General features: G+C 64.7%; 174 protein-coding genes, 1 tRNA gene, 1 pseudogene and 2 riboswitches (2 of these 178 cut by a window edge). Of the genes and pseudogenes, 92 read left to right on the top strand and 84 right to left on the bottom strand.

Annotated features, from left to right (window positions below):
• From BLS75_RS01175 to BLS75_RS01160, 6 genes and pseudogenes are all read left to right on the top strand, one after another.
• Nucleotides 1-3,741, top strand: partial view of an RHS repeat-associated core domain-containing protein gene (locus BLS75_RS01175; protein ID WP_072450055.1) — the 3' portion only. Its footprint begins 201 nt before the window's first position; only the last 3,741 of its 3,942 coding nucleotides appear in the window; its start codon lies beyond the left edge, outside the window; its stop codon occupies nt 3,739-3,741.
• Entirely contained in the window at nt 3,738-4,262 is a 525-nt protein-coding gene (locus tag BLS75_RS31900; RefSeq protein WP_143031404.1) for a hypothetical protein, read from the top strand. Before BLS75_RS01175 ends, BLS75_RS31900 begins: the two co-directional genes overlap by 4 nt.
• 319 nt (nt 4,263-4,581) lie before the next feature.
• Nucleotides 4,582-5,190, top strand: coding sequence for a hypothetical protein (locus tag BLS75_RS01170; protein WP_072450053.1), 609 nt, complete (start codon nt 4,582-4,584; stop codon nt 5,188-5,190).
• A gap of 121 nt (nt 5,191-5,311) precedes the next feature.
• Nucleotides 5,312-5,509: a hypothetical protein gene (locus tag BLS75_RS32295; RefSeq protein ID WP_143072795.1), complete on the top strand. Its 198-nt coding sequence runs from the start codon at nt 5,312-5,314 to the stop codon at nt 5,507-5,509.
• 11 nt (nt 5,510-5,520) lie between these two features.
• A complete protein-coding gene (locus tag BLS75_RS01165; protein WP_072450052.1) occupies nt 5,521-5,799 on the top strand; it encodes an Imm26 family immunity protein in 279 nt (92 codons plus the stop codon).
• Nucleotides 5,800-6,102: 303 nt separating this feature from the next.
• Nucleotides 6,103-6,384 (top strand): annotated as a pseudogene (locus BLS75_RS01160) (RHS repeat-associated core domain-containing protein); the annotation flags it as partial.
• Between the two features lie 112 nt (nt 6,385-6,496).
• On the opposite strand, the gene BLS75_RS01155 reads toward BLS75_RS01160, so the two are convergent.
• The 7 genes from BLS75_RS01155 to BLS75_RS01125 all read right to left on the bottom strand — a co-directional run bounded on the left by BLS75_RS01155 (nt 6,497) and on the right by BLS75_RS01125 (nt 14,116).
• Nucleotides 6,497-7,501, bottom strand: a complete 1,005-nt coding sequence (locus tag BLS75_RS01155) for an Ldh family oxidoreductase (RefSeq protein WP_072450050.1) — start codon at nt 7,499-7,501, stop codon at nt 6,497-6,499.
• A 58-nt stretch (nt 7,502-7,559) separates the two neighbouring features.
• The gene (locus BLS75_RS01150) at nt 7,560-8,411 is read right to left on the bottom strand and encodes a substrate-binding periplasmic protein (RefSeq protein ID WP_072450049.1); all 852 of its coding nucleotides are present in this window, start codon (nt 8,409-8,411) and stop codon (nt 7,560-7,562) included.
• Nucleotides 8,412-8,471: 60 nt separating this feature from the next.
• Entirely contained in the window at nt 8,472-9,134 is a 663-nt protein-coding gene (locus BLS75_RS01145; protein ID WP_072450048.1) for an amino acid ABC transporter permease, read from the bottom strand.
• Complete coding sequence (locus BLS75_RS01140; protein ID WP_072450047.1) at nt 9,131-9,772, bottom strand: amino acid ABC transporter permease; 642 nt, start codon at nt 9,770-9,772, stop codon at nt 9,131-9,133. The genes BLS75_RS01145 and BLS75_RS01140 overlap by 4 nt, the downstream gene beginning before the upstream one ends.
• The gene (locus BLS75_RS01135) at nt 9,772-10,581 is read right to left on the bottom strand and encodes an amino acid ABC transporter ATP-binding protein (protein ID WP_072441382.1); all 810 of its coding nucleotides are present in this window, start codon (nt 10,579-10,581) and stop codon (nt 9,772-9,774) included. Before BLS75_RS01135 ends, BLS75_RS01140 begins: the two co-directional genes overlap by 1 nt.
• A gap of 57 nt (nt 10,582-10,638) precedes the next feature.
• The gene (locus BLS75_RS01130; RefSeq protein ID WP_011061831.1) at nt 10,639-11,946 is read right to left on the bottom strand and encodes a M24 family metallopeptidase; all 1,308 of its coding nucleotides are present in this window, start codon (nt 11,944-11,946) and stop codon (nt 10,639-10,641) included.
• Nucleotides 11,947-12,079: 133 nt separating this feature from the next.
• A complete protein-coding gene (locus tag BLS75_RS01125; protein ID WP_011061832.1) occupies nt 12,080-14,116 on the bottom strand; it encodes an NADH:flavin oxidoreductase in 2,037 nt (678 codons plus the stop codon).
• Nucleotides 14,117-14,242: 126 nt separating this feature from the next.
• Between BLS75_RS01125 and BLS75_RS01120 the strand changes: the two genes are divergently transcribed.
• The 4 genes from BLS75_RS01120 to BLS75_RS01105 all read left to right on the top strand — a co-directional run bounded on the left by BLS75_RS01120 (nt 14,243) and on the right by BLS75_RS01105 (nt 19,028).
• A complete protein-coding gene (locus BLS75_RS01120; protein ID WP_011061833.1) occupies nt 14,243-14,884 on the top strand; it encodes a TetR/AcrR family transcriptional regulator in 642 nt (213 codons plus the stop codon).
• A gap of 348 nt (nt 14,885-15,232) precedes the next feature.
• Nucleotides 15,233-16,042 (top strand): amidohydrolase family protein, encoded by an 810-nt coding sequence (locus tag BLS75_RS01115; RefSeq protein WP_239690627.1) that lies wholly within the window; start codon nt 15,233-15,235, stop codon nt 16,040-16,042.
• A 47-nt stretch (nt 16,043-16,089) separates the two neighbouring features.
• Nucleotides 16,090-17,319 carry an MFS transporter gene (locus BLS75_RS01110; RefSeq protein WP_011061835.1) on the top strand — a complete coding sequence of 410 codons (1,230 nt, stop codon included), beginning with the start codon at nt 16,090-16,092 and terminating at the stop codon, nt 17,317-17,319.
• Between the two features lie 98 nt (nt 17,320-17,417).
• Complete coding sequence (locus BLS75_RS01105; protein WP_072450044.1) at nt 17,418-19,028, top strand: amidohydrolase family protein; 1,611 nt, start codon at nt 17,418-17,420, stop codon at nt 19,026-19,028.
• Between the two features lie 103 nt (nt 19,029-19,131).
• On the opposite strand, the gene BLS75_RS01100 is transcribed toward BLS75_RS01105, so the two are convergent.
• Entirely contained in the window at nt 19,132-22,200 is a 3,069-nt protein-coding gene (locus BLS75_RS01100) for a D-2-hydroxyglutarate dehydrogenase YdiJ (protein ID WP_072450042.1), read from the bottom strand.
• A 160-nt stretch (nt 22,201-22,360) separates the two neighbouring features.
• Here BLS75_RS01100 and BLS75_RS01095 point away from each other — a divergent pair, with 160 nt between their 5' ends.
• Entirely contained in the window at nt 22,361-23,266 is a 906-nt protein-coding gene (locus tag BLS75_RS01095; protein ID WP_015636008.1) for a LysR substrate-binding domain-containing protein, read from the top strand.
• Between the two features lie 208 nt (nt 23,267-23,474).
• Here BLS75_RS01095 and BLS75_RS01090 read toward each other — a convergent pair.
• The 5 genes from BLS75_RS01090 to BLS75_RS01070 form a co-directional block, all read right to left on the bottom strand.
• Nucleotides 23,475-23,550: transfer RNA gene (locus BLS75_RS01090), tRNA-Gly, on the bottom strand.
• A gap of 65 nt (nt 23,551-23,615) precedes the next feature.
• Nucleotides 23,616-24,176, bottom strand: coding sequence for a CDP-diacylglycerol--glycerol-3-phosphate 3-phosphatidyltransferase (pgsA, locus tag BLS75_RS01085; RefSeq protein WP_011061839.1), 561 nt, complete (start codon nt 24,174-24,176; stop codon nt 23,616-23,618).
• Nucleotides 24,177-24,208: 32 nt separating this feature from the next.
• Nucleotides 24,209-26,032 (bottom strand): excinuclease ABC subunit UvrC, encoded by a 1,824-nt coding sequence (uvrC, locus tag BLS75_RS01080; protein ID WP_072450040.1) that lies wholly within the window; start codon nt 26,030-26,032, stop codon nt 24,209-24,211.
• Between the two features lies 1 nt (nt 26,033).
• A complete protein-coding gene (gene uvrY, locus BLS75_RS01075; RefSeq protein ID WP_011061841.1) occupies nt 26,034-26,675 on the bottom strand; it encodes a response regulator transcription factor GacA in 642 nt (213 codons plus the stop codon).
• A 147-nt stretch (nt 26,676-26,822) separates the two neighbouring features.
• The gene (locus tag BLS75_RS01070; RefSeq protein ID WP_011061842.1) at nt 26,823-27,185 is read right to left on the bottom strand and encodes a helix-turn-helix domain-containing protein; all 363 of its coding nucleotides are present in this window, start codon (nt 27,183-27,185) and stop codon (nt 26,823-26,825) included.
• Nucleotides 27,186-27,267: 82 nt separating this feature from the next.
• Between BLS75_RS01070 and BLS75_RS01065 the strand changes: the two genes are divergently transcribed.
• Nucleotides 27,268-27,498 carry a DNA-binding protein gene (locus tag BLS75_RS01065; RefSeq protein ID WP_011061843.1) on the top strand — a complete coding sequence of 77 codons (231 nt, stop codon included), beginning with the start codon at nt 27,268-27,270 and terminating at the stop codon, nt 27,496-27,498.
• Between the two features lie 22 nt (nt 27,499-27,520).
• Here the strand turns inward: BLS75_RS01065 and BLS75_RS01060 are convergent, their stop codons facing one another.
• Nucleotides 27,521-27,982 (bottom strand): GNAT family N-acetyltransferase, encoded by a 462-nt coding sequence (locus tag BLS75_RS01060; RefSeq protein WP_011061844.1) that lies wholly within the window; start codon nt 27,980-27,982, stop codon nt 27,521-27,523.
• Nucleotides 27,982-28,737, bottom strand: coding sequence for a carbon-nitrogen hydrolase family protein (locus tag BLS75_RS01055; RefSeq protein WP_072450038.1), 756 nt, complete (start codon nt 28,735-28,737; stop codon nt 27,982-27,984). The genes BLS75_RS01060 and BLS75_RS01055 overlap by 1 nt, the downstream gene beginning before the upstream one ends.
• 639 nt (nt 28,738-29,376) lie before the next feature.
• Here BLS75_RS01055 and BLS75_RS01050 point away from each other — a divergent pair.
• From BLS75_RS01050 to BLS75_RS00995, 12 genes are all read left to right on the top strand, one after another.
• The gene (locus BLS75_RS01050; protein WP_072450037.1) at nt 29,377-30,468 is read left to right on the top strand and encodes a 3-deoxy-7-phosphoheptulonate synthase; all 1,092 of its coding nucleotides are present in this window, start codon (nt 29,377-29,379) and stop codon (nt 30,466-30,468) included.
• Nucleotides 30,469-30,682: 214 nt separating this feature from the next.
• Complete coding sequence (locus BLS75_RS01045) at nt 30,683-30,964, top strand: peptidylprolyl isomerase (RefSeq protein WP_007924449.1); 282 nt, start codon at nt 30,683-30,685, stop codon at nt 30,962-30,964.
• A 152-nt stretch (nt 30,965-31,116) separates the two neighbouring features.
• Entirely contained in the window at nt 31,117-32,979 is a 1,863-nt protein-coding gene (locus BLS75_RS01040) for an extracellular solute-binding protein (RefSeq protein WP_072450036.1), read from the top strand.
• Entirely contained in the window at nt 32,979-34,043 is a 1,065-nt protein-coding gene (yejB, locus tag BLS75_RS01035; RefSeq protein ID WP_011061848.1) for a microcin C ABC transporter permease YejB, read from the top strand. The genes BLS75_RS01040 and yejB overlap by 1 nt, the downstream gene beginning before the upstream one ends.
• Nucleotides 34,043-35,065, top strand: a complete 1,023-nt coding sequence (locus tag BLS75_RS01030; RefSeq protein WP_041118786.1) for an ABC transporter permease — start codon at nt 34,043-34,045, stop codon at nt 35,063-35,065. The genes yejB and BLS75_RS01030 overlap by 1 nt, the downstream gene beginning before the upstream one ends.
• A gap of 14 nt (nt 35,066-35,079) precedes the next feature.
• On the top strand, nt 35,080-36,654 hold the full coding sequence (locus BLS75_RS01025; protein ID WP_072450035.1) for an ABC transporter ATP-binding protein: 1,575 nt from the start codon (nt 35,080-35,082) through the stop codon (nt 36,652-36,654).
• A 234-nt stretch (nt 36,655-36,888) separates the two neighbouring features.
• On the top strand, nt 36,889-38,307 hold the full coding sequence (locus BLS75_RS01020; protein ID WP_072450034.1) for a sigma-54 interaction domain-containing protein: 1,419 nt from the start codon (nt 36,889-36,891) through the stop codon (nt 38,305-38,307).
• Nucleotides 38,308-38,592: 285 nt separating this feature from the next.
• Nucleotides 38,593-39,984, top strand: coding sequence for a GntP family permease (locus BLS75_RS01015; protein WP_011061852.1), 1,392 nt, complete (start codon nt 38,593-38,595; stop codon nt 39,982-39,984).
• Between the two features lie 7 nt (nt 39,985-39,991).
• Entirely contained in the window at nt 39,992-40,765 is a 774-nt protein-coding gene (gene hbdH, locus BLS75_RS01010) for a 3-hydroxybutyrate dehydrogenase (protein ID WP_072450032.1), read from the top strand.
• Between the two features lie 127 nt (nt 40,766-40,892).
• Nucleotides 40,893-42,848 carry an acetoacetate--CoA ligase gene (locus tag BLS75_RS01005; RefSeq protein ID WP_072450030.1) on the top strand — a complete coding sequence of 652 codons (1,956 nt, stop codon included), beginning with the start codon at nt 40,893-40,895 and terminating at the stop codon, nt 42,846-42,848.
• 298 nt (nt 42,849-43,146) lie between these two features.
• Nucleotides 43,147-45,687 carry a PAS domain-containing hybrid sensor histidine kinase/response regulator gene (locus BLS75_RS01000; RefSeq protein ID WP_072450028.1) on the top strand — a complete coding sequence of 847 codons (2,541 nt, stop codon included), beginning with the start codon at nt 43,147-43,149 and terminating at the stop codon, nt 45,685-45,687.
• Nucleotides 45,688-45,738: 51 nt separating this feature from the next.
• A complete protein-coding gene (locus tag BLS75_RS00995; protein ID WP_072450025.1) occupies nt 45,739-46,014 on the top strand; it encodes a peptidylprolyl isomerase in 276 nt (91 codons plus the stop codon).
• A 59-nt stretch (nt 46,015-46,073) separates the two neighbouring features.
• On the opposite strand, the gene BLS75_RS00990 is transcribed toward BLS75_RS00995, so the two are convergent.
• From BLS75_RS00990 to BLS75_RS00975, 4 genes are all read right to left on the bottom strand, one after another.
• On the bottom strand, nt 46,074-46,982 hold the full coding sequence (locus BLS75_RS00990) for a sugar kinase (RefSeq protein ID WP_072450024.1): 909 nt from the start codon (nt 46,980-46,982) through the stop codon (nt 46,074-46,076).
• A 144-nt stretch (nt 46,983-47,126) separates the two neighbouring features.
• Nucleotides 47,127-48,344 carry an amino acid deaminase gene (locus tag BLS75_RS00985; protein ID WP_072450023.1) on the bottom strand — a complete coding sequence of 406 codons (1,218 nt, stop codon included), beginning with the start codon at nt 48,342-48,344 and terminating at the stop codon, nt 47,127-47,129.
• A gap of 47 nt (nt 48,345-48,391) precedes the next feature.
• A complete protein-coding gene (locus BLS75_RS00980; RefSeq protein WP_072450022.1) occupies nt 48,392-49,156 on the bottom strand; it encodes an IclR family transcriptional regulator in 765 nt (254 codons plus the stop codon).
• 136 nt (nt 49,157-49,292) lie between these two features.
• The gene (locus tag BLS75_RS00975) at nt 49,293-49,682 is read right to left on the bottom strand and encodes a RidA family protein (RefSeq protein WP_011061860.1); all 390 of its coding nucleotides are present in this window, start codon (nt 49,680-49,682) and stop codon (nt 49,293-49,295) included.
• A gap of 561 nt (nt 49,683-50,243) precedes the next feature.
• Between BLS75_RS00975 and BLS75_RS00970 the strand changes: the two genes are divergently transcribed.
• Nucleotides 50,244-51,305 (top strand): SMEK domain-containing protein, encoded by a 1,062-nt coding sequence (locus tag BLS75_RS00970; protein ID WP_092322331.1) that lies wholly within the window; start codon nt 50,244-50,246, stop codon nt 51,303-51,305.
• 114 nt (nt 51,306-51,419) lie between these two features.
• On the opposite strand, the gene BLS75_RS00965 is transcribed toward BLS75_RS00970, so the two are convergent.
• Nucleotides 51,420-52,853: an RtcB family protein gene (locus BLS75_RS00965; RefSeq protein ID WP_072450020.1), complete on the bottom strand. Its 1,434-nt coding sequence runs from the start codon at nt 52,851-52,853 to the stop codon at nt 51,420-51,422.
• Nucleotides 52,854-53,290: 437 nt separating this feature from the next.
• The gene (locus BLS75_RS00960) at nt 53,291-54,307 is read right to left on the bottom strand and encodes a fimbrial protein (protein WP_072450018.1); all 1,017 of its coding nucleotides are present in this window, start codon (nt 54,305-54,307) and stop codon (nt 53,291-53,293) included.
• A 305-nt stretch (nt 54,308-54,612) separates the two neighbouring features.
• Here BLS75_RS00960 and BLS75_RS00955 point away from each other — a divergent pair, with 305 nt between their 5' ends.
• Nucleotides 54,613-55,185 (top strand): type 1 glutamine amidotransferase family protein, encoded by a 573-nt coding sequence (locus tag BLS75_RS00955; protein WP_053152414.1) that lies wholly within the window; start codon nt 54,613-54,615, stop codon nt 55,183-55,185.
• A gap of 115 nt (nt 55,186-55,300) precedes the next feature.
• On the opposite strand, the gene BLS75_RS00950 is transcribed toward BLS75_RS00955, so the two are convergent.
• The 5 genes from BLS75_RS00950 to BLS75_RS00930 all read right to left on the bottom strand — a co-directional run bounded on the left by BLS75_RS00950 (nt 55,301) and on the right by BLS75_RS00930 (nt 60,161).
• Nucleotides 55,301-55,768, bottom strand: coding sequence for a DUF6368 family protein (locus tag BLS75_RS00950; protein ID WP_072450017.1), 468 nt, complete (start codon nt 55,766-55,768; stop codon nt 55,301-55,303).
• A gap of 82 nt (nt 55,769-55,850) precedes the next feature.
• Nucleotides 55,851-56,315 (bottom strand): hypothetical protein, encoded by a 465-nt coding sequence (locus BLS75_RS00945; RefSeq protein WP_239690626.1) that lies wholly within the window; start codon nt 56,313-56,315, stop codon nt 55,851-55,853.
• A gap of 131 nt (nt 56,316-56,446) precedes the next feature.
• On the bottom strand, nt 56,447-57,709 hold the full coding sequence (locus BLS75_RS00940) for an NAD(P)/FAD-dependent oxidoreductase (protein ID WP_072450016.1): 1,263 nt from the start codon (nt 57,707-57,709) through the stop codon (nt 56,447-56,449).
• Nucleotides 57,710-57,719: 10 nt separating this feature from the next.
• Nucleotides 57,720-58,808: a polyamine ABC transporter substrate-binding protein gene (locus tag BLS75_RS00935; protein WP_065364312.1), complete on the bottom strand. Its 1,089-nt coding sequence runs from the start codon at nt 58,806-58,808 to the stop codon at nt 57,720-57,722.
• A gap of 51 nt (nt 58,809-58,859) precedes the next feature.
• The gene (locus tag BLS75_RS00930) at nt 58,860-60,161 is read right to left on the bottom strand and encodes an NAD(P)/FAD-dependent oxidoreductase (RefSeq protein ID WP_072450015.1); all 1,302 of its coding nucleotides are present in this window, start codon (nt 60,159-60,161) and stop codon (nt 58,860-58,862) included.
• 136 nt (nt 60,162-60,297) lie between these two features.
• On the opposite strand from BLS75_RS00930, the gene BLS75_RS00925 reads away from it, so the two are divergent.
• The 3 genes from BLS75_RS00925 to BLS75_RS00910 all read left to right on the top strand — a co-directional run bounded on the left by BLS75_RS00925 (nt 60,298) and on the right by BLS75_RS00910 (nt 64,339).
• On the top strand, nt 60,298-61,272 hold the full coding sequence (locus BLS75_RS00925; protein WP_011061871.1) for a LysR substrate-binding domain-containing protein: 975 nt from the start codon (nt 60,298-60,300) through the stop codon (nt 61,270-61,272).
• 574 nt (nt 61,273-61,846) lie between these two features.
• Complete coding sequence (gene wecB / locus BLS75_RS00920) at nt 61,847-62,998, top strand: non-hydrolyzing UDP-N-acetylglucosamine 2-epimerase (protein WP_041774311.1); 1,152 nt, start codon at nt 61,847-61,849, stop codon at nt 62,996-62,998.
• Nucleotides 62,999-63,238: 240 nt separating this feature from the next.
• The gene (locus BLS75_RS00910) at nt 63,239-64,339 is read left to right on the top strand and encodes a GGDEF domain-containing protein (RefSeq protein WP_011061873.1); all 1,101 of its coding nucleotides are present in this window, start codon (nt 63,239-63,241) and stop codon (nt 64,337-64,339) included.
• Between the two features lie 31 nt (nt 64,340-64,370).
• On the opposite strand, the gene BLS75_RS00905 is transcribed toward BLS75_RS00910, so the two are convergent.
• The 3 genes from BLS75_RS00905 to BLS75_RS00895 form a co-directional block, all read right to left on the bottom strand.
• Nucleotides 64,371-65,933: a TerC family protein gene (locus tag BLS75_RS00905; protein WP_011061874.1), complete on the bottom strand. Its 1,563-nt coding sequence runs from the start codon at nt 65,931-65,933 to the stop codon at nt 64,371-64,373.
• Nucleotides 65,934-66,289: 356 nt separating this feature from the next.
• Entirely contained in the window at nt 66,290-66,667 is a 378-nt protein-coding gene (locus BLS75_RS00900) for a VOC family protein (RefSeq protein ID WP_072450013.1), read from the bottom strand.
• Between the two features lie 75 nt (nt 66,668-66,742).
• A complete protein-coding gene (locus BLS75_RS00895; protein WP_011061876.1) occupies nt 66,743-67,624 on the bottom strand; it encodes a LysR family transcriptional regulator in 882 nt (293 codons plus the stop codon).
• 104 nt (nt 67,625-67,728) lie between these two features.
• On the opposite strand from BLS75_RS00895, the gene BLS75_RS00890 reads away from it, so the two are divergent.
• From BLS75_RS00890 to BLS75_RS00795, 18 genes are all read left to right on the top strand, one after another.
• Nucleotides 67,729-68,226: a GlcG/HbpS family heme-binding protein gene (locus BLS75_RS00890; protein WP_053152425.1), complete on the top strand. Its 498-nt coding sequence runs from the start codon at nt 67,729-67,731 to the stop codon at nt 68,224-68,226.
• Nucleotides 68,223-69,764 (top strand): MFS transporter, encoded by a 1,542-nt coding sequence (locus tag BLS75_RS00885; RefSeq protein ID WP_011061878.1) that lies wholly within the window; start codon nt 68,223-68,225, stop codon nt 69,762-69,764. The genes BLS75_RS00890 and BLS75_RS00885 overlap by 4 nt, the downstream gene beginning before the upstream one ends.
• A 152-nt stretch (nt 69,765-69,916) precedes the next feature.
• The gene (locus BLS75_RS00880) at nt 69,917-70,981 is read left to right on the top strand and encodes an NAD(P)/FAD-dependent oxidoreductase (protein ID WP_239690625.1); all 1,065 of its coding nucleotides are present in this window, start codon (nt 69,917-69,919) and stop codon (nt 70,979-70,981) included.
• A gap of 118 nt (nt 70,982-71,099) precedes the next feature.
• Nucleotides 71,100-72,845 carry a ubiquinone-dependent pyruvate dehydrogenase gene (gene poxB, locus BLS75_RS00875; protein WP_072450010.1) on the top strand — a complete coding sequence of 582 codons (1,746 nt, stop codon included), beginning with the start codon at nt 71,100-71,102 and terminating at the stop codon, nt 72,843-72,845.
• Between the two features lie 515 nt (nt 72,846-73,360).
• Nucleotides 73,361-74,974: a tryptophan halogenase family protein gene (locus tag BLS75_RS00865; protein ID WP_011061881.1), complete on the top strand. Its 1,614-nt coding sequence runs from the start codon at nt 73,361-73,363 to the stop codon at nt 74,972-74,974.
• Nucleotides 74,974-76,059: a monodechloroaminopyrrolnitrin synthase PrnB family protein gene (locus BLS75_RS00860; protein ID WP_072450006.1), complete on the top strand. Its 1,086-nt coding sequence runs from the start codon at nt 74,974-74,976 to the stop codon at nt 76,057-76,059. Before BLS75_RS00865 ends, BLS75_RS00860 begins: the two co-directional genes overlap by 1 nt.
• 42 nt (nt 76,060-76,101) lie before the next feature.
• Nucleotides 76,102-77,805 (top strand): NAD(P)/FAD-dependent oxidoreductase, encoded by a 1,704-nt coding sequence (locus BLS75_RS00855; RefSeq protein WP_011061883.1) that lies wholly within the window; start codon nt 76,102-76,104, stop codon nt 77,803-77,805.
• Nucleotides 77,806-77,829: 24 nt separating this feature from the next.
• Nucleotides 77,830-78,921 (top strand): Rieske 2Fe-2S domain-containing protein, encoded by a 1,092-nt coding sequence (locus BLS75_RS00850; RefSeq protein WP_019094365.1) that lies wholly within the window; start codon nt 77,830-77,832, stop codon nt 78,919-78,921.
• A 154-nt stretch (nt 78,922-79,075) separates the two neighbouring features.
• Nucleotides 79,076-80,311: a cation:proton antiporter gene (locus BLS75_RS00840; RefSeq protein WP_019094363.1), complete on the top strand. Its 1,236-nt coding sequence runs from the start codon at nt 79,076-79,078 to the stop codon at nt 80,309-80,311.
• A gap of 24 nt (nt 80,312-80,335) precedes the next feature.
• Nucleotides 80,336-80,896: a flavin reductase family protein gene (locus BLS75_RS00835; protein WP_053152433.1), complete on the top strand. Its 561-nt coding sequence runs from the start codon at nt 80,336-80,338 to the stop codon at nt 80,894-80,896.
• 422 nt (nt 80,897-81,318) lie between these two features.
• Complete coding sequence (locus tag BLS75_RS00830; RefSeq protein WP_011061887.1) at nt 81,319-81,837, top strand: sigma-70 family RNA polymerase sigma factor; 519 nt, start codon at nt 81,319-81,321, stop codon at nt 81,835-81,837.
• Entirely contained in the window at nt 81,830-82,828 is a 999-nt protein-coding gene (locus BLS75_RS00825) for a FecR family protein (protein ID WP_220803148.1), read from the top strand. Before BLS75_RS00830 ends, BLS75_RS00825 begins: the two co-directional genes overlap by 8 nt.
• Before the next feature lie 119 nt (nt 82,829-82,947).
• The gene (locus BLS75_RS00820) at nt 82,948-85,743 is read left to right on the top strand and encodes a TonB-dependent receptor (RefSeq protein ID WP_072450000.1); all 2,796 of its coding nucleotides are present in this window, start codon (nt 82,948-82,950) and stop codon (nt 85,741-85,743) included.
• A gap of 1 nt (nt 85,744) precedes the next feature.
• Nucleotides 85,745-86,845 carry a cytochrome-c peroxidase gene (locus BLS75_RS00815; RefSeq protein ID WP_072449998.1) on the top strand — a complete coding sequence of 367 codons (1,101 nt, stop codon included), beginning with the start codon at nt 85,745-85,747 and terminating at the stop codon, nt 86,843-86,845.
• Between the two features lie 252 nt (nt 86,846-87,097).
• Nucleotides 87,098-87,547 (top strand): PTS sugar transporter subunit IIA, encoded by a 450-nt coding sequence (locus tag BLS75_RS00810; RefSeq protein ID WP_015636047.1) that lies wholly within the window; start codon nt 87,098-87,100, stop codon nt 87,545-87,547.
• A 246-nt stretch (nt 87,548-87,793) separates the two neighbouring features.
• Nucleotides 87,794-89,542 (top strand): efflux transporter outer membrane subunit, encoded by a 1,749-nt coding sequence (locus BLS75_RS00805; RefSeq protein ID WP_143031402.1) that lies wholly within the window; start codon nt 87,794-87,796, stop codon nt 89,540-89,542.
• 12 nt (nt 89,543-89,554) lie between these two features.
• Nucleotides 89,555-90,751 carry an efflux RND transporter periplasmic adaptor subunit gene (locus tag BLS75_RS00800; RefSeq protein ID WP_072449996.1) on the top strand — a complete coding sequence of 399 codons (1,197 nt, stop codon included), beginning with the start codon at nt 89,555-89,557 and terminating at the stop codon, nt 90,749-90,751.
• An 8-nt stretch (nt 90,752-90,759) separates the two neighbouring features.
• On the top strand, nt 90,760-93,837 hold the full coding sequence (locus BLS75_RS00795; RefSeq protein WP_011061894.1) for an efflux RND transporter permease subunit: 3,078 nt from the start codon (nt 90,760-90,762) through the stop codon (nt 93,835-93,837).
• Nucleotides 93,838-93,865: 28 nt separating this feature from the next.
• Here BLS75_RS00795 and BLS75_RS00790 read toward each other — a convergent pair whose 3' ends face one another.
• The 3 genes from BLS75_RS00790 to BLS75_RS00780 form a co-directional block, all read right to left on the bottom strand.
• Nucleotides 93,866-94,294, bottom strand: coding sequence for a TOBE domain-containing protein (locus BLS75_RS00790; RefSeq protein WP_072449994.1), 429 nt, complete (start codon nt 94,292-94,294; stop codon nt 93,866-93,868).
• Between the two features lie 119 nt (nt 94,295-94,413).
• Nucleotides 94,414-95,724, bottom strand: coding sequence for an NtaA/DmoA family FMN-dependent monooxygenase (locus tag BLS75_RS00785; RefSeq protein ID WP_072449992.1), 1,311 nt, complete (start codon nt 95,722-95,724; stop codon nt 94,414-94,416).
• 76 nt (nt 95,725-95,800) lie between these two features.
• On the bottom strand, nt 95,801-97,894 hold the full coding sequence (locus tag BLS75_RS00780; protein ID WP_092214704.1) for a TonB-dependent receptor: 2,094 nt from the start codon (nt 97,892-97,894) through the stop codon (nt 95,801-95,803).
• Nucleotides 97,895-98,164: 270 nt separating this feature from the next.
• On the opposite strand from BLS75_RS00780, the gene BLS75_RS00775 reads away from it, so the two are divergent.
• Nucleotides 98,165-98,950 (top strand): IclR family transcriptional regulator, encoded by a 786-nt coding sequence (locus BLS75_RS00775; RefSeq protein WP_169893601.1) that lies wholly within the window; start codon nt 98,165-98,167, stop codon nt 98,948-98,950.
• A gap of 9 nt (nt 98,951-98,959) precedes the next feature.
• Here BLS75_RS00775 and BLS75_RS00770 read toward each other — a convergent pair whose 3' ends face one another.
• Nucleotides 98,960-99,751: an ABC transporter ATP-binding protein gene (locus BLS75_RS00770; RefSeq protein WP_072449988.1), complete on the bottom strand. Its 792-nt coding sequence runs from the start codon at nt 99,749-99,751 to the stop codon at nt 98,960-98,962.
• A 147-nt stretch (nt 99,752-99,898) separates the two neighbouring features.
• Between BLS75_RS00770 and fepB the strand changes: the two genes are divergently transcribed.
• From fepB to BLS75_RS00755, 3 genes are read left to right on the top strand one after another with little or no spacing between them, the layout of a single operon-like run.
• A complete protein-coding gene (gene fepB, locus BLS75_RS00765) occupies nt 99,899-100,804 on the top strand; it encodes a Fe2+-enterobactin ABC transporter substrate-binding protein (protein WP_011061900.1) in 906 nt (301 codons plus the stop codon).
• 3 nt (nt 100,805-100,807) lie between these two features.
• Entirely contained in the window at nt 100,808-101,848 is a 1,041-nt protein-coding gene (locus tag BLS75_RS00760) for a FecCD family ABC transporter permease (protein WP_072449987.1), read from the top strand.
• On the top strand, nt 101,845-102,876 hold the full coding sequence (locus tag BLS75_RS00755; protein WP_072449985.1) for a FecCD family ABC transporter permease: 1,032 nt from the start codon (nt 101,845-101,847) through the stop codon (nt 102,874-102,876). The genes BLS75_RS00760 and BLS75_RS00755 overlap by 4 nt, the downstream gene beginning before the upstream one ends.
• 25 nt (nt 102,877-102,901) lie before the next feature.
• On the opposite strand, the gene BLS75_RS00750 is transcribed toward BLS75_RS00755, so the two are convergent.
• From BLS75_RS00750 to BLS75_RS00735, 4 genes are all read right to left on the bottom strand, one after another.
• A complete protein-coding gene (locus BLS75_RS00750; RefSeq protein ID WP_072449984.1) occupies nt 102,902-104,518 on the bottom strand; it encodes a serine hydrolase domain-containing protein in 1,617 nt (538 codons plus the stop codon).
• 239 nt (nt 104,519-104,757) lie between these two features.
• Nucleotides 104,758-105,300, bottom strand: coding sequence for a TetR/AcrR family transcriptional regulator (locus tag BLS75_RS00745; RefSeq protein ID WP_072449982.1), 543 nt, complete (start codon nt 105,298-105,300; stop codon nt 104,758-104,760).
• Nucleotides 105,293-105,841 carry a dihydrofolate reductase family protein gene (locus BLS75_RS00740; protein ID WP_072449978.1) on the bottom strand — a complete coding sequence of 183 codons (549 nt, stop codon included), beginning with the start codon at nt 105,839-105,841 and terminating at the stop codon, nt 105,293-105,295. Before BLS75_RS00740 ends, BLS75_RS00745 begins: the two co-directional genes overlap by 8 nt.
• A gap of 87 nt (nt 105,842-105,928) precedes the next feature.
• Nucleotides 105,929-106,834 (bottom strand): LysR family transcriptional regulator, encoded by a 906-nt coding sequence (locus BLS75_RS00735; RefSeq protein WP_072449976.1) that lies wholly within the window; start codon nt 106,832-106,834, stop codon nt 105,929-105,931.
• 92 nt (nt 106,835-106,926) lie between these two features.
• Here BLS75_RS00735 and BLS75_RS00730 point away from each other — a divergent pair, with 92 nt between their 5' ends.
• A complete protein-coding gene (locus tag BLS75_RS00730) occupies nt 106,927-107,889 on the top strand; it encodes an SDR family oxidoreductase (protein WP_072449975.1) in 963 nt (320 codons plus the stop codon).
• Here the strand turns inward: BLS75_RS00730 and BLS75_RS00725 are convergent.
• Nucleotides 107,871-110,888, bottom strand: a complete 3,018-nt coding sequence (locus BLS75_RS00725) for an autotransporter outer membrane beta-barrel domain-containing protein (protein WP_072449973.1) — start codon at nt 110,886-110,888, stop codon at nt 107,871-107,873. The genes BLS75_RS00730 and BLS75_RS00725 overlap by 19 nt on opposite strands.
• A 249-nt stretch (nt 110,889-111,137) precedes the next feature.
• On the opposite strand from BLS75_RS00725, the gene BLS75_RS00720 reads away from it, so the two are divergent.
• Genes BLS75_RS00720 through BLS75_RS00705 form a run of 4 tightly spaced genes read left to right on the top strand, consistent with a single transcriptional unit; the run spans nt 111,138 to nt 119,121 of the window.
• Entirely contained in the window at nt 111,138-113,975 is a 2,838-nt protein-coding gene (locus BLS75_RS00720; RefSeq protein WP_072449969.1) for an ATP-binding protein, read from the top strand.
• A gap of 2 nt (nt 113,976-113,977) precedes the next feature.
• Complete coding sequence (locus tag BLS75_RS00715; RefSeq protein ID WP_072449967.1) at nt 113,978-115,252, top strand: EAL domain-containing response regulator; 1,275 nt, start codon at nt 113,978-113,980, stop codon at nt 115,250-115,252.
• Between the two features lie 5 nt (nt 115,253-115,257).
• Entirely contained in the window at nt 115,258-118,410 is a 3,153-nt protein-coding gene (locus tag BLS75_RS00710) for a hybrid sensor histidine kinase/response regulator (protein WP_239690624.1), read from the top strand.
• A 57-nt stretch (nt 118,411-118,467) separates the two neighbouring features.
• On the top strand, nt 118,468-119,121 hold the full coding sequence (locus BLS75_RS00705) for a response regulator (protein WP_072449965.1): 654 nt from the start codon (nt 118,468-118,470) through the stop codon (nt 119,119-119,121).
• Nucleotides 119,122-119,293: 172 nt separating this feature from the next.
• Here the strand turns inward: BLS75_RS00705 and BLS75_RS00700 are convergent, their stop codons facing one another.
• Nucleotides 119,294-119,794, bottom strand: coding sequence for an Lrp/AsnC family transcriptional regulator (locus tag BLS75_RS00700; protein WP_026020117.1), 501 nt, complete (start codon nt 119,792-119,794; stop codon nt 119,294-119,296).
• Between the two features lie 121 nt (nt 119,795-119,915).
• On the opposite strand from BLS75_RS00700, the gene BLS75_RS00695 reads away from it, so the two are divergent.
• From BLS75_RS00695 to BLS75_RS00680, 4 genes are all read left to right on the top strand, one after another.
• Entirely contained in the window at nt 119,916-120,944 is a 1,029-nt protein-coding gene (locus tag BLS75_RS00695; protein ID WP_176876672.1) for a histone deacetylase family protein, read from the top strand.
• 58 nt (nt 120,945-121,002) lie between these two features.
• Complete coding sequence (locus BLS75_RS00690) at nt 121,003-122,064, top strand: ornithine cyclodeaminase (RefSeq protein WP_072449961.1); 1,062 nt, start codon at nt 121,003-121,005, stop codon at nt 122,062-122,064.
• A gap of 160 nt (nt 122,065-122,224) precedes the next feature.
• Nucleotides 122,225-123,637 (top strand): amino acid permease, encoded by a 1,413-nt coding sequence (locus tag BLS75_RS00685; protein WP_072449959.1) that lies wholly within the window; start codon nt 122,225-122,227, stop codon nt 123,635-123,637.
• Nucleotides 123,638-123,754: 117 nt separating this feature from the next.
• Nucleotides 123,755-124,915, top strand: a complete 1,161-nt coding sequence (locus tag BLS75_RS00680) for a hypothetical protein (RefSeq protein ID WP_065364338.1) — start codon at nt 123,755-123,757, stop codon at nt 124,913-124,915.
• 3 nt (nt 124,916-124,918) lie between these two features.
• Here BLS75_RS00680 and BLS75_RS00675 read toward each other — a convergent pair whose 3' ends face one another.
• From BLS75_RS00675 to cobW, 12 genes are all read right to left on the bottom strand, one after another.
• On the bottom strand, nt 124,919-126,094 hold the full coding sequence (locus BLS75_RS00675; protein ID WP_072449958.1) for an acetyl-CoA acetyltransferase: 1,176 nt from the start codon (nt 126,092-126,094) through the stop codon (nt 124,919-124,921).
• 109 nt (nt 126,095-126,203) lie between these two features.
• Nucleotides 126,204-126,716, bottom strand: a complete 513-nt coding sequence (locus tag BLS75_RS00670) for a hypothetical protein (protein WP_072449957.1) — start codon at nt 126,714-126,716, stop codon at nt 126,204-126,206.
• 81 nt (nt 126,717-126,797) lie between these two features.
• Nucleotides 126,798-127,772: a cyclase family protein gene (locus tag BLS75_RS00665; RefSeq protein ID WP_053159283.1), complete on the bottom strand. Its 975-nt coding sequence runs from the start codon at nt 127,770-127,772 to the stop codon at nt 126,798-126,800.
• 194 nt (nt 127,773-127,966) lie between these two features.
• The gene (locus BLS75_RS00660) at nt 127,967-128,725 is read right to left on the bottom strand and encodes an SDR family oxidoreductase (protein ID WP_011061923.1); all 759 of its coding nucleotides are present in this window, start codon (nt 128,723-128,725) and stop codon (nt 127,967-127,969) included.
• Between the two features lie 48 nt (nt 128,726-128,773).
• On the bottom strand, nt 128,774-130,222 hold the full coding sequence (locus BLS75_RS00655) for an aldehyde dehydrogenase family protein (RefSeq protein WP_072449955.1): 1,449 nt from the start codon (nt 130,220-130,222) through the stop codon (nt 128,774-128,776).
• Between the two features lie 4 nt (nt 130,223-130,226).
• Nucleotides 130,227-131,339 carry a tartrate dehydrogenase gene (locus BLS75_RS00650; protein WP_011061925.1) on the bottom strand — a complete coding sequence of 371 codons (1,113 nt, stop codon included), beginning with the start codon at nt 131,337-131,339 and terminating at the stop codon, nt 130,227-130,229.
• 161 nt (nt 131,340-131,500) lie between these two features.
• Entirely contained in the window at nt 131,501-132,403 is a 903-nt protein-coding gene (locus BLS75_RS00645) for a LysR family transcriptional regulator (protein WP_072449953.1), read from the bottom strand.
• 84 nt (nt 132,404-132,487) lie between these two features.
• Entirely contained in the window at nt 132,488-134,134 is a 1,647-nt protein-coding gene (locus BLS75_RS00640; RefSeq protein WP_072449951.1) for a phospholipase D-like domain-containing protein, read from the bottom strand.
• 182 nt (nt 134,135-134,316) lie between these two features.
• Complete coding sequence (locus BLS75_RS00635; RefSeq protein WP_072449949.1) at nt 134,317-134,913, bottom strand: vWA domain-containing protein; 597 nt, start codon at nt 134,911-134,913, stop codon at nt 134,317-134,319.
• 53 nt (nt 134,914-134,966) lie between these two features.
• The gene (locus BLS75_RS00630; protein WP_072449947.1) at nt 134,967-135,974 is read right to left on the bottom strand and encodes a magnesium chelatase ATPase subunit I; all 1,008 of its coding nucleotides are present in this window, start codon (nt 135,972-135,974) and stop codon (nt 134,967-134,969) included.
• 128 nt (nt 135,975-136,102) lie between these two features.
• Nucleotides 136,103-139,876, bottom strand: a complete 3,774-nt coding sequence (gene cobN / locus BLS75_RS00625; protein ID WP_072449946.1) for a cobaltochelatase subunit CobN — start codon at nt 139,874-139,876, stop codon at nt 136,103-136,105.
• A 3-nt stretch (nt 139,877-139,879) separates the two neighbouring features.
• Complete coding sequence (gene cobW / locus BLS75_RS00620; RefSeq protein WP_011061931.1) at nt 139,880-140,950, bottom strand: cobalamin biosynthesis protein CobW; 1,071 nt, start codon at nt 140,948-140,950, stop codon at nt 139,880-139,882.
• 97 nt (nt 140,951-141,047) lie between these two features.
• Nucleotides 141,048-141,260: riboswitch (cobalamin riboswitch) on the bottom strand.
• Nucleotides 141,261-141,401: 141 nt separating this feature from the next.
• Nucleotides 141,402-141,628, top strand: a riboswitch (cobalamin riboswitch).
• A 95-nt stretch (nt 141,629-141,723) separates the two neighbouring features.
• Between cobW and BLS75_RS00615 the strand changes: the two genes are divergently transcribed.
• From BLS75_RS00615 to cobM, 4 genes are all read left to right on the top strand, one after another.
• A complete protein-coding gene (locus BLS75_RS00615; RefSeq protein ID WP_011061932.1) occupies nt 141,724-141,912 on the top strand; it encodes a CbtB domain-containing protein in 189 nt (62 codons plus the stop codon).
• Nucleotides 141,913-141,923: 11 nt separating this feature from the next.
• Nucleotides 141,924-142,625, top strand: a complete 702-nt coding sequence (locus BLS75_RS00610; RefSeq protein ID WP_019094336.1) for a CbtA family protein — start codon at nt 141,924-141,926, stop codon at nt 142,623-142,625.
• Nucleotides 142,622-143,035, top strand: a complete 414-nt coding sequence (locus tag BLS75_RS00605; RefSeq protein WP_072449945.1) for a cobalamin biosynthesis protein — start codon at nt 142,622-142,624, stop codon at nt 143,033-143,035. Before BLS75_RS00610 ends, BLS75_RS00605 begins: the two co-directional genes overlap by 4 nt.
• An 82-nt stretch (nt 143,036-143,117) precedes the next feature.
• The gene (gene cobM, locus BLS75_RS00600; RefSeq protein ID WP_015636081.1) at nt 143,118-143,864 is read left to right on the top strand and encodes a precorrin-4 C(11)-methyltransferase; all 747 of its coding nucleotides are present in this window, start codon (nt 143,118-143,120) and stop codon (nt 143,862-143,864) included.
• 173 nt (nt 143,865-144,037) lie between these two features.
• Here cobM and nfuA read toward each other — a convergent pair whose 3' ends face one another.
• Both nfuA and BLS75_RS00590 read right to left on the bottom strand, forming a co-directional pair.
• Nucleotides 144,038-144,622 (bottom strand): Fe-S biogenesis protein NfuA, encoded by a 585-nt coding sequence (gene nfuA / locus BLS75_RS00595; protein WP_011061936.1) that lies wholly within the window; start codon nt 144,620-144,622, stop codon nt 144,038-144,040.
• A gap of 142 nt (nt 144,623-144,764) precedes the next feature.
• Nucleotides 144,765-147,056: a fatty acid cis/trans isomerase gene (locus tag BLS75_RS00590; protein WP_053152490.1), complete on the bottom strand. Its 2,292-nt coding sequence runs from the start codon at nt 147,054-147,056 to the stop codon at nt 144,765-144,767.
• Between the two features lie 154 nt (nt 147,057-147,210).
• Between BLS75_RS00590 and metH the strand changes: the two genes are divergently transcribed.
• Both metH and BLS75_RS00580 read left to right on the top strand, forming a co-directional pair.
• Nucleotides 147,211-150,921, top strand: a complete 3,711-nt coding sequence (gene metH / locus BLS75_RS00585; protein WP_072449944.1) for a methionine synthase — start codon at nt 147,211-147,213, stop codon at nt 150,919-150,921.
• A 139-nt stretch (nt 150,922-151,060) separates the two neighbouring features.
• A complete protein-coding gene (locus BLS75_RS00580; protein WP_015636084.1) occupies nt 151,061-151,282 on the top strand; it encodes a DUF2970 domain-containing protein in 222 nt (73 codons plus the stop codon).
• 7 nt (nt 151,283-151,289) lie between these two features.
• Here BLS75_RS00580 and BLS75_RS00575 read toward each other — a convergent pair whose 3' ends face one another.
• Nucleotides 151,290-152,375, bottom strand: coding sequence for an ABC transporter substrate-binding protein (locus BLS75_RS00575; protein WP_072449943.1), 1,086 nt, complete (start codon nt 152,373-152,375; stop codon nt 151,290-151,292).
• A gap of 596 nt (nt 152,376-152,971) precedes the next feature.
• Between BLS75_RS00575 and BLS75_RS00570 the strand changes: the two genes are divergently transcribed.
• Nucleotides 152,972-154,630, top strand: coding sequence for a nitrite/sulfite reductase (locus tag BLS75_RS00570; protein WP_072449942.1), 1,659 nt, complete (start codon nt 152,972-152,974; stop codon nt 154,628-154,630).
• Complete coding sequence (locus BLS75_RS00565) at nt 154,614-155,108, top strand: DUF934 domain-containing protein (protein WP_072449941.1); 495 nt, start codon at nt 154,614-154,616, stop codon at nt 155,106-155,108. The genes BLS75_RS00570 and BLS75_RS00565 overlap by 17 nt, the downstream gene beginning before the upstream one ends.
• Nucleotides 155,109-155,403: 295 nt before the next feature.
• Here the strand turns inward: BLS75_RS00565 and sohB are convergent, their stop codons facing one another.
• A complete protein-coding gene (gene sohB / locus BLS75_RS00560) occupies nt 155,404-156,438 on the bottom strand; it encodes a protease SohB (protein ID WP_019094331.1) in 1,035 nt (344 codons plus the stop codon).
• A 203-nt stretch (nt 156,439-156,641) separates the two neighbouring features.
• On the opposite strand from sohB, the gene BLS75_RS00555 reads away from it, so the two are divergent.
• The 3 genes from BLS75_RS00555 to BLS75_RS00545 all read left to right on the top strand — a co-directional run bounded on the left by BLS75_RS00555 (nt 156,642) and on the right by BLS75_RS00545 (nt 159,698).
• The gene (locus tag BLS75_RS00555; RefSeq protein WP_019094330.1) at nt 156,642-157,352 is read left to right on the top strand and encodes a histidine phosphatase family protein; all 711 of its coding nucleotides are present in this window, start codon (nt 156,642-156,644) and stop codon (nt 157,350-157,352) included.
• A 51-nt stretch (nt 157,353-157,403) separates the two neighbouring features.
• Nucleotides 157,404-157,718: an SCP2 sterol-binding domain-containing protein gene (locus tag BLS75_RS00550; RefSeq protein WP_011061945.1), complete on the top strand. Its 315-nt coding sequence runs from the start codon at nt 157,404-157,406 to the stop codon at nt 157,716-157,718.
• A 261-nt stretch (nt 157,719-157,979) separates the two neighbouring features.
• Nucleotides 157,980-159,698 carry a hydrogenase maturation protein gene (locus BLS75_RS00545; RefSeq protein WP_072449940.1) on the top strand — a complete coding sequence of 573 codons (1,719 nt, stop codon included), beginning with the start codon at nt 157,980-157,982 and terminating at the stop codon, nt 159,696-159,698.
• A gap of 49 nt (nt 159,699-159,747) precedes the next feature.
• Here the strand turns inward: BLS75_RS00545 and BLS75_RS00540 are convergent, their stop codons facing one another.
• Nucleotides 159,748-162,381, bottom strand: coding sequence for an MGH1-like glycoside hydrolase domain-containing protein (locus tag BLS75_RS00540; protein WP_072449939.1), 2,634 nt, complete (start codon nt 162,379-162,381; stop codon nt 159,748-159,750).
• Between the two features lie 200 nt (nt 162,382-162,581).
• Between BLS75_RS00540 and BLS75_RS00535 the strand changes: the two genes are divergently transcribed.
• From BLS75_RS00535 to BLS75_RS00480, 12 genes are all read left to right on the top strand, one after another.
• Nucleotides 162,582-162,857 carry a hypothetical protein gene (locus tag BLS75_RS00535; RefSeq protein ID WP_176876670.1) on the top strand — a complete coding sequence of 92 codons (276 nt, stop codon included), beginning with the start codon at nt 162,582-162,584 and terminating at the stop codon, nt 162,855-162,857.
• 384 nt (nt 162,858-163,241) lie between these two features.
• Nucleotides 163,242-164,012: a FadR/GntR family transcriptional regulator gene (locus tag BLS75_RS00530; protein ID WP_072449937.1), complete on the top strand. Its 771-nt coding sequence runs from the start codon at nt 163,242-163,244 to the stop codon at nt 164,010-164,012.
• 102 nt (nt 164,013-164,114) lie between these two features.
• The gene (locus BLS75_RS00525; RefSeq protein ID WP_072449936.1) at nt 164,115-165,317 is read left to right on the top strand and encodes an ABC transporter substrate-binding protein; all 1,203 of its coding nucleotides are present in this window, start codon (nt 164,115-164,117) and stop codon (nt 165,315-165,317) included.
• A 70-nt stretch (nt 165,318-165,387) separates the two neighbouring features.
• A complete protein-coding gene (locus BLS75_RS00520; RefSeq protein ID WP_072449935.1) occupies nt 165,388-166,248 on the top strand; it encodes a branched-chain amino acid ABC transporter permease in 861 nt (286 codons plus the stop codon).
• A 2-nt stretch (nt 166,249-166,250) separates the two neighbouring features.
• Complete coding sequence (locus BLS75_RS00515) at nt 166,251-167,261, top strand: branched-chain amino acid ABC transporter permease (RefSeq protein WP_011061952.1); 1,011 nt, start codon at nt 166,251-166,253, stop codon at nt 167,259-167,261.
• Nucleotides 167,258-168,019, top strand: coding sequence for an ABC transporter ATP-binding protein (locus tag BLS75_RS00510; RefSeq protein WP_011061953.1), 762 nt, complete (start codon nt 167,258-167,260; stop codon nt 168,017-168,019). Before BLS75_RS00515 ends, BLS75_RS00510 begins: the two co-directional genes overlap by 4 nt.
• On the top strand, nt 168,019-168,714 hold the full coding sequence (locus BLS75_RS00505; protein WP_015636097.1) for an ABC transporter ATP-binding protein: 696 nt from the start codon (nt 168,019-168,021) through the stop codon (nt 168,712-168,714). The genes BLS75_RS00510 and BLS75_RS00505 overlap by 1 nt, the downstream gene beginning before the upstream one ends.
• 13 nt (nt 168,715-168,727) lie before the next feature.
• A complete protein-coding gene (locus BLS75_RS00500; protein WP_072449934.1) occupies nt 168,728-170,008 on the top strand; it encodes a Zn-dependent hydrolase in 1,281 nt (426 codons plus the stop codon).
• Nucleotides 170,005-171,417, top strand: a complete 1,413-nt coding sequence (locus BLS75_RS00495) for an amidase (protein ID WP_072449933.1) — start codon at nt 170,005-170,007, stop codon at nt 171,415-171,417. The genes BLS75_RS00500 and BLS75_RS00495 overlap by 4 nt, the downstream gene beginning before the upstream one ends.
• A gap of 379 nt (nt 171,418-171,796) precedes the next feature.
• The gene (locus tag BLS75_RS00490; RefSeq protein WP_072449932.1) at nt 171,797-173,191 is read left to right on the top strand and encodes an amidase; all 1,395 of its coding nucleotides are present in this window, start codon (nt 171,797-171,799) and stop codon (nt 173,189-173,191) included.
• 87 nt (nt 173,192-173,278) lie between these two features.
• Nucleotides 173,279-174,628: a citrate-proton symporter gene (locus BLS75_RS00485; RefSeq protein ID WP_072449931.1), complete on the top strand. Its 1,350-nt coding sequence runs from the start codon at nt 173,279-173,281 to the stop codon at nt 174,626-174,628.
• Nucleotides 174,629-174,744: 116 nt separating this feature from the next.
• Nucleotides 174,745-176,103: an OprD family outer membrane porin gene (locus BLS75_RS00480; RefSeq protein WP_072449930.1), complete on the top strand. Its 1,359-nt coding sequence runs from the start codon at nt 174,745-174,747 to the stop codon at nt 176,101-176,103.
• A gap of 95 nt (nt 176,104-176,198) precedes the next feature.
• Here the strand turns inward: BLS75_RS00480 and BLS75_RS00475 are convergent, their stop codons facing one another.
• Nucleotides 176,199-177,101 (bottom strand): LysR family transcriptional regulator, encoded by a 903-nt coding sequence (locus tag BLS75_RS00475; protein WP_015636103.1) that lies wholly within the window; start codon nt 177,099-177,101, stop codon nt 176,199-176,201.
• A 200-nt stretch (nt 177,102-177,301) separates the two neighbouring features.
• Between BLS75_RS00475 and BLS75_RS00470 the strand changes: the two genes are divergently transcribed.
• Nucleotides 177,302-177,775 carry a hypothetical protein gene (locus BLS75_RS00470; RefSeq protein ID WP_015636104.1) on the top strand — a complete coding sequence of 158 codons (474 nt, stop codon included), beginning with the start codon at nt 177,302-177,304 and terminating at the stop codon, nt 177,773-177,775.
• 12 nt (nt 177,776-177,787) lie between these two features.
• On the opposite strand, the gene BLS75_RS00465 is transcribed toward BLS75_RS00470, so the two are convergent.
• From BLS75_RS00465 to BLS75_RS00450, 4 genes are all read right to left on the bottom strand, one after another.
• Entirely contained in the window at nt 177,788-178,933 is a 1,146-nt protein-coding gene (locus tag BLS75_RS00465) for an EAL domain-containing protein (protein ID WP_072449929.1), read from the bottom strand.
• Nucleotides 178,934-179,215: 282 nt separating this feature from the next.
• Entirely contained in the window at nt 179,216-180,127 is a 912-nt protein-coding gene (locus tag BLS75_RS00460) for a LysR family transcriptional regulator BsrA (RefSeq protein ID WP_072449928.1), read from the bottom strand.
• Nucleotides 180,128-180,212: 85 nt separating this feature from the next.
• The gene (locus tag BLS75_RS00455; protein ID WP_227454146.1) at nt 180,213-180,692 is read right to left on the bottom strand and encodes a hypothetical protein; all 480 of its coding nucleotides are present in this window, start codon (nt 180,690-180,692) and stop codon (nt 180,213-180,215) included.
• The gene (locus BLS75_RS00450; protein WP_072449927.1) at nt 180,689-191,788 is read right to left on the bottom strand and encodes a two-partner secretion domain-containing protein; all 11,100 of its coding nucleotides are present in this window, start codon (nt 191,786-191,788) and stop codon (nt 180,689-180,691) included. Before BLS75_RS00450 ends, BLS75_RS00455 begins: the two co-directional genes overlap by 4 nt.
• Nucleotides 191,789-192,143: 355 nt before the next feature.
• On the opposite strand from BLS75_RS00450, the gene BLS75_RS00445 reads away from it, so the two are divergent.
• Complete coding sequence (locus BLS75_RS00445) at nt 192,144-193,319, top strand: SRPBCC family protein (protein WP_072449926.1); 1,176 nt, start codon at nt 192,144-192,146, stop codon at nt 193,317-193,319.
• Nucleotides 193,320-193,344: 25 nt separating this feature from the next.
• Nucleotides 193,345-194,448, top strand: coding sequence for an SMP-30/gluconolactonase/LRE family protein (locus tag BLS75_RS00440; protein ID WP_072449925.1), 1,104 nt, complete (start codon nt 193,345-193,347; stop codon nt 194,446-194,448).
• Between the two features lie 129 nt (nt 194,449-194,577).
• On the opposite strand, the gene BLS75_RS00435 is transcribed toward BLS75_RS00440, so the two are convergent.
• The 12 genes from BLS75_RS00435 to BLS75_RS00380 form a co-directional block, all read right to left on the bottom strand.
• Nucleotides 194,578-194,811, bottom strand: a complete 234-nt coding sequence (locus tag BLS75_RS00435; protein ID WP_015636110.1) for a DUF465 domain-containing protein — start codon at nt 194,809-194,811, stop codon at nt 194,578-194,580.
• Between the two features lie 135 nt (nt 194,812-194,946).
• Nucleotides 194,947-197,613: an ATP-binding cassette domain-containing protein gene (locus BLS75_RS00430; RefSeq protein WP_065363320.1), complete on the bottom strand. Its 2,667-nt coding sequence runs from the start codon at nt 197,611-197,613 to the stop codon at nt 194,947-194,949.
• A 141-nt stretch (nt 197,614-197,754) separates the two neighbouring features.
• The gene (locus BLS75_RS00425; protein ID WP_011061967.1) at nt 197,755-198,021 is read right to left on the bottom strand and encodes a DUF1652 domain-containing protein; all 267 of its coding nucleotides are present in this window, start codon (nt 198,019-198,021) and stop codon (nt 197,755-197,757) included.
• 208 nt (nt 198,022-198,229) lie between these two features.
• Entirely contained in the window at nt 198,230-200,341 is a 2,112-nt protein-coding gene (locus BLS75_RS00420) for a hybrid sensor histidine kinase/response regulator (protein WP_072449924.1), read from the bottom strand.
• 249 nt (nt 200,342-200,590) lie between these two features.
• On the bottom strand, nt 200,591-201,250 hold the full coding sequence (locus BLS75_RS00415; RefSeq protein ID WP_015636113.1) for a DUF799 domain-containing protein: 660 nt from the start codon (nt 201,248-201,250) through the stop codon (nt 200,591-200,593).
• Entirely contained in the window at nt 201,247-201,618 is a 372-nt protein-coding gene (locus BLS75_RS00410; RefSeq protein WP_072449923.1) for a DUF4810 domain-containing protein, read from the bottom strand. Before BLS75_RS00410 ends, BLS75_RS00415 begins: the two co-directional genes overlap by 4 nt.
• A 29-nt stretch (nt 201,619-201,647) precedes the next feature.
• Complete coding sequence (locus BLS75_RS00405; RefSeq protein WP_015636114.1) at nt 201,648-202,307, bottom strand: CsgG/HfaB family protein; 660 nt, start codon at nt 202,305-202,307, stop codon at nt 201,648-201,650.
• Between the two features lie 450 nt (nt 202,308-202,757).
• Entirely contained in the window at nt 202,758-205,862 is a 3,105-nt protein-coding gene (locus tag BLS75_RS00400) for an error-prone DNA polymerase (protein ID WP_072449922.1), read from the bottom strand.
• Nucleotides 205,859-207,274, bottom strand: coding sequence for a Y-family DNA polymerase (locus BLS75_RS00395; RefSeq protein ID WP_072449921.1), 1,416 nt, complete (start codon nt 207,272-207,274; stop codon nt 205,859-205,861). Before BLS75_RS00395 ends, BLS75_RS00400 begins: the two co-directional genes overlap by 4 nt.
• 7 nt (nt 207,275-207,281) lie before the next feature.
• Nucleotides 207,282-207,899: a translesion DNA synthesis-associated protein ImuA gene (gene imuA, locus BLS75_RS00390; protein ID WP_011061974.1), complete on the bottom strand. Its 618-nt coding sequence runs from the start codon at nt 207,897-207,899 to the stop codon at nt 207,282-207,284.
• Complete coding sequence (gene lexA / locus BLS75_RS00385; RefSeq protein ID WP_072449920.1) at nt 207,899-208,516, bottom strand: transcriptional repressor LexA; 618 nt, start codon at nt 208,514-208,516, stop codon at nt 207,899-207,901. Before lexA ends, imuA begins: the two co-directional genes overlap by 1 nt.
• Nucleotides 208,517-208,554: 38 nt before the next feature.
• Nucleotides 208,555-209,472 carry a LysR family transcriptional regulator gene (locus BLS75_RS00380; RefSeq protein WP_041118939.1) on the bottom strand — a complete coding sequence of 306 codons (918 nt, stop codon included), beginning with the start codon at nt 209,470-209,472 and terminating at the stop codon, nt 208,555-208,557.
• A 103-nt stretch (nt 209,473-209,575) separates the two neighbouring features.
• Between BLS75_RS00380 and BLS75_RS00375 the strand changes: the two genes are divergently transcribed.
• Both BLS75_RS00375 and BLS75_RS00370 read left to right on the top strand, forming a co-directional pair.
• Complete coding sequence (locus tag BLS75_RS00375) at nt 209,576-211,318, top strand: amidohydrolase (RefSeq protein ID WP_072449919.1); 1,743 nt, start codon at nt 209,576-209,578, stop codon at nt 211,316-211,318.
• 101 nt (nt 211,319-211,419) lie between these two features.
• Nucleotides 211,420-212,157 carry a TorF family putative porin gene (locus tag BLS75_RS00370; protein WP_019093757.1) on the top strand — a complete coding sequence of 246 codons (738 nt, stop codon included), beginning with the start codon at nt 211,420-211,422 and terminating at the stop codon, nt 212,155-212,157.
• Between the two features lie 70 nt (nt 212,158-212,227).
• Here BLS75_RS00370 and BLS75_RS00365 read toward each other — a convergent pair whose 3' ends face one another.
• From BLS75_RS00365 to BLS75_RS00350, 3 genes are all read right to left on the bottom strand, one after another.
• The gene (locus BLS75_RS00365; protein ID WP_176876726.1) at nt 212,228-213,196 is read right to left on the bottom strand and encodes a Gfo/Idh/MocA family protein; all 969 of its coding nucleotides are present in this window, start codon (nt 213,194-213,196) and stop codon (nt 212,228-212,230) included.
• Nucleotides 213,197-213,213: 17 nt separating this feature from the next.
• Complete coding sequence (locus tag BLS75_RS00360; RefSeq protein ID WP_072449917.1) at nt 213,214-214,101, bottom strand: Dyp-type peroxidase; 888 nt, start codon at nt 214,099-214,101, stop codon at nt 213,214-213,216.
• Nucleotides 214,102-214,391: 290 nt separating this feature from the next.
• Complete coding sequence (locus BLS75_RS00350) at nt 214,392-215,429, bottom strand: AraC family transcriptional regulator (RefSeq protein WP_047287784.1); 1,038 nt, start codon at nt 215,427-215,429, stop codon at nt 214,392-214,394.
• Between the two features lie 260 nt (nt 215,430-215,689).
• On the opposite strand from BLS75_RS00350, the gene BLS75_RS00345 reads away from it, so the two are divergent.
• A complete protein-coding gene (locus BLS75_RS00345; RefSeq protein WP_072449915.1) occupies nt 215,690-216,634 on the top strand; it encodes a SphA family protein in 945 nt (314 codons plus the stop codon).
• A 226-nt stretch (nt 216,635-216,860) separates the two neighbouring features.
• On the opposite strand, the gene BLS75_RS00340 is transcribed toward BLS75_RS00345, so the two are convergent.
• The 8 genes from BLS75_RS00340 to BLS75_RS00305 all read right to left on the bottom strand — a co-directional run bounded on the left by BLS75_RS00340 (nt 216,861) and on the right by BLS75_RS00305 (nt 226,719).
• The gene (locus BLS75_RS00340) at nt 216,861-218,066 is read right to left on the bottom strand and encodes a DSD1 family PLP-dependent enzyme (RefSeq protein WP_161467416.1); all 1,206 of its coding nucleotides are present in this window, start codon (nt 218,064-218,066) and stop codon (nt 216,861-216,863) included.
• Between the two features lie 85 nt (nt 218,067-218,151).
• On the bottom strand, nt 218,152-219,480 hold the full coding sequence (locus BLS75_RS00335) for a D-arabinono-1,4-lactone oxidase (protein ID WP_176876724.1): 1,329 nt from the start codon (nt 219,478-219,480) through the stop codon (nt 218,152-218,154).
• Nucleotides 219,481-219,566: 86 nt separating this feature from the next.
• On the bottom strand, nt 219,567-219,974 hold the full coding sequence (locus tag BLS75_RS00330) for a c-type cytochrome (RefSeq protein WP_072449913.1): 408 nt from the start codon (nt 219,972-219,974) through the stop codon (nt 219,567-219,569).
• 196 nt (nt 219,975-220,170) lie between these two features.
• Nucleotides 220,171-220,983 carry an energy transducer TonB gene (locus BLS75_RS00325; RefSeq protein WP_072449912.1) on the bottom strand — a complete coding sequence of 271 codons (813 nt, stop codon included), beginning with the start codon at nt 220,981-220,983 and terminating at the stop codon, nt 220,171-220,173.
• Entirely contained in the window at nt 220,980-221,426 is a 447-nt protein-coding gene (gene tolR, locus BLS75_RS00320) for a protein TolR (RefSeq protein ID WP_072444299.1), read from the bottom strand. The genes BLS75_RS00325 and tolR overlap by 4 nt, the downstream gene beginning before the upstream one ends.
• A gap of 16 nt (nt 221,427-221,442) precedes the next feature.
• Nucleotides 221,443-222,153, bottom strand: coding sequence for a protein TolQ (tolQ, locus tag BLS75_RS00315; RefSeq protein WP_011061988.1), 711 nt, complete (start codon nt 222,151-222,153; stop codon nt 221,443-221,445).
• 81 nt (nt 222,154-222,234) lie between these two features.
• Nucleotides 222,235-224,157, bottom strand: a complete 1,923-nt coding sequence (locus BLS75_RS00310; protein ID WP_072449911.1) for a phytase — start codon at nt 224,155-224,157, stop codon at nt 222,235-222,237.
• A gap of 39 nt (nt 224,158-224,196) precedes the next feature.
• Complete coding sequence (locus tag BLS75_RS00305) at nt 224,197-226,719, bottom strand: TonB-dependent receptor (protein ID WP_072449910.1); 2,523 nt, start codon at nt 226,717-226,719, stop codon at nt 224,197-224,199.
• Nucleotides 226,720-227,281: 562 nt separating this feature from the next.
• Here BLS75_RS00305 and BLS75_RS00300 point away from each other — a divergent pair.
• The 3 genes from BLS75_RS00300 to BLS75_RS00290 form a co-directional block, all read left to right on the top strand.
• Nucleotides 227,282-228,196, top strand: coding sequence for a GGDEF domain-containing protein (locus tag BLS75_RS00300; RefSeq protein ID WP_011061991.1), 915 nt, complete (start codon nt 227,282-227,284; stop codon nt 228,194-228,196).
• Nucleotides 228,197-228,205: 9 nt separating this feature from the next.
• Nucleotides 228,206-229,243: an AraC family transcriptional regulator gene (locus BLS75_RS00295; protein WP_011061992.1), complete on the top strand. Its 1,038-nt coding sequence runs from the start codon at nt 228,206-228,208 to the stop codon at nt 229,241-229,243.
• A 183-nt stretch (nt 229,244-229,426) separates the two neighbouring features.
• On the top strand, nt 229,427-230,686 hold the 5' portion of the coding sequence (locus BLS75_RS00290; protein WP_072449909.1) for an NADP-dependent glyceraldehyde-3-phosphate dehydrogenase. It continues 366 nt past the right edge of the window; 1,260 of the gene's 1,626 nt are visible here — the first part of the coding sequence; its start codon is at nt 229,427-229,429; its stop codon lies beyond the right edge, outside the window.

Below are 230,686 nucleotides of genomic sequence, written 5' to 3'. Positions count from 1 at the left end.
GTCATCGACAGTGGTTCGGAAAACGTTTTTATCGGTGCCGAGAAAGAGCCGTACTTGCCGATCGACGACGAGGTCCCCGAGTGGCTGCGCACCACCGTTGATATCCTCATGGTCGTCGCCAGCTTCGCAGGTGCGCTTCGTCAACTCCCTTTGACGGCAGGTAAGTTCCTCCCTTGCGCCATGAAATTCGCAGCCGGCGCGGTAACCGGTGAGCTGATCAGTCGATATGCCATCGGCCCGGCGATAAGCCGCGTGGCCGGTGCCCTGTTCGGCAATCCGGTGGACGCCATCAGCGGGCGCAAACTGCTGTTGGAAGAGAGTGAAACCGACTTCAGCCTGCCAGGACTGATGCCCATCACCTGGGCGCGCTTCTATGCCAGTGACATTACCCACGAAGGCTTGCTCGGGCGCGGCTGGGTGCTGCCCTGGGAGCAAAGCCTGCGCCTGGAAGACCAGCGACTGTACCTGCGCGACAACCAGGGGCGTGACCTGCCCTTGCCGCAACTGGAACCCGGCGAGCGCGCCTACCTGACGGACGAACAACTGTTCGTGGTGCGCTCCGAAGGTGGGCACTACCTGCTGCAAAGCCTGGACAACACCTTCTTCTATTTCGGTGAGCTGGCCGTCGACGGTCAGCCATCTCCCCTGCGGCGTATCGAAAACGCCCTCGGCCATTTTCTTAATTTCAGCTATGACAATCAGCAGCGTCTGAGCGACCTGTGCGCCACGGGCGGCATTCGTCTGCACCTGTGCTACGAGCAGCACGAACGGCGCCTGAGCCGAGTCGAACGGGTTGTCGATAACCAGCCTGTCGAAACCCTGGTGCATTACCAGTACGACGGCAACGGCCAACTGCGCCAGGTCATCAACCGCAACGGCGAACGGGTGCGCGGTTTCGCCTACGACCAGGGCCTGATGGTGGCCCACGAAAACGCCCTGGGCCTGCGTTGTCACTACCGCTGGGCCACCCTGAACGACGGTCAGCCCAGGGTCGCCGAGCACTGGACCAGTGACGGTGAGCGCTACTTGTTCAGTTATGACCTGGCACAACGTCAGACTCATATCAAAGACGTGCTCGGTCGTACCGCGCGGATCGACTACAACGAAGGTCGGCGGGTTACCGCCAGCCGCGACTTTGGTGGTGAGCAGTACCGCTTCCAGCTCGATGAATCCGGCAACATGACCGGTATGGAGTTGCCCGATGGCAGCACCCTGAGCTTCACCTACGACAAACTCTCGCGACTGGAAGAAGAAACCGATCCCCTGGGTCGCTCGATCCGTTACAGCTATCACCTGGACACCGACCTGGTCACCGCCATCGAGCGTGCCGATGGCAGTTGCCAGCGCTGGAGCTATGACCGTCAGGGTAACCTGCTCGACAGCACCGACCCTTTGGGTCAGGTGACCCAATTCTTCAACACCGACGCTGGCCTGCCCCACACCCGCATCGACCCGCTGGGCAACAACACCCGACTATGGTGGAACGAACTGGGGCAGATCGAGCAATACCAGGACTGTTCCGGACAGCTGACGCGCTATGGCTACGACAGCCACCTGCACCTGGCGAGCATCACCGATGCCCTGAAGTGCACCACGCGCCTGACCCGCAAAGCCGATGGCGAAGTGCTGCGCGTCGACCATCCAGACGGTAGCCATGACCAGTACCGTTACAACGCCCTCGGCCAGTTGCTCAGCCACACCAATGCCGACGGCCACACCACCAGCCTGGCGCGCACGCCCCGGGGCTTGCCCAGCCAACGCAGGGACGCCCGTGGCCTGCAGGTTCATTATCAATACGACAAAGCCCAGCGCCTGATCGCCCTGCTCAACGAAAACAAGGCCGCCTACCGCTTCAGCTACGACGCCAGCGACCGCCTGCAGGAAGAAGTGCGCATCGATGGCCTGCGCCGCCGCTTCAGCTATAGCCTCAACGGCCAACTGAGCCAGTTGGAAGAAATCGCCACCAGCCCGAGCCTGGTGCAGCTCACTCGCCAGCAACAGTTCGAACACGACGCCGCGGGGCGCCTGCTCAGCCGGGTCACCAGCGATGCCCGCCTGGATTATCACTACGACGATGCAGACCGTCTGATCGCCGTCGAGCGCCTGCCAAGCAAGGCGGGCCAGGCCCTGGGCATCCGCCCCGATAGCCTGGCCTTCAGCTACGACGCGGCTGACCAACTACTGAGCGAAAGCAGCAGCACCGGCAATCTTGCCTACCAGTACGACGCCCTGGGCAACCTCAGCGGGCTGACCCTGCCCGACGCTCGCCAGCTCAACCAGCTCTATTACGGCAGCGGCCACCTGCACCAGATCAACCTCGACGGCCACCTGATCAGCGACTTCGAGCGCGACGCCCTGCACCGCGAAACCCTGCGTACCCAAGGCAACCTCACCAGTCGCTACGGCTACGACAGCCAGGGGCGCAAAATGTGGCAAGCCGCTATCCGCCTGCCCCACGAGCAACTGAGCCAACTGCAGGAAAAGACCGACAGCCTGCTCGGCCTCCCCGAGCATCCCGCTACCGCCCTGCACCGCCGCTATCACTACAGCGACGGCGGTGAAGTACAACGGATCGTCGACAAACAGCGCGGTATCACCGACTTCCATTACGACGCCAGCGGCCAACTGCGCAGCCGCCAGCCGAACCACCCGCAACTGCACACCGAAGACTTCTCCTACGACCCGGCCGGCAACCTTTGCGGCAGCGGCAGTTGGCAATTCGATCGCATCCAGAACAACCGTCTGGTCGCCTTCAAAGACCTGCGCTTTACCTACGACGACTGGGGCAACCTCAGCGAAAAGAGCAGCACCAACGGCGCAACGCAACGCTTTACCTACGACTGCGAAAATCGCCTGATCCATGCCCAGACCTGGCACGGCGCAACCCTGCACAGCGAAGCGCGTTACCACTACGACGCCCTCGGGCGACGGATCGCTAAAGCCGTCACGCAAAGCGGCCAGACCCAAGACACGACGTTCCTCTGGCAAGGCCTGCGCCTGCTGCAAGAGCAACAACCGCAGCGCCACAGCACCTACGTCTACGAGACCGACAGCTACGCGCCCCTGGCGCGCATCGATACAGACCCCACACTGCCCGAGCAGCCGGGCCAGACCTACTACTTCCACACCGACCAGATCGGCACCCCACAAGAAATGACCGACGCCCAAGGGCACGTGGTGTGGCGCGCGTACTACAAAGCCTGGGGCGGATTGGAAGCGTTATCGCCGAATACGGTGGAACAGAATCTGCGTTTTCAGGGGCAATATCACGACCGGGAAAGCGGGCTGTACTACAACACCTTCAGGTACTACGATCCGGCAGTGGGACGGTTTACCACGCAGGACCCGATTGGGTTGGCGGGCGGCGAGAACCTGTATCGGTATGCGCCGAATGCGTTGGGGTGGGTTGATCCGCTTGGATTAACAGCTTGCTCTGTTAAATTCAGCAAAAATTTTGAGGGAAAATTAAAAAAACATGCTCAAGATATATATATGACCTCCAGGCGGTTAGGTGTTCCCGTCGCAAAAGGAGATGTAGCAGGAAAGAAAAATTTTATTCTCTCCATAGTAAATGATAGCGGAAACTTAGCTAATCCGAATTTTAAATGGAATACAATTGAGTCTATGCGCGTATACGTGAAGGATAAAGCCGTGATCTTAGTAAACAACTCAACGAATGAAATAACTACATTTCTTCATAGGGATCGCATATCCTCATTCTTACAAGAGGTAATAAAGTGAAGACAACTAATTATCATCGATTTTTTCTAAAGAAAATATCATCACTACTTTACAACAAAACCATCTCATCACTTATCATGGTAAGTGATGAGAATGGAGAGCTAATTGATAATGTGAGCTTCTTTGAAGTTGATTATGGCGGTGTGGTTGGATTTTATATAAATGGAGCCAATCCACTTATTTCCACCAACCTTATTAATGAATTCGATGATTTTAATTTGTATTCTTTGTATTCAGTCTTGAGCGAAAGCAGGAGTGGAGATTTTATTCCGTTTAAAGTTGAGTTTATAAAAGTTTTTTTCCACTCTGAATACAATGAAGCTTTCTCGATTTTTCTCTCATCTGCGGACTTTTCTTCATCCATCCTTATTGTGTTCTCTACAGATGAGATTCATGCATATATCAATTGTAGTGAGCGTGATTTGGTTAAAGTGATCAAAGAGCACTTAACTCAATTCGAAGACGTTGATTTTTTTACGTGCAAGATAGATATTGGTGATGAAGAGTGGTTCTGCGTTTAAAGTAAATTACTTTTCCAACATCCTTTAGAGGGTGTAGACAAAATTAAGCTGTAAGCCGACGAACCAGTATTCTGGCCTCGGCCAACCATACCCATGCCTCACTCACATCGAACAACCGATCGTGGTGCATGGTCAGCCTCCTAGGATTTACTCGGTGATACTGCGTTGAAACGGTCTCGGAATGCTCATTTACAACCAGTAAACTCCGCTTCCTCAACCGTTTTCGCCTTGCCTGACCTTCGTCTCAAAACTTTTCATACAGAGCCTAATACGCCAACGATGAAAAATCAGAAACCCATATAAAATAACTGGGAACTTTATGAAAATCGAACTTCAAGAACTTGAAAAAGAGTTTTACGAAATCCAGTCAAAGCCCGATGTGTTTCTTGACTCATTCTTAAAAGCTGCCAAAGAGAAAGTAGTACGAAAAACTATAAGCAAAGGAGCTTTATTTAATATCAGACCATTTGAAATCCAGAGAGCCGGCTTTAAGTTAGGCAAAGAACTAAAATCCCTCCCGAAAAACGTTAAAAACACTCATATTTACTACTTTGACAAAAGCGATAGAGCAGTGATGATAGATATCTACGGACAGTCCGAATCCATTATAAACAGAGACTTCCATTTCCATGACAAAGAAAAAATAAAAAGCGTATACATAGACAGCACAAGAAAAATAAGAAATATAACCATTAGTTCTATAGCCGATGGAAGAATTTTGCGAGATGCTAATTTCGGAAAATATGGCAGCAGCACCTCTGATTATCTATACGATGACGAAAGACTAAGCTCGATATCGGTTATGCAAAAACAGCATGACCAAGAGCTTTATTCAACACATCAAGTACTGTTCTATTATTTGGATGGCACAGTAAGCAAAATTATTAATGAGTTCCCTAATGGCTATCAGGAGATCCGATACCCGTAAGGAAGTTAAGCCACGACAAACACCACAAATAAAGTCTGGGCGTTTGAGTGGAAATACTGGTCTCATTCCCTTGGATGAAAACATTAAGTACGGCCAGGCTAGAGGTTACGAACAGTTCCACATGGAAAAATACAAAACCAAAACAGGAACAGGAACAGGAACAGGAACAGGAACAGGAACAGGAACTATTGGAGAGGAAATATCATCAACAAACCGAGGCAACAAGTACAATTCATTTGACCATGGGCGAGCAGATCCAAGGGCAAGTTCATTTAAAGACGCATATCACAGTAAGAAAAATGGTTCAACCTCAAGTTAAAGAGTGTGCTGATGACTAAATTTAAATTTTGGGACTGGGATAAAAAACGGACCATGCTTCGCTTTATTAAAGCAGGAGATATATTTTGCTTTCAAATATCTGACAATAAATTTTTGGTTGGCAGAATCATATCAAAAGTCAGCATCGGGCACTCAGCAGAAATATTTAACCATTTCTCAAACGCCCCATATATATCTGAAAAATCCATTGCCAGTTTAAGGAAGCCATTACTTCACTTAACATTAGACCCCCACAGCTTGTTTGATAAGAAAATATCTGGCGGATGGTAAATTATAAGTCATCAAGATGATGACTTCATCAGACAGCCTTGAAGATATTTATTTTGTTTACCGCACTTCAGAAAGCCATAAAAAGTCGGCATACTTTGAAATAGTTTTGACACGCCAGACGAAAAATATAACAACTACCCGTCATACACACCAAAAAATACTTTTACATAATCAATATGCCTCCACTTTAGAACTTACCACTTTAATATTTAAAGCTTTAATTTTCGATCTTATCACGACCGATTAACAGGTTATCGCCGTTCTTATTGTTCAGACTTTTTAAATAGTCTCACGAATTCCTGCTTCCACACCGACCAGATCGGCACGCCGCAGGAAATGACCGATGCCCAAGGGCAGGTGGTGTGGCGCGCGTACTACAAAGCCTGGGGCGGATTGGAAGCGTTATCGCCGAATACGGTGGAGCAGAATCTACGCTTTCAGGGGCAGTATCACGACCGGGAAAGCGGGCTGTACTACAACACGTTCCGATACTACGATCCGGCAGTGGGACGGTTTACCACGCAGGACCCGATCGGGTTGGCGGGTGGCGAGAACCTGTATCGGTATGCGCCGAATGCGTTGGGGTAGATTGATCCGTGGGGTTGGGGGTGCTGGAGCACGGCCAGGAAAAACTTCTGGAAAAACGAGATTAAAGTAAACCCATCGAATTACTCTGTTGCAAACGCACAAAGAAACGCTAAAGTCGCCCCTCTAGTTGCTGATACAAGCCAATAGACAGGCTGATCCCCTCCTTCTGCGCCCGGGCCCAGGCTTGCTGTTTGGCCTCTCCGGGAGGGTGGACGCCAAGGCTCGCCAGGCGCTGCATCTGCTGCGCCAGTCGAGCCTCGAACTGCTCATCGAGCAGGTGCGGGGCGATGGCGATCACCAGCAGGCCCGAACCCGGCGATTGCCCGCCGCTTCGAAAATCCGGCGCATCCAGCGACCAGTTGCCCCCGGCGACACCGCCGGCGAGCACTTCGACCAGCAAGGCGATGTTGGCCCCGCGACTGCCGCCGAACGCCAGCAAGGCACCGTGCATGGCCTCCCGGGCACTCAGGGTGCCTGCGCCCTGGGCATCCACTGCCCAGCCTTCGGGGATCGCCTCCCCGGCCTCGGCCGCCTTGAGGAGGTTGACGAAGGCCGTGGCGCTGCTGGCCTGGTCGATCAGCAGCAAGCGCCCGTCGCCGCAGGGAGCGGCGAAGGCCAGGGGGTTGGTGGAATAGATCGGCTGGCGCTGGCCGGCCACGGTCAACAGCGCCGGGCCGTTGCAGAACGCCAATGCCACCAGGCCTTCGGCGGCCAGGCGCCGGGTGTAGTAGCCCAGCTCGCCACAGGTAAACCCGTTGTGCAGGGCAAACAGGCTGATTCCCAACTGCCGGGTGCTGTCACACACAGCGCCAAAGGCCTGATCGAACCCCAGTTGCGCAATGCCCGCGCGCGCATCGCAACGGATCATCGCCGGGGCCAGCTGGGTGATCAGTGGCTTGGCCAAGCCCGCTATGCGCCCGCTGGCAAACCCGTGCAGGTAATCGGCCAGATGCTCGAAACCCACACTGGCCAGGCCATGACCCTGGGCCGATACCGTGGCCTCGGCCAGAGCCTGGGCCACTTCCTGGCTGCTGCCCGCCTGCAGGCAGCAGCGCTGGGCAAAATCCCTGGCCTCTGCCAGCGACAGACACTTGAACGCTGCACTCTCTTGCATCGATTGCTCCCTGACGCTGCTGCACAACCGCCCTGGCCACCGGGCCCGGGGCTGCGGGTCATTCCACCAGGCGTGGCGCCCCCACGTTGGCGGCTTGTTTATCCAGGCCGAACGAGCCGAGTATCTCGGCAATTTCGCCAGAAGCATGCAAGGCCTGGATGTTTTCATTAAGCGCCTCACTCAGCGCCGTATTGGCCTTGGTGTGGGGAAAACTGGTCTGCCCCGGCTCCAGGGTAGCCTTAACCCGCGGGTCGGGCTCCGAGACCTTGATGCTCATGCCCCGGTAGGCACCCTTCTGCTGCGAAGCCACACCCACCGCAAAGCTGTCGATGCCCAGCGCAATCCGCTTGGCCGTCAGGTCCTGAGCCATGGCCACCGGGTTGGGGTAGAGCACCAGATTGTCGCCAAAGGCCTTTTTCAAGTCGTCGACCCACAGGTAACCCTGCACCGTGCCGATGCGCTGGCCTTCGAGCTCGGAAATTTTCGAATAACCCTCGCTGGAAATGATCCCCATCACGTCCAGGTACAGCGGCGCGGTCAGACCCAGGACCTTGCTGCGCTCGGCGGTACGGTACCAGTCGCCGATGCCGACGTCGGCCCGCCGTGCGATCACCGACTGGACCACCGCCGCCGGGTCCACCACTGTCAGCTTGATATCCAGGCACTCCCTGGCAGCGATGCGCTTGATGATTTCACCATCGACCCCGCTCAACTGGTTGCCCGGCCCGGGGATCGAGTACGGCGGGAAGACCCAGGCCGCGACGCTCAACACCCCCGGAGTCAGGGTTTCAAACGAGTGGGCCGGCTTGCAGTCGGCCAGAGCCTGGGGGGCACCGAGCAGCACCGAACCTCCCACCAGGGAGGAACAAAGGAACGCCCAACGAACAATGCGTTTGAATGAACGGATCATGGCTTCACCTGTGCATGGGTTGCATTAAGAGAATGGCAGCCGAAAGACGGCTCGAGCAGGTCATGCGTGCTGGCTGGGGGCCAGTTTTTTCTCCAGCGCCGCCACGCCCAGGGTCGCGGGCGCACACACAGCGGCATACATCAGGCCGGCCAGGGACAGCACCGGCATGTACTCGAAGGTGGATGAACCGATGGCCGAGGCGCGGCTGACGATCTCCGGGAGCGCGATGGTGAAACACAACGACGCGGCCTGGAACATCATGATCGAGAACCCCAGCAACGACGGCAGAGCCACCCGCAACGCCTGGGGCAAGATGATGAAACGCAGTGCATCGAAGCGGTTCAGGCCGATCACCTCGGCCGCCTCGTTCTGCCCCTGGGCCACCGCCTCGATGCCGCCACGAATGATCTCGCTGGTGTAGGCCGCAGTGCAGTAGGCCAGCGCCAGGGCTGCCGCCCAGAAAGAACTCAGGGTCAGGCCCGCCGAAGGCAGGCCGAAATAGAAGTACTGCAACAGGATCAACGCCGGCGCGCCACGCCCCAGCTCGACTATCAGCAACGAGGGGTAGCGCACTGCCCGGCGGGGCGCCGACATACCCAGCGCCAGCAACAACCCAAGGACCACCCCCAGTGCCAGGCTGGCGGCGGTGACCTGAATTGACAGCACAAAGCCCTTCCACAGCTCGGGAAACCAGGCCAGCCACATCGTCAGGATCTCGTTCATCGGGCAATCCTCTGCTTCAGGGTGGCCGACAGCCAGCGCGAGAACAGCGCCACCGGTACGCTGAGAATCAGGTAGACCAGCGCCGCCACGCTGTACACCTCCAGCCCTTGAAAGGTTTGCTGGGACATCTGGTACGCCTGGAAGCTGACGTCACCGACACCGATGGTCGAGGCCACGGCCGAGTCCTTGAGCAAGCCAATGGCATAGGTGGCCGAGGTGGGAATGGCGATGCGCACCAGTTGCGGCAGCATCACATCGAAAAAGCGCTGGGGCGCCGACAGATTGAGCACCTGCGCCGCCTCGTACTGCCCCTGGGGGATCGCCGCAAAGGCACCGCGATACACCTCCGACATATGCGCCGCGGTGATCAGCCCCAGGCCCAGCACCGCGGCAGCGAACGGCGACAAGGCGATGTAGCCGCCTCCGATGCCGAAGAAGATGAAGAACAGCCAGACGATGGGCGGTATCGAACGCAGGGTCAGCACCAGCATCGCCGCCAGCCAGCGACACAGCTTCAGGTTCGACAGACGCAGGGCACAGAGTGGAAAGCCCAGCACCACGCCGATGCAGAAAGCGCCCAGGGTCACGCTCAGGGTCCAGGGCACGCCGCGCAACAGGACCAGCAGAATATCCGCCATCAGCGATTCCTCACGGCCTGGAGAAACTGCACCACCCGCGCGTGCTGCGGCTCGCGCATCACCTGGGCGCTGGGCCCCTGCTCGATGATCCGCCCTTCGGCCATCACCACCACCCGGTCGGACACCGTCTCGGCAAAGTGCATCTCGTGGGTCACCACCAGCATCGACATGCCCTCGCGCGCCAGCTCCTTCATCACCGCCAGCACTTCCAGGCCCAGCTCGGGGTCCAGGGCCGAGGTCGGCTCATCGAACAGCATCAGCTCCGGATCCAGCGCCAGGGCCCGGGCGATGGCGATGCGTTGCTGCTGGCCGCCGGAGCAGCGCGCCGGATAGGCGTTGGCCTTGTCCGCGAGCCCCACCCGGTCCAGCAACTGCAAAGAGCGGGCATCAGCTTCCTCGGCCCTGCGGCCGAGGGTGCGGACCTGCGCCAGGCTGACGTTGCGCAGCACCGTAAGGTGCGGAAACAGGTTGAACGACTGGAACACCATGCCGATGCGCCGGCGCAGATTGAGCAGCTCGCTCCGGGGCAGCGGGCGCCCGGCTTCGATAGCCACCCCGCCCATGCTGACCCGCCCCCGGGTCGCGGGCTCCAGTTGGTTGATGCAACGCAGCAAGGTGCTTTTACCCGAGCCGCTGGGGCCGATGATCGCCACCACCTCACCCTTGGCCATCTCGAAACACACGTCGTGCAATACGGGGTAAGGCCCGAATTGCTTATGGATCGCCTCCAGTCGCAGGAAAGGTTCGGCGCTGGGTACCGGGGGCGGTGCCAGGGGGCTGGCGTTTTCGATCACGGTCATGCTGCTCATTGTTTTTCTCCGGACAGGGTAGACGCCGTGCCTGCAAGAATCAGGCAACAACCACTGCTATCGATCGCCGTCGACTAACGGGGTACGGGAAAGCTTGACCGCTCCAGCAGCGGTAATCAGCACCTGCTCTTCGAGCTTCACGCCTTCATGGCCGCCCCGCTCGCCGATGTAGCTCTCCACCGAGAGCACCATGTTTTCCTCGAAGTGGCCGTCATAGCCCCACTCGGCAAAGTCCACCGCGTAGGCCACGCTGGGGTACTCATCGACCAGGCCCACACCGTGCAGCATCATCATGTAGCGGTTGTGCTCGAACTGCCTGGGCACCGGCCAGCAGCCCTCGGCGAACTCGCGAAACGACAGCCCCGGGCGCAGCAGGTCGAGATTGAAACTGATTTGCTGCGAGGCGATGTCCAGCAGGTCGCGCTGGGCCGCCGTCGGCGCCTTGCCGGGGCAGATGAAGCTGCGGGAGATGTCCGAGAGATAACCGCCCGGGCCCACCATGTCGGTGTCGAAACAGACCATCTCCCCGGCCGCGATGAGCTTGTCCGAGGCGTCCTGGAACCAGGGGTTGGTGCGCGGCCCGGAGTTCAGCAGGCGGCTCTCGGCCCACTCCCCGCCCTGGGCCACGTTGGTCCCGTGCATGATGCTCCACAGCTGGTTTTCGGTGATGCCCGGCACCAGGCTGGCGCGCATGCGGGCAATCGCCAGGTCGCACACATCCATCGACACCCGGTGGCTGGCAATCTCCTGCACCGACTTGATCAGCCGCGCCTGCTCCATCAGCGGCTGGGCATCGAACAGTTGGATGCCCCTGGCCTTGAGCTTTTCCGCGCCCCAGGGGTCGCAGCGGTCCACTGCCAGGCGACGATTGCCGGCGCCATGCCGGGTCAGCAGGTCGGCCACCTCCAGGGCCCAGCGTTCGGCCTTCTCCTCGACCCGTGGGCCGGCCAGGAAATACAGCCAGGGGATCGCCGGGCGAATTTCATCGATGGTCTCGATGTGCTCACTGTTGTGCCGGCTGCTGTCGAACTCGAACAGCACCACCGGGCCATCGGTGGCCACGAATACGTAACGGCTAGGGGAATGCATCACCCACAGGCCGAGGTTATTGGTATCGGTGGCGTAGCGGATATTGATCGGGTCGGCCAGCAGCACGCCGGCGTAATCCTGCTTGCGCAGTTGCTGGCGAATGCGCTCCAGGCGGTACTGGCGCAGCGCCGGCCGGTCGATCGCGGCATAGGCCGCCAGCAGGCCGTGGTCCACCGGGGCCAGGGCATGGCCGGTGACGCTGGCATCACTGCGATAGTGCAGGGGGCTTGGGGGAACGACATTGAGCAGCTCGGTGAAATCGGTATCCGTGTGCATGCAACAACCTCCGCTGGGAAGAGTTTGAGGTTTATCAAAACCAGTCAGACCAACGTTCGGGGCAGTGACTTGACGCTAGGGAAACGGATGACGGCTGTCTTTCTTATTGTGCAAAACAGGGCGCAAGCAGTGGCTAGAGGTCCTTGACCAGGCGCAGTGCGTCGTAAATGGCCGCGTGGGTATTGCGCGATGACACCGCATCGCCGATCCGGAACAACTGGAAACGCCCCTGAGGGTTGGTCACCAGGTTTTGCGCGGTGCCGGCAATCAGGTCCTTGTACTCCACGGCGCCTTCGTTGGTGGCCATGGGCTGCAGCTCGAAATACAGCTCGTCCAGGGGCCGGGTGCCGTGGTTGACCACGATCTGGTCCACCAGTCGGGTTTTCTCCAGGTCGCTGTAGTCGGTGCCAATGGTCGCCAGCAACTGCTCGCCCTGGCGCTCCACGGCCTTGAGCCGGTAAGTGACGGTAAAGGTGGTGTCCAACTGCTGCAGCGAGCGCATGTAAGGCACCAGGTTCATGCCCATCACCTCCGGCGCGAACGAGCGGTCGGGGGTCATGATCTCGGTCCTGGCGCCGCTGCGGGCGATGAACTCGGCAGCCTGCAAACCTGCGTGATCGCCGGCATCGTCGTATACCAGCACATTGCGCCCAGGCTTCACGTCGCCGGAGATGATGTCCCAGCTCGACACCAGCCACTGGTTGCCGCTGTGCAGGACTTCGGTATGGGGCAAGCCGCCGGTGGCGACGATCACCACGTCGGGGTTTTCATCGAGGACCATCGCCGCATCGGCCCAGGTGTTGAAACGAAACTTCACCCCCAGGCGCTCGCACTGCGCCATGCGCCAATCGATGATGCTGATCATCTCCTTGCGCCGCTCGGACTGCGCGGTCAGGCGCACCTGCCCGCCGGGCTGGTCGGCCACCTCCAGCACCAGCACTTCATGCCCGCGCTCGCCGGCGACCCGCGCCGCCTCCAGGCCACCGGGGCCGGCGCCGATGATCAGGACCTTGCGCGGGTGCGCGGCCTTGGGCACCTCGTGGGGCATGCTGGTTTCGCGGCCAGTGGCGGCATTGTGAATGCAGTAGGCGGCGCCGGCATTGTAGATCCGGTCCAGGCAATAATTGGCGCCGACACAGGGGCGGATTTCATCTTCACGGTTCTCGATGATCTTGCGCACGATGTGCGGGTCGGTCATGTGCGCACGGGTCATGCCCACCATGTCCACCAGGCCCGAGGCAATCGCGTGGCGGGCGGTGGCGACATCGGGGATCTTCGCCGCATGGAAGGTGGGGAAACCGGTCAGGGCACGAATCTCCCCGGCAAAGTCCAGGTGCGGTGCATTGCGCATGCCCTGGATCGGGATGATGTCGGTCAACCCGGCATCGGTGGCGATATTGCCGCGAATCACGTTGAGAAAATCGACCATGCCGCTGTCTTTCAACAGCTGCGAGATGTGCAGCCCCTCCTCTTTCTCAAGGCCACCGGCCAGCACTTCATCGCCGGTGTAGCGGATGCCGACGATAAACTCCGGGCCCACCCGCTGGCGAATCGCACTCAGCACCTCGAAGGTAAACCGCAGGCGGTTGTGCAATGAACCGCCGTAGGCGCCCTCCAGCTCGTTGGTCAATGGCGACCAGAACTGGTCCATCAGGTGGCCGTAGGCCTGCAGTTCGATACCATCCAGGCCGGCGGCCTGCATGCGTTCGGCGGCGTCGGCGTAATCGCGGATGATGCGTTCGATATCCCAGATTTCCAGCTTCTTGGGAAAGGCTCGGTGTGCCGGCTCCTGATTGTGCGAAGGGGACACCACCGGCAGCCAATCGCCCTTGTCCCAGCGGGTGCGGCGCCCCAGGTGGGTGAGCTGGATCATCACCGCCGCGCCATGCTCGTGGCATTCGTCGGTGAGGTCCTTCATCCAGCCGACCACTTCGTCCTTGTACGCCAGGATGTTGTTGAACACCGGAGGGCTATCGCGGGAGATCGCCGCCGAGCCTGCAGTCATGGTCATGGCCACGCCGGCCTTGGCGCGCTCGACGTGGTAGGCCCGGTACAATTTCTTCGGCATGCCCTCTTCGGGGTACGCCGGCTCGTGGGAGGTGGTGATAATGCGGTTGCGAAGTGTCAGGTGCTTGAGGCGATAGGGCTGAAGAAGCGGATCGTTATTCATATCGGTCTCGCATACTGGTCATCAGGCAAGGCAGACGATAGACCTCAATGTACACCAGTGTCAACGACGCTGACAGTGGTGTACATTCGCCCCGTCAAGGTTAAACGGACAAGGAAAAAATGCCCCATGAAAGCAACCAGCAACAATGTGGAAGCTGCCGGCCGCGGCTCTCTGGAAAGCTGGCTCAACGCGGCCTATGAGAGCCTCAAGGAATCGGGAGTGGATGCGGTGCGGGTGATGCCGCTGGCGAAGAAACTCAACCTGTCGCGCACCAGTTTCTACTGGTATTTCCAGGACCGCGAAGCCCTGCTCGAAGCCCTGGTTAATCTGTGGAAGAACAAGAACACCTTGAGCCTGGTGTCACAGTCCGAGGCCTATGCTGAATCCATCACCGAGGCGATTCTCAACGTCTTCGACTGCTGGCTGAACAGCGAATTGTTCGATTCACAGTTCGAGTTCGCCATGCGCAGCTGGGCCCTGCAATCCCCCGAAGTGGCGCACGAGATCCGCCAGGCCGATGCACAGCGGGTGCAGGCCCTGGCACAGATGTTCGACCGTTTCGGTTTCGCCCATGACGCCGCCGTCACCCGCGCGCGCTCGATCTACCTGACCCAGATCGGCTACATCAGCATGAACACCCAGGAACCGATGGCGCAGCGCATGCGCTACATCCCCGAGTACTTGAAGATCTTCACCGGCGTGGAGCCCCTGCCCCGGGAGCTGGACCGGTTCTTCCAGCGCAACGGTTTTTCAGCGGCCGAGCTTTAGAACCGAGGCGGGCCGCCGCCTGGCCCGCCGGCGTTGCTCAATACCCTGTTCAGCCTGTGCCGGTTCGGCCGGGGGCTGAGCAATCTCGACCAGGCATCCCGATGACGCCCCCCAACCCCGTGTAAAAAACCACGCCTGCACGCATTGACAAGGCAGAGGCAAAAACTCAACATGCCAGCACTTGTAGGACAACCAACAACCAACAACTAACAAGTGCCGCTTTTCAACCGTGATGACGCGCGAAAGGCTGTCGAGGGGATGAAATCCATGTCTCACTTGCGACCCGCCACCGACTCGCCGCCTTTGTGCGCGCCCCCTGGAGCAGAGGTCCGGGCCCCGAGCTTCGTAATGCCGGCCGGGGCATGCGACACCCATGCACACGTAATCTCCGGCGATCTTGAACGCTATCCACTGGTACCCGACCGTAGCTACACCCCACCTCCGGCACCTGAGGCGCTGTATCTGGAGGTGTTGCGGGCGATGGGGATGCAGCGAGGGGTTTTGGTGCAGCCGAGCGTCTATGGCACCGACAACCGGTACATGCTCGAAGTGTTGCAACGTCATCAGGAGCAACTGAGAGGGGTCGCGGTAGTAGACGAACACGTTGGCGACGACGAACTGGCGCATATGCATGCCTTGGGTGTGCGTGGTGTTCGCATCAACGTTCTGTTTCGAGGCGGAGTGAATCTGGACTTGATGGAGCACCTTGCCCATCGAATTGCCGACCTTGGCTGGCATATGCAGTTTCTGATTGATGTTCGGCTTCTAAGTGAGATTGAGGCTCGGATGGCCAAGTTGCCTTGCGCTGTCGTGATTGATCACTTCGGGCACTTCCCGGCCCATCTGGGCATTAAGGAACCGGGGTTTGAGTTGCTGCTGAGGAACGTGGCGGAGCACGGTTGGTGGGTCAAGTTGTCGGGCGCTTACCGTCTGAGTGATCAGCATCCGGACTATGCCGATACAGATGCGCTCGCCCATGCCTTGCTGGCCGTTGCCCCGGAACGAATGGTGTGGGGCAGCGACTGGCCTCACGTAGCACTCGAAAGTACGCCCGACACAAGTTCATTGCTGGATCGCTTGCTTTCATGGGCGCCCAGCGAACGCCAACGACAGAGCATTCTGGTTGATAACCCTGGCGCCCTGTACGACTTCAAATAACAAAAACAATAACCAAGCAGAACTGCGGTGCTGCCCGGAGAATAATAATGAGTTGGTTTAGCGAACTTAATACCGTTGAAAAACGCACCTTCTATTCCGCATTTGGTGGCTGGGCCTTGGACGCCCTGGATTTCATGGTGTTCACCTTTGTCATCGCCTCGCTGATGACCCTTTGGCACATTGACAAGGGTTCAGTGGGGCTACTGAGTACCGTGACGTTACTTTTCTCGTCCATTGGCGGATGGGGAGCGGGCATTCTGGCAGACCGATACGGTCGTGTGCGGTTGCTGCAGATCAGTATTCTGTGGTTCTCGATCTGCACCGTATTGATCGGCTTTGCGCAAAACTTCGAACAGTTATTTGTCCTTCGGGCACTGCAGGGGCTCGGGTTCGGAGGTGAGTGGGCCGTGGGATCGGTACTGATCGGCGAAATGGTTCGAGCGCAACATCGCGGCAAAGCCGTGGGTATCGTGCAAAGCGGATGGGCCATTGGCTGGGGCGCCGCCGCACTGCTCTACACACTGTCTTTCAGCTTGCTTCCCGAAGATATTGCCTGGCGGTCGCTGTTTTGGATCGGCATCGTTCCGGCACTTCTGGTCCTCTACATTCGTAAATATGTACCAGAGCCCGAGGTATTCCTGCGGACTAAAAAGCACCAGAGCGAAACAGGCAACTCGGTTCCTTTCTGGCACATTTTCTCACCCTCGCTCCTGCGCACCACGCTGCTATCCGCCCTGCTCTGCATGGGCGTTCAAGGTGGCTACTACGCAATCACCACGTGGTTGCCAGCCTATCTGAAACTGGAAAAGGGCCTGTCGGTCTTTGGCACCGGTAGCTATCTGATGGTGGTCATCATCGGTTCATTCTTTGGCTATGTCTGCGGCGCCTTCCTGTCTGACCGCCTGGGGCGCCGCCCCAACTTCATCATCTTCGCCGTTCTGTCGGCCATCAGTGTGGTCTGCTACATGCAGCTGAACTTGACCAACACTCAAATGCTGTTTCTCGGCTTTCCACTGGGCTTCGCAGCTTCAGGTATCTACAGCGGCATGGGCGCCTTTTTGACTGAGCTTTATCCTTCAGCAGTGAGGGCCAATGGCCAGGCATTCTCCTATAACTTTGGGCGAGCGGTAGGCGCTCTGTTTCCCGGACTCGTAGGCTTTATAAGCGCCAAATACAGCCTCGGCACCGCCATCGCGATCTTCGCGGGAGGAGCCTACTGCCTTGTCCTGGTGGTGACCTTCTTCCTCCCGGAAACCAAGGGCAAGCAATTACACTGAGCCAGCCATCATTTGTTAGAGTAACGCCCACGCAATGTTCGTTACGTGGGCGTTTGACGTTTCAAGCTTTTGAAACTGACATTTGATGACTGAGTAAAATGACTATAAAAGCAATTGGCCGACGCGATCACTTCTCGGTTGAAATTTTTCGTCACCTGGAAAGCGAAATACGTGAAGGTCGACTCCGCCCAGGTGATCGCATCCCCACGGAAAGCCGGTTAGCAGAGGCTTTTGCCGTTAGCCGAAATGTAGTGCGTGAAGCTGTCGCTCGGCTCAATTCGGCCGGCCTCGTCGTCAGTCGCCAGGGGCTTGGGGTATTTGTTGCAACCGAAGCCAATCAAAGCAGCTTCCGGATTACTCAAGAGGAGCTCACCGATAGCACCAAGCTGCGTCAACTGTATGAGCTGCGCCTGGACCTCGAAGTCGCCGCGGCCGCCATGGCCGCCAGACGCCGGTCACTCAGTCAGTTGAACAAGATTGAAGCGGCACTGGACACCCTGCGCACCAGTATCCAAAACCGTCAGGACATGGTGGAACACAGCCTGCAGTTCAAGCGCGCAATTGCCGATGCCACAGGCAATGAATACTTTCGCAACTTCATCATTTTTCTGTGCAGCCACGTCTACGAAGCGGCGTTACTGGAGAACCACCTGGTTCGCTCCAGCGACCTTGGCGAGACGCTACTGGCTGAGCATCAGGCGATCTTCGAAGCGATCAGGCTCGGCGATCCCGACCTTGCCAGACGAGTCACCTGGCAACAAATCATCAACTCCGCCGAACGCAACGGATTGCGAGGATTGCAAGGCTGGGAAATCACTCGGATGAGTTCGCTGGGAGAGACCTACGCACCGCAATGCGCAGGCCCGGACCCTGAACCTCGTACATTGCTACGCACCTTGCCTGACGGCGCGTGCGACTGCCACTTTCACGTTTTTGGTGACGAGAATGGCCAACCCTTCTCTCCTCACCGCTCCTACACGCCGCCACCCGCTCCACTGGAGGCATTTCAACGTGTCCAAAAAACCCTGGGGCTAAGTCGCGGGGTCATCGTCCAACCCAGCGTCTATGGGGCGGACAACAGCACAACGCTCGCGGCACTGAAAGAAGCGGGCAGCGCATTCCGCGGCGTTGTGGTGATCGATGCCGATACCGATACAGAAACCTTGTGGGCAATGCATCGCCTCGGGGTGCGCGGCGTGCGCGTCAACCTGATCTTCAAAAGCGGCGTTGAGGTATCGGATGTTGCAGCGCTGGCAGAAAAAGTCGCGCCACTTGGCTGGCACCTACAGCTACTGATCGATATCACCGAGTTCGCCGACTTGTACGAGACCGTGGCCAGCCTGCCCGTCGCAGTCGTCATCGACCACATGGGGCACATGCCCACCAGTTGCGGGCTGGGACATCCAGGATTCACCGACCTGCTGCGGCTGTTAAAAGAAGGTCGTGTGTGGGTCAAGCTTTCGGGGGCTTATCGCTTTACAGCATCGAAGGACTTCCCTTACGACGACGTAACGCCCTACGCTCGGGCGTTGATCGAAGCGAATCCAAACCGCTTACTGTGGGCGAGCGACTGGCCACATCCTTGTATACCGGTACCCATGCCCAACGATGCCAGTCTGCTGGAGATGCTGTTTAACTGGGTTGAAAACGATGACGCGCTCATCAAGCAGATTTTGGTTGATAACCCTGCAAAGCTCTATGGGTTCTGATACCGCTCGACGATCTGCGCACATCGGTTTTCGCTGGGCCGATGGCCTCCAATCAATACCTGGAGAAACGCGAGGCGGCCAAGCCGCCTCAGGATCGCACCAATCAGCATCCTGAAGATGGGCCGGCGGTGTCGCGCAGGAACCTCAGCAACGCCTGGAGCGGGTGCAGGACAAGCTGCCCGTCCTTGCGCTTGACCTGGCTTCGACACGAGTACCCATCCGCCAGCAGGCGCCCTGCCCCATTAAGACGGGCCACCAATGGCCCCCAGGACTGTCGGTAAATAACCTCGGACGTCTCGGCATTTTGTGTTTCGTGCCCGTAGGTTCCGGACATTCCACAACACCCACTGGCTTGCACCTGCAACCTCAAGCCGACTCGCGCATAGATCGTCTGCCACAGGCCCACACTGCCCGGCTCGTTGGTTTTCTCGGTGCAGTGCGGCAGGAAGTAGTAAGTACCTTCGTCGGCGCTCACCGCTGATTGCACAAGCACCTCCACAAGCCATTCCTGCGGCAGCAGGACCGCTGGGGCCTGGTCCTCACCCAGGGTCTTGACGTACTCCTGGCGGTAAACCAAGGTCATCGCTGGATCAAGCCCCACCAACGGAATCTGATATTGATGCAGTTCGCGAAGCGATCGGGCGTTGAAATGCGCGGCTTGTTCGAATGCCTTTAGAAAGCCCTGAACCTGCAGCGGCTTGCCATTGGCCGCGAACGGCGCGATGTACACCTCAAACCCGAGCCTGGAAATCAACTCGATCCAGTCCGCGAGCAGCGGTGTCTCGAAATAACGGGTGAAGGCGTCCAGCACGAGAATAACGCTGCGTTTACGCTGCGCCTCGTCCAGCCCTTCAAGAAGCGCTGGCGACGCCACGCGCACCTTCCAGCGGCGGCAAACGTCATCAAAATTCAGCAAGCTCAGCAGCGGGCTGTCGACCATACCGGCAACGCGCCGAAGAAAAGCCCTCACCATCCCAGAACCGATGATCCCGTTGTACAAGTGCGGCACACGGGCCAAGTAGGGAATCGTGTACTCCAGAGAACCGATGAGGTAATCCTTCAATGGGCGCAGATATCGGCTGTGGTAAAGCTCGAGGAATCGTGAGCGAAAGTCGGGCACGTTCACTTTCACCGGGCACTGACCCGCACAGGACTTGCAGGCGAGGCACCCTGCCATCGCCTCGTAGACCTCATGGGAAAAGTCTTTCTGGCCCATCTTGTGCGCAACCGTATTGGCAGCACGCCTGGCGAAGCTGATCACCGTGGCCGCTAAAGGGCGAGCCCCTTGTGAAACCAACACATCGACACCTTGCTGCCCCTGCAAGCGCAGCCACTCCCGGATCAGAGAAGCGCGCCCCTTGGGCGAGTGAATTCTATTTCGAGTGCCCTTCCAGGAAGGGCACATGGCGTCATCGGGGTCGAAGTTGTAGCAGGCGCCGTTGCCGTTGCAATGGACCGCGGCGTCGTAATGCAACCACACCCGCTCATCAATCGTACGATCCAGCTCGCCACGCAACGCGACCTCATCAACTCGAGTCAACCGAGCGTCAGGTAGCGTGTGTGGCGTGGCGATTTTTCCCGGGTTGAGTTGGTTGTACGGGTCAAAAGCCGACTTGAGTTCCTGCAGCGCCGGATAGAGTTCGCCGAAGTAGTCCGGCACATATTGCGACCTCAAACCTTTGCCATGCTCCCCCCAGAGCAAGCCACCGTGCTTTTGCGTCAGCTCGGCGACGGCATCGGAAATGGGCTGGATCAAGGCCGCCTGGGCGGGGTCTTTCATATCCAGAATCGGCCGCACATGCAGGACCCCGGCGTCAACGTGGCCGAACATGCCATATTCCAAACCATGGCTATCCAAAAGCGCCCGAAATTGCGCAATGAAATCAGCCAGGTTCTCGGGAGGAACCGCAGTATCTTCAACGAACGGCTGGGGCCTGGCGGAACCTTTGACATTCCCCAGCAGCCCCACAGCACGCTTGCGCATCGCGTAAACCCGCTTCAATGCCTCTGCACCGATGGCAAGGGTGTGCCCCAATCGCACCACACTGGTGTCCTGCTGAAGGTGCCGGACAAACTCATGAACACGCAGCTGAACCACTTCCTCATCGTCGCCGCTGAACTCCACCAGGTTGATTCCCAGGGTTGGCACATCGGGGTCTTGGGGAAAGTACTCGGCGACTCCGTGCCAGACGATGTCGCTCATGGCCAGCCCGAGGACCTTGGAGTCGACCGTCTCGATGGACAATGGCTCGAGCTGCATCAACGCCTTGGCATCGCGCAATGCATCCATGAAGCCCGCGTAACGTACGTTGACAAGGATCGAGTACTTGGGAATGGGCAATACGTTCAGCGTGGCTTCAACAATGAAACCCAGTGAGCCTTCGGACCCACACAGGACACTGTTCAGATTGAATCGGTCATTCGGCTCACGCAGATGCGCCAGGTCATATCCCGTCAAGCAACGGTTCAACTTGGGAAAGGTATGCTCGATGAGTTCGGCGTAATCATCGGCGATCTGCGAAGCACATCGATAAATTGCCCCAACCTTGTCGTCGCGATGCGCTTGCGCCTGCCAGCAATCTCGCTCCAGGACCGCACTATCGAGCCGCTCCCCGCCTATCAGAATGGTAGAAAGCGCCAGGACGTGGTCACGGGTTTTTCCGTAGGTACAGCTTCCCTGACCGCTTGCGTCGGTATTTATCATCCCGCCGATCGTGGCCCGATTCGACGTCGACAACTCCGGTGCAAAAAACAGTCCGTGCGGTTTCAACGCCGCATTGAGCTGGTCCTTGACCACACCGCTTTGCACACGCACCCAGCGCTCCTCGACGTTGATCTCAAGGATGCCGTGCATATGACGCGACAGATCCACCACAACGCCGCTCGTCAACGATTGGCCATTGGTTCCGGTTCCGCCGCCACGCGGCGTGAGTACCACCGAACTGAACGACGCCAGCGCCGCAAGGCGGGCCAAGAGCTCGACATCTTGCACATTTCTAGGAAACACCGCGGCTTGAGGCAGACGCTGATAGATCGAGTTGTCGGTTGCCAGCACTGTCCTCACAGCATGATCACGAGCAATTTCTCCCTGGAATCCTTCTTTCTCAAGGCGAGCCAGGAACAACTCACAGGGTTCGTTTTTAGTTTCGTGGGGAGGCAACCTGGCAATCATGGTGGAATTCCTAGCGGCGATACGGCTAATCTGAGCATTCTCGTTATGTATGCTTCCTAGCCCGAGGCCTGGCTCAGGACAAAGGCCTTTCCACCGATTTTGTGGGGACAAGACAATTCACACAAACGTAAAACCTGCAGCATTTCCATGAGCTTTATGAATGAACCCACGAAGACTGACCCCCTCGATGTCCCTGCTGATCGCTTTCGAGGCAGCAGCCCGACATTGCAGCTTTACCAAAGCGGCAGACGAACTTGCCCTGACTCAAAGCGCTGTCAGCCGGCAAGTGCAGGCTCTGGAATCACAGCTTGAGGTCTCGCTGTTCAAACGTGAGGGAAGAAGAATCGAACTCACCGCTGCCGGCGCGCTTTACCAGCATGAACTCACTGCCGCACTGGGCCGAATTCGAAGCGCTACCCTGCAGACAATTGCCTTCAAGGAGGAAGAAGGCCCATTGAACCTCGCGGTACTGCCGACCTTCGGTTCAAAATGGCTGCTGCCCAAAATGCATGAATTTTATGCGCGTCATCCCAGGAGCCTGGTGCACGTCCACTCGAGGATCATTCACGCCGACAACCCATCCAGCGTGAGCGACATGCAGGCCATCATCTACGCGGGAAAAGGCGACTGGCCGGGCTACGTATCGCACCTTTTGCTACAAGAAAAACTGGTGGTTGTCGCCAGCCCCAAAGCGCTGCCGGACAGCCTTGAGATGTCGCTCAACGATGTCACCAATCATTTGTTGTTGAATGTCGTTTCTCGACCCAATAGCTGGTCTGATTGGTTTGACCTCAACAAGCTGGACCACCAGAAAATGCGGACAGGCCCAAGCTTTGAGCTCACGGCTCACCTTATACAGGCGGTATCCGCTGGCGTCGGCATTGGGCTGGTTCCCGATATTCTGGTGCAAGACGAAATCAAATCCGGGGCACTGGTAAAACTGTTTGGCCCTATGGAAAGCGGTCGCAATTACTATCTGACCTGCGCGGCGCGCTATCAGCATTATCCGGCGCTTGAAACATTCAGCGCCTGGCTGTTATCCGAGAGTGCCATCGTGAGTGCCTGAACAGGCCAGGGGCCGGATGTTCATCACCGCTCCAGCAACGAACCGATTCAGCGCTGCCCGGATTCAGCCTTTTGAGAAGGACTCAATTCCTGGATTTGAAAGCGCTGGATGGTGCTGGATTTCAGTGAAACCCACAGAAACGAAAAAAGGACCCGAAGGTCCTTTTTTCGATCGCTGCAGAATTCGTGGAACTCTGCAGCGCTATGTTTGGAGCGGGAAACGAGACTCGAACTCGCGACCCCGACCTTGGCAAGGTCGTGCTCTACCAACTGAGCTATTCCCGCAACGTCTTGGTGTTGCGCATTCTATAGAAATCCGAATGCGCGTCAAGCCTTTGATTCAAAAAAACTTATTTTTTCTCGTTATCAGTTTTCAGGTGCGGCCAGGCGGCTCGCAGATACTGCAGCATGGACCACAGGGTCAGGCCCGCTGCCGCCAACAGCAAGGCGTAACCTACCAGCACCCAGAAACTGAAGTCCGAGGGATTGGCCAGCAAAATCACCAGCGCCAGCATTTGCGCCGCCGTTTTCCACTTGCCCATGTTCGACACCGCCACCTGCGCGCGGGCGCCGAGCTCGGCCATCCACTCGCGCAGCGCCGAGATGACGATTTCACGACCGATGATCACCGCGGCGGGCAAGGTCAGCCACAGGTTGTGATGCTCCTGCACCAGCAGCACCAGGGCCACCGCCACCATCAGCTTGTCGGCCACCGGGTCGAGGAACGCACCGAACGGCGTGCTCTGCTGCAGGCGCCGCGCCAGGTAGCCGTCCAGCCAGTCGGTGGCGGCCGCGAAGGCAAACACTGAACTGGCGGCCATGTAGCTCCAGCTATAGGGCAAATAGAACAGCAAAATGAAAATCGGGATGAGCAGGACGCGTAGAACGGTGATCAGATTAGGGATATTCATCGGCACAACTGGCTACGAGGTGATTGGGCATTCTACTCGCTGTGCAGGTTTGCATAAATCAACTCTGCGAGCTTTTTACTGATTCCCGGTGCTTTGGCAATCTCGTCGATGCTTGCACGGGACAGTTCCTGCAATCCACCAAAATGTTTGAGAAGGTCCCGCCGACGCTTCGGCCCGACGCCCGCCACCCCTTCCAGGGTCGAGGTACGCCGGGTCTTGCCACGCCGTGCGCGGTGACCGGTGATCGCGAAGCGGTGAGCCTCATCGCGGATTTGCTGGATCAGGTGCAGCGCCGGCGAGTCACCCTTGAGGGTGAATTCGTGGGCTGCGTCGTTCAGGTACAGGGTTTCGAATCCGGCCTTGCGGGTCGTGCCCTTGGCCACGCCGAGCAGGATCAGGTCCGGCACCGCCAGCTCATTGAGCACATCCCGAGCCATGGATAGCTGGCCCTTGCCGCCGTCCACCAGAAGGATGTCCGGCAGCTTGCCCTCGCCGTCCTTGAGCTTGCTGAAGCGCCGGGTCAGGGCCTGGTGCATGGCGGCGTAGTCGTCGCCGGCGGTCACGCCTTCGATGTTGTAGCGCCGGTAGTCGGACTTCAGCGGCCCTTCCGGCCCGAATACCACGCAGGAGGCTACAGTGGCCTCGCCGCTGGAATGGCTGATGTCGTAGCACTCCAGGCGCTGCGGCGGCTCGTCCAGGTTCAGCACCTCGGCCAGGGCTTCGAAACGTGCGGCCACGTGCTGGCGGTTGGCCAGGCGCGCGCTCAGGGCCTGCTCGGCGTTGGTTACCGCCAGTTGCTGCCAGCGGGCGCGGGTACCGCGTACCCGGTGGCTGATGGTCAACTCGCGCCCGCGCAGCTCGTCGATGGCGGCGATCAGGGTCGGGAAGTCCTCATGGACCACGTTGACGATTAACTCGGAAGGCAGGTCGCGTTCCGGGCTGCTGACAAAATACTGGCCGAGGAACGCCGACATGACTTCGGCCACGTCCTCCTCGATACCCACCTGGGGAAAGAAGTTCTTGCTGCCCAGTACCCGGCCGCCGCGCACGCTGATCAGGTGCACACAGGCGCCGCCCGGGTTGACGAAGGCCGCCACCACATCCACGTCGCCCGTGCCACCTTCCATGCTCTGCTGGTCCTGGACCCGACGCAGCAGGGATATCTGGTCCCGCAGTTCGGCGGCCTTTTCGAAATCCAGGGTGCTGGCGGCGGCTTCCATGGCGGTGGAGAGTTCGTCGGTCAGGGCATTGCTGCGCCCCTCCAGGAACATCACCGAGTGGCGCACGTCCTCGGCATAGACCTCAGGCTCCACCAGGCCGACGCAGGGCGCCTTGCAGCGTTTGATCTGGTACTGCAGGCAGGGCCGCGTACGGTTCTTGTAGTAGCTGTCCTCGCATTGGCGGACCATGAAGGTCTTCTGCAACAGGCTGAGGCTTTCGCGAATGGCGCCGGCGCTGGGATAAGGGCCGAAATACTTGCCCTTCTGCTTCTTCGCCCCGCGATGGATGCTGAAACGCGGAAAGTCGCCGTCCGAAAGAAACACGTAGGGGTAGGACTTATCGTCGCGCAGGAGAATGTTGTACGGCGGCCGCCATTCCTTGATCAGCGTCTGCTCCAGCAGCAGCGCTTCGGTTTCATTGGCGGTGATGGTGGTTTCGATCTGCGCGATGCGCGCCACCAGGGCGGCGGTCTTCGGCGCCTGGCCGGTCTTGCGGAAATAGCTGGAGAGCCGGTTCTTCAGGTTCTTGGCTTTACCGACGTAAAGCAGGCGTGCATCGCTGTCGAACATGCGATACACACCGGGGCGGCCACTGCAGGTAGAAAGAAAGGCACTGGGATCAAACTGTTCGGTCATTTCAGAGGCTGGCATCAACCATGCCGTGACGAACCGCCAATAGCGTCAACTCGACATCGCTGCTGATCGAGAGCTTCTCGAAAATGCGATAGCGGTAGGTATTCACGGTTTTAGGCGACAGGCACAGCTTGTCGGAGATGATCTGCACCTTCTGGCAGCCGACAATCATCAGCGCAATCTGGATCTCCCGCTCCGACAGGGCGTCGAACGGTGAATCACTGGAAGGCTGGAATGACTTGAACACCAATTGCTGAGCGATCTGCGGGCTGATATAGCGCTGGCCGGCAAATACCAGGCGGATGGCCTGGACCATTTCGTTCAGACCGGCGCCCTTGGTCAGATAGCCCGCCGCGCCCGCTTGCAGCAAGCGGGTAGGAAAGGGATCTTCCTCGCAGACGGTGACCGCCACGACCTTGATGTCCGGATGACTGCGCAGCAGTTTGCGCGTGGCTTCGAGGCCGCCGATGCCTGGCATCTTGACGTCCATCAGGACCACATCGGGCTTCAGCTCCCGCGCCTTGAGCAGGGATTCTTCCCCTGACTCCGCCTGCCCGACTACTTGCAGGCCATCGATGTCAGCCAACATTCGTGTAATGCCCGTACGAACGAGATCATGGTCATCGACTACTAGCACCCTTATCAAGCAGACACCTCGCGATATGGTCTTTACAGGTTGCCCGACACCTTAGCAAAAAAGCGGCGTACAAACCTAATCACAAGCGCTATATAAAAAACATCCGGGCGCAATAACGGTCCTACCCCCGTGCGCACCGAAAGAGGCCAGCGCCCCTCACTCTCGTACCTGGGCCTTGCGCCTCTCGCCCTGGCTTGCCGAAAGCTCGGCCAGGGTACTGGTCAGGCGGCAGATAGCATCCTGATCCTCCTTGAACAGTGCCCGATAGCAATCCAGGACCTTTTCCTCGGTCTGACTCAGCCCGCCGCTCTGGATCGGGATCCGGCTGCCGGTCAGCACATACAGCACATCCACCCCTTTTGCCGCCACCCGGGACAGATAATCCGCCTTGGGTGCACGATCACCACTTTCATATTTACCCTGGGCGTTGGCTTCAACCCCGCCTATTTCACCAAAAACTTTCTGCGACAGTCCCAGGCGTTCTCGCTCCTGCCTCAACCGCGAACCGATTCCACTCATTTGGATGTATGATCCCATCTGATACACCCCAAGGGGGTGTCATACTCTTCAAGCATTGAACAAATTTGAACGGTTTTGAACTATGCCCGGTATCCGCACTGCCGCACAAGCCAAGGCCTGGCTGGAACATCAAGGTAAATCGGTTCAACAATTTGCTCGTGAACACGGGGTTGACCCGGCCACTACCTATCAGGTGCTGGCAGGCCGCAAGAAAGGCAAACGAGGGGAAGCACACAAGGTCGCGGTGCTACTGGGAATGAAGGACGGCATCATCCTCGAGGATGCGCCCGCGATAGATCCCAACGCACAGTAAAGCCTGCGGAACGGCGTTGCGCTCAGGCGTCGCCAAGCCTTCCGGCAAGCGAATCAGACAAGCGCTCCATGCGCCAGAAACAATCATCCTCTCCCACCACCCGCAACCCCATCCGCTCATACAACCGCTGTGCGGGATTGCCCTTGAACACGGTCAGGCGCAACAACCCTCGGCGCTCCTGGCGAGCCAGCTCCAGCACCTGCTCCAGCGTCCAGGCACCGGCGCCCTGCCCCCGGAAAGCCTCCAGCACATGCAATTCGCGGACATACAGCGCCTGCGCATCCCGGCTCAGGCTGACAAACCCCAGCACCCGGGCACCCTGGCAGATCAGCAGGTTCCTGCGGCCGGCCCAGGCCACATCGAAGGCTTCGTCCTGCCACAGCAAGTCGTTGCGAATGTAATAGCCGAGCATGGTGGAACGGGTCAGGTCGCGGGCGAACGCCAGGTCCGAATCAACCGCCGGGCGTAATGAAAAGCCGTCCATCAATGGCTCACCTCCAGCACCTGCGCCTGCCATTGCCCAGTAACACCCCGGACAATCAACAAAGCCTCGCCCACACCCTCGACGGCGCCCAGCAACCGGCCCCGGGCATCCCAGGCTGCGCTGCGTCCAGCGCAGGCCCAACCACCGCTGGGGCCGCCGTGGTTGGCCATCAGCACCAGCATCCCGTGCTCCTGGGCGTATCCCTGGAGCAGCATGCTATCGGCAGCGTAGCCACCTTCGCTGATCAAGACCCCGGCAGCATAGATCCCGGCGCCGGCATCGGCCGCCGCCTGCACATGGCTGGCGTGGCAGAAGTCCGCGCAGACCGCCAAAGCCACGGTTTCGCCACCGATAGGCAAAGGGGTGCCGCCCTGGCCTGCGACAAAAGCGCGCTCCTCTCCTGCATGCAGGTGCTGCTTGGTGTAGACCGCCAGCGAACCGTCGCCGCCCAGCACCAGAGCGCCAATCAGCACCGGCCCGTCAACAGACAGGCGGATCGGCATCCCCACCACCGCCGTCAGTTCCAGCGCCCGGGCCAGATCCCGCAGTGGCTGCAACTGCGGTGCATCGGGTATCAGCGCCAGTTCGGCCGCCAATTGCGGCTCATAGCCGGTCAGCGACAGCTCGGGAAACACCAGCAACTGCACGCCCTGCGCCGCTGCCAGTTGCATCAACCGCTGATGCCGGGCCAGGTTGGCCGGTAGATCGCCCGCGATGGACACCGTTTGGGCAGCAGCGAGGGTCAGCACGGACATGAACATTCCTTGGAGGGCGAACAGGCGGGAGCGGCGAGTGTGGCATAAATCCCCTGCAGGCTTAATCCATCGCCGCCGCGTGCTGTGCCGATAGAAATTACTGATTGAATCCCGGCACCAGCCTCTAGTAAGCTCGCCCCCACTTCACGGAGAAACCCATGTTGTCCACGACCCCTTCCCTGCACCGCCACACTGCCAGCGCACTGCGCTCGGTCGCGGCTGCCTGGGTCAACGGCACTCGGGCTCCGGCCAGCTTTTATTTTGGGTATTGGTTTAGCCACTGGCGCGCCTGATACCCAACCGGCGCCCACTTCAACGGGTCGCCTACCAGAGAAATCTCAACCCCCGGTCGGCCTCCCGACCGGGGGTTTTGTTTTTTCCGGCACTGCATTTTCAACCACGACTTTCAGCGACACACCGAACTTACTGAGGATTGCTCCATGAACTACTCCACCTATTACCGCTACGACATGTTTTGCGCCTGGCGATTTAGCAGCCTCCGCTCGGGACAGCCTGCCGCCTCCGATCGGTCACCTACCGGTGGCAATTGCACACTTATGGCCAGTACGGCCAATTGTCGAACACCCCAGTAGGGCCGCGCGCGGGACATAACCCGCCGCCCGCCCAGGAAGACCGCACATGAACTCGTCCGTATCCGCCCTGCCCCTGTCCGCCCACGTCAGCGCCAATGAGACCCTGACCCAGCGCCTGCCCTGCTCCCTGGAACTCAAGCAGCAACTGCCGCTGTCCCTGGCGTTGAACCAACAAGTCGCCGCTCACCGCCAGGCGGTGCGCGCAATCCTCGAAGGTCGCGACCCACGCCTGCTGGTAGTCGTCGGCCCCTGCTCCATCCACGACCCGCAATCGGCCCTGGAATACGCCGCCAACCTGGCCCGCCTGGCCGATGAAGTGCGCGACCAGATGCTGCTGGTGATGCGCGCCTACGTGGAAAAGCCCCGTACCACCGTCGGCTGGAAAGGCCTGGCCTACGACCCCCGCCTGGATGGCAGCGACGACATGGCCGGCGGCCTGCACCTGTCCCGTGAACTGATGCGCGAGATGCTGCGCCTGGGCCTGCCGGTTGCCACCGAACTGTTGCAACCCATGGCCGCCGGCTACTTCGATGACCTGCTGAGCTGGGTCGCCATTGGTGCGCGCACCACCGAATCACAGATCCACCGCGAGATGGCCAGCGGCCTGGACATGCCCGTGGGTTTCAAGAACGGCACCGACGGCGGTGTCGCTATCGCCTGTGACGCCATGCGCTCGGCGGCCCACCCGCACCGCCACTTCGGCGTCGACAGCCAGGGCCACCCGGCGGTCATCCAGACCCCAGGCAACCCCGACACCCATCTGGTGCTGCGCGGTGGCCATCGCGGGCCCAACTACGACCGCCAGAGCGTGGCCCAGGTCCAGCAGGACCTGCAGAAGCTGAAGATCCCGGCGCGGATCATGGTCGATTGCAGCCACGCCAACAGCGGCAAGGACCCGCTGCGTCAGCCGGCGGTGTTCAACGAGGTACTGGAGCAGCGCTTGCAGGGCGATACCTCGCTGATGGGGGTGATGCTGGAAAGCCACCTGTTCGAAGGCTGCCAGCCCCTGAGCGCGAACCTGCGCTACGGCGTTTCGGTGACCGACGGCTGCCTGGGCTGGGACGCCACCGAACAATTGCTGCGCAATGGCGCGCAACAACTGCGACACGCAGGCAAGGCCGCAGCCGTCCCCGCCTGAGCAGCACCGCCCCCGCAGGAGCTGGCTTGCCAGCGAAGGCGTCCTCAAGAGCAGCGTCTCCTCCAAGGACCTCTTCGCCGGCAAGCCGGCTCCTACAGGACCCTCACCACTCATCCCCCGCGGGCGCCAGGCGGCAATGCCTTGAAGGAACTTTGAGAAGAAATAGCCACCTGAATCCGGTAGGCTCTCAACTTTCTTGAAAGGAGCAACATCCATGGCCAAAGCCACTGCCCGTCACATCCTGGTTGCCAGCGAAGCCAAGTGCAACGAACTCAAAGCCGAAATCGAAGCCGGCGCCGACTTTGCCGAAGTCGCGAAAAAGAACTCCACCTGCCCTTCCAGCCGTGACGGCGGCAACCTGGGCTCCTTCGGCCCAGGCCAGATGGTCAAGGAATTCGACACCGTGGTGTTCAGCGCTCCGGTAAACGTGGTGCAAGGCCCGGTGAAAACCCAGTTCGGCTACCACCTGCTGGAAGTCACCAGCCGCCAGGACTGATCCCCAAGCGCCTGCGTCTGCTCAACGGCCCGCCTTTTGGTGGGCCGTTGCGCATGGGCGCCAGGTTCTGCCCAAAGCGGATGCGGCTGGCCAGTCACGCGCCGCTAGCGTACAAATCGTGGTCATCGATCACCCGGCTCCTAAGGCTGACAATGCGACTGCTTTCCTCCACCATGCTTTTCACCGCCCTGCTGTTGGGCGCCGCGGGTGCCCAAGCCGCACCGCAACACGCCATGACCGTCTATGGCGAACCGGCCAAGTACCCCCAGGGTTTCAGCCACTTCGACTACGTCAATCCCCAGGCCCCCAAAGGCGGGACGTTGCGCCGCTCGGCCATCGAAATCGGCCGTTTCGACCACGTACTGCCCTATATCGACAAGGGCATCGGTGTCTCCCAGCTCGACGGCCTGGTCTATTCGCCCCTGGCCCAGCGCTCCCTGGACGAGCCCTACACCGTCTACGGCCTGGTGGCCGAAAAGATGGAGCGTGCCGAAGACGGCCTGTGGCTGCGCTTCTACCTCAACCCCAAGGCGCGCTTTGCCGACAACACGCCGATCACCGCCGAAGACGTGCGCTACAGCTACGACCTGCTGATGACCCAGGGCAGCATGCGCTACCGCACCCAGTTCGACGACGTCAAAGGCGTCACCGTGGAATCACCACGAGTGGTGCGCTTCGACTTCAAGAACAACGAAAACCGCACCCTGCCCCTGGATATCGCGACCCTGCCGGTGTTCCCCGAACACTGGTGGAAGAGTCGCGACTTCGCCAATGGCGGCGGCTATGAAGCGCCCCTGGGCAGCGGCCCCTACCGCGTGGCCAAGGTCGACTCGGGCAACAGCATCACCTTCGCCCGCAACCCCGGCTGGTGGGGCAAGGACCTGCCGGTGAGCCGCGGCCTGTACAACTTCGATCATTTCAGCGTCGAGTATTTCGGCGATATCGACGTCGCCCGCCAGGTGCTGCGCGGCGGCGCCTACGACTACAACCGCGAGTTTTCCGCCACCGGCTATTCCATCGGCTACGACAGCCCGGCGCTGAACGACGGCCGCCTGCAAAAGGCCCACCTGGCGCAATCGGCGCCGCAACCGGCCCAGGGCTATGTGTTCAACCTCGACCGGCCGGTGTTCCAGGACCGCCGGGTGCGCCAGGCCCTGGCCATGCTCTGGGATTTCGAATGGAGCAACCGGCAGATGATGCGCAACCTCTACATCCGCCAGCAGAGTTTCTTCTCCAACACCGCCCTGGCGGCCCGCAGCCTGCCGGATACCGAGGAACTGAAGATCCTCGAACCGCTGCGCGGGCAGATCCCCGACGAGGTCTTCACCCAGGTTTTCGAGGCGCCGAAAACCGACGGCAGCGGCGTGATCCGCGACAAGCAACTGCAAGCCCTGGCCCTGCTGGAACAGGCCGGCTGGAAGCCCGAGGGCGACAAGCTGGTGAACGCCCAGGGCGAGCCCCTGAGCTTCACCTTCCTGATCACCCAGGGCTCCATCGAACGCCTGCTGCTGCCCTACAAGCGCAACCTGGCGCAGATCGGCATCAGCCTGAACATTCGCCGCATCGACTCCGCCCAGTACGTCAACCGCCTGATGGCCCGGGACTACGACATGATCGTCACCGGCTACCCGGTGACCACCTCGCCGGGCATGGAGCTGTACAACTACTTCGGCTCCGCCGCGGCCAACGACCCCGGTTCCAACAACTACATGGTGCTCAAGAACCCGGCCGTGGACAGCCTGGTCAGCGGCCTGGTGAAGGCCACCAGCCAGCCGGAGATGCTGCGCTACGCCCATGCCCTGGATCGGGTGCTGCAGTGGAACTACTACTGGATAGCCAACTACTACCCGCCCGGCACCTCCACGGTGTGGTGGAACCGCTTCGGCATCCCCAAGGTGCCGGCGAGCAACGATGAAGCCATCGAAAGCTGGTGGGAAGTCAGCAGCAGCGCACTGACCGACGAACAAATGGCCGCCGAGCTGATCCGCCGTGGCAAACCCGGAGGGCGCCACTGATGCTGGCCTACATTCTGCGGCGCCTGCTGCTGATCATCCCGACGCTATTGATCATCCTCCTGGTGAACTTCGTCATCGTCCAGGCCGCCCCCGGCGGCCCGGTGGAACAGGCCATCGCTCGCCTGCAAGGCATCGGTGGCGGCGCCGCTGTCGGCGGCTCCGCCGATGCCATGAGCAGCAGCGGCTCCCGGGCCAGCCGCGGCCTGGACCCCAAGCTGATCCAGGACATCGAGAAACAGTACGGCTTCGACAAGCCGGCCCATGAACGCCTGTGGCTGATGCTCAAGAACTACGCCCAGCTGGACTTCGGCAAGAGCTTCTTTCGCGGCGCCACGGTCACCGACCTGATCCTGGAAAAGATGCCGGTGACCATTTCCCTGGGGCTCTGGGCGACCCTGATCACCTACCTGGTGTCGATCCCCCTGGGAATCCGCAAGGCGGTGCACCACGGCAGCCATTTCGACATCTGGAGCAGCACCGCGATCATCATCGGCTACGCCATGCCGGCCTTCCTGTTCGCCATGTTCCTGATCGTGCTGTTCGCCGGCGGCACCTCGCTGAACTGGTTCCCGGTGCGCGGCCTGGTCTCGGACAACTTCGAGCAGTTGAGCACCCTGGGCAAGGTCGCCGACTACTTCTGGCACCTGGTACTGCCGGTCAGCTCCCTGGTGATCGGCGGCTTCGCCACCCTGACCATCCTCACCAAGAACTCCTTCCTCAACGAGATCACCCGCCAGTACGTGGTCACCGCCCGGGCCAAGGGCCTGAGCGAGCGCCGGGTGCTGTATGGACATGTGTTCCGCAACGCCATGCTGCTGGTGGTCTCGGGCATTCCCCAGGCCTTTATCAGCGTGTTCTTCGCTGGTTCCCTGCTGATCGAGGTGATCTTCTCCCTCGACGGCCTGGGGCGCATGAGCTATGAGGCCGCGGTGTCCAGGGACTACCCGGTGGTGTTCGGCTCGCTGTTCATCTTCACCCTGTTCGGCCTCTTGATAAAACTCATCGGCGACCTGTGCTACACCCTGGTCGACCCGCGCATCGACTTCGCCGCGAGGAACGCCTGATGCTCACGCTTTCTCCTCTGGCGCGCCGGCGCTTCGACCGTTTCAAGAAAAACCGCCGCGGCTGGTGGTCGCTGTGGCTGTTCATCGGCCTGTTCATCCTGACCCTGGGCGGCGAGCTGATCGCCAACGACAAGCCGCTGGTGGTCAGCTACCAGGGCTCGCTGTATTTCCCGGTGCTCAAGCGCTACACCGAGCAGGAATTCGGCGGCCAGTTGCCGTTCCAGGCCGACTACCGCAGCGACTACGTGCAGCAACTGATCCGCAAGGACGGTGGCTGGCTGCTGTTCCCGCCGGTGCCCTTCAGCGAAGACACCCCCAACTACGACCTGACCCAGCCGGCCCCCAGCCCGCCGAGCAAGGTCAACTGGCTGGGCACTGACGACCAGGCCCGGGATGTGCTGGCGCGGGTGATCTACGGCGCCCGGGTGTCAATCCTGTTCGCCCTGGCCCTGACCGCCATCAGCGCCCTGATCGGCATCGCCGCCGGCGCCCTGCAGGGCTACTACGGCGGCTGGGTCGACCTCCTGGGCCAGCGCTTGCTGGAGGTCTGGTCCGGGTTGCCGGTGCTCTACCTGCTGATCATCCTCTCGGGCTTTGTCGAGCCGAACTTCTGGTGGCTGCTGGGGATCATGGCGCTGTTTTCCTGGCTGGCCCTGGTGGACGTGGTGCGCGCCGAGTTCCTGCGCGGGCGCAACCTGGAGTACGTCAAGGCTGCCCGGGCCCTGGGCCTGAGCGACCGCAAGGTGATCCTGCGGCACATCCTGCCCAACGCCATGAACGCCACCCTGAGCTACCTGCCGTTCATTCTCACCGGGGCCATCTCGACCCTCACCGCCCTGGACTTCCTCGGCTTCGGCATGCCCGCCGGCAGCGCCTCCCTGGGCGAATTGATCGGCCAGGGCAAGCAGAACCTGCAGGCGCCGTGGCTCGGGCTGACGGCGTTTTTCACCCTGGCGCTGATCCTCTCGCTGCTGGTGTTCATCGGCGAGGCGTTGCGCGATGCCTTTGATCCTCGATCTTGAAGCGGACTGTAGAAATGACTGAAAACCTGATCGAAATCCGCCAGCTCAATGTCGCCTTCGGCACGCAGACCGTGGTCCGCGACCTGAGCCTGGATATCCGCCCCGGCGAATGCCTGGCCCTGGTGGGGGAATCCGGCTCGGGCAAGTCGGTGACCGCCCATTCGATCCTGCAACTGCTGCCGCAGACCGGCTGCAGCGCCACCGGCAGCGTGCGCTATCGCGGCCAGGAACTGATCGGTGCCAGCCCGGCGACCCTGCAACAGCTGCGGGGCAACCGCATCGCCATGATCTTCCAGGAGCCCATGACCTCCCTCAACCCGCTGCACAGCGTGGAAAAACAGATCGGCGAAACCCTGCTGCTGCATCGCGGCCTGGGGGGCAAGGAGGCCCAGGCGCGGATCCTCGAACTGCTGGAGCTGGTGGGCATCCAGAAGCCCCGGGAACGGCTCAAGGCCTACCCGCATCAACTTTCCGGCGGCCAGCGCCAGCGGGTGATGATCGCCATGGCCCTGGCCTGCGAACCGGAACTGCTGATTGCCGACGAACCCACCACCGCCCTGGACGTGACCGTGCAGCGCAAGATCCTGCTGCTGCTCAAATCCCTGCAACAGCGCCTGGGCATGTCCCTGCTGCTGATCAGCCACGACCTCAACCTGGTGCGGCGCATCGCCCAGCGGGTGTGCGTGATGAAAGCCGGGGAAATCGTCGAGCAAGCCGACTGCGACACCCTGTTCAACGCGCCAAGGCATCCCTACAGCTGCGAACTGTTGCACGCCGAACCCGAAGGCGAGCCGCTGTGCCGCGACACCCGGGAAACCGTGTTGGAGGTGGACCACCTGCGCGTCGAATTCCAGATCGGCGGCGGCCTGTTCCGGCGCAAGGAGTACCTGCGGGCAGTGGACGGCATCAGCCTCAGCGTGCAGCAAGGCAAGACCCTGGGGATTGTCGGCGAGTCCGGTTCGGGCAAGTCCACCCTGGGCCAGGCGATCCTGCGGCTGCTGGACTCCGAAGGTGGCATCCGCTTCCAGGGCCAGGCCCTGGACGGCCTCAATCAGAAACAGCTACGGCCCTGGCGCAAACAGATGCAGGTGGTATTCCAGGACCCCTTCGGCAGCCTCAGCCCACGCATGTCGGTGGCGCAGATCATCAGCGAAGGCCTGGAAGTGCACAGCCAGTACGATGCCCGCCAGTGCGACGAACAGGTCATCCGCGCCCTGGAGGAAGTCGGCCTCGACCCCGACAGCCGCCACCGCTACCCCCACGAGTTCTCCGGCGGCCAGCGCCAGCGCATCGCCATCGCCCGGGCCCTAGTGCTGAAGCCGGCGCTGATTTTGCTGGACGAGCCCACCTCGGCCCTGGACCGCACCGTGCAGAAGCAAGTGGTGGCCCTGCTGCGTCAGCTGCAGGAAAAGTATGGCCTGACCTACCTGTTCATCAGCCATGACCTGGCGGTGGTGCGAGCCCTGGCCCACGACATGATCGTGATCAAGGACGGCCAGGTCGTGGAGCGCGGCGCCAGCCACGAGGTGTTCGAAAACCCCCAGCACCCCTACACCCGGGAACTGCTGGCCGCCGCCCATCCCGGCTGACCTGCCGTCGACGCCCCTTTCTCGCAGCCTCGCAAGGCTCGACAGCAGCCAGCTTCGCGACCTGGTGTAGCCGCTGCCGCAGGCTGCGAACGGCTCCGCAGGAGACGCCGCCCTTGAGACCGCCGAAGGTCCTGCGGCCCTTTGCGCAGCCTCGCTGGCGCTCGGCAGCGGCTACAGCGCAACAACCGGGGCAGACTGCGGCATAATCGCTGCGCCCATTTCCAGGATGCCGCCATGAACGACAGCGAAAGCCTCAAGGACTACCAGCGCGTGCGCCAACTGGCGATCCGCTCGCTGTTCGAGATCATCGAGCAATCCAGCGAAGGCACGGTGATCGTCGACCGCGACGCCAATATCGTCTGGATGAACGAGCGTTATGCCCGGCGCTTCGGCCTGGAATCCGCCGCCTTCGCCATCGGCAAGCCCTGTGAAAGCGTGATTCCCGGCAGCCTGTTGCGGGAGGTGGTGCGCACCGGCCGCCCCATCCTGCTGGACATGCAGGACACCCCCAAGGAACCCCTGGTGGTGATGCGCCTGCCGATCCACGACGACGCCGGCACGGTGATCGGCGCCATCGGTTTTGCCCTGTTCGACGAACTGCGCAGCCTGTCGCCGATGCTCAAGCGCTACCTGAGCATGCAGGAAGAACTGGCCTCTACCCGCTCCCTGCTGCGGGCCCGGCAGACCAAATACAACTTCGCTCACTTCATCGGCACCAGTGCCGCCAGCCTGGAGGTCAAGCGCCGCGCCCGACGCGGGGCCAGCGCCGAGTCGCCGATCCTGCTGCAAGGCGAAACCGGCACCGGCAAGGAACTGCTGGCCCAGGCCATCCACGCCGCCTCGCCACGGGCCCACAAGCCCTTTGTCAGCATCAACAGCGCGGCCATTCCCGAGGCCCTGCTGGAGGCGGAATTCTTTGGCACCGCCCCCGGCGCCTTTACCGGCGCCGACCGCAAGGGTCGCCCGGGCAAGTTGCAGATCGCCCAGGGCGGCAGCCTGTTCCTCGATGAAATCGGCGACATGCCGCTGCCCCTGCAAAGCAAGCTGCTGCGGGTGCTGCAGGAAAAAGAGTTCGAGCCGGTGGGTTCCAACGAGGTGATCCACAGCGATGTGCGAATCATCGCCGCCACCTCCACGGACCTTGAAGCGGCGATCAAGCGCGGCGAGTTTCGCGCCGACCTGTACTACCGGTTGAATGTGCTGCCGATCCAGGTGCCAGCCTTGCGCGAACGCCTGGACGACCTGCCGGCCCTGAGCGAAGGGATTCTCGAAGAACTGCGCAGCCAGCATGAACTGGACCGCGATGCCCTGGCCCTGCTGGCGCAACATGCCTGGCCGGGGAACATCCGCGAGTTGCGCAACGTCCTGGAACGAGCGGCGCTGCTCAGCGACGACCTGATACTCAACGCCTCGGATATTCGCGCGGCGATTGGCAGCTTCAGCCCGGTGCAGCGTAACGAAGCCCTGGTGCCGGGCAATTCGCCGAACCAGGAAACCTTCGCCGCGGCCCGAGAGCGTTTCGACCGGCAACTGATCGGCGCCACCCTGGCCCAATGTGCCGGCAAGGTGGACGAAGCGGCCCGGCGCCTGGGGCTGGGGCGCTCCACGCTATACAAGAAGATGGCGGCCCTGGGGATCGATGAGTCTCCATAAAGAGATATCAATCTCTATTTAGAGAATTTACCGGCGCGCTGCGCGCTTTTCGCTGGCAAGCCAGCTCCTACGGCGCTCTGAACGATCTCTGTAGGAGCTGGCTTGCCAGCGAAGAGGCCGGTCAATCAAAAAAATTCTCAAAACAGAGACAGTCAATGTCAATCCGCCCACAGAAAAATAAAAATATCCATATATTTCAATGACTTATGTAGATGGCACAGTTCTCGCTATAACGCTCTCCACACGCAACACCCGACAACAATAACAATCCTGGAGAGACACACCATGAGTGTGATCATTGCCTTGGCAGCCCTGGCGCTGCTGATGCTCGCTGCCTACCGTGGCTACAGCGTCATCCTCTTTGCCCCCATCGCCGCCCTCGGCGCGGTGCTGCTCACCGACCCGTCCGCCGTGGCGCCCGCCTTTACCGGGGTGTTCATGGAGAAGATGGTCGGCTTCATCAAGTTGTATTTCCCGGTGTTCCTGCTGGGCGCAGTGTTCGGCAAGCTGATCGAGCTGTCGGGCTTTTCCCGCTCCATCGTCGCGGCCGCGATCCGCCTGCTGGGCACCCGCCAGGCCATGCTGGTGATCGTGCTAGTCTGCGCGCTGCTGACCTACGGCGGGGTCTCGCTGTTCGTGGTGGTGTTCGCGGTCTACCCCTTTGCCGCCGAGATGTTCCGCCAGAGCAACATCCCCAAGCGCCTGATCCCGGCGACCATCGCCCTGGGGGCGTTTTCCTTCACCATGGACGCCCTGCCCGGCACCCCGCAGATCCAGAACATCATCCCCAGCACCTTCTTCAACACCACCGCCTGGGCCGCGCCGTGGCTGGGGGTGATCGGCACCATCTTCGTGTTCTGCGCCGGCATGCTGTTCCTCCAGCGCCAGCGCAACAAGGCGCAGAAGGCCGGAGAAGGCTACGGCACCGAGTTGCGCAACGAGCCGGAAACCGCCGAAGACCTGGAGCTGCCCAACCCCTGGCTGGCGCTGTCGCCGTTGCTGCTGGTGGGCATCATGAACCTGCTGTTCACCCACTGGATTCCCCAGTGGTACGGCAAGACCCACAGCCTCAGCCTGCCGGGCATGGCGGCGCCGGTAACCAGCGAAATCGCCAAGCTGACCGCCATCTGGGCGGTGCAGGCGGCGTTGCTGGTGGGCATCCTGATGGTGCTGGTGTTCGGTTTCTCGGCGATTCGCAGCAAACTCGCCGAGGGCAGCAAGAGCGCGGTCAGCGGCGCCCTGCTGGCGGCCATGAACACCGCCTCGGAATACGGCTTCGGTGCGGTGATCGCTTCCCTGCCAGGCTTCCTGGTGCTGGCCGACTGGCTCAAAAGCATCCCCAACCCGCTGGTCAACGAAGCCATTACCGTGACCCTGCTGGCGGGCATCACAGGTTCGGCCTCGGGCGGCATGAGCATCGCCCTGGCGGCCATGTCCGAAAGTTTCATCAGCGCCGCCCACGCTGCCAACATTCCCCTGGAAGTGCTGCACCGGGTGGCCGCCATGGCCAGCGGCGGCATGGACACCCTGCCCCACAACGGCGCGGTGATCACCCTGCTGGCGGTCACCGGGCTGACCCATCGCGAGGCCTACAAGGACATTTTCTGCATTACCCTGATCAAGACCCTGGCGGTCTTCGTCGTCATCGCCACTTTCTACGCCACCGGCATTGTGTGAGGTATTCATGACCACTCTTTCTGGCAAGACCGCACTGGTCACCGGCTCCACCAGCGGCATCGGCCTGGGCATCGCCCTGGTGCTGGCCAAGGCCGGGGCCAAGCTGATTCTCAACGGCTTTGGCGATGCCTCGAAGGCGATCGCCGAGGTTGCACAATTCGGCGGCCAGGTCGGCCATCACCCGGCGGACGTCAGCGACCCTGCGCAGATCGCCGAGATGTTCGCCTACGCCGAACGAGAGTTCGGCGGCGTCGACATCCTGGTCAACAACGCCGGCATCCAGCATGTGGCGGCGGTGGAGGAGTTCCCCGTGGAGCGCTGGGATTCGATCATCGCCATCAACCTGTCGTCGGTGTTCCACAGCACCCGCATGGGGCTGCCGGGGATGCGCGCCAAGGGCTGGGGGCGGATCGTCAACATCGCCTCGGTGCACGGCCAGGTGGGCTCGGTGGGCAAGGCCGCCTATGTGGCGGCCAAGCACGGGGTGATCGGCCTGACCAAGGTGGTGGGCCTGGAAACCGCCACCAGCAACGTCACCTGCAACGCTATCTGCCCGGGCTGGGTGCTGACCCCGCTGGTGCAGAAGCAGATCGATGATCGCGTCGCGGCCGGCACCGACCCGCAACAGGCCCAGCATGATCTGCTGGCGGAAAAGCAACCGTCCCTGGCGTTCGTCACCCCGTCGCAACTGGGGGAACTGGTGCTATTTTTGTGCAGCGAAGCCGGCGCCCAGGTGCGCGGCGCGGCGTGGAACATCGATGGCGGGTGGTTGGCGCAATGACGCGCGTCTCTGGCTGACGTCTTCGCCGGCAAGCCGGCTCCTACACGGCTGTGCTGGCCTGTGTAGGAGCTGGCTTGCCAGCGAACAGCCCCCCCCTAAAAACAACAATAAGAACACGAGGCCTTGCATGTCCGACCTACTCTGGCAACCCAGCGCCGAGCGCATCGGCAAGACGCGGATGGATGCCTTTCGCCGCTTCGTCAATCAGCGCCACGGCCTGAATCTTCACGACTACCCCGCCCTGCACCAGTGGAGCATCGACCAGCGAGAAAGCTTCTGGCAGGCCATCGTCGACTTCTTTGAGGTCAGCTTCCACCAGCCTGCTGAATGCGTGCTGCGCGAAGGGCCGCAGATGCCCAGCGCGCAGTGGTTTCCCGGCGCCACCCTGAACTTCGCCGAGCACCTGCTCAAGCGTCGGGATGACAGCGTCGCGGTGGTGGCGATCAACGAAAACGGCCAGCGCGAACAATTGACCCACGCCGAACTGGCGGCCCAGGTGGCCGGCCTGCAACGCAGCCTGCGGGACGCTGGAGTCGGCCTCGGTGACCGGGTTGCCGCTTGCATGCCCAACACCTGGCAGACCCTGGTGGGCATGCTCGCCAGCACCAGCCTCGGGGCCGTGTGGTCCAGCTGCTCGCCGGATTTCGGCACCCAGGGGGTGGTCGACCGCTTCGGCCAGATCGAGCCCAAGGTGCTGATCACCTGCGCCGGCTACCGCTACGCCGGCAAGGACATCGACCAGACGGCCAAGGTCAACCAGATCCTCGAGCGCCTGCCGTCCCTGGAGCAGTTGCTGATCGTGCCCTACGCCCGCTCGCAGGCCCGGGCCGAGGACTACCGCACCCCGGCCAGCGTCAGCCTGTGGGACGACTTCTACCGCCCCGGCGGCGAGCCCGAATTCACCCCGGTGCCCTTCGCCCATCCGCTGTACATCCTCTACTCCAGCGGTACTACCGGGGTGCCCAAGTGCATCGTCCACGGCACCGGCGGGGTGCTGCTGCAACACCTCAAGGAACACGGCCTGCACGCCGACCTGGGCCCCGGCGAGCGCCTGTTCTACTACACCACCTGCGGCTGGATGATGTGGAACTGGCTGGTCTCGGCCCTGGCCACCGGGGCCAGCCTGGTGCTCTACGATGGCTCGCCGTTCCATCCCGGCAACGAGCACCTGATGGACCTGATCGACCGCGAAGCCATCAGCGTCTTCGGCACCAGCCCCAAGTACCTGGCGGCTCTGGAAAAGGCCGGCAGCCGGCCGCGCCAGAGCCACCGCCTGGAGAGCCTGAAGACCCTGCTCTGCACCGGCTCGCCGCTGTCGCCGCAGAGCTACGACTACGTGTACCGCGAGATCAAGAGCGAGCTGTGCCTGGCCTCGATGTCAGGCGGCACCGATATCGTCGCCTGCTTCGTCGCCGGCAATCCGATACAGCCGGTGCGCCGCGGCGAGATGCAAGGCAAGGGCCTGGGCATGGCCATCGAAGTGTGGAACGACCAGGGCCAGCCGGTGATCGGCGAGAAAGGCGAGCTGGTGTGCACCCGGCACTTCCCCAGCATTCCCGTGGGCCTGTGGCACGACCCGGACCAGAGCAAGCTCAAGGCCTCGTACTTCTGCCTGTTTCCCGGCGTCTGGGCCCAGGGCGACTACGCCGAACAACTGGCCGAGGGTGGCTGGCTGATCCATGGGCGTTCAGACGCCGTGCTCAACCCCGGCGGGGTGCGTATCGGCACCGCGGAAATCTACCGCCAGGTGGAAAAGCTGGAGCAGGTCCTGGAAAGCCTGGCCATCGGCCAGAGCTGGGAGCAGGACGTGCGGGTGGTGCTGTTCGTGCGCCTGCAAGACGGCGTGGAGCTCGATGAAGCCTTGCAGGAACACATTCGCCAGGTGATTCGCAACAACACCACGCCGCGCCATGTGCCGGCGAAGATCCTCGCGGTCACGGACATTCCCCGCACCATCAGCGGCAAGATCGTCGAACTGGCGGTGCGCAACGTGGTGCACGGCCTGCCGGTGAAGAACACCGACGCCCTGGCCAACCCCGAGGCCCTGGAGCAGTTTCGCGACCGCGAGGAACTGCGCAGCTGACCCCTCCCCTTGCAGGAGCCGGCTTGCCGGCGAAGGCGTCGCCCAGGTCGGCGCGCTAGGCAATGGCCACTTCGCTGGCAAGCCGGCTCCTACGGGCTACCGCATCCCCAGGCATCACGGTGATAACCGTTCAGCCCCTCTAGACTGGTCATCTGCCGCAAAAGCGGGTGAAAATGTGCGCGCCGAAAACGCCTACAATCCATCCGTTTGAATATGCACCGCATGTCCATGCGACTTTTCGAGTGCGCGAGCCTGTGGCGTCGCCGCGTAATACCGCACCACCCAGGACACCTTCGACATGAATGGCCCCCACTCCGGCAGCGAAGCCGCCAACCTGATTGCCCGCCTGGACTGGTCGGCCACTCCCCTCGGAGAATCCGGCCACTGGCCCCAGAGCCTGCGCACCGCCGTGGACATCGTGATCCATTCGCCGATGCCGATGCTGCTGCTGTGGGGCGCCGAGCTGACGCAGATCTACAACGACGGCTTCGCCCTGCTGGCGGGCAACAAGCACCCCAGTGCCTTCGGCCACCCGGCGCACCTGACCTGGCCGGAACTGATGGACTTCACCGACCCGATCTACCGCGCCGTGCTCAACGGCCAGGTGCGCACCTTCAGCGAACAGCGCTTCAGCCTGCAACGCACCAACGGCAGCGAATACGACCTGTGGCTGGACCTGACCTACAGCCCGATCCGCAACGAACGCGGCGACGTCGCCGGAATCCTGGTCACCGCCATCGAGACCAACGAACGCCGGCGCATCGCCCTGGAACTGCAGCAGCGCTCCGACGACAGCCTGCGCGCCCAGCACGAGACCGAAGAGCGCCTGCAACTGGCCCTGGCGGCCACCGACGCGGTGGGCACCTGGGATTGGGACATCGGCGAAGACCGCTTCATCGCCGACGCGCATTTCGCCCAGTTGCACAGCGTCGATCCGCAGCAGTCCCGGCAACTGCCCATCAGCGAGTACCTCAAGGGCGTGCACCCGGAGGACCGCGGCATGGTGGCCCGGGGCATCAAGCACTGCATCACCCACGGCACCGAGTACGCCGAGGAGTACCGCCTGCAACTGGCCGACGGCCAGCTGCGCTGGGTGTTCGCCCGAGGCCGCTGCTACAAGGACCACCATGGCCGGCCGACGCGTTTTCTCGGCGCGGCCCTGGACCTCACCGAACGCAAGCAGATGGAACAGGCGCTGCGCCAGAGCCAGACCGAGCTGCAACTGATCATCAATGCCATGCCCGTGCTGATCGGCTATGTCGACCACGAGGAACGCTTTCGCCTGAACAACAGCGCCTACCTGGACTGGTACGGCCTGACCCCGCAGGAACTGTACGGCAAGAGCATCCGCGAAGTGGTCGGCGACGATATCTACGCCACTCGCGCCGAGAACATCAAGGCCGCACTGGCCGGCAAGCCGTGCAGCTTCGAGGCCAGCTCGCCGCACCGCGACGGCCGGCCGCGCCATGCCCTGATGAAGTACCTGCCGCGTTACGGCGCCGACGGCGCGATCAATGGTTTCTACATCTTTGTCATCGACGAAACCGAGCGCCGGCAGACCGAAGAAGCCCTGCGCAATCTCAACGAAACCCTGGAGGAACGGGTGAACCAGCGGACCGAGGCCCTGGCCACTGCCAACCAGCGCCTGCAGAACGAAATGTTCGAGCGCGAACGCGCCGAAGATGCCCTGCGCCATGCGCAGAAGATGGAAGCCGTGGGCCAGCTCACCGGCGGCATCGCCCACGACTTCAACAACATGCTCACCGGCATCATCGGCAGCCTGGACCTGATGCAGCGCTATATCGACAATGGCCGCGGCGCCGAGATCGGTCGCTTCACCGAAGCGGCCATGTCTTCGGCCAAACGCGCGGCGTCCCTGACCCACCGCCTGCTGGCGTTCTCCCGGCGCCAGTCCCTGGACCGCCAGCCCCTGGACCCCAACCAGCTGGTGCGCTCGCTGCAAGAGCTGTTCAACCACACCAAGGGCGAGCACATCGAGCTGCAGATGCAATTGGCGGACGGCGTGTGGCCAGTGAACACCGACGCCAGCCAGCTGGAAAATGCCCTGCTCAACCTGGTGATCAACGCCCGCGACGCCATGCCCGACGGCGGCAGGCTGCTGATCGAAACCGCCAACAGCTACCTCGACGGCAGCGACATCAGCACCCTGGAACCGGTCAAGGCCGGCGACTACGTGATGCTCGGCGTCAGCGACAACGGCGCCGGCATGAGCCCGCGGATCCTGGCCAAGGCCTTCGACCCGTTCTTCACCACCAAGCCCATCGGCCAGGGTACGGGCCTGGGGCTGTCGATGATCTACGGCTTCGCCCAGCAGTCCGGCGGCCACGTGACCATCAGCAGCGAACCGGACCAGGGCACCTGCGTGCGCCTGTACCTGCCAAGGCTGTTCGCCGCACCACTGGACAGCGCCGAACCCGCCACCCTCAACCAGGCGCCCCAGGCCATCGCCGGGGAAACCGTGGTGGTGGTGGAAGACGACCCGGCAGTGCGCATGCTGGTGCTCAATGTCCTCGCCGAACTGGGCTACCGCGCCTTCGAGGCCGAAGATGCGCGCAGCGCCCTGCCCTTGCTGGAATCGCCGATGCGCGTCGATCTGCTGGTGACCGATGTCGGCCTGCCGGGCATGAACGGCCGGCAACTGGCGGAGATCGCCCGCCAGCAGCGGCCCGGGCTCAAGGTGCTGTTCATGACCGGCTACGCGGAAAAGGCGGCCGAGCGCCAGGGCTTCCTGGAGCCGGGCATGGACCTGATGGCCAAGCCGTTTTCCATTGAGGAAATGGCCCAGAAGATTCGTCAGATGATCGGCCGCGCGTCCTGAATTCAGGCATAATCCGCGGCCGCCGATTTCCCGCTACAAGGTCACCCGCCCATGAAAGCCCAAGCCCGCCACATCCTGGTGAAAACCGCCGAAGAGGCTGAACAGCTCAAGCAGCGCATCGCCAAGGGTGAAGCCTTCGACGTACTGGCGAAGAAATACTCCACCTGCCCATCCGGCAAGCGCGGCGGCGACCTGGGGGAAGTGCGCCCGAGGCAGATGGTCGGTGCCATCGACCAGGTCATTTTCAAGAAGCCCCTGCGCACCGTGCATGGCCCGATCAAGAGCAAGTTCGGCTATCACCTGGTGCAAGTCTTCTTCCGCGACTGACTCCGGGCCCTGCAGGAGCTGGCTTGCCAGCGAAGGCGCCCGCAAGGTCAACGCACGGTTCAATGGCGGGGTATCAGGGCGCCGGGATGCTGGATGACCTGGCTCGCCAGGCGGTGCCCGGCCTCTGCCGCTTGCACCGGGCTGCCGCCCAGCAGGCGCCGGGCCAGATAGGCTGCGCTGAACGAATCCCCGGCCGCCGTGGTGTCCACTACCTGCTCCACCCGCTGGGCCGGCACCTCGAAAGCACCACCCGCCACGCGAATCAGGCAGGGCTCGGCGCCCCGCTTGAGCACCACTTCCGGAGTGCCCTGGTACGCCGCGAACACCGCTTCGGCATCCGCATAGGCAAACAGCGCTTGCTCATCCTCCAGGGTCAGCAATGCCAGATCCACCTGGGGCAATACTTCGCGGTACGCCGCCCGGGCCTGTTCGACCGACGCCCACAGGCGCGGCCGGTAGTTGTTGTCGAAGACTATCAGCGCCTGGCGCTGGCGCGCCTCGGCCAGGGTCTGCAAAAACTTCCCGCGCCCCACCTCCCCCAGCACCGCCAGGGTGATGCCGCTGAAATACAGCACATCGTAATGCTTCAGCGCTTCGAGGATCGGCCCGGCCGCCACCGTGGTGAAGCAGTCGCGCACTGCCGCCTCGTTGCGCCAGTAGAGAAAGCGCCGCTCGCCCCGGGCGTCAGTCTGGATGCAATACAGCCCTGGCAGGCGCCCCGGCAAGCGCTGCACCCGCTCCAGGCCGATGCCCTCCGCCGCCCACCCCTGGCACATGGCATCACTGAAGCTGTCATCGCCCAGGGCGGTGACGTAATCCACCCGCCCGGCCTCGCCCATTTCCCGCGCGAGGTACACCGCGGCATTCAGGGTGTCGCCGCCAAAGCTCTGTTGCAGGCTGCCGTCATGATGCTGCTGCAACTCGATCATGCATTCGCCGATGGCCGCGATGCGTTTCTTCCTGTCCATGTTCCTGACCTCCCCTCAAAGCACATTCCACCGGGTAGGAGCTGGCTTGCCAGCGAAGACGCCCGCACGGCCTGCGCCTCATCCAAAGGCCTCTTCGCCGGCGAGCCGGCTCCTGCAGACCCTGCATATCCCCGGCTCCGGCGATCAGAAACAGGTTTCCAGGTTCTCGATCACCTGCAGGCGCTCATCCACCAGCAACCCGGTGCGCCATTTGTCGAAGGTCAGGCAGGGGTGCGAAGTACCGAAGGAAATGATGTCGCCAATGCGCAGCTCCACTCCCGGCGCCACCGTGAGAAACGCATGCTGGTCCATCACCGCAGTGACCTTGCACGCCCCCACGTCATCCCCGGCACTGGCCTGGGCCCCGGCGCGATAACGCCGCAGCGGTACCGGCAGGCCGGCGTCATAGGCCACATCGCGCTTGCCCAGGGCCACCACGGCAAAGCCCGGCTCCGGCAGCGATTGCACATGGGCCCAGACCTCCATGGCCGGGCGCAGGCCCTCCTCCAGGTCGGCGCGGCGATCCAGCACGCAGCACTGCGCCTCTTTATAGATGCCATGGTCATGAGCCACGTAACTGCCCGGACGCAGCACACTGAGGAAGCGGCCCTTGGCGTTGTGGGTCTCGAAGGATTCGGCAATCAGGTCATACCAGGCTGACCCCGAGGCGGTGATAATCGGCCGCTCGATGGCGAACAGCCCGTCGTTGTGCAGGTCCACCGCCAGGCGCACCAGGGAGTCGGCGAACTGGCGGATGCCGCTGATGGCCTGATCGCCATGGATCACCCCTTCATAACCTTCGATACCGCACAGCGCCAGGGCCGGCTGCGCCTGGATCGCCTTGGCCAGGGCCAGCACCTCTTGCTCGGTGCGGCAACCGCAACGCCCACCGACCACGCCGTACTCGATCATCACCTTGAGCGTGACCCCACGCTGGGCGAAAAACGCCCCCAGGTCGGCGACGCTGTCCGGGTGATCGACCATGCAATAGAAATCGAAATCCGGGTCCGCCAGCAGCTCGGCGATCAGCGCCATGTTCGGCGCCCCCACCAACTGGTTGGCCATCAACACCCGGCGCGCGCCATGGGCATAGGCAGCGCGAGTCTGTACCGCAGTGGCCAGGGTGATGCCCCAGGCGCCAGCGTCCAACTGCCGCTGAAACAGCGCGGGCATCATGCTGGTCTTGCCGTGGGGCGCCAGCTCGGCACCGCTGTCACTGACGAACTTCTGCATCCAGCGGATGTTGTGTTCCAGGGCCTCGCGATGCAGCACCAGGGCCGGCAGGCTGATGTCTTGCAACAGGCTCGCGCCCTGGGCAGCGGCGCCCTTTTCCACCAGTGGCAGGTTCAATACGGAAGACATCTTGGCACTCCTTATCAAGGCAGCTGCGCACAGCCGCGAAACAGTCATCAATCGTTGATACGCCGGGCCAGACGGTTGGCGCTGTCGATCAGCACCCGGCGATATTGCTGGTAATTGCGCTGGGCATCGGCCCTGGGCGCGACGATGCAGAGCGTGCAGATGCACACCCCGTGCTCATCGCGCACCGGTGCGGCAAAACAATGGGTAAAGGTGTCGGCCACGCTGTCGAAGGAAAAGAACCCATCCTCGCTGGCCTGGCGGATTTGCTTGAGAAACGTCGCCAAGGGCAGACGCTCACCGTCGGGCAGAACGAAGTCCCGTTCATCGATCAGGTCGACAATCTGCCCATCGCTCAAATGCCCCAATAGCAACCGCCCGGAAGCGGTCCAGGGAATCGGCGCGTTCTCGCCGATATTCGAGGAAATGCGGAAGTGCCGCTCGCCCTCCTTCATCAGCGCCACCGTGTATTTGCGCCCGTTGAGCAGGCACATCTGCGCGGTTTCCTGGGTCTGGCGGACGATTTCCTGCAAGGCCTGATCGGCCTCGCGGCTCAGGTCGAAATGACGCAAATGGGCCTGGCCGAGAAAGTACAACTGGCGGCCCAGGTACACATGCCCCTCCTGGCCCACCGGTTCCAGTACCCGCCGCTCCAGCAGGGAAGCCACCAACTCATAGACCGTGGACTTGGGGCCGCCAATGCCCTTGGCGATATCGTTGGGCCGCAACGGCTGGCCGATCTCCTTGAGGAAATCGAGAATATCGAACGCCCGATCCAGGCCCTTGGCCCGACGCTTGATGTTGTCTTCGCTCATCTAACTGGCCTTCACAAAAAAACATGGCGCCCCTATCGACCCGTAGGAGCCGGCTCGCCGGCGAAGAGGCCCTCAAGCCTTGTGCCGCCCTCACGGGCGCCTTCGCTGGCAAGCCAGCTTCTACAGGCCATAGCCATCAGGCCTTCTTCTTGTAGGCCACACAATCGATCTCGACCTTGCAATCCACCATCATGCTGGCCTGCACACAGGCCCGGGCCGGCGCGTGTTCGGGCTTGAAGTACTCACCGAACACCTTGTTGAAACTCCAGAAATCCCGCGGGTCTTCCAGCCACACGCCAACCCGCACCACATCCTCCAGGCCATACCCGGCCTCTTCGAGAATGGCCACCAGATTGCGCAGCGTCTGATGCGTCTGCTCGACGATCCCACCGTGAATGATCTCGCCATCCAGCGCCGGCACCTGGCCGGACACATGCAGCCAGCCATCGGCCTCGACCGCGCGAGCGAAAGGACGCGGCTGGCCACCGCCTGCGGTGCTACCGGTGCCGTAACGGGTGATGCTCATGAGAGGCTCTCCTGGGTGAAAGATGAAGAACAATCTTCAAGAAACGCTGTTCCTGAAGATGCGCTGGCGCACAAAAGGCAATCCAGCCACATGATTCCGCTATAACGGATTTAATACTGCAATAACGGAACACTGTGAAGGAGTTTGCCATGCTTAATCAGGGATTGAAAAGCACTGGAAGGAATCAGGGAAACTAAAGCGAGAAAGTCGTGTGAAAGGATGAGTGTTACACGGGTATAGAACGCAAGTGCCGTAGGGGACGGGAGGGAGCCATCTAAATGAATGCCAAGACCCAGATCGATACGAGCAAAGAGCCTCTCAATCTCCCTCGCTGCATCCATTTTTCGACACTGCAGTAAAGCTAAAAACACTCAATCACATTGCTCAAGTTTTACGCACTCCAGCTGAAAACCTGACGGAGATTGTAAGTTTCGAGAAAAACACGAAAGGACAATTATCCGTGCCGGTAGACAGCAAGGAGAACCGCCACTACCGAGCTGATAGCTAACCTCAAACAACGAAGCCAAGGACCATACAATGGCGCTTGCATCAGCAGAACGCATGATCGACTACCTGAGCCAGAGACTACGCCAACATGCGTATGCCGTAATCGACGAATGCAAACAGGGTTTCACCGACGAAGCGAAAAAGGCCGAGACTCTTTTCATGCACCTGCTCAATGAAGCAGGGTCGCATGCAGGCTTCAGCTTCAGAAACATGAATGTATGGCCCAACACTCCCCGATTGAGTGAAAAGCCCGTCGACGAGCAAAATGGAATCAACTATCCCGCCATCGACCTGGCTGATGAAAGAAACGGTGTCTGTGTGCAGATAACCTTCCAGGGAGAAAACCCCCAACAGAAGATCAATCACACCATTAACAATTTCATCAAGCATCAATTAAAAGAGCAGTACACCAGGGTATGGATCATTTATGCCGCCCATAATCGCGCACCAAAAGTCAAAGCAAATAGTTATGACAAGAACCTTGTTTCGATTTTCGGACTCCAAGACATTGTGGACTGGGTCAAGTATCAGAGCGACTGCACTAAGAGTGATGGCCCGCTCACTCGCGCCCACGATTGTGTGAAGTATTGGCTGGACGGAACACACCCTCCCAGATTCGGTACAATAAATACCGACGAACACCACGAAAAAGCCATCGCCTATCAACAGGGACTGAGTAAACTTCCATACGACCCACTTGCTAATCTTCCGCGCACTGATTACTGCCAGTACATCGAAGTCAGAGATTTCAGATCGTTATGCGCTTTTAATTCACTACGTCAACAAGCGTCAATGAAACCGGGAAGCAATTTTAAAAAATGGTCACAGCTTCCAGACTTTCGTCATCTTGAGCAGGATATCGACGAGCTAGTTGCGGAACTTGTAAATAACTTTAACAACCATTTCCCCAAGGGTTTCGACTCAGTGGGGCGCTGGAGCGAGCCGCAAAGCTGGGATGGTTTTCCGTCATCTCATCGTATTTTCAAAGACGGCCTGGAATTAAACGATTCAGAACTTGAATACTGCAGAAGCATTCGCAACAAACTGCTGCAGCTTATGAAGCTTATCAACGACCACAAACAGCGATTGGTCAGCTTTGGTAAAACACCTTATTGATCACATGTTATTCAGGCTCTATTTCCTCTAGCACAGGCTGCCGATCCTAGGCCAGCCTGTACTTCTCAGGATATCGATTTCTATCTTGTCTCTACTGCCCAAGAGAGATTTCGATCAAGCCTTGAACGTCAAAATCGGCGAAAACCGCGCAATCACCGACACCGTGCCCTCTTCCACCTGGGACTGGATCACCTGGCCAATTTCCTTGTAGGCCCCCGGTGCTTCTTCGATCATCCGCTCTTCCTTGGTGGTGATGCACTCCACGCCCTGCAGGCCGAGGAAGGCCTTGTCCTTCTTGGCCTTGAACACCACCTCGCTGCGCGACATGGAGCGCCCGGCGCCGTGGCTGGCCGAGCGCAGCCAGCGATCGTTGCCCAGCCCGGTGAGCAGGTAGGAGTCATGCCCCATGCTCCCCGGAATCAGCAGCGGCTGCCCGGCATAGGCCGGTGTGGCGCCTTTGCGGTGGACGTTGCCGCCTTCCTCGCGCAGTACGATGTTGTGCGGTACATCGACAATCAGCGGCGCTTCGATGCCCGCGCCGAACACCTGCCGAGTGCGCTGGCGCACCATTTCGGCGATCAGTGCGCGGTTGGCGTCGGCGTAGTGCGCGGCGCTGTGCATGGCCAGCAGGTACTCATCGGCCATCTCGCCAAACAGGGCGAATATCTTCGAATCGGGATGCTTGATCCCGGCCGGCCACAGGGCCTTGGCCTTGTCCATCCAGCGTCGGCCTACATAGAAGCCCACGTCGCGAGAGCCGGTGTGGATCATCATCACCACCTGCCCCACGGACAGGCCCTGGGCGAAGCAGGCCTGGCGATCCACCAGTTCGGTGACCACCTGGATCTCGACAAAGTGATTGCCGCCGCCCAGGGAACCCAGGCCCGGGTCGCGAAGGATCTTGCGCGAAAGGTCCTGCAGGGCCTCCGGTGCATAGTCGGCGCTGCCGCGGGCAAAGGACGACTCATGCAGGCCAGAAAGCTCACGCTGCAATTGGGCGAAATCTGCCCCGGCAAACAGCCCGATCGGGTCCTGTTGCTGTACCTGAGCCCAGAAATCCCCCAGCCCCGAAGCAAACAGCGCGCTCATGGCCGTGGGGCTGGTGGGAATATTGCGCGTGCCTTCCAGCAGATCGCCCCGCACCAGGGCGGTCCACTTGGCCTTTTGTGCCATGAACTGCTCGTAGTTCAGCCCCAGCTTGTGCAGGCGCATGCCGCAATTGATGTCGGTGCCGATGGCTTGCGGCACCACCATGTCGTGGCTGGTGACGATCACGCTGCCCACCGGAATCGGGCTGCCGGTATGGAAATCCGGCGTGGCGCAGGCGCACTTCACTTCGCCGCCATGGGGGTGGGCGACCTTGGCGAAATCCATCAGTTGCAGGATGGCTTTCTCTTCGATGGCAAAGCTGTCGGGCAGCAGCAGATCCACCTTGAGGCCGGCGTCATTGGTGGACGAGATAGAGAGGGAATTGGAATTCAGGCGTTCGATGGCCACCCCGGAACGGGCGAGCTTGTGCTGAATTCTTTTCAGAGGAGTCTTGGTCATTTTTCAACTGCTTTTCTTGGACGCAACAAAACAACCACCCTTTTGGTGGCTGGAATTGTCTGGTCAGCAGCGAAACTTAGACGGCGCGGATAATGGGGGAATGACGCTGTGGATGTAAATAGCCGGGGAGAAATTATTTAAGGAGGCGCCTGGCGAGACGCCTTCGCCAGCAAGCGGGCTCCTACAGAGCTGCGTGGGGTTAGAAGTTGAAGCGCACGCCCTTGATCTGCACCTTCTGCGCCTGGCCGTTGGCGGCCTGTTCGGCATGTGCGCCTTGCGCCAGCAACCGTCTTCGCGAGTAAGCTCGCGCCTGCAACGGCGGCAGGCGGGCCAGGGTCTGCTGCCAGAGGAAGCGGCCCTGGGCATAGCTCTGGGTCTTGAGCCGTAGTAACTGCTAAGGCCCCGGCGCATGCCGAAACCCTGAACGATGAAACCGCTCAACGATAACTCATCGTCAAGGTCGCCATCCCACGGACCGTTCCTGGGGTGACTCGCGAAGCGGTCTGGACATAACGCGCGGTCAGGGGAATGTCGTAGCTCGAGACCCCAGCGGAGATATTCCCCGCCCACCATCGATTGACAGAGCCCGAACCGTAGCCGAGAACAGTCGCTCCCTTGAGGATCTGCACCCCCACTCCCGAGGCAGTCGACCCGGCGCTCAGCGACAAGGTGCTGCCCTGGTTAGCCACGTTGTTCACATCTATGAACGAGACATAAGCCCCGATCGAAGCCCCGGCATCCCCTCCCGAACATGACAGGTTGATTTTGAAGGGCACCGCTTTGGAGGTACTCCCCACACCGGAAAAGGTCATGTTCGATGTTCGCCCCAGGGGCACTGAAATCTGCGACCTGGACACACTGCAGGTCGGTACTCTGAGCTGCACCGTCACTGCGCTTTTGCCGCTGGTGTAGACCGTCCAGCCTTGGGATTTGCAGATACCAACGCAGTTGAACGCAACGTTCACCAACCCGTTACCAGCCAAGGTCCCACTCTGGATGTCGCCGATCTTTATGATTTCCAGCCACATGGATTGCTTGTAGACATCACCCTTGACCCATCTGAGTTTTACGGATGACTTTCCGCTCCCCACCAGATACTGGCTGGACCCGGACTGATTTTCACGCCATCTCCATTTGGCGTTCCACCTGAATCCGACTCCAGGCACGTTGCTCAAGTAGACGTTGTAGTAACCGGGGGCCAGCGTAGCGCCTTGAAGCTTGTAGACCATGGGCTCGGAACTGAATATTTGCGGCCATGGATCCCTCATCATCGAGTCCACCTCTGCGGTGGTCGCAATGACGTCGCCATTCATGGTTCCTGCACCGACATAAATGCTGGCAGGCAACTGAATGATCGATGACTCGGGAGAGAACTCCCCGCCGGCATACGCCGGCCCCTCACCCCATAGCGACAACACCAGGACAAGAGCCGAGAGCAGAAGGGTGCGCTTCATGAAAGTACGGTGCCTGTTCAAATGTCCACGACGTTTGGCGCTCTTTCCACTGAGGACGAGGCGACCCAAACTTCGACTTTAAGCCCCCCCCATCACGGCACCTATCAGCCCGAACACAGAACGCTGTCGATAAATCCTCAGGAGCCAAGGACTTATCCTACAAAGCGCTGTTGCAGGGGTCAGCCACACGCCAACGACAGCAGCCCTTCCCCCTTGCCCAGCAACGAAATGTTCCATTGAGTCGCTGAAATCGGGCTATTCTGCGCGCCCCCAATACTCATTCGCCTCAGCAAGGACAGCTGCCCATGACCCGCGCCATTACCCTTGTCTGCGACAATTTCGCCGACTGGGAAACCGCCCTGATCAACGCCACCGGCCGTGGCTACTATGGCTTCGACTGCCGTTACGCTTCCCCCAAGGGCGCCATCGTGACCTCCATGGGCGGCCTGCGGGTGACCCCGGACCTGGCGTTGGAAGATATTCGTCTGGATGAGGTGGACCTCTTGATGGTCTGCGGCGGGACGGTCTGGCAAAGCCCCCAGGCGCCGGATATCCGCGAACTGCTGCGCGCGGCCAAGGAACGCAAGCTGGTCCTCGCCGGCATCTGCGACGGCACCCGCGAACTGGCCCGGGCCGGGGTGCTGGACCAGCTCAAGCACACCTCCAATTCGGCGGACAACCTGCTGGCGGTGGGTTATGCCGGCGCCGCGCACTACCAGGATGTGCCCCACGCGGTTGCGGACCAGCGCGTGATCACCGCCCCGGGCAGCGCTCCAGTGAGTTTCATGGCACAGATTCTCGGCACCCTGGGCATCAGCGACGACAACCTGACCTTCTACCTGGGCCTGCACGCCGCCGAGCACCGCCAGCAAGCCTGACCCTCCCCTGTAGGAGCCGGCTTGCCGGCGAAGGCGATCTCCCGGCCGCCTTGGCTGGCAAGCCAGCGCCTACGCAAGGTAGTGGGTGGGCTGCAGTGCGGGCGTGTGCCGTGGATTACTTCACCAGCCGAAAATCCCGGTGGCCCAACCAGGCCGCAAAGTCCGCAGCGCTGAAAATGCTCTCGCCCTCATGCTCGATGATCGCCAGCCCCGCCAGAAATTCGCTGTCCCGGGTGTAGGCATGGATGCTGGCGCCGAAGGCCAGTACGCCATCCAGGTGACGGGCCAAGGCCAGCGCCGCCTGCCCTAGGCGCTGGTGATCCGCCTGGTCTTTATCCATGGCCGCCAGGCTCAGAATGCCTTCAGGGAGCCATCCCAGTTGCCCGGCCAGCCCGGCATATTCCACCAGTTCCCCTGGATATTCGGCCCCCATCCCAATCAGCATGGGGCTACCGCCAATGAAGAACGAGCTCGTACCGGCCCAGGGTTGATCCGCAATTGCGGCCAGACAGGCCCGCACCCGGTTTTCGAGCAAGCCATCGATCTGGCGCGGTAAAAGCACCCTGACAGTCGGCCCGGCCATTGAGTCACCTCCTCCAGCGCACCGCATCCGCACCAGGGATAACAGGCGAGCCCTTGTTCGCTGCATCAGCAGGCATCAATGCTCAAGCCCGCTGCCGGTCAGTGCATTCACCGGACCGGGAGGATAAAAGCCCGTGGTGCAATAGCCAAGCTCTGCGCCTGGAACCATTGACCCCCAACACCTCTTCCAACCGCTTCGCCTCGCCCTCCGTCAACAAGGGCGCAGGCGGTTGGACAAGGCGCTGGCTGGACAGGGCGGGCACCGGGGCCGTTGGTTGGGCCGTCTTCGCAGTACGGCTGCGGCTCGCGCTGCTTTGCGGGTACAGCGCTTCATCCAGGCATTTGTCGCGCATGCCCTGGCTGGACAGGCCGTGGCAACCGGTGCCGTTGGACAGGGCGCGGGCGCCGCAGGTGGCCTTGCCGTCGGGGTCCTTGAGGTCGATGCAGCCCAGGGAACCAAAGCCATGGCCCAGTACCGAGGCGGGGTCTTCGGCGCAAGCTGCGCCGGCACACAGGAACAGGGAGGTCAGCACAAGTGCATTTCGCATAGGGGCGCGTCCATGGCTAGCGTAGGTCCCCCGGCGCCTTTCCGGCCGCCATGCAGGTCTGTCGAGGGAAAAAGCCGTTGTAGCAGATGAACATGACCGTTTCCCTTCCCCATACCACCGCGGCTGCGTGACTAGCGGAAACGCCCCGCCAGGAAGGGTTGCAGGTTCACGCTCGGGGTCAGCCCGCTGGCCTGCTCCGCCACCAGTTGCCCACTGATGGCGGCCAGGGTCAGGCCAACGTGACCGTGGCCGAAGTTGTAGTGCACCTGGGGCAGCAACCGCGACTGGCCGAGCACCGGCTTGCTGTCCGGCAGCGAGGGACGAAAGCCCATCCACCGGGAAACCGGTTCGTGGTGCAGGGGCAGGAAGCGTCGCGCCGCCCGGGCCAGGTAGTGATAGCGGCGCGGGTCCGGCGCGGCGTCGAGGCCGCCGAACTCCACCGTCCCCGCCACCCGCAGCCCTTGGGCCATGGGCGTCAGGTAGAAACCGCCGGCGCCCCAGCACACCGGGCGGCTGAGCAAGCCGCCAGCCTGATCGAACAGCACGTGATAACCGCGCTCGGTGTCCAGGGGAATCTCGTCCCCCAGGCTCTGCGCCAGGCGGCGGGACCAGGCGCCGCTGCACAACACCAGGCGTTCGGCGGGCAGTTGCTCGCCACTGCCGAGGCGGGCAAGCACCCGCTCGCCGTCCTGGGCGCTGCGCTCGACCCCCTGCAACTCATCGCGGCGAAACACTCCGCCGCGCTCGATGAAGCACCGCAGCAAGCGCTGGCTCAATGCGAAGGGATCGAGGGTGCGGCTGACCTGGGGCAGTTCCAGCGCCAGGGCCGCACGGGCGTTGAGGGCCGGCTCCATGGCCCGTAGCTCCGGCCCTTCCACCAGGCGCATTGGTACCTCGAACCCCTGGTGATAGGCCAGCATGTCGATAGCGCTCTGCCGCTCGTGGGCCTCGAAGATGTACAGCGAGCCGTCATGGCGCACCAGGTCGTTGGCCCCGGCATCGTCGAACAACGCCTGCCAGGCGCCCATGCAGGGCTTGAGCAGGCTGTGCAGGTCATGGCTGATGGCCTTGACCCGCGGCTCGCTGGAGCTTTGCAAAAAGCGCCATAGCCAGGGGGCGATCCGTGGCAGGTAACCCGGGCGGATCGCCAGCGGGCTGTCGCGCCGCAACAGCATGCCCGGGGCCTGGCGCCAGATGCCGGGGGTTGCCACTGGCTCCACGGCATAGGTGGCGAAGGTACAGGCATTGCCGAAGGAAGTGCCGCTGCCCGGCGGCTGGCGGTCCAGCAGGGTCACCCGCCAGCCAAGGCGCTGCAGCCACAGGGCGCTGGCCAGGCCCACCACCCCGGCCCCCACCACCACGGCGTGGCCGCGTTGTTGCTGACTTGCAATCATGCCGGGCTCCTCATGTGCCACTGACGACCCGGGTCCACAGGCGAGTGCTCAGGCGCATGCCGGCCGGGGTCATGGTCTTGATCGGGAACAGCGTATCGAGCACCGACTGCGGCGGGTAGGCCGCCGGGTTGCTGCGCAACTGCGGTTCGATGTAGGGCAAGGACGCCGCATTGCCGTTGGCGTACTGCACGAAGTTGCTGATGTTGGCGATCACCTTGGGGTCCAGCAGGTAGTTCAGGTAGGCGTAGGCGTTGTCCAGGTGCGGGGCGTTCCTGGGAATCACCACCATGTCCATGGCCACTGTGGAGCCTTCCCTGGGAATGCTGTAGCCGAGGTTCACGCCGTTTTTTGCCTGCTGCGCGGTGGCCATGGCTTGCAGCACGTCGCCGCTGAAACCCACGGCCACGCAGATGTTGCCGTTGGCCAGGTCGCTGACGTACTTGGCCTGGTGGAAGTAGAGGATCGAGGGGCGAATCGCCTGCAGCGCCGCTTCGGCCTTTTTCAGGTCCGCCGGCTGTTCACTGTGGGGGTCCAGGCCCAGGGCATTGAGGGTGATGGGCACCATCTGTGTCGGGTTGTCGAGAAAGGCCACGCCGCACTGCTTGAGCTTCTGGATGTTCTCCGGCTTGAACAGCAGTTGCCAGGACTGGGTGACATCGGTGTCGCCGAAGATCGCCTTGATCTTGTCGACGTTGTAGCCGATGCCCACGGTCACCCACATATAGGGAATGCCGTACCTATTGCCCGGGTCGCTGGTTTCCAGCAGCTTCATCAGCTTGGGATCGAGGTTGTTCCAGTTGGGCAGCTTGCTGCGATCCAGGGGCTGGATCGCCCCGGCCTGGATCAGCCGCGGCAGAAAGTGGTTGGACGGGCTGGCCAGGTCATAGCCGCTGCCGCCGGTCATCAGCTTGGCCTCGGTGGTCTCGTTGCTGTCGATCACGTCGTAGGTGGTCTGGATTCCGGTGCGCTGGGTGAACTGGGCCAGGGTGTCCGGAGCGATATAGCCGCTCCAGTTGGCGATGCTCACGGTCTCGGCCGCCTGGACGCTTGCGGCGCACAAGGCCAGGGATAACAGTGCCGTAGTGGTGCGATTGATCATGTTGCCGCCCTCTGTGCTCTTATTATTGCGGCGTTTCATTCGCCGCGACGGTTAACGTTCGTGTCGCGCGCGCTGCACTTCCCAGCCCATGCGCAAGCTTGCTCCAATGTCGAAAAACGGTCGGGGTGGCAGGTAGCCAGGCCGGGCCTGGGACAGCACGTCACGCAGCAGCGAGGAGTCGCAACCGGCGGCCATTTCCACCAGCAGCCGGCCCCACAGGGTGCCCCGCGCCACCCCCGAGCCGTTGCAGCCGGCCACCGCGTGCAGGCCTTCGGCGACCCGGCTGAAGTACGGCTCGCCGGAACGGGTGCCGCTCAGGTGCCCGGTCCAGGTGTATTGCAGGTCGGTATCGGTAATGCCGGGAAAGCGCTTTTGCAGGCCCCGCAGGTGTTCCTGGCGGCGCACCGCCAACTGCGCCGGGCCGAGATCGCGCTGGCGATACTCGACGGTGTTGCGCATCAGCAGGCGGCGCCCGGGCAACAGGCGCACCGTGGCCGCCCCGGGCAAGGTGGAGAGCACGCCCCAGCCCTGCTCATCCAGCAGCCGCTGCCAGTGATCTTCCTGCAGGGGCCGGGTGATGCTGGCGCTCAGTTCCAGGGGGAAGGTGCGACTGTGCCGGACACCGAGCCGGGGCAGGAAGGCACCGACACAGGCCAGCACCTGGGGCGCCTGGATCTCGCCCTCCCCGGTCACCGCCCGCCAGCCCCGGCCCGGCAGAGGCTGCAGGTCCTGCACCGGGCTGTTCTCGAACACCTCCACCCGCTCCGACAGGCGCTCCAGCAGGCCCTTGACGTATTTGGCCGGCTGCAGCAGCGCGTTGCCACCGGCGCAGTGGATGGCCCGCTGGTAGAAGCCGCTGCCCAGGCGCTGCTGCAAGGCCGCGCCTTCCAGGTACTGGGCCTGGGCGCCCGCGGCATTCAGGGTAGCGACTCGGGCGCCGCTGTCCTGCAAGTGCTGCCCCTGGTGCACGGCGAAGTGATAGCCGCCAGCATCGAACTCGCACTCGATGCCCAACTCGTCAATGCGCCGGCGCACCTCTTCACCGGCAGCGATGCCGATGCCGCAGGCAAGCTGATAGGCCGAGTGGCCGGGCCGGCCAAGCAACTCATCGGCGCCGGGCAATTCATGGCTGACCACAAACCCCGAGTTGCGCGCCGAAGCCCCCTGGGCCGCCCGCTGGCGATCCAGCAGGACGATGCGTTGCTGTGGCAACATCCGCGCCAGGGCATGGGCCGCCGAGAGGCCGGTGATGCCACCGCCAATGATCAGCCAGTCGGCTTTCTGTAGGCCCTTGAGGGTTGGCCGCTGGGAAGCCTGCCCTGCCAGGGCGATCCAGCCACATACATTGTTCAAAGCCTGTCACTCCTGCACAATCCATGCGCCCGGAGCATTCAACAGAACACTCAACCCGGCGCCACATGCCTACAATCTATGGATGTGACGGCTTTATTTCGAACGTTATTAATTCATCCATCTATTCGGAAAACGCATGGATAACCCTCTTCGACTGCCCTCGTTGCAGGCCCTGCAGACCCTGGTCAGCGTGGCCCAGACCCACAGCTTCACCGAGTCCGCGGCGCGCCTGCACCTGACCCAGAGCGCGGTGAGCCGGCAGATCCAGCAACTGGAGGAGCACTATGGGGTCAGCCTGTTCGAGCGCAGCAGCCGAAGGGTCTCGCTGACCGAACAGGGGCGCGATGTCTGCACGGTGGCCACCCAAGTCCTGAGGTCCCTCGGCTCCCTGCAGGAACGCCTGGCCCCGGCGCCCCTGGACCGGCCGTTTCGCATCCGCATCTTTGTCTCCCTGGCGGTGCGCTGGTTGCTGCCGCGGCTCAGCGGTTTCTACGCCGCCAACCCCGGGCTGTGCCTGTCGATCGAGACCGTGGGCGGGGCCACGGTAGACCCCGGCGGCGATTGCGACGCCTATGTGCTGTACCTGCCGGAAGGCCTGGACGAGCGGCCGCTGACCCCGCTGTTCGACGAATACCTGGTACCGGTGTGTGCCCCAACGCTCAGTGACGGGCAATTGCCGCCGCGCTCCCTGGAGGAACTGGCCGGGCACGCGCTGATCCACGGTTCTACCAGCCGCCAGGAATGGACCGCCTGGCTGCAGGCCCAGGACGACCAGACGCCCCACAGTTACAAGCATCTGCTGTTCAACCTCGACGACCTGGCCCTGGACGCCGCGGCCCGGGGGCTGGGGGTGGCCATGACGGACCTGATCCTGGCCCAGGACTCGATTGCCCGGGGCAGCCTGCTGATCCCCTTTGGCCAGGCGCTCAAGACCGGCGGGGTCTATGCCCTGTGGCTACGCGACAGCGGCGCCGCGCATCCGGCCTGCGAAACTGTATTGAACTGGTTCCAGGCTCAGGCAGCCGAACGGGATCTGCCCGCGGCACAAGGCCTGGCTGGGACGATTGCAGCAGCCCTGGGCACGCCTGGACGGCAGTCGATCCCAGGCTGAATGACTGGACCAGGCCCTGCTGCTCATGGGCCTGGGCAAACAACATTGAAGGGCCGATGAACACTGCCCGGGAAAGCTCGAGCGCCGCCGGCGCTCAGCTGTAGAGCGTCACCATTGCCCAGGCAAAACACGCCAGCACCAGGGCCATCCCCACTACATACACCGCTAAAGCACGACCCACAGCATCACTCCACGAACCAGGCAGACATCAACACACTCACTCTCGGGGTGAGTCATGGCGCGCATTCTAGCAGCGCGCGACGTCATTTTGACACGAACCTCTAAGCCTGATTAAAAGCCTCCCGACAAATGGTATTGGCGTCAATTTAATGGCTTAAGTCAGCCTGATTCTTCTTACCGGGTAGCCGAACTGCGAAACATCATCTTGCATTGCGCCCAGTGTTTTCTTCCCGCCAAGAAACCTGCTGCCTCCAGGATCAATGCAAGCCCCCTTTTCCCGCTAAACCGCGAACCTGAGCGCTATCAGCACCTGCACTCCTGGTTGGACAAGAGTGATCCTGACTGCTTTGATCTCAACGCCAGGTCCGGTTTTCACAATCCCAGGGAGGGGTCCATGTCGTTCAAGGTCATGATGGTTTTCGGTACACGCCCTGAGGCGATCAAGATGGCACCACTGGCTCGGGTTCTAAGGCACTGGCCAGGTATCGAGCTGCACATCTGTTCCACCGGCCAGCATCGGGAAATGCTCAAACAGGTACTCGACGCCTTTGAGCTCGAGGTCGATGTGGACCTGCAAGTGATGACCCAGGGCCAGACCCTCAACGGCTTGTCGCAGCAACTGCTGATCCATCTGGACACCAGCTACGAGCGTCTGCAACCGGACATCGTGCTGGTCCATGGCGACACCACCACCAGTTTTATCGCCGCCCTCGCCGCCTTCAACCGGCAGTTGCCCATCGGCCACGTCGAGGCCGGCCTGCGCACTGGCAACCTCCAGGCACCCTGGCCCGAAGAAGCCAACCGGCGCCTGACCGGGGTCATCGCCGACCTGCACTTCACCCCGACCGCCAGGTCCGCAACCAACCTGCTGCGGGAAAACGTGCCCGCTGAAAACATCGAAGTCACCGGCAACACGGTGATCGACGCGCTACTGTGGATGCGCAACCGGCAGAAGCACACCCACTGGCGCCCCGCGGCCAACTCGCCCCTGGCGGTGCTCGACGACAGCCGGCGCATGGTGCTGATCACCGGCCACCGCCGGGAGAACTTCGGTGACGGTTTCCGCGATATCTGCGAAGCCCTGGCAACCCTGGCCGAGCGCTACCCGGACGTGCAGTTCGTGTACCCGGTACACCTCAACCCCCAGGTACAGAACGCGGTGTACGGCCTGCTCTCGAACAAGCCGAACATCTACCTGGTAGCACCCCAGGACTATCAGCATTTTGTCTGGCTGATGGGACGTTCGCACTTCATCCTCAGCGACTCCGGCGGTGTCCAGGAAGAGGCCCCGGCCATCGGCAAGCCCTTGCTGGTGCTGCGCGAGGTCACCGAACGGCCGTCGGTGCTGGAAGGCGGCACCGTGCTGCTGGTGGGCACCGATCGCGAGCGCATCGTGCACCACGCCAGCGAACTGCTGGACGATGCACAGCTGCATGCCCGCATGAGCCGCGTGCACAGCCCCTACGGTGACGGCCGCGCCAGCGAACACATCGCCCGCCGCCTGTGCTCCTGGCTGGAGGCCCAAGCCCCCCGTACTCCGGCATGAGCCCGGGCAGCCCCCGCGGTCCGCAGTCGCAAAACGTCCAGTTGGCCATATGGCTCCACACTCTGTGCGAGAACTGGAAGCTACCGGTCACTGGCAGGTACCTGCCAATTGAACTGGACGACCTACACTTTCAAGCAGCGGATCGTCGCGCCCCCTCCAACCCCAGCGCGGTGTTCTCCCTGCGCTATCGCCCCTGGGGCAAGCCGCTGCAGGATCATCAGCTCACATCCAAGGCCCGCGATGTTCAGAACCCTTGAAGAACAAGTGTTCAAACAGGCCGCTCCGGCGGCCCTGAAGCTTGAATTCGCGCAACATGATTTCGAACGCCTGCGCAGTTTCTGCGTCCTGATCTACACCGCCAGCATCCTGATCTGGCTGATCTTCGACCTGATCGTCAGCTTTCCCGGGCAGCAGGGCTTCACCGCCTATTCGATGGTCTTTCTGAGCATTCTGTCCTTCACCACCATCATCCTCGGCTTCACCCGCCAGGGCCGGCACTTCCAGTGGGTCAACCTGCTGTTCGTGCTGACCATCACCATCGGCGTACGCCTGGTGATCGAGGGGCTGCCCATCGACCAGCGCCCGGTCTGGCTGATTCTCGGCGCGTCGAGCATGCTCTACGGCGCCTCGGTGATGCCTCTGCGACGCTGGTCGTTCGTCAGCGCGATCTTCATCACTTGGCTGGTGCTCAATCCGTTCTGGCGCACCAGCACTACCCTGCAGGAACTCAAGGGGCTGCTGGTGCTGGTGTACGCGCTGTTTCTCAGCGCATTGACCCTCTACAGCTTCATCACCCTGCGCCGGGCCCGGCTGCACAACTACATCATGTCCAAGTTGCTGCTGGACCAGGCCTACCTCGACACCCTCACCGAGATCCCCAACCGCCGCTCGTTCATGGCCCGCGCCGGCCAGCGCCTGCAGGCTCTGCCCCGGGAGCACGACCATTACCTGGCGATGGTCGACATCGACAACTTCAAGAAGGTCAACGATGTGTACGGGCATGACATCGGCGACGAAGTGCTCAAGCGCATCGCCGCCGATATCAAGGGAGTGATGAGGGATTTCGACTATGCCCGCCTGGGCGGCGAGGAGTTCGCCATCTACCTGGCCGACGTGCCCCGCGCGGATGTGGAGGCGCTGGCCACGCGACTGTGCCAGGTGGTGCGCGACCAGCCGACCCGGCACCCGGTGACCATCAGCATGGGCCTGGCCCGGGTCGAGCCTGGCGAAACCCTGAACCAGGCCCTGATCAAGGCCGACCAGGCGCTGTACGAATCCAAGCACGGCGGCAAGGATCGCTATACCTTCCATCCAGCCGCCAGGCCCGCACCACCCACGTAGGAGCTGGCTTGCCAGCGAAGAGGCCCCAGTGTCAGTCCACGCTCCTGCGCGACAGCAGCACCTGGGTTACCCGGCGCTCCTCCACTGCCCTGACCTGCAGGCTCCAGCCCGCCCACTCCACCCGATCGCCCTTGACCGGCAGGCGGTCCAGCAGGCTCATCACCAGACCGGCCAGGGTCTGGTAGTCCTCGGTGGGTTCTGCGCCGAAGCCGGTCCGCTGGCGTACCTGAGGCAGGTTCAGCGCACCATTGACCAGGAACCCGCCCTCTTCTTCGATCACATCCGGGCCTTCGATCTCGCTGGCATCCGGCAGCTCGCCGGCAATGGATTCGAGAATGTCGGTCATGGTCAGGATGCCCATGAAGTCACCGAATTCGTTGATCACAAAGGCAATGTGGGTGGACGCCTGGCGCATCTGTTCCAGGGCGTTGAGGATCGAAAAGCTGTCCAGCAGGTTGATGGTCTTGCGCGCCAGATGCTCAAGGTTCGGCTCGCTGCCCGCCAGGTACTCCTTGAGCAGTTCCTTCTTGTGCACGAAGCCCAAAGGCTCATCCACCGCGCCATCGCGAATCAGCGGCAGGCGCGAGTACGAAGAATGCATCAGCTTGGTACGAATACTCTCCGGGCTGTCCGTAAGGTCGATGCAGTCGACCTCGGCACGCACCGTCATCAGGCTGCGGATCGGCCGCTCCGCCAGTTGCAGCACACCACTGATCATCACCCGCTCACGGCGGTCGAACAGCTCGCTGCTGGGGGCCTCATCAGTTTCCAGCAAGTCGGCAATTTCCTCGCCCACTTCTTCTGCCGCCAGCCTGCGCCCACCCAGCAGGCGCATCACCGCATAGGCCGTGCGCTCGCGCATCGGCCGCAGGCCCTGCATGGATTTCTTGCGCCGGGCCCGGGCGATCTGGTTGAACACCTCGATCAGGATCGAGAAGCCGATGGCCGCATACAGGTAGCCCTTGGGAATATGGAAACCCAAGCCTTCGGCGGTCAGGCTGAAGCCGATCATCATCAAGAAGCCCAGGCACAGCATGATCACCGTCGGGTGCGCGTTGACAAAGCGGGTCAGCGGCTTACTGGCGACGATCATCACGCCGATGGACACCACCACCGCGATCATCATCACCGACAGGTGCTCGACCATGCCCACCGCGGTGATCACCGCGTCCAGGGAGAACACCGCATCGAGCACCACGATCTGCGCCACGATCGGCCAGAACAAGGCGTAAGTGGTACTGCCGGCGCGCTGGCTGACATGGCCCTCCAGGCGCTCATGCAACTCCATGGTGGCCTTGAACAGCAGGAACACACCACCGAACAGCATGATCAGGTCACGCCCCGAGAAGCTGTGCTCGAAGACCTCGAACAGCGGCTGGGTCAGGGTCACCATCCACGAGATGCTGGCCAGCAGGCCCAGGCGCATCAACAACGCCAGGGACAGGCCGATGATCCGTGCACGGTCGCGCTGCTCGGGCGGCAGCTTGTCCGCGAGGATGGCGATAAACACCAGGTTGTCGATGCCCAGCACCAGCTCCAGGACGATCAGGGTCAAAAGGCCAAGCCAGGCCGTGGGGTCTGCGATCCATTCCATAACGACGACTCAAGTGCTCCGGAAAATTCAAACGGCCAGGCGCGACGCAGCGCCAAGGTGCAGTGGCTGCAAAACCTCGGGTACGGGCGGATAAAGGCAGGAAGTGGCAAGTGCCAGGCAAGTGCAACCGGGAGAATGGCTGCCTGAGCGTCTGGGGCTCAGGGCCGCCGGATGGCGCGAGAAGTCATGGGGCAAAGCGAGGAAAGAGCGCCGACTGGGGGGCTCCGAGAGCGTGTTCATGCAAGTCCTGAAGGAAAAAACGGACTTGGAGATTACAGGGAGGGCAAGGCGATTCCCCAGCGGGAAATCATTACAAGATTTTATCCGGCCCGCGTCTCTGACGCAGGCCGGCACCGCTACAACTGCTCGGAAATCTCGATCAGGTTCAGGTCCGGGTCCCGCAGGTACACCGAACGGATCGGGCCGGTGGCGCCGGTGCGCGGCACCGGCCCTTCGATGATCGGCCAGTTGGCCCGTTGCAGATGGGCAATCACCTGTTCCAGGGGCACGCTGGCGATGAAGCACAAATCCAGCGCCCCCGGCACCGGCAGGTGGGCCTTGGGCTCGAACTCCTGGCCGCGCACATGCAGGTTGATCTTCTGGTTGCCGTACTTGAAGGCCTTGCGCCCGCCGGCAAAGGTTTCCAGTTGCATGCCCAGCACGCGGACGTAGAAATCCTCGGCGGCAATCGGGTCGATGGTGGTCAGTACCAGGTGGTCAAGGTGGTCGATCATCGAAGACGCAGCTCCTGAAGCGAAAGGAATGGCCCGGGGATTATGCGACCCGGGCCATCGCTTGAACATGCCCCATCAGGCTTTGCCGCGGTACTCGCGCCGTACCTGCTCGATGTAGCGCACCACCGCCGGTGCCTGCTCGAAACGCCGGTGGATCAGCGACAGCCAGGACGTCGCCGAGCTGCCGCCAATCGGCCGGTACAGCACATGGGGCAGGCTGATGTGGCCCACCACCGACTCCGGCACCACTGCCACGCCCTGCCCCAGGGACACCAGGGCCAGTACCGCCACCAGGCCGCCGGGCTGGGGGCCCAGCTTGGGGGCGTAGGCACCCTGGGCCGCCACCTGCAAGGTGCCGCTGATCTGCTCCGGAAGAATGAAGGTTTCATTGAGCAGGTGTTCGGAGGCGATCTGCGGCAGGCGGCACAGCCAGGATTCATCGGACAGCGCCAGGACAAAGCCCTCGGCGTCCAGGCGAATGGCCTCGACCCCTTCCGGCAATGTCATGGGCGAGCGAATGTAGCCCACGTCCAGGCGACCATCGGCAATCCGCGCCGGCAGCGTCGCCATCGGGCACTCCCGCACGTTGAGGCTGACGTCCGGGCAGTCGCGGCCAAAGCCCTGCACCTGTTTCTGCAACAGCCCGCAATACACCGCCGAGGCCACATAGCCCAGTTCGATATGGCCGATCTCGCCGCGCCCGGCACGCTGGGCATTGCGCTGGGCAAACTCGAACTGGCGCACCGTGGCCTCGGCTTCCAGCAGCAGGGTGGCGCCGGCCTCGGTCAGGCTGACCTCGCGTTGCTGGCGCAGGAACAGCCGGGTGCCAAGGGTGTTCTCCATGTCCTGGATCTGCCGGCTCAGGGTGGGCGGGGCAATCCCCAATTGCTCGGCGGCGCGGGTGAAATTGCGCTGCCGGGCCACCGCCAGGAAGTAGCGAAAGTGACGAATTTCCATGATGGGCATTAGCTCAAAGGTAATGAACTGGTCGCCAGCAGCTAACGAAGACCACGAAAGGCCGGGATAAGCTGAGCGAACCTTCACAGTAGAGAGCCTCTGCCATGCGCGTCAAACCCCTGTTTCTGGCAATGATCACCTGCTGCGTGCTGCAGACTGCGGCAGCCGAGGACAGCCGCCCCGTCGTTGCCCACAAGGCAATCCTTACCCTGGACAACGCCCAGCGCCTGCTCAGGGCCGCCCAGCAAACCGCCCAGGCCAAGGGCTGGCCCTGCGCCGTGGCAATCGTCGACGACGGCGGCTGGCCGATACTGGGCGCGCGCATGGACGGCGCCCCGGTGGTGGCCGGAGTCGAGCTGGCCCAGGGCAAGGCACGCACCTCGGCGCTGTTCAAGCGGCCTTCCGGGGATCTGGAAAACGCCGTCAATGGCGGCCGCCCCGCGGCCCTCAGCGCCGGCCTGGTGATGATGAAAGGCGCCCAGCCGATCATCGTCGACGGCCAGGTGATCGGCGCCATCGGGGTCAGTGCCGACACCCCGGCCCACGACGATGAAATCGCCCTGGCCGCCCTCGCCACCCTCAGTCGGCAGGCCACGCAATGAACCGCTCCGTCAACCCGCGCCTGACCCTGCTCACCGCCTCCGGGGTCTGTTCGCTGATCGTTCTGGACACCAACATCGTCGCCGTGGCGCTGCCGAGCATCGCCCGTGACCTGGGGGCCAACTTCGCCGATATCGAGTGGGTGGTCAGCGCCTACATGCTGGCCTTCGCCGCCCTGCTGCTGCCCGCCGGCAGCCTGGCCGACCGCTTCGGCCGCAAGCGCACCCTGCTCTGCGGCCTGGGCCTGTTCATCCTCGCCTCCCTGGGCTGCGGCGCGGCGCCCAACGCCCTGCTGCTGGACATCGCCCGGGCGCTCAAGGGGGTGGGCGCGGCGCTGCTGCTGACCTCGGCCCTGGCCTCCATCGGCCATACCTTCCACGACGAAGTGGAGCGGGCCAAGGCCTGGGCCTTCTGGGGCGCCTGCATGGGCATGGCCATGACTGCCGCGCCCACGGTCGGCGGGCTGATCACCGAGTACTTCGGCTGGCGCTGGATCTTCTACTTCAACCTGCCGGTGGGTGCGCTGCTGCTGTGGAGTGTGCTGCGCAACGTGCCGGAATCCCGCGATACCCAGGCGGCGCGCCTCGACCCCTGGGGCAGCCTGGCCTTCAGCGCCAGCCTGCTGTGCCTGATCTGGGGCCTGATCGAGGCCAACCGCATCGGCTGGAGCCATCCGGCCACCACCACCCGCCTGCTGGCAGGCGTGGCGCTGCTGGGGCTGTTCGTGCTGATCGAGCGGCTGCAAAGCCGGCCCATGGTGGACCTGCAACTGTTCCGCCACCCGCGCTTCATCGGCGCCCTGCTGGGCATGTTCGCCTACGCCGGCTGTGCCCAGGTGATGATGACGCTGCTGCCCTTCTACCTGCAGAACGGCCTGGGCTTCTCGGCCATCGCCTCGGGCCTGGGCATGCTGCCCTTCGCCCTGACCATGCTCATCTGCCCGCGGATCGGCGCACGCCTGGCCGGGCGCTATGCGCCGGCCACGCTGATGGCCGCAGGGCTGACCCTGGTGGGCTGCGGCAACCTGCTCAGCGCCTGGGCGGTACACGCCGGGGGCTACCTGAACTTCGCCCTGGCAATCGCCGTGACCGGCGCCGGGGCCGGCTTGCTCAATGGCGACACGCAGAAAAACATCATGGCCTGCGTGCCCCGGGAGCGCACCGGCATGGCCTCGGGCATGAGCACCACCATGCGCTTCAGCGCCATCATGCTGGCCATCGGGGTGTTCGGTGCGCTGCTGGCCAGCCATACCCAGCAGCTCTTGCAGGGCAGCCTGCACGCCGTGCCCGGGCACTGGCTGGAGCAGGCACCGGAGATTGCCTCACGGGTGGTGGCCGGGGACATGCAGGGCGCGATGGCCGGCTTGCCGCCCGATGCACGGGCCTTGGTCGAGCCCCTGGCCCGGCAGGCCTTTGTCGGTGGTTTCGGCCTGGTGCTGACGGTGGCCGGGATGCTCGCCCTGCTCGGCGCCCTGGTGGTGGGCCGGCTGATGCGCAACCCGCTGCCCCAGGCGTCGGGGCTGACGCTGAAGCTGCAATAGCCCAGGCACTGCACAAACCGCTGCCGCGCCTGCGGCAGCGGTCCTGGCCCGCCCGCTTGCAATTTCACAACACTCGTTCAATTGCTGGGGCAATCCGCCACGGTTAAGGTGCGCCCTTCGCAACGCCCCATTGAATGGATAACGAGGTGAGCGTGAAGCCTTCAAGCGTGATCGTGGTGGGCGCCGGGATTGTCGGCGCCGCCATTGCCTACCACCTGGCCCGCCAGGGCGCGCAGGTGACCGTGCTGGAACAGGACAGCCCGGGCTCGGGCGTCACCCGCCATTCCTTTGCCTGGATCAACCCCCACGGCGAGTTCCCGGCAGCCGCCCGCGCCCCGCGGGCCCAGGCGCTGGCAGACTACCGCCGCCTGCAGCACGAACTGCCGGCCTTGCAGATCCGCTGGTCCGGCGCGCTGACCTACGGCGCGGCCGACCAGCAAGCGCCAGATACCGACGAGCCAACCGCCGAGACCTCGACCCAGTGGCTGGACCGGGCCGGGGTTGGCCAACTGGAACCCCACCTGCAAGTGCTGCCGGAGCGTGCCCGCTATGCACCCGGCGAAGGCAGCCTGGACCCGGTGGCCGCCACCCGCACCCTGCTCGATGCGGCCTGCACCCACGGCGCCCGGATGTTCGACCAGACCCAGGTACTTGGCTTGCGGGTCGAAGGCCAGCGGGTACTCGGAGTAAACACCGCCGCCGGGCTCCACCGTGCCGACCAGGTGCTGCTCGCCAGCGGCTGCGCCACCCCGGCCCTGCTCGCGCCCCTGGGTATTCAGTTGCCGGTGCAGGCCTCGCCGTCGATCCTGATCCGCATCAATGCGCCACCGGGCCTGGTCAAGACCCTGGTCTCCAACAGCCAATTGGAAATCCGCGAAGCGGCGGACGGCAGCCTGCTGCTGGCCGAGGACTATATCGATGCCCAGGGTCCACAGGGGCCCGAGGCCATCGCGCAACAGGCCCTGGCCAGCATCCGCCAGCTGTTCCGTGGCGCCCAGGCCATCACCTTGCGCAGCGTGGAAGTCGGCCTGCGGCCGATGCCCGGGGACCAACTGCCGATCATCGGCCCCAGCACCCGCTACCAGGGCCTGTACCTGGCGGTGATGCACGCCGGCGTGACCCTGGCCCCCACGGTGGCACGCCTGATCTGCCAGGAACTGCTGCACGGGCAAACCTGCGCCGAACTGGCCGCCTGCCGACCGGCACGCTTCGCCTGAACACCAGCCCCTGTCGCCACACCGCGGCAGGGCCTGCAAGATTTCACGGAATCATCCGCACTCGCCTGTTGTCCTCATTTGATTGCACGACTTCTTAAGCGGACCGCAGGAGCTCTTCATGGCGAACATCACCATCGCCCAGCAACTGGCAACCACCCTTGAACAGGCCGGGGTCAAGCGTATCTGGGGGCTGACCGGCGACAGCCTCAACGGCCTCACCGACGCTCTGCACAGCATGCAGACCATCGAGTGGATGCATGTGCGCCACGAAGAGGTGGCCGCCTTTGCCGCCGGCGCCGAAGCCGCCACCACCGGGCAACTGGCGGTGTGCGCCGGCAGCTGCGGGCCGGGCAACCTGCACCTGATCAATGGCCTGTTCGACTGTCACCGCAACCATGTGCCGGTACTGGCCATCGCCGCACAGATCCCCTCCTCGGAGATCGGCCTCGACTATTTTCAGGAAACCCACCCTCAGGAGCTGTTCAAGGAGTGCAGCCACTTCGTCGAACTGGTGAGCAACCCGGCGCAGATGCCCGAGGTGCTCCACCGAGCCATGCGCAGCGCGATCCTCAACCGCGGCGTGGCGGTGGTGGTGATCCCCGGCGACGTGGCCCTGCAACAGGTGCCCGCCGCCAGCAAGCCATGGCCGGCCCTGCACGCACCGCGCACCCTGCCCGCCCCGCACGACCTGGACAAACTGGTGGAACTGCTGAGCCAGAGCAAGGCCGTGACCCTGCTCTGCGGCAGCGGCTGCGCCGGTGCCCACGATCAGGTGGTGGCCCTCGCCGACGCCCTCGGTGCACCGGTGGTGCACGCGCTGCGCGGCAAGGAGCACGTGGAGTGGGACAACCCCTTCGACGTCGGCATGACCGGCCTGATCGGCTTCAGCTCCGGCTACCACGCCATGCTCAACTGCGACACCCTGGTGATGCTCGGCACCGACTTTCCCTATCGCCAGTTCTACCCCAGCGACGCCTGCGTCATACAGATCGACCGCAACCCCCAGGCCCTGGGCCGGCGAGTGCCACTGGACCTGGGGATCGCCGCCGACGTCGGCGAAACCCTCGCCGCACTGCTGCCGCGCCTGCCCTATAAGGGCGACCGCCGCTTTCTCGAAGAATCCCTCAAGCACTACGCCAAGGCGCGCCAGGGCCTGGACGACCTGGCCCAGCCCTCGCCCGCTGGCCGGCCGATCCACCCGCAGTACCTGACCCGGCTGCTCAGCGAACTGGCAGACCAAGACGCCATCTTCACTGCCGACGTCGGCACCCCCACGGTGTGGGCCGCGCGCTACCTGAAAATGAACGGCCAGCGGCGCCTGCTGGGCTCTTTCAACCACGGCTCCATGGCCAACGCCATGCCCCAGGCCATGGGCGCCCAGGCCGCCTTCCCCCAGCGCCAGGTGATCTCGCTGTCCGGCGATGGCGGCTTCAGCATGCTGATGGGCGACTTCATCTCCCTGGCCCAGCTCAAGCTGCCGGTGAAGATCGTGGTCTACGACAACGCCTCCCTGGGTTTTGTCGCCATGGAAATGAAATCCGCCGGCTACCTGGACACCGGCACCGACCTGCACAACCCGGACTTTGCCGCCATGGCCAACGCCATGGGCATTCTCGGCCTGCGGGTGGAAAACTCCGAAGAACTGGAAGGCGCCCTGCGCACCGCCCTGGCCCATGACGGCCCGGTGCTGGTGGACGTGGTCACCGCCACCCAGGAACTGGCCATGCCGCCGGCCATCAAGCTGGAACAGGCCAAGGGCTTCAGCCTGTACATGCTCAAGGCGGTGATGAGCGGGCGTGGCGACGAGGTGATCGAACTGGCCAGGACCAATTGGCTCAAGGACAGTTGGTTCAAGATCACCTAGAAAGGCTCTACCCCCGGGCATGCCATCGCAGCCTCTAATGGACCCACATTAGAGGCCTGTGTCCATGAAAAGGGTGGCAGTAGCATCCAACGAGGGTGGCGTTGGGAAAACCACCTCCCCGCCTCGCTTCTCATCCATCAAGACGTTTCGACTGCATGCCAACGGATTGGCCGTAAGCACAAGCGGGACAAGAAAACCGTCGCGTTCCTTCAGTGATCCGATCATTTTTGAGCGGCTCGCCTCTCTCAAGATCGGTGGCGGATGAAGGCATGCCCAAACTTCAGCCCCCCCCTCAGCGGCCGACTGATCAGGCGCAAAAAACCTACGCAATATTTTCCTTTAGACCAAATGCCTTTGCTTTTTTGAATGCTAATTCGGAAACGGAAGGTGCATCGCTTTTCCGGCAGGCTAGAGTCTAAAACCGACAAGCACATTGATGTGCCTCTTGCACGGATGCACAGAGACTGGCGGCCTTCCCCTCCTCACAGACAGCCCGCCTCGAAACAGGGAGTGTTATGAACAAGCCAATCAAGAATATCGTCATCGTGGGCGGCGGCACCGCGGGCTGGATGGCCGCTTCGTACCTCGTCCGGGCGCTCCAACAGCAGGTAAACATCACGCTCATCGAGTCTGCGGCGATCCCCCGGATCGGCGTGGGCGAGGCGACCATCCCGAGTTTGCAGAAGGTGTTCTTCGACTTCCTCGGGATACCGGAGCGGGAGTGGATGCCCCAAGTGAACGGCGCCTTCAAGGCCGCGATCAAGTTCGTGAACTGGAGAAAATCTCCCGACCCATCGCGCGAAGATTACTTCTACCATTTGTTCGGCAGCGTGCCGAACTGCGACGGCGTGCCGCTTACCCACTACTGGCTGCGCAAGCGCGAACAGGGCTTCCAGCAGCCGATGGCGTACGCGTGCTATCCGCAGCCCGGGGCCCTCGACGGCAAGCTGGCACCCTGCCTGGCCGACGGCACCCGCCAGATGTCCCACGCGTGGCACTTCGACGCGCACCTGGTGGCCGACTTCTTGAAGCGCTGGGCCGTCGAGCGCGGGGTGAATCGCGTGGTCGACGAGGTCGTGGAGGTTCAACTGAACGACCGCGGCTACATCTCCACCCTGTTAACCAAGGAAGGGCGGACGCTGGAGGCGGACCTGTTCATCGATTGCTCCGGCATGCGGGGGCTGCTGATCAATCAGGCCCTGAAGGAACCCTTCATCGACATGTCCGACTACCTGCTGTGCGACAGCGCGGTCGCCAGCGCCGTGCCCAACGACGACGCGCGCGAGGGGGTCGAGCCTTACACCTCCGCGATTGCCATGAACTCGGGATGGACCTGGAAGATTCCGATGCTGGGCCGGTTCGGCAGCGGCTACGTCTTCTCGAGCAAGTTCACCTCGCGCGACCAGGCCACCGCCGACTTCCTCAAACTCTGGGGCCTCTCGGACAATCAGCAGCTCAACCAGATCAAGTTCCGGGTCGGGCGCAACAAGCGGGCGTGGGTCAACAACTGCGTCTCGATCGGGCTGTCGTCGTGCTTTCTGGAGCCCCTGGAATCGACGGGAATCTACTTCATCTACGCGGCGCTTTACCAACTCGTGAAGCACTTCCCAGACACCTCGTTCGACCCGCGGTTGCGCGACGCATTCAACGCCGAGATCGTCTACATGTTCGACGACTGCCGGGACTTCGTCCAGGCGCACTATTTCACTACGTCGCGCGAAGACACGCCGTTCTGGCTCGCGAACCGGCACGAACTGCGGCTCTCGGACGCCATCCAGGAGAAGGTTGAGCGCTACAAGGCCGGGCTGCCGCTGACCACCACCTCGTTCGACGATTCCACGTACTACGAGACCTTCGACTACGAATTCAAGAACTTCTGGTTGAACGGCAACTACTACTGCATCTTTGCCGGCCTGGGCATGCTGCCCGACCGGTCGCTGCCGCTCCTGCAGCACCGACCGGAGTCGATCCAGAAGGCCGAGGCGATGTTCGCCAGCATCCGGCGCGAAGCCGAGCGCCTGCGCACAAGCCTGCCGACGAACTACGACTACCTGCGGTCACTGCGTGACGGCGCGCAGCTGTCGCGCAACCAGCACGGGCCGACGCTCGCGGCTCAGGAACGCCAGTAGTGGAACGCACCTTGAACCGGGTATCCGCATTCGCGGCCACGCACGCTGCCGTGGCGGCTTGCGATCCGCTACAGGCGCGCGCGCTGGTTCTGCAGCTGCCGGCCCTGAACCGTGACAAGGACGTGCCCGGCATCGTCGGCCTGCTGCGCGAGTTCCTCCCGGTGCGCGGCGTGCCCTCCAGCTGGGGCTTCGTCGAAGCCGCCGCCGCGATGCGGGACATCGGTTTCTTCCTGGGGTCGCTCAAGCGGCACGGACATGAGCCCGTGGACCTGGTGCCTGGGCTTGAACGGGTGCTGCTCGACCTGGCACGGGTGACCGACTTGCCGCCGCGCGAGACACTCCTGCATGTGACGGTCTGGAACCCGGCGGCGGCCGATGCGCAGCGGAGCTACACCGGGCTGCCCGACGAAGCGCACCTGCTCGAGAGCGTGCGCATTTCGATGGCGGCCCTCGAGGCGGCCATCGCGTTGACCGTCGAGCTGTCCGATGTATCCCTGCGCTCGCCCGCGTTCGCGCAAGGGTGCGATGAGCTGGAAGCCTACCTGCAGAAAATGGTCGAATCGATCGTCTACGCGTATCGCTTCATCTCGCCCCAGGTCTTCTACGATGAGCTGCGCCCCTTCTACGAACCGATTCGAGTCGGGGGCCAGAACTACCTTGGCCCCGGTGCCGTAGAAATGCCCCTCTTCGTGCTGGAGCACGTCCTGTGGGGCTCGCAATCGGACGACCCAGCTTATCGAGAATTCAAAGAGACGTACCTGCCCTACGTGCTTCCCGCGTACAGGGCGGTCTACGCTCGGTTCTCCACAAAGCCGGCGCTCATCGACCGCGCGCTCGACGAGGCGCGAGCGGCGGGTACGCAGGGCGAGCACGTCCGGGCTGGGCTGACGGCCCTCGAGCGGGTCTTCAAGGTCCTGCTGCGCTTCCGGGCCCCTCACCTCAAATTGGCGGAGCGGGCATACGAAGCCGGGCGCAGCGGCCCCACAACCGGCAGCGGGGGCTACGCGCCCAGCATGCTCGGCGATCTACTCACGCTCACCTGTGCCGCGCGGTCCCGCATCCGCGCCGCGCTCGATGAATCCTGATGCGCGCGACCCAGTGTTATCTCACAAGGAGAGTTTGCCCCCATGACTCAGAAGAGCCCCGCGAACGGACACGATAGCAACCACTTCGACGTAATCATCCTCGGTTCGGGCATGTCCGGTACCCAGATGGGGGCCATCCTGGCCAAACAACAGTTTCGCGTGCTGATCATCGAGCAGTCGTCGCACCCGCGGTTCACGATCGGCGAATCGTCGATCCCCGAAACGTCTCTCATGAACCGCATCATCGCTGATCGCTACGACATTCCGGAGCTCGGCCACATCACCTCGTTCTACTCGACGCAGCGTTACGTTTCGTCGAGCACGGGCATCAAGCGCAACTTCGGCTTCGTGTTCCACAAACCTGGCCAGGAGCACGACCCGAAGGAGTTCACCCAGTGCGTCATTCCCGAGCTGCCGTGGGGGCCGGAGAGCCATTATTACCGGCAAGACGTCGACGCCTATCTGTTGCAAGCGGCCATCAAATATGGCTGCACGGTCCGCCAGAAGACGAGCGTGACCGAATATCACGCGGACAAGGACGGCGTCGCGGTGACCACCGCCGAGGGCGAGCGGTTCACCGGCCGGTACATGATCGACTGCGGAGGCCCCGGCGCGCCGCTGGCGACCAAGTTCGGGCTCCGCGAAGAGCCGTGTCGCTTCAAGACGCACTCGCGCAGCCTCTACACGCACATGCTCGGGGTCAAGCCGTTCGACGACATCTTCAAGGTCAAGGGGCAGCGCTGGCGCTGGCACGAAGGAACCCTGCACCACATGTTCACGGGCGGCTGGCTCTGGGTGATTCCGTTCAACAACCACCCGCGCTCGACCAATAACCTGGTGAGCGTCGGCCTGCAGCTCGACCCGCGTGTCTACCCGAAAACCGACATTCCCGCGCAGCAGGAATTCGACGAGTTCCTCGCGCGGTTCCCGAGCATCGGCGCTCAGTTCCGGGACGCCGTGCCGGTGCGCGACTGGGTCAAGACCGACCGCCTGCAGTTCTCGTCGAACGCCTGCGTCGGCGACCGCTACTGCCTGATGCTGCACGCGAACGGGTTCATCGACCCGCTCTTCTCCCGGGGGCTCGAGAACACCGCGGTGACCATCCACGCGCTCGCGGCGCGCCTCATCAAGGCGCTACGCGACGACGACTTCTCCCCCGAGCGCTTCGAGTACATCGAGCGCCTGCAGCAAAAGCTTTTGGACCACAACGACGACTTCGTCAGCTGCTGCTACACGGCGTTCTCGGACTTCCGCCTATGGGACGCGTTCCACCGGCTGTGGGCGGTCGGCACTATCCTCGGGCAGTTCCGGCTGGTGCAAGCCCACGCGAGGTTTCGCGCGTCGCGCGACGAGGGCGACCTCGATCACCTCGACAACGACCCGCCGTACCTCGGGTACCTGTGCGCGGACATGGAGCAGTACTACCAGTTGTTCAACGACGCCAAAGCCGAGGTCGAGGCCGTGAGCGCCGGGCACAAGTCGGCCGAGGAGGCCGCGTTGCGGATTCACGCCCTCATCGACGAACGAGACTTCGCCAAGCCGATGTTCGGCTTCGGGTACTGCATCACCGGGGACAAGCCGCAGCTCAACAACTCGAAGTACAGCCTGATACCGGCGATGAAGCTGATGTACTGGACGCAAACCCGCGCGCCGGCAGAGGTGAAGAAGTACTTCGACTACAACCCGATGTTCGCGCTGCTCAAGGCGTACATCACCACCCGCATCGGCTTGGCTCTGAAGAAGTAGTCGGCCAAGGACGGCACACACGCGATGAACAACATTCAATTGGATCAAGCGAGCGTCAAGAAGCATCCCCCGGGGGCGTACGACGCGACCACACGCGTGGCCGCGAGCTGGTACGTCGCGATGCGCTCGAACGACCTCAGGGACAAGCCGAAGGAGTTGACGCTCTTTGGCCGTCCGTACGTGGCGTGGCGCGCAGCGACGGGGCAGGCCGTGGTGATGGACCGCCACTGCTCGCACCTGGGCGCGAACCTGGCTGACGGGCGGATCAAGGACGGGTGCATCCAGTGCCCGTTTCACCACTGGCGCTACGACGAGCAAGGCAAGTGCGTTCACATCCCCGGACACAGCGAGGTGGTGCGCCAGCTCGAGCCGGTGCCACGCGCGGCGCGCCAGCCGACGTTGGTCACCACCGAGCGATACGGCTACGTGTGGGTCTGGTACGGCTCCCCGCAGCCGCTGCACCCGCTGCCCGAAATCACCGCAGCCGACGTCGACAACGGCGACTTCATGCACCTGCACTTCGCGTTCGAGACGACGACGGCGGTCTTGCGGATCGTCGAGAACTTCTACGACGCACAGCACGCGACCCCCGTGCACGCGCTTCCGATCTCGGCCTTCGAGCTCAAGCTCTTCGACGACTGGAGCCGGTGGCCGGAGGTTGAGTCGCTGGCCCGGGCGGGCGCCTGGTTCGGTGCCGGGATCGACTTCCACGTGAACCGCTATTTCGGCCCCCTCGGCATGCTGTCGCGCGCGCTCGGCCTGAACATGTCGCAGATGAACCTGCACTTCGATGGCTACCCCGGCGGGTGCGTCATGACCGTTGCCCTGGACGCAGACGTCAAATACAAACTGCTCCAGTGTGTGACACCGGTGAGCGACGGCAAGAACATCATGCACATGCTCATCTCGATCAAGAAGGTGGGCGGCGTCCTGCGCCGTGCGACCGACTTCGTGCTGTTCGGGCTGCAGACCAGACAGGCAGCGGGGTACGACGTCAAAATCTGGAACGGGATGAAGCCCGACGGCGGCGGCGCGTACAGCAAGTACGACAAGCTCGTGCTCAAGTACCGTGCGTTCTACCGCGGCTGGGTCGACCGTGTCGCGAGTGAGCAGTAATGCGTGAGGCCGAGCCGGTAGCGGCCGCGTCGCGCTGCCCGGCGCTTGCGAACCTTTCGAGCTGCGTCACGGAGATCACGGCGTACGGCGCGGCGGGCCCGCTTGGGCTCGCGGCCACCCGCTTGGTGTCGGTGTCGCTCTTTGCGAGGTATCCATGACCATCTGGCTGTTGCAACTCGTGCTGGTGATCGCGCTCTGCAACCTCTGCGGCCGCCTTGCCGAACGGCTCGGCCAGTGCGCGGTGGTCGGCGAGATCGCGGCCGGCCTGCTGTTGGGGCCTTCGCTGTTCGGCGTGATCGCACCCAGTTTCTACGACCTGTTGTTCGGCCCACGTACGCTGTCAGCCATGGCGCAAGTCGGCGAAGTCGGCCTGATACTGCTGATGTTTCAGATCGGTCTGCATATGGAGTTGAGCGAGACGCTGCGCGGCAAGCGCTGGCGCATACCTGTCGCGATCGCGGCGGGCGGGCTCATCGCGCCGGCCGCGATCGGCATGATCGTCGCCATCGTCTCGAAAGATACGCTCGCCAGCGACGTGCCGGCGCTGCCCTACATACTCTTTTGCGGTGTCGCGCTTGCGGTATCAGCGGTGCCGGTGATGGCGCGCATCATCGACGACCTGGCGCTCGGCGCCATGGTCGGCGCACGGCACGCAATGTCTGCCGCGATGCTGACGGATGCGCTCGGCTGGATGCTGCTGGCAACGATTGCCTCGCTATCGAGCGGGCCTGGCTGGGCATTTGCGCACATGCTCGTCAGCCTGCTCGTGTACCTGGTGCTATGCGCGCTCCTGGTGCGCTTCGTGGTGCGACCGGTGCTTGCGCGGCTCGCCTCGACTGCGCATGCGACGCGCGACCGCTTGGCCGTGTTGCTCTGCTTTGTAATAGCCTCGGCACTCGCGACGTCGCTGATCGGATTCCATAGTGCATTTGGCGCACTTGCGGCGGCGCTGTTCGTGCGGCGCGTGCCCGGCGTCGCGAAGGAGTGGCGCGATAACGTCGAAGGTTTCGTCAAGCTTGTACTGATGCCGGTGTTCTTCGCGTGTGCGGGGCTGCATGCGTCGGTCGGCACGATCGACGACGCGGCATCCTGGATGTGGTGCGGGGTATTCCTCGTGGGCGGATTCATCGGCAAGTTCGGCGGCAGCTATCTGGGCGCGCGTGGCACAGGGCTGGCGCCGCACGATGCGATGCTGGTGAGCTCGTTGATGAATACGCGCGGGTTGATGGAGCTGATCGTCCTGTCAATCGGCCTGCAGATGCAGATTCTTCCGCCAAAGGTCTACACGATCCTCGTGGTGTTCGCACTGGTGACGACGGCGCTGACCGCACCGCTGGTTCGATTCACGCTGCGCATGCAAACCCGCGCAATGAGCCAACAGGCCGCCTGAGCCAGCTTGAGGGGAGAGCTCACCATGAATGCTGCCACCGAAACCAAAGTTCACGATTTGCTCGATGCCGAGGGCCGCGATGTCCGCGATGCCCGTGAACTGCGCAACGTGCTGGGGCAGTTTGCTACCGGTGTGACCGTGATCACCACCCGCACCGCTGACGGCCGCAACGTCGGCGTGACGGCCAACTCGTTCTCCTCACTGTCGCTGTCACCGGCGCTGGTGCTCTGGAGCCTGGCACGCACGGCACCGAGCCTGAAGGCCTTTTGCTCGGCGAGCCACTTCGCCATCAACGTACTGGGCGCGCACCAGCACCACCTGTCGGAGCAGTTCGCACGGGCAGCAGCCGACAAGTTCGCCGGTGTAGCTCATTCCTATGGCAAGGCGGGAGCCCCGGTGCTGGACGATGTGGTGGCAGTGCTGGTGTGCCGCAACGTCACCCAGTACGAGGGCGGTGACCACCTGATCTTCATTGGCGAGATCGAACAATACCGCTACAGCGGCGCAGAACCGCTGGTCTTTCATGCAGGCCAGTACCGGGGTCTAGGGAGCAATAGAGCAGAAAGCGTCCTCAAGCACGAATAGCCTGGCTCATGTGATCTTTTACCGGGAAGGGTCACTGATCCAGGTGCCCCTGGATGTGGCAGCAGCTCGACCTCAGTGGCTCGCTCGCAGCGCCTCAGCGAACAACCAGCCCGACCGGCCAAGCGCCCGCGACAGCTGTTTGTAGTTTCCCTCCTCCTCCTCCTCCTCCTCCTCCTCCTCCTCCTCCTCCTCCTCTGAAGTCGATCCGACACCCACGCCAGGACATGAATAATCACTATTGGGTTTGTGCCCAATGAAAAAGCCCTTGTAGTACGTTTTTTTCGAATGCCTTAGGCCCTTGAAGCCTGGCCATCCCAGCGCGAGGCTTGCCCAGGCGCTGCTGATTGAGGCTCAGAAAATGCATTTGATAATCATTTGCAATCAAGGATAGAATCCCGCCCCCTCGTCTGATCCCGCCTTGAATGATCGCCGCCGTGTCTTATCTCAGCGATAAACTCGAGCTCTACCTTTCCCACCGTACCGCGCTGGTCGACTATTCGGCGCCCATTGTCGGTTGTCGGGCTCAAGCCGAAGAAGTGGTCCAGGAGGCCTGGCTGCGCTTCTGCGGCCAGGCCGATAGTGCCGCCCAGCCGAGCAACCCGGTGGGCTACCTGTACCGCATCGTGCGCAACCTGTCCTTTGACCTGCTGCGGCGCTCGACCCTGGAAAATCGTCATCCCGATGGCGCCGATCTGCTGAACGAGCTGCCCTCGAGTACGCCATCACCGGAGCATCAGGCGCTGCACAGCGACCAGTTGCGCCTGCTGCAAGATGCGCTGGCACTGCTGCCGGAGCGCACGCGCCGGGCCTTCCACATGCACCGCCTGCAACACCTGACCTTCCAGGAAATTGCCGCTGAGCTGAAGATCTCCTCCAGCTTGGCGCACCAGCTGGTGCGTGACGCACTGACCCACTGTGCGGAGCACCTGGCCGATGACTGATACCCCCTTGCCTCAACCTGTATCCGGTTCACTGAAGGACGACCCCGTGTGGCAGGCGGCGATGGATTGGCTGCTGCAATGCCATGCAGCGCCGGATGACGCCTTGCTGCAACAGGCCCATGCGCGCTGGCTGGCCGCTGACGAGCGCCATGCTGTCGCCTGGCGCAAGGCCGAGAAAGTCTGGTTGCTCAGTGGCGGCCTGGCGCCGCTGGAACCACCCGTGCCCCAGCCTTTGCCCACCCCGCTCCGGGCTCGGCGCAACAGGCCGCGGCGGGCACTGAAGGCGCTTGCACTGGCGGCCTGCCTGCTGTTGCTGGCCGGGCCGACACCACCGACCGCCCATACCAGCCCAGCCGGCGAGCACCGACAAGTGCTCTTGAGTGACGGCAGCCGTATTGAACTGGGCAGCGACAGCGCTATTCGAGTGGACTTCGAACCCGGTACGCGGGCGGTCACCCTGCTCAGGGGGCAGGCGTTCTTCGAGGTCAGCCACGATGCCTCGCGCCCGTTCACGGTGCAGGCTGCGGACGTCAAGGTCAGGGTCATAGGTACTGCATTCGACGTGGACCTCAGCCGCACCGCCGTGGTGGTAGCCGTGCAGAGCGGCGCTGTCCAGGTTCGCGATGGGCGCGGCGAACTCGCGGTGCCGGCCCTGGGCCCGGGCGATAGCCTTCGCCTTGGCCTGGACCAGGGCCCGCCGCAGCGCGGTCGGCTATTGCCTGGCCAGGTTGCCCCCTGGCGCCAGTGGCAGTTGCTGGTCAATGACCGGCCACTCTCCGAGGTGGTTGAAGCGCTGCAGGACTATTACCCCGGTGTACTGCTATTGACGGACCCTGCTCTGGGCGAGCGGCGCATCACCGCTTCGCTGAACCTGCGCTCGCCAGTCAGCGCACTGCAACTGGCGATCGCTCCGTTGGGTGGGCATCTGCGGCAATGGGGCCCCTACCTCACGCTGATCCGCAAAGAGCCGCAAGTGCCGGCAAAACAATAAATTTCAAAATTTTCTGGAAGTTCTCGATCGCCGTTCGTTTATTGCCCCGCTGAGTTAATCATAATTATTCTCATTAGCATGTGCGTATTGTTCGCACTGAACGGGGAGTTCACCAGAGCATGTCCATTTTCCCCCAACAGGGACTACAGGGTTGCCGACGCAGTGCGCGGCTGTTGTGGCTGTCAGTGGGGCTGGCGGTGTCCCTGCCGGCCTTGGCCAGTGACCATCGGACACGGCATAGCATCGACATCGCACGCCAGCCGTTAAGCACGGCGCTAATGGCGCTGGCACAGCAGACCGGCCTGCAGATCAGCGTCGAGAGCCAACTGCTGCTCAACCTGAACGCTCCGGCGGTGCAGGGCGAACTGAGCGCCGAGCAGGCGCTGGCGAAACTGCTCAAGGGCAGCCAGCTGGAGTGGATCTACATCGGTGACGACGCGCTGATGGTGCAACGGGCGACTCGCCCGCGTACCGACCCGGTCCGCCTGGGCAATACCAAGGTGCCTGGCGAGTTGTCGCTGCCCCAGGGTGAAACCCGAGTGGACCGCGCGACGATCGAAGCAATGCCGGCGGGCAATGGCGACATCACCAGCCTGTTGCGCAGCCATCCCAACGTGCAGTTCGACGACGCTCAGCTGAGCAGCAAGACCCCTGGCGAAATCGGCCCGGCCAACATCAGCATCAACGGGGCGCAGTTCTACCAGAATGCCTTCCTGGTCGATGGCATCAACATGAACAATGACATCGATCCGGCCGAATACCGGGTGCAATTGCTGGACGCGGTACCGGGGCGCAGCCAGGGCCTGGCACTGGACACCGACCTGCTGGAGAACATCACGGTCCTGGACAGCAACGTGCCAGCGGCCTATGGCGGCTTCAACGGTGGCGTCATCGATGCACAGACCCGTGCACCGACCCAGGCGCTGCACGGCAAATTCTCGGTGCAGACCACCCGTTCCGCCTGGACCCAATATCACGTCGACGAAAGCGAAGAACAGCGCATGGAAAACTCGGGCTCTCCCGACGAGCAGCCCAAGTTCGACAAGGTCACCGTTCGTGGCACGCTGCAGGGCCACCTGACCGACAATTTCGGCCTGCTTGGCAGCTTCAGCCAGAAGCGCTCGACCATCCCCCTGGGTTTCTACTCCTACAACAATGTCGAGGAGATGGGCTTTCACGAGGAGAAGCAGCAACGGCGCATCGACAACTACTTCCTCAAGTCGGTATGGAAAGCCAGCGATCAACTCACTGTTGAGACCAGCGTGACCCATGCCCCCGAGGAGAGTCACTACTTCCGTGCCAACGTGGCCAACTCGGGTTATGACAACAAGGCCGGCGGCACCCAAGTGAACCTGCGCACCGTCTGGGATGGCGACCTGGCGCGCGTCGAACAGAACCTGGCGTGGAGCGGCCAGGAACAGAGCCGCCAATCCGACTCTGCCGACTACTGGACCTGGCGCAAGTCGGCCACCAAGGACTGGGGCATCGGCAACAAGGCCACCTCCAATACCCTTGAAGGCGGTTGGGGTGATATCGAGCAGCAGCAGCGTACCTGGCAGTACAAGCTCAATGCCGACTGGCGCAGCGTCGACTGGCTGGGCATGACTCACCGCCCGCAGACCGGCCTGGAGTTCTCCCGCCAGTACGTGCGCTACGAGCGCCTGACCGACAGCAGCACCTATGTCGCCCCCGCGGCCACCACTACCTGCACCAACGGCGCCGGGGTTACCGACAGCGTCGCCTGCAACATCGGCCAGACCCTGAACGGCTGGGCGGGCCAGTACATGAAAAGCCGTACCCGCTATGCCACTGGCGAATTCGACTTCACCACCACCTCCTGGGGCAGCTGGCTGCAGGACGAGATCACCCTCGGCCAACTGACCTTGCGCCCGGGCGTGCGCGTGGACAGCGACGACTACATGGACAAGACCACCTGGGCGCCGCGCTTCTCCCTGGAATATGACCTGTTCGGTGACCGCACCACCTTGCTCAATGCCGGCGTCAACCGTTACTACGGGCGCAGCGTCAGCAGCTGGCAGCTGCAGGACGGGCGCAACCGCCTGCGCTTCAACGAAACCCGCGACAGCCTGGACAAACCCTGGGTGGTCAAATCCAACGCGGCCAACCAGGTGCGCTTCAATCAGCTGGACATCCCCTACGACGACGAGCTGATGCTGGGCGTGGTGCAGCAATGGGCCGGGGTCGAATATGCCCTCAAGTATGTCAATCGCAAGGGACGCGACCAGGTGGTTCAGGTGTCCGGCAAGACCTTGGGCGAGCCCTCCACGGACCCGACGCTGGCGAGCAACTACACCACCTACACCAACGACGGCAAGAGCGAGACCGACACCTACACCCTGACGGTGACACCGTTGCAGCGCTGGACACTGCTGGGCACCCAGACCGGCGGGCAACTGGCGCTCAACTGGACCGACAGCAAGGCCTCCGCACCGACCTACGTCGCCGCCGAGAACCTGTACTACCAGAACAGTGTCATCCAGTACCAGGGCAGCTTCATCAATTATGACGACCGCCCGGCCAGCAACTTCAACCGGCCCTGGACGGCCCGCCTGACGACCATCACCGAGATCCCCCAGGCCAATCTGCAGTGGAGCAACTTCTGGCGCTACCGCGCCGGCTACAAGCGCATTGGCGACACGGGGCGCAATGTGGACTACATGGGGACCTCGGTGGATGTCTGGGAGGAACAGAAATTCCAGGCGGCTCTGACCTGGGACACGCGCCTGGGCTGGCGTATTCCCACCGCCAGGGACCAGAACGTGTTCATCAATGTCGACGTGTTCAACGTGCTCGACAAGAAGTCGGTCAATGCCAACCAGACGGTCAACAGCAACTCGGTCTCGACCTATGAGGTGGGCCGCCAGTACTGGCTCGAAGTCGGATACGCGTTCTGAAATGCGCCGGTCCCTGAAGAGCCTGCAGGTCATGCTCGGCATGGTGCTGGTGATTGGCCCGCAGCACGTGCTGGCCTGCGCCACGAGCGAACCGTCTTGCCTGCGCGAGTTGTACAGCCGGCCCCCCGCGCAGTGGCCGGCGCCGCAGGTGGATGCCGGCGTGGCCTGGCAAGAGCTGGGCCCCTTGCCCGAGCGGGCGCCGTCCCCGGCGTACAACCCCTACACACAGCAGAAGGCCGATCTGGGCCACCGGCTGTTCTTCGACCCGCGCCTGTCGCGTTCGGGGCAGATTGCCTGCGCCTCCTGCCATGAACCGGACCTGGGGTTCGCCGATGGGCGTCGGGTTTCGTTCGGGCATGACCGTGCCGCGGGCCGGCGCAATGCACCGAGCCTGGTGGCCAGCGGCCTGGCCAAGAAGCTGTTCTGGGACGGGCGCGCCGACAGCCTGGAGATGCAGGCCCTGATGCCGGTCGTCGACCCCAAGGAGATGGCCTTCAGTGTCGCGGAACTGGTGGCCCGGCTGCGTGACACCACGGACTACCCGGCACAGTTCGCCCAGGTATTTCCCGGACAGGCGCTGGGTGCCGAGCAAGTGGCGGCGGCATTGGCGACTTATCAGCGTGGCCTGCTGCGGGTTGCCCAACGCACCCCCTTCGAGCGTTTTCTACGGGGACAGGCGAAGGCGCTCAGCGACCAGCAATTGCAGGGGCTGCACCTGTTTCGCACCAAGGCACGCTGCATGAACTGCCACTTCGGCCCGGGGATGCAGGACGACCGCTTCCACAATGCAGGCCTGACCTTCTATGGGCGCCTGCGCGAAGACCTCGGGCGCTATGAAGTCACCGGGCTGGCGCAGGATGTCGGGCGCATGCGCACACCTTCACTGCGGCTGGTGAGCCATACCGGCCCCTGGTTTCACAACGGGCTGGCCAGCAGCCTCGATCAGGTGCTGTTGTTCTACAACGCAGGCATGCCCAGGCCCGTACCCAAGGAGGGGCAGCTGCAAGACCCGCTGTTTCCCGTGACGTCAGCGCAATTGAAGGTATTGGAGCTGGACCGGACCGAACTGAAGGCACTGAAGGCTTTCCTGGAAGCCCTATGAGAGGTTGGCCGCGGCGGCTGCACATCGGTGTGCCCACACAGAGCCAGCGCCAGGGACTTGATCACCTCCTGCCCGCTGCGGATACCGCTGTCGAGCCAGACTTCGAGGCGCTGGGCAACAGGTGCCTGGCGGCGGCGGGCCGGCGGCTGGCGATCTAAAGAGTTCGTAAAGACTGCCCGCCCGCCCCTCCCGGCACCTGGCAAATGCGCTTCAATAGCCTGCAAGCCAAGCCTGAAGCTCCCGGAGAAGCCCATGAGCAAAGTCGCCCGCTATCTGCAGGTCGAAGACATCCTCCTGGCGGTCAATGTCACGAACAAGCAGCGCCTGTTCGAGCAGGTCGGCCAGCACCTGCAAGAGACCCGGCAACTGCCGGCGGATTGGGTGGCCGCCAGCCTGTGGCGCCGGGAGCTGGCCGCCAGTACCGCCATCGGTGAAGGGGTGGCGGTGCCCCACGCGCGGCTCGCCGAGCTCGATCGCATTCATGCGCTGTACCTGCGGCCGCAGACCGCCATGGCCTTTGCCGCCCCGGACCAGCAGCCGGTCAGCGATATCCTGGTGCTGCTGGTGCCCGCTCCCGCCGATCAGCAGCACCTGGACCTGCTGGCCGACACCGCCCGGCTGTTTACCAACCCGCGGTTTCGCCAGGCCCTGCTGCGCTGTACTGCACCGATGCAGGTCAAACAGCTGTTCGATCACTGGTAGCTTGACCCAGACACCTGCTCCAGCACGCAATACCCATTTGCCGCTCCCCCGCGGCAAATGGGATAGCCCAAGCCCCACCGATCACCTTCCGGCACAAGATTTCATCTATTGGCGGTTAGCCGGCTCATCCATTAACGTTCATTACACTTCGCGCAGCCCAGCGCTTGAGGGGGTGCCTGCCCTGCCGCCGCGCCGCTCTCCATATTCCCGTTGAACTCACTCACTGATTGCTCAATTAGAGAGAATATGAACAAGCCACAGCTGCTGCCTGTAGCCACTGGCGGCCGGTGTCCTCACAGGGACGAAGGTACCGGTCGAAAATCCTCTGGGCACCTGTCTCTTCTGTCGCTTGCCCGCTCGTCCCTGAACCTGATCTGCATCGCAGCCCTCGCCAGCTGCGCCGTGGGGCCGGATTTCAGCCGCCCGGAACTGAGCCGGGACGCCGGCTACAGCGCCACGCCCCTGCCGCCCGGCACCGTCACGGCGGGGGTCGCCGCCGGTGGCGCGGCGCAGCGACTGGTGAACGGCATGGACATTCCCGGGCAGTGGTGGAGGCTGTTCCGCTCGCCGCAACTCGATGCCCTGGTGCAGGAAGCGCTGCAGGCCAACCCGGATATCGACGCCGCCCAGGCCGCGCTGCGCCAGGCCAATGAACTGCTGTACGCCGAACAGGCGTCGCTGTTTCCCTCCCTCAGCGCCTCGGCCTCGAAAACCCGCGAGAAGGTGTCCGCCGCCAGCGCCCTGGGCTCCAGCGGCGGTGCGGCAGCGGCCGGGGGCTCTGCGGCGCAGATCTTCACGGTCAACTCGGCGTCCCTGAGTGTGTCCTACGCCCCCGACGTGTTTGGCGGCACCCGCCGGCAGATCGAGGCCAGCGGTGCCCAGGCCGACTACCAGCGCTACCAGCTGGAGGCGACCTACCTGACCCTGACCGCCAACCTGGTGAACACCGCCATCAGCCTGGCCTCGATCCGTGACCAGATCGCCGCCACCGAAACCGTGATTCGCCTGCAGAGCGACCAGCTCGACCTGCTGCAGGCCCAGCGTCGACTGGGTGCCATCGGCGACAGCGATCTGCTGACCCAGCAAGCGACCCTGGCCCAGACCCGCGCCACCCTGCCGCCCTTGCAGAAACAGCTGGCCCAGGCCCGCAACCAGTTGCAGGCCTACCTGGGTCGCTTCCCCAGCCAGGACCGTGGCGAACACTTCCAGCTGGCCTCCCTGCACCTGCCCGAGGAACTGCCCCTGAGCCTGCCTTCGGCCATCGTCGAGCAGCGGCCCGACGTGCGTTCCGCCGAGGCCCAGTTGCATCAGGCCAGCGCCGATATCGGCGTGGCCATCGCCAACCAGTTGCCGCAGTTCAGCATTACCGGTTCCCTGGGCTCCACGGCGCTGGCGGGCACCAAACTGTTTTCCTCCGGCACCGGGGTCTGGAGCCTGGCCGGCTCCATCGCCCAGCCGTTGTTCGACGCCGGCGCCCTGGAGCATCGCAAGCGCGCCGCGGTGGCCGCCTATGACCAGGCCGCAGCGCGCTATCGCGGCACGGTGATCACCGCCTTCCAGGACGTAGCCAATGCCCTGCGTGCCCTGCAGGCCGACGCCGAGGCCCTGCAACAACAAGTGCTGGCCGAGACCGCCGCGCGCCAGAGCCTGGACCTGGCCCAGGCCCAGTACCGCCTGGGCGCGGTGGGCTACCTGAACCTGCTGACTGCGCAGCAGACCTACCAGAACGCGATTGTCAGCCGGGTGCGGGCCCAGGCCGCCCGCTATAGCGACACCACGGCGCTGTTCCAGGCCCTGGGGGGCGGCTGGTGGCAGCGCCAGGATGTCGACCCCGACAGCCTCGGCAGCCCCGATCGTTTCGGCTGGCCGTCGCTCAAGGAGATGTACCCGCCGCCCGCGGCCCAGCACCGCGAACAGGCTCAAGCCGGCCAGCCGGGCCGGCTCCAGGGGCCGGCAGCCGCCGCGCCGTCCACTCGACCTGCACCCTTGCCTTAAGTGAGATCCGCCATGGCCGATGTCCACTCCAGCCCCTCCCCTGCGCACCCCGGCACGGTCCCCCAGGCGCCGCGCAAGCGCCGGCTGCTGCGGCCGATGCTGATCATGCTCGGCGTGGTGCTGCTGATCGTCGCGGTGATCGGCGGGGTCAAGTTCGCGCAGATCTCCAAGCTGATCGCCCAGGCCAAGGTGCCCCTGCCGCCCGCGGTGGTTACCGCCATCAAGGCCCAGTACGAAGAGTGGCAGCCCAGCGTCTCCGCGGTGGGCTCGATGAAGACCGTGCGCGGGGTGGACGTGACCACCGAGGTCGGCGGCATCGTGCGCAGCATCGGCTTCAAGCCCGGCCAGGAAGTAGCCGCCGGCGACCTGCTGGTGCAGTTGAATGCCGACTCCGACATCGCCCAGTTGCATTCCCTGGAAGCCACCGCGGCCCTGGCCGGCACGGTGCTCAAGCGCGACCGGGCGCAACTGAAGGTGAGCGCGGTGTCCCAGGCCCTGGTCGAGGCCGACGAAGCCGACCTCAAGGCCAAGCTGGCCGCTGCCGAACAGCAGCGCGCGCTGGTGGCGAAGAAGAGCATCCGCGCGCCCTTTGCCGGGCGCATCGGCATCACCGCGGTCAACCCCGGGCAATACCTCAACCCGGGGGACAAGATCGCCAACCTGCAGACCTTCGACCCGATCTACATCGACTTCAACGTGCCCCAGGCCCAGGTGCAGCAGGTGGCCCTGGGCCAGAGCGTCACGGTCAGCGCCGACGGCCTGCCCAAACAGACGTTCACCGGCCGGGTCAGCTCCATCGACACCCAGTTCGACCCCAACACCCGCAACGTCACGGTGGAAGCCACCATCGACAACCCCAAGCGCAGCCTGGTGCCCGGCATGTTCGCCCGGGCCGTGGTGGCCTCCGGCGGCACCCAGCGTTACCTGACCCTGCCCCAGACCGCGGTCACCTATAACCCCTACGGCACCACGGTGTTCATCGCCAGCCAGAAGAACAACGACCAGGGCGACGCAGTGCTCACCGCGCAGCAGACCTTCATCGAAACCGGCCCCAACCGTGGCGACCAGGTGGCGGTGCTGTCAGGGGTCAAGGAAGGCGACCTGGTGATCACCAGCGGCCAGATGAAACTCAAAAACGGCTCGCCGGTGAAAGTCGACAACAGCCACGCGCCGCGCAACGATCCTTCGCCGACGCCGCAAGAGCACTAGGGCCCGCCATGAACTTCACCGATACCTTTATCAAGCGTCCGGTCTGGGCCGTGGTGGTCTCGCTGTTCATCCTGATCCTGGGCCTGCGCTCGATCTTCGAGCTGCCGGTGAACCAGTGGCCGCGCACGGAAAACACCGTGGTCACCATCAGCACCTATTACTACGGGGCCGACGCCGCCACCGTGGCCGGCTTCATTACCCAGCCCCTGGAGGCCGCCATCGCCCAGGCCCAGGGCATCGACTATCTGTCGTCCACCAGCATCACCGGGCTCTCCACCATTACCGCGACCCTGCGCCTGAACTACGACTCCAGCAAGGCGCTGACCGAGATCAACACCCAGGTCAACTCGGTGAAGAACCAGTTGCCGGCCCAGTCCCAGGAACCGGTGCTGACGGTAGCGGTGGGCCAGACCACCGACGCCATGTACCTGGGGTTCTACAGCGACACCCTGGCCACCAACAACATCACCGACTACCTGGTGCGGGTGGTCAAGCCCAAGCTCGATTCCCTGGAAGGCGTGCAGACCGCAGAGATCCTCGGCGGCCGCCAGTTCGCCCTGCGGGCCTGGCTCGACCCGGACAAGCTGGCGGCCCACAACGTCACCGCCCAGGACGTGGCCACGGCTCTGGGCAACAACAACTACCTGTCCGCCGTGGGCTCCACCAAGGGGCAGATGATCACCGTGGACCTCACCGCCGGCACCGACCTGCACACGGTGGACGAATTCAAGCGCCTGGTGGTCAAGCACAACGGCGACGCCCTGGTGTACCTGGAGGACCTGGGCAACGTCACCCTGGGGGCGGAAAACTACGACAGCAGCGTGGCTTTCTCCGGCAAGCGCTCGGTGTTCATCGGCATCAAGGCAGCGCCCACCGCCAACATCCTCAACGTCGCCGACAACGTGCGCAAAGCCTTCCCCGAACTGCAATCGCAACTGCCGGCCGGGGTGCGCGGCGAGATCGTCTACGACTCCACGGCCTTCATCAACACCTCGATCTTCGAGGTGGTGAAGACCCTGGTGGAAGCCATGATCATCGTCTCGGTGGTGATCTACCTGTTCCTCGGCTCGTTCCGTGCGGTGATCGTGCCGCTGGTGGCGATCCCGCTGTCGCTGGTGGGCACCTTCTTCGTCATGTACCTGCTGGGTTATTCCATCAACCTGCTGACCCTGCTGGCCCTGGTGCTGGCCATCGGTCTTGTGGTGGACGACGCCATCATCGTGGTGGAAAACGTCGACCGGCATATCAAGGAGCAAGGCCGCGGCGTACTGGAGGCGGCGCTGCTGGCGGCCCGCGAGCTGGGCGGCCCGATCATCGCCATGACCGTGGTGCTGATCGCCGCCTACGTGCCCATCGGCCTGCGCAGCGGCCTGACCGGGGCGCTGTTCAAGGAGTTCTGTTTTTCCCTGGCCGGCGCAGTGACGGTGTCGGCGGTGATCGCCCTGACCCTGTCGCCAATGATGACCTCGCGGCTGTTCAAGAGCGGCCAGGAGGAAGGCCGGTTCGCCAAGCGCCTGGACCGCTACTTCGACTGGCTGCGGGGGCGCTACCACCGGGTGCTGGCGGCCGGGCTGGATAGCTGGCCGGTGCTGGTGACCTTCGGCTTCCTGCTGTTCGTGCTGGTGGCCGCCAGTGGCCTGACCGCCAAGAGCGAGCTGTCGCCCACCGAGGACCAGGGTCTGGTGTTCATGCAGATCAAGGGCGCGCCCACCGCCTCGCCGCAGCAGATGGAGTGGATTGCCGACCAGGCGTTCCAGATCGCCAACAAGGAGCCCGAGTACCTGCAGATGTTCCAGCTCACCGGCCTGCCCTCGCTGAACCAGGGCCTGGGCGGGGTGCTGCTCAAGTCCTGGGAGGATCGTGACCGCTCCCAGGCGCAGTTGATCCTCGACCTGCAACAGAAGTGGAACCAGGTGCCCGGCGCCACCATCGCCGCCTTCCCCCTGCCCTCGCTGCCCGGCGCCCAGGGCCTGCCGGTGCAGTTCGTGATCAGCACCACCGAGTCGGTGGCCAACCTCAACGAGGTGGCCCAGGCGGTACTGGCCGAGGCCACCAAGCAGCAGCTGTTCTGGTTTTCCGACCTGGACCTCAAGCTCGACAAGCCCCAGGCCAAGCTGGTGGTGGACCGGGAAAAGATCGCCGCCCTGGGCATGACCCAGGCCGACGTCGGCGCCGCGCTCTCGGCGGCCCTGGGGGGCAACTATGTGAACTACTTTTCCACCGCCGGGCGCTCCTACAAGGTGATCCCCCAGGTGCTGCAGGTGGACCGGCTGAACCCCGAACAGATCCTCGACTACTACATCCGTACCCCGTCGGGGGCGATGATTGCAGCGCGCACCGTGGCCCATATCGAAACCTCCACCGAGCCTGAGTCGGTCAACCACTTCCAGCAGCTCAACTCGGCGACCCTGTCCGGGGTCAGCGGCGTGTCCCAGGGCGAGTTGCTGGCCCGGCTCAAGGGCATTCTGGAACAGGTGGCGCCGTCCGGTTACTCCAGCGACTACGCCGGCGAATCACGGCAGTTCATCCAGGAATCGGGGGGGTTCGTCGGCCTGCTGCTGTTCTCGATCCTGATCGTCTACCTGGCCCTGGCGTTCCAGTTCGAGAGCTACCGCGACCCGGTGGTGATCCTGTTCTCGGTGCCGCCGGCGCTGTTCGGCGCCCTGGCCTTCATCACCATGGGGTTCGCCTCGATCAACGTCTACACCCAGGTCGGGCTGGTGACGCTGCTGGGGCTGATCACCAAGCACGGGATCCTCATCGTGCAGTTCGCCAACCAATTGCAGCGCGCCGGACACAATAAGCGCGAAGCCATCGAAGAAGCCGCCGCGGTGCGCCTGCGGCCGATCCTGATGACCACCGCGGCCATGGTCCTGGGGGTGGTGCCGCTGGTCTGGGCTTCCGGCGCCGGCGCGGCGGGCCGCCACGACATGGGCCTGGTGATCTTTGCCGGGCTGTCCATCGGCACCCTGCTGACCCTGTTCATGGTGCCGGCCATGTACCTGTTCATTGGCAGTACGCACTCTGCCGCAAGCATCGAGAACCCGGGGGCGCAGGCGGATGCCGGAGCTTCCGACAGCGCCTGAACCCCTGCTCGATCGAAACCGCCGGGTATCAGGCCGGCACGCCCAGGATGATGTGGGACGCCTTGATCACCGCCGTGGCGCTGACGCCCGGGGCCAGGCCCAGTTCGGTCACCGCATCGCGGGTGACGATGGAATACACCTGGCTGCCGCCGCTGAGCTCCAGCACCACTTCGGCGTTGACCGTACCATCGGTGACGCTGATCACCTTGCCCTGCAGGCAGTTGCGAGCGGACAGGCGGATGCCCTCGGCATCGGTCATGAGCATCACCCAGGGTGCCTTGACCAGGGCCAGGGCCTCGGTGCCCGGGGCGATGCCCAGGCTACGCAGGCTTTGCAGGGTCACCACCGCCACCAGTTGCTCGCCGCCCTCCAGGGACAGCACCACCTCGGCGTTGACCGAACCCTCTTCCACCTGGCTGACCCGGCCTTTGAACACGTTGCGTGCACTGACTTTCATGTTGCATTCCTTTTGTTGACTGCGGGGTTAGGATCGCCCGGCATGATCCGGGCGCACGTTGTGGAGAAACAACCATAGCGCCCGCCACCCAAAGCCGGATATTTCTCGCAGGCCCCGGGTCAATCCTGCTCTTGCAGGTGTTCGATAAAGGTCGTGCCGCTATAGCGCTCGCGAAACAGCCCCGCCTCCACCAGCATCGGTATCACCTGTTCCAGGAAAATGTGCATCGAACGAATCGCCCCCCCCGGCGCGGCGATAAAGCCGTCCATGGCGCCGGCCTCGGCCCATTCCACGATCTGTGCAAATGCATCTTCGGCGGTGCCTATCACTTGCCAGTGGGCCGCGGAAATCACTTCCGGGCGCAGCAGCAGTTCGTCCAGGCGCAGGGTTTCGCGCTCGATCAACCGCCGCAGCAGGTTGGTGTGGGTACGGCTGCCGGGGTTGTGCACCGGGGCCGGCAGGTCGGCGGCGCTCACCGGGCGGTCCAGGGGCCAGTCGCTTAAATCGAGGCCGATCATCTGCTGGATCGAGGCGAACTTGCGCGCGTTGTCCGGGCGCCCGTGGGTTTGCATGAACAGCTCGCGGGCCTGTTCCCGGGTCGGCGCCAGGTACAGGCTCAGGCCCGGCAGCAGGCGGATGTCCTCGGGGCGGCGGCCGTGGCGCCGGGCCCGTTGCGAGAGGTCGCGACGCAGTTCCAGGGCCGCATCCTTGTCCGGGGTCGGGGCGAACACCAGGTCGGCCACCGAGGCGGCAAAGTCGCGACCGGTGTCCGAGGCGCCGGCCTGGACCAGGGGAATCCGTGCCTTGCCGAACGCCGGCAGGTTGAGCGGGCCGCGCACCCGGAAGTGCTCGCCGGCATGGTCCACCGGGTGCACCTGGCTGCGATCGGCGTAACGGCCGTTCTCCCGGTCCAGTAGCAGCGCCTGGTTGGGGTAGCTGGCCCACAGGTCGTGCACCAGGCGGGTGAACTCTGCCGCCCGGGCATAGCGCTCATCCGCGCCGGGCATGGCCTCCAGGCCGAAGTTCTCGTGGCCCTGCAAGGCGGTGACGATGTTCCAGCCGGCGCGGCCGTTGCTCACCCAATGCAGCGACTGCAACTGGCGCGCCACCACATAGGGCGGGAAGAAGGTGGTGGAAACGGTGGACACCAGGCCGATGCGGGACGTCTCCCGGGCGATGCACGCCAGCAGCACCGTGGGATCGAGGCTGGCGAAACCCGAGCCGCTTTCCAGGCCGTCCATGTTCAGGCAACTGACGTCGGGGCGGAACACGAAATCCAGGTGCGCGGCCTCGGAACGCTTGGCGATGTCCACGGCGAAGTCGGCGCTGTAGATGCCTTCGATATTGCTGTCGGGCTGGCGCCAGGCATCGCCACTGAGCCAGGTGGGGGCCAGGGACATGCCGATATGCAGGCGTTTGCGGTTACTCATCTGTTGCCAATCTCCTGTGTACGAATGAACGCCGGCAGCGCCTCGGAGGGCGGCCGGCGACGGGTTCCCGGGGGCCTCAGAACGCCCCTTTGACGCCGATGCCCAGGGTCCGTGGCTGGGTCATGCTGGCCTCGATGCCGCCGATGCCGCGGTTCTGCTGCATGTAGGTGGGCGAGCGGTCGTCGAAGACGTTCTTGACGTAGCCGTAGAGCTGCACCTGGTCGTTGAAGCGGTAGCTCATGCGCGCATCGGTCAGGGTGTAGGGCTTGATCGAATAGGCCGAGGTGTTGGCGGTATCCGAGTAGTAGCCGTCCAGGTAGCGCACCTGGGCATTGAGGTTCAGGCGCTCGGTGATGTCCCAGCTGGGGCCGAAGCTCAGGGTGTAGCCCGGCGAGCGGGCAAACTCGTTGTGGGCGTAGTCGGCGTTGCTGGAAATCTTGTCGATGCGGGTGCGCAAGGTACCGGCGCTGGCCTTGAGCCGCAGGTTGTCCAGCAGGCGATAGTCCAGATCCAGCTCCAGGCCATAGGCGTGGGCCTTCTCGGCGTTGATGGTGTAGGACTGTGCCACCCCCGGCGAAATCACCACCGGGATGTTGTACTGGGCGTCCTTGAAATCCATGTAGAACAGGTTGGTGTTGATCAGCAGGCGGTCGTCGAGAAAGCTCGCGCGGCTGAACAGCTCATAGTTCCAGATCGACTCTTCCTTGAAATAGGCCCATTGCCGGGTCGTCAGGTTCAGCGACACACCGCCCGGGTTGTAGCCCCGGCTGACCAGGCCACCGACGGTCCAGTGCGGGGTGGCGGCGTAGGCCAGGGAAACCTTGGGCAGCACGGTGGAGAAGGTCTTGTCGTAGTTCAGCGCGCCGGGAGCCAGCACCGAGTTGCCCGTGCGCTCGATGTGGTCCTGCTGGTAGCGCAGGCCGGTGCTCAGGGTCCACAGGTCGGTGAGCCGGTAGTTGAGCTCGCCGAAGATCCCCAGGTTGGTCTTGGTGTCGTCGAAGGCCGAACGCCCCCGCAGGTTGAGGGTTTCGTCGGTGCGGGTGCGGGCGTAGTAGATCCCGCCCATGCCACTGAGCAGGTCCTCTTTCTCACCGAAGGTCAGGCGCGACTCGTTGGAGGCGTTCTTCTGGTGGATGTCGGCATCGCCCTCGCCCGCCGCCCCGGTCACCCGGTGCACCGACGACAGCGAATACTGCGCCTGGTTGAACAGCTTGAGGCCATTACCCAGCTCATAGGAGACGTCGAGGATGCTGGTGTTGGTGTCCTGTTCCCAGGACGGCATGGTGGTGGAGCTGTGCTCCAGCTTGTGGAACGGCGCCGAGGCGGCTTCCTGGGTCGGGCGGTTGCTGTCGTTGTGGGCGAAGGTGAACTGGCTTTCCAGCCCTGGAATGTCGGTGGGCAACCACAGCAGCTTGGCCCGGGCATTGAGGTTGCGAAAATCCTGGTCGGTCTTGCCGCCCTGGAACTTCGGGTTGTCGTAGTCGATGAAGGTGTCGCGGGCCGAATAGTCCACTGCCAGGCGCCCGGCAAAGTCCTGGGCCAGGGGCCCGGACACCGCCACCGAACTGCGCCGCGAGTGGTAGCTGCCGATCTCCGCCTGGTAGGCCGCCTCGGGGGTGAAGGTCGGGTTCTTGGTGTTGACGATGATCGCCCCGGCAATCGCATTGGCGCCCTGGGAGGTGGTCTGCGGGCCGCGGAACACCTCGATGCTGTCCAGGTCCCAGACCGAGGTCGCGCCGAAGAACATCTCGTTGTAGTTCAGGTAGTGGCCGTCCAGGTTGATGGTGGCCCGCGGCACCGTACCGCCCCAGAACACGTTCTGCCCGTTGTTCGGGCCCTGGGTGTCCTGGCCGCGGATGATCGGCGCGCCCACCGAATCGGTGTAGATCACGTTGGGGCTGCCGTTGATGACCTCCGACACCGACGCATCGCCGGTCTTGTTCTGGTCGATATCGCGGTCGGTGATGATCGACACCGAGGAGGCGGTGTCCTTCAGCTCGCGGTCGAGTTTCTCACCGGTGACCACCAGCGATTCCAGGGCCAGGCTGGCTTTCCCTGGCTTGTCCGGCTGCCTGCTGTCCTCGGCCATCAGCGGCGGGCTCGCCAGCAGGGTGGACAAGGTGAGAACGCCAATACCGTGACTGAATGTGCGGTGCGTAAGGGCCATCAAAACTTCCTTCCAAATGAGAATGATCCTCTTTCACGATTAGGCTATCACGCTGCCATGACATTCCTCAATACGGAATACATTCTGCAAATTGGAATGATCTACACTTTTGGCCCGGGCGCATTCCCCCGTCCCAGGCAGGCGGTGGAACCGGTATCATGGCCGCCGCTAGCGCCAGCGCCGCGCAGGCCGTAGCCTGCGTACCCCACGCGGCCAGACATTGGTGAGGAGACCCAGCCGTTGAACAGTTCGCAGCCCCCGTTGGACGAGACCCTGGATGCACCGCCGGAAAAACGTTCCGGGGTGATCCAGTCGGTGTCGATCGCCGCGCGTTTTCTCAACACCCTGGCCAATGCCGAGGGCGAGCTGGCCCTGGGGGAAGTGGCCCGGCGCACCGGCACGGGTGGCTCCACCGCCCACCGCTACCTGCAAAGCCTGGTCAAGGAAGGGCTGGCCAAGCAGGACCCGCTCAGTGGCCTGTACGACCTGGGCCCGGCGGCCCTGAGCATCGGCATTGGCGCGCTCAAGCGCATCGATGCGGTGGACATCGCCGCCCAGCGCATGAAAGCCCTGGCCCAGCGGCATGCCGCCAGCGGGGGCGTGGCGATCTGGACCGACCGCGGGCCGACCCTGGTGCGCTGGTACCGCAGCGCCTATTTCTCCATCAACCCCCTGGCCCTGGGGGACATCCTGCCCATCGACAACACCGCCTGCGGCCTGGTGTTCCAGGCCTTTCTGCCCAAGGCCGTGATCGACGCGGCGCGCAAGCAGCAGCCGGCGCATTTTCGCGGCACCCCGCCCAGTGCCGCGGTGCTCGACGAGGTACGACGCCGGCATTGGGCCGAACTCACCAGCCACCTGCTGTCCAACGTCACCGGGCAGGCCGCGCCGGTATTCGACGCCCAGCAGGAGATCGTCTGCGTGATGACCACAGTCACTGACCTGGGACAATTGCAGGCCCCGCAAGACCGCGATGCGCTGTTCCATGAAGCGGCCCAGGTCAATCAGGCCACCGGTGGCCAGCGCGTGCCCCAGGAAGCGTTGCCGGCGCGCCCCTGAGCCGTGGCTTCAGGCCGGGGCGATCCGGCCCTTGGGCACCATCAACGGCGTGCCGCTGACCGGGTCGCGGATGATCACCGAGGCCAGGCCGAACACCTGCTCCACCAGGGCCTCGGTGAAGATCGCCGCCGGCGCGCCCTGGGCGACGATGGCGCCGTCGCGCAGGGCGATCAGATGGCTGGCATAGCGGCAGGCCTGGTTCAAGTCATGCAGCACCGCGACGATGGTCCGGCCCTGGCGGTTGAGCTCGGCCAAAAGCTCCAGCAGCTCGATCTGATGGACGATATCCAGGTAGGTGGTGGGCTCGTCCAGCAGCAGGATCGGCGTTTCCTGGGCCAGCACCATGGCGATCCACACCCGCTGGCGCTGGCCGCCGGACAACTCGTCCAGCAAGCGTTCGGCCAGCGCCTCGACCCGGGTCGCGGCCATCGCCCCGCGCACCGCCTGCTCATCCTCCTTCGACCACTGGCGCAGCAACGACTGGTGCGGATAGCGCCCGCGCGCCACCAGTTCGGCAACGCTGATGCCATCCGGCGCCATGGCGCTTTGCGGCAGCAGGCCCAGGCGCCGGGCCACTTCCCGGGCCGGCAGTTGGCGGATGTCCTTGCCATCGAGCACCACCCGCCCTTCGGCCGGTGCCAGTAGCCGGGACAACGCCGCCAGCAAGGTGGATTTGCCACAGGCGTTGGGCCCGACAATGACCGTGAACGAGCCGTCGGGAATGCTCAGGGACAGGCCCTGGGAAATGATTCGCGCGTCGTGGCGCAAGGTCACGGCATCGGCGTGCAAACGGTGAGTCATGGCGGGGTTTTCCTTGGGAGACAAGCGCTTGCAGTATTGCAATTGCGGAATGGATTCTACAATATGGAACGCATTGCATGAGAAGCATTATCATATGGTTCTGCTGTTCAGGCCCCTGCGCCCCACCCTTTACCGTCCGATGGATCGATGATGAACCCACGCCTTTGCGCCCGGCTGCTCAGTGCAGCGGTCCTGGCCCTGAGCTGCCAGCTGGCCCTCGGGGCAAGCACCACCCCCACCCGTATCGTCTCCACCAGCCCCAGCGTCACCGGGATCCTGCTGGCCATGGATGCGCCGCTGGTGGCCAGCGCCGCCACCACCCCCAGCCGCCTCACCGATGAGCGCGGGTTCTTTTCCCAGTGGGCAGAAGTGGCCAGGCAGCGCGGCGTGGCGGTGCTGTACCGCAACCTGCAATTCGATATCGAAGCGGTGATCGCCGCTGACCCGGACCTGCTGGTGGTGTCCGCCACCGGCGCCGACAGCGTGGTCGCCCACCGCAGCGAGCTGCAGGCCCAGGGCCTGGAGACCCTGGTGGTGGACTACTCGAACCAGAGCTGGCAAGACATCGCCACCGCCCTGGGCCAGCGCACCGGCCTGGAGCAACAGGCCCGGGCGGCGATCCAGCGCTTCGACCAGTACACCGCGCAAACCGCCGCCCGCATCACCCCGCCCCCGGGGCCGGTGAGCGTGGTGGGCTACAACATTGCCGGCAGCTATTCCATCGGCCGCCTGAACAGCCCCCAGGCCCGGCTGCTCGGCGCTCTTGGCTTCAAGGTCGCGGAGCTGCCCGAGGCGCTGGCGGGCAAGGTCACCCGGGCGTCGGACTTCCAGTTCATCTCCCGGGAAAACCTGCCGGCGGCGATCACCGGTGACAGCGTGTTCCTGCTCAGCGCCACCGACGGCGACGTGCAGGCGTTCCTCGCCGACCCGGTGCTGGCCAACCTGCCAGCGGTGATCAACCGGCGGGTGTATGCCCTGGGCCCGAGTTCGTTTCGCATCGACTATTACTCGGGACGGCAGATGATCGATGCCGTCGCCGCGCACTTTCGCTAAGCCATGAACCTCGTTGCCCAGCCCCTGGCCCGACCGCTGTCGCGCCCTCACCACCGCACCTGGGGCCTGCTGGCCGGGCTGCTGCTGTTGCTGGTGCTGGCCCTGCTGAGCCTGGCCATCGGCTCCCGGACGATCCCCCTGAGCGTGACCTGGCAAGCGTTGCAGGCACCCGACCTGCACAATGACCAGCACCTGATCCTGCGTGAACTGCGCCTGCCCCGGACCCTGATCGCCCTGCTGGCCGGCCTCGCCCTGGGGGGGGCCGGCGCGGTGATGCAGGCGGTGACTCGCAACCCGCTGGCCGAACCGGGCCTGTTGGGCATCAATGCCGGCGCCGCCGTGGCGGTGATCGGCGGCGTGGCGCTGCTGCACTTGACCAGCCTGGCCGAGTACCTGTGGCTGGCGTTCGGCGGCGCCGGGCTGGCGGGAGTGGTGGTGTTCCTGCTGGGGCAGGCCCATGAGACCGGGACCAACCCGGTGCGCCTGGTGCTGGCCGGCGCCGGACTGTCGGTGATGCTGACTTCACTGACCGGGATCATCGTGCTCAACAGCCCGCCCGAGGTCTTCGATCACTTTCGCCACTGGGCCGCGGGCTCGCTGTCCGGCAGCGGCTTCGCCCTGCTGCAGGTTCCGGCCCTGGCCATCGCGCTGGGCCTGGCCCTGGCCCTGGGGATCGCCGCCCAGCTCAACGCCCTGGCCCTGGGCCAGGACCTGGGGCGCGCCCTGGGAGTGAACCTGCGCCTGACCTGGCTACTGGCCTGCCTGGCGGTGATGCTGCTGGCCGGTGCCGCCACCGCCGTGGCCGGGCCGATCGGTTTTGTCGGGCTGGTGGCGCCCCATCTGGCGCGGATGCTGGTGGGCACCGACTACCGCTGGATCCTGCCCTACTCGGCGCTACTGGCCGCCGGCCTGCTGCTGGGGGCCGACGTGCTCGGCCGGGTGGTGGCAGCGCCGGAAGAAATCGCCGCCGGCATCATCAGCCTGCTGCTGGGTGGGCCGTGCTTCATCGTACTGGTCAGGCGCTTTCGCCTGAGCCGCCTGTGAAGGGGCTCAAGGCCCTGCGCCTGGGCTCGCTCTCGCTGCGCTGGCAACCGCGTACGTCCCTGGTCTGCGCCGTGCTGCTGGTGGCGATGCTGCTGCTCTGGGCGCTGCTGTTGGGTACCGGCAGCCTGTCACTGGGCCCGGAACAGGTGCTGGCCAACCTGCTGGGCCAGGGCCAGGACCCCACCGCCCAGCGGGTGCTGCAACGCGTGCGCCTGCCCCGGGCCCTGACCGCGACCCTGGTGGGCGCGGCACTGGGCATGGCCGGGGCGATCTTCCAGTCGATCTCGCGCAATGCCCTGGGCTCGCCGGACGTGATCGGCTTCACCACCGGCGCCGCCAGTGGCGCCATCGTGCAGATCATGCTGTTCGATGCCGGCCCCCTGGCCACGTCCCTGGCGGCAGTGGCGGCCGGCCTGGGCACCGCCCTGCTGGTGTTGCTGCTGGCGCGAAACGGCCACAGCAGCGGGGGTTATCGCCTGGTGCTGGTGGGCATCGGCGTGGGCGCCAGCCTGTCCGGCCTGAACAGCATCCTGCTGGTCAGCGGTAACCTCGACCAGGCGATGTTCGCCCAACTGTGGCTGGCCGGCTCGCTGAACACCCGCACCTGGTCCCATGTACTGCCGGCGGCCCTGGGCCTGCTGCTGATCGCCCCGATCGCCCTGTACCACGCACGGCGCATCAACCTGCTGGAAATGGGCGACGCCACCGCCAGCCAACTGGGGGTCGCGGTGGAGCGCACCCGATTGATCATGGTCCTGGCCGCCGTCGGCCTCACTGCCATCGCCACCGCCGCTGCCGGGCCCATCGCCTTTATCGCCCTGGCCGGCCCGCAACTGGCCCGGCGCCTGACCCGCAGCGCCGACGTGCCGCTGGGGTCGGGCGCGCTGATGGGCGCGGTATTGCTCCTGGCCGCAGACCTGCTGAGCCAGCGCCTGGCGTTCCACGCCAACCTGCCCATCGGCCTGATGACCGGCCTGCTGGGAAGCTTCTACCTGTTGTGGTTGCTGGGTCGCAGCCGGCGGGTTTGAGGGCTCCACAATTGGGGCCGGGACACTACTGCGCCACCTTGCGAAACCTCAAGTGGCGCGCCACGCTGCTGGTCAGCACCGCGCCTTGCTCGGCAAAGCTGAGCACCCCCAGTTCCCCGGCGCTGAAACGCTCAGCGGTCAGGGGCTGCATCGGGTAGGTGTACAGGCCGATGCGTACATAAAGCTTGCCTTGCCGGGCATGGACCTTGAGCTGTCCGGGGCTGGTTTCTAGGGTATAGAGGCCGACGTAGGGGCGGATATCATCGGGCTTCCAGGGCGGGGCCAGGGCATAGGTCGAGGCCGGGTTGTTGAGCGCGATCCGCCCTCCCGAGGTCGCCGCGAGGTAGATCGGGGTGCCGTCGTTGTCCGCCACCAGCACCTCATCGCTCTGCCGGGTCAGCGGCAGGACGTCGGGGAAGGTTTCCAGGCTCCAACCCTTGCCGCTGCGCCGCAGCTGCAACTGATGGCCGCCATCGTCCAGGTAGGTGCCGGCCACCAGCGTTTTCAGCGAGGCCTTGGGCAGCGCCCGGATGCTCGGGGGTGGCGGCGGAATGTCCGCTTCCCCGGACGGCGCCGGCGAGCCCAGCAGGGTATCGAGCAACTGGCGGCCGCGCTCCGAGGCACGGCCGTCATCGCTGTTGCACAGCACCACCGTGGCCACATCGAGCTTGGGGTACCAGGCCACGTCGGTGTTGAAACCGGCCCAGCCGCCGCTGTGGGACAGCTCTTGCAGCCCGCGATAGCTGCGGTTGGCAAGGCCCATGCCGTAATAGCCGGGATCACCGTCGTTCAGGGGCTCGGTCTGGCGCATGTTCTCCACCAGCGCCTTGCCCCCGACCCGCCCGGTGGACAGGTTGCGCAACCACCGCATCAGGTCCACCACATTGCTGTGCACCTGGCCGTCGCCGGTCTGCTCCCAGCGCGCATCCACCGCCACCTGGGCCTTGCCCTGCCCGCCCGGTTCATAGCCCCGGGCCAGGTTCGGCAACTGCACCGGGTACTGATCGACGATGCTTGAGTGATCCATGCCCAGGGGCAAAAAGATGTTCGCCCGGGAGTAGTGTTTCAGCGACAGGCCGCTGGCTCGCTCGACGATGCTCGACAGCAGGACGTAGCCGCTGTTGCTGTAGCTGAATTCGCTGCCGGGCGGGAACATCAGGCTGTTCTGGCGCACCAGCAGGTCCAGGGCCTGTTGCTGGGTAAAGCGCTGGCTCAGGGGAGTCCCCGCCAGTTCGGCCAGCAGCATGTAGTCCTGCAGCCCTGAGGTGTGGTGCAACAGGTGACGGATCCTGATGCCCTGGGCATAGGCCGGCAGCTCCGGCAGAAAGCGCCGCACCGGGTCCTCCAGGCTCAAGCGCCCCTGGGCTTGCAGTTGGAGGATGGCAAAGCCGGTGAACTGCTTGGACACCGACGCCAGGTTGAACAGGGTATCGGCCTGGATCGCCGCTCCGGTGGCCAGGTCGGCGGCGCCATAGCCTGCGCTCCAGATCACTTTGCCGCCGCGCATCACCCCGGCGGCGCAGCCGGGCTGGTCGGCCGAAATATCCTCGAACACCTTGGAAAATGGCGCTGGTCCATCGGCACGAACCAGAGAGGCCGCCCCCAGGGTCGAGATCAGCACGGCGGTCAACAGTCTACGCATGGGGTTCTCCAGTCACGTCGGTCCTTGGCGCTCCGGCGGAGCAGGCGCCAGTATCCCCAGCAGCGGTGTTGGAATCTGTCGTGGGTCGGTGATTTTCTGTGAACAAAGGTGCAGGGATGTAATGAACGCCCGGGCCGAGAGGATTGCCCTGGAATGGGCAAAGGCCAGGTGTCGGACCGCAAGGAATGGCCAGCCCGGCGCTTTGCCGCGATGCTCGCCGGCGCCCTGTAGCAAGCCGCTTAGCGCAGCAAGCGGCGCAGCCCCGCTTCGAAAGCGCCCTCCAGCGCCTGCGCGCCCTCCCCGGCCAGGGCCAGCGCCAGGGCGTGGCCGTGACTGTAGTCCACCAGCAGGTCGAACAGCGCCGGGTCTGCATCGAAGGCCCGTACTTCCTCGCGCAAGCGCTGGCTGAAGGTGGCCAGGGAGCCGCCGAACAGCTGCGGGTCACCGAGGACGCACAGGGTCAGCGCCGGATGGCGGCGGACCCGGGCCATGTACTCCCCCAACAGCGCCTGGATTCTTGCCTCGGGTGGCAACTGCGCTGCCGGCTCGGCCAGCGGCTCGGCGTGCACCCGCTCCACCAGCAGGCGCATCAGGTTGCGCTGGTCGCCCACGTGGTAGGCCACCGACATCGGGGTAATCCCCAGCTGCCGCGCCAGGGCCCGGCCACCGAACCCCTGGGGCCCCAGCTCTTCCAGCAGCTCCAGGCCCACGTCGAGGACCTGGTCCAGGCTCAGTTCACGCCCTGCGGCAGGGCGGCCGCTGCGCTTGGGCCGATCAGTCATGGACGGCGCCTCGTTCCACCCGGTAGCGGGTGCTCACCAGCCCATCCGGATACCACCGGGAATCGACGCAGCGCAGGTGCAGGTCCCGGGGCAGTGCGCCGAACAGGGGGCGGCCCGTGCCCAGCAGCACCGGCACCCGGGTCAGGGTCATTTCATCGATCAGCCCGGCCAGGAGAAAGGCTTGAATCAGGGTGCCGCCATCGATGTAGGCGGTTCTCCAGCCCTCGGCCCGCAACTGCGCCACCAGCTCCACCGGTTGCAGCGCGCTGATGCGTACTTTGCCCTCCAGGCGCTGCGGTACGTCCTGCGTGCTGAGGGTGCGGCTGAGCACCACCACCGGCTTGTCGAAAGGCCAGGGGGTGAAACCCAGCACGCTGTCGTAGGTAGCACGGCCCATGACAATTCCGTCCACCGACGCCATGAAGGCGCCGTAGCCGTAGTCCTCGCCGGACTCGCCACTGGGCAGCCAGTCGATGGCACCGTCGTTGCGGGCGATGAAACCATCGACCGAGGTGGCGATGAATACCTTGCCGAATGCCATGGGCGTTGCCTCCTGGGGGCTTAAACATACAGTGTATGATAAACCGCTGCCAGGGTCACCTGGCAACCCTTGCCGACACCCTGGCGGTCAATCGCCCCCGGCATAGGCCGTCAGCCCCTGCACCAGCGCGGCGAAGGTCACCGCGCAGCGCGGGCTGTTGCGCAGGTCTTCATGCATCGCCACCCAGGCTTCCAGGCTCGGTGCGAACTGCTCCGCCAGGACCCGCACCAGGCGTGGATCAGCTTCGGCCAGGCGTACCTGGCAGGCACCAATGCCAAACCCCGCACGCAATGCCGCCAACTGCGCCAGGTCACTGTCACTGCGCCAGGCAAAGGCGCCCCGGGCCAGCATCGGGTACTGCTGTTGCAGGCGGCGGATAAACGCGGTTTCACGGTCGAAGCCGATCAGGGCGTGCCCGGCCAACTGCTCCAGCGAGAGCGGCGTGCCCTGCTGCTGCAGATAGTCCCGGTGGGCATGCAGGCCCAGTTCGATGTCGGCGACCCGGCGCACCAGCAGCGCTTCCTGGGTCGGGCGGAACATCCGCACGGCAATATCGGCCTGGCGTTGCAGCAGGTCGTCGGCACGGTTGGACAGCACCAGCTCCACCACCAACTGCGGATGCTGCTGGCGCAAGGTGGCGAGAATCGGCGGCAACACCTCCACCCCGATGATTTCGCTGGCCGAGATCCGCACACTGCCCTGCACCCCGGCGCCATGGCTGCTGGCCACCCGGCGCAAGGCCGCCTCCCCCGCCGCCAGCTGCAGCAGGTAGGGCTTGAGCTCCAGCGCCGCTTCGGTGGCGGCGAATCCGTCGAAGGAACGGGTGAACAGCTTCAGGCCCAGGGCCGCTTCCAACTGGTCGATATGCCGGCCCACCGTGGGCTGGGTCAAACCCATGGCACGGCCGGCGGCAGACAGGGAGCCACTGTCCAGCACTGCGAGGAAGGTGCGGTACCAGTCCCAGTGAGGGGGAGTATCCGTGGGGCTATGCATTTTTTTATAGAAACCATCGAAGTCTGGGTAATTTCCATTTAGCCGAGGAACTCGCACTCTGCAAGCTCTGTTCATCCACGAGGAACCCCGTCATGCCCCAAGTCGCCTTGTTCGGCGCCGTCGGCGCCATTGGCCAGAGCATTGCCCGGACCCTGCGCAGCCAGGGCCAGCCCTACCGCGTGGTGGGCCGCAGCCAGAGCAGCCTGCTAAAGGCCTATGGCGCCGACCCGTTGGCCGAGCCGGTCACCTGGGACCCCGCCCAGCCCGCCTCGGTCGAGGCTGCCGCAGCCGGCATCGACACCCTGGTCTATCTGGTGGGGGTGGACTATTGGCGCTTCGAACTGCACCCGCAACTGATGCGCCAGACCCTGGACGGCGCCATCGCCGCCGGGGTGCGCCGGATCCTGCTGATCGGCACCGTCTATCCCTACGGCATGGCTCGCAGCAACCCGGTGGCGGAGCAGCATCCGCGCCAGCCCAACAGCTTCAAGGGCCGCATGCGCAAGGCCCAGGAAGACCTGCTATGGAAGGCCCATGCCGCCGGCAAGATCCAGGCCACGGTGCTGCGCCTGCCGGACTTCTACGGGCCCGGGGTCGATAAAAGCCTGCTGCACGGCGCGTTCCAGGCCGCGGTTCAGGGCGGCACGGCTAACCTGGTAGGCCCCCTGGACCGGCCCCATGAGTTTGTCTTCGTTCCCGACGTGGGGCCGGTGGTCTGCCGCTTGATCCAGCAGCCCGAGGCCTTCGGCAAGACCTGGCACCTGGGCGGCGCCGGGGTCACCAGCCAGCGCGAGCTGCTGGAGCTGATCCGGCAGCACGGCGGTGCCCGCTTCAAGCAGCGGGTGATCGGCAAGCCCCTGCTGCGCCTGCTGGGGCTGTTCGACCCGCTGCTGCGCGAGATGGTGGAGATGCATTACCTGATCAGCTCGCCACTGATCCTCGACGACTCGGCCCTGCAAGCTCTGATCGGGCCGATCGCCAAGACGTCCTATACCGAAGGGGTGCGCCAGACGCTCGCGGCGAGCGCCAGTGCCCCTCAGAACGTGAAGCGGTAACCGAGGTTGGCGGCCCAGGGCCGGTCGATGTTCGAGCCTTCGCTGGTCTCGACCTCGGCATACACCTGATGCTGGCGGCTCAGCTCACCGGTCACGCCAACCCCGGCATACCAGCCACCGCCGTTGCCATCGGGACGGCTGGCGATGCCGTTGGTGCGGACCTTGTTCTGCGCCGACAGATCCTCGACCCAGCCAGCCTTGAGGTAGGGCTGCAAGCGTGTGCCATCTTCCAGCTGCAGGTTGCGTCCAGCCCGGGCACCGGTGCGGATCTGGGTCGACAGCCCATCGCCGGGCTGCACCTGTAAGCCGTTGTCCAGGCGGTAGTTGTCGGAGCGGGCATAGAGCATGGAAACCTGCGCCTGGGGCTCGACGAACCAGCGGTTGCCCAGATCGATCTGCTTGCCGGCTTCCACCGACAGGCCCGCGCCCTTGCTGCGTGAATGCCCGGAGACCTTGGCGCCGTCGGTGCCCCATACATCCAGGCGGGTGGACCAGCGGTTCAGGGTCAGCAAGGTATCGGTGTACCAGCCCGAGTCATCCAGATAAGTGGCATAGCCGCCCAGGTGGTAGCTGTCGAGCTTGCCGCTGCCCTCGCCCTTGAAGTTGCGGTCGGTCTGGCTGTAGCCGGCCAGCGCACCAAGCACCAGCGTGCCACCGGCGGTGTCGAGCCGGGTGTCCATGCCCAGTTGCGTGCCCTGCACCTGTTGGGAAAACGTACGGCCGACGCCGTTGTCCAGGGATTGCTGCTGGCCGAAACCACGGATCCACAGACCCTGGCGATCGGCCCCCTGGCGCAGGTCGCCGAGGCGCTGTACCAGGGTCGCCCGCTCGGCATCCCAGGTGGCCCGCAAGGTGGCGATGGCGCTGCTGTTGACCGCCGCGCTGGCGCCGGTGGAAAGGTTGTCCGGCCCCGGCGCCGGCTGGGTACGGCCGACGTTCACCAGGTTCCAGTTGCCCTGGGCATCGGCCGCAAGACCGTAGCGATAGGTCCCCGCATCCACCACCCCGTCGCGGTTGGCCAGGCTGAACGAACCCGCGCCGCCGGCGCTTTGCACCAGGGTCAGGCTCTGGCCCTCGGCCCCCGGCTCGCTGCCGGAGTTGCGCACCAGGATGTCGTTGTTGCCGGTGACCTGGCCACCGACGATCAACCGGTCACCCTGCTGCCGGCCCAGGTCGGTGTTCATGATGTAGTGGCCGTCGCCTTCGAGGTCGCCACTGACCTGCAACTGCTTGAAGGCCCCCGCCAGGCCGGGATCGGCGAACTCCACCACGCCGTTGTTGGCCAGGCGGGTGAGCTGGGAGTCGCCGCGCAGGGTCCAGACGCTGCTGTCGTCCAGGCTCAGCTGGGTATCACGGCTGCCGCCCTTGATCGCCCCGTCCAGGCTGGAGTGGTCGGCCAGGGACAGTTGCAGGCTGCCGCCGTCCACCAGCACATCACCGAACAGGTTCGAGCGCACGGCGTCCAGTTGCACCGCACCGGCCAGCACCCCGTCGGAGCGGTCGGTGATCCACAGCGCGGTGCCTTGCTCGCCACCGCTGCGGCCCACCAGGCTACTGTCGGTAAAGCGCGTGGTCAGGCCACCGCCGTTGACCAGGATGCCGGCGCCGTCTTCAGCCTGGATATGGCTGGACGTGACCTCCACATCGTTCACCACCCCGGCGCCGGTGGCGAAACTGACGATGCCATGGGCGTTGCTGCCGTTGGTGACCACGGTCGAGCCCTGGAAGCGGGTCGTGGCGTTGTTGCTGATGGCCAGGCCGTGAGCCTGCTCGCCGGCGGTCTGCACATCGCTGTCCTGCAGCTCCACGCTGGCACCGCGGCCCGAGGCGAACAGACCATAGCCCTGGTCGCCGTGGGTGACGATGCCGCTGTTGCTCAGGCTGATGCTCGCCCCCCCCATGCGTGCCAGTGCCCCCACGGAGCCCCGGCCGCTGGTTTCGATCAGCACGCGACTGACGTTGAACACCGCACCGGGGCTGTTTGTGGTGTCTGGCGAGGCGTACAGGGCATGGGAATTGTCGCCAAGGGTACTGATGGAACCGCCGTCCATGGTGAACACGCCGCCACGGTTGTCGATGGCCACCGCACTCTGGCCACGGGTTTGCAGAATGCTGTCCTTGACGTCCACCCGAGTGTTGCTGCCCGGCATCCAGATCGCCAAACCATAGTTGCCCAGGGTGGTGATCTGCACGTTGTCCAGGTCGGCGCTGGCCTGCTTGGCGTTGACGTTGATGCCGTAACCGCTCTGCGAGGTGATCTGGCTGTGGCTGACCACCGCCGTGCCGCCCGGTTTCTGATACAGGCTGCTCAAGGTGATGCCGTCGCCCTTGGCAGTGATGCTGCCGTTGCGAAAGGTCAGGGCGGCGCTGGTCACACCAATGCCACGACTGTTCTTGGCGGTGATGTCGACGCCATCGGCGCTGAGGGAGGAGCCGACCCCTTCCACGGCCACCGCGCCAACTAAGCCGCTGGACTGGATGCTGACACGCTGCAGCTCGATGGCCGCTCCATCGGCGACGCGGACCGCATTGACCGAGCCGGTCGAAGTGGCGGTCAGGGTCAAGTCCGAGGCCTGGATGCTGGAGCCCTTGCCGGAGGCGAACAAGACATCGGCCTGGTTGCCCGAGGTGGTGATGGAACCGCCGGCCACCTGCACCTGGCCGCCGGCGCTGGCCACCACACCGCGGCTCTGGTTACCGCTGGTGGTGATCTGCACATCGTTCAGGGTCAACTGGCTGCCGGCGCCAGTGACCTGGGCCCCGGTGGCGAGATCCGAGCCACCGGTACTGATGGTCACGCCGCTCAGTTCGACCTTGCCACCGGCGTCCACCTGCACGCCCACCACCGCGCTGTTGGTGCTTTCCGCCGTGGCCCGGATATCGTAGCCCTGGCCCTGCAACTGGTTCTGAGCGCCGCTGACCCGCACCGCCGGCCCACGGCCGGTGTAATCGACAGACGCATCATCCAGGGTCAGGGATTCACCTTCGGGCGAGGACAAGTCGATTTTTTCATAATCAGCAGCGGTTGCAGACTGAGCAACAAGCGTCATCAACGACAGCGCGGAGCTGACCGCGAGACTTGTCGTTTTCTTAACCAGAACCATAACTTTCAAACCTTTGCGTTAGAGCACAATAGGGCCGAAAGCCTGAAGTCAATAGGCGAACTAAAAAATGAGAATCTTCTTAAAGCCTCTGGCATTAAGAATATTCTGAAGAGGGATATAGATAGTTCTCCTTACTATGGGCCGATGCATAAAAAAGCCCACTTCCCTGCATTTGCCAGCCACTTCTCCGGGTCCTATATCCCGGTGGTCCTGCTGCGCCTTTTCATGTACAGCCTGCTGTCCTGCATCCTGATCATTGCCGGTTTCGTGATTCACTGGTCACTTAATGAAACCCTTTCCAACTACCGCCGGCAAATGAACGCAGCGGCATTTAACGCACAACAATTCTTCAATCAACGGGAAAGCCTGTTGAAGGCCATTTCTTCTTCGGCCGTGCGTACTAGCGACGACCACCTTAGTTCAACGTCGCGCAACTTTCTGGCAAGTAACGAACAACTGCGAGTACTGCCCTTCGGCAGTACTCCCTCCAGGCGCTGGGCCCTGGTCCTGACTGCCCGCGACCTGATGGAAGTGGGCAGCACGCAAAGCCAGCTGCTGTACCTGCTGCCGGAACAGGGCCTGGTCAGCACTCTCTACGAGCCAGCGGCCACCGACACCGGCCAGCCCCCCAGCAGGGCCGTGGACGCGCCCTGGCTGCGCCAGCTCGACCAGCGTGCGGTGCAGGACCTGCTGGCCCGACACCCCGAGGCCCGGACCCTGTGGTACTGGGCCAGCATCGACGGCAACAAGCAGGTGTACCTGTTGCGCCCAGTGGACGATCAGAACGCGTGCGAGGGCTGGCTGGGCCTGGAGCTCACCGAGATCGACCTGGCCCTGGACCCCATGGGCCTGCACCAGGGCAAATACCTGCTGTATGACGCCGACGGCGCACTGGTGCTGCACAGCGCCAACTGGCAAGTGCCCGGCAGCCTGTCGCGCCTGCAGACCGACGAGGACTCCTTCGGCCTGCACCGCCTGGGCGGGCTGCCCGACTACATCGTGCTCAATAAATCCGTGGGCAACGCCGGCTGGCGCCTGGTGTACTACGCACCGGTCAGCCAACTGCTGCGCGACAGCCGTGGCCCGCTGTACACCACCCTGCTGGTGACCCTGCTTCTATTCGCGGTGATCTTTCTCGGCGCGCGCTACATCCGCCTGCGCCTGGTGGAACCCGCAGTGCGCCACTACAGCGCCCTGGCAGACAGCGTGTCCCTCAACCGGCGCTTCATCGAGGTGGCTCCGGTGGGCCTGTGCCTGATGCGGCGCGACAACGGCCGGCTGATCCTGTGCAATGAATCCGGGCGCCGCTGGCTCGCCTCGGTGCCCGGCCTGCGCGAGCGCATCCTCGGCGAGCCGCCTGCCCGGGTGCATGCCATCGAACATGCCCTGGACGACGGCACCTTCATCCAGCTGACCTGCGCGCCCACCGGCTACAACGGCGTGGCGGCGGTGCTGTGCTGCATCAGCGACGTGACCGACTTCAAGGTGGCCGAGCAGTCGCTGCTGCAGGCCAAGCAGCTGTCGGACCAGGCCAACTGCGAGAAGACCCTGTTCCTCAGCACCCTGAGCCACGAGATCCGCACGCCCATGTACGGCATCCTCGGCTCCTTGGAAATGCTCCGCACCACCGCCCTCAGCGCCCAGCAGGGCGATTACCTGGAAGCTACCCAGCAAGCATCCTCGGTGCTGATGCGAACCATCAACGACACCCTCGACATGTCACTGATCGAGTCCGGCCGCCTGAGCCTCACCAGCGCCCCCTTCTCCCCGGTGCGGCTGGTGGAAGAAGTGGCCTTCAGTTACTCGGCCCGGGCCCGCAGCAAGGGCCTGCGCCTGTACGTGACCCTGGACCCGAATGTCGCCGAGCGAGTGGTGGGCGACGGCGAACGCATTCGCCAGATCCTCAACAACCTGGTGAGCAACGCCATCAAGTTCACCGAGTCCGGCCACGTGGTGCTGCGCCTGCATGCCGAGGCGGACCCGGGCCAGACGCCCCGCCTGCGCTTTCAGGTGGTGGACAGCGGCCCGGGAATCGCCCCGGAGTTCCAGGCCAACCTGTTCGAACCCTATTACCGGGTGCCCAGCTGGCTGGGCCAGAAGGCCTCGGGCACCGGCTTGGGCCTGGCCATCTGCCATCGGCTGGCGACGATGATGCAGGGCCAGTTGAGCGCCACCAGTGAACCGGGCCTGGGCTCCAGCTTCAGTTTCAGCCTGGCCCTGGAGCCCAGCACCGCCGCCCCGGCGCCGGACCTGCCGCGCTTGGGGGTGACCCCGGTGTATGTGCGCGGGGATATCCAGGAAGTGAATCTCAACCTCTGCCACTGGTTGCGCCGCTGGGGCGCCCTGGCCATTCCCTATGTGGCCGAACGTGACCCGCCAACCCGCAAGGCGGTGCTGGTGGAAGCCTTTCTTGGCCCCTCGCGGCCAGTGGCCTGGAGCGGCCCGCGGGTGCTCATGCACGCACCCGGCATGGGCCCGCCGCAGCGCCAGGCCGGCGACAGCTGGGTGGCCCGCACCTTCAGCCTCGACAGCCTGCGCAACGCCGTGGCCCAGGCCCAGTCCGGCATCGTCGCCGAACGGTGCTTCGCCTCTCCCGAAGCCCTGGCCCCGAGCCTGGACCTCAAGCTGCTGGCGGTGGACGACAGCCCCCTGTCGCTGCAGGTGATCTTTCAGCAGGGCCGCTACCTGGGCAACCGGATGGTGGCCTGCGCCAGCGCCGTCGATGCCTTGAAACGCACCGACCTGCTGTCCTTCGACGGCGTGCTGACCGACTTGCAGATGGAACACATGGACGGTCTGTCGTTTGCCCGCACCCTGCGCGAGCGAGGGTATTGCGGCCCCATCATCGGTATCACCGGTGAGCTCTCCCCGGCGCTGCGCAGCCACTGCGAGTCGGCCGGAATCCGTCATTTGCTGATCAAGCCGGTACCCCTGGACGCCTTGAGCGAGGTACTGCAATCCATCAAGAGGAAAGTCATTTGAGCATGCTCAAGCCCCTGCGAGTCCTGATATTGGACGACCATCCGATCCACTGCCTGCAGGCCCGGCACCTGTTGCAGGCGGCCGGGTTCGGCCGGGTGGACAGCGCCCTAGATGCGCGCCAGGCCCTGGCCATGCTGCACCGGCAGGTCTACGACCTGGTGCTGGTGGACCTGCACATGCCGGAAATGGATGGGGTGCAGTTCATCCATGCCCTGACCGGTGTTGACCAGGTGCCGATCCTGGCCATCGTCTCGTCCTGCTCGCGGCGGTTGATGAACAGCGTCAGCCTGATGGCCAAGGAGAAGGGCCTGGCGGTACTCGGCACCTTCCCCAAGCCCCTGGAAGCGATCCACGTCGAGCAGATCAGCGCCATCATCGGCAACAGCCAGGGCTCGGTGCCGGCAGCCCGGCCCGAGCATGAGGCAGTGTTCGACCGCCAGGTCCTGGAGCGGGCCATCGAACGCCGCGAGCTCAAGGCCCGGTTCCAGCCCCGGCGCTCGCTGAGCACTGGCCGGATCGTCGGCGCCGAAGCCCTGGTGCGCTGGAACAGTCCGTCCTTCGGACTGCTGATGCCGGATTCGTTCCTCGCCTCCATCAGCCGCTGCCAGCTGGACCATGCGCTGTTGCTGCTGATGCTCGACGACGCCCTCCAGGCGCAAAAGCACTGGCAACGCCTGGGCCATCGCCTCAGCGTATCGGTGAACCTGCCCACCGGGCTGCTGGACGACCCCTGCCTGCCCGACCAATTGCAGCAGATCACCCTCGCTGCGGGGTTGGCCACCAGCGATATCTGCTTCGAGCTGCTGGAAACCGAGCGGCCACTGTCCCCCGGGCAGTATCATATGGGCGCCAGCCGCCTGCGCCTCAAAGGCTTCGGCCTGGCACAGGACGACTTCGGCATGGGCTACAGTTCCATGTACAGCCTGATCTCCACGCCCTTTACCGAGATGAAGATCGACCGCCACTTCGTGCATGGTGCCGCAGCCGACGATGCCCGCGCCGCAGCCCTGGTGGCGGCGGTGCAACTGGGCCGGCAACTGGGCCTGGAAGTGGTGGCCGAGGGCGTGGAATCGGCCCGTGACCTGGAGTTTCTGCGCCAGATTGGCTGCGACAGTGCCCAGGGGTATCTTATTTCCGCCGCATTGGAGCTGGACGCCTTCACACAACTGCTGGGATGCACCGTTACTCCACCCTTTTCGTCACCTACCCGGCCCGCCTCCTCTCTCCCATGCCAGACATCCCGCTACGCCGCATCGCGAAAAACGTCCGACGATTGAATCTCGTGCTGTTCCTCATTCTGCCGTTGCTGCTGGTCATGGGCGGCGCGCTGTTCTGGGGCGGCCAGCGGATCATCCGCCAGGAACAGGAACGGATTGCCGTGGATTTCCAACTGCTGACCCGCTACATGAGCGAGCAGGAAGCCCTGCTCCAACGGCTGGCCGGCCAGAAGCGCCTGCAATACAAGGACGCGGACCAGGATCCGGCGCAGCTCTTCCACCTCATGGAGCAACAGGAGGCGGCGGGCGCGACCCTGTTCCAGGGCAACCTCTCCTCAGTGGAAACCCCCTTCACCCTGGTCTGCCAGGACCTGGCCCAATGCCCCCACCAGAGCGCCGCAGCAGCCGGCCTGGGGCGCTACCTGGCCGATCTCTACTCCAGCTTCTGGGTGCGCTCGAGCTTTCCCGCTTCGGCCCTGCTGGTGGTGGACGCCGGTGCCGGCAGTAGCTTTACCGTGCCCACCATCGGCAGCCGCTGGCCGCGGCTGACCACCCCCCTGGTCCTGGCAGGCCTGCATGCGGTGCGCGCCAGCGCTACCAGCAGCGACAGCGACGCGATCCGCTGGATCCGCCTCAAGGACTTTCCCCAGCACATGATCGCCTTCACCGCCCTGCACAACCTTGCCCCCGGCAGCGGCCTGCAGAGTTCCGGCACCTACGCTGCCTGCCTCACCTACAGGGACCGCATCAACGTCTTCACCACGCCGCAGCGGCGGCACTTCTACGACAAGTTCTGGCTGCAGGGCCGGCCCGACGGTCTGCTGCTGGGGGATGAACCGGCGCCCCTGGCGCTGCACGAGGGGGCCAACGTACGCAGCGACGGCCTGCTGTTCCGGATCAACGACGCCAGTGGCCACTGGAGCGGTTACTACCTGTTGAGCTACCGCACCCTGTTCCTCGGCCACTCCTGGTCCCTGGCGGCGATCTTCCTGCTGCTGTTGCTCAGCCCCCTGGCCGCCAGGGTCTATGCGCGCTGGTACCAGCGCCGGGTCATAGCGCCGGCGCAACAGGCTCACGCCGAGCTGGTGGAAAACCATCAGTTCAGCCGCACCCTGCTGGAGACCACACCAGTGGCGCTGTGCGTACTCAGCCGCGATGACCGACGGATCGTCTTCGCCAACAACCTGGCCCTCAAATGGTTCGCCACCCAGGTCGGCCAGAGCCTGGACGCCAGCGGTCTGGACCCGGCATTGCTGGAGCGCATCGTGCGCGCCCGGGAACCGGGGGAGATCGAAAACTTCCAGGGCTTCGACGGACGCTCGTTCTACATCGCCTTCGCCCCCACCCGCTACCGCAACCAGGACGTGCTGATCTGCGCCTTTGCCGACCTCAGTGCGCGGGCCCAGATGGAGCAGCAACTGACCCAGGCGAAACAGGCGGCCGACAAGGCCAACGGCGCCAAGTCGGTGTTCCTTGCCACCATGAGCCACGAGATCCGCACGCCACTGTACGGGGTGCTCGGCTCCCTGGAACTGATGGGCCTGACCGACCTGGATCGCGAACAGCGCCAGTTGCTCGAACGCATCCAGGTGTCTTCCGGGCTGCTGCTGCAGATCATCAGCGACATTCTCGACATCACCCGCATCGAGTCCGGCCAGTTGTCCCTGGAGGATCAGCTGTTCGATCCCAGGGCCCTGATCCAGCGCTGCACCGCAAGCTTTGTCGACAGTGCCCGGAACAAGGGCCTGCTGCTGTTTTCCTGGATCGATCCAGAACTGCCTCCAGCGCTGCTCGGCGACCCGGGACGGATCAGCCAGATCCTCACCAACCTGATCAGCAACGCGGTCAAGTTCACCCACTCGGGCCAGGTGATAGTGCGCGCCCGAGCCAAGCCCGACAGCCAGGGACGGGTGCTGTTAGCGCTGCAGGTGGCGGACACCGGTATCGGTATCGGCAAGGATGAACAGCAGCAGCTGTTCATCCCCTTCTATCAGATCGACGCCCACTCCCACACGGTGCATGGCGCGGGGCTGGGCCTGTCGATATGCGCCAAGCTGGCGGCGCTGATGGGCAGCCAGATCCACCTCACCAGCGAGCTGGGCCTGGGCAGCAGTTTCTCCATGCAGCTGGAACTGCCGGTGGCCAGCGACCCCGACGCCAAGCGCCAGCCCGACCTGGGCGGCGCGCAGATCTACGTGCAAAGCCCGCACCACGAACTCACCGACAACCTCTGCCAGTGGCTGCAGAAGTGGCACGCCCAGGCCACCCCGGTGGATGCTACGGCCCCGCTTCCCCAGGGCCAGGGCGTTCTCCTGCGGCTGTTCGATGACCGCCTCGAAGCGTCCGAGGCCCTGCCCCCCGGGCTGCTGCGCATCGACCTGGGCGGCCCGCAACGCACCCCCGGTGCGGGCCTGGCCGAGGCCGGCGACTACTATGCCATCGGCCGCTTGCTGGAACGCACCCTGGGCGGCGCGCCCGATGCTCCTGCCGAACCGGAACTGCCGGCCCGGGACATAGCCACTCTGGCCCCCCTGGGCCTGAACGTGCTGGTGGCCGAGGACAACCCGATCAACCAGGCGACCCTGAGCCATCAGCTGCAGCAACTGGGCTGCCGCAACACCCTGGCCGCCGATGGCGCGGAAGCCCTGGACCTGTGGCGCATCGGCGACTACGACCTGCTACTGACCGACGTCAACATGCCGCACATGAACGGCTACGAACTCACCTGCATCCTGCGCGCCGCCGGGGACGACCGGCCGATCATCGGCATCACCGCCAATGCCATGTGCGACGAAGAAGCCCGCTGCCAGGCCTGCGGGATGGACGCCTGGCTGGTCAAGCCAGTGCCGTTGCAGACCCTGCGGGCCAGCTTGGCACGGCTCACCAGCCTCGCCCCGGAGCCGCACGCCGAGCCTGCAGCCGCGCCTGGCAGCACGCCAGTTGATGGCCTGCCGCCGAACCTGCGGGAGCTGTTTGCCCGTACCATGGGCCAGGACGTGGAACACTTGCGCCAGGCCCTGGACGCTGAGGATTACGAACGCATCTTCCAGTTGCTGCACCGGGTGCGCGGGTCTCTGGCGGTGGCTGGCCAGGAAGCGCTGATCCTGCAGGTCCACGACTTGGGGCAGAGCTTGCGCCAGAGCGGTTTGACGGCTACCACGCGCGCGCATAGCCTGATGCTGCTGCACGCCTTGCAAGACATCAGCCAGCTCGAATGAACGCTCCTAGTACCCGCATTTCTACGCATTCCCTTTTGAAAATGGATCGTGTCCACCATGAAAAAAATACGCGTTGCCCTGGCCGACGATCATCCCCTGGTGCTCGCTGCCGTCAGCGACCTGTTGAAAAAGACCCGCCAGTACGAGGTGGTGGCGGCTGTCACCACCCCCAGTGCCTTGGTCCAGCAACTTTCGGATGACCCGCGGATCGATGTGGTCATCACCGACTACTTCATGGAGGGCGACCCGACCTTCGGCGATGGCATACGCCTGGTGACCTACCTGATCCGGCACTTCCCCAGGGTCCAGGTGCTGGTGCTGACCATGATGTCCAACCCGATGATCGTGGCCGCGCTGTATGACATCGGCGTGCGCTCGGTACTGCCCAAGCGCCATGACATGAGCGAGCTGCTCAGCGCCCTTGAGAGCGTCCGCCAGGGGCGCATCCACCATCCGCCGAGCCTGGTGCAGAACGAGCTCAACAGCAGTCCGCTGCGCTCCATGGCCGACGGCCTGAGCAGCCTTACGCCCAAGGAATACGAAGTGCTGCGGCATTTCGTGCGCGGCGAATCAATGATGCAGATCGCCGCCAACCTCAAGCGCAGCGTGAAGACCGTCAGTGCGCAGAAGATCTCGGCGATCCGCAAGCTCAACCTGGACAGCGACCAGGCCCTGGTCGCCTTCTGCCTGGAATCCGGCGAATTTCAGTAGGCCCTGGGGCCGGGGCGGCGCCGCAGCCAGGCGCTGCTGCTTCTGCATCCATGGCCTGCTCAACACTGCTGTTGCCTGCCTCGCTGGAACGCGAGCGCACGACCGCGCCGAAAGTACCTGCAGGGCAATCATTGAATAGCCCGGCACAAAAAATCGGAAATCTGATGCCGCCCTACCTGGGTAGCGGCTGGGGAATCGCCAGGCGGCTGGTGGCCTTGACCTCGCGCAGCGCCAGGCTGGACTGGATCGAGGCAATGCCCGGCTGGCGCCTGAGCACGTGCTCGACAAAGTCGCTGTAGCTGTCCAGGTCACGGGCCAGCACCTGCAGCAGGTAGTCGGCGTCGCCGGTGATCTTGTGGCAGGCCTGGACCTCGGGCAGGCGCATGATCACCGTCTCGAAATCGTCCGGGGTCTGGTCGGAGTGAGTGGCGAACCGCACATGGACGAAGGCCAGGATGTCCAGCCCCAGCAGGCGCCGGTCGAGGTTGGCCTGGTAGTCCCTGATCACCCCCTCCTCCTCCAGGCGCTTGCGCCGCCGCCAGCAGGGGGTAAGGCTCAGGGACAGGCGCTCGCTGAGCTCGGCGTTGGAAATGCTCGCGTCCTGCTGCAACAGCGCAAGAATCGCCAGGTCGGTGTCGTCGAGGTTAACGCTGCGAGTCGTTTTTTTCACAATCAGCCACCAACGGGAAAAATATTACCCAAAACTCTAATTGCACCCGAACAAAAAGCAAAGAATTCGCATCCATGCCGGAACAAACTATTTGCACCAGACAATAACAATGGATGCGTTCAGCATGCTTACCGTCTTCAGCGAATCCCACCGCCTGCACCATGGCACCGAATTGAAGGATGGCGTGCTCAAGCCCTCCTTCGAGCAACCCAGCCGCGCCGACACGGTGCGAGACCGGGTGCGCCAAGTGGGGCTTGGCGAGATCATCGGCCCGCGGCGCTTCGACCGCGCCTGCTACGTGGCCGCCCACAGCGAACGTTACGTCAGCTTCCTGGAAAACGCCTGGAGCGAATGGACCGCCACCGGCCGCAGCCACGACGCCCTGCCCCTGGTGTGGCCGGTGCGCGACCTGGCCAACCAGCAGGTGCCCGAATTCATCGACGGCAAGCTGGGTTTCTTCGCCATGGACGCCGGCTCGCCGATCACCGCCACCACCTGGGATGCGGTGCGCACCAGCGCCGATATCGCCCTCACCGCCCTGGCCCTGATCGATGAAGGCCAGGACAGCGCCTTCGCCCTGTGCCGCCCGCCGGGGCATCACGCCGCACGGGAATACATGGGCGGCTACTGCTACCTGAACAACGCCGCCATCGCCGCGCAGCACGCCATCACCCGGGGCGCCAGGCGGGTGGCGGTGCTGGACGTAGACTTCCACCACGGCAACGGCACCCAGAACATTTTCTATGACCGTGGCGACGTGCTCTTCGTCTCGCTGCACGGCGACCCGGCCGTGTCCTACCCCTACTTCTCGGGCCATGCCAGCGAGCGCGGCAGCGGGGCCGGCGAAGGCTGCAACCTGAACCTGCCCCTGCCGAAGAACACCACCTGGCAGCACTACCGCCAAGCGCTGGAGCTGGCCTGCAAACAGTTGCGGGCCTTCGCTCCCGAACTGCTGGTGGTGTCCCTGGGCGTGGACACGTTCAAGGACGACCCCATCAGCCACTTCCTCCTGGAAAGCGAAGACTTTCTCGGCATGGGCCAGATCATCGCCTCGGTGGGCACGCCCACCCTGTTCGTGATGGAAGGCGGCTACATGGTGGATGAGATCGGCATCAACGCGGTCAATGTGCTGCACGGCCATGCCAACCGCTAGCGCGCGCCAGGCGCGCTCCCCCGCAGTGTTCAACGTTCCGACCGAGAGGGAAATCACCATGACCTTGTTTATCGATGTGGATCAGGCAGCGGCGCTGTACAAGCGCCTGGGTGTCGCCAGGGCGATCCGTGAAATGGCCGGTTATATCCAGGCCGACTACCTGCGCTGGCAAGCCTTCGAAAAGTCCCCGCGAACCGCCAACCACTCGCCCACCGGAGTCATCGAACTGATGCCCGCCGACGATGGCCAGCAGTACGCCTTCAAGTACGTCAACGGCCACCCTGGCAATCCGGCCCGGCAGTTGCTCACGGTCATGGCCTTCGGCATGCTGGCCGAGGTGGACAGCGGCTACCCGCTGCTGCTCAGCGAACTGACCCTGACCACCGCGGTACGCACCGCCGCTACCTCGGCCCTGGTGGCCCGCGCCCTGGCGCGCCCGGACAGCCGAACCATGGCGCTGATTGGCAATGGCGCCCAGAGCGAGTTCCAGGCCATCGCCTTCCACGACATGCTCGGCATCGACGAGCTGCGGATCTTCGACATCGACCCGGCCGCCTCCCGCAAGCTCAAGCACAACCTGCAAGCCTGGCCGGGCCTGAAGGTGCGCATCGCCGAGTCGGTGGCCGATGCGGTCAAGGGCGCCGACATCGTCACCACGGTGACCGCGGACAAGGCCTACGCCACCATCCTCACCCCGGAGCTGATCGAGCCCGGCATGCACCTCAATGCGGTGGGCGGTGACTGCCCGGGCAAGACCGAGCTGCACGCAGAGATCCTGCGCAATGCCCGGGTGATCGTCGAGTTCGAGCCGCAAACGCGCATCGAGGGTGATATCCAGCAGTTGCCGGCGGACTTTGCGGTGACCGAATACTTCCGCATCGCCCAGGGCCTGGAACCGGGCCGCGAGCATGCCCGGCAGGTCACGGTGTTCGACTCGGTGGGCTTTGCCCTGGAGGACTTCTCGTCCCTGCGCTACCTGCACGACCAGGCGCGCGAACACGGCATTGGCGAGCAGATCCACCTGGTGCCGACCCCGGCCAACATCAAGGACCTGTACCAACTGATCGGCCAGGGCCCCGACGCCGCCACAGGCGCCCCGCGCCGCCTGGCCAGCGGCTGAGGCAATACCCCCATGGCCGCTGCACGGGAAAACGCCCCGTGCCCCTGTGCAGCGGCCCAACCCGAACCGGTTGCGCCACCCCGACCTACAACCACAGCGCGCAGCCCCAGCCACCCTGCACTGCCAAAACTCGACAACTATAAAATCAAGAGGTTTTGTGATGACTCCAGATACCCTCGGGGCCCCTGCGCGCCCCGTGCTGCAACGCACCCTGCATAACCGTCATATCCAGCTCATGGCCATGGGCGGCGCCATCGGCACCGGGCTGTTCATGGGCTCGGGCAAGATCATCGCCATGTCCGGTACCTCGATCATCCTGATCTACATGATCATCGGCCTGTTCGTGTACCTGGTGATGCGCGCCATGGGCGAGCTGCTGCTGTCGAACCTGCAATTCAAGAGCTTCGCCGACTTTGCCGGCGCCTACCTGGGGCCGCGCGCGGCGTTTTTTCTCGGCTGGTCCTACTGGCTGAGCTGGAGCGTGGCGGTGGTGGGCGACGCCGTGGTGGTGGGCGGTTTCTTCCAGTACTGGTTCCCCGGGGTGCCGGCCTGGATGCCCGCGATCAGCATGATGCTGACGCTGTTCGCCCTCAACGTGCTCACGGTGCGGCTGTTCGGCGAAGTGGAGTTCTGGTTCGCCATCATCAAGATCATCGCCGTGGTCACCCTGATCGGCGTCAGCCTGGTGCTGATCGCCAGTTCGTTCGTCTCGCCCTCGGGCGTGACCGCCTCGCTGGGCCACCTGCTGGACCGGCAAGCGGCCTTTCCCCACGGCCTGCTGGGCTTCTTCGCCGGGTTCCAGATGGCGATCTTCTCCTTCGCCGGCACCGAGCTGATCGGCACCGCCGCCGCGGAAACCCGCGACCCTCACAGCACCCTGCCCAAGGCCATCAATGCCATACCGCTGCGGATCATCCTGTTCTACGTGCTGGCCCTGGCCTGCATCATCGCCGTGACCTCCTGGCAGCAGGTGTCGCCGAACAAGAGCCCGTTCGTCGAGCTGTTCCTGATTGCCGGCTTCCCGGCGGCGGCGGGCATCGTCAACTTCGTGGTGCTGACCTCCGCCGCTTCCTCGGCCAACAGCGGCGTGTTCTCGGCCAGCCGCATGCTCTTCGGCCTCGCCGACCAGGGCAATGCGCCGCGCCTGTTCAAGCGCCTGTCGAGCCAGAGCGTGCCGGTCATCAGCCTGAGCTTCACCACCCTGCTGATGCTGCTGGGGGTGTTGCTGCTGTACGTGGTTCCCGAGGTGATGACCGCCTTCACCCTGGTGTCCACGGTGTCGGCGATCCTGGTGATCTTCACCTGGTCGACCATCCTCGCGTCCTACATCGCCTACCGCAAAAAGCACCCACAACTGCACGCCCGCTCGCGCTACAAGATGCCTGGCGGCGTGCCCATGGCCTGGTTTGCCCTGGCCTTCCTGCTGTTTGTCCTGTGCCTGCTGGCCCTGCGCCCGGACACCCGCCTGGCGCTGTGCGTGATGCCGGCGTGGTTTATCTGGCTGGGAATCGCCTATCGCCTGACGGCGGGGCGCAAGGGGCGAGGTCATGGCCGTGCGGCATACCCGCGCTGAAGCGCAACAGTGCCAGGGATGGCACTCCCGGCTGCGGCTCAAAACGTAAAAACATCGACACACCCCCTACGGTCTTGGTCTACTCGCGCGCCATCAACGTAGCCAGGGAGTGCTCACATGCAAGTCGCAGGCCCCACCTTTGAAGAGGTGTTAAGGAAGAATTTCAAGCGCGTGCTGACCTATTGGAGCCAGATCGGCACGGTCATGGGCTTGAGCGCCGTTGGGTTGGGGTTGATCAGCCTGTACATGTACACCCGGGCGATTGGCCGCACCGACCTGTTCATGGCTTCGATCGATGCAAAGTCGGCGCTGATGATCTGGCTGGTCATAGTGCTGGTGCTCATGAGCGCGTTTCTGTTTCTGCTGACCGTCACCACTCTGCTGTTCTGGCTGTCCGCCAGCCTGTTTCACAGAACCCCGGGGCGCCTGAAGGATGTAGTGGTGTGGCTGACACTCCCGTTCCTGGTGGGGTTCCTGGGATATGTCGTTGTCATTTACTACACCTCAGGCTGGCTGCCGGTAGGGCAATCCCTGCTTGGGCTGCTAGTGCTGTTTCTGCTCAGTTGCTGGGGGGTACTGTCACGCCCGGCGTTCAAAAAGGTAATTGAGGAAAACCTGACACCCACCAGGGACAAAATGGACTTTCTGCTTGTGTTGCTGACCTGCCTGCTTGGCACGCTCTGCGCAGCGCTGTTCCCCAGCCTGGTGACACTCAATGCCTATGTGAGTGAAGTGAGCAGCGACTCCCCGCACTATGTGGCGGCATTGAATCTGCTGATCCTGATCCTTACGTTGCTACCGGTCGTGATTTTCTACCACAAGGCCGGAAGCCTCAATAAACGCATCCTGTATTCGATATTGTCGGTGGCACTGTTTGCCCTGGCGTTTCTGTTTGTACTGCCTGGGGCCATGAGCAAGGTCACCTACAAGGCCGCAGGAGGGCTGGATGTACGCCAGGACGAAATCGAACGCTTCGTCCTGCTGGACGATCTTGAACTGCATGACCTGGACCCGCTGATGTGGAATACCCGCCTGACCTCGCAGCGCCACCTGGAGGTCCAGGGTTTTCAGCTGTTCTCTTTCGGTGAAACGCTGTTGATCTGTCCCAAGGGGCTACGCAACTTGCGGCTCAACCAGATGCACACCTATACCCGCCACTGCATCAAGACCCGCAACAGCTCGGTGACCCGTAAACCGCCAGGACCGCTGTACATCTCTCAACCGGCCTGTGCCAGCCTGGCGCCCCCTGCGACATGCTGGAAGCCGCAGGGTTCCTGACGCTTACACCCTGACGGCCTGCAACACCGAGGCGTAGTTGGCCACCGCCATGCCGCCCATGTTGAACAGCAGGCCGAACTCCGGCGAGCGCGCGGCGAGGCCAATGGGCTCGCCGGTCAACTGGCGAAAGCCCAGGGCATGCATCGACACACCGGTGGCGCCCACCGGATGCCCCTTGGCCTTGAGCCCGCCGGAGAGGTTCACCGGCAGGCGTCCGTCGGCATTCACCCAGCCTTCGTCCAGGGCTCGATGGCCTTCGCCCTTGGGCGCCAGGCCCATGGCTTCATAGATCAGCAGTTCGGCGATGGTGAAGCAGTCGTGGACTTCGGCCAACGCCAGGTCGTCCAGGCCCAGGCCGGCCTCGTGCAAGGCGCCCTGGATCGCCAGTTGCGGGCCTTCGAAGGCCAGCACGTCGCGGCGCGCCATGGGCAGGAAGTCGTTCACCTGGCTCAGGGCGCGGATCGCCACTTCACGGCGGAACTCCCGGGCCCGGCGCGGCGACGCGAGGAGGATCGCCGCCGCGCCGTCGCTGATCAGCGAACAGTCGGTCAGGCGCAGGGGCTCGGCGATCAGCGGGTTGCCGGGCGAAACGCTGTTGCAGTGGGCAAAATCCATGGCCCGATGCATCTGCGCCAGGGGGTTGGCCATGGCGTTGGCGTGGTTCTTCACGGCAATCGCCGCCATGGCAGCCAGGGGGCTCTGGTAGCGCTCGGTGTAGCGCTGGGCCACTTGGCCGAACAGTTGGGCAAAGCTCAGGCCGGCCTCTTGCGGGTCGTTCTGGTAGCCGGCCCCGGCCAGGGCCCGGGTGACCTCGGCGGTGCTGTTGCCGGTCATCTTTTCCGCCCCCACCACCAGCACCAGTTCGGCGGCGCCGCTGCGGATCGCGTTGATCCCGGCCTGGATCGCCGCCGAGCCGGAAGCACAGGCGTTTTCGCAGCGGGTGGCCGGCTTGAAGCGCAACTGCGGGTCGGCCTGGAGCATCAGGGACGCGGGAAAACCATCAGGCACCAGCCCGGAGTTGAACTGGCCGAGAAACAGCGCATCGATCGCCCCGGCGTCAATGGCGGCGTCCACCAGCACGTCGCGGGTGACCTGGACAATCAGGTCTTCCAGGCTGCCATCGAGGCGGCCAAAGCGGGTGTGGGCCGCCGCGACGATGCAAACGGATTCATGGTTCATGGGGGTTCTCCTGTACTGAAGGCGGGTGGTCCCGGCCAGCGGCCCGCATACGCAAGGGCCCTCGGCCGGGGTGACTGCCCATCAGTGTAGGTAGTGTTGCGCCAGGTGCTCAGGTCAGCGCGGCCTGGGCATCCAGGCGCAGCAGCTGCAAGGGTTCCAGAGTGGAGCCCTGCAAAGATTCCCCGGCATACAGCGCCTCGTTGGCCATGGCCATTTCAGCGCTGCGGCCAGCCACCATTTCGTAGGTCTTGCGCGGCAGGACCTCGCTCCAGCCGTTTTCAAAGGTGTTGTAGGCCAGGGTCAGCGCGGCGGTGAAATAGTGCTGGCCGGCCACTGGAACCCGGACCTCCTCACCCTTCTCATCCAGGGCGATGAAGTGGTTGGGCAGGTGTTTCACCCCCAGGCGCTTGAGCACGATCCAGGCCAGGGCCGATGGCACGAAGGCGTTGAGTTTTTCCGCGGCGATGGCCGAGTAGCCACGCGCCTGCAGCAGTTGGACGATGTCGTCCTCGCTGGCCTCGGGGTGGTCGGCCATCAACCCCAGGGTATCGAGCACGCCCTGATGGGCATTGGCGTGATCCAGGCAGCAGCTGCAGTCCGGCGAATGTGAATCGTCATGCATGATCGGTCGATGATCCCTATCGGTCTTGGTGAGGGGGCGCAGGATAAACCCTGCGCCTGCCTCGCCACCAGCAAACAGCGGTTACTTGATGACGATGGGGTTCACCGGCGCTCCGCTGCCGCCGACGATCTTCAGCGGCGCGGCGGTGTAGAGGAAGGTCCACTGGCCATCGGCGGCGCAATCCTCGGCCAGTTCTTCAAGCAGCACGATCTCGGTGAAGGCGATCCCCAGGTTGCGCATCAGCGCGCAATGCAGGGGAATCTGCACCCCGGACACCGGGTCGGTGATCACCTCGTTGGCGATGGTGTCGGTGACCAGATTGGGGATCTCCATCTGGTTGAACCAGTCCACCAGTTCCCGGCTGTAGGTCAGCCCGGGTTCCACCAGGTCCTTGAAGAACTCGGTCTTGCCGTACTCGTAGAAGGCGCCCATGGAACCGGTGCGGATGATGAGGATGTCGCGCTTCTCGATGGCCACGCCCTGGGCCTGGGCAGCGGCCAGCAGGTCCAGATGGTTGAAGGTCTCGCCGCGCCCCAGGTACTTCTTGCCGCGGTGCCGGGCCATGTCGATCAGCACCGCACGGCCCACCACGCCGCGCTCGGCAATCGGCAACACACTGGCCTTGGCCATGCCGCCGACAGTGCTGCTGGCGTCGTAGCCGTTCCACAGCTGGTTGTCGTACCAGGCATGGCCCAGGGCGTCGTACTGGGTCGAGCCCTGCAGCTGCATGAAGATCACGTCGTCGCAGTACTCGGCACCACCGGTCATGGAGGGCTGCTTGCCGGCCTGATAGTGGCTGCGGTCCAGGGTATTGAAACGCATCGACGGGTTGCGTGCCGGCCACATCGGGTCGCCGCCGGGATGGCCGATCTGCACTTGCAGGGTGAAGGTCTTGCCCTGGCGCACGGCGGCCACGCCCCGCAGTACCTCGGCCTGTTGCAGGTAGTTGAGGGCACCGACTTCGTCGTCCGGGCCCCACTTGCCCCAGTTCTTTGGCAGGCCTTCAAGCAGTTGCCGGGTATTGGGGTGGTTCTTGTCGTTCTCGATCCCACACATGTCGAATGCACTCCATTGATTGGGTTGAAACGGGCGAAAATGCTCGCGTGGCCTTGCCTGGCGATCAACCGTCAAGCCCCGGCGCCCCTCTGGAACCTTGCGGCCCTGTGGGCCGTTCGCAGCCTGCGGCAGCGGCTACACGAAGCCCGGATCACACGCGCCGGGGGCTCTGGCCTGGAGGGTTTTACAGATCATCAGACGCAACGTCCACCATCCACTTCCAGACAGGTGCCGGTGATGAAGGCCGCCTCGTCAGAGGCCAGGTATAGGCAGGCGTTGGCCACATCCTGGGGGGTGGAGAAGCGCCCCAGGGGAATGGTGGCCATGAACTTCTGGCGGTTTTCCGGGGTGTCCGGCACCCCCATGAATTCACTGAGCAGGGCCGTGGCGCCCACCACCGGGTTGACGCAGTTGACGCGGATGTTGTCCGGCCCCAGCTCGGCGGCCATGGTCTTGCTCATCACCACCACCGCGCCCTTGCTGCCGTTGTACCAGACCAGCCCCGGACGCGGCCGGATCGCCGCCGTGGAGGCGATGTTGATGAACACCCCGCCACCCTGGCCACGAAAATGCGGCACGAAGTGCTTGGCGCTGAGGAAAATGCTTTTGACGTTGACCGCGAACACCCGGTCGAACTCGGCCTCGTCCACTTCCAGCATCGGCCGGTTGCGGTGGGTGGTGCCGGCGTTGTTGACCACGATGTCCAGGCCGCCGTATTGCTCCAGGGTGTTGCGCAGCAGCGCGGCAACGCTGGCGTCCTGGGCCACGTTGACCTCGATGAAGTGGGCCTGGCCGCCGGCATCGCGGATTTCCTGCGCCACCCGCTGGCCGCCCGTGGCGTTCATGTCGGCGATTACGACCCGGGCGCCCTGCTGGGCGAAGGTCTTGGCGATGCCTTCACCAAAGCCGGAACCGGCGCCGGTGACGATGGCAGTTTTATGGGCTAGACGCATGCTAGTGACTCCTTTTTTTGTTGTTATTGGCCGCCGTAGTGGCGGCCCTCAGTCGTGACGAATGGCGATGGTCTTCAAGGCGGTAAAGCCCAGCAGCGCCTCGAAGCCCTTCTCGCGGCCATAACCACTGGCCTTGACCCCGCCGAAGGGCAGTTCGACGCCGCCACCGGCGCCGTAGTTGTTGATGAACACCTGGCCACAGCGCAGCTTGTGGGCCATGCGCAACTGACGCGCGCCGTCCCGGGTCCAGACCCCGGCCACCAGGCCGAAGGCGCTGTCGTTGGCCAGGCGGATGGCGTCGGCCTCGTCCTCGAAGGGCATCACCGCCAGCACCGGGCCGAACACTTCCTCCCGGGCCAGGCGACTGTCTGGCGGCACATCGCGAAACAGCACCGCTTCGTGGAAGTAGCCGCCGCTGCCGGCCTCGGCCACCACCTGCCCACGGGCCGCCACCGGGATGCCGGCGGCCTCGGCCTCGCGGACGAACTCCCGGACCTGGCGCAGCTGTTTCTGGTTGATCAGCGGGCCCATGTCCAGGTCCAGCTCCGAGGGCCCGGCGCGCAGTTGGCCAAAGCACTGGGCCAGGCGTTCCAGCAGCGGTTCATACAGGCTGCGCTGCACCAGCAGGCGGCTGCCGGCGGAACAGGTCTGGCCGCAGTTCTGCACGATGGCGTTGATCAGCACGGGCAGCGCCCGCTCCACATCGGCATCGGCGAAGACGATCTGCGGCGACTTGCCGCCCAGCTCCAGGGTTACCGGGCAATGCCGTTCGGCCGCCGCCTTGGCCACCAGGGCGCCGGTGCCGGTGGAGCCGGTGAAAGAGATATGCGCGACGCCAGGATGGGCGCACAACGCGGCACCGGCTTCGTGGCCATAGCCGCTGACCACATTCAGGCTGCCCGCCGGGAAGCCGACCTGGGCCGCCAGCTCCGCCAGCCGCAGCAGCGACAGGCTGGCGTCCTCGGCGGGCTTGACCACGCAGGCATTGCCCGCCGCCAAAGCGGCGCCGACGCTGCGGCCGAAGATCTGCATCGGGTAGTTCCAGGGAATGATGTGCCCGGTAACGCCATGGGGCTCGCGCACCGTGAGCACGGTGTAGCCGGCCTGATAGGGCAAGGTCTCGCCGTGGAGCTTGTCGGCGGCCCCGGCGTAGTACTCGAAATAGCGCGCCAGGGCGGTGGCGTCGGCGCGGGCCACCTTGAGTGCCTTGCCGGTGTCCCGGGCTTCGATCTGCGCCAGCTCTTCGTGGTGCTCCAGCACTGCATGACTCAAGCGCGCCAGCAGACGCCCGCGCTCCAGGGCCGAGAGGCTGCCCCAGGAGCCGTCGAAATTGTCCCCCAGGGCCCGTTGCGCGGCCTGCACCGCCAGGTCGATATCGTCGGCGGTGCCCCGGGCGATCCGCGCGTAGCTGATGCCGGTGCTGGGGTCCTGCACCGGAATGTCTTCGGCCCAGGATGAGGCTTGCCATTGGTTGTCGATGTAGTGTTCGAGGGTCATCTGTTCAGCTCCTGTTTCCAGCCAGACACTCGGCAATCGCCCGCCCGACTTCCACGGTACTGGCATTGCCGCCCATTTCCCGGGTGCGCGGCCCTTCGGCGAGCACCGTCTCGATGCTTTCGACAATCGCCGCCGCGGCCCGCTGGTAAAGTTCATCGCCCTGCCCCAGGTGTTCGATCATCAGGGCCGCCGACCAGATCTGGCCGATGGGGTTGGCCACGCCGAGACCGGCGATATCCGGCGCCGAACCATGCACCGGCTCGAACAGCGAGGGGTACAGGCGCTCCGGGTTGAGGTTGGCCGAGGGCGCAATGCCGATGGTGCCGGTGCAAGCCGGGCCCAGGTCGGAGAGGATGTCGCCGAACAGGTTGGAGGCCACCACCACGTCGAACCAGTCCGGGTGCTGGACGAAGTGCGCGCAGAGAATGTCGATGTGGAACTTGCGGGTCGCGACCTGAGGGTAGGCCTGGGCCAGCGCCTCCACCCGTTCGTCCCAGAACGGCATGGTGATGGCGATGCCGTTGGACTTGGTGGCCGCCACCAGGTTGCGCCGGGGCCGGCGGCTGGCGAGTTCGAAGGCGTAGTTCACCACCCGGTCCACACCATGGCGGGAAAACACCGACTCCTGCAGGGCAATCTCCCGCGGGGTGCCCTCCCACATGCGCCCGCCGACGCTGGAATACTCGCCCTCGGTGTTTTCCCGCACCACGATGAAATCGATGTCCCCCGGCGCCCGCCCGGCCAGCGGGCACGGCACCCCGGGCATCAGCCGCACCGGGCGGATGTTCACGTACTGGTCGAACTGGCGGCGGATCTTCAGCAGCGAATCCCAGACCGCAATATGGTCGGGCACGATGTCCGGCGCGCCCACGGCGCCGAAGAAGATCGCCTCGTGGCCACCGATCTGCTGCGCCCAGTCGTCGGGCATCATGCTGCCATGGGCCTGGTAGTGCTCGCTGCACCAGTTGAAATGATCGAATTGCAAGGCGATGCCGAAGCGCCGGCTGACGGCTTCCAGCACACGCAGGCCTTCGGGGACCACTTCGCGGCCGATGCCATCACCGGCGATCACCGCGATGCGATGGGGAGGTTTTACAGCGGGATTGATCCTGGACAAGCCGTCTCTCCTGGTCTGACGTGTTGTTGTTATGGAGGCAGGTCAAGCGCACGGGCGAGCCCATTCTGGCCACAGCGCGGGGTCAGTGGGAATTGCTCATTATGGAAACCGCCTTCGCAAAATTCGAAGGCACGCGGGAAGAGTCCTGCTATGACCGACGGCTAGCCCGCGGCTGCCGCGGCCTGCTCGCAACCGGCCAGGTAGTCGAACAGCTCGCGGCTGGCCAGGGACGGCTGTTCCTGGCGCCGGCAGAGGTACATCTGGCGGTCGGCCCAGGGGTCGTCGATTTCGATAAAACGCAAGGCCATCTCCTTGCGAAAGATCTGCACCGCACCCTGGGGCAGCACCCCCACGCCCTGCCCTGCGGCGATCAGCCGGCACACGGCCTCGAAGCTGCGCACCTGCACCCGCAGGCGCAAGGGCATGCTCACCGCCGCGGCCGCCTCGCTGATCAGGGGAGTGATCGCGGCGTTGTCCTCCAGGCCGACGAAGTCATAGCCCAACAGGTCCTGAAAGCGCGCGCGGCTCATCTTGAACGGGTGGTCCTGGGGCACGATCAGGCACAACCGGTCGCGGCAATAAGGGATGAAATACAGGTCCTGGCCCCGTGGCCGGGTGGTGACGATGCCCACATCGGCCACGCCGTCACGCACCGCCAGGAGGATCTCGCGGCTGCGCTCCTCGCGGATGTCCACGCGAATGCCCGGGTGCAGGTCGCTCCACTGGGTCAATTGCCGGGGCAGTTCCTGGCTCATGGCCGAACTGTTGGCGTACAGGCTGACCCGGCCGGTGGCGCCCTTGGCGAAGTCGGCCAGGTCGGCGTGCATCACATCCACCGCCCGCAACAGCGAGCGGGCGTGTTCGGCCAGGGCCTGCCCCGCCGCCGTCGGCAATACCCCGGTGGAGGTGCGGGTCAGCAGCGCCACCTTGAAATGCTGCTCCAGGAGCGACAGGCGCCGGCTCGCGGCGGACAGCGACAGGTGCGACTGCTCGGCGGCCCGGGACAGGTTGCCCAGGGTCAGGGCCTTGAGAAACAGCTCGATGGAGGTCAGGTCCGGGGCCATGGCAGGGTCCTTGTGCGCGGTCCGTGAAAACTACCCAGTCGGGCGCGCCCTGTCCAACCTTGTGGCGGCTGCTCGCAGCCCCGGTCAGCGCCCGGAAAAACGCAGCCGCGACAGCTGGCGCAGATCCCCTTCCAGGTAGTAGGCGTTGCTCCAGCTGTCGTCCACCGCCAGGGGCTGGACCTGCTTGAGGGCCAGTTGCCTGACGAAGTAGCGGAAGCGGTAGTGTTCGTAGAACCGCAGCAGCTCCAGGCCGTAGCGGTCCGCCAGGTCGGTGTCGCCGCGGATGATCAGGAAGTTCTCGTCATTGCTCTGGCTCGCGCCGACGCTGAGGTTGTGACTGCCGCTGATGATCACCGGCGCCTCGCTGGTGAAGTCGGTGACGATGGCCTTGGTGTGCACCAGCAGGTTGCCCTTCTGGCCTTTGAGCCCCTCCTTGAGCCAGCCCTCCAGGCCATTGTTGAGCAAGGCGGTGGCGGCGAACTCGGCCGTGCGGTCGGCGTGAAAACCGGTGATGCGGCTGGCGGTGTTCTGCAGGCCGTAGCGCAGCACATCGTCGTGGGGCTGACCGAGCAAGGCATCGAGAATGCTGTCGGGCAAGGCGAAGGCGGTGACGAACAGCAGGTCGCGGCGGGCGCCGTTGATGATATCGACGAACTCCGCGAGGTCGCCCTGGCCGCTGCGCGGGGAAAACCCGGCGAACAGCGGCGCCTGCGGCTGCATGGGGTTGTTCCGGGTCAGCCACGTGCGCGTGGCGCCGACATCCGCCGGCGTCGCCCAGACCTGCTCGAACACCTCCAGGTAGCGCGTGGCGATGTCCACGTGGTCGAGGCTGTGCAACACGTTGGCCTGACGGTAGACACCATTGGCGGTGAAGTTGGTGCTGCCGCACAGCACCGACTGGGGCTGGCGCTGGCCGTTGGCGCCGAGGCGACCGAGGACGATGAACTTGTCGTGGAAGATCGCGTGGGTCACCCGCCCGCGCTTATTGGCCTCGGGCAGGTGCTGCAGGCTGGCCTGGTTCATCGTGGTGTCGGCATCGCCGGGGGCGGCGTGGTACAGCACCCGCACCTGTACGCCGCGGTCGAAGGCCGCGTTGACGGCATCGATGATCGCCTGCAACTGGTACTCGTAGATGGCGATGTCCAGGCTCCAGCTGGCGTCCGTGGCGCGCTGAATGAACCCCAGCAGCGCCTCCAGCAGGCCGTTTTCCAGCCACTGGCGGGGCGCGTCCGGCCATTTTTCGATGGGCAGGTTCTTGTTGGCGCTGAGCAACGCATCGAGTTCGGGAAACTTGCGCGAGAACGCCTGGCTGGCAGCCACCGCACGGTTGAAGATCACCCGCTGGCCAGGAGGCTGGCCGTTGTCGGCAGTGATGCTCAACTGCAGGGACTCGCCCAGTTGCGGCGCGTCCGGGCTGCCATAGGCCAGGTGCACCCGGTAGTTGAGGGTGGCGCCGGGGTTGACTGCGTAGTCGGCCCAGCGGAATTTCTGCAGGGGCGCCTGATCGCTGGGGGTGGCGTTGTACTGGGGGAAGGTATGGGCCTTGCCGGGGAAGGTCAGGCTGTTGAACAGAAACAGCCAGGGCTTGCTGCCGGTCTGTTTTTCGATGGCAAAACCCAACAGGCCCTGGCGCCGCGACGCATCCAGGTCCATGGCCAGCAGCACCCCGTTGGTTCCGGCATAGGCCTTGACCCGGAAATCGTCCTTGTCGTTACGCACCAGTACCCGCATGAAGTCACTCCTGTGAAAGACAGCGCAAAGCGTAGCCGCTTCCCGCTCCGGCATGCCAAGGCAAAACCCTGTAGGAGCCGGCTTGCCGGCGAAGAGGCCCTTGAAGACTTGCACCGCCAGGCCGGACGCTTTCGCTGGCAAGCCAGCTCCTACGGGGGATGTGCGGTGTGTCGGGGAGGTAGTCAGTCGATATGCTGGTAGACAGCGTTGAGCCGAGTCGCCAGTTCGCGGGCGCGGCCCAGGCGGATCGGGCCTCGTTCGATGTCGAGCAGCAAGGTCGGGCAGTTCAGGGGCCTGGGCGGTGGCAGGTTCTTCAGCCGGCCATCGGTGATCAGCAGCACGCGCTGCTGCTCCGCCGGCAGGCGCCGTTGGCGTTGTTCCAGCCACTGGGCCGCTTCGTTCAGGGCTTGGGGCAAGGGCGTGCCGCCGCCGGCACCCAGGCCGTCGAGCCAGTGCCGCAGGTCCCTGGAGGCCTTCAGGCCCTGGACCTGCCAGCTCGGCGCACGGCCGCTGGCAGTGAGCAGGGCCAGGCGTGCACGCTGGCGGTAGGCGTCGTCGAACAGTTGCGCCAGCAGGCCCTTGGCATCGCTCAGGGCGCTGTGCCGGCGGGTCGAGGCCGACGCGTCGACGATCACCAGCCACAGCTCATGGGGCGAGCGGCTGCGCAAGCGAAACAGCAGGTCTGCACGCAACCGTGGACGGCCTTTGAGCAAGGTGCCGGGCCAGTTGACCGAACCGGCGCTGGCCTCGCGGTTTTTGCCTTGCCGGCCGTGATCCAGGTGCCCCGCCCGGGGCTTGGCATCCGCCCCCCGGTCAGTGCGGGGGCGGATGCCTAGGGCTTTTTTGGCCAGCTGGGCACTTCACGACGGGCGCCGGTGGGCAGGGCCTGGGCCGGCATTTCGCCCCATTGGCCCTGGCCTTCGCTGGGGTTGGCGTTGGCTGACGCCGGTGCCTGGGGGCGTTGCCCGGACTGTGGCGCGCTGGGCGGTGTCTCCCGCCGCCGGTGGCGCAAGGCGAACTCGGCCACGGCGTCGATATCCTCCTCGGCAATCGCCGGGGCGCCACGCCAGGCGGCATGGGCGCGGGCCGCGCGCAGCCAGACCAGGTCGGCGCGCAGGCCGTCCACGGCAGCAGCAAAGCAGCGCTCGGTAATCAGCGCCAGGGCCTGGTCGTCCAGCGGGATGCTGGCCAGCGCGGCCCGCGCCCGCTGGCAGCGCTCGCGCAATGCCGCCTGGGGTTCGGCCCACTGGGCACAGAAGCCCTGGGGATCGCTATCGAAATCCAGGCGGCGGCGGATGATCTGCCCGCGCTCCTGAGGCGCGGGCTGGCCGCTGAGGGCGACGTTGAGGCCGAAGCGGTCCAGCAGTTGCGGGCGCAGTTCGCCCTCTTCCGGGTTCATGGTGCCAATCAGCACGAACTTCGCCGAATGGCGATGGGAAATGCCGTCGCGCTCGATCAGGTTGGTGCCGCTGGCGGCCACGTCCAGCAGCAGGTCCACCAGGTGATCGGGCAGCAGGTTGACTTCATCGACGTAGAGCACGCCGCCGTCGGCCTTGGCCAGCACCCCCGGAGAAAACTGCGCCCGGCCCTGGCCCAGGGCGGCGTCCAGGTCCAGGGTGCCCACCAGACGCTCTTCGGTGGCGCCCAGGGGCAAGGTGACGAACTGCCCGCTGGCCAGGAGGTCCGCCAGGCCCCGGGCCAGGGTCGACTTGGCCATGCCCCGTGGGCCTTCGATCAGCACACCGCCGATCTTCGGGTCGATGGCGGTCAGGCACAGGGCCAGTTTCAGTGCTTCGGCGCCGACCACGGCGGACAGTGGGAAATGTGGGGTGTCGCTCATGTCAGGGTCTCGCTTGGGTCGGGGGGTGTCCCACAGGACGCTTTCGCGAGCAAGCTCGCTCCTACAACGGCAATGCCAGCCCTGTAGGAGCGAGCTTGCTGGCGATCGAGTGCGCAGCACTCGCCGCCTCAGGAATCTTCTTCTATATCCAGCAGCAGGTGTTCCAGGGCTTCACGATAATCGCCGGGCTCTTGCCACAGGCCACGCTGCTGAGCTTCCAGCAGGCGCTCGGTCATGTCCCGCAGGGCGTGGGGATTATGCTGGCGGACGAACTCGCGGGTCGAGCCATCGAGCAGATAGGCATCGGCCAGTAAGGCGTACTGGTGATCGTCGATCAGCTCGGTGGTGGCGTCGAAGGCGAACAGGTTGTCCAGGGTCGCGGCCATTTCAAAGGCGCCCTTGTAGCCATGGCGCTTGACCCCTTCGATCCACTTCGGGTTGGCCGCGCGGGAACGGATCACCCGATTCAGTTCTTCCTTGAGCGTGCGGATCTTCGGCAGGTCCGGCTGGCTGTGGTCGCCGTGGTAGCTGGAGGCCTTGGCGCCGCTGAGGCTTTCCACCGCCGCCAGCATGCCGCCCTGGAACTGGTAGTAGTCGTTGGAATCGAGCAGGTCGTGCTCGCGGTTGTCCTGATTCTGCAGCACCGCCTGCACTTGACTCAGGCGGGAGGCGAACTGCTCGCGGGCGGCAGTGCCTTCGTCGCTGCCACCATAGGCGTAGCCACCCCAGTTCAGGTAGACCTCGGCCAGGTCCTCGCGGCTCTGCCACAGGCGGCCGTCGATGGCGCCCTGGACCCCGGCGCCATAGGCCCCCGGCTTGGCGCCGAAGATCCGCCAGCCGGCCTGGCGCGCGGCGGCGTCGGCATCCAGCCCCGACGCCTCCAGGGCCGCGCGCTCGGCACGCACCCTGGCCGCCAGCGGGTTCAAGTCCTCGGGTTCATCGAGAGCCGCTACCGCCTGCACCGCCGCATCGAACAGGCGGATCAGGTTGGCGAAGGCATCGCGGAAGAACCCGGAAACCCGCAGGGTCACATCGACCCGCGGCCGGTCCAGCAGGCTCAGGGGCAGGATCTCGAAGTCATCGACCCGCTGGCTGCCGGTGGCCCACACCGGGCGTACCCCCATCAGGGCCATGGCCTGGGCGATGTCATCACCGCCGGTGCGCATGGTGGCGGTGCCCCAGACCGACAGGCCCAATTGCAGCAGGTGGTCGCCGTGATCCTGCAAGTGGCGTTCGAGAATCAGGTTGGCCGACTGGAAACCGATGCGCCAGGCGGTGGTGGTGGGCAGGTTGCGCACGTCCACCGAGTAGAAGTTGCGCCCGGTGGGCAGCACGTCCAGGCGCCCGCGGCTAGGCGCGCCACTAGGGCCGGCAGGCACGAAACGCCCGTTCAGGGCGTCCAGCAGGCCGCGCATTTCCTCCGGGCCACAGGCGTCCAGACGCGGTGCTACCACCTCGCGCAGGCCGTCGATGATGCTCTGCACCGGCTCCCAGCCGGGTTCGTCCAGCTGTGGGACGGGCCCTTGCAGCGCCGCTTCGATCAACCCGGCGGCGTAGAGCTCCAGGCGCTCGCGAACGTCACCGGCGGTGCGCCACAGCGCCTCGCTCAACTGTTGCAGCACGGGCGGGCGGCGCCCGGTCCAGGGCTCGGACAGGGCACAGTCCAGGGGGTCGAAGCCCAGGCCGAAAGCCTTGGCCAGGGCCCGTAGCAGGCTGGCATGCGCGCCCTTGCCGTCGCCCCGGGGAATGCGTAGTAGGGCCAGCAGGGTGTCGATGCGCAAGCGCCCCTCGGGGGACTCGCCGAACAGGTGCAGGCCATCGCGGATCTGCGATTCCTTGAGGTCGCACAGGTAGGTGTCCAGGCGCGGCAGCCAGAGCGCGGCGTCGGCGTCGCTGTCGAGCTGTTCGCCCAGTTGCAGCTCGCGGTCGATATGGGTCTCGCGCACCAGCTTGAGGATGTCTCGCTGCAGCTCCCGGGCCCGGCGCGGGTCCAGCAACTGGGCTTCGTAGTATTCGTCCGCCAGCAGTTCCAGGTTGCGCAGCGGGCCATAGGTCTCGGCGCGGGTCAGGGGCGGCATCAGGTGATCGATGATCACCGCCTGGGTGCGGCGCTTGGCCTGGGCGCCCTCCCCCGGGTCGTTGACGATAAAGGGGTAGATGTTCGGCAACGGCCCCAGCAGCGCATCCGGCCAGCATTGCTCGGAAAGCCCCACGCCCTTGCCCGGTAGCCATTCCAGGTTGCCGTGCTTGCCGACATGGATCAGCGCGTGGGCGCCGTAGGCCTGGCGCAGCCAGAAGTAGAACGCCAGGTAGCCATGGGGCGGCACCAGGTCCGGGTCGTGGTAGACCGCGCTGGGGTCCACCTGGTAACCCCGGGCCGGCTGGATACCGACGAAGGTCAGGCCAAAGCGCAGGCCGGCGATCATCATCCGCCCGTCGCGGCACATCGGGTCTTGCTGCGGTGTGCCCCAGCGCGCCAGCACCGCTTGGCGGTTGGCTTCGGGCAGGGCCTGGAACAGCGTCAGGTAGTCGGCCATGGCCAGGCTTTGCTGGCAGGGGCGCTGGTCCAGGCTGTCCAGGTCGTTGCTGACCCCGCCCAGCAACTGCTGGATCAACTCGGTGCCGCTGGCGGGCAGTTCGGCCGGCAGCGGATAGCCTTCGGCGTGCAGTGCCTTGAGGATGTTCAGCGCCGCTGCCGGGGTGTCCAGGCCCACGCCGTTGCCGATGCGCCCGTCCCGGGTCGGGTAGTTGGCCAGTACCAGGGCCACGCGCTTGTGGCCGTTGTCCAGGCGCCCCAGTTCGACCCAGCGCCGGGCCAGTTCGGCGACGAAATCCATGCGTTCGGGCTGGCCGCGATAGCAGACCACGTCCGACTGGCTGCGCTCGCTGCGCCAGGCCAGGTCCTTGAAGCTGATGGGCCGGCTGATGATGCGCCCGTCCAGTTCCGGCAAGGCGATGTGCATGGCCAGGTCCCGCGGCCCCAGGCCTTGCTCACTGTCACGCCAGCCCGGTTCGTTGTCCTGGGCGCAGATCGCCTGGATCACCGGGATATTGCGGCGGAACGGCCGCAGGTGCGGGGCTTCGGGGCTGGACTGGGCAAAGCCGGTGGTATTGAGGATCACCCCGGCCGCGGTTTCATCCAGCCAGTCTTCCACCTGGCTCAGGCAGCCGGGCTCCTTGAGGCTGGCCACCGCTATCGGCAAGGGGTTGAGGCCCGCCGCCAGCAAGCGCTGGCAGAACAGGTCGATAAATCCGGTGTTGGCCGCCTGCAGGTGGGAGCGGTAGAACAGCAGCGCCGCCACGGCTTGCCCCGGCTGCCAGTCGGCCTGCCAGTCACTGAGGGCAGCCTGGCTTTTGTGCGGGTGGTAGATCGCCGTGCGTGGCAGTGCCTGCGGTTCGCTCCAGGGGTAGTCGCGCCCCAACAGGCCGCTGGCCAGGCAGCGGTAGAAATTCAGCGCGTTGTCGCGCCCGCCCTGGCGCAAAAACTGCCACAGGCGGTCGCGTTCGCCGGCAGCCACCGTGCTCAAGTCGCTGAGTTCCGGGTCCGGGCGGTCGTCCCCCGGCACCAGGATCAACTGCACCCCGCGCCTGGACAGCTCCACCAACTGCTCGACGCCGTAGCGCCAGTAGGCGATGCCACCGTGCAGGGAAATCAGGATGACCTTGGCGTGGCGCAGCACCTGGTCCACATACAGATCCACCGAGGCGTGGTTCTGCACCTGCATCGGATTGGCCAGGCGAAAGCTGGGGTAGTCCTCGGGCAATTGCTCGGCGGCGTCCGCCAGCAGCGCCAGGCTGGAATCGCCGCTGCACAGGATCACCAGCTCGGCGGGGGTTTGTCCCAGGTCGGCAATGTTGTCATCCGACACGAAACCGCCGGGCTGGGTCCTGAGCAGGTGCATGGCTTAGACGCTGAGGGCGGCGCGCAGTTGCGCTTCGAGCTGGGCGGCGTCCAGTTCCTGGCCGATCAGCACCAGACGCGTGGTACGGGCCTCGTCGGCGCCCCACTTGCGGTCGAAGTGCTTGTCGAAGCGCGTGCCCACGCCCTGGATCAGCAAACGCATCGGCTTGTTGGGGATCGCGGCAAAACCCTTGACCCGCAGGATGCCGTGCTTGACCACCAGTTGGGTCAGGGCGTCCAGCAGCAGGCTTTCGTCGGCCTGGGGCAGCTCGATGGAGATGGAATCGAAGGCGTCGTGATCGTGGTCGTCGTGATCGTCATCGCCGTCATGGTGATGGTCGTGATGGCTGTGGCGGCCGTCGATGTGTTCCTCGGAACCGGCACCCAGGCCCAGCAGCACATCCAGGGGCAGGCGACCGCTGCTGGCTTCGATGACCTTGACCGCCGGCGGCAGCTCCTCGGCCACTTCCAGGCGCACCTTGGCCAGGTCTTCGGGGCTGATCAGGTCGGTCTTGTTGAGGATCACCAGGTCGGCGCTGGACAGCTGGTCGGCGAACAGCTCATGCAGCGGCGATTCGTGGTCCAGGTTGGGGTCGAGCTTGCGCTGGGCGTCCACTTGATCGGGGAAGGCGGCGAAGGTGCCGGCGGCCACAGCCGGGCTGTCGACCACGGTGATCACCGCATCGACGGTGCAGGCACTGCGGATTTCCGGCCACTGGAAGGCCTGGACCAGAGGCTTGGGCAGCGCCAGGCCGGAGGTCTCGATGAGGATGTGGTCCAGGTCGCCACGGCGCGCCACCAGTTCGCGCATCACCGGGAAGAACTCCTCCTGCACGGTGCAGCACAGGCAACCGTTGGCCAGCTCGTAGACTCGGCCGCTGGCCTCTTCCTCGGTGCAGCCGATGGCGCATTGCTTGAGGATTTCGCCGTCGATGCCCAGCTCGCCGAATTCGTTGACGATCACCGCAATGCGCCGGCCCTGGGCATTGTCCAGCATGTGCCGCAACAGGGTGGTTTTGCCCGAGCCGAGGAAGCCGGTGACGATGGTGACGGGAAGTTTGGCCAGTGTTTTCATCGGATGCCCTTTGGCAAAAGGAGGCGGGCAAACGGGACGAGAACCGCAACGCCAGGCGCGCGGAGATTTCGCCACCGGATCACCCCGCCCGGTTGTAGTGAGAATCTTGGATCGAGGCAGGTCTCCTGGCTGAGGGCTTGCCAGTCGTCGGACCGGCGATTGCTGCGCCTTCCCACCGGCGTCGTCGACGCCCATGCAGTGGCCTTGCAGCAATCGAACCCTTCACAGTTGCGGGGGCAGCCGCGGCATCGACCGCGTTCCCTTCTTAGCTTCGACCCGTGGCCGAAGAACCTCGAAAGCGCAAGGCTACGCAGAGCCAGGGGGACGGTCAATCGACAATGCGCCCGTAGCAGCCGGCTTGCCGGCGAAAGAGCCATTGAACCTTGCACCAGCGCGGCGCACACCTGCGCAGCGGTCACGGCAATTGACGCCCCTGCCCCGCCCATGATCTCCTACACACCTTGTTACGGGTGCCCTTTACAGGGTGAAACGGGAAACCGGTGAATCACGTGCTTAACTAAAAAGCCGTGGCCAGTCCGGTGCTGCCCCCGCAACGGTAAGCGAGCGAAGTGTCAGATCCACTGTGCCAAGGCATGGGAAGGCGACACTTGCCGGTACGGCATGACACAGCCCTGCCCCTCGCAAGCCCGGAGACCGGCCCGCAACACTTACATAACAACCCGCGGTGGGCGGGCGCTGTTGCAAACCCTGCGTGGCCATCACGCGGGGTTTTCCTGCGCCTCTACCCCGCTGACACTCCAGAGGGAAGCGCCATGTCGATCATCAGCAGCACCAGCCACTCCGCCAGCACGACCTCCACCCTGAGCCAGCGCCTGGTGGCCGCCATCGGCGCCTCGATCCTCGGCGCGTGCCTGGTGTACTTCGCCGGTTTCTCCCACATCGAGGCGGTGCACAACGCGGCCCACGACACCCGCCACAGCGCCGCCTTCCCTTGCCATTGAGACCTGCCGACATGATCAAGCGTATCGCGCAAACCGCAGGTTTCACCGGCCTCTTGGCCGCCCTGCTGCTGACCCTGCTGCAAAGCTTCTGGGTCGCCCCGCTGATCCTGCAGGCGGAAACCTATGAAAAGGCCCCCGCGGCCGAAGTCCATGAGCACGCCGAAGGCGCCATGGCCGCCCACAGCCACGATGCCGAAGCCTGGGAGCCGGAAGACGGCTGGCAACGCGTGCTGTCCACCACCGGAGGCAACCTGGTGGTGGCCGTGGGCTTCGCCCTGATGCTGGCCGGCCTCTACACCCTGCGCGCGCCGAACCGCACGTCCCAGGGACTGCTCTGGGGCCTGGCCGGCTATGCCACCTTCTGCCTGGCGCCGACCCTGGGCCTGCCGCCGGAACTGCCGGGCACCGCCGCAGCCGACCTGGCACAGCGGCAGATCTGGTGGGTCGGCACCGCCGCCTCCACCGCTGTGGGCATTGCCCTGATCGTGTTCGCCCGCAACTGGCTGCTGAAGATCCTGGGCGCGGCCATCATCGCCGTACCCCACGTGATCGGCGCGCCGCAGCCGGAAGTGCATTCGATGCTGGCCCCGGAAGAACTGGAAGCGCAATTCAAGATCGCCTCGCAGCTGACCAATGCGGCCTTCTGGCTGGCCCTCGGGCTGATCAGCGCCTGGTTGTTCCGGCGCAAGAGCGCGGGCCAGTACTCGGCATGATCGAAGTGAGCGCAGCGCCGACCCTGGTGGTCGGCCTGGGCTGCCAGAAAGGCTGCCCGGTGACCACGCTGCGCGCCTTGCTCGACCAGGTCCTGGCGGCGCACCAGTGGCAGGCCCGGCAGGTCCTGGCCCTGGCCAGCATCGACCTCAAGCGCGACGAACCCGGCCTGCTGCAACTGGCGGAGCAACTGCAACTGCCGCTGACCTGTTTCAGCAGCGGCCAGCTCGCCCCCTTTGCCCTGCGCCTGAGCCACCGTTCACAGATCGCCTTCGAACGTACCGGCTGCTACGGCGTGGCCGAAAGTGCTGCCCTGGCCCTGGCCGAACAGCTGTCACCCGGCCCGGCCACACTGCTTGTTCCCCGGCAAAAATACGCCCAGGCCACCCTGGCATTGGTCGCCGCCCGGTAGAATCCCCGATAATCCCCACCTTCGATCATGAGCAATCTTCATCTGAAGCACGGCTCCCGACCTTTTTTCACAGGACACAGCCATGACTGTCTATTTCATCGGCGCCGGCCCCGGCGACCCGGAACTGATCACCGTCAAGGGCCAGCGCCTGATCCATCGTTGCCCGGTGATCATCTACGCCGGCTCCCTGGTCCCCCAGGCAGTGCTCGACGGGCACCGCGCGGAGCGGGTGATCAATAGCGCCGAACTGCACCTGGAGCAGATCATCGAGGCCATCAAGCAGGCCCATGCCCGGGGCCAGGACGTGGCCCGGGTACATTCCGGCGACCCGAGCCTGTATGGCGCCATCGGCGAGCAGATCCGCTGCCTGCGGGAGCTGGGCATCCCCTTCGAGATCATCCCCGGGGTCACCGCCACCGCCGCCTGCGCTGCGCTGCTGGGGGCCGAACTGACCCTGCCGGACGTCTCCCAAAGCGTGATTCTTACCCGCTACGCGGACAAGACCGCGATGCCTGCCGGCGAGGATTTCGCCAGCCTGGCGGCCCACGGCGCCACCATGGCCATTCACCTGGGGGTCAATCACCTGCCGAAGATCGTTGCCGAGTTGCTGCCCCACTACGGCGCAGACTGCCCGATTGCAGTGGTGCACCGCGCCACCTGGCCGGATCAGGACTGGGCCCTGGGAACCCTGGCGGACATCGTCGACCAGGTGGCGGCCAAGGGTTTTCGGCGCACGGCACTGATCCTGGTGGGCCGGGTGCTGGCCACGGATGCATTCAGCGAATCGTCGCTGTACCGCGCCGGGCACGCCCACCTCTACCGCCCTTGACCCCCTTTGCGGGAGCTGGCTTGCCAGCGAAGGCGATCTGGGAATTGGTGCAAGGCTCTAGCGCCCTTTCGCCGGCAAGCCGGCTCCTACGGAGGCTTTTGGGGGGAGCTGGCTTGGGGGCATAAAAAAACGGCGCTCACGGGGCGCCGTTTTTTCAAGTCGCAGCGAACGCCTTAGTAGTAGGCGTTTTCTTTCTGCGTGTGGTCGGTGACGTCACGTACGCCCTTGAGCTCCGGAATGCGCTCGAGCAGGGTGCGCTCGATGCCTTCCTTCAAGGTCACGTCGGCCTGGCCGCAGCCCTGGCAACCGCCGCCGAACTGCAACACGGCAATGCCGTCCTCGACCACGTCGATCAGGCTGACCTGGCCGCCGTGGCTGGCCAGCCCCGGGTTGATCTCGGTTTGCAGGTAGTAGTTGATGCGCTCGTTGACCGGGCTGTCGGCATTGACCATCGGCACCTTGGCGTTGGGCGCCTTGATGGTCAGCTGGCCGCCCATGCGGTCGGTGGCGTAGTCGACCACCGCATCATCGAGGAAACCTTCGCTGAAGGCGTCGATGTAGGCGGTGAAGCTTTTGAGGCCCAAGGCCTTGTCTTCGGGTTTCTCTTCGCCCGGCTTGCAATAGGCGATGCAGGTCTCGGCGTACTGAGTCCCTGGCTGGGTGATGAAGATGCGGATGCCAATCCCCGGGGTGTTCTGCTTGGATAGCAGATCAGCCAGATAATCGTGGGCGGCGTCGGTAATGGTTATGGCGCTCATGGTGGTTCCTCGCAGACGTGGGCGCAGTTTACGCCAATCCAAGCCGCTGACAAAGTCCTAGTATTTTTGTCGGGATAGACTTTGGTATAGAGCGTCCCCGGGCCGCGCCAAGGCGCAGTCCGGGGGCGATGACAGCTCTATGTCAGAGGTTTTCGTAACGGTTCATGTCCAGGACCCCGGCTTCCACCGGGTCGGTTTCCTGCAGGTAGCGGGTCTGGTCATGGAAGTACTGCCAGAACTGCGGATGGCTGCGGCGGATGCCCCAGCGCTCGACGATCTTCTCGAAGCTGGCGGCGTCCCGGGCCGCCTGCATGGCGTCGACGAACTCCGGCACTTGCCCGGCCGGTACGTTGAACATGAAGTTCGGATAGCTGCTGAGAATCCCCGGGAATATGGTCAGGGTGTCCAGCCCCGGCTGGTAGCGCAGCGACTCGCCGAGCATGAAGGCCACGTTGCTGTGGGCGCGGTTGCGCAGCATGCTGTAGAACTCGCGCTTGCCGCTGGCGGTCTGGACACGCAGCAAGGTCGCCTCCGGCAACTGCTCGATGACCTTGAGGCCCGCCGCCGGGCGCGATGCCAGGCGGCTCAGGGCCTGCTCGGCATCCTGCAGCGCCGGGTCGATGTTCGGGCGTGAGCAGTAGGCGCTGTCACAGCGGTTGATCGGATCCGGCTTGGCGTTGAGGTCGCCATAGCGGGCCAGCAGCTGGTTGGCGAAGTCCTTTTTCGGGTCCTTGAGGTCGAGCTTCAGCGCGCTGCGCTTGTCGTCGTCGATGGACTCGTAATCCAGCCACATCTTGAACTTGCCGCTGTTCTGGTACCAATCGTCGAGGAAATCCTCGCGGGTGCCGGCGGGCATCAGGCGCAGGAAGTTCTGCTCCGCGCCATTGCGGATCAGGTCGAAGTACAACCGGGTCTGGGCCTGGTGGGAGACGTTGCCGAACACGTCGAAGTTCACCGCCAATTGATAGTAGGTGCGCTCCAGCAGCGGGTAGTCGAACAGCCACATCGTCTGTGGCACTTCGCCGATCAGGCCCTTGGTCACCGAGGCGCTGTCGAAGTGGCGGAAGATGCTCAGCAGCGCGTTGTCGTTGCCGGCCCACAGGGTCGACCAGCTGGGCGCCGGCGAATCGGCATAGGAATCGCGGCGCAGGGCCTCGTACTCGTTGCGCTTGTCGCGATAGGCCAGCCACAGGCTGAGCACGCTGCCCACGTCGTCGTTCTGCCCGGGCATGGCCAGCAACGGCGTGGCCTGGCCGCGATAGGCCGGGTCGGTGATGTACAGGTCATGTTCGGGGGCCTGGAACAGCGCCCAGAAGTTGTCGCGGATCACGTCGGTGGCGATCTGCCCGCGGCAGACCGGGCCACGGATAAAGGTGCGCACGAAGTATTCGGCGTTATCCAGCATGAACTGGTAGCGGGCCTTGGCCGGAATCGCCTCGAAGGTCTCGAACGGATTGGCCCGGCGCGCCGGCCCGTAGCCCGGCAGGGCCGTGACCTGCCAGTCGCCGCTGTAGAACAGGGTCTTGACCCGGGCCATCTTCGCCGCGCTCAGCGGGTAGGTGATATGGGTCTTGTGCACGATCACCCCTTGCACCGGCCACAGGCGGTAGTACACCTGGGTGCCCGGGTCGTCGTTGGGGCGACGGGTGTTGATCAGGTCGATGGGCTGGCCACTGGGGGTACGGGAACGCACCCACTGGAAGAAATGCCCCGGCTCGCCGCCTTCAAAATAGAGATGGGCGAGGAACAAGTGTTCGTAGAGCCAGCGCGCCACCAGGCTCTCGCGGGCGCCAGGGGCGTTGAGCAGGTTTTCCCACTGAGCCACTTGCAGGCTTTCCCGGGCACTGGGGGCCAGGCCTTGCTCGTCGATGGGCGCGCCCGAGGCCAGCCAGCGTTGCAGGGTCAGGTATTGCTGATCGGTCAGGCCGGTGACCGCCAGGGGCATGCCTTCCTTGGGGTGAGCCCCGGCATAGGCGTCGAACTCCGCCGGCTGCGGGCACATGTTCTCGCGGCTCAGGCCCAGGGCGATCTCGCTGGGCAACTTGGCGTTGGGTTGCAGCGGGGTGCGATGGCCCAGTTCCAGCATGCGGGCCATCAGCGCCGCCTGGCTGCCTTGGGCGTCAAGCACCGAATAGAAGCCCTTCTGCTGCCAGGCACGCTGGCCGGTGGCGTCATAGAACAGCCGCGTAGGCGCTTGGGCCTTGCTGCGCTCGCCGTCGTACACCGGAATCTTCGAAGCACCGCGGCTGGCCCCTTCACCACTGCCCAGGTTGAGCTGACAGGCGGAGTCGTAACAGGCATGACAGGCCACGCATTTCTCGGTAAAGATCGGCTGGATGTCGCGGGTATAGGAAATCGCCGGCGCCGGACCTTGTGCCAGGCACACTGAACTCAGAAGCAGCAGCGCGCTGCTGACGATAAAACGAAACGGCATGTCCCTGGTCCCGAAAGAAAAAAACGCCGCGATTCTACCGGTCTCACCCCTCGACCAACATGAACGATATTCATGCAAAAACCACGCATGCCGCAAAACCATGCAGGTTTGCTATGATCGCCGCCCTTCGCAATGGCCTTACCAGGTAGTTCTCATGTCTGATCGCAGTGCTCGCCTCCACGCCCTCCAGCAAGCCCTCAAAGAGCGCATTCTGATTCTCGATGGCGGCATGGGCACCATGATCCAGAGCTACAAGCTCGAAGAGCATGACTACCGTGGCAAGCGCTTCGCCGACTGGCCCAGCGACGTCAAGGGCAACAACGACCTGTTGGTGCTGACCCGCCCGGACGTGATCGGCGCCATCGAAAAAGCCTACCTGGATGCCGGTGCCGACATCCTCGAGACCAATACCTTCAACGCCACCCAAGTGTCCCAGGCCGACTACGGCATGGAAGAACTGGTCTACGAATTGAACGTAGAAGGCGCCCGCCTGGCGCGCAAGGTGGCGGACGCGAAAACCCTCGAGACCCCGGACAAGCCACGTTTCGTCGCTGGCGTCCTGGGCCCGACCAGCCGCACCTGCTCGCTGTCGCCGGACGTCAACAACCCCGGCTACCGCAACGTCACCTTCGATGAACTGGTGGAAAACTACACCGAGGCCACCAAGGGCCTGATCGAAGGCGGTGCCGACCTGATCCTGATCGAGACCATCTTCGACACCTTGAACGCCAAGGCCGCGATCTTCGCCGTGCAGGGCGTGTTCGAGGAGTTGGGCTTCGAACTGCCGATCATGATTTCCGGGACCATCACCGATGCTTCCGGGCGCACCCTCTCCGGCCAGACCACCGAAGCCTTCTGGAACTCCGTGGCCCATGCCAAGCCGATCTCGGTGGGCCTGAACTGCGCCCTGGGCGCCAGCGAGCTGCGCCCCTATCTGGAAGAGCTGTCGAACAAGGCCAGCACCCACGTCTCGGCGCACCCCAACGCCGGCCTGCCGAACGAGTTCGGCGAGTACGACGAGTTGCCGGAACAAACCGCCAAGGTCATCGAAGAGTTCGCCCAGAGCGGCTTCCTCAATATCGTCGGCGGCTGCTGCGGCACCACCCCGGGGCATATCGGCGCCATCGCCAAGGCCGTGGCCGGTTATGCCCCGCGACAGATCCCGGACATCCCCAAGGCCTGCCGCCTGTCGGGCCTGGAGCCCTTCACCATCGATCGCAACTCGCTGTTCGTGAACGTCGGCGAGCGCACCAACATCACCGGCTCGGCCAAGTTCGCCCGGCTGATCCGCGAGGACAACTACACCGAGGCCCTGGAGGTCGCCCTGCAGCAGGTGGAGGCCGGCGCCCAGGTGATCGACATCAACATGGACGAGGGGATGCTGGATTCGAAGAAGGCCATGGTCACCTTCCTCAATCTGATTGCCGGCGAGCCGGACATCTCCCGCGTGCCGATCATGATCGACTCCTCCAAGTGGGAAGTGATCGAAGCCGGCCTCAAGTGCATCCAGGGCAAGGGCATCGTCAACTCCATCAGCATGAAGGAAGGCGTCGAGCAGTTCATTCACCACGCCAAGCTGTGCAAACGCTACGGCGCCGCCGTGGTGGTGATGGCCTTCGACGAGGTCGGCCAGGCCGATACCGAGGCGCGCAAGAAGGAAATCTGCAAGCGCTCCTACGACATCCTGGTCAATGAAGTGGGCTTCCCGCCGGAAGACATCATCTTCGACCCGAACATCTTCGCCGTGGCCACCGGCATCGAGGAACACAACAACTACGCCGTTGATTTCATCAACGCCTGCGCCTATATCCGCGACGAGCTGCCCTATGCCCTGAGCTCCGGCGGTGTGTCCAACGTGTCGTTCTCGTTCCGCGGCAACAACCCGGTGCGTGAAGCGATCCACTCGGTGTTCCTGCTGTACGCGATCCGCAACGGCCTGACCATGGGCATCGTCAACGCCGGCCAGCTGGAGATCTACGACCAGATCCCGCAACAGCTGCGCGACGCCGTGGAAGACGTGGTGCTCAACCGCACGCCCAACGGCACCGACGCGCTGCTGGCCATCGCCGACCAGTTCAAGGGCGACGGTAGCGTCAAGGAAGCGGAAACCGAGGAATGGCGTAGCTGGGAAGTCAACAAGCGCCTGGAACACGCGCTGGTCAAGGGCATCACCACCCATATCGTCGAAGACACAGAAGAGTCGCGCCAGAGCTTCAGCCGCCCGATCGAGGTGATCGAAGGCCCGCTGATGTCCGGCATGAACGTGGTCGGCGACCTGTTCGGCGCCGGCAAGATGTTCCTGCCCCAGGTGGTTAAATCCGCCCGGGTCATGAAACAGGCGGTGGCCCACCTGATTCCCTTCATCGAGTTGGAAAAAGGCGACAAGCCGGAAGCCAAGGGCAAGATCCTCATGGCCACGGTCAAGGGCGACGTGCACGACATCGGCAAGAACATCGTCGGCGTGGTCCTGGGCTGCAACGGCTACGACATCGTCGACCTCGGGGTGATGGTGCCGGCGGAGAAGATCCTGCAGGTGGCCAAGGAGCACAAGTGCGACATCATCGGCCTGTCCGGGCTGATCACCCCGTCCCTGGACGAGATGGTCCACGTCGCCCGCGAGATGCAGCGCCAGGATTTCCACCTGCCGCTGATGATCGGTGGCGCCACCACCTCCAAGGCCCACACCGCGGTGAAGATCGAGCCTAAATACAGTAATGACGCGGTGGTCTACGTCACCGACGCCTCGCGCGCGGTGGGCGTGGCCACCCAGCTGCTGTCCAAGGAGCTCAAGGCCGGCTTCGTACAGAAGACCCGCGAGGAATACGTGGAAGTGCGCGAGCGCACCGCCAACCGCAGCGCCCGCACCGAGCGCCTGAGCTACCCGGCGGCCATCGCCAAGAAGCCGCAGTTCGACTGGAGCAGCTACCAGCCGGTCAAACCGACCTTCACCGGCGCCCGGGTGCTGGACAACATCGACCTCAAGGTGCTGGCCGAATACATCGACTGGACGCCGTTCTTCATCTCCTGGGACCTGGCCGGCAAGTTCCCGCGCATCCTCGAAGACGAAGTGGTGGGCGAAGCTGCCACCGCGCTGTACAAGGACGCCCGGGAAATGCTCGACAAGCTGATCAACGAAAAGCTGATCAGCGCCCGCGCCGTGTTCGGCTTCTGGCCGGCCAACCAGGTGCAGGACGACGACCTGGAAGTCTACGGCGATGACGGCCAGCCCCTGGCGCGCCTGCACCACCTGCGCCAGCAGATCATCAAGACCGATGGCAAGCCGAACTTCTCCCTGGCCGACTTCGTGGCGCCCAAGGACAGCGGCGTCACCGACTACGTCGGCGGCTTCATCACCACCGCCGGAATCGGCGCCGAAGAAGTGGCCAAGGCCTACCAGGATGCCGGCGACGACTACAACTCGATCATGGTCAAGGCGCTGGCCGACCGCCTGGCCGAGGCCTGCGCCGAGTGGCTGCACCAGCAGGTGCGCAAGGAGTACTGGGGTTATGCCAAGGACGAACAACTGGACAACGAGGCGCTGATCAAGGAGCAGTACAGCGGTATCCGCCCTGCCCCGGGCTACCCGGCCTGCCCGGACCACACCGAGAAGAGCACTCTGTTCGCCCTGCTCGACCCCGAGGCCAGCGAAGGCCGTGCCGGCCGTAGCGGCGTGTTCCTTACCGAGCACTTCGCCATGTTCCCGGCGGCCGCCGTCAGCGGCTGGTACTTCGCTCACCCGCAGGCGCAGTACTTCGCCGTGGGCAAGATCGACCAGGACCAGGTCCAGAGCTACACCGAACGCAAGGGCCAGGACCTGGCCGTGAGCGAACGCTGGCTGGCACCCAACCTGGGCTACGACAACTGACCCAGGTTGTGCAGGAGCCGGTTTGCCGGCGAAGGCGGTCCCCGGGGCTTCTTCGCTGGCAAGCCCATTCCTGCAGCCGCCCGCCACCCCGGGCGGCATTGTCTATGCTCTGTTGACACCCAACCGTGTCGAGGGATTTATGGACGATCCAAGCAAGGACAATCAGCCTCCGACCTTCCTGCAGATGCTGCAAAGCGTGCTGGCCGCCGCTTTCGGCGTACAGAGCGGGAAGAACCGCGCCCGCGACTTCAGCCACGGCAAGCCCAGCCACTTCATCGTGCTGGGCATTCTGTTCACCACCCTGTTTGTTCTGGTGCTGCTGGGCATCGCCAACCTGGCGATGCACCTGGCGGGGGTCTGAAGCGGCGTCAGCGCAGCAACAGCTGCAAACCGAAGGGATAGCGGTAGCTGTCCGGCTTGCCTTGGGCGGACAGCCCGCGAAAATCGACCCTGGTGCCCACCTGATCCCCCAGGCGCAGCAACTCCCGGGCCTGGGCCGGGGTCAATGCCTGGAACAGCGACAGCTGCCAATCCGGCCCGCCCAGGCGCCGGGCGTCCAGCCCCAGGGCATCATCGTGCAACACCACCAGGGCCCAGCCACCCAGGGTAAAGTGCCCCGCCTCCAGCACCGACAACTTGCCGTCGATCAGGGCCTGCAAGGCCTCGGGCGAACTGTTGACTCCACTGAACAGCAGATCCGCTCCCGGCTTGCGGCCCAGTTCTCGGGCCGCTTGCATGGCCCCCAGGGCCATTTCGTCATTGGCCGACCAGACCAATTGGGTTTTCGGGTAGCGCTTGAGCAACTGTTGCGCCTGGCGGTAGGCGCGCTCCCGGTTCCATTCGCCATAGACCAACTGACGCAAATGCACCTGCGGATGTTCGGCCAGGGCCCGGCGCAAGCCGCGCTCGCGCAACTGCGCCGCAGGTGTGACCTTGAGCCCGGAAAATGCCAGGAGTTCGATGCCGTGCCCTGCCGGGACCGGCCCAAGCTTGTGCAGCAGCTCCTTGAGCATGCGGTAGCCGGCTTCCTCATCGTCGCCCACCATGCTGCCGATCCAGTCCGAATAGTTCTGCCGGCTCTGCCCGATCAGTTCCCGCTGGTCCAGGGTCAAAGGGCTGTTGACGATAAACAGCTTGATCCCGGAGCCCTGGGACAGACGCAGGATCTGCGGAGCCACGTACTGTTCGTTCACCAGCATCAGGTAATCGGGTTTGTCGCGGCCCTGGAACAGCTCCCGGGCCTGCTGCAGAGTGTTCTGCGGATCGCGCTCGGCATAGAGGATGCGCAGGTCAAGCCCCAGGTCCCGGGCCGCGGCCTGCATGAATTGCGAATAACTGACCCAGAAGGTCTCCGTGGAATTGCCGGGATTGAGAAACACCACCGATGTGGCATGAGCGACCGCCCAGAACGGCAGACTCAGGCACAACAGCCACTTGCACAGACGCTTGAACATTACGAGAAGAGCCCCAGAATTTCGCCCAGGCAGTATAACTGGCAAAGTGCTGGCCAACGGCGGCAAATTGTCATGATTGTCCGACAATTCAGGCTCTTTTTTATCGCTCGACTACTGGTGACTGACCCAGAACACGGCCGTACCCACGACCAGTATGATCAGAAAGAGAATGGCCCAAGCATCAACGCTACTGTCACTTTTCCTTACTTTGGTTGGATGGCTCATAGCATCGCCTCTAGTAGATTTTGTCGGTGACTGCTCAAAGACACGTCCACAGTTAAGACCAGGATTGCCCCTACCACAAATGGGGTTACTCTCACGCCCCTACCGTTAGTCGTTTTGGTTCTGTGCATATACTCAAACATCACTTTTGCGCATAACCGCAAACTGGTATCGTTCGGCGGCTCCGTTGGGAGTGCGCGGCCGTGCGCGCAGATTTGCTTACATGGGTGGCGTGAAGCGTGAACGAAGGCAAGACGAGGTGAGACCGGCGAAAACCGCGCTGGACGCCAGTCCGAGCAGCGTACCGAAGCCGTTCACCGCAGTATTTGCCAAGTGCGCTTGAGCGCCGCCTGTAGCCTGAGAACTGGACCTATATGTACGTATACGACGAGTACGATCAGCGGATCATCGAGGACCGCGTCAAGCAGTTCCGTGATCAGACCCGACGCTATCTGGCAGGCGAGCTGAGCGAAGAAGAATTCCGCCCCCTGCGCCTGCAGAATGGCCTTTATATCCAACGTTTTGCCCCGATGCTGCGGGTCGCCGTGCCTTACGGCCAACTGACCTCGCGCCAAGCGCGGATGATGGCCAAGATTGCCCGCGACTACGACAAGGGCTACGCGCACATCAGTACCCGGCAGAACGTGCAGTTCAACTGGCCGGCCCTGGAAGACATCCCGGACATCCTCGCCGAACTGGCCACCGTGCAGATGCACGCGATCCAGACCAGCGGCAACTGCCTGCGCAACGTCACCACCGACCAGTTCGCCGGTGTCGCCGCCGACGAGCTGATCGACCCGCGCCCCTGGTGCGAGATCGTCCGCCAGTGGACCACCTTCCACCCGGAATTTGCCTACCTGCCGCGCAAGTTCAAGATCGCCATCAACGGCTCGACCTCTGACCGCGCGGCCATCGAAGTCCATGACATCGGCCTTGAGCCTGTGTACAACGCCGCCGGTGAGCTGGGTTTCCGCGTGCTGGTGGGTGGCGGCCTGGGCCGTACCCCGGTGGTCGGTGCCTTCATCAACGAGTTCCTGCCGTGGCAGGACCTGCTGAGCTACCTCGACGCCATCCTGCGGGTCTACAACCGCTACGGCCGGCGTGACAACAAGTACAAGGCGCGGATCAAGATCCTGGTCAAGGCCCTGACCCCTGAAGTGTTCGCCGAGAAGGTCGAGGCCGAGATGGCCCACCTGCGCGGCGGCCAGACCACCCTGACCGATGCCGAAGTGCATCGCGTGGCCAAGCACTTCGTCGACCCGGACTACAAGACCCTGAGCAACCAGGACACCGAACTGGCCGCCCTGGACCAGCAGCACCCGGGCTTTGCCCGCTGGCGCACGCGCAACACCCTGGCCCACAAGAAGCCGGGCTACGTGGCCGTGACCCTGTCGCTCAAGCCCACCGGCGTAGCGCCGGGAGACGTTACCGACAAGCAGTTCGACGCCATCGCCGACCTGGCCGACCGTTACAGTTTCGGCCAGCTGCGCACCTCCCACGAGCAGAACATCATTCTCGCCGACGTCGAGCAGAGCCAACTGTTCACCCTGTGGGGCGAGTTGCGGGAGAACGGCTTCGCCACGCCGAACATCGGCCTCTTGACCGACATTATCTGCTGCCCGGGCGGCGACTTCTGCTCCCTGGCCAACGCCAAGTCGATCCCGATCGCCGAATCCATCCAGCGCCGTTTCGACGACCTGGACTACCTGTTCGACATCGGCGAACTGGACCTGAACATCTCCGGTTGCATGAACGCCTGCGGCCACCACCACGTGGGCCATATCGGCATCCTCGGGGTGGACAAGAAAGGCGAGGAGTTCTACCAAGTGTCCCTGGGTGGCAGCGCCAGCCGCGACGCCAGCCTGGGCAAGATCCTCGGCCCGTCCTTCGCCCAGGACGACATGCCCGACGTGATCTCGAAGCTGATCGATGTGTACGTGGAACAACGTACCGAAGACGAACGCTTCATCGACACCTATCAACGTATTGGCATCGACCTCTTCAAGGAGCGCGTCTATGCAGCGAATCATTAAGAACAACGAGGTCATCGACGAAACCTGGCACCTGCTGCCCAAGGACGCGACCCTCGACGGCATTTCCAACTGCGACGACCTGATCGTGCCACTGGCCCTGTGGCGCGAGCATGCTCACGCCCTCAAGGCTCGCGACGGCGGCCTGGGCGTGTGGCTGGATGCTGACGAAGAAGCCGAAGAGATCGGTGACGACGTCCAGCATTTTCAGGTGATTGCCCTGAACTTCCCGGCCTTCACCGATGGCCGCAACTACTCCAACGCCCGTTTGCTGCGTGACCGCTACGGCTACAAGGGCGAGTTGCGAGCGATTGGCGACGTGTTGCGCGACCAGCTGTTCTACCTGCACCGCTGCGGCTTCGACGCCTATGCACTGCGGGCCGACAAGGACCCCTACGAAGCCCTGGAAAGCCTCAAGGACTTCTCGGTGACCTACCAGGCCGCCACCGACGAACCGCTACCGCTGTTCCGTCGCCGCTAAGCCCTGGCGCCAACAAAAAGCCCTGAACCGGGAAACCGGTTCAGGGCTTTTTTGTGCAGACCTACCACTCTCACCGTAGGAGCCGGCTTGCCGGCGAAGAGGCCCTTGGGCCTTGTGCAAAGCCTGCGACCGCCTTCGCTGGCAAGCCAGCTCCTACAGCAGACGCCCGCAAACGACGCACTCCCTGTAGGAGCCGGCTTGCCGGCGAAGAGGCCCTCGGGCCTTGTGCAAAGCTTGCAACCGCCTTCGCTGGCAAGCCAGCTCCTACAAAGCCAGCGCCTACAAGGCCGGGGGGTTACCAGAAGCGCTGTTGGGTCAGGCGGCTCCACCAGGTCAGCAGCACGCGGTCGATGGAGCCGCTGGCCGCCAGCCCTACCCGCTCTTGCAGGCTCTTGCGCTCGGCATAGTGCAAGTGGAAGACCTCGGCACTCTTGGCCTTGTCCGCCAGGTATTCGTCACTGGTCTGCAACTCGTCCACCAGCAGTTTTTCCTGCGCCGCCACGCCCAGCCAGACTTCACCAGTGGCCACTTCATCAATGGCCAGTTGCGGGCGATAGCGGGAAACGAAGTTCTTGAACAGTTGATGGGTGACGTCCAGGTCTTCCTGGAATTTTTCCCGGCCCTTCTCGGTATTTTCGCCAAACACCGTCAAGGTGCGCTTGTACTCACCAGCGGTCAGCACTTCGAAATCGATGTCGTGCTTCTTCAGCAGGCGGTTGACGTTGGGCAACTGGGCCACCACGCCAATGGAACCGAGGATGGCGAACGGCGCGCTGATAATCTTTTCACCGATGCAGGCCATCATGTAGCCGCCGCTGGCCGCTACCTTGTCGATGCACACCGTCAGCGGTACGCCAGCCTGGCGGATACGCGCCAGCTGCGACGAAGCCAGCCCGTAGCTGTGGACCATGCCGCCACCGCTCTCCAGGCGCAGCACCACTTCATCCTTGGGCGTTGCCAGGCTCAGCAGGGCAGTGATTTCATGGCGCAGCCCTTCGGTGGCCGAAGCCTTGATGTCGCCATTGAAGTCCAGCACGAAGACCCGGGGCTTGGCCTCGGCCGGCTGTTTCTTGTGCTTCTTCTGGCTCTTTTCGCTCTTGCTCTTGGCCTTGCGCAGGGCCTTGAGCTGATCCTTGTCCAGCAGGCTCTGCTCCAGGCGCTCGCGCAGTTCCTTGTAGAAATCATTCAGCTTGCTGACCTGCAACTGCCCCACACCCTTGCGCCGCCCTTTGCTGCGCAGCGCAGCGGCGGTGATCAGCACCACCAGGATGGCGACCACCAGGGTCACGGTCTTGGCCAGGAAACTGGCGTATTCGGCGATAAACTCCACAGGGACTCCTCAAACATGGACCGCTGCCAACGAGCGGCGTAATGGGCTAAAGCATACCGGCGCGACTGGTCGGCCACCAGTCGGGAAACCTTGTGTAACCAAGCTCCAACAATCATTTCAAACAAGCGTATGTTTTTTCATTGACAGCTCACCGGCATCCTCATAACCTCGCAAAACTTTCAACGTACCGGGATGACGCGGACGTGGGCAGCATCTACTTGATTCGACATGGCCAGGCCTCCTTCGGTGCAGACGACTACGACGTGCTGTCGGCTACCGGCGTGCGCCAGGCGGCGGTGCTCGGTGAACACCTGGCAGCGCTGGGCATCGGCTTCGATCGCTGCCTGTCCGGCGATCTGCGGCGCCAGCAGCACACCGCCCAGGCCGCTCTGGAACAGATGAGCGCCGCAGGCTTTGACAGCCCGGCCCTGGAAATAGATTCCGCCTTCAACGAATTCGATGCCGACGCCATCATCCGCGCCCTGCTGCCCGACCTGCTGCCCCAGGAACCCGAAGCCCTGAACATCCTGCGCAACGCCGCGCAGAACCGCGGTGAGTTCCAGCGCATCTTCGCCCTGATCATCCAGCGCTGGCTGGCCGGCACCTACGACCCACCTGGCCTGGAAAGCTGGCTGGGTTTTGTCGAACGGGTCCAGGGCGGCCTGCAACGGATTCTCGAAGCAGCCAACAACCAGCAGAAGATCGCCGTGTTCACCTCCGGCGGCACCATCACCGCCCTGCTCCACCTGATTACCCGGATGCCCGCCCAGCAGGCTTTCGAACTGAATTGGCAAATCGTCAACACCTCGCTCAACCAGCTGAAGTTCCGCGGTCGCGAGGTGTCCCTGGCTTCCTTCAACGGTCATGCCCATCTGCAACTGTTGAAGGCCCCGGAGCTCATCACCTTCCGTTGAGCCCGGCTTACTGTGACCCTTGCTGTAACCACCCCATAAAAGGATCGAACCATGACCTCCGTAGCTGACGCCGTACAAGCCATGCAAGCCAAGTTCAACCCAGCTGCCGCTGCCGGCCTGGACCTGGTTTTCGGTTTCCGCATCGATGACTCCAAGCACTTCTCGCTGGTCGTCAAGGACAGCACCTGCGAACTCAAGGAAGGCGAGAACCCGGACGCCCAGGTCACCCTGGTGATGGACGGCGAAACCCTGGACGGCATCGTCAGCGGCGAGACCGACGGCATGCAAGCCTTCATGGGCGGCAAGCTGCGCGCCGAAGGCGACATGATGCTGGCCATGAAACTGAGCGAGCTGTTCCCAGCCTAAGACCGCGCAAGGTCCGGCTGTACCCGAATCCCGCCCCTGTGGCGGGATTCGTCGTTTCTGGCTGCCGCAACCGCTCTGGCCCGTGCCTTTGCCCTGAATCAATACCGCTGGGCGGCTGGCATTTCAGGCGAGACGCTTGATTGATCTCGGTCAGTTCCCACCCCGCAACGCCCCTCTACTCTTGCGCCTTCCATCGCGGCCAGGGACGGCTCAGCCGGAGCCACCTGCCATACCGCCATCACTCACGGAAGAGTCTGCATTATGCGATCACTGAAGATCATCCTGCTGTCTACCGCCTTCAACGGCCTGACCCAACGCGCCTGGCTCGACCTGCGCCAGGCCGGCCACCGCCCTAGCGTGGTGCTGTTCACCAGCGAAGAAGAGGTCTGCCGGCAGATCGAAGAGGCCGAGGCCGACCTAGTGATCTGCCCGTTCCTCAAGGACCGGGTCCCCCAGCAACTGTGGAGCCATCCCAAGCGCCCGGTGGTGATCATCCACCCGGGTATCGTCGGCGACCGCGGGGCCAGCGCCCTGGACTGGGCCATCAGCAAGGAACTCAAGCGCTGGGGCGTCACCGCGTTGCAGGCGGTGGAAGAAATGGACGCCGGGCCGATCTGGTCGACCCACGAATTCAACCTGCCCGCCGGGCTGCGCAAGTCCGAGCTGTACAACGGCCTGGTGAGCGACGCGGCGATTCACTGTATCCGCGACGTGGTGGAGAAATTCCGCAACGGCTACATCCCCCAGCCCCTGGACTACGACAAACCCTCGGTCCTCGGGCGCCTGCAACCGAATATGAAGCAATCCGACCGCACCTTCAGCTGGCACGACAGCGCCCAGTTCATCAAGCGCAGCATCGATGCCGCCGACGGTCAGCCCGGCGTCCTGGCCAGCCTCGCCGGCGGCCAGTACTACGTGTACGACGCCCACCTGGATTCGCGCACCGGCATGCCCGGGCAACTGCTGGCGGTGCACGACGACGCAGTACTGGTGGCCTGTGGCGATCACAGCCTGTGGATCGGCTCCCTGCGCCAGAAGCCCCAGCCTAGCGAAGAAACCTTCAAGCGCCCCGCCCGCCACGTGCTCGGCGAGCGCCTGGCCGATGTCCCGGTGCTGGACTGGTCGGTGGCCAACAGCCCGTTCAGCACCGAGGCCTACCAACCTATCCGCTACCGCGAAACGGGCAAGGTCGGCGAACTGACCTTCGAGTTCTACAACGGCGCCATGAGCACCGAACAGTGCCAACGCCTGGTCAGCGCCCTGCGCTGGGCCAAGGCCCGGGACACCCAGGTGCTGCTGGTGCGTGGCGGCCGCGGTGCCTTCAGCAACGGCGTGCACCTCAACGTGATCCAGGCCGCCGAAGTACCGGGCCTGGAAGCCTGGGCCAATATCCAGGCCATCGACGACGTCTGCCTGGAACTGCTCACCGCCCGCCAACTGGTGGTCAGCGGCCTGACCGGCAATGCCGGCGCCGGCGGCCTGATGCTGGCCCTGGCCGCGGACGTGGTCCTGGCCCGCGCCGACACCGTGTACAACCCCCACTACAAGAGCATGGGCCTGTACGGCTCCGAGTACTGGACCTACAGCCTGCCCCGCGCCGTCGGCCAGGCCATGGCCAAGCAGTTGACCGAAGCCTGCCTGCCCATCAGCGCCCTCCAGGCCCTGCAGATGGGCATGGTGCAGGAGATCGGCCCACGCTGCCCGGACGAGTTCGGCCTGTGGCTGCTGCAACGGGCCAACGGCGTTCTCAACGACCCGCGCTACCAGCACCTGCGCCAGCGCAAGCTGGATGCCGACCCGCAACTGATGCAGCACTGCCGCAACGCCGAACTGGAAGAGATGCACATGGACATGGTGCAGAACCGCAAGGGCTTCGCCGAGAAATGCAGCAACTTCGTCTACAAGCGCAAGACCTGCTGCACCCCGGAGCGGCTGATCGAAGCCTGGGCCAAACCCCAGGACATCGCCCTGGTGGGCTGACCCAAAGCCCTCCCCCCTGAACCGTCGCCCGGTTCGCCGGGTGACAACTTCAGCGCTGTGGCTGCAACAGCAACGCCACCAGCGCCGTCCAGCCGGTCTGGTGGCTAGCCCCCAGGCCGCGCCCGGTTTCGCCATGGAAGTATTCATGGAATAGCACCAGCTCGCGGTCCTCGGCATCCACCTGCAACTGCGGGTAACCGCTCATGGACGGCCTGCGCCCGTCCTCGTCCAGTAGAAACAGTCGCGTCAGGCGCTGGCTCAAGCCGTCGGCCACTTCCTCCAGGGACGCCAGATACCCGGAGCCCCGCGGGTACTCCACCGAGAAGTTGACGTCGTAATAGCGGTGAAACTCGCGCAGCGACTCGATCAGCATGTAGTTGATCGGCATCCACAGCGGCCCGCGCCAGTTGGAATTGCCGCCATACAGCCGTGAATCGGACTCCGCCGGCTCATAACGGGCGCAGAGCTGCTTGCCGTCCACCTGCATGGCGAATTGATGCTCGAAGGCCTTGGACAGGGAACGAATGCCGTAGGCAGACAAGAACTCGCTTTCGTCGAGCATGCGCTTGAGCAGGTCCTTGGTGCGTTCGCCGCGCAACAGCGCCAGGAGCATGCGGTTGCCCTTGCCCGGCTCGAACCAGCGCGAGACCAGGCTCGCCAGGTCCGGCCGGTGGTGCAAAAAGCCCAGCAGGCGCTGGGCCAGCCCCGGAAGGTTTTCGTGCTCATGCTGCTCCAGCACCTGCACCGCGAACAGCGGCATCAGTCCGACGATGGAGCGCAGGCGCAGGGGTTCGTTCTGCCCATCAGGGCGGTGCAGCACGTCGTAGAAGAACTGGTCCTGTTCGTCCCACAGCCCCTCGGCGCTTTCATCCACGCGGTTGATGGCCCCGGCGATATACAGGAAGTGCTCGAAGAACTTCACCGCAATGTCCACGTACACCCCATTGCGCTTGGCCAGTTCCAGGGCGATGCGCATCAGGTCCAGGGCGTAGGCCGCGACCCAGGCCGTGCCATCGGCCTGATCCAGGGTGAAGCCATCAGGCAACGGCGCGGAACGATCGAACAGGGCGATATTGTCCAGGCCGAGGAAGCCGCCCTGGAACAGGTTGCGGCCTTCTGCGTCCTTGCGGTTGACCCACCAGGAAAAATTCAGCAGCAGCTTGTGGAATATGCGTTCGAGAAAATCCAGGTCACCGACGCCAGTCAGGGACTTTTCCTGCTGGTAGACCCGCCAGCAGGCCCAGGCGTGCACCGGCGGATTGGCGTCGTCAAAACGCCACTCGTACGCGGGCAACTGGCCGTTGGGATGCATGAAGCGATCCTTCACCAGCAGCAATAACTGCTGCTTGGCAAAGCCGGGATCGATCAGGGCAAAGGCTACCGCCTGGAAACCCAAGTCCCAGGAGGCATACCAGGGGTACTCCCAGGTGTCGGGCATGGAGACGATGTCGCAGTTGGACAGATGGCGCCAATGGGTGTTGCGCAGATGCTCGCGTTCACTAGGGGGCACCGGCTGCCCGGGATCACCATCAAGCCACTGGTTGACGTCGAAGTAGTACAGCTGCTTGGACCACAGCAACCCCGCCAGGGCCTGGCGCTGGACATTGCGCGCGTCGCTACTGGCGATGCCTTGCTGCAACGCCCCGTAGAACTCATCGGCCTCGCGCCGGCGCTGCTCGAACAGGCGGCGGGCGCTGACCGGATCGCTACCGGCCGGGGCAAAGCGCAGGAACAGGCGCTTGCTCTCGCCGCCCGCCAGATCCAGGACGAAGTGCGCCGCCACCCGGGTGCCGCCATCGAAACTCACCGCACTGGCCTGTCCATCCACCAGGTAGTCGTTGAAACCATCCTTGAACGGCCCGGGTGACGCCAGCCCGTCCAGCTTGGGGAAATTGCTGTCGTTGTTGCAGAACAGCCACTGGCAGGGCTCGGCCCCCCAGGCGGTGATCTGCCGGTCGGGCAGTTGCCCATGCCGCGCCAGCACCTTGTCGCCCTCCAGGCGCAAGCTCGGCCGCGGTGCGTCGCCGCCCCAGCTCCAGGTGTTGCGCGCCCAGACCTGGGGCAGCACCCGCAGCCGCGCCGGCTGGTGGAAACGGTTGTGCACGGTGATGAGCATGAAAATGTCATCGGCCCTGTGCTTGGCGTATTCCACCGTCACGTCGAAGTAGCGGTTGTCCTCGAAGACCCCGGTATCGAGGATCTCGTACTCGGTGTCGTTCAGGCCGCGACGGGCGTTTTCCGCCACCAGGTCGGCATAGGGGAAAGCCGCATGGGGGTACTTGTAGAGCATGCGCATATAGGCATGGCTGGGCACGCCGTCGAGGTAGAAGTACAGCTCCTTGACGTCCTCGCCGTGGTTGCCCTCGGCATTGTTCAGGCCGAACAGGCGCTCCTTGAGAATGCTGTCGTGTTCATTCCACAGCGCCAGCCCCAGGCACCAGTGCTGGGCCTTGTCGGAGAACCCGGCCAGCCCGTCCTCGCCCCAGCGGTAGGCGCGGCTGCGGGCATGTTCGTGGGGGAAGTAGCTCCAGGCATCGCCATCGGCGCTGTAGTCCTCGCGCACCGTGCCCCACTGTCGTTCACTCAGGTACGGCCCCCACTGGCGCCAGAGCTCGGCGTCGCTGCCCTGCAGGCGCCGACCTTCAACCGTATCGAGGATGCTGCTGGTGGATTTTGCCGGCATGGGGGAGTGTCCTTGGCCATGGAGGTGACTTGCAGTGTAGGGGCGACCTGCCGCGCCGCCCCATGACAAATGTTTCACGGTACGAAGACCCAAGGCGGCGAAAAGCCCACGAGACATGCGGGCCAGAGCCATTGCGGCTAAATTTTTCGCCCCTGGCTCGTTATAATCGGCAACCCTTTTATGGCAATGCGGATTCGATGATGTTCAGTTGCAAAGCGTTTTTCCCGGGCGCACTGCTCGCGGCAGCCTTCTCGACCCAGGCTGAAGGCCTTGACCTGAGCTACCCGCAGCCCCCGTTACCGGCCACCCCCATCCAGACCCCGGCGCCCCAGGGCGACATGTCGACCTTCAAACTGCAATTCAAGCCAGCCATCAGCTATGAGCACAATTGCAGCGGCCAATGCACCTACGAAACCAATATCGACCAGTTGCACGACCGCGAAACCCGCCACAGCGCAAGCGTCGGCTTCGACTGAGCCCGACCATTAAACCTGCGGCACGCTTGATCCACACTCGCGCTCCTGAGCAGGAAGTCCTGCCCTGCCGGCGAAGAGGCCCGCAGCCTTGTGCAGGCCTTGCGACCGCCTTCGCTGCCAAGCCAGCTCCTACACATGCGTCCAGCATCGCGCAAAATTCCGTAGAAGCCGGCTTGCCGGCGAAGAGGCCCCGAGGCCTTGTGCAAACCTTGAAGCCAGCTCCTGCGGGTTTCGTGAGGGTTGGACGGGGGTGGAAGCCGCTCGGTTGTCCAGCTACGACCCCTCAACACCAAAAACGACACCCCATTCCCTCAGGCGGTTGACGCGCCGCCCTCATCTCTATTTATTACTATTTATCCGCATTAATACGATAAATAGCCGCCCATGCTGAAACGCCCCGTTCGCCGCAAACGCCAGAAGCTTTCCGACGTGATTGTCGAGTCGGTGAAGCGTTCCATCGTCACCGATGCCCTGCGCCCCGGGGATCGCCTGCCCACCGAGAAGGAGTTGATGGAAAGCTTCCAATGCTCCAAGGGCTCGGCCCGGGAGGCGCTCAAGGCGCTGGAGGTGGAGGGGCTGGTCAATACCCGCACCGGGCCCAACGGCGGCGCTTACCTGAACCAGGCCGGCACCGAGCCGGCCAGCCGCGCGCTGCGCAACTACCTGCACTTCCAGCACATGGACGGCGAGCAGGTCTATCAGTTGCGCAAGGTGATCGAGGTGGAGCTGGCGGTGTCGGTAATCGGGCGCTTGAGCGAGGCGGATTTCAAGGCCCTGCAGGACAATATCGACTTCTGCAGCCAACCCGAGGACAGCGAGGCCGGCCAGCGCGAGCAGCGCATCGCCGAGCTGGAGTTCCACAACCTGCTGGGGCGGGCCTGCCCCAACCCGCTGCTGAGTTTCATGGCGCAGTTTCTCAACGATTTGCTGCGCGACCTGGTGGTGCTGAAGAAGGCCTACAAGCCCAAGCGCAAGCAGTTCGACGCCGCCAACCTGGATTACCACAAACGCTTGCTGCTGGCCTTGCGCGCCGAAGATGAAAGCGCAGTGCGCCAGTTGATGCACGAACACATGTGCGACGCCGAGCACCACATGACCGCCCTGGAAGGCGAAGTCACCCAGCACTTCCTGCTGGAGTTCGACCACCACCGATAGCGCCCGCCGTCCACCGCTTTGCCAATAACAAGCCTGAACACAGGCTGCTACGTCGATTCGCCATTGCCACTCCTGCCAATAACTAAACCAGGGAGTTACCCCATGCAGCGTCGTACGTTGTTGAAAGCCGGTCTGGCCGTTAGCGGTGCCCTCAGCCTCGGGCTGGGGGTGCGCAACGCCTTTGCCGCCGAACCCTTTACCTTTTACGGTTTGAAGTCGATGTCCGGCGCCTTTGCCAGCTACGGCAAGTTCGCCGACATGGGCTCACGACTGGCGGTGGAGCAGTACCCGACCCTGCTGGGGCGACCGCTGCACTACAAGGTGATCGACACCGAGGGCAACGCCGGCAAGGCGGTGCGCCGGGTCCAGGAGGCGATTGCCCAGGACGGCGCGCGGTTCTTCCAGGGCTGCACCCTGTCGTCTTCGGCGCTGGCGGTGGCCAAGGAGGTGGGCAAGGTCGGCGGGGTGTTCATGACCCCGGTGGGCGCCGATGAGGTCACCGGCAAGGACTGCAATGCCTCGACCTTTCGCTGGTCGGTGCCCACCTACGGCGCCATCCGCGAAACCATGGTGCCGCTGATCAAGTTGCTGCCCGAGGCCAAGCGCTGGTACACCATCACCCCGCAATACGTGTTCGGCGAAGCCTTGCTGGAAGGGGCGAAGCAGGTCTGTGCCGAACACGGCATCGAGCACATCGGCAACAGCTACCATTCCTTGCAGGAGCAGGAGTTCTCCGGCTACCTGACCAATGCCATCGCCGCCCGCCCTGATGTGCTGGTGCTGTTGAACTTCGGCAGCCAGTCATCCAACGCCCTGCGCCAGGCGGTGAACTTCGGCATCAAGGAACGCATGAAGGTGCTGCTGGTATGGTCCGCCGGGCTCGACCAGTTCCAGGAGCTGGGCAGCGACGTCTTGGAAGGCGTCTACCTCGGCGCGCAGTACTGGCATCAGGTGGACACCCCGCTCAATCGCGAACTGGTGAAGCTGACCCAGGCCAAGTACGGCATCAACCCCACCTACCCGCTGGCCGCCGACTACATCGGCAGCAAGATCATCCTCGACACCATTGCCGCCACCGGCAGTTTTGACGGCGCTACAGTGGCCAAGGCCATGCAGGGCCTGACCTACCAGGGCCCCACCGGCGAGGAGAGCATCCGCGCCGGCGACCATCAGGTGATCAAGGATTACTACCTGCTGGTGGGCAAGGCCGCCGCCACGATGCGCGACAAGGACGACCTGGCCGAAGTGCTCAGCGCCGGTCGCTCGTTCCCGGATGTCAGCGCCACCGGCTGCACCCTGGCCTGACGCTCGACACTTCTATCGCTGGCTACAGGCAGCGGGCTCCGTCCAAGGGCTCCCTGCCGAGGGTTCCTGCATGCTTAATTTGTACCTGTTCCAGATCCTCAACGGCCTCGGGCTGGGGATGATCTACTTCCTGATCGCGGTGGGCCTGACGATCATTTTCGGCCTGCTGAACTTCGTCAACTTCGCCCATGGCGCGTTCTTCGTGCTCGGCGCCTACATCTGCTACACCGCCGTCAGCCTGACCGGCAACTTCTGGCTGGCCCTGGTGCTCGCGCCCCTGGTGGTGGCGGCCCTGGCCTGGATCATCGAGCGCCTGTTGATCCAGCGCATCTACCACTTGCCGCACATGTTCCAGATCCTGGTGACCCTGGGCATCGCGCTGATCATCCAGGAAGCCAGCGTGATGATCTGGGGCCCGGTGGGCAAGGCCGTGGCGGTGCCGGAACTGCTGCGCGGGGTGCTGGTGATCGGCGACTTCGTCTACCCCTACTACCGCCTGTTCCTGATCCTGTTCTCGGCCCTGGTGGGGCTGGGCCTGTGGCTGCTGCTGGAGTGCACGCGCTTCGGTGCCCTGGTGCGGGCCGGCAGTGAAAGCACCGAGACCGTGTCGCTGCTGGGCACCAATATCTTTCGCCTGTTTTCCATGACCTTCGCCCTCGGCGTGGCCCTGGCCGGGATCGCCGGGGTGCTGTTCGCGCCCTTGCGCGGCGCCCAGCCCTTTGTCGGCCCGGAGATTCTCGGGGTGGCCTTCGTGGTGGTGGTGATCGGCGGCATGGGCTCGTTCGGCGGCGCCCTGGTGGGCGGCCTGCTGGTGGGGGTGGTGCAAAGCCTGATGACCAGCCTCTGGCCCCAGGGCGCCAGCCTGATGATCTACGGCGCCATGGCGGCAGTCATTCTGGTGCGTCCTTACGGCCTGTTCGGGAGAGCATGATCATGAGCGAGAAAAACCCCCTGCCCTTTGCCAAGACTCAATCGCGCGGCCTGCTGTGGCTGGTGATCGCGGTGCTGATCGGCCTGCCCCTGGTGCTGCCGTCGGCGACCCTGGCCAGCGAGATCCTGATCTTCGCCCTCGCCGCACTGGCCTGTAACCTGCTGCTGGGCTACACCGGGCTGCTGTCGTTCGGCCAGGGCATCTTCTTCGGCGCCGGTGCCTACTGCGCCGCCCTGTTGATGATCCATCTGCAGCTGGGGCTGTTCAGTGCCCTGCTCGGCGCGGCGCTGGTGGGAGCCTTGCTGGCACTGCTGGTGGGCGCCCTGGCGATCCGCCGCACCGGCATCTACTTCGTCATGCTGACCCTGGCCTTCAGCCAGATGGCCTACTTCATCGCCTACACCCTCAGCGACTGGACCGGCGGCGACAACGGCCTGCTCAGCGTGCCGCGCCCGGAGATCCGCATCGGTGACACGGTGCTGCTGTCCCTGGCCGACGCGCGCTATTTCTACGGCTTTGTCGCGGTGCTGTTCCTGCTGATCTTCATCGGTGCCCGGCGGGTGATCGCCTCGCCGTTCGGCAGCACCCTGATGGCCATCCGCGAGAACGAAACCCGCGCCGCCGCCATCGGCTACGACACCCGGCATTTCAAGATCCTGGTGTTCATGCTCTCCGGCGCGGTCACCGGGATTGCCGGGGCGCTGTACGCCATGCTCCTGCACTTCGTGCCGCTGTCGAACATCGACCTGGCGATGTCGGAAAACATCCTGATCATGACCATCGTCGGCGGCACCGGCTCGCTGTTCGGTTCCCTGCTCGGCGCCGGCGCCATCGTGCTGCTGGGCGAGTTCCTCTCCGAGCTGTGGCCACGCTGGCTGATTCTGCTGGGGGTGATCCTGATCCTGGTGGTGGTGTTCATGCGTGGCGGTTTGTGGGGCGGCTTGTCGAGCCTGGCGGAACGCCTCAAAGGTTCACGCAAGACGGCCTTGCTGGCCGAGGAGAAACGCTCATGAGCAAGCCTGCGCAGTACCTGCTGGAAACCCAGAACCTGGAGCTGGCCTACGGTGCCTTCCACGCGGTCAACGGGGTCAACCTCAAGGTCGAGGCCGGCACCATCCACACCATCATCGGCCCCAACGGCGCCGGCAAGACCAGCCTGTTCCACTGCCTGACCGGCGAACGCCAGGCCACCGCCGGGGCCATCCGTTTCAACGGCAAGAACATCATCAAGAAACCCGCCCATGGCCGGGTCGGCCTGGGCATGGCGCGTTCCTTCCAGCTCACCAGCCTGTTCCAGAACCTCAGCGTGCGGGAGAACCTGCGCCTGGCCGCGCAGGGCCGCGACGGCCTGGGGGCCCTGAACTTCTGGCGCCACGTGGATAGCCGCCGCGAGCACCTGGAGGTGGCCGACCAGGTGCTGGAGCGCCTGCAACTCACGGCCCGGGCCCAGACCCTGGCTGGCGAGCTGTCCCACGGCCAGCAACGGGTGCTGGAAGTGGGCATGTCGATCTGTTCGAAACCGCAATTGCTGATGCTCGACGAGCCCACCTCGGGCATGGGTATCGACGACATTCCGATCATGACCCAACTGATCAGCGACCTGGGCCGCGACCACACGGTGCTGCTGATCGAACACAACATGAGCATCGTCATGTCCATCAGCCAGCGCATCACCGTGATGAGCCACGGCCAGATCCTGGTCGAGGGCACGCCGGATGTGGTGCGCGCCGATGAGCGTGTGCGTGTCGCCTACCTGGGAGAAGCCGCCTGATGCTGACCGTCGAGAACATCCATTCCTACTACGACAAGAGCCACGTGCTCGAAGGTGTCTCGCTCAAGGTGGAGGCCGGTGAACTGGTGACCCTGCTGGGGCGCAACGGCGCGGGCAAGACCACCACCTTGCGCAGCATCCTGGGGATCATCTGCCCGCGCCAGGGCCAGATCCACTTCAACGGCCAGCAACTGGTGGGCCAGAAGATCTTCGAGATCGCCCGCCAGGGCCTGGCCCTGGTGCCGGAACACCGGGGCATCTTTCGCCTGCTCAGCGTCGAGGAAAACCTGCGCATCGCCCAGCGCAAGACCAGCCGCTGGCAACTGGACGACATCTACCGAATGTTTCCGCGGCTCAAGGAACGCCGCAAGAACGCCGGCCACGCCCTGTCCGGCGGCGAACAGCAGATGCTGGCCATCGCCCGTGCCCTGCTCAATGACCCCAAGCTGCTGATCCTCGACGAACCCACCGAGGGCCTGGCGCCGGTGATCGTCGACGAGCTGGTGAAGATCCTGCGCACCCTCAAGGAAGGCGGCCTTCCGGTGCTGCTGGTGGAACAGAACCTGATGGTCTGCGACAAGCTCGCCGACCGTCACTACGTGCTCGAACAGGGCCGCGTGGTCTACCAGGGCAGCGCCGCCGAATTTCGCGCCGACCCGACCATCAAGAACCGCTACCTGGCCCTGAGCGCCTGACGGGAGAAATGCCATGAACAGTCGACTGGACCCACTGCAGTCCTTGCACAGCAATGCCCCGCTGATCAACCGCGAGCGCCTCTGGCAGTCCTTGATGGACCTGGCCCGACTGGGCGCCACCGCCAAGGGCGGCGTGTGCCGCCTGGCCCTCACCGACCTCGACCGCCAGGCCCGGGACCTGTTCGTGCGCTGGTGCGAAGAGGCCGGCTGCAGCGTCAGCGTGGATGGCATCGGCAATATCTTCGCCCGCCGCGCCGGGCGTGACCCGAACCGCGCCCCGGTGATGACCGGCAGCCATATCGACACCCAGCCCACCGGCGGCAAGTTCGACGGTTGCTACGGGGTGATGGCCGGGCTGGAGGTGATCCGCACCCTGAACGACCTGGGCCTGGAAACCCAGGCGCCGATCGAAGTGGTGGTCTGGACCAACGAGGAAGGCTCGCGCTTCCCGCCGTGCATGATGGGTTCGGGGGTGTTCGCCGGCAAGTTCGACCTCGCCGAGACCCTGGCCAAGCAGGATGAACAGGGCCTGTCGGTGGGCGCCGAGCTGCAGCGCATCGGCTATGCCGGTCCGCGTGCGGTACTCGGCCACCCGGTGGGCGCCTATTTCGAAGCGCATATCGAGCAAGGGCCGGTGCTGGAAGACCGCCAGACCACCATTGGCGTGGTCATGGGTTGCCTGGGCCAGAAGTGGTTCGACCTGACCCTGAGCGGGGTCGAGGCCCACGCTGGGCCGACGCCGATGCACCTGCGCAAGGACGCCCTGGTGGGCGCGGCGCAAGTGGTCAGCGCGGTCAATCGCATCGCCCATGCCCATCAGCCCCATGCCTGCGGCACCGTGGGCTGCCTGAGCCTGCACCCGGGCTCGCGCAACGTGATTCCCGGGCAGGTGCAGATGACCCTCGACCTGCGCCACCTGCACGCCGACCGGTTGCAAGCCATGGTCGATGAAGTGCGCCAGGTGATCGAAGACAGCTGCCGCCAGCACGGCCTGAGCTTCGAGCTGACCGCCACCGCCGATTTCCCGCCGCTGGACTTCGACCCCGCCTGCGTGGCCGCCGTGCGCCAGGGCGCCGAGCACCTGGGGCTGAGCCATATGGACATCGTCAGCGGCGCCGGGCATGACGCGATCTTCATCGCCGAGCTGGGCCCGGCAGGGATGATCTTCGTGCCCTGCGAGGGCGGCATCAGCCACAACGAAATTGAAAACGCCGCGCCCCAGGACCTGGCCGACGGCTGCGCGGTCCTGCTGCGGGCCATGGTCAATGCCGCTCAAGGAGTTCAATCGCTATGAAGCAAGCCACTGACATCGCCGCCCTGAGCGGCGTCGAACTGCTGCGCCATTACCGTGACAAGCGCCTGTCACCGGTGGAGGTCACCGAGGATGCCCTGGCGCGTATCGAGCGCTTCAATCCCCTGGTCAACGCCTATTGCCATATCGACCACCAAGGGGCCCTGGACGCGGCACGGGCCTCCGAACAGCGCTGGCTCAAGGGCCAGCCCTGCGGCGCCCTGGACGGCTTGCCGGCGTCGATCAAGGACCTGACCCTGACCCGCGGCATGCCCACCCGCAAGGGCTCGAAAACCACTGCGGCCACCGGCCCCTGGGAGGTCGATGCACCCTTCTCCGGCTTCATGCGCGCGGCCGGCGCGGTTCTGCTGGGCAAGACCACCACCCCGGAATTCGGCTGGAAAGGCGTGACCGACAACCCGTTGTACGGCATCACTCGCAACCCCTGGGACACTCGCCTGACGGCCGGCGGTTCCTCCGGCGGCGCAGCGGCGGCGGCCTCGCTGAACCTCGGCGTGTTGCACCAGGGCAGCGATGCCGGCGGCTCGATCCGCATTCCCTGCGCCTTCACCGGCACCTTCGGCATCAAGCCGACCTTCGGCTACGTGCCGCAGTGGCCGGCCAGCGCGATGAACATCCTCTCGCACCTGGGCCCGATGACCCGCAGCGTCGATGACGCCGTGCTGATGCTGCAGACCGTGGCCCGTCCGGATGCCCGTGACGGCCTGCTCGGCGCCCCGCGCAGCACGCCCTGGCTACCGGAAAATGCCAGCCTCAAGGGCCTGCGCATCGCCTACAGCCCGGACTTCGGCTACGTCAAGGTCGACCCGCAAGTGGCGCGAGTGGTGGCCCGGGCGGTGGAGCGCCTGGCGCAACTGGGGGCGCAGATCGAGCAGGTCGATCCCGGTTTCAGTGATCCCCTGGAGCTGTTCAATACCCTGTGGTTCTCCGGGGCGGCGCGCCTGGCCGCAGCCCTCAGCCCGGCACAACGCGCCTTGCTGGACCCGGGCCTGCTGCGCATCGCCGAACAGGGCGAAGGCATCAGCCTCAGCGACTACAGCGCCGCCCTGGAGGCGCGCGCCGCCCTGGTGGCCCACATGGCCGCCTTCCATGAGCGCTACCACCTGCTGCTCTCGCCGATGCTGCCCCTGACCGCCTTCGCCGCCGGGCATAACGTCCCACCGGACTCGGGCCTGGGGGAATGGATGGAGTGGACGCCCTTCAGCTACCCCTTCAACCTGACCCAGCAACCGGCGGCGTCACTGCCCTGCGGCTTTGCCGACGACGGCCTGCCCGTGGGCCTGCACGTAGTCGGCGCACGCTTTGCCGATGAGCAAGTGCTGCGCTTGTGCCGGGCCTATGAACAAGCGTTCCCCAGCCCCCACCCCCAAGCCCCCGTCCTGCGACACTGACCCGCACAAAATCCCGTAGGAGCCGGCTTGCCGGCGAAGAGGCCCGCGAGTCTTGTGCAAACCCTGAGGCCGCCTTCGCGGGCAAGCCCGCTCCTACATCTGGTTCCGGCATCGCGCGAAATCCCGTAGGAGCCGGCTTGCCGGCGAAGAGGCCTGCGAGTCTTGTGCAAACCCTGAGGCCGCCTTCGCGGGCAAGCCCGCTCCTACAGAACGTCGCGATTGGGTGGGGCCGTATTCAATCGGGCCGAGGGATACGCCGCTGCAGTGCTCACAAAAACGCAACACCAGGCTGCGTCCTTTGTGATGGTTGGGCTAGGGTGGAAGCGATACAGTCGGGCCATCAGCAACCCGACTGACGCCCGACACAAGGATGCGTTCGATGACTGATTTGCACGATCTATCCACCTCACAACTGTTGGCGCAATTCGCCAGCCGCCAGCTCTCACCCCTGGACTATTACGAGCATCTGCTGGCCCATATCGGGCGCTGGGAGCCGCATATCCGGGCGCTCTACGCCTTCGATCCGGAGCAGGTGCGCCTGCAGGCCCGGGCCGCCACCGAGCGCTGGAACAAGGGCGCGCCCAACGGCCCGCTGGACGGGATTCCAGTGACGATCAAGGAACTGATCGCCACCCAAGGCACGCCAATCCCGCTGGGCAGCGCGGCCACCACGCTGAAGCCGGCGTTGCAGGATGCACCGCCCGCAGCGCGGATGCGTGAGGCTGGGGCGATCATCCTGGCCAAGACCACGGTGCCGGATTTCGGCATGTTGTCCTCTGGGTTGTCGAGCTTCCACGGCATTACCCGCAACCCCTGGAACACCGCCTGCAATACCGGCGGCTCCAGTTCCGGTGCCGCGGCCGCAGCGGCCGCCGGTTATGGACCGCTGCACATCGGCACCGACATCGGCGGCTCGGTGCGCCTGCCGGCCGCCTGGTGCGCTCTGGTGGGGTTCAAGCCGACCCTGGGGCGGATTCCCATCGACCCCTACTACACCGGACGCTGCGCCGGGCCCATGACCCGCAGCGTCGATGACGCGGTGCTGATGATGCGCTACCTGGCCAGACCCGATGCCCGGGACGCCACCAGCCTGCCGCCCTTGACCGGCGAGTGGAGCGATGCGCCGGTGTCGGTCAACGGCTTGAAGATCGGCCTGATGCTGGAACCCGGCGCGGGGCTGCAACCGGAAGGTTTTGTCTGCGCCGCAGTGGAACAGGCTGCGCGGCTGTTCGAGAGCCACGGCGCCCAGGTCCGTACCCTGGCGCCGATCATGGACCGCGCGCAACTGGACGGCCTGGACCGCTTCTGGCGTGCTCGACAATGGACGGAACTCTCGGCCCTGGGCGCCGAGCAGTTTGCCAAGGTGCTGCCCTATATCCGCGACTGGGCGGCGCCGGGGGCCGACCTGTCCGGGGTCGAGGCGGTGCAGGGCTTCAACCAGACCTTCGAGATGCGCCGGCGTGCCGCCCAGGTGTTCAGCGAGTTCGACCTGGTGTTGTCACCCACCAACCAGATCAACCATTTTCCCGCCCAGTGGCCGTCACCGAGCAATGATCCGCAGCAGCCGTTCGAGCACATCGTCTTCACCCTGCCCTGGAACATGGGCGAACAACCGGCGCTGTCGATCAACTGCGGTTTCGCCGCCGATGGCATGCCCATCGGCCTGCAGATGATCGCCCCGCGCTTTGCCGATCAATGGCTGCTGCAAGTGGCCAAGACTTATGAGAGCTGGCGCGGAGCGATCCACAGCTGGCCGAACCCGCCGTCCCACTGACACACCGAAACTGCCACCTTCACCCCAGCCCCGGGCCTTGCCGCCCGGGGCCTGGGCAACCTATGAATAAAAATTCGAGGGGCCAGTATGCACAGCCAAGCGTCCAATCCATCCGCCACACCCGAGCCCGAAACGCCCAACGCGGCGGGAGGCAAGCGCAGCGTATTCGCGGTGATCCTCGGCAACGCCGTGGAGTTCTTCGATTTCGGGGTCTACGCCACCTTTGCGGTGATGATCGGCCACACCTTCTTTCCCTCCGACAGCGCCTTTGTCAGCCTGATGTTGTCGGTCACCGCCTTCGGAGTGGGTTTTATCGTGCGGCCCCTGGGGGCGGTGCTGATCGGCGCCTACGCCGACCGCGTCGGACGCAAGCCGGCGATGCTCCTGACCCTGGTGATGATGGCCGTGGGCACCGGCAGCATCGCCATCCTGCCCAGCTATGAAAGCATCGGCATCGCCGCACCGATCCTGCTGGTGCTCACTCGGCTGATCCAGGGCCTGGCCTGGGGTGGCGAGGCCGGCCCCGCCACCACCTACATCCTCGAAGCCGCGCCAGCCCACAAGCGCGGCACCTACGCCTGCTGGCAGGTGGTGGCCCAGGGCGTGGCCGCCATGGCCGCCGGCACCGTGGGCTACACCCTGACCCAGGTGCTGTCCCCCGAGGACCTCAACACCTGGGGCTGGCGCGTGCCCTTCGTGTTCGGCCTCTTGGTACTGCCAATCGGCATCTACATCCGCCGCAACCTGGCGGAAACCTTCCATGGCCAGGGCGAAGAAGCCAGCACCGGCAGCCTGGTGCGCCAGGTGTTCGGCGAGCATCGCCGGGCGCTGGTGCTGGGGCTGCTGATTCTGTCGGGCAGCACCATCACCCAGTACTTCATCAACTACATGACCACCTTCGCCCTCACCGAACTGAAACTGCCCACCAGCATCTCCATGCTCTCGACCCTGGTGGCCGGCGCGGCCATGGCGGTGTGCGCGATTGCCGGCGGCATGCTCTGCGACCGTTTCGGCCGCCGCACCATCCTCATGGCGCCGCGGGTGGTGCTGTTGCTGGTGCTGTTCCCGGCGTTGCAATTGATGACCGAGCACCCCAGCCCGACGACCTTCCTGCTGACCCTGGCGGTGCTCTCCGGGCTGCACGGCATGAGCGGCGCGGCGCTGATCGTGCTGCTGGTGGAGAGTTTCCCCAAGGCGGTGCGCTCCACCGGTTTTTCCATCGTCTACGCCTTTGGCGTGGCGGCTTTCGGCGGTACGGCGCAGATCATCATCACCTGGCTGATCGGCACCACCGGCAACCCGATGTCGCCAGTGGGCTACCTGCTGGTGGCCAACCTGGTGTGCCTGACCGCCGCCTGGTTCGCCAAGGAAACCCGCCCACAAACACCCGGACGCAGCACCCCCGGCCAACGGCTCGCAGAAGCCCGCGCCCGCTGAGCATTCGCCTCACTGCCCAAAACCCTTTTCCGGCACCGCGTCTTTCTCTACCCTGCCGGCCGCGCATGACCGCGGTCGGGCGGTGGTTCGACGCCTTTGATTTGTGGGGAAGCGACATGAAACAGCTCGTACTTTGCCTCCTGGCCATCAGCGCCAGCAGCCCCCTGCTGGCCCAGGACAACCCGCGCCCAAGCCAGCAGGCCCAGGCCCCGGGCTTTATCGAAGGCAGCAGCCTGGACCTCAACCTGCGCCATTACTACTCCAACCAGCACACCCAACGCGACACCTACCTGACGATCAAGAAACCCGATGGCAACCAGCGCACCCGGGTGCGGGAAACCTGGGTACAGACCGGCATGCTCAAGTACAGCTCCGGCTATACCCAGGGGCTGATCGGCATTGGGGTAGACGCCGGCCTGTTCAGCGCAGTGAACCTGGAGCGCGGCCACGGCCGGGTGGCCAATGGCGGCGACCGGGTGCTGGTGGACAGCGACGGCGACGCCCTGCCCACCTGGAGCCGCCTGGGCATCGGCGATGTGCGCTTGCGCCTGTCCAACACCGAGCTCAAGGCCGGGCGCCTGATGACCGACAACCCGGTGCTGCGCTACAAGGACAACCGCGCCCTGCCCTCCAGCTTCCAGGGCGTGGGCCTGTACAGCAACGAAACCGACTGGCTGTCGCTGCAGGCCGGCAGCTTCGACCGGGCCATCCCGCGCACCGGCACCGGCAGCGAACGCCTGACCACCACCTTCGGCAACCGCGCCTACAGCGGCGAGCGCATCAGCTACCTGGGGGCGACGGTCAAGCCCGGCCTGGGCCTGGAAGGCAGCCTTTATGCCTCGCGCTTCGAGAACATGTGGGACCAGTACTACCTGGGCCTGACCCACCGCGCCGGAGACAAAAGCCGGCTGGCGCTGAAGACCGCGTTCAACTACTACCACACCCGGGACCAGGGCCAGCAGCGCCTGGGCTACATCGACAACGACGCCTTCAGTCTGGCGCTGACCGGCAGCCATCAGGCCCACAGCCTGACCCTGGCCTGGCAGCAAGTGTTCGGCAACGAGTACTTCGACTACGTCTGGGAATCCACCGGCAACTACATGGCCAACTCCCTGTACTCGGACTACAACGGCCCCAATGAAAAGTCCTGGCAGTTGCGCTACGACCTGGATCTTGCCGCCTACGGCGTGCCGGGGCTGAGCGCCAGCCTGTGGCATGCCAAGGGCTGGGGCATCGACGGCACCCAGTACGACGGTGATCGCGATGGCCGCAACCGCGGCTACAACGTGCGCGGCCTGGACGGCGCCAAGCACAACGAAAACGGCCTGATGCTGGCGTATGTGGTGCAGTCCGGGCGGCTCAAGGATGCGGTGCTGCGCACCATCGTCTACAACCACCGCGCCAGCGGTGGGCAGATCGATGGCAGCTACGACGAATTCCGCCTGGTGGGGAATTTCCCGTTCAACCTGTTCTGACCCCATCACCCTCCCCCGTAGGAGCCGGCTTGCCGGCGAAGAGGTCCGTAAGCCGTGCAGCGCTCTTGGAAACGCTTTCGCGGGCAAGCCCACTCCTACGCCAGGCTATGGCGCTGCATCGCCCGGACAAGCATTTCCTGGCACCTGAGGGTCGCCACCGACAAGGGCCGGTTGCGCACCACGCACAGGTCCACCCGGATCCGCTCCAGGTATTGGTCGTCGATCGGCACGGCCACCAGCCCATCCCCCAGGTCCCGGGCCTCGGCATCCACCTGGGGCAGGATCAGCACTGCCGCACGTTGGCGGGCCAGGCTTTTCTGCACCTCCAGGGAGCTGGTGGTGAATACCGGAAGGATGTTCACTCCGCGCTTTTTCGCCGCGCCCTCCAGGGCCTGGCGCACGCCGTAGGCCGAGTCGGGAATCGCCAGGGGCTGGCCCTCCAGATCCTGCAGGCGAATGCTCGGGCACTGGGCAAACGGGTGCTCGGCGCTGACCAGCACCCGGTGCCACAGTTGGCAGTGGGCGGTCACCTCCACTTCGGCCCGTTCCGGCAGGTAGAACGCCAGGCCCAGGTCGGCCTCGCCACTGCACAGGGCATCCAGAGTGGCGCCGGCACTGGCGATGACGATGTTGAAGGTGACTTTCGGATGGGCCCGGTTGAACGCCGCCAGCACCGGCGCCAGCACGCTGGAAACGATACTTTCCGACACATGGATGCTGACGTTACCCGCTACCTGGCTCTGCCGGCTGGCGATCACATCGCGCACCTGGTCGAAGCCGCGCAAGGTGGAGGTGACCTGCTCGGCCAGGCATTCACCTTCCACGGTCAGGCGAATGCCCCGGGGCCCGCGCTCGATCAGCGCGGTGCCGAAGAAGTGCTCCAGTTGCTCGATCTGCCGGCTGACTGCGGTGGGGGTCACGTACAGGCGCTCCGCCGCCTGACGCAGGGAGGCGCACCGGGCCACCTCGTGGAAGTAACGCAACGCTCGTAATTGCATGGCCGCAGGCCCCATCGTTGAACTGAGCCATGAGGCAGGCAATTACTGCGCCAGCCGCAGCGCCCCGGAACCGTTCAACACGCGGTTTTCACACAAAAGATTGATCTGAACGATGCCCCTGCCTACCCTGCCAGGGCGCCGATGCCTCATTCGGCAAGAACCCTCCCCGCCCCCCTTGCCGTCTGCTTCCAAGGATTTCCATGAGCACTCTGCCCCGCACCGCACCACTTGCCGCAACCCTCACCGCCCTGGCGCTGCTTGGCGCCTGCTCCAGCGTGACCCGGGAGATCAACCCGGAGCCCACCATCACTTCCGCCGGCATCCTGGCCTTTCGCGATATCTGCCTGAAGTCCGCGCCATCCTTCGCCGGCGCCGAGACCGCCGCGCGCAACCATGGCATCAGTGACCTGACCGATGCCGGCTTCGCCAAGATGGGCATGAACGAGGACCAAAGCCTGGGTGTGCAGATACAGGCCAACAAGGAATGCGCGATCACCACCCCGACCCAGAACGACAGCTCGCTGACCCAGCAATTTCTCAGCGTGGCCGGCAAGTTCTCCAGTACCCCGGTGGCCCAGAGCGTACCGAGCAAGATCACCCTCAACGGGCAGACCTTCATCCTCATGCACGACCGTCGTGGCGGTGAAGCCTATGTGATGCTCAAGACGCAATGACCGCACTGCATCCTAGCTCTGGCTGAGCTGTCGCTGCGGCGGCCGGCTCAACGTCAGGACCCGGACCAGGGCGGCCGCATTCATCGGTTTGTGAAACAGAAAGCCCTGGGCCGCATCGACACCCAGGCGCTGCAGGTGCGCACGTTGCTTTTCGGTCTCGATGCCTTCGGCCACCAGCTCCAGGTTCAGCGCACCGGCCATCCCCACGATGGCCTCGATGATCCGGGTTTCCTTGGGCCCCGTAGCGTTGGCGACAAATCCGGAGTCCAGCTTGAGCTGGCCAAAGGGAATGTCCGCCAGGCGCATGATCGAGGAATGCCCGGTGCCAAAATCATCCAGGGACAGACGCACGCCACTGTGCACCAGCACACTGATGTTCTCGATGCACTGCATGCTCAGGACCAGAGCCTGGCGCTCGGTGATCTCCAGGGTCACCTGGCGCGTGGGCACCTGCGCCTCGTCGATCTGTTGCAACACCCGCAAGGCGAATTGCGGATCGCCCAGCTGGCTGGCCTCAATGTTGTAGGAGAACATCAGGGCATCGCCGCTGGCGTGGCCCTGCAACTGCCGCTGCAGCGCCAGGCCCTGCTGCAACAGGCAATCGAACAACTGGCGATGGCCCTGCGGGCTGTCGAACAGATCGAGAAAGAACTGCGGCCCCAGCACCCCCTTGTGAGGATGCTGCCAACGGGCCAGGACTTCGATGCCGGTGATGCGCCGGGTCTTGATACAGACCTGGGGCTGGAAGTACGGGACGATCTGCTGCTGTTCCAGCGCCATGGAGACATCCAGCTGCGCCACCCAGTCATTACTGGCGGGTCGCGGCCGGCCTGCCGCCTGGGTAGTGCCGCGGGAGTGACTGCGCACCGTGCGCTTGACGGTCAGCGCCTTGAGCAGCAAGGCGCTGATCTGCACCGTATCCAGATCGCTGTAACTGCCGACGCAGTACTTGCCGGAACGCATGCGAAAGTTCGCCAGCCCCCAACGGATCGGCGCTTGCAGTGCCTCGCATTCCATCATCGAGAAAAACCCGTAGTGCTCGCAGAGCCTGCGCAGGTAGGGGATGGCGTTCAGGGAGTGCAGTGAGTCGCAGATCACCAGGTCCAGTTCATCCAGGGCGGGCGGGAACTGAACCCCGTCGCAGTCATCGCTGATCACTTGTACTCGAGCAAAACCGCAAGACGCGAAAATTCTTGAAAAATGTCGAACTCGAAAAGCGTTCGAACACAACAACAGTACGCTCAGCGTCGACATCACCGCGGCTCCGGATAAAAAACCATGCTAGCCAAATTGAACTCAACTGAGTTCAAGACACTTCGCCAATGGCAGTAGGAAATTTCTGATACCTAGCATTTTCTCAAGAAATTCCGGGGCCAGAGCTGGTCGGCCGAGGCCCGGCGTCTCCTGGACAGCGCCCCGTTTACCAGGAGTGCATGGCGACTACGGAGCACTGGCAATGGCCGCAATCTCCCTGCGCAACCATTGCAGGCCTGGCGCCTGTTGCTGCTGGCGATGCCAGATCAGGCTGACCTGCACCGGCGCCGCCAGCAGCGGCAGGCTGGCAATGCGGATCGGCAGCAAGGCGCAGAAATGCTCCGCCAGGTAGCGTGGCACGGTGCCCAGCAGGTCGGACTGGGCAACGATCAGCGGAATGCTCAGGTAGTTGGGCACGAAAACCTGCACCTGGCGCTGGACCTTGGCCGAGCCGAGAACGATTTCCAGGGGCGAGCCGCGCCCACCCCGATCGGGAATCGCCACGTGCAGGCAAGCCTGGTAGGCCTCCAGGCTCAGTTCCGGGGCAAAGGCCGGATGGTCGCGACGGCCGATCACCACCAGTTGCTCCTCAAGCAGCGGCTGGTAGCACAGGTCCGGGCTGTCGAAATACAGGTAGTCCACTGCCAGGTCGAGCATCCCGGCACCGAGCCAGGCGGCGCTGGCGTCGGCGCTGTCGCTGCGCACCGCCAGCCGGACCCCGGGCGCTACCTGCTGCAGGCGTCGGGAAAGGGCCGGCAGCAGGCGCGCCTGGGCGTAATCGTTCATCGACAAGGTGAACAGTTGCTGGGCCGCCGCCGGCTCGAACGCCGCAGCAGGATCGAGGCCCTGCTGCAACAGGTGCAGGGCCTGGCGCACGGCCACATGCAGGCTCAGGGCCCGGGAGGTGGGTTGCATGCCGCGGGCGGTGCGAATGAACAGCGGCTCGTCCAGGTGCCGGCGCAGGCGCGCCAGGGCATTGCTCACCGCCGGTTGGCTGAGGTTCAGGCGTACCGCGGCCCGGGACAGGTTCTGCTCCTGCATCAAGGCGTCGAACACCCGCAACAGGTTGAGGTCCAGGCGCTGCACATTGAGCTTCATGAATAATGCCCATCGAAATTATCCAGGGGCTGGATAATTCGCGGCGCCAGCCCCGGCTGTCAATAACGGCAGCCGGAGCAAGGGGTCAGTCAGCAACCCCTGGACCAGCATTGCTCTCGGGCAGGAAAAGGCGCGCCGCCAGCCAGCAGGTCAGGCAGGCAGCCACGAATAGCACCAGCATCTCCACCTGGTAGTCGGCGAACTGTGCCTTCTTCACGCCATGGACCACCAGGGCGATGAAGATCAGCGCCCATAGGCTGGCCACGCTTGCGCCCACCAGGGCCAGCACCGCACAGGCGCGCGGGCTGTGGTAGACCTTCATCAGCGTCACCCCCAGGGCGAAGACCAGGAACGGCAGCAGAAACGCCACCTGGGCCACCAGCGGTGCAAGCACCGGCATCAGCAGCAACTCGCCCCCCCGCACCTCCCCCAGCAATCGCGGGTTGCTGGCCAGGTGGGCCAGCAGCGTGACGAACTTGAAGGCGCCGAACACCAGCCCCAACACCAGCGGGCAGAAGAAAAACGCCATGAACACCCGGCGGCGCGGGTAAGCCGCCGCACTCATGGCGCACAGCCCTGGCTCTTGGAGTAGCCCAGCAATTTGCAGCCAAACTCCACCCGGGACTTGTAATCCAGAATATCCACGCCGCCATCCATTCCTTTTCGATCACCGATCATTATCTCGGGCATGATCGACGTATCGGTCACCAGCCCGGAAAGCCAGGTGAATGCACTCCGGTCGCCCATGTACTGCTCATGAATCGGCTGCAGGATAGTCTGTTCGCCTTTCAATTGCTTGATGTCCCAGGCGACCGGATCGCTGGTGGCCTTGTTGTAGAGGTTCTTGAAGTTCTCGAAGCCACCGGTGATCAGCGCATCCCCGGCTGCCTTGCGCCAGTCATAGACCGGCGCCATCAGCCGGCCGACACCAAAGGTTATGTACGAGAGGTTATCGTCGGCTCCCAGGCCGGTCCAACCGGCCCTGGACACCTCTTCCGCCCCACCGAACCACTTGGCACCAATCCCCATGTTCTGCTCGTAGACATGGCTGGCACCAAAGAAATTGGCCCGGTTGTCGATGGTGTTCAAGTAGGTCACCAGGCGCCCGGCAGCCCCTTCGGTGTTGTAGAGATAGTCGAAGGTGTTCTTCGAGGAACGGGTCACATCCTTGTTCATGATGTTCCAGGCATCCTTCATGGCCACGTACTTGATCGAGGCATTGACCGCCGCGCGGCAACTGTCGCTGGTCGGCGCCTTGTCGCAGAGACTGCGCATTTCCGAGTCCAGCCACTCGCTGAGTTTCTCGGCCTTGGCCACCGCAGCCTTCTTCTGCTCATCGGTAGAGCAGGTACGTCCCGACAGGCAGTTGCCCACCTCATCGAAGGCCTGGTGCGTCAGGTAGTTGTACTGAGTGCCATTGGCCGCCACCGCCGAGGCGATGCTCATGTCACCACCGGACGCCGACGCGCCGAGTACACCGACAATCTGCGACAGCGCCATCAGGTTGGCCTGGGCCTGGATGTACTCCGGCGAACCGGGGATCAGGTTGTCCGGCAGCAGCTTGTCCCCCAGCACCCCCACCAGCAACTCGTTGGCACCACCGGCGATGGCGCCGGTGCGAAAATCACCGCCCATGGCTTCAGACAGCAGGCCGCCGAGCCCGGCATGCAGGGCGATTTTCGCCAGGCCGCCCTCGGTCAGGCCCAGGTCGCCGATCTTGCCGGCACCATAGGCCCCGCCAATGCTCGCCGCGGTGCCGGCAGCGGCGCTGGCCAGGTTGTCCTTGAAGCTGCCGCCATAGACTGCGGTCTTGATCAGGGCATCGGCCGTGACCTTGACCGCCACGGTCTGCAGGCTCTTGGCATCCAGGCCCATGGCGCTCGGGTTGTAGTTCAACCCCTGGGCCACTCCGGCGGTGGCTGCGGCCACTGTGTAGCCCTTGATGCTCTCCTTGGAGGTCACGTCCTTGAGGACCTTGCCCAGGTTGCCGCGGTTGTCGATGGTGCTGACCGTGGCCTTGGTGGCCACACTGACCGACACTGCCTGGAGCATGGTGTTCATCCCGGCCATCATCGGCCCCATCACCGCCGACAAGGCGATGGCGATGATCAACTGCGCCGCCGGGCCCAGGCCCGAGTTGTTGTACTTGAAGGACTCGTGGATCTCCTTGACCTGGCGCCAGTCCACATCGCCACGGGCCTCGGCCTGTTTCAGCCAGGCCAGTTGCGGGTCGGCCTTGACCATGGCATCGATCGCCTGGCTGACGCTCTTCTGGTCAATGTGCTTGATGTCGATCTTCAAGCCTTCCACGGCCTTGATGGTCAGGCTGCCGCCCGCCACCAGGCTGCTCTGGCGCAGGGTTTCATCGGTGTTGCCGCGGCCTTTGGAGGAGTTCCAGAAGGCGTTGTTGTTGCTCTTGGTATGGCTTTCGTCGTGCAGGTCCTTGACCCCTTCGAAGGTGATCGCGCCGCCACTGTCCAGGGTCAGGTCCTTGGCGCTTTCCAGCTTGGCCACCTGGTACTTCTGGTCGCCGCCGCTCTTGAGGGTCAGGTCGCCGCCAGTCGTGATCTCGCTGCCGATGTTGGTGACCTGGGTCACCTCGTCACGGCGGGTCTTCTTGGTGCCCCAGCTGCCTTTCTTCTTCATGTCGTACAGCGAGTAGTCGCTGTCCTGGGCCGCCAGCAGTTCCAGGTTGTCACCGGCCACCAGGTAGGCCTCGTTGCCGGCGCTGATACGGCTGGAGATCAGGCTCAGGTCCTTGCCGGCACTGAGGACCACATCGGCGCCGGCGGTCAGCGAGGTGCCGACCTGGCTGACATGGTCTTCCTGGCGGGTGACCTTCTTGGTCTTGGAGTAGCTGTGCTGTTCATCCGCCGCCGAGGCCAGGGTCAGGTCACCCGCCGCGTCCATGGCAATGTTGCGCTTGGCCTCGATCTGGCTGGCGACCGCCGTCAGGTCGCGTCCGGCGCTGACCGCCAGATCCCTTCCGACGCTGACGCTTGAACCGTGCTGGGTGATGCTTTCGTTGAGGTAGCGGTCGCGGGTGAGCTTGTCGTGCTCCTGGGCCGATACCAGGTTGACGTCGCGCGCAGCGATCAGGGTCGTGTCGCCGCCACTGCTCAGCACCCCGCCGATGTTATTGATATCGCGACCGGCACCGACATTCAGGTCGTTGCGGGCCTCGATCCGCCCGGCGTTGTCGGCGTAGTCCAGGCGCTGGGTGGTGGAGCCCGGGTTGCTCTGGAAGGTGGTGATGCTGCGCTCGTTGATCACGTCCCCGGCCAGGGCGCGGACCGTCACGTCACGCCCGGCGATAATACCGCCGGACTGGTTGACCACGTTGTCCCCGGCCAGCAGGTTCAGGCGATTGCCCGCCTCGATCAGGCCACCGTTGATCAGGTCAGTCCCCGCCGTGGCACTGAGGTTCTCACTGGCGCGCAAGGTCCCGGAGTTGACCAGGTCCTTGCCGGCGATCAGGGTCACGTCGCGGCCCTGGACCAGCGCGCCATTGGGCGCCAGACGGTTGTTGGCGTTGGCCAGGTACAGCACTGGCACCAGCACCTTCTCGCCGTTCACCTCCTGCTCTTCGAGCCAGACGATGTCGTGGGTCAGGGCCGCCACCTGCTGGGAGGTCAGGGTCACGCCCACTGCCAGGTTGAGCGAGTCCTTGCTGGCGATGGCGTTGTTCATCAGGTACTTGAACATGCCCTCATCGCTGTTCTGGCCATCGAGGAAACGCTGGCCGGTACGGGCCGTGACCGCTTGCTGGATCAGGCGCTGCTCGTAAAAACCATCACCCAGGCGCTTGGCGCTCTGGTCCGGGTCGTAGCCCAGCTTCGACAGCAGATAGTCCGAACCCATGAACTGCTTGAGGTCGGTGAGCAGCGGGTTGGTCTCGATCAGGTACTTGTGCGGATTGCTGCGCACACTGCTGTCCGGCAGGCCCTGGACGCGGTTGACGCTCTGGTTGCCAGCACTGCCCGTGGGCAGCAGCACGCCCCCCGGCGAATCCCCGGCCACGGCGTTCACCTGCACCGTCGCTGCGCGGCCATCGATGCCCGTGGCCTGGTGATCAACCAGGTTCAGGTCGCGAGCGCCCAGGGCCACTTGCGGCAGCGGCCGGTTGCTCAGTTCCCGGGGCTGGACCGGCTCCGGACCGGCCTGGCGAGTGCTCAGTTCCAGGCTGGCGCCGCCCATGCTCCAGCTCTGCGCCGGGGCCGAGGGCTGCGCTGCGCCGCCCTGGCCGCTCAGGCGGAACAGGCCGTTCTGCCCGGATGGCAGGCTGAAGTTGGGCAGGCTCAGGGGGTTGACCTGCTGCTGCGCCAGATCCGGCGGTAGCTGGGAGTGGAGCACTACCATCAGCGGCTTGCTGGAGGCACCCACCGCCGTGTCGCGGGTGCTACCGCCCACGGCGATGGCATTCTTGACCACGCTGATATTGCTGATGTCGTTGGCTGCCGTGAGCCGGGCCTTGCCACCGGCCTGGATGATGGCCGGCGCCGCCGAAGAGCTCAGGGTCGAGGTCTCTACCGGCCGGTCGATGCCATAGAAGATCCCCGGGTTGAACTTGGCCACCAGGGCGGCGAAGTCCTCCTGGTTGAAGGCACTGCCCTGCGGGTGCGCCCGGTCATAGGCCTGCACGTCACGGGCCAGCTGGAAGAACAGCCCGCGATTGATCTTGACCCCGGCGCCGACTTCATAGCCGGAAGAACCGGACGCCACCAGGGAGGCCTGGTTGGTGATGGTGCCGCTGGTGATGCTCAGGTCATTGCCTGCCGACACGGTGCTGTAGCGGTTGAGGAAGCTGGTGCTGTTGACCGTCAGGTTGCCCCCCGCGTTCAGGGTCGACTGCGGCGAGTCGCTGGTCACCACGCCTTCCACCGTCCGGTAGATAAACACCGGCCCCCGGACCCAACTGGCGCCACCGCCGCAGTGCTGGACGCAGCGGATGGTCATGCGGCCATCGGTGATCTGCTGGCTGGCTTCGTATTTTTCCCGGTCGTTGACCAGATCCAGTGCAGCGATATTGATATCGCCGCCACTCTGGATGTTGCCGGAGATGTTTCTCAGGTTTTGGGCCGAGGTGCCTGCCGCCATGCCGGCCACGGTCAGGCCGCCAAGGCTGTAGAACTCGCCATAGCTGTTGGTCAGGGTATTGACGTTGAAGCCGGCGTTCTGGCCGCTGAATACGAAACCGTGGTCGTTGACCAGGGTAGGGGTGACCAGGTTCAGGCCCTGGGCGCCGCCCAGGGTGCCGGTGTTGAGCACGCCGCCGGCATTCACCGAGAGTCCGGCGTTGGAGGTCAGGCGCCCGGCGTTGTTCAGTTGCCCGGCGACCGTGACCTGGGTACCGCCGCCACCGGCGATGCTGCCCGCGGCGCCAAGGTTGAGCTGGGCCGCGCCAAAGCCAAGGGTGCCCAGGCTGGATACCCGGCCATTACCGGAATAGGTGCCGCCGATCTGCAGGTCCAGGCTGCCATCGCTGGCCAGCAGCCCGTCGTTGTTCCAATTGCCGCCCCGGGCCTGCAAGTGCTGGCTGGCCAGCAACTGGCCAGCGGCGGTCTGGCTGAAGTGGTTGACGTCGAGGTTCAGGCGCCCGGCCTGGATCACGCTACTGTTGGTCCAGCTGTCGGCGGTCAGCGTCAGCCCGCCCCGGGTGACCAGGCTGCCGCCGGCATTGATCACGTTGCCGGTGGCGATATCGAAGTTGCCTTCGCCCAGGTGCAGCAGGCTGCCACCCTGATTGAGGAAACCCGACGCCGCCAGGGTCAGGTCGGTGTTGGCGGATTCCAGCAGGCCGTTGCGGTTGTCGAACAGCCCGCCGATCTGCAGGTCGGTCTTGCCGCCAGGGGCCAGGGCCCGCAGCTTGCCGCCCTGGTTGTCCAGGCTGGCGCCGCGCAGCGCCAGGCTCTCGCGGCTTTCAATCAGGCCGCCCTGGTTGACCAGGGAACCGTTGAAATCCAGGTCGATGTGCTGGCCGTTGATCTGCCCGGTGCTGTTGTCGAGCTGATTGCCGCTGGCCTTGACCCGCCCGCTGGCATACAGGCCGCCGTGGCTGTTATCCACCCCGGCGCTGCCGGCATTGAGCAGCAAGTCGCCACCCTTGGCCGCCATGCGTCCGGCGCCGTTGTCGAAACCGGCCAGGGCTTGCAGATCCAGGCGCTGGGCCTCGGCCTGGCCGCCATGGTTGTTCAGCACCCCCGATATCCGGGCCTGGAACAGCCCCTTGAGGCTGGACAGCACACCCGCGCGGTTATCCAGGCTGGCGCCTTGAATGTCCAGGTCACCATCCTCGGCAATCAGCTTGCCGCCCTGGTTATCGATGCCCCCGGTCGCTGCCAGGGTCTGGGCCTTGGCGCTCTGGATCGCGCCCTTGGCATTGTTCAGGCTGCCGGCGCTCAGGCTCAGGCCGGCGTCGCGGCTGTAGATCAGGCCGTCATTCTGGTTGCGCACCTCGCCACTGACGTTGACCTGCAGCGCACCGTTGGCGGCCAGGGTGCCGCGGTTACTGTTGTCCAGGCTGTTGCTGAACAGAGTCATCAGGTTCTGGCTGACCAACTGCCCGTCCTGGTTGTCGATGCGGCTGGAACGCTTGAGCAGCAGCGGGCCGCTGGCGGCCAGCTTGCCCTGGGTGTTGACCAGGGCACCCAGAAGATCGAGGGTCACCGCGCCTTCACCGCGCAGGTTGCCACCCTGGTTGTTCAGGCTATTGCCGGTGAAGTTCAGGCCGCCCACGGCGCTGAGGCGGCCGCCCTGGTTGTCCAGGTCGCCGGCGCCGATGTCGAGGCTGGCGCTGCTTTCAATCAGCCCGCCCCGGGCGTTGTTCAAACCTCCACTGCCAAGGATCAGTTGCTGCTCGCCCTTGCTGGTGACGATGCCCTTGTCGCTGTTGTCCAGGCTCGCGGCCTTGAGGGTCAGCTGACCCTGGCTGGCCAGCCCGCCTTGCGCACTGTTGAGCAAGGCGCCGCTGAGGTCGATATTCAGATCCCCCAGCAGGCTCGACAAGGTACCTTGCTGGCGGTTGTCCAGGCTGCCGCCGCTGACCTTGAGCCCCTGCCAGCCGGATATCAGGCCCTGCTGGTTGCCCAGGTTCACGGCCTCGACCCCAAGCTGCTGGTGGCTGATCAGCTTGCCGCCACTGTTGTCCAGGCTGCGCCCGGCCAGGTTGAAGCCCTGGGTGCTGGAGATTTCCCCGGCCTGGTTCTGCAGGTCCCGCAGCCCGGCAATGCTCAGCACGCCCTGGGTGTTGATCAGACCCTGGCGGTTGTCCAGGTCCGAGCCTTGGGCCCCCAGGTCGATGCCCACACGGGTGCCGCCGAGCAGGCGCCCACCCTGGTTGTCCAGGCCGTTGGCGTTGATCTGCAGCGGCCCGGCGGCCTGGATCAGGCCCTGGTTGCGCAACGGGCCAGTGACCCGCAGGTCCAGTTCGCTGTCGCTGAGCAGCGAGCCGCTGTGGTCCAGGCTAGCGGCATCGATCTGCAACGCGGCGGCGGCGATCTTGCCCTTGAGCGCGGTCAGCGCGCCATCGATGCGCAAGGTCAGGGCCTGGTTGCTGAGCAACTGCCCGGCGCTGTTGTCCAGGCTGCGGGCGGCCAGTTCGAAAGCCTGCTGGCTGGAGATTTCCCCCTGACGGTTGTCCACCGCGCCGAGGTTGCTCAGCAGTAGCACACCGGGGGCATTGATCAGGCCGCCCTGGTTGTTCAGGGTGCCATGGTTCAGGTCCAGGCTCAGGCGGCTCTTGCTGAACAGCTTGCCGCCCTGCTGCTGCAACCCGGTGACCGAGGCCGTCAGGGCCTTGGCGCTGCCGATGCTGCCCTGCTCGTTGTTGACCTGGGCAGCGTTCAGGCTCAGTTCATCACCGCTGTTGAGGTTGCCGCCCTGGCTGTTGTCCAGCGCTCCGGTATTGAGTGACAGCCGGCCCTTGGCGCTGATGATGCCCTGCTGCTGGTTGTCCAGCCGGGCACTGGCCAGGGTCAGGCCCGCGTCGCTCAACAACTTGCCGCCCTGGTTGCTCAGGGCCTGCCCGGCGCTGACCTGCAAGGCACCACCACTGGACAGGCTGCCCCGGTCGTTGTTCAGGTTGCGGGCCTGGATCGCCAGGCGGCCTTCGCTGCTGATCCGGCCTTTGCGGTTGTCGAGGTCTTCACCCAGTTCCAGGTCCAGGCGCTGGCCCCCCACCAGTTGCCCGCCCCGGTTGTCCAGGCCGATGCCGCTGAGGCTCAGGCCCTGGTCCGCGGAAATCAGGCCCAGGTTCTGGTTGAGCACCCGGGCCACCTTCAGGGTCAGGTCACCACTGGCCAGCAGGCGGCCCTGGTCGCTGTTGTCCAGGCGCTCGCCGCTCAGGTCGATCTGCCGGCTCGACACTTCACCGCCGCGGTTATCCAGTTGCCCGACCTGCAGGTCCAGGGCGCGGGTGGCGCCCACCAGCCCCTCCTGGCGGTTGTCCAGGCTGGCGGCCTTGAGGGTCATCTGCCCTTCGGCCAGCAGTATTGCGCCCTGGTTGTCGGCGTGCCCGCTGACCTGCAGTTGGCTGTCGCCACGGCTGTGCAACTGGCCGTCGCGGTTGTCCAGACTGGCGCTGCGGCTGTCGATGGCTGCAGCCGAGATCAGCCCCTTGACGTTGGCCAGGGCCTGCTCGATGCGCAGGGTCAGGGCCTGATTGCTCAGGAGCTTGCCGGCACCGTTGTCCAGTTCCCGGGCGTTGAGGCTGAAGGCCTTGGCCCCGGAGATTTCACCGCTGCGGTTGTCCACCCGGTCGAGGTTGCGCAACAACAGCTGCCCCGGGGTGTGCAGGTTGCCGCCCTGGTTGTCCAGCAGGCCATGGTTCAGGTCCAAGGTCAGGTCGGCGTTGCTGAACAGCTCGCCGCCCTGCTGCTGCAGACCAGTGATGCTGGCATTGAGGGCCTGGTCGCTGCCGATCCGGCCCTGGTTGTTGGTCAGTTGGGCAGTGGTCAGGGTCAACTGCCCGGCACTGGTCAGGCTGCCGCCCTGGCTGTTGTCGAAAGCGCCGGTGCCCAGGCGGGCATCGGCCTTGGCGCTGATCACGCCCTTGTCGCTGTTGTTCAGGCTGGAGCTGTCCAGGGTCAGCCCCTGCTCGGCGACGATCGAGCCGCCCTGGTTGAGCAGCGCCCCGCGGCTGTCGAGGCTCAGGGCCCGGGCACCGGTCAGGCGTCCGCCGCGGTTGTCCAGGCTGCCAACCTTGAGGGTCAGCAGGTCTTCGCCGCTGATCAGGCCGCGCTGGTTGTCCAGGGCTGCGCTCAGGGTCAGCAGCAACGGCTTCTGGCTCACCAGCTGGCCGCCGCTGTTGTCCAGGCTGTCGCCACTCAGGGTCAGCCCTTGCTTGCTGAACAACAGCCCCTGGTTCTGGTTGATGACCCGGGCCACCTGGAGCAGCAGGCGCTGGTCCGCCAGGACCTTGCCGCCATCACTGTTGTTCAGCCCCTGGCCGTTGACCTGCACTTCCCCCTGGCCCGACAGTGCACCACCACGGTTATCCACCTCGACGACGTCCAGGGTCAGGGCCTTGAGGGAGGCCACCAGGCCCTGGTCCCGGTTATCCAGGGACTGGCCCTGCAGATGCAGAACGCCTTCGGCCACCAGCTCGCCGCCATGCTGGGCAAGGCTGTCCACCTGGGCATGGAGTTCGCCTTTGCTGGCGATGCGGCCAGCGTGGTTGAGCACCTCGCCGCTGTTCAGCGTCAGGGTTGAAGTGGCGCTGAGCAGACCACCGCTGTTGTCCAGGCGGTTGCCTTCGACGGTGACGGCGGTCCGGCTTTCCAGGCGGCCCTTGTCGCGGTTATCCACGTCACGGCTGTGCAGGCCCAGGGCCTGATCGGCATGTATCACCCCACCGCGGTTGTCCGCACTCTCGCCGCGCACCACCAGGGTGTCGCTGCCGGAAATCCTGCCCTTGCGGTTGTCCAGTTGCCCGGCCTGTACTTCCATGGCCTGGGTAGCCTGAATCAAGCCCCTGTCCTGGTTGTCGAGACGCCCGGCGACCTGGACCTCCAGGCGCTCCTCGCTGCGCAGGTTACCGGCCTTGCTGTTGTCCAGGGATGCGGCCTGCACCTTCAGCAAGCGCTCCGCCCCCAGGGCACCGCCACGGTTGTCGATGGCCCCGCTGGCGTTGATATCCAGGGTTTCACCGGCCATCACCAACCCGGCGACGTTGTCCAGCGCCGCCAGTTGCAGGCGAACCCGGCTCAGGCTGCTGAGCTCGCCGTGGCGATTGCCCAGGTGGCCGATCTCGGCCTTGAGTTGGCCGTCGCTGGTGATCAGGGCATTGTGGTTCAGCACCTGGGTGGCCTGCAGTTCCAGGCTGTCGCTGCTCAGGACCCGGCCCTGGTTCTGGTTGTCCAGAGTGCCGGCGCTGACCTTCACCTGATGCTGGCCACTAAGGGTACCGCCCCGGTTGTCCAGGGTCTGGGCCGTGTTCAGGGTCAGGTCGCGGCTGGCGACAATGCTCTTGCCGCGGTTGTCGAGATCCCGGGCGTTGAGGCTGATATCGCCGTTGGCGTTGCGAGAGTTATCGGTATTGACCCCGGCTTCGATGATGCCCTGGTTGCTCAGTTGGCCACCGCTGTCCAGCTGGATGCTGTCGCGGGCGGCGAGGGTTTTCTGGCTGCTCAGGTCGCCCCGGGTCTGCACCTTGAGCTCGCTGCCGGCGTAGACCGCGCCCTGGGCCTCCAGGCTGCCGGCCTTGATCGCCACCGCGCCCTTCTCGGCAGTGGCGTCGGCCATGCGCAACTGGCCGTCGGCGTCCAGTTGGATATCACCGCCACTGGCGATCAGCTTGCCGTCGAGCTTCACCCCGACCCCGGCCTCGGTGCCCACCAGCTTGATCGCCCCGGCGTACATGCCGCCCAGGGCTGATGAGTCGATGGCCAGTTGCGGTGCATCCGCCGGGTTGGCGGTGCGGGTCGTGGCGTTCAAGGTCTTGGCGTCGACGTCGTTGGCCCCGGCGATCACCGCCAGGTGCCTGGCCTGGATCTCGGCGTTGATCTTGGCGCTGCGGGTGATGATTTCGAACTGGTCGATATTGCTCGCGTTGAGGCCCGCACCCTCGATGGCGACGCTGCCCTGGTCCACCTGGTAACGCTGGACCTGGCCGTTCTCGATCACCGGCTTGCCGGTGGTCAGGGTGGCTTTCGGGGTGTTGATGAAGCCGCAGCCGTTGCAGCTCACGCCATAGGGGTTGGCGACGATGACATGGGCCGACTGCCCGGCCACTTCGGTGTAGCCCTTGAGCTGGCTGGGGCTGCCGCCGTTGACCTCGTTGAGGATCACATTGGCCGCGCGGCCACCCAGGTTGGAGTTGCCGAGAATGATCCCGCCCAGTTGGGTTTCCTGGGTGCGGCCGGTGGCGTTGTTGAGGATCACGCCCTGCTGGCCGACGTTGTAGTCGCTGAACTTGTTATGCGACAGCCCGCCGCCATTGGGCGTGGCAATGTTGACGATGGGCACGCCATTGCCGGCCTGTCCCAGTGTTGTGCCGCTGCCGTTGACCACGATGCCGTCGGCCATCGCCACCAGCGGCTGCCAGAACATCATGTTGGCCAGGACGAACGCCAGGCTGCGCTTGGACAAGCCGCAGAACGAATCACGGGATTGCAGGACAGCAGAGGGTTGCTGGGCCAGGAAGGTGAAGTGGCGAACGTCCATGTCAGTCTCTTAGCAATGCAGGAGCACAAGCCCCTGGAGCCTTCATCCTGAAGGCCCATGGCGAGGAAAAATTGATTTCGGCAAGCAGGGTCGAACTGGCAGCCCCTCGATGCCTGACAGGCAAAACGGAACCAGAAAGGAGCAGAGTGCGAGCAGAAATGATATCAATTCAATATCAAAATACTAAATAGCCACTATTCTGGCGTCAATCTTTCATTCGCCTCGCTGTCGTTTCCTAGAGCTTTATCCGGGCATTTTCAGCCTGATGAATAATCCTCATTCCCACTATCCATTGGCTGGATAATTACCCGCCGGCTACGCTGCAGCCCATAAAAACAACAACGGGAATCGGGCCGTGCGAGAAACCACCCAGCACTTTCGTCAGCAATACCGAGCGGCGGTCAGTCCGCGCTACAACCCCTGGCTGCATGGTGGCTTTGTCCTGGCCTATGGCCTGCTGTGCATCGGCCTGCTATGCAGCACCCTGAGCCAGGTGCAGCCCCTGGAATGGCTGGCGGTGCCGGTGGCGCTGCTGTTCTTCAACCTGTGCATCTACGTGGTGCACCGCTGGCTGGGGCATCACAAGCAGCGCTTCGCGCGGATGTTCTATGCCCGCCATACCGGCGACCACCACAGCTTCTTCGCCCCCGGGCTGATGGCCTATGAAGGCTACCGGGACTGGCGGGTGATTCTGTTTCCGGCCTGGCTGATCGTGGTGCACAGCCTGCTCTTCGCCCTGCCCCTGTGGGCGCTGCTGCGCCTGTGGAATGGCAACGTGGCGGCGCTGTTCGCCAGTTGCACCCTGCTCGGCTACCTGGCCTACGAGGTGTTCCATGCCTGCGAGCACCTGCCCGCCAATCACCCCCTGGCGCGCCTGCCCTGGGTGCGGCAGATGCGCCGCCTGCACGAACTGCATCACCGCCGCGAGCTGATGCAGGAGCGCAACTTCAATATTGTCCTGCCGCTGATGGACTGGCTGTTCGGTACCCTGCACTGGCAACCGCAAGAGCCGCCAGCCGTCAGTTCCTCCCCTGACGAGGCCACGCCCATGACCCGCATGCAGCACCAGGTCGACATCCCCCGCAGCGCCGCCAGCACCCTGGCCTATGCCGCCAGCTCGCGGCTCTGGCCACAGTGGCACCCCTCCTCGCTCAAGGTCGAGGGCGACGAAGGCCCGCTGTTCGCCGGGCAAGGCTTCGAGGAAGACATCCATGCCGGCGGGCGCAGCGGCCACCTGAGCTGGACGGTCGAGGAGTACCTGCCTGGGCACCGCTGGCGTGCCAGTGCCCGGGGCGATCACGGCCTGCACCTGCAGGTGACCTACGAATGCCAGCCCCTGGGGGCGCAGCACACACGCTTCGTGCGGACCCTGGAGTACGGCTTTGACGACCTGCTGATGCGCCTGGGCAATCAGCTGTTATTCAAGCGACGGATAGAACGGGAATCCGCCGCCTCATTGCTGGCATTGTGCGAGATGGCCCAGCAAGCTATCCCGCTGCCCGCCACCGAGGCCCCCGGCCGCCCGTCCTGAGGCCGCCCCCGACAGGAGTCATTGCATGAATCAGATTGCCCCCCGCCGCTTCAGCGGCCTGCGGATTGTCCTGCTGGTGCTGCTGGCCGTCCTGGCCTTCCTGCTGCTGATGCCGACCAGGGTCCAGCCGGTGGCCTGGAACCCGGCGCCGGCGCCGTCCCTGAGCCAGGGGCCGTTTGCCGAGAACCAGAAGCTCAAGGCCGTGCAGCCGGTGGGCGCCCGGGACATCGACGGCCCCGAAGCCCTGCTGCTGGAACACGAACAACTGCTCAGCGGCCTGCATGACGGCCGGGTGATCCAGAGCAGCCTCGACGGCAGTGCGCTCAAGGTGCTGGTCAATACCGGCGGCCGGCCCCTGGGCCTGGCCCGGCACCCGGACGGGCGCCTGATCATCGCCGATGCCATCAAGGGCCTGCTGGCCCTGGACAGCGAGGGCCAGTTGCAGACCCTGAGCACCGAGGCCAACGGCCTGAAGTTCGGCTTTACCGACGATGTGGCGGTCGATGCCGCGGGGCGCTACGCCTACTTCAGCGACGCCACCAGCCGCTGGGGCTATGGCCATGACGGCGAAGCGGTGATCGAGCACGGCGCCGATGGCCGCCTGCTGCGCTACGACTTCCAGAGCGGCACCACCGAGGTGCTGCTGGACCGCCTGGAGTTCGCCAACGGCATTGCCCTGGGGCCGGACGAGGCCTATGTGCTGGTCAATGAAACCGGCGCCTACCGCATCAGCCGCTACTGGCTCAAGGGTGACAAGGCCGGCAGCCACGACCTGTTCATCGACAACCTGCCGGGGCTGCCGGACAACCTGAGCTTCAATGGCGCCGGGCGTTTCTGGGTGGCCCTGTACGCACCGCGCAACCCGTTGCTCGACGCCACCGCGCCCTACCCCTTCGTGCGCAAGATGCTGGTGCGGGCAATGACGGTATTGCCCAAGCCGGTGGAGAAGCGCGGCTTCGTGCTGGGCCTGGATACCCAGGGCCGGGTGATCGCCAACCTGCAGGATGGCAGCAGCGGCAACTACTCGCCGATCACCACGGTGCGCGAATATGGCGATGCCTTGTACCTGGGGTCGCTGACGGCCAGGCACATGGCCCGGTTGTCGTTGAAGGAGGCGCTGGCGCCTTGAGGGTGGGTGCGTTGCAACTTGGGGTGGGACAGCCCGGCGGGCGTCTGGGCGGCTATGCCGCCCAGCGGGAGCAAGCTCCCTCGCCACAACAAGCTCCTTGCTACTGCGAGCGTCTTTGTTACAGGGGGGTCAGGAACCGGCGGTGAGTTTCCCGGCGATCTCATCCTTGATCAGCAGGCGTTTTTCCTTGAGTTTCTTCAGTTCGTCGTCTGCGGCAGCGGCAGCTTCGGCCTTGAGCACCTGATCGTCGATGCTGGTGTATTTGTCGAACAGCGCATTCAGGTGGGGGTCACTGGCCCGACGCTGTTGAATGTCTTCTTTACTGCAGCTCAGGTCCTGGTAAAGGTCGTGGGTCACCGGCATGGAACACCTCCGTGGTTGATCGGCAGCAAGGGCGTCATCACGCCCCCGCCGGTTATCAGAATGGCCTCGCCGGACCGGGTCTGTCGACCGCCAATCAGACCAGCGGTAACCGTTCGTCGCCACTTTTGCCCTGGATCAACGTCCGCCCAGCGCTTGGGCAAGAAAGGGCGCGGTGCGGCTAGTGCGCTGCTTTGCCACCTGGTGCGGGGTGCCGCAGGCCACCAGGGTGCCGCCCTGGTCGCCGGCACCAGGGCCGATGTCGATCACCCAGTCGGCCTGGGCCACCACGCGCATTTCGTGCTCCACCACCACCAGGCTGTGCCCGGCCGCCACCAGTTTGTCCAGTTGCTCCAGCAGACGGTCCACATCCCGTGGGTGCAGGCCGGTGGTGGGCTCGTCCAGCACGTACAGGGTGGCGCCCCGGGCAGTGCGCTGCAGCTCGGTGGCCAGCTTGATGCGCTGCGCCTCACCGCCGGAGAGCTCGGTGGCCGGCTGGCCCAGGCGCAGGTAATCCAGGCCGATGTCGCGCAGCACTTCCAGGGCACGGCGGATGCCCGGTTGTTCGGCAAACACCGGCAAGGCCTGCTCGACACTCAATTGCAGCACCTGGGCGATGTTCAGGCCCTGCCAGGTCACGGCCAGGGTCTGGGGGTTGTAGCGCGCGCCATGGCAGGTCGGGCACGGGGCGAACACGCTGGGCATGAACAGCAGCTCGACGCTGACAAAGCCCTCGCCCTCGCAGGCCGGGCAACGGCCCTTGGCCACGTTGAAGGAAAACTGCCCGGCGTCGAAGCCCCGCTCCCGGGCCTCGTCGGTGGCGGCGAACAGCTTGCGCACCTGATCGAACAGCCCGGTGTAGGTCGCGAGATTGGAACGCGGGGTACGACCGATGGGTTTCTGGTCCACCTGTACCAGGCGCTTGATCTGCTCCATGCCGGCCACCACCCGCCCGCCGCTGCTGACCGGTGCGTCGTCCGCCAGGTCCAGCTCCGGCGCCTCATCGCTGGCCGAAGCCTTGCCCAGGTGCGCGCCCACCAGTTCCAGCAGGGCCTGGCTCACCAGGCTCGACTTGCCGGAACCGGAAACCCCGGTCACCGCGGTAAAGCAGCCCAGGGGAAACTCGGCGTCCAGCTCCTTGAGGTTGTTGCGGCTGATACCTTCCAGCCGCAGCCAGCCCCGGGGCGGGCGCGGGGTACGCCGGGCCGGGGCCTGCTCGGGAAACAGGTAGGCGCGGGTCTGGGACTGCGCCACCTCGGCCAAGCCGGCCGGCGGGCCGCTGTACAGCACCTGGCCGCCACGCTCTCCCGCCGCCGGGCCCACGTCCACCAGCCAGTCGGCACGGCGCATGGTCTGCACATCGTGCTCCACCACGAACAGCGAGTTGCCGGCGGCCTTGAGCCGCTGCAAGGCCTCGAACAGTGCCTCGGCATCCGCCGGGTGCAGGCCTGCCGAGGGCTCGTCCAGCACATAGATCACCCCGAACAGCTGCGAGCCCAGCTGGGTCGCCAGGCGCAGGCGCTGCAACTCACCGGAAGAGAGGCTCGGCGTGCTGCGCTCCAGGGCCAGGTAGCCCAGCCCCAGGTCGGTCAGGGTGCTGACCCGCTCCAGCAGGTCCTGGGCGATGCGCTGGGCGGCCAGGCGCTTTTCCAGGGACAGGTTCGGCGTATGCCGCACATCCGGCGCGCCACGATGCTCCGGGGCGCCCTGGGCATGGCGCTGCTGACGCGCGGCACGAGTCTGGGCGTGGCTCAGCACCGGATCATCGGCGGGCGCCTGCTCCAGGTAATCTGCCGCCGCCACCGGCCGCAGCACCTCGGCCAGTTGCAGCAGCGGCAGGCGCGCCAGCTCGCCGATATCCAGCCCGGCAAAGGTCACCGCCAGGGCCTCGCGCTTGAGCCGCTTGCCCTCGCACAGCGGGCACGGGCTGCCGCGCATGAATTGCGACACACGCTTTTTCATCAGCGCGCTCTGGGTGTGGGTGAAGGTGTGCAGCACATAGCGCCGGGCACCGCTGAAGGTACCCATGTAGCTGGGTTCCTGCTTGCGCTTGAGGGCTTCGCGGGTCTGTTCCGGGGTCAGCCCGGCGTACACCGGTACTGTGGGGGTTTCTTCGGTGAAGAGGATCCAGTCACGCTGCTTTTTCGGCAGTTGCTGCCAGGGGATGTCGACGTCGTAGCCCAGGGTCACCAGGATGTCCCGCAGGTTCTGTCCCTGCCAGGCCAGGGGCCAGGAGGCCACGGCGCGCTGGCGGATGGTCAGCGAAGGGTCGGGAACCATGCTCGCTTCGTCGACCTCATAGACCCGCCCCAGGCCATGGCATTCCGGGCAGGCGCCCTGGGGCGTGTTCGGCGAAAAGTCCTCGGCATACAGCATCGGCTGCCCCGGCGGGTAGCTACCGGCCCGGGAATAGAGCATGCGCACCAGGCTCGACAAGGTGGTCACGCTGCCCACCGAAGAGCGCGTGCTGGGGGTGCCGCGCTGCTGTTGCAGGGCCACCGCCGGCGGCAGGCCGTCGATGCGGTCGACATCCGGCACCCCCACCTGGTCGATCAGGCGCCGGGCATAGGGCGCCACCGATTCGAAGTAGCGACGCTGGGCCTCGGCATACAGGGTGGAGAACGCCAGGGACGACTTGCCCGACCCCGACACCCCACTGAACACCACCAGCGCATCCCGGGGAATGTCCACGTCGACATTCTTCAGGTTGTGCTCGCGGGCGCCGCGCACCCGGACAAAACCGCTGGCTGGAAAGGACGAAGGGCTCGCCTGGGAAGCATCGGAGGGGCTACGGGAAGCAGTCATGAACCAGCCTTATGTCGAGAACCGCGAACAGTCGAAGCGCGATCATCACACAAGGTCCGAGGCCCGAGGCAAGCCCCGTGGAAGATCGACGCGCGTACCCGGGGTTCGAGCCTCGCCCCCGGCGCAATGTTCCCTGGCGCTTCAGCGACCGTGCTGGCGGCGGGCTTGCTGCTCGGTGCTCAGGCGGGTGTGCTGGAGGTCGTAGCGCAACTCGGCAATCAGCTCCGACAGCGCCCGGGAGCTGGTCAGGCCGCGGGTGGCGATGCCGGTGACCAACAGGTCGACGCGCCCGCTGGCGGGGTCGCAGATGCGCACAGTCATGGCCCCGTCGTGGCCGACGGTGCACTGGCAATGCAGGGGCAGGAAGCTGGTTTCAACGATTCTGCGCAGTTCAAGGGTGGAGATCACGGCGGAGCATCCAAAAAAGGTTGAGAAGAAAAACCGCGCAAGACGACGTTTGTTGTTATGGGATCAGGCGGTCGATGCCCCTGTCCTTGGTCAGCAGAAAAAACGTACAAGTTCATTCAACTTCATGCAGCGTAGAAGTTTGACGCCAGTTTGTCGTCGCTCCCTGGGGATTTTTATGCACTGCTTCACACTTGGCGCCAGGCGCCGCTCAGGCCTCCAGCACCGAACGCACCATGGCGCTCAGGTCTGCAGGCCCATAGGGCTTGCTCAGCAGGTGGGTGTCGGGGCTGAGCTGGTGGTTGCGCGAAATCATGTCGCGGGTGTGCCCCGAGGTGAACAGCACCGCGATCGGCGGTGCCTGGGTCTTGGCCCAGGTGGCCAGGTCCGTGCTCTTGATCAGACCGGGCATCACCACGTCGGTGAAGATCAGATCGACCTTGAGCCCGTCCAGCAGCAGTTGCATGGCAGCGTCACCATTGCTCGCGGTGCGCACCCGGTAGCCCTCGTGTTCGAGCATTTCCACCGCGGCGCTGCGCACCTCGGCGTTGTCCTCCACCACCAGGATGCTTTCCTCGCCACCACCCGCTCGCTGACCCGGGCGCGGCGCCTGCTGCAGCGAAGGTTCGGCACTGCGGGCAAAGTACATCTGCACCCGGGTGCCCTGCCCCGGGCTGCTGAAGATCTCGATATGGCCGCCGCTCTGCTTGACGAAACCGAACACCATGCTCAAGCCCAGGCCCGTGCCATGACCGTCGGCCTTGGTGGTGAAGAAGGGTTCGAAGGCCTGCTTGAGCACCTCGGCGGGCATGCCCGGGCCATCGTCAGCCACACTCAGGCACAGGTACTCGCCGGCAACGATGCCCTTGCCGGCGCAGAAGCGCGAATCCAGCACCTGGTTCTCGGCGCTGATGAGGATCCGCCCCTCGCCGCCCAGGGCATCCCGGGCATTGATCGCCAGGTTGAGCACGGCGTTTTCCAACTGGTTGCGATCCACATGGATGCACCAGGGCTCGGCGGGCAATTGCACGTCGAGGCAAATGGTTTCGCCCAGGGCCCGCTGCAGCAACTCCCCCAGGCCCTCGTACAGGTGCCGCGGGTTGTAGCTGGCCGGTGACAGCGGCTGGCGCCGGGCAAAGGCCAGCAGTTGGTTCGACAGCTTGGCGCCGCGCTCCACCGCCGTCAGCGCGGCGGCCGTGCGCCGCTGCACATTGGCGTTGCCCGCTTCGTGGCGGGACAGCAGATGCAGGTTGCCGGCAATCACCTGCAGCAGGTTGTTGAAATCATGGGCCACGCCGCCGGTCAGGCCGCCAATGGCTTCGAGTTTCTGCACCTGGCGCAGTTGCTCCTCGGCGCTGAGCCGCGCGTTGACCTCCTCCAGCACCCGCTGCTCCAGGTTGCGGGTCAGTTGGCGCAGGGCTTCCTCGGCGATCTTGCGCTCCTGGATATCGATCAGCACCCCGGGGAAACGCAAGGCCTGGCCCGACTCGTCGAACTCGCAACGGCCACAGGCCAGCACCCAGGTGTAGCTGCCGTCCTCGCGGCGCACCCGATATTCGGCGTTGTAGGGCCCGCCCTGGGTCACGCTGTACTGGGCCAGTTCCTTGATGCGCGGCAGGTCATCGGGGTGGATGCGGCTTTCGGTGATATCGATCGGCAGGTTGTCCAGGGGCTGGTCCGCCGGGTAGGAAAAGGTCCGGGCAAATCGCTCGTCGCAAGACAGCACGTCGGCCTGGACGTCCCAGACGAAGGAGCCCAGCAACGCACCGGCATTCAGCGCCAGCTGCACGCGCTCGTTCTCCGCCCGGTAGGCGGCCTCCGCGGCCTGGCGGCGGCGCTCGGAAATCACATGGCCGGTGGTTTCCACGACAATGGCGATGACCCCGGCCGGAGCCTGGTCGTCCCCCGCCACCGGGCTGTAGTAGAGGTCCATCCAGACGTCTTCCGGCACCCCGTTGCGCAGCAGCACCAGTTCCTTGTTGTGATAGGACAGGGTGCCGCCGCTGAGGCAGGTGTTCATTACCCCGCGGTTGAACTCGGCGACCTCCGGCCAGCCCATCTCCACGGCGCAGCCCAGCAGGTAGGGATGGCGGCCGCCGGCGAACTCGGCATAGGCATCGTTGTAGATCATGTAGCCCAGGGGGCCCCAGAGCATCACCATCGGCAGCGGCGAGCCGAGCATCAGCTGCACTGTGCTGCACAGGCTGTGGCTCCAGTGCTGCAACGCCCCGAGGCTGGTGGCGGACCAGTCGAAGGCACGGATGCGCTCGGCCATCTCGCCCTTCCACCCCTGGCACCCGTGATGATCAGATAAGAACGGCATGAACGGACTCTACGAAAAACGTGGCACAGCGTGGGTTTTCAAGAGGCAGCAACGCAGCCTCCAGAGCCTTTGAGCACGGTGCACGCGGATGGTTTCACCAGGGCCTGGATCGGCTTCGCCACTGGTCGGCCATGCCGCCGGGCAACGCCCTTCGCGCGACTGAAAAAACAGAATAGGCGATGGCCCGGGTTCCAGGCGGACGCCGACAGGCGCCGCCTGAAAAAGAGCGGATTGCCCGCTCCCTGCCCCTCAGTCGGTGCCGTATTTCGGCGAACGCGGACCGTACAGCAAGCCGGTGCGTTGCCCGGCCGACAGCAGGCGCTGGCTGGTGATGCCGGCAATCGGATGGCCGGCGTCGGTGCTGGTGTTGATGATCTGCTTCACCGCAGCGGTGATCAGCATGCCCACCAGGCCACCGTTGTTGCCGTTGTTGCCTTCCTCACTGGAGGCGCGGGCGCTGCCGGTCCACAACGTGGTGCCGGTCTTCAGGTCCACCAGGGTGGCGCTGGCGGTGACCACGGTGGCACTGCTGATCAGCATGTAGCTGGTGCCGTATTCCTTGACCGTGATGTACAGGCCGGCATCGGCGCCGAAGATCTCGTTGAGCTTGGCCGGCGCCAGGCCGTGGATGTCCGCCGGGTTGGTCAGGCCGTTGTGGCGGAAGGTTTCATCCACCACCGCGATCGGCATCACGTAGTAACCGGCTTCGGCCAGGGGAAAGGTCACCTGGGACAGCATGCTGTAGGTGGCCTTGATGTCCGGCGATTCATTGAGCGGCGGCAGCACCAGGATCGACTTCGGCCGGGCCTGCTTGTAGGCCGAGTAGTCCACGCTTCTGGGCGCGGCGCAGCCCACCAGCAGGCTCACGGCCAACAGGCCCAGCAGGTTGCGCAGGGTCATCAGGCTCATTGGGCGGCTCCCTTCTTGGCGTTCTTGAGCAGGAAGTCCATGTACGAGGCGGATTCGGGGAACAGCGCCTTCTCGGTATTGAACTGCTGCACCATCTGGTCATCCTTGCCCAGGCTCGCGTAGAGCATGCCCAGGTGGGCGTGGTAGCCCGGCGGCACGGCCTTGCCGGTGGACTTGATCTTCTGCAGGTCGCGCTCCAGGGCCTCGACCTGGGCCTCCCGGGCCTCCTCGCCCTTGAAGTACTCGTAGGTCTGGGTCTGGTAGGTTTCCCACTGGTACAGCGTCTTCGGCCCGCTGCAACCGGCCAGCAGCACACAGCCCAGCAAGGCGCCGGCCATCATTGGCCGCGCCATCATCGTCTTCGACATGCTTGCACTTCTCCCTGTCAGCTGTGTGATCAGCGGCCCGGTTTCCAGGCGCCGGCGTCGATGGCCTCGACCATGCGGTTGACCGCCTCGCGCATGGCCAGGTCGAGGACCTTGCCGTTGAGGGTCGAATCGTAGGCAGCGGTGCCGCCGAAGCCGATCACTTCACGGTTGGACAAGGCGTACTCGCCAGCGCCCTGGGTCGAATAGACCACTTCGGAGGTGCTGATGTTGACGATGTTCAACGCCACCTTGGCGTAGGCCACCTGGGTCTTGCCGCGGCCGAGGATGCCGAACAGCTGGTGGTCGCCGGTTTCCTTGCGACCGAACTCGGTGACATCGCCGGTGACCACGAAGTCCGCGCCCTTGAGCTTCTGCGCCTGGCCCTTGATGGCCGCTTCCTGCTGGATCTCGCCCATGTTGTCGCGGTCCAGCACGCTGAAGCGGTTGGTCTGCTGCAGGTGGGTGATGAGGATGGTCTTGGCCTGGCCGCCGAGGCGGTCGACGCCATCGGAGAAGATTCCGCGCATGTAGCTGGAGCGGTTGTCGAACTTGCCCACGGCCATCGGCACCCGGGCTCCGGTCCATACCTGGCTGGCGCTCTGGACCTTCTCCACCGGCAAGGCCCGGGAGCTTTCCGTGGCGCAACCGCTCATGCCCGCCAGCACCGCCAGTGCTACAGCGGACAACATCAACTTCGAGATCACTCTCACTCTATGTTCCTTCTTGAGTATCCATTTGGGTGCACTGTCTAGATGCACTTGCGCCCTGCCGCACGTCTGCGGCCCCAGTCTGTGCAGGCTCGAAAGTCGTCGGCCGAGCGTTCTGAAACTTGATGCAGGGGGCATCATCGGCGGCGATTATGCCAAAGCGCCATCAGTGCGAAAAGGAATAAAAAACCTTGGCGTCATTCTGTAACCATTGCCACAGACTCGGGGGATAGCAAAGCGGCAGGCCACTGCCGATCCGCGTTTCGTGTAGCCGCTGCCGCAGGCTCGGGCTGCGTTCGGACGAACGGCTTGGACGGCATTGCGACGCAGCAGACGCGGCGGTCTTGAGGACGCTGGGGTTCCGGCGGGAGACCGCCAAGCAAGGCCCTGCGGGCCATTTCGCAGCCTCGCCCGGGCTCGGCAGCGGCGACATCAGCGAAAGTCGCGGCTGCGTACGTGAATGCCATCCAGCAGCGGGCTCAGGTCACTCAGGCGCCCGGCAATCAGGTGGCGCACCTCGCCCTCGGTTTCCAGGGTGCCGTCGACCTTGAGCAACTGCGCGCCCACCAGTACCCGGCGCTGGCGCTCGGCCAGGTCGCGCCAGATCACCACATTGACGTTGCCGAACTCGTCTTCCAGGGTCACGAAGGTCACCCCGCTGGCGGTGCCCGGCCGCTGGCGCCCGGTGACCAGCCCGGCCACGCTCACCGAACGCCCGTGCTCCACCGCCAGCAAGTCGCGCGAGCTGCGGCAGCGCCGGGCCGCAAGCTGCGGGCGCAGCAGCGCCAGGGGGTGCGGCCCGAGGGTGGTGCCCAGGCTGTGGTAATCCGCCTGCAGGTCTTCGCCGACACTGGGCCGGGGCAACGCTACCGGCGCTTCCTCCTGGCTCGGCAGGCCGGCGAACAGCCCCAGCTGTCTTTCCACCCCGGCCACTTCCCAGCGTGCCCGATAACGATCCCCGGCCAGCGCCTGCAAGGCGCCGGCATCGGCCAGCAATTCCTGGGCGCGGACATCCAGGCGGGCCCGCTCGCCCAGGTCGGCGATATCGACAAAGCCCCGTTGCCGGCGGGCACGTTCGATGCGCCGGGCATCGTCCTCGCGAAAGCCCTTGATCATCCGCAGCCCCAGGCGCAGGGCCGGCTGCCCGGGAGGGCCATTTCCAGCGCGTGCAGGCTGGACAGGAGTCGGCTCCAGGCTGCAGTCCCAGTCACTGGCCCCCACATCCACCGCAAGAACCTGCAAACCATGGCGCCGGGCGTCCTGGAGGATCTGGTCGGGGCTGTAGAAGCCCATGGGCCAGCTGTTGATCAGGGCGCAGGCGAAGGCCGCCGGTTCGTGGCACTTGAGCCAGCAACTGGCGTAGGTCAGCAAGGCGAAACTGGCGGCATGGGATTCGGGAAAGCCGTAGCTGCCAAAGCCCTTGATCTGCTCGAAGATCTGCGCCGCGAACTCGTCGCTGTAGCCGTTCTTGCGCATGCCTTTGCGCAGCCGTTCGCGGTGCGGCTCCAGGCCACCGTGGCGCTTCCAGGCGGCCATGGAGCGGCGCAACTGATCGGCCTCGCCCGGGGTGTAGTCGGCGGCGACAATGGCGATCTGCATCACCTGTTCCTGAAACAGCGGCACTCCCAGGGTGCGCTTGAGCACGCCCTCCAGCTCCGGAGACGGATAGGTTTCCGGCTCCTGGCGGTTACGCCGGCGCAGGTAGGGATGGACCATGCCGCCCTGGATCGGCCCGGGCCGGACGATGGCCACCTCGATCACCAGGTCGTAGAAGTTCTGCGGCTTGAGCCGGGGCAGCATCGACATCTGCGCCCGGGATTCGATCTGGAACACGCCAATGGTGTCGGCGCGGCCGATCATTTCATAGGTGGCGGGGTCTTCAGGCGGAATCCTGGCGAGGCTGTAGCGCTGGCCGCGGTAGCCGTGGATCAGGTCGAAGCAACGGCGGATGGCGCTGAGCATGCCCAGGGCGAGGATATCCACCTTGAGCAGGCCGACCATGTCCAGGTCGTCCTTGTCCCACTGGATCACCGTACGCTCGGCCATCGTCGCGTTCTCCACCGGCACCAGGTGGTCCAGGGGCTGCTCGGAAATCACGAAACCGCCGGGGTGCTGGGACAGGTGCCGGGGAAAGCCGATCAACTGCCCGGTCAGGCTCAGGACCCGGCGCAGCACCGGGCTCTGGGGGTCGAACCCGGCCTCCTGCAGGCGCTCGACACTGGGCGGCGTATCACTCCAGTGGCCGCAGCAGTCGGCCAGGGCATTGACCTGATCCGGCGGCAGGCCCAGGGCCTTGGCCACATCCCGTACCGCCCCGGCACCGTGGTAGGTGCTGACCACCGCGGTCAGCGCTGCGCGATGCCGGCCATAGCGCTGGAACACATACTGCAGCACCTCTTCGCGGCGCTCGTGCTCGAAGTCGACGTCGATGTCCGGTGGCTCGTTGCGTTCGCGCGACAGGAAACGCTCGAACAGCAAGGTCGAGCGGTCCGGGTCGATCTCGGTGATGCCGAGGGCGAAACACACCACCGAGTTGGCCGCCGAGCCCCGGCCCTGGCAGAGGATGTGCTGGCGCCGGGCGAAGTCGACGATGTCGTGCACCGTGAGGAAATAACTCTCGTAGCCCAGGTCACAGATCAGCGTGAGCTCCTTGTCGATCTGCTTCAGCACCTCGGCCCGGGCACCAGCGGGCCAGCGGCGCACGATGCCGCGCTGGGTCAGCACCCGCAGCCAGGACCCGGCATCGTGGCCCTCGGGCACCAGCTCCCGGGGGTATTGGTAGCGCAGTTGGCCGAGGTCGAAAGCGCAGCGCCCGGCGATGGCCAGCGACTCGTCGAGCAGGGCCTGCGGGTACAGGCCTTGCAGCACTTCGACGGGCCGCAGGTGGCGCTCGCCGTTGGCGAACAGGCGTTGCCCGGCCTCGGCCACCGGCAGGTGATGGCGGATCGCGGTCATGGTGTCCTGCAGCGCCCGACGCCCGCGCACGTGCATGTGCACATCGCCACAGGCCACGGCTGGCAGCCCCAGTTGCCGGGCCAGGGCCAGTTGCTGTTGCAGGTGCCGGGCATCGTCCTGGCCGCAATGCAGCTCCAGCGCCAGCCACAGGCGCTGGGGGAACACCTGCTGCAACCAGCGGCCCTGGGCCAGCGGCTCGCCGGCGCCCGTCAGCCATAGGGCCAGCAGCCCCGGCAAGGGTTCGGCGAAGTCCTCGCGCAGCAGGCGATAGCTGCCCTTCTCGGCTCGGCGCCGGGCCCGGGTGATCAACCGGCACAGGCCCTGGTAACCCGCCAGGTCTTCCACCAGCAGCACCAGCCGCGGGCCGTCCTCGACCTGCATTTCACTGCCGACGATCAGCTTCAGGCCGCTGTCGCGAGAGGCCTGCCAGGCCCGGACAATCCCCGCCAGGGTGCACTCGTCGGTGATCGCCAGGGCCTGGTAGCCCAGGGCCTTGGCACGCTGGAACAATTCGGCGGCACTGGAGGCGCCGCGCTGGAAGCTGAAGTTGGACAGGCAGTGCAGCTCGGCGTAGGCGTTCATGCGAACCAGCCCTGCAACAGCAACGGCCCGGGCTCGCCCACCTGACGATAGGCCCAGCCTTGCTGGCCGGCGGCGGTTTCGATCAGGTAGTAGTCGCGGCGCACATCGGCACCGTCCCACCAGCCGGACTCGATCCGCTCCGGGCCCATGAGGATGCGCACCGAGCCCTCGCCCAGCACCCGGGGCTCGGTGAACAGCCAGCCGGGGCGGCGCAGCCCGGGGGTGGCCGGGCACGGGCGCGAATCGGTCTGCGCCTGCCAACTGCGCTCCGGGCGGTGATCGGCGCGATGCCCCAGGCCCTGCACCGCGTCATCCCCCAGGCGCGCCCGCAGGCGTTCGCGCAACTGCTCCCAGGGCAGGTTCTGCTGCGGGCGCTCGTCGAACAGCTCGCTGTGCCGGGGCACGAACAGCGGCAGGTCCTCGGCCACCAGCCGCAGGTTGCGCACCGGCGCCGGCACCTGGATCTGTTCCAGGCGCCCGCGGGCCAGTTCGAACAGCATCGCCGGGTCGCGCTCGGCGCTGAGCAGCCCCACCGGAATCAGGGTGTCGGCGCCTTCGGCGTGCTCCAGGTGCAGGGCAAAGCGCTGTACGCCACTGTCGCGACCACAGAGAAAGGCCGCCAGATCCGCGGTGAGCCGGCGCAGGGGAAACAGCAGCGCTTGATGGGACTGCACATCGAAATTCAGCTCGATGCGCAGGTCGAAGCGGTCCGGCGGCTGATAGAAGGCCAGCCCCAGCGGGCGCTCGCCGAGCAGGGTATCCAGGTGCTTGAGCAAGCTGCCGTCAAAACGCCGGGCCAGGCTGGGCCGGGGCAGCTCCCGCAGTTGCTGGAAGCTGCGCACCCCCATGCGCGACAGGGCCGTGGCCTGCTCCGGGGCCAGCCCCAGGCGCTCGATGGGCATGGCCCCCAGGGCCTGGGCCAGGGCCTCGCAGTCGGCCACCGCCAAGCCGTCATAGGCATTGGCCAGGACCCGGGCAGCCGCCGGATTGGGCGCGGCGACGATCCGGTGGCGAAAGCCCAGGGCCTGCAATTCACGGCGCAGGCGCGCTTCCAACTGCGGCCAGGGGCCGAACAGGCCCAGGCTGGATTCGATCTCCAGCACCAGGGTGCGCGGGTAGGCGACGCTGACCTGGGAGCTGAAGCCATAGGCCCAGGCCGCAAGAAACTGCTGCCAGTGCTCGATCTGCCGGGGGTCGTATTCGGCGCTGGCAAAGGCCTTGGTCAGGGCCTGGGCGGCGGTCAGCGATTGCCCGGGGCGCAGGCCCAGTTCGCGAGCGGCGGCGTTCACCGCCTGGATCACCCGGCGCTGCGGGGTGCCACTGAGCAGCGCCAGGGGCGCCTCGGGCTCGGCGCGCTGACGCAAGACTGCGTCCAGCGCCAATTGCGGGAACAGGATGCACACCCAACGCATGCCAACCTCAGTGCCCGGCGGGCCAGGCGATAGGCGCCGGATGGGCCAGCCCGCCCCGGCACTTGAGCACCCGCAACTGCCCGGGACGGCCTTGCACGGCAATTCGCAGGGCCGCCGGCGAGGGGTTGCGCGCCGTCTCCAGGGGGCGGTAGGCAAAAGCCAGGGTCTGGCCGCTTTCCGCCGCCACCTGCAGGCGCCGCAGGGCGCGATCGTCGGCTTGCTGCGGCCAGCACAGCACCGCGCCGCAACTGCCGGAACGCAGGCACTGCTCGGCGGCCCACAGGGCATCACGCTCCCCGGCCTGGATGATCGACAACTGGCGCACATCCACCCCGGCGTTCTGCCAGGCCTGGGGATAGGGCACGAACGGCGGCGCCACCAGCACGATGCGCTCCCCCGCCGCGCTCAGCCGCGCCAGGCTCGGCCACAGCAGTTGCAGCTCGCCCAGACCCTGGGCGGCAATGAGGATTTCGGTCAGTGCCGCTTCCGGCCAGCCGCCCGTGGGCAGCACCGCATCCAGGGCGGCATGGCCGGTGGGCTGCGGGCTGGCAGGCGCGGCGGCCGGGCGGCCTTTCCACACCCGCCCGGCATTGAACAGCGAATCCAGTGCGACCACGGCGCCCATCAGCCTTGCCTCACCAGACCGCAGAACACGCCTTCGATAAACAGTTCGTGGTCGGCCGTGACCTCGATCGGCTGGTAGGCCGGGTTGCGCGGCAACAGGCGAATGCCCTGCCCCTTGCGCTCGAAACGCTTGATGGTCACCTCACCGTCGAGGCGGGCGATCACGGTCTGGCCGTTGCGCACCTCACTGCTGCGGCGCACCGCCACCAGGTCGCCGTCGAGAATGCCGTCATCGATCATCGAATCGCCCTGGACCCGCAGCAGGTAATCCGGAGTGCGGGAGAACATCCCCGGGTCCAGCAGCAACTGGCCGTGTATGTCGGCATCGACGCCAATCGGCGCACCGGCGGCCACCCGCCCCAGCACCGGAATTTCCAGCAGCTCGGGGCGCCGTGGCTGGTTGAGCAGGCGAATGCCCCGGGCCTGATGCGGGTTGACCTCGATGAACCCGGCCTCGGTCAACGCCAGCACATGCTTGCGCGCCACGCTGCGCGAGGCGAAACCGAACGCCTGGCTGATTTCAGCAAGGCTCGGGGGCTGGCCGTGATCGGCGATGCGCTCGCGGATAAAGGTCAGGATGGCAGTGCGGCGGGGAGATAAAGTCGTCATGGAGTACATTTGTACTCCTCTCGGATTTATCTGACAAGAACCGCCAATCAGTCCAGGCCACGGCTGGCCAGGAAGCCGCTGACATAGTCGATGAATGCCTGCACCTTGGCGGTCGCTCGCCGGTGGCTGGGGTACACCGCGAGGATGTGCGGCCCGAAGCTGTCCGGGTCGATCGCGTAGTCGGCCATCACCCGCACCAGGCGCCCGTCGGCCAGGTACGGTGCGGCGCTCCACAGCGGCGTGTGCAGCAGGCCGCGCCCGGCCAGGGCATTGGCCAGCAGCAGGTCGTAATTGTCACTGCGCAGGCGTGGTGCCTGGGGCTGGGGCAGGCTCAGGCGCTGGCCGTCGCGCTCGACCCACCAGAACTCCCGGCTGAGCAAGGGGTGGCGATACAGCAGCCATTCATGTTCTTCGAGGGTCTGCGGGGTCACCGGCCGGCCCTTGCGCGCCAGGTAGGCCGGGCTGGCGCACAGGGCCAGGCGGTTGCTTCCGACCACCCGGGCAATCAGCCCCGGCAGGTCGTCATGGCCTTCGCGCAGGGCCAGGTCGTAGCCGCTTTCCAGCAGGTTGACGAACTCGTCGCACAGGTCCACTTGCAGATTGATCTGCGGGTACTGCTCAAGAAAACCGCCACACACCTGATCCAGGAATGCCTGGCCGTAGGCCAGCGGCGCAGTGATCTTGAGGTTGCCGCGCAGGCCATGCTGCAGCTGCTCCACCTCCTCGCCCACCTCTTCCAGCCGCTGCAGCACCTGGCGCGCGGTCTCCAGGTAGAGCCGGCCGATTTCGGTGAGCACGATGCGCCGGGTACTGCGCTCGAACAGGCGCGAACCCAGCTCGGCCTCCAGGTGGTTGACCGCCTTGGTCAGGGCCGAGGGGGTCTTGCCCAACTGCTCCGCCGCCCGGCTGAAACTGCCCAGCTGGGCGGTGACCACGAACATCTTCAAGGCATTCAACTTGTCCATGGTTTTTCCACCCAGGCAAAAATGTTTTTCGTGAAGCAGCCGTTCTGCCCGCTGCGGGCAGTCCCTAAGCTGGCGATCAGACGCAATAACAAGGAAATGTTCAATGAAAAGATTGACCCCCACGCTGTTACTGGCCGCCATGAGTTTTGCCTCGTTGGAAGCCATGGCCGCCGCCGACCTGGTGCTGCTCAACGGCCAGGTCTTCACCGCCGACCGCGCCCAGCCCAAGGTCCAGGCCCTGGCGGTGGAGAACGGCAAGGTCCTGCAAGCCGGCAGCGATGCGCAGATCAAGGCACTGATCGACAGCCACACCCGGGTCGTCGACCTGGGCGGCAAGACCCTGATGCCGGGCCTGATCGACACCCACTCCCACGCCATCTTCGGCGGCCTGGAAATGACCGGCGCCAACCTGCAGGACGAGGTGGTCAGCCTCGACGAACTGGAAAAACGCCTGCGCGCCTGGCGTGACGACGGCAGCGCCCGGCATGCCGACGTGCTCAGCATCGCCGGCATGAGCTCGGCCTACTGGGCCCAGGCCCAGGCCCTGGGCCAGCGCTTCAACCAGGGTGAATGGGCCAGCGTACCGGTGGTGTTCACCGGCAGCGACCACCATACCGCCTGGGCCAATGACTTCATGCTCCAGCGCGCCGGCATCGACGCCGCCCTGCTCAAGAGCTTGCCCGAGGCCGAGCGCGGCACCATCGGCCAACTGCCCGACGGCCGCCCCAACGGTTTCCTGGTGGACGCCGGCTGGGACCGGGTGGCCGCGAAAATGCCGGTGCCGGGGCCCGAGCAGATGCTGCGCGCCGCGCAGTCGGCCCTGCACTACAACAACAGCCTGGGAATTACCGCCTGGATGGACCCGGCCGCCAACGCCGCCCCAGGCGAAGCGGTGTTCGCCCTCAAGCCCACCGAGCACACCGTCGGCGTGCTGCCGGCCTACAAGGCCCTGGCCGAGAGCGGCGGGATGACCGCCCACGTCGCCGCCCTGCTGGTGGCCAACCCCCGCAGCCGGCCGGCCGACCTCGACACCCTGGACAAAGTGCGCCAGCAGTTCCAGGGCATTCCCAACCTGACCCTGCCGGGCATCAAGATCTTCGCCGACGGGGTGATCGAATACCCGGCGCAGAGCGCGGCGATGCTCGAGCCTTACAGCAACTCGCACAAACCCGGCGAACTGCTGATCGACCCGGCGCATTTTGGCGAACTGGTCAGCGCCATCGACCAGCGCGGCTGGCTGGTGCACATCCACGCCATCGGCGACCGTGCGGTGCGTGAGTCGCTGAACGGCATCGAGCAGGCGCGCAAGGATCGCCAGAGCGGCATCAGCCACTCCATCACCCACCTGCAGATGGTCAACCCCAAGGAGTTCGCCCGCTTCAAGCCGCTCAACGTGATTGCCTCGATGCAACTGCTCTGGGCCTCGGCCGACGACTACACCCTGGACATGATCAAGCCCTACGTCAGCGCCCTGGCGTTCCGCTACCAGTACCCGGCGCACTCGCTGCTCAAGCAGGGCGCGACCATCGCCGGCGCCAGCGACTGGCCGGTGTCGTCGCCCAACCCGTGGAACGCCATGGCCCAGGCCATCACCCGCCAGGGGCCACTGGGGGTGCTCAACGCCGACGAACGCCTGGACCGCGAAACCCTGTTCTATGCCTACACCCAGAATGCCGCGCGCACCCTGGGCCTGGAACAGCAGATCGGCTCGCTGACGGCCGGCAAGCAGGCCGACTTCATCGTCCTCGACCGCGACGTGTTTACCGTGGACGAAAAGGCCCTGCATGAAACCCAGGTGCTGCAGACCTGGTTCGCCGGCCGCGAGATCTACAGCCGCCCACTCTGACCCCGCGCCACCGTTGCACCGCCTGCCCCGCGCCCTGGTGACGCCGGGGTACGGCGCCGCCTTGCCCGCTCCCCCATAACAATCACAACAACGGGATACCCATGAAGACCCTCACCCTGCTCACCCTGGGCGCCGTGTGCCTGCTGCCGCAGGCCGGCCACGCCCTGCCCCTGACCGACGACCTGGCCGTGGAACTGGAGCTGACCCTGGCCAGCGACTACCGCACCCGCGGCATCTCCCAGACCCAGAACGACCCCGCGGCCCAGGCGGCCGTGACCCTGCTGCACAGCAGCGGCCTGTACCTGGGCACCTGGAGCTCCAACGTCGATTTCGGCGGTGGCCTGAAGACCCGCCAGGAAGTCGACTACTACGGCGGCTGGCTGTGGCAGGCCAGCGCAGACATCAGCCTGGACCTGGGCTACCTGAAGTACAGCTACCCCCGGGAAGCCCAGTTCAACCAGAGCGAGGTGTACGGCATCCTCAGCGTCTACGGGGTCAAGCTGGGGGCCTATTACTCCGACGATGCCCCCGGCATCGACAGCCAGCAGAGCACCCTGTACCGCTACCTTGGCTACGAGACCCGACTGCCCCTGGAGCTGGGGCTGCAACTGCGCTACGGCCAGATGGACTTCAAGGATCCGCGGCTGATCCGCGCCTCGGGCCAGGGCGAGGACAGCTACCACGAATGGGAAGCCAAACTGACCCGGGAAATGGCCGGGCTGGAACTGGGCCTGAGCTACATCGACACCGACCTGTCCCGCAGCCAGTGCACCAGCAACTACGGCTTCAGCGACCTGTGCGGAGCGACCTGGGTGGCCAGCATCAAGAAGACCTTCTGAGCGACAAGCCGCCCGCCCCCGTAGGAGCCGGCTTGCCGGCGAAGGGGCGCGAAAGGCATGCGCCCTGGGATCAGCCGCGCTGCAGGATGCGGTCCATCACCCGGTCGGTCTTCAGGGCTTCGCTGGCCAGGGCCGGGTGCCGGATCTGGCCGCGGATATGGGCGTTCATGCCCTGCACGTGATGCCACTGGATGTGCGCGGGGTTGTCGATGAACAGGTTCAGGGTCTCTTCGGCTTCAAGTTGCAGCGGATGCTCGTCGAACACGGAAAAAGTGATGCGCCCCTGGCTGCCGACGATTTCCACCCGGTCTACCCGGCGGTCGGCGACGAAGTTCCAGGCGCCGCTGCCCAACGCCCCACAGGCGAAGCGCCAACTGGCGCTGACCGCATCCTCGGCGGCATACAGCCCGGCCTGGCGGGTGCTGAAGCCGGCCACCTCGACGATATCGCCCAGCAGGTACTGGAACAGGTCCAGGCCATGGCTGGCCAAATCGGCGAAATAACCGCCGCCGGCCACTTGCGGGTCGGTCCGCCAGTTGACCGCGCCGCTGCGGTCGGCCTCGGAGGCAGCCTTGCTCAGGCTCCAGTGCAGGTGCCGGACCTCCCCGATGCGCCCATCCGCCAGCCATTGCCGCACCTGCGCAAAGCGCGGCAAGGAACGCCGGTAATAGGAGACGAACAGATGCAGCCCGGCCTGCTCGAAAGCCTGCTGCATGGCCAGGCTTTGCCCGGCATGCAGGGCCATGGGTTTTTCCACGCAGCAATGCTTGCCGGCGGCGGCCACTTGCAGGCTGTAGGCGTAATGGCTGTCGGGGGGCGTGGCGATGTACACCGCGTCCACCTCGGGGTCGTCGATCAGGGCCTGGGCATCGGTGTACCAGCGGGCAATGCCATGGCGCTGCGCATAGTCGCGCACCGCCTCGGCCCGGCGCCCCATCACCGCCACCAGCGCCGACCCCGGAACCTTGTAGAAGGCCGGGCCACTCTTGCGCTCGGTGACACTGCCGCAACCGATCATGCCCCAGCGCACGGTCTTCAGCGGCTCGGCCCCGGTGTTCATTTCGACGCTTGCAGCGCGCGCAGGTCGAGCTGGCCGTTGTGCAGCGGCGGGCACCAGTAGTAGCCCCCGGTGATCGGCCGGCTCATGCGGTACAGGCCGTCGGTGATGCCGTCTTCCAGGCCGCTCATGCGCCGCAGTTGGGCTTCGAAGGCGTTCAGGGTGTGGCCGAAGGCAAGGAACATCAGGCCACCCTTGTCACCTTCGATCCACGGCATCGAGCGGCGCACGAGAAAGGCTTCCGGGGCGAAGCTTTCCTGGGCGGTGCGCTTGACGTGTGCCGAGACCGGCGCGTCGTCCAGTTCTTCGTTGTCGCTCAGGCGCCGGCCCATGATGTGGTCGCGCTCTTGCTGGTGCATCGCGGCAAAGCCCTGGAAGTCGTGCTGCCACTGCTGGATCGCGGCAAAGCTGCCACCGCGCAGGCCGTCTTCGCCCTCGGCCAGTGCCGCGGCCACGGCGGCTTCGTCCTGAGGGTTTTCGGTGCCGTCTTCATAACCGGTGAGGTCGTGGCCGGTCTTGTGGCGGAAGGTCTCGTTCATGCCGACCAGGCGCAAGGCCGGGGCCAGGGAGGCCGCCAGCTCGTTGCTGCGGTGCAGCAGCTCGCCGCGATCATCACCGTGCAGCCAGACCCACAGCGCGTGCTGGGTCGAAGGGTTGTCCACGCCCACGCCGGTCAGCGCCGGGAACGCCTTGAGCCCTTGCACTCGCGCGCCCAGGGCCTTGACCAGCGACGCGCCAAAACCTGCCACCGCCGTTGCGCCATCCACCCGTGCCAGCAACTGGTCGAGGGCCTGGGGCAACGCCTCGATGGACTCAAGGGCAAAGAACAGGTGGCGGGCCTGGGACGGAACGGGTGCAGCGAGGATGCCGGGCTGGTAGTAACTCATGGGAACTCCTGAATAAAGGCGCAGGAGTTTACCGCCATGGGCTGCCGGCGTCAGCGTCGAAACGGGCAAGGCTTGTCGCCGCTTGCGCGGCAACGTTGCAAGGCCGTGGTGAAAAGGCCGGGCCGGGGTTGTGCGGCCGCTGCCGCAGGCTGAGAACGGCATGGGCGGCATTGCGACGCAGCAGACGCGGGGATCTTGAGGCCGCTCAAGGTTCGACGGGAGATCGCCAAGCAAGGTCCTGCGGGCCTTTGCGCAGCCTCGCGGGCTCGGCAGCGGCTACAGGGCGGCCTTCAATGCAGCGCCGCCTCTTCGCGAAAGGCGCTGGGGCTCAGCCCGGTCCAGCGCTTGAAGGCCCGGCGGAAGCTGCGCACGTCGCTGTAGCCGACCTCTTCGGTGATGCGTTCGATGGACAGCTCCGGGTTGCCCAAGAGGTTCAGGGTTCGCGCCTGGCGCACCCGTTCCAGCAGCGCCTCGAAGGTCAGGCCGTGTTCGGTCAGGCGCCGGCGCAGGGTGCGCCCGCTCATGTTCAAATCCCCCGCCACCTGCTCGATATGGCTGCCGGCCCGCAGGTCCCGGCTCAGGGCGCGCTCCACCGCCTGGATCAGGTCCATCTTCTGGTGCACCTGGGCGCTTTCCAGTTCCAGCAGCTTGAGCGCCTGGCGCAGCGCCACCGGATGATGGTTGGGCAGCGGCGCCTGCAACCAACGGGCCTCGATCACCATGCGCGCCTGCAGGCAGCCGAACTGCACGTGGGGGCCCAGCAACCGGGTATAGAGCTCGGCATAGGCCGGCGCGGCGTGCATGAACTCCACCCGCAGGGCCTGGAAATCCGCGCTGACCAGGGCCCGGCCATAGATCAGCAGGCTGGCGAAGAACTCTTCCGCGGCAAAGATCTGCACCTCGCCGTAGGGCAGGCGGCATTGCAGCTCGACAAAGAACTCGTCGCCCTGGCGCCCGACATCGGCGCTGACGATGGTGCCGGAGGTGTGCTGATGGCGGATGCCCAGCTCGAAGGCGTCCCCCAGGGTCCGGCACAACGACAGCGCATGCCCCAGCAGACCCAGGGTGCCCAGCACATTGCGGCTGCCGACCCAGAGCCCCAGGCCCTGCTGCGGCAATGCCGCCAGGGCACGTTCGATCATCGCCACCGCCTGGCGATAGGAGATGCGCAGGGTCGGGTCCTGCAGGTCGTCCAGGGTAAAGCCCAGGCCGCGACACAGGCGCTCGGCGCTGACGCCCTTGGCTTCGGCGACATCCGCCAGGGTCTGCAGCAGGAAGGGTGAAACCAGGGCCAGCTGGTCGTGGGCATCGGCGGCTTTGATCTGCATGGGAGTGGGCTTCCGGGCCGCTTGAGCGGCTGTTTTTATTGTCGGTCAGGCACCGGCGCCAAGGCTTCACCGGCGGTTCAAGCATATCCCGTTGCCTGGGGTTTTACGGGGGAATGTAACAAAGCATTGCAAAGTGTCCGACAAAGTCCCCCTCCCTGTCCGCCAATACCCTGCCCCGCGCCCGGCCCAGGGCTTATTTCTATGGGGCGGGCGGCGTGCCTGCCGCCGCGCCCCCACTAACAATAAGAATGAGCCCAACCATGCACCCGACCCGCCTCACTCGCTCCCTGCACCTGGGCGTGGCCCTGGCCGCCTGCGCCAGCCTGAATGCCCAGGCCACCGAATCCGGGGTCGACAATATCGGCCCCGGCACCGACGGCTTCTACGTGCTGCCCCTGAGCCCCGACCAGCTCCCGGAGCACATGTTCGCCTTCAACCTCTACTACAACCATTACCAGGCCAGGAAGCTCGACATCAGCTCCTTTGGCGGCAAGGTCCAGGAGGTCAGGATCACCTCCGACGCGATCATCCCGCGCCTGGACTACCTGAGCCCGCTGCGGGTCCTGGGCGGGCGCCTGGGCGGCTACGTGGCCCAGCCCTACCTGCGCCAGCAGGTGTCGCTGTACGGCCAGAGCGACCGCCGCGAAAGCATGGGCGATACCACCTTCGCGCCGATCATCCTGTGGGACATGGGCCCCGACCTGACCCTGGGCGCGGCCTTGGAAGTGACCCTGCCCACCGGGCAGTACGATGCCGACCGGCTGGCCAACACCAGCAACAACTTCACCACCTACAAGCCGCTGTTCTCCATGACCTGGCTGCCCAGCGAACGCACCGAGCTGTCGTTCAAGAGCACCTACAGCTTCAACCAGGAGAACCACGCCACCCACTACCGTTCCGGGCAGATCTTGCACTTCGACTATTCGGCCAGCTACCGCCTGACCGACGACCTGAGCCTGGGGCTCAACGGCTACTACCTGAAGCAGACCACCGACGACAAACAGAACGGCAAGACCGTGACCTTCATGGGCGAGGACGTGAGCGACGGGGTACGCGGGCAAGTGTTCGCCATCGGCCCGGCGCTGCACCTGCGCTTTCTCAGGTACGCCAGCGCCGAGATCCGCTGGGCCAAGGAGTTCGACGTGGAAAACCGCCCCGAGGGCGACATGCTCTGGGCCAAGCTGACCATTCCCTTTGCCCTGTGAAACCCGCGGCAGCCTGAAGCTGCTGCGGGCTCGGCGGGAGATCGCCAGGCAAGGCCCTGCGGGCCTTTGCGCAGCCTCGCCGGGGCTCGGCAGCGGCTACAGGCGGTTGCCGGGACGCGTTTCGTGTAGCCGCTGCCGCAGGCTGCGAACGGCCCGTAGGGACGCGGCGTTCTTAAGGCCGACAGCGCTCCGACGGAGGATCGCCAGGCAAGGGCTATACGTGGGATCAGTACACCGGCCAGCGTTCGACGATGCGCCCGCCGCGCAGGGCCAGCAGGTCGCCAAACTGCAGCAGTACCGCTTCGCTCTGCTGCGGGCGCAGGAAGACCTGGTCGTCCACTTGCAAGCCCACGGCGCGGGAGCCGTTGACCATCTCCTGGTTGGAGCTGCGACCGAACAGCTCGTTGCTCTGCAGACCCGCCGGCGATTCGAAATCCGCCAGCCAGTGGCCGCCATAGATGAAGAAGGTCTGGCGCTGGTTGCGGTCCCACCAGGAGAACAGCCGCGACTTGTCGTCCAGGGCCGGGATCCGCACCGGCCCGGTACTCTTGAGCACCGGGGTGGCGATAAAGGCGGCCGGCACGTGCTGCTCCAGGGACGCCAGGTCGTAGTGGCTGGGCTTGAGCAGTGCGGTGCCCACCGACACTTCGCTGCTCAGGGATTCCTGCTCGTGCCGACGGTAGCTGGGGCTGCCGGCGGTATTGAGGGTCAGGCCGGCATGCCACAGCGCCGGGTACTGCTGGCGGGTGAAGTCGACAAAACCGTTGTAGAGCGCCATGACCTGGTCGAACAGGCTTTGCGGCGAGCCCAGAATCCCCGGCACGCCCATGTCCACAAAGGGGTCGTAGCCCATGAACCCGGCGAACTCCAGGTGCCGGGGGTGGGCGCTGATCAGCGCCAGCATCTGCCCGAGCACGGCATGGTCCGCCACGCCGCCACGGTGCAGCCCCACATCCAGTTCGATGTTGATGCGCATCCGCGTGCCCAGGCCCTGGGCCAGCGCCAGGTACTGCTGCAGGCGTTCGGGGGTATCGAGCAGCCATTGCAGTTGCCGGCGCGGGTCGAACGGCCCCTTGAGCTGCTGGTAGAACAGCTCGACGGCGCGGATCGGCAGGGGCTTGCCCAAGAGGATATCGGCGTCGGCAAATACCTCGGCGTCGTGGTTGAGAAACGGCTGGTGGAAGGACATCAGGCGCCGGGTACCGGCGCGCTGGGCGATGTAGGCCAGGAGCCCGGGCGATGGCAGGGATTTTTCCACCAGGCGCAGGTGCTTGCCGCCGCGCTGCACCGACTGCATGACCACATCGATGTTGTGGTCCAGGCGATCCAGGTCGATCAGCATCACCGGTTGCATCGGCCCGTGGGCCTTGAGCTCGCGATTGAGCTCGGCGAAGTACGGGCTGTAGGGCAGGCCCCGGTCGCCGGGCCGCAGCCAGGCGCCGACACCGGCCAGCAAGACTCCGGCCCCCAGGGTGCCGGCCATGAAATGACGACGGTTCATTGTGCGCATCTCCTGTTCACGCCACACCCAGCACCGAGGCCAGGTGGGCGTTGATGAATTTGCCTTGCGGGTCCAGTGCCTGGCGCACCCTGGCGAAGGCTGCCCATTGCGGGTACAGCCCCTGCAGGGTGCGGGCGTTGAGGCTGTGGTGCTTGCCCCAGTGCGGGCGCCCCTGGTACTTCCAGAAGATCGGCTCCACGGCGGCGAAGAAGTTGTGGTGGTCCATGCTGTAGTGCTGGTGCACCGAGATCGAACAGCTGTCGCGACCTTCGAACATGCTCAGGGGAATGTCGTCGGCCTTGACGTAGCGGTACTCGATGGGAAACCAGGTGCGCAGGTCCTTGTCGCGGATCAGCGCGAGGATTTCCCGCAGGCACGCCGGGCCCAGGTGCGCCGGCACCGAGTACTCCATTTCGTTGAAGCGCACGCTGCGCACGTTGGCGTAGATCTGGTAGGAATCCCCCACCCGCTCATCGAAGCGCGCCAGCCAGCGCAGGCTGTTGAGCAGGTGGCGGCGGGTCTCGGGGAAGTCGCTGACGTACTTGTCGAGGTTTTCGATCAGGTTGACGAACTCGTTGCCGCCCTCCTCGGCCGGATCGGTGGGCGGGGTCGGCGGCTCCGTGGTTTCGTTCAGGGCCACCGCCAGGGCGTAGTCGGAGTGGGTGACCACGAGCATTTCCCAGTGCTGGTTGTCGCGGGTCAGGTTGTCCATGTCCTCCAGCAGTTCCTCGGTCTTGCCGATCCACTGTTTTTCCCGCAGGCGATAGGCCTCGCGGTTCTGCAGGCGCACCCGGGTCGCCACCCCCAGCGCGCCGAGGGACACCCGGGCGGCGTGGAACACCTCGGCGTTGCGCCGGGGGTCGCAGTCCAGCACTTCGCCGCCGGCGGTCACCAGTTGCAGCCCGCAGACCCGGGACGAATAGGAACCGAAGCCGACCCCGGTGCCGTGGGTGGAAGTGGCAATCGCCCCGGCCAGGGTCTGGTAGTCGATATCCGCCATGTTCCACAGCGCCTGCCCCACCTCCTTGAGCGCCGGGCCCATCAGCGACATGGGCGTGCCGGCGGCGAATTCGGCTTGCAGGGTCTTGGGGTCGTGGTCCAGCAGGCCGTTGAAATAGGCCAGGGACAGCAAGGTGCCGTCGGTGGGCACCAGGGCGCTGAAGGAGTGCCCGGCACCCACCGGGCGGATCTTGCCCGGGGCCTGGCGGACCACCTGGCGCAGTTCATCCAGGTCCTTGGGCGCCAGCCGCGCCTGGGGCAGGCAGCTTTGCGCGCCGGACCAGTTGCGCCAGGGAATCAGCCGCGGGGCGCGGGCCAGTTCGGCCAGCAGCGGGTTGCTGCACAGCGCGCTGAACGCGCCGAGGGCGCCGGCCCCTTGCAGCAGCCGGCGTCGGGAAAGGTGCATGACCATGAAGGGGGAACCTGTGCTTTTTATTGGAATGAATGGCCGGACATGAAGCTGATCAGGGCCAGGAACTGCTCTTCGCTGCACTGCATGCACTGGCCCATGGGCGGCATGCCCTGGTAGCCGTTGATGCTGTGATCCAGCAGGGTGTCGGCACCCTGGGCCAGGCGCGGCGCCCAGGCCTTGGCATCGCCGGCCAGGGGCGCGCCGGAGGCCGGGTTGGCATGGCACAGCTGGCAACTGCTGGCGTAGACCTGCGCCAGGACCGGGTCGGCCGGGCTCTGGCGGGCGGCGTCGAGGCGCACGGCAGCAGGCGGTTCAGCCTCGCCGCAGGCGCTCAGCAGCAGCCCCAGGGCCAGGCCCAGGGCGCTACGAATCGGTAGCCAAGAGTGGCGCCGCAACGGGCGCGAACAGGCGGGGGTGACAGTGGGCATCGGCGGTCCTCAGTGCGGCCAGGGCAAGCGGCCCGCCCCGGCGACAGCGGCGGACCACACCCGGCCACACTAAGACACCCGCGCCCCGGGGTTGAGGGCATTGGCGGCCAGCCAAGGGGACAGGCTCGGCCAGCCAGGGCGCGCACGGTCAGCCAGAGGCTGCCTGCATGGAAACGGCCCATGCCTGCCCCGCGCCTTACTGGATCCGGTAGTGGAAGGTGTTGCGCACCGCCGGCACCGTTACCGCCCGGCCGTCGATCAGCCGCGGCTGATAACGGAAGGTCGCCACCGCTGCCAGGGACGGGCGCATGAACAGGGGGTGGCAACCGTCGATGACCTTGGGGTTCTCCACCCGCCCCTGGGGGTTGACGCTGTATTCCACGGTGCAGTCGCCTTCCAGGTTCTTGTCCAGGGCCCGTTGCGGGTAGTCCGGGGCCTCCTTGCTCAGGGGCTGGTATTGGCGACTGTCGGCCGCCGCCTGGGCCGCCTGCTGGCGCGTGCGCTCGGCAGCCAGCCGCGACTGTTCGGCACGCTGGGCCTGCGCTTGTTCCTGGGCCACACGTTGCTCGGTATCGCGCTGGCGCTGCTCGGCCTCCAGGCGCTCGCGCTGCTGCTCCTGCACCTGCTCACGTTTCTTGTCTTCCACCCGCTTGCGCGCCAGGGCCGCCTGCTCCAGCTTCTGCGCCTGTACCTGGGGGTCAACCCGGGGCCTGGCCGGCTCCGCCGCAGCCGCGGGCGGTGGCGTTGACGGTGGCGGTGGCGCCACCTCGGCCACCGCCGGCAGCGGTTCCGCGGGGGCGGCAGGCGGCGCCAGCATCACCAGTTGGGTGGTCAGTACCGGCGGCGTCTCGACCTGCGGCTTGTCCACCGACCCGCCCAGCACCAGCGCCACCAGCACTCCGGCGTGCAGGGCCAGGGCCAGGCTGGCCGCCAGGCTGTTGCGCCAGAAGCCGGACGCCTCGGGCCGCAGGGGCATCGCGGTGGGGTTGTGCATGATCATCGCCGTCATTGCGGGGCCTCGGTCACCAGCCCCAGGTTGTGTACCCCGCCCTGCTGCAACGCGGCCATGGCCGCCACCACGCTGGAATAGGCGGCGTCCTGGTCGGCGCGGATATACACCTGGGTGTCGCCGCGCCGGGCAATCACCTGGGCCACCTTGGCGCGCATCTGCTCAAGGTCCACAGCGCTGTCGGTCTGGTTCCGGGTGTCCAGTTCACCGCCCAGGTTCCAGTAGTAGCCGCCACCGGCCTGCACCGACAGGGTGAGGATCTGCTGGCGGCTGTCGGTGGCCAGGGCTTCGCTGGCGACCTTGGGCAATTCGATCTTCACCCCCTGGGTGAGCATCGGCGCGGTGACCATGAAGATCACCAGCAGCACCAGCATCACGTCGATGTAGGGCACCACGTTCATTTCCGCCTTGGGTCCGTGCTTGCGTTGCGGCCGGGTCAACATCGGCTTGCTCCTTCTCTCAGGCGGCCACGGCCAGGTGGCTCGGGGTGCCCTGCAAGGTGCGATGCAGGCGTACTTGCAGTTCATTGCCAAAGGCGTAGTAGCGGGTCAGCAGGGTCTGGCTGCGGGCCGAAAAACGGTTGTAGGCAATCACCGCGGGAATGGCCGCGAACAGGCCGATGGCGGTGGCGATCAGCGCCTCGGCAATGCCCGGGGCCACGGTGGAAAGGGTCGCCTGCTGCACCTGGGACAGGCCGAGGAAGGAATTCATGATCCCCCACACGGTGCCGAACAGGCCGATATAGGGGCTTACCGAACCCACAGTGGCGAGAAACTGCAGGCCCTTTTCCAGGCGGGTTTCCTGCTCGCTGATGGCCACGTACAAGGCCCGTTCCACACCCTCCAGCACCCCTTCTCCGGCACCGCCGGGCTGGCCGCGCAGGTGGCTGAACTCCTGGTAGCCGGCGGCAAAGATCGGCTCCACGCCGCCTTCGGCGTCGCTGCCCTTGGCCACTTCGCGGTACAGCGGCAGCAGCTCGGGGGCGGCGCGAAAACGCTGGATGAAAGCCTGGAAGCGCTGCTCACGACCGCGCAGCACGGCGCCACGCTGGATGATCAGGTACCAGCTGAGCAAGGACGCCAGGAGCAAGGTCAGCATCACCGCCTTGACCAACAGGCTGGCATCGCTGATCAGCCCCCAGATGCTCATGTGTTCGAGTGTGGCCTGCATGGTGGAACTCCTTCTCGGGTGCCCGCCTGGGCTGGCGGGGCTATTCGATGACATTCAAATGACAAGGTGATGACCGCCGGCTCAGGGCAGCTTCAGGGCCTGGGTGACCTCGGCCCAGGGCACGAACTTGAAGTTCTGGGTCTGCTCGGGCATGCGCTTGCGCCCGTCCTGGACCACCAGCAGGCCCTGGCTCCAGGGCCCGCCGAGGTTGGCCGAGGTGACTTCCAGGCCATCGGTTTCCGAGGCGCCGTCGATCCCCGCGCGGGCGTTGAGGCTGACCCGGAAGGCGCCATGGGAAGCGAACGGCGGTTCGGCATCCAGCACCAGGTAGCTGTCGTTGCCCTGGCTGGAAATCACCAGGTAGTCGCGGGCGTTGCTCTGGTACAGGGCCAGGCCCTCGACATCGGCCTGCAACAGGCCGCCGACCTTGATCACGCTGTGCAGGGTCGCCGGCTGCTCGGGCCGGGCATCCACCGCCCACACGCCAACGTCCTCTTCCCCGAGGAACAGGCGCTGGCGCTGGTCATCGGCGACACAGCCCTCGGGCTGGCTGGCCACCTTGAACCGGCGCACCAGCTCGCCCTGGGCGGTACCGCCGGGGGCGCTCAGGCGGTACTGGACGAAGGTGCCGTCCTTGTCGTTGGCAATGGCGTAGATCTCGCCACTGGCCGGCTGGAACAGGCAGATACCGTAGATTTCCTTGAGCGGCGTGGGCACCTCCCCGGCCTCGCTCAGCTCGCCGCTGGCGCGGTCGATGGCGAACAGGCTGAGGCTGTTGCGGTCGCGGTTACTGGCCACGGCCAGGTCCACACGGCGCTCGCCGAGCTGGAAGTTGGGCCGCACGTCGACGTTGTTCAGGCGCCCCACTGCCAGCTCCTGCAACAGCTTGCCCTGCAGGTCGTAGGCCAGCAGGCCCTGCTTCTTGTTGGTGCCCAGCACCCGGCTCAGGGAGGGCTGCTGCGGGTGGACCCAGATCGCCGGGTCATCGGCGGCATCGCCCTGGCGCCCCACCGGCTCGCTCTGCGCCGCCGCCTGTACGGTGGGCAATACCGGCGGCAGGGCCAGCGAGGTGGCCTGCCAGTTCAACTGGCCCTGGTACAGGCGCCCATCCTCGTCATCGCGCAGCAAGACCTGCAGGCCTTTGTCGCTGGCGCGCAGGGCGATGTTTTCCGGTTCCTTGAGGCCGGCCAGGGGCAACGTGGCCTGGGCCAGCCAGCCTTTTTCCTGCTGCTGGTAGAGATGCAGTTGCGCGGCCTTCGGGTCCAGGCCCAGCACCCCGCCCGGCACCAGGGCCATGGCCCCGGCGCTTTTCCTGATGTCGCCAAAGGGCGCGCGCAGGGCCACCGGCTGGCGCGCGGTGTCGGCTTCGGCATGGGCCGGGTAGGCCCACCAGCCGACATTCTGTTCATTGACCAGCAGTTGCTGGGCGGCGTCGTCCACCTGGCAGAACTTGGCCTCCGGCGGCAGGGGCAGGCCACGTACCCGCTGCGGCTCGGCGCTCAGTTGCGCGCCGTGGCCCACCAGCCACTGCTCGCCCTTGCCCTCCTCGCCCACCAGGAACAGGAACAGGTTGCTGGCCTCGTCGCGGTACAGGCACAGGCCGTTGACCGGGTAGTCCCGAGTAGGCAGGTACAGCGGCTGGCCCCAGGTGCGGCTGGCCGGGTCGAGGCTCACCAGCAGCGCCTGCTGGCGCTGGTTGTCGAGGCTGGCCACCAGCAGTTGGCCACCGGCGGCGCGGCTGTCCAGGCCGTTGAACGAGCCCTTGAAGCGGGCCAGCTGGCGGCCCTGTTCGTCCACCAGCAACAGGCCTTCGCGCTCGCTGGCCAGCAGCCGGTCGGCGCCTGTGCCGGCGGGCACGAAACCCAGGCCGGTAACGCCCGGGGTCTGCTCGGCCCAGGGCTTGAGGTTCAGGCCGGGCACGCTGGGGGCAGCCAGGGCGGCGCCACAGGTCAAGCCAATGCACAGGGCCAGCAGGCCATTTCTTGCGGTCGATACAGTGCTCATCACAATCCTTGGGTGTGCGGTCGGGCAAGGGCCCGTTGCTTAGAAATGGGTGAAGGTCAGGCCGAGCTTGTAGGTCGGGCCGTATTCCTCGTACTGGGCGTTGTAGGAGCGGTTGCCGGTGTAGACGAAGTACGGCTGGTCGGTGAGGTTCTGCGCCTCGAAGCTCAGTTGCAGGTTCTTGGTCAGGGAGTACTTGGCGCTGAAATCGACGAAGGTCTGGGCATCCACATGCAGGTCGTGGGCCTTGTCGCTGATGGAGGCCAGCTCATAGAGGTAGGCCGATTTGTAGTTGGCCGACAGGCGCAGGCTGAGCTTGTCGTCTTCCCAACCGAGCATCAGGTTGCCCACGGTGTCCGACTGGTTGGGCAGGTCGATGTCGCGCTTGCGGTTGACCCCGGCCTTCTGGTCGAAGCCCTCGATGCTCGCACTGGAGCGGCTGAAGGTGCTGTTGGCGCCCAGCAGCAGGCCGTTCCACGGCGCCGGCAGCCAGTCGAATTTCTGCGAATAGGCCAGTTCCAGGCCGTACAGCTTGGCGCTGTCGCCGTTGGCGAAGGTGTGCGCCTCGGAGAACCCGCTCCAGGCGCCGGTGCCGGCCAGGTCGGTGTTGTAGACGAAGTTCTGGATGTCCTTGTAGAACACGAAGGCCGAGACGCTGCCGGCACGGCCCATGTAGTGCTCGATGCCCAGGTCCAGGTTGCTCGACTCCAGGGGCTTGAGGTCGGGGTTGCCGAAGGTCGCCTCGTCGCCGTCGATGACAAAGCCCGGGGCCAGTTGGCCGAAGGTCGGGCGCACCACGCTCTTGGTCCAGGCCGCGCGGACCTGGGTGTTCTTGTCCAGCTGGTAGCGCGCATGCAGCCCCGGCAGCCAGTGCTGGTAGCGGCGTTGGGTGTCGGTGGCGGTGAAGGCGCCGTCGGTGACCCCGGTGCCCTTGGCCTCGAACTCGGTACCCTCGTAGCGCAGGCCGGCGATGAAGCGCCAGTCGTCGATGTCCAGGGTGTTCATGAAGTAGCCGGCGTTGATGTCTTCGCGGATCTTGAAGTCGTTGACCCGGGATTCTTCCTCGTCGTAGAAGGCCGCCTGATTCAGGCCGCCGATCAGTTGCTTGATGGCGCCGCCACTGATGCCCGGGCCGAAGCGGCCAAGGGAATAGTCCACGTTGCCCTTCTGGAACTGCCCGAGGTTGAGCTGCTGGTCGGTAAAGCCCAGGGTGTCGAAGTCCTTGTAGACCCAGGCTTCCAGGTCGTTGTCCTTGTTGCGCCGGCTGACTTTGCCGCCGAACTTGAACTGCGCGGCGTAGCCACTCAGGTCATAGTCCCGGGCCAGGTCCAGGCGCAGGTTCTTCTCGGTGTCGGTGGTGTTCTGCTTTTCCCAGTCGACCTTGTCCAGGGTGAAGTTGGCCGGGTCATAGAAACCGGCGCCGATCACCGGGCGCGGCTTGCCGTTGTCGTAGAAGCCGCTGTCGGAAAAATCGCTGTTGCCCTTGAAGGTGGCCCCGGCGATATGCGCCGGGCTGTCTTCGCTGGAGCGGCTGTAGCCGGTCTGGCCGCTGAGGGTCCACAGGCCCAGCTGGCGCTCGCCGCCGAACACGTAGGACTGGATCTCCTGGGTTTCCTCGCGCTGCTTGAGCTTGCGCGAGGCTTCGGCGTCGCCGCGCTCGCCGGCCGCCAGGGGGTCGGCGAACTCGATGCTGGTGGAGTTGCGGGTCTCGCTGTCCTTGTAGCGGCTGTACAGGGTGCGCAGGTAGTAGCTACTGCTGTCGTCGGGCTTGTAGTCGAAGTTCAGGCCGCCACCGGCGCGCTCGCGGCTGATGGCGTAATCGCGCTGCTCGAATTCCTGCAGCTTGGCGCCTTGCTCGAAGTCCCAGGCGCCACCGGTCTCGACGTTGTCGGAGCCGAAATCGCGCTTCTGCCAGCTCAGGGCCGCGGCCACGCCGAAGTTGTCGACGCCGTCGCCGAGGCTGAAGCGGTTGCTCGCCGCGCCGGAGAATTTCGGGCTGGCCTGTCGGGTGTTCTGGTCGTAGCTGGCCTCGCTGCTGCCGCTGTAGAACAGGCCCTTGTGGTCGAAGGCCGAGAGGCTTTTCACATCCACGGTGCCGCCCAGGGAGTTGGCGTCCATGTCCGGGGTCAGGGTCTTGATCACTGACAGCGACTGCACCAGTTCCGAGGGCAGTACATCCAGGGCCACGGCCCGGCGGGCGCTTTCCGGCGAGGGCACCAGGGTGCCGTTGATGGTCACGCTGTTGAGGTCCGGGCCCAGGCCGCGGACGCTGACAAAGCGCCCTTCGCCCTGGTCGCGCTCGATGCTGATGCCCGGCAGGCGCTGCGCCGCCTCGGCGACGTTCTGGTCCGGCAATTGGGCCACGCCGTCGGCGTGCACCACGCTTTCGATGCTGTCCGAGCGCCGCTGCTCCTTGAGCGCCTGGTCGATGCTGGCGGCCTGCCCCACCACTTCCACATGCTCGGTGGCCGCAGGTTCCGCGGCGCTCAAGCGTTCACTGGCGATGGCCATGGCCAGCGCGGTCAAGGTAAAGCTGACAAGCCCGGGACTGCTGCGCTTGTACATGTTGGTCCTCCCCCAAGAGTCCGCTAACGCCGGGCAAGAGGCCCGGCAACTGGGAGGGCACGCTAGGGTCGGCGAATGACGGTTCTGTGACAGGCCTGGGCGGCAACGGGCCAAAACACCCCATTGCCCGGCTTTCGCCCCGGCAAATGAGCTGAATTGACCCCTATCCCCCGCCAGGCGCAGGTCTTGCGGGCCTCTTCGCCGGCAAGCCGGCTCCTACAGATCCGTGGTGCACCCGCCGCCCCGTAGGAGCGGGCTTGCCCGCGAAAGCCATCCCCCGCCAGGCGCAGGTCTTGCGGGCCTCTTCGCCGGCAAGCCGGCTCCTACAGATCCGTGGTGCACCCGCCGCCCCGTAGGAGCGGGCTTGCCCGCGAAAGCCATCCCCCGTCGGGCGCAGGCCTTGCGGGCCTCTTCGCCGGCAAGCCGGCTCCTGCGGGCCGAAAAAAAACGCATTCGCCGTGAGCTGATTCGACCTCACGCCGGGTTTCCCCGGCGTCACCCCACTGTCACAAACATCTGCTGTGCTGGCGCCCTCTCACTCCTGGCAAAAAGGATCGCGGCCATGTTCTCCGTGCTCAAACCCCACCGCTGGAAACTCGCCGCGCTGTTGCTGGCGGCCAATGCCGGGCTGCTGCTGCACCTGGCCTGCGGCAGCCTGAAATCGGTCAGCGAGTGGCAGTGGCTGGACATCATCGGCGAAGGCGGCTCGGCGCTCCTGGCCCTGGTCTGGCTCGGGCTGGTGCTCAAGAGCCGCCCCGCCGGGCGGGTCACCAACTACCTGGCCCTGGGCCTGAGCTGCATTTTCTTTTCCTGGTGGATCGACAGCCTCGACGAGTTCATCCGCCTGCCCGACAGCATCACCTGGGACCACTGGCTGGAGTCCGGGCCGATGCCCATCGGCATGATCCTGCTGACCATCGGCATCTACCACTGGCACCGCGAACAGCTGGCCATCAGCGCGCAGATGGAAAAGAAGGAGCGGCTGTTTCGCGAGCATCGCCAGTTCGACAAGCTCACGCCCCTGGCCGGCGCCGACTACCTCAAGCGCGAGCTGGCCAGCAGCCTGCAAGACAGCCGCCGCCAGCAGCAGCCGTTGTCGCTGCTGGCCCTGGACCTGGACCACTTCGCGGCGATCAACCAGGACTACGGCCATGCCGAAGGCGATGCGGTGCTGCAGGCCCTGAGCCATGTGCTGCTGCTCAACCTGCGGCGCCAGGACCTGCTGTGCCGGCTGGCCGGCGACCGCTTCGTGGTGCTGCTGCCCAACACCGGGGAAAGCCAGGCACGGCTGCTGGCCCTGGAGCTGCAACAGGCGGTGCAGGGCCTGGCACACAAGACCCGACAACACGGCGAGCGCCTGCACCTGGCGGCCAGCACTGCGGTGGTGATGGCCCTGGAGGAAACCCCGGAGGGGCTGCTCAAGCGCCTCAACCTGGCCCTGGCCCGGGCCAAGCAGCCCCTGGCAAAAACCGCCTGAGGCGCCGTCATGACCGTGAAGACCAGTTGGTACGAAGCCGATACGCGGTTTATCCCCGGGCACTATCAACCGGCGGCGCTGATCGACCTGGCGCTGTCCCGGGACATCGACAGCCACCGCCTGCTGCGCGGCACCGGGCTGTTCCACGAGGACATCCTGGCCGGCCAGACCCGCCTCAGCCCGCAGCAGTTCCTGGCGCTGATCGGCAACGGCCGGCGCCTGCTGGATGCCGACGACAGCAGTTTCCTGTTTGGCCAGCGCCTGCTGCCCGGGCACTACGGCGCCGCCAGCCATGCCCTGCGCCATGCGCAGAACCTGCACCAGGCCCTGGACGCCCTGGTGCAGCAGCAGGCGCTGCTCAGCCCCCTGGCCAGCCCGCGCCTGGTGCTGGACGAGCATCACGCCTACTGCTACTGGCTGGACAGCTGCGGCGCCGGCGAGCACTGGCGGTTCCTCCTGGAAGCCAGCATGACTTCACTGGTGGCCATGAGTCAGTGGCTGGCCGGCCAGCGCCTGCCCTGGGAATGCAGCTTCAGCCACAGCGAGCCGCGCTACGTCGAGCAGTACTGGGTGCACCTGGGGGAACAGACCCAGTTCCAGCGGCCCCTGGACCTGATGCGCATCCCCCGGCAATACCTGACCCGGCCCTGGCCCGGGGCCTCGGCCACCGCCGGCCAGGTGGCGCGCCTGGAGGCCGGCGAGCACCTGCGCCAACTGGGGTTTGCCAGCAGTTTCCTCGACACCCTGTACCGCTACCTGAAAACCCAGGTACGCCACACCCCGAGCCTGGAGCAGGCGGCCCAGGATTTCGCCATGAGCCCGGCCACCCTCAAGCGCAAGCTGAGCAAGCACCACAGCGGCTACCAGCAACAGGTGGACCGGGTGCACAAGCACGTGGCGCTGTACCTGTACCAGATCAAGGGCTGGAGCAACGAGGCGGTGGCCGAGTACCTGAACTTCAATGACCCGGCCAACTTCCGCCGGTCATTCAAGCGCTGGACCGGCAGCACCCCGAGCTTGATCCGGCAGTTGCTGGGCAGCGGCTGAAACGTTTAATCTCGAACCACGACCGCTGACGCGCCGCGGGCCCGCACAGGGGCGCCGCGGGCCGTCGCGCTCGGGCGCCCGGTGGAAAAACCGCTAAAGCGCCGGGCCATTAAGGCGTATAAACCATGGAGCGATGCCGTCGCTGTCACCGCGCCGGAGCCATTTCCAACACGGGGTAGAGTCATGACCACAGCCAATCTATTGAGCCACCTGTTTCCTGCCGCCGCCGACATCCCCGAAGCCTTTCGCCTGCCCGACCCGGTGGAGCAGCGCGACTACCTGGTGGACGGTGAACTGCGCACCTGGAACGGCCCCCTGGCCCAGGTCCGCAGCCCGATCTACCTGAGCGGCGCCGACGGCGATACCCAGGTGATTCTCGGCAGCACCCCGCTGCTGGACGCCGACACCGCCCTCACCGCCCTGGACGCCGCGGTGCGCGCCTACGATCGCGGCCAGGGCGCCTGGCCAACGATGCGCGTGGCCGAGCGCATCCAGCACGTGGAAGCCTTCCTGGCGCGCATGCGCGAGCAGCGCACGGCGGTGGTCAAGCTGCTGATGTGGGAAATCGGCAAGAACCTCAAGGACTCGGAAAAGGAGTTCGACCGTACCTGCGACTACATCGTCGACACCATCGGCGCGCTGAAGGAACTGGACCGGCGCTCCAGCCGCTTCGAACTGGAGCAGGACACCCTCGGCCAGATCCGCCGCGTGCCCCTGGGCGTGGCCCTGTGCATGGGCCCCTACAACTACCCGCTGAACGAGACCTTCACCACCCTGATCCCGGCGCTGATCATGGGCAACACCGTAGTGTTCAAGCCAGCCAAGCTCGGCGTGCTGCTGATCCGCCCGCTGCTCGAAGCCTTCCGCGACAGCTTCCCGGCCGGGGTGATCAACGTCATCTACGGCAGCGGCCGCGAGACCGTCAGCGCGCTGATGGCCAGCGGCAAGATCGACATCTTCGCCTTCATCGGCACCAACAAGGCCGCCAGCGACCTGAAGAAACTCCACCCCAAGCCCCACCGCCTGCGCGCGGCCCTGGGCCTGGACGCGAAGAACCCGGGGATCGTGCTGCCCGATGCCGACCTGGACAACGCGGTCAGCGAAGCCCTCACCGGCTCGCTGTCGTTCAACGGCCAGCGCTGCACCGCGCTGAAGATCCTGTTCGTCCACGAAGCCGTGGTGGAACGCTTCATCGAGCAGTTCAACGCCAAGCTGCAAGCCCTCAAGCCGGGCATGCCCTGGGAACCGGGGGTGGCCCTGACGCCGCTGCCGGAGAACACCAAGGTCGACTACCTGCACGCCCTGGTGGCCGACGCCCAGGCCCACGGCGCCAAGGTGGTGAACGCCCACGGCGGCGAGGCCCGGGCTTCGTTCTTCTACCCGGCGCTGCTGTACCCGGTGACCCCGCAGATGCGCGTCTACCACGAGGAGCAGTTCGGCCCG

Source organism: Pseudomonas sp. NFPP12 (genome assembly GCF_900103205.1).
GTDB classification, from domain to species: Bacteria; Pseudomonadota; Gammaproteobacteria; order Pseudomonadales; family Pseudomonadaceae; genus Aquipseudomonas; species Aquipseudomonas protegens.
The sequence above is the reverse complement of the archived record's forward strand: the minus strand, read 5'-3'. Positions and strand labels throughout refer to the sequence as shown.

Bases quoted from the DNA above. Each gene is read 5' to 3' on its own strand.
- BLS75_RS00730 (WP_072449975.1), top strand. From the start codon at position 106,927: ATGCCCCAAGTCGCCTTGTTCGGCGCCGTCGGCGCCATTGGCCAGAGC.
- BLS75_RS00515 (WP_011061952.1), top strand. From the start codon at position 166,251: ATGAGCGAGAAAAACCCCCTGCCCTTTGCCAAGACTCAATCGCGCGGC.
- BLS75_RS00820 (WP_072450000.1), top strand. From the start codon at position 82,948: ATGTCCATTTTCCCCCAACAGGGACTACAGGGTTGCCGACGCAGTGCG.
- BLS75_RS00415 (WP_015636113.1), bottom strand. From the start codon at position 201,250: ATGAGCCTGATGACCCTGCGCAACCTGCTGGGCCTGTTGGCCGTGAGC.
- BLS75_RS00495 (WP_072449933.1), top strand. From the start codon at position 170,005: ATGAAGCAAGCCACTGACATCGCCGCCCTGAGCGGCGTCGAACTGCTG.
- BLS75_RS00430 (WP_065363320.1), bottom strand. From the start codon at position 197,613: ATGACTGCTTCCCGTAGCCCCTCCGATGCTTCCCAGGCGAGCCCTTCG.
- BLS75_RS00865 (WP_011061881.1), top strand. From the start codon at position 73,361: ATGAACAAGCCAATCAAGAATATCGTCATCGTGGGCGGCGGCACCGCG.
- BLS75_RS00750 (WP_072449984.1), bottom strand. From the start codon at position 104,518: ATGCGTAGACTGTTGACCGCCGTGCTGATCTCGACCCTGGGGGCGGCC.
- BLS75_RS01025 (WP_072450035.1), top strand. From the start codon at position 35,080: ATGACTGAAAACCTGATCGAAATCCGCCAGCTCAATGTCGCCTTCGGC.
- BLS75_RS00440 (WP_072449925.1), top strand. From the start codon at position 193,345: ATGAATCAGATTGCCCCCCGCCGCTTCAGCGGCCTGCGGATTGTCCTG.
- BLS75_RS00890 (WP_053152425.1), top strand. From the start codon at position 67,729: ATGCGCGTCAAACCCCTGTTTCTGGCAATGATCACCTGCTGCGTGCTG.
- BLS75_RS00815 (WP_072449998.1), top strand. From the start codon at position 85,745: ATGCGCCGGTCCCTGAAGAGCCTGCAGGTCATGCTCGGCATGGTGCTG.
- BLS75_RS00655 (WP_072449955.1), bottom strand. From the start codon at position 130,222: ATGACCCTCGAACACTACATCGACAACCAATGGCAAGCCTCATCCTGG.
- BLS75_RS00310 (WP_072449911.1), bottom strand. From the start codon at position 224,157: ATGAGCACTGTATCGACCGCAAGAAATGGCCTGCTGGCCCTGTGCATT.
- BLS75_RS01110 (WP_011061835.1), top strand. From the start codon at position 16,090: ATGAGTTGGTTTAGCGAACTTAATACCGTTGAAAAACGCACCTTCTAT.
- BLS75_RS00965 (WP_072450020.1), bottom strand. From the start codon at position 52,853: ATGACCAAGACTCCTCTGAAAAGAATTCAGCACAAGCTCGCCCGTTCC.
- BLS75_RS00925 (WP_011061871.1), top strand. From the start codon at position 60,298: ATGGATAACCCTCTTCGACTGCCCTCGTTGCAGGCCCTGCAGACCCTG.
- BLS75_RS00485 (WP_072449931.1), top strand. From the start codon at position 173,279: ATGCACAGCCAAGCGTCCAATCCATCCGCCACACCCGAGCCCGAAACG.
- BLS75_RS00550 (WP_011061945.1), top strand. From the start codon at position 157,404: ATGACCTCCGTAGCTGACGCCGTACAAGCCATGCAAGCCAAGTTCAAC.
- BLS75_RS00735 (WP_072449976.1), bottom strand. From the start codon at position 106,834: ATGCATAGCCCCACGGATACTCCCCCTCACTGGGACTGGTACCGCACC.
- BLS75_RS00535 (WP_176876670.1), top strand. From the start codon at position 162,582: ATGTTCAGTTGCAAAGCGTTTTTCCCGGGCGCACTGCTCGCGGCAGCC.
- BLS75_RS00975 (WP_011061860.1), bottom strand. From the start codon at position 49,682: ATGAGCATCACCCGTTACGGCACCGGTAGCACCGCAGGCGGTGGCCAG.
- tolQ (WP_011061988.1), bottom strand. From the start codon at position 222,153: ATGCAGGCCACACTCGAACACATGAGCATCTGGGGGCTGATCAGCGAT.
- BLS75_RS00905 (WP_011061874.1), bottom strand. From the start codon at position 65,933: ATGGAATGGATCGCAGACCCCACGGCCTGGCTTGGCCTTTTGACCCTG.
- BLS75_RS00810 (WP_015636047.1), top strand. From the start codon at position 87,098: ATGAGCAAAGTCGCCCGCTATCTGCAGGTCGAAGACATCCTCCTGGCG.
- lexA (WP_072449920.1), bottom strand. From the start codon at position 208,516: ATGTACTCCATGACGACTTTATCTCCCCGCCGCACTGCCATCCTGACC.
- BLS75_RS00855 (WP_011061883.1), top strand. From the start codon at position 76,102: ATGACTCAGAAGAGCCCCGCGAACGGACACGATAGCAACCACTTCGAC.
- BLS75_RS00940 (WP_072450016.1), bottom strand. From the start codon at position 57,709: ATGATTGCAAGTCAGCAACAACGCGGCCACGCCGTGGTGGTGGGGGCC.
- BLS75_RS01150 (WP_072450049.1), bottom strand. From the start codon at position 8,411: ATGATCCGTTCATTCAAACGCATTGTTCGTTGGGCGTTCCTTTGTTCC.
- cobW (WP_011061931.1), bottom strand. From the start codon at position 140,950: ATGAAAACACTGGCCAAACTTCCCGTCACCATCGTCACCGGCTTCCTC.
- BLS75_RS00565 (WP_072449941.1), top strand. From the start codon at position 154,614: ATGCAGCGAATCATTAAGAACAACGAGGTCATCGACGAAACCTGGCAC.
- poxB (WP_072450010.1), top strand. From the start codon at position 71,100: ATGGCGAACATCACCATCGCCCAGCAACTGGCAACCACCCTTGAACAG.
- BLS75_RS00420 (WP_072449924.1), bottom strand. From the start codon at position 200,341: ATGCCGTTCTTATCTGATCATCACGGGTGCCAGGGGTGGAAGGGCGAG.
- BLS75_RS01070 (WP_011061842.1), bottom strand. From the start codon at position 27,185: ATGAGTGGAATCGGTTCGCGGTTGAGGCAGGAGCGAGAACGCCTGGGA.
- BLS75_RS00995 (WP_072450025.1), top strand. From the start codon at position 45,739: ATGAAAGCCCAAGCCCGCCACATCCTGGTGAAAACCGCCGAAGAGGCT.
- BLS75_RS00580 (WP_015636084.1), top strand. From the start codon at position 151,061: ATGGACGATCCAAGCAAGGACAATCAGCCTCCGACCTTCCTGCAGATG.
- BLS75_RS00695 (WP_176876672.1), top strand. From the start codon at position 119,916: ATGCTTACCGTCTTCAGCGAATCCCACCGCCTGCACCATGGCACCGAA.
- BLS75_RS01115 (WP_239690627.1), top strand. From the start codon at position 15,233: ATGCCGGCCGGGGCATGCGACACCCATGCACACGTAATCTCCGGCGAT.
- BLS75_RS01140 (WP_072450047.1), bottom strand. From the start codon at position 9,772: ATGGCGGATATTCTGCTGGTCCTGTTGCGCGGCGTGCCCTGGACCCTG.
- BLS75_RS00630 (WP_072449947.1), bottom strand. From the start codon at position 135,974: ATGAGCGACACCCCACATTTCCCACTGTCCGCCGTGGTCGGCGCCGAA.
- BLS75_RS00545 (WP_072449940.1), top strand. From the start codon at position 157,980: ATGCGATCACTGAAGATCATCCTGCTGTCTACCGCCTTCAACGGCCTG.
- BLS75_RS00970 (WP_092322331.1), top strand. From the start codon at position 50,244: ATGATCGACTACCTGAGCCAGAGACTACGCCAACATGCGTATGCCGTA.
- BLS75_RS00405 (WP_015636114.1), bottom strand. From the start codon at position 202,307: ATGTTGTCCGCTGTAGCACTGGCGGTGCTGGCGGGCATGAGCGGTTGC.
- BLS75_RS00675 (WP_072449958.1), bottom strand. From the start codon at position 126,094: ATGAACCATGAATCCGTTTGCATCGTCGCGGCGGCCCACACCCGCTTT.
- BLS75_RS01015 (WP_011061852.1), top strand. From the start codon at position 38,593: ATGAGTGTGATCATTGCCTTGGCAGCCCTGGCGCTGCTGATGCTCGCT.
- BLS75_RS00300 (WP_011061991.1), top strand. From the start codon at position 227,282: ATGTTCTCCGTGCTCAAACCCCACCGCTGGAAACTCGCCGCGCTGTTG.
- BLS75_RS00410 (WP_072449923.1), bottom strand. From the start codon at position 201,618: ATGTCGAAGACGATGATGGCGCGGCCAATGATGGCCGGCGCCTTGCTG.
- BLS75_RS00610 (WP_019094336.1), top strand. From the start codon at position 141,924: ATGATCAAGCGTATCGCGCAAACCGCAGGTTTCACCGGCCTCTTGGCC.
- BLS75_RS01040 (WP_072450036.1), top strand. From the start codon at position 31,117: ATGCGACTGCTTTCCTCCACCATGCTTTTCACCGCCCTGCTGTTGGGC.
- BLS75_RS00985 (WP_072450023.1), bottom strand. From the start codon at position 48,344: ATGTCTTCCGTATTGAACCTGCCACTGGTGGAAAAGGGCGCCGCTGCC.
- BLS75_RS00475 (WP_015636103.1), bottom strand. From the start codon at position 177,101: ATGCAATTACGAGCGTTGCGTTACTTCCACGAGGTGGCCCGGTGCGCC.
- BLS75_RS00715 (WP_072449967.1), top strand. From the start codon at position 113,978: ATGCTCAAGCCCCTGCGAGTCCTGATATTGGACGACCATCCGATCCAC.
- BLS75_RS00370 (WP_019093757.1), top strand. From the start codon at position 211,420: ATGAAGACCCTCACCCTGCTCACCCTGGGCGCCGTGTGCCTGCTGCCG.
- BLS75_RS00720 (WP_072449969.1), top strand. From the start codon at position 111,138: ATGCATAAAAAAGCCCACTTCCCTGCATTTGCCAGCCACTTCTCCGGG.
- BLS75_RS00645 (WP_072449953.1), bottom strand. From the start codon at position 132,403: ATGGCCCCGGACCTGACCTCCATCGAGCTGTTTCTCAAGGCCCTGACC.
- BLS75_RS00480 (WP_072449930.1), top strand. From the start codon at position 174,745: ATGAAACAGCTCGTACTTTGCCTCCTGGCCATCAGCGCCAGCAGCCCC.
- BLS75_RS00375 (WP_072449919.1), top strand. From the start codon at position 209,576: ATGAAAAGATTGACCCCCACGCTGTTACTGGCCGCCATGAGTTTTGCC.
- BLS75_RS01155 (WP_072450050.1), bottom strand. From the start codon at position 7,501: ATGCAAGAGAGTGCAGCGTTCAAGTGTCTGTCGCTGGCAGAGGCCAGG.
- BLS75_RS00830 (WP_011061887.1), top strand. From the start codon at position 81,319: ATGATCGCCGCCGTGTCTTATCTCAGCGATAAACTCGAGCTCTACCTT.
- BLS75_RS01060 (WP_011061844.1), bottom strand. From the start codon at position 27,982: ATGGACGGCTTTTCATTACGCCCGGCGGTTGATTCGGACCTGGCGTTC.
- BLS75_RS00615 (WP_011061932.1), top strand. From the start codon at position 141,724: ATGTCGATCATCAGCAGCACCAGCCACTCCGCCAGCACGACCTCCACC.
- BLS75_RS00505 (WP_015636097.1), top strand. From the start codon at position 168,019: ATGCTGACCGTCGAGAACATCCATTCCTACTACGACAAGAGCCACGTG.
- tolR (WP_072444299.1), bottom strand. From the start codon at position 221,426: ATGTTGACCCGGCCGCAACGCAAGCACGGACCCAAGGCGGAAATGAAC.
- BLS75_RS01020 (WP_072450034.1), top strand. From the start codon at position 36,889: ATGAACGACAGCGAAAGCCTCAAGGACTACCAGCGCGTGCGCCAACTG.
- BLS75_RS00500 (WP_072449934.1), top strand. From the start codon at position 168,728: ATGAACAGTCGACTGGACCCACTGCAGTCCTTGCACAGCAATGCCCCG.
- BLS75_RS00840 (WP_019094363.1), top strand. From the start codon at position 79,076: ATGACCATCTGGCTGTTGCAACTCGTGCTGGTGATCGCGCTCTGCAAC.
- BLS75_RS00510 (WP_011061953.1), top strand. From the start codon at position 167,258: ATGAGCAAGCCTGCGCAGTACCTGCTGGAAACCCAGAACCTGGAGCTG.
- BLS75_RS00640 (WP_072449951.1), bottom strand. From the start codon at position 134,134: ATGCGGGTACTGGTGCGTAACGACAAGGACGATTTCCGGGTCAAGGCC.
- metH (WP_072449944.1), top strand. From the start codon at position 147,211: ATGTCTGATCGCAGTGCTCGCCTCCACGCCCTCCAGCAAGCCCTCAAA.
- BLS75_RS00900 (WP_072450013.1), bottom strand. From the start codon at position 66,667: ATGATCGACCACCTTGACCACCTGGTACTGACCACCATCGACCCGATT.
- BLS75_RS00990 (WP_072450024.1), bottom strand. From the start codon at position 46,982: ATGGACAGGAAGAAACGCATCGCGGCCATCGGCGAATGCATGATCGAG.
- BLS75_RS00705 (WP_072449965.1), top strand. From the start codon at position 118,468: ATGAAAAAAATACGCGTTGCCCTGGCCGACGATCATCCCCTGGTGCTC.
- BLS75_RS32295 (WP_143072795.1), top strand. From the start codon at position 5,312: ATGGAAAAATACAAAACCAAAACAGGAACAGGAACAGGAACAGGAACA.
- BLS75_RS00685 (WP_072449959.1), top strand. From the start codon at position 122,225: ATGACTCCAGATACCCTCGGGGCCCCTGCGCGCCCCGTGCTGCAACGC.
- nfuA (WP_011061936.1), bottom strand. From the start codon at position 144,622: ATGAGCGCCATAACCATTACCGACGCCGCCCACGATTATCTGGCTGAT.
- BLS75_RS00435 (WP_015636110.1), bottom strand. From the start codon at position 194,811: ATGCCGGTGACCCACGACCTTTACCAGGACCTGAGCTGCAGTAAAGAA.
- BLS75_RS00935 (WP_065364312.1), bottom strand. From the start codon at position 58,808: ATGATCAATCGCACCACTACGGCACTGTTATCCCTGGCCTTGTGCGCC.
- cobM (WP_015636081.1), top strand. From the start codon at position 143,118: ATGACTGTCTATTTCATCGGCGCCGGCCCCGGCGACCCGGAACTGATC.
- BLS75_RS00945 (WP_239690626.1), bottom strand. From the start codon at position 56,315: ATGCGAAATGCACTTGTGCTGACCTCCCTGTTCCTGTGTGCCGGCGCA.
- BLS75_RS00910 (WP_011061873.1), top strand. From the start codon at position 63,239: ATGTTCAGAACCCTTGAAGAACAAGTGTTCAAACAGGCCGCTCCGGCG.
- BLS75_RS00530 (WP_072449937.1), top strand. From the start codon at position 163,242: ATGCTGAAACGCCCCGTTCGCCGCAAACGCCAGAAGCTTTCCGACGTG.
- BLS75_RS00605 (WP_072449945.1), top strand. From the start codon at position 142,622: ATGATCGAAGTGAGCGCAGCGCCGACCCTGGTGGTCGGCCTGGGCTGC.
- BLS75_RS00805 (WP_143031402.1), top strand. From the start codon at position 87,794: ATGAACAAGCCACAGCTGCTGCCTGTAGCCACTGGCGGCCGGTGTCCT.
- BLS75_RS00885 (WP_011061878.1), top strand. From the start codon at position 68,223: ATGAACCGCTCCGTCAACCCGCGCCTGACCCTGCTCACCGCCTCCGGG.
- BLS75_RS01125 (WP_011061832.1), bottom strand. From the start codon at position 14,116: ATGAATAACGATCCGCTTCTTCAGCCCTATCGCCTCAAGCACCTGACA.
- BLS75_RS00460 (WP_072449928.1), bottom strand. From the start codon at position 180,127: ATGAAGCTCAATGTGCAGCGCCTGGACCTCAACCTGTTGCGGGTGTTC.
- BLS75_RS00350 (WP_047287784.1), bottom strand. From the start codon at position 215,429: ATGCAGATCAAAGCCGCCGATGCCCACGACCAGCTGGCCCTGGTTTCA.
- fepB (WP_011061900.1), top strand. From the start codon at position 99,899: ATGATGAACCCACGCCTTTGCGCCCGGCTGCTCAGTGCAGCGGTCCTG.
- BLS75_RS01050 (WP_072450037.1), top strand. From the start codon at position 29,377: ATGAACTCGTCCGTATCCGCCCTGCCCCTGTCCGCCCACGTCAGCGCC.
- BLS75_RS00575 (WP_072449943.1), bottom strand. From the start codon at position 152,375: ATGTTCAAGCGTCTGTGCAAGTGGCTGTTGTGCCTGAGTCTGCCGTTC.
- BLS75_RS00590 (WP_053152490.1), bottom strand. From the start codon at position 147,056: ATGCCGTTTCGTTTTATCGTCAGCAGCGCGCTGCTGCTTCTGAGTTCA.
- BLS75_RS00295 (WP_011061992.1), top strand. From the start codon at position 228,206: ATGACCGTGAAGACCAGTTGGTACGAAGCCGATACGCGGTTTATCCCC.
- BLS75_RS00325 (WP_072449912.1), bottom strand. From the start codon at position 220,983: ATGACGGCGATGATCATGCACAACCCCACCGCGATGCCCCTGCGGCCC.
- BLS75_RS01100 (WP_072450042.1), bottom strand. From the start codon at position 22,200: ATGATTGCCAGGTTGCCTCCCCACGAAACTAAAAACGAACCCTGTGAG.
- BLS75_RS01000 (WP_072450028.1), top strand. From the start codon at position 43,147: ATGAATGGCCCCCACTCCGGCAGCGAAGCCGCCAACCTGATTGCCCGC.
- BLS75_RS00490 (WP_072449932.1), top strand. From the start codon at position 171,797: ATGACTGATTTGCACGATCTATCCACCTCACAACTGTTGGCGCAATTC.
- BLS75_RS00790 (WP_072449994.1), bottom strand. From the start codon at position 94,294: ATGAAAGTCAGTGCACGCAACGTGTTCAAAGGCCGGGTCAGCCAGGTG.
- BLS75_RS01120 (WP_011061833.1), top strand. From the start codon at position 14,243: ATGAAAGCAACCAGCAACAATGTGGAAGCTGCCGGCCGCGGCTCTCTG.
- pgsA (WP_011061839.1), bottom strand. From the start codon at position 24,176: ATGAATATCCCTAATCTGATCACCGTTCTACGCGTCCTGCTCATCCCG.
- BLS75_RS00850 (WP_019094365.1), top strand. From the start codon at position 77,830: ATGAACAACATTCAATTGGATCAAGCGAGCGTCAAGAAGCATCCCCCG.
- BLS75_RS00360 (WP_072449917.1), bottom strand. From the start codon at position 214,101: ATGAGTTACTACCAGCCCGGCATCCTCGCTGCACCCGTTCCGTCCCAG.
- BLS75_RS00345 (WP_072449915.1), top strand. From the start codon at position 215,690: ATGCACCCGACCCGCCTCACTCGCTCCCTGCACCTGGGCGTGGCCCTG.
- BLS75_RS00525 (WP_072449936.1), top strand. From the start codon at position 164,115: ATGCAGCGTCGTACGTTGTTGAAAGCCGGTCTGGCCGTTAGCGGTGCC.
- BLS75_RS01130 (WP_011061831.1), bottom strand. From the start codon at position 11,946: ATGCACACGGATACCGATTTCACCGAGCTGCTCAATGTCGTTCCCCCA.
- BLS75_RS00745 (WP_072449982.1), bottom strand. From the start codon at position 105,300: ATGACTGATCGGCCCAAGCGCAGCGGCCGCCCTGCCGCAGGGCGTGAA.
- BLS75_RS00795 (WP_011061894.1), top strand. From the start codon at position 90,760: ATGAACTTCACCGATACCTTTATCAAGCGTCCGGTCTGGGCCGTGGTG.
- BLS75_RS01045 (WP_007924449.1), top strand. From the start codon at position 30,683: ATGGCCAAAGCCACTGCCCGTCACATCCTGGTTGCCAGCGAAGCCAAG.
- BLS75_RS01135 (WP_072441382.1), bottom strand. From the start codon at position 10,581: ATGAGCAGCATGACCGTGATCGAAAACGCCAGCCCCCTGGCACCGCCC.
- BLS75_RS01005 (WP_072450030.1), top strand. From the start codon at position 40,893: ATGTCCGACCTACTCTGGCAACCCAGCGCCGAGCGCATCGGCAAGACG.
- yejB (WP_011061848.1), top strand. From the start codon at position 32,979: ATGCTGGCCTACATTCTGCGGCGCCTGCTGCTGATCATCCCGACGCTA.
- uvrC (WP_072450040.1), bottom strand. From the start codon at position 26,032: ATGACCGAACAGTTTGATCCCAGTGCCTTTCTTTCTACCTGCAGTGGC.
- BLS75_RS00680 (WP_065364338.1), top strand. From the start codon at position 123,755: ATGCAAGTCGCAGGCCCCACCTTTGAAGAGGTGTTAAGGAAGAATTTC.
- BLS75_RS00455 (WP_227454146.1), bottom strand. From the start codon at position 180,692: ATGAGTGCGGCGGCTTACCCGCGCCGCCGGGTGTTCATGGCGTTTTTC.
- BLS75_RS00330 (WP_072449913.1), bottom strand. From the start codon at position 219,974: ATGCCCACTGTCACCCCCGCCTGTTCGCGCCCGTTGCGGCGCCACTCT.
- hbdH (WP_072450032.1), top strand. From the start codon at position 39,992: ATGACCACTCTTTCTGGCAAGACCGCACTGGTCACCGGCTCCACCAGC.
- BLS75_RS00835 (WP_053152433.1), top strand. From the start codon at position 80,336: ATGAATGCTGCCACCGAAACCAAAGTTCACGATTTGCTCGATGCCGAG.
- BLS75_RS00470 (WP_015636104.1), top strand. From the start codon at position 177,302: ATGAGCACTCTGCCCCGCACCGCACCACTTGCCGCAACCCTCACCGCC.
- BLS75_RS00450 (WP_072449927.1), bottom strand. From the start codon at position 191,788: ATGGACGTTCGCCACTTCACCTTCCTGGCCCAGCAACCCTCTGCTGTC.
- BLS75_RS00955 (WP_053152414.1), top strand. From the start codon at position 54,613: ATGACCCGCGCCATTACCCTTGTCTGCGACAATTTCGCCGACTGGGAA.
- BLS75_RS00665 (WP_053159283.1), bottom strand. From the start codon at position 127,772: ATGTGTGGGATCGAGAACGACAAGAACCACCCCAATACCCGGCAACTG.
- BLS75_RS00740 (WP_072449978.1), bottom strand. From the start codon at position 105,841: ATGGCATTCGGCAAGGTATTCATCGCCACCTCGGTCGATGGTTTCATC.
- BLS75_RS00980 (WP_072450022.1), bottom strand. From the start codon at position 49,156: ATGAGCGAAGACAACATCAAGCGTCGGGCCAAGGGCCTGGATCGGGCG.
- BLS75_RS00690 (WP_072449961.1), top strand. From the start codon at position 121,003: ATGACCTTGTTTATCGATGTGGATCAGGCAGCGGCGCTGTACAAGCGC.
- BLS75_RS01105 (WP_072450044.1), top strand. From the start codon at position 17,418: ATGACTATAAAAGCAATTGGCCGACGCGATCACTTCTCGGTTGAAATT.
- BLS75_RS00800 (WP_072449996.1), top strand. From the start codon at position 89,555: ATGGCCGATGTCCACTCCAGCCCCTCCCCTGCGCACCCCGGCACGGTC.
- BLS75_RS01065 (WP_011061843.1), top strand. From the start codon at position 27,268: ATGCCCGGTATCCGCACTGCCGCACAAGCCAAGGCCTGGCTGGAACAT.
- cobN (WP_072449946.1), bottom strand. From the start codon at position 139,876: ATGCACCTGCTCAGGACCCAGCCCGGCGGTTTCGTGTCGGATGACAAC.
- imuA (WP_011061974.1), bottom strand. From the start codon at position 207,899: ATGGGCGCCGTGGTCGCACTGGATTCGCTGTTCAATGCCGGGCGGGTG.
- BLS75_RS00825 (WP_220803148.1), top strand. From the start codon at position 81,830: ATGACTGATACCCCCTTGCCTCAACCTGTATCCGGTTCACTGAAGGAC.
- BLS75_RS00305 (WP_072449910.1), bottom strand. From the start codon at position 226,719: ATGTACAAGCGCAGCAGTCCCGGGCTTGTCAGCTTTACCTTGACCGCG.
- BLS75_RS01030 (WP_041118786.1), top strand. From the start codon at position 34,043: ATGCTCACGCTTTCTCCTCTGGCGCGCCGGCGCTTCGACCGTTTCAAG.
- wecB (WP_041774311.1), top strand. From the start codon at position 61,847: ATGTCGTTCAAGGTCATGATGGTTTTCGGTACACGCCCTGAGGCGATC.
- BLS75_RS00670 (WP_072449957.1), bottom strand. From the start codon at position 126,716: ATGCATGACGATTCACATTCGCCGGACTGCAGCTGCTGCCTGGATCAC.
- BLS75_RS00520 (WP_072449935.1), top strand. From the start codon at position 165,388: ATGCTTAATTTGTACCTGTTCCAGATCCTCAACGGCCTCGGGCTGGGG.
- BLS75_RS00770 (WP_072449988.1), bottom strand. From the start codon at position 99,751: ATGACTCACCGTTTGCACGCCGATGCCGTGACCTTGCGCCACGACGCG.
- BLS75_RS00760 (WP_072449987.1), top strand. From the start codon at position 100,808: ATGAACCTCGTTGCCCAGCCCCTGGCCCGACCGCTGTCGCGCCCTCAC.
- BLS75_RS00660 (WP_011061923.1), bottom strand. From the start codon at position 128,725: ATGCGTCTAGCCCATAAAACTGCCATCGTCACCGGCGCCGGTTCCGGC.
- BLS75_RS00540 (WP_072449939.1), bottom strand. From the start codon at position 162,381: ATGCCGGCAAAATCCACCAGCAGCATCCTCGATACGGTTGAAGGTCGG.
- BLS75_RS01095 (WP_015636008.1), top strand. From the start codon at position 22,361: ATGAACCCACGAAGACTGACCCCCTCGATGTCCCTGCTGATCGCTTTC.
- BLS75_RS01170 (WP_072450053.1), top strand. From the start codon at position 4,582: ATGAAAATCGAACTTCAAGAACTTGAAAAAGAGTTTTACGAAATCCAG.
- BLS75_RS00950 (WP_072450017.1), bottom strand. From the start codon at position 55,768: ATGGCCGGGCCGACTGTCAGGGTGCTTTTACCGCGCCAGATCGATGGC.
- BLS75_RS00895 (WP_011061876.1), bottom strand. From the start codon at position 67,624: ATGGAAATTCGTCACTTTCGCTACTTCCTGGCGGTGGCCCGGCAGCGC.
- BLS75_RS00400 (WP_072449922.1), bottom strand. From the start codon at position 205,862: ATGAACGCCTACGCCGAGCTGCACTGCCTGTCCAACTTCAGCTTCCAG.
- BLS75_RS00380 (WP_041118939.1), bottom strand. From the start codon at position 209,472: ATGGACAAGTTGAATGCCTTGAAGATGTTCGTGGTCACCGCCCAGCTG.
- BLS75_RS01145 (WP_072450048.1), bottom strand. From the start codon at position 9,134: ATGAACGAGATCCTGACGATGTGGCTGGCCTGGTTTCCCGAGCTGTGG.
- BLS75_RS00960 (WP_072450018.1), bottom strand. From the start codon at position 54,307: ATGAAGCGCACCCTTCTGCTCTCGGCTCTTGTCCTGGTGTTGTCGCTA.
- BLS75_RS00785 (WP_072449992.1), bottom strand. From the start codon at position 95,724: ATGAGTAACCGCAAACGCCTGCATATCGGCATGTCCCTGGCCCCCACC.
- BLS75_RS00395 (WP_072449921.1), bottom strand. From the start codon at position 207,274: ATGCGTTGGGTGTGCATCCTGTTCCCGCAATTGGCGCTGGACGCAGTC.
- BLS75_RS00570 (WP_072449942.1), top strand. From the start codon at position 152,972: ATGTACGTATACGACGAGTACGATCAGCGGATCATCGAGGACCGCGTC.
- BLS75_RS01165 (WP_072450052.1), top strand. From the start codon at position 5,521: ATGACTAAATTTAAATTTTGGGACTGGGATAAAAAACGGACCATGCTT.
- BLS75_RS01055 (WP_072450038.1), bottom strand. From the start codon at position 28,737: ATGTCCGTGCTGACCCTCGCTGCTGCCCAAACGGTGTCCATCGCGGGC.